Source organism: Clostridium fungisolvens, from assembly GCF_014193895.1.
GTDB classification, from domain to species: domain Bacteria; phylum Bacillota; class Clostridia; order Clostridiales; family Clostridiaceae; genus Clostridium_AR; species Clostridium_AR fungisolvens.
Map to the genome: position 1 here is coordinate 749,729 of NZ_BLZR01000001.1, position 230,686 is coordinate 980,414.

Consider the following 230,686-nt stretch of genomic DNA (forward strand, 5'->3'; position numbering starts at 1 on the left):
TATACAGATAATATTGAAGTAGTTAATACTATAATTGAAGCACCTAAGAACTTTAGGCGTGCAAAAAGGATTAAATTAGAGAATGTAAACATACCTAATGCTGGTGAGACTTTATGGAACTGCGATGAGATCTCTTTCAAAAATGTAACAGCCAAGGGAGATTACTTTGGTATGAACAGTTCAAATATTAAAATTGATGGATTTCAGTTGGTAGGGAACTATTCATTTGACGGAGGAAAAAACATTGAAATCCATAATGCAAAGATGCTGTCAAAGGATGCATTCTGGAACTGTGAAAATGTAACAGTATACGATTCCTTTATTTCAGGGGAATATCTTGGATGGAATTCTAAGAATTTAACCTTTGTAAACTGCACCATTGAGAGTTTACAGGGGCTATGCTATATTGACAATCTTGTGATGAAAAATTGTAGAGTGTTAAATACTACTCTAGCATTTGAATATTCTACAGTTGATGTACAGATTTGTAGTGAAATTGATAGTGTTATGAACCCGTCTGGCGGTATAATCCGAGCAGAAGGCATAGGGGAACTGATTATGGATGAAACAAAGATAGATCCTAATAAGACACAGATCGTAATGGGGGAAATAAAGTATGCAATATGATTTTAGAGCATTAACGGACAGACGTAATACCAATTCTCTGAAATGGGATGTGAATGAAAATGTGCTACCTATGTGGGTGGCGGATATGGATTTTAAAACTGCTCCGGAAATTATAGAGGCAATTCAGGAAAAGGTGGCAAAAGGAATTTTAGGTTATACCATTGTTCCTGAGGATTGGTATCAAGCCATTAGTAACTGGTGGGATCGAAGACACCATTTTCATATAGATAAGGAATGGTTGATTTTTTGCACAGGAGTTGTGCCTGCTATATCTAGTGCTGTTAGAAAAATGACATCTGTGGGGGAAAACATACTGGTTCAGACGCCTGTTTACAATATCTTCTTTAATTCTATTGTGAATAATGGCAGAAATATCGTGGAGAATAAACTGCTATATGATGGAAAACAATACAGTATTGATTTCAAGGATTTGGAAGATAAACTTTCTGATCCACAAACAACCATGATGATTCTCTGCAACCCTCAGAACCCTATAGGAAAGGTATGGGATAAAGAGACATTAGAAAGGATTGGAGAACTATGCTTTAAACATAATGTGCTTGTTCTATCAGATGAGATTCACTGTGATTTGACCGATATGCAGCATGAATATATTCCATTTGCATCTGTTTCAGAAATATGTGCAAATAACAGTATCACATGTATTGCACCTACAAAAACCTTCAACATAGCTGGAGTACAGACCGCAGCAGTTGTAGTTCCCAATGAGGTGCTAAGGCACAAAATAAATAAGGCATTAAATACAGATGAAGTGGCTGAACCAAATGCAATAGCCATGGAAGCTACAGTTGCAGCCTTCACTAAAGGAGAAAAGTGGCTGAACGAGCTTCGCTCCTATATAGAAGAAAACAAAAGAGCTGTAGAGAAGTTCATAGTATCTGAGCTAACGGAATTATATCTGGTTCCTTCCAATGCAACTTATCTTTTGTGGATTGACTGTAGCAGAATTGCACAGGATACAACCTGTCTATGCGAGTTTTTGCGTAGTGAAGTAGGCTTATATATTTCTAACGGCCAATCCTATGGAGAATCTGGAAGAGGTTTTATTCGAATGAACATTGCATGTCCAAAGGCACGTTTGGAGGATGGCCTTACTCGTCTGAAAAGAGGAATTGAATTATATAAAAAGGTTTGTGGAAATACAGGGATTATATGATGGTGGGGCAGGTTATATTTATTTTATTTGCAACTTCTATAATTATTAAGGTAATAAGACTATATAGAAATAAAGAAAAGTTGCAAATACTATCTACTAAGGCAAGGCTCATTATGAAAACAAGAGATATCCACACTGATGTGCATGTGAATGGTGCTATTACTAGTAATACAGATTTAATTTTAGTTTTTGAATTAGATAGTGGCAGTCGGATAAAATTTAAAGTTAGGGAGCGGAGTTTTAGGGAAGTACATGAGTATGAATGGGGAGAGTTAGATTATAAAGGAGAATGTTTTTTAAAATTTAAATCTGTTAGTGGATGCATAGAAAAATTATGATTAATAATAATTAAGTTAAGAAAGAGGGCCATCATGAACTATACAATTAGACAGGTTGCAGAAAAAATGGGGGTTACGGTTCCAACCTTGCGTTACTACGATAAGGAAGGACTTCTTCCTTTTGTAGATAGGAAACCAAATGGAACTAGGGTTTTCAAAGATGAAGATTTTCAAAGACTAGATATCATAACTTGTATGAAGAATTCTGGAATGTCTATAAAAGATATAAAGAGGTATATGGATTTGTGCGAAGAAGGCGATAGTACCCTTAAGGAGCGTATGGATATTTTTCTTGAAAGAAAAGAGGATGTTCAAAAGCAAATGGAAGAATTAAATAAGGTTATGGAAACTATTATACACAAGATAGGGTATTATGAGACTGCAATTGAGGCTGGCACAGAAGCCATTCACAGACATCAAAAGGATCAAGATTAAGAAGATAGATCTAGGAGGAATACTTGTATTATTAAATATAGATAAAAATAAAAATGAGAGGTATGAGAATATGAGTAAATCAAAAGTATTATTCACAAAAAATATTACGCCAGAAAGCTTGGTTAATATTTACAAACAACTAGGAAGAGAATTAGGTGGTAAAGTTGCAGTTAAGGTCCATTCTGGAGAACCTGGAGGAAAGAACTTTTTAAAACCAGAATTTATGAAAGAGTTAGTTGACTATGTTCATGGAACAGTAGTTGAATGTAATACCGCTTATCCAGGTAGAAGAATGGAATCTAAAGAGCATTGGAAAGCAATTCAAGAACATGGATTTACTAATCTATTTAAGGTAGATATTATGGATGAAGAAGGAGAGCTGGAGCTACCAATTAAAGATAGCAAACATTTAAAAGTTAACTATGTTGGCAGTCATTTAGCAAATTATGATTCGTTATTAATATTATCTCATTTTAAGGGACATCAAATGGGGGGCTTTGGAGGAGCATTAAAAAATACTTCAATTGGTATTGCGTCAAGTAAGGGGAAGCTGCATATCCATACAGCTGGTAACGCCAACAAACCTGATGGTTTCTTTAATACACCTCAGGATGCATTTTTAGAGTCAATGGCTGAAGCAGCTAGTTCAATCGTTGAATATAGAAAAGATAATATTTTATTTATTAATGTTATGCGTGACATTTCAATAGATTGCGATTGTAATTCTTGTCCTAAGGATCCGGAAATGAAGGATATCGGAATTCTTGCTTCTTTAGACCCAGTTGCTTTGGACCAAGCTTGTGTTGATTTGATATATAAATCAGACGACAAAGGAAAAGCAAGTTTAATTCATCGAATGGAAGAAAAACATGGAATCCATACTGTTGAAGAAGCTGCGAGGTTAGGTGTTGGGTCCAGAGAATATGAACTAATTGATATAGAATAAAGATCATAGTTCTTGTATTAAGGTTAAAGTTAGGATTTTGCATGGATAATACGAGATATTAAAAATAGAGAAGGAGTATAAAGAATGGAAAGAATCTTATCTATGTTTTTTACTCTCGCTGTTATTTTTACTTTTGTAGGATGTAATAATACTGCATCAGACAATAATAATATATCATCTGAAAAGTCTACTACTTCTGAGATCGGCTCAAGCTCAGCTGATATAGGCTATAAAAGCCAAACAGATAGTGCGAAGGAGAATACAACAGTGAAAGAAATGACTACCATAAATATAGTAGTTGGAAATAAGACATTTAACACAACTATTGAGGATAATGATACTACTAAAGCATTTATTAAACAATTGCCGTTAACAGTGGATATGTCTGAACTCAATGGTAATGAAAAATATAATTATTTATCAAGTGATTTGCGTGCAGATAAATCTATATCTCCAGGTAAAATTAATGAAGGCGATTTAATGCTTTATGGTAACAACTGTCTTGTTCTTTTCTACAAGGCGTTTAATACCTCATACAGCTATGTAAAACTTGGACACATTGATAACACCACTGGTCTAGTTGAAGCTTTAGGTTTAGGTAGTGCAAAGGTTACTTTTTCAATTAATTAATAATCTGGGTTTTATCAAAGAAAATTAGTTAATTAATTGCAATTTATTGCATTGGTATTAACAAGGAGGAAGTTAAAATGCTTAATTTTTCGTATAGCAATCCAGTTACAATACATTTTGGAAGTGATGCACTAGAAAAGCTTCCACAAGAAATAAAGAAATATGGAAATAGAGTTCTGCTTGTTTATGGAGGAGATTCCCTTAAGTCCAGTGGCAACTATGAGAAAATTACCGCTGTGTTGACCAAAAATCAGATTTCATATGTGGATTTTGGAGGGAATGTAACTCCAGCTTATTCAAAGGTATTAGAAGCAGTAAAAATATGTAAGGTTGAAGCTGTAGATGTAGTGGTTGGTATAGGCGGCAGTGTATGCATGGATATGGCAAAGATCATTGCCTTTGGTGCTAAAAATGATAACCTTTGGGATTATCTTTCAGGAGAGCTTTCGCCAAATGATAAAGAAATGTTACCTGTTGGCGAAATTCCTACATTTCCTTCAGGTGGTTCAGAAGTGGATGCAGCAGCTGAAATAGAAGATCATGAAAGCGGAGCACGTGGTTCATTGTATGGTAAGTATCCTTCATTTGCTATATTAAATCCTGAATTAACCTATTCAGTAAATCAGAAAGAAACTGCTTACGGTGCTCTAGTGACCTTTGCACAATTATTCTCAAATTATTTTGGGGGAAACAGTAAAATTGCTGAAGGCTTTTGTGAGACAGTGATGAGAACAGTCTTGGATAGTATGCCGGTTGTCTTAAATGATCCCAAACATTATGAAGCAAGAGCTGATCTTATGTGGGCATCGGCAGTTAACACTTTTGGAATGCTAAGATGTGGAAAAGAAAGCGCATGGTCACTTTATGGCTGTGAAACAATTGCAGAGGAGTTATTCCATGTAAATTATCGTCAGGCTGTAGCTGTTATTTTTCCTAAATGGCTTAAGGCTATGGGATACCATTACAGCAATCAAGTATATAACTATGCTGTTAATGTAATGGATGTAAATCCAAGTGCTAAAAGCAAAACTGAAGTAATCGAAGAAGGAATTGCTATAACAGAAAGTGTTTATAAGCAATATGGAATTGCGGTTACATTCAATGAAATAGCAGAGGTTCCAGAAAAGGAAGTTATATTAGAAGCACTTAAAGAATTCGAGGATGATGATATACTTACAAGAGAAGAAGTAAAAGATATTATACTAAGATGCATACTATAATAAATATTTTATTTTGACTCTTATAATATAGTATAGAATTATTAAAGTGAATTGTAGCATAAATAGTTGAAATATTATTGGAATAAAGTGCAAATTGCAAAATAGATAAGATTCAATCTATATATTACTAAGATATATGTTCTTAAAAGATAAGAATGGTAGCTTTCCAATTCGACCTGGGGCTACTATTTTTTTGTATATTAATTTAAATTAATTGAAATCACTGAATATAGTAAAATATAAGGTTGGATGCGGATTCCCTTGCAGATAAATTAAAGAATGCTTATAATTAGGCTTATGGAAAATATAACCTTAGGCAAAATCTAAACTTTTGAAGGGGAGAGCTATGGGCGAAAATGTAACAATTGAAATTTTACAAAATCAAGTTAAGGAACTTACAGATAAAGTAGATAAATTGAATGAAATAGTTAGGCTTTTATGCAAGGCGAAAATGCCGGACCCAAGATATCCATATTCACATTGGCTTTTATACAAAGGAATTGACAATAAATTAAAAAGAAAGTTAGGCTATGTTTTGAATATGCTAGATATGAGATTCAGGGGTGAAGCAGTGGAAATGCCTAAAAAAACTGCCTTTGTAGATGGTGATTTAAAACAAGTTCTATATGTTAACCAAAAGCCTACTTTTGAAGAAGTATGTGTGATATTAAAAAGTTTATTAGGAGAGAAGTGTCCAAGTAATGTTGATACTTATATATTGATGATGAGTTTACTGAGAGAAGGATTGCATGTAGAATTATCAACACATCTTTTAGTCGATGCTTCTAAAAATACTGACTATTCTGCTCATAACTTTAGCCAATTTATATAATATAAGGCTTAAGGATTTAGCCATAATTGAGTTCTTTCTTAAGTTTGAGGATATATTAGAATCGGTTATCTGATTAAGCGGAATAGATATCCCAGTTCATTTCTTAGAAGCGGGCTACAACCGGTTTAACTAGTATAGAGAATTATTTTACACAATCTAAGTAGAACTGGCTTATCTATGGTATTCATTATTATTAGATATGTTTCGAACTATCTTGGAAATGCACCATTATTTATATCAATGCATGTACCGTTTATATATTCTGGGCTATCTGTTGCTAGCCAATATATTGTTTTTGCCACTTCTTCTGGTTTGGCGAACCTATCTAAATAAACGTTGCTTTTTATATCTTTTTTCCTTTGTTCAGGTATTAGTGTCATCATATCAGTTTCTACGGGTCCTGGAGCTACTGCATTTATTATAATTCCTTTACTTCCTAATAACTTTGCAAAACTTTTAGTTGCATTAATTAGTCCAGCCTTTGATATTCCATACCATATGTCTGGATGTCCAATTTGTCCTGCAATTGATGAGATGTTTACAATCCTCCCACTGCCAGAAGCAATCATTGATTTTGAAACATGTTTTATAAGTTCTATCGGTGCATAAAGATTTATATTCATAATTTTTTTTATTTCTTCTTCTGAGTAAATATCATAAGGTATAGAATTCATTATTCCAGCATTATTAACTAATACATCTATATGATCAAGTTTACCAACTAACTTCTCTATGCCACTTAAATAAGATAAATCATATTCTATCTTTTCAACATTTTCATTATCATCAAATTCAAAATTAGTGTAGTCTCTTGCAACTATTATAATTTTATAATTATTTTTAAGAAATAGTCGTGTGCATTCTAATCCAATGCCTTTATTTCCGCCTGTTATTAAAACAGTTTTCTTCATTACATTCACTTCTTTCTTATTAATTTTATTGATCATATATTATTACATTATATACTTTTATAGGAATAATTATATTAAGAATGCAGTTTATAAAAATCTTAATAAAAAAGCTTAATTAGGAAAAACTTTTGGATGTTTGGATAATCTGTGATTTTAAGACCATAAAAATATTACCAGACTAAATAATTATAAAAAAATGAATATAAACAAATAAAAGCACAATAATATTAATCATAGAGCATATAATGAGTATTATATAAAATTATAATTTAGATATTGACAATACACTACATAATTGATAATATATGTATAATTTAACAAATAAAGTCTTTGAAGAGGAAGAGTAGTTGTATAACTGAAATAAAGAGAGGGAATGCTGGTGGAAATTTCCCATGATGTGTATGATGAAGGTAGCCTCTGAGCTGTAAACCGAAATCTATGAGAGAGTAGGCTTTAACGGAGATCCCGCTGTTAAAAGGGAAGTAGTATCGGCAATATAAAATGCCTGCACTATAAATTGAGAGTGTACATCAGTACAAACTTAGGTGGTACCACGGAGATTATCCTTCGTCCTATATTTTTAGGACGGAGGTTTTTTTATTTTATATAAAAGATAGAATTTCTATTTTTCTTAAGATCAATGGCTAGTCATATAAATTATTTATCAATGCATGATGCAGAAAATAGTGCACGATTTTCTTGCATTATAAACCAACTTTTTATTAGGAGGAATTAATATGTTAAGTAAAAAATATAACCCATCAGAGGTTGAAAATAAATGGCAACAATATTGGCAAGATAATGAGATATATAAATATGATTTTAATAGCAATAAAGAAACCTTTTCAATAGATACCCCACCACCTACTATAAGCGGAAGCCTTCATATAGGTCATATATTTTCCTATACTCAGGCTGAAATTATAGCGAGATTTCAAAGAATGCAGGGTAAAAATGTATTTTATCCTTTTGGTTTCGATGACAATGGGCTTCCTACAGAAAGGCTTGTAGAGAAGGAAGAAGGTATAAGAGCAGCATCTATGCCGAGAAGTGAGTTTATTAAAAAATGCTTAAAGACCACTAAAAAATATGAGGAAGAGTTTAAAAGTCTCTGGACAGCAATGGGATTTAGTGTAGATTGGAGTCTCCAGTATGAGACTATTAACAAAAGAGTACAGAAAATATCTCAAAAGGCCTTCATAGATATGGCTAAGGCAGGAAAGGCTTATATAAAGCAGTCGCCAGTTTTGTGGTGTACTACTTGTCAAACCTCCATAGCCCAAGCCGAGCTTGAAGCCATAGAGAAGGAAAGTACCTTTAATTATATTCCTTTCATTGTTGATGGTGAGGAGCTTATAGTTGCAACAACTAGGCCAGAACTTTTATATGGATGTGTATGCTTATTTATAAATCCAGAAGATGAAAGATATAAAAAATATATAGGGAAAACTGCTAAAGTACCTTTATATAACTTTGATATACCAATTTATTCAGATGAAAAGGTAAGTTTAGAAAAGGGAACTGGTGTAGTTATGTGTGCAACCTTTGGTGATACTACTGACTTAGAATGGTATGAAAAGCATAAATTGAGTTACAAAAGGGTAGTTGAGGCTAATGGCAAAATATCTGGTGAAGTTCCTTATATAGGAGGCTTAAAGGTAGCTAATGCTAGAGAAAAGATAATAGAGCTTCTTAGAGAAAATAACCTTTTAATAAAAAGCGAAGCTATTACACATAAGGTTTCAGTTCATGAGAGATGTGGAAAGCCAATAGAGATAATACCGTCAAAGCAGTGGTATATTGATATATTAAGCGAAAAAGAAAAGTACCTAAAAGCTGCTGACAGTATAAACTGGTACCCTGCTTCAATGAAGACTAAGTATATAAACTGGGTTGAAAACCTGAAGTGGGATTGGTGTATTTCGAGGCAAAGATATTATGGAGTTCCATTTCCACTTTGGTACTGTAATAAATGCGGCAAGACTATTTTTCCAAAGGAAGAGGAGCTTCCAATAAACCCAATTGAATCAAAACCGTCTTCTGCTTGTCACTGTGGATGTAATGAATTTACCGCTGAAACAGCTGTATTTGATACTTGGGCTACATCTTCCTTAACTCCAATGATAAATTCAGACTGGAAGGGTGATAGGGATTTAACTAAAAAACTTATGCCAATGGGGATGAGGACTCAAGCACATGAAATCATTAGAACTTGGGCCTTTTATACCATAGTTAGAAGTCTGTTTCATACAGGAGAGCTTCCTTGGAAGGATATAATGATATGTGGGTTTGTTCTAGCTAAAAAAGGAGAGAAGATAAGTAAATCAAAAAATAATGGCACTTTATCACCAAAGGACCTTATTGATAGACATTCTGCTGATGAACTTAGATATTGGTCTGCAGGTGCAAGGCTTGGCACTGATACTATGTTTTCTGAAGAGGAACTTAAGCAGTCTAAGAGATTTATCACTAAGCTTTGGAATGCAGCAAACTTTTGTATTATACAGCTTCAAGACTTCGATGGAGAAAAACCAGAGGATCTGCTACCGATTGATAGTTGGATTATAGAAAAAGCTAAAAGCATAGAAGAAACCATGAAAGGATATCTAAATCAATATGAGATAGGGCTAGCTAAGAAGGAGATAGATGAATTTTTCTGGAGTGATTTTTGTGATAATTACCTAGAAATAGTAAAGGATAGATTGTATAAGCCTGAGGTACACGGAAGCAATGAGAGGAAATCAGCTCAATATGCCTTATATAAAAGTCTTTTAGAAATACTGAAGCTTTATTCCATATATGTTCCGCACATTACTGAAGAGATATATCAAGAGTATTTTAGAGCTTTTGAAAAAAATATATCTATTCATAATTTAGGATGGGGAATTGATGTAGATACAGAAAAAGAGAAAATACTTGAATTTGGAGAGGTTATTGAAGGGATTGTTTCAGAGGTAAGAAAGTATAAATCTGAAAGAAATCTTTCCTTAAAAGAAAGCTTGAGCAATCTCAATATTAATATGCCTAAGGAATTTAATAGCTATTTTAATAGAACCTTGAAGGATCTAAAAGCATGTACTTGGGCTGAAAATATTGAATTGCATTTTGATGAAAAGTTTGGCGTAGAGATATTAAAGTAAGGCTGCAATAAAAAACCTTCTAAAGACATTGAAATGCTTTAGTTTAGCTCAGTTAAAAGTTTAATAATTTTCTATACAGTGAAAAAGCATAAGCTAGATGGTATATAGCTTATGCTTTTTGACCTATTAGGATTAGTAAATTTTGATAGAGGTTGCTTGATCGTTAACTGCAGAACCTACGTAAGAACTATTTGATGTAAAGGTCCATTTTGTACCTGTAAAATTATCATTTTGATAAAGCTCCACAGTCCAGCCGGAAGGCACCTTTAAAGAAGATATCCAGTCATTTGGAATTCCGGCAGCATTAAGTTGAGCCATGGTGTAATTTCCTTTTGGCAATGCTACTGAAGTTCCGCCATAATTAGCATCTTGATAGAAAATAGAATTGTTAACAGTTACTGTTTGATAGATTTTCCCAATGCTTGTAAGATTATCGTTGCTATCATATAAAGATGAGTATTTTGTAACCGGATCAGTAGGACATTTATCCATAAACCATGCATATCTTTCAACGAATGGAAGACTCTCGAGCATTGCGACTACACTCTGCATATAAGAATCTGCAGCTTGTTGAGATACTGGGGCACTAGTTGGAATTCCCCATGCATTTATGTCTACTGTACCTAGTTCTGTAATCCAAATTGGCTTTTTATATTTGTTATATACATTAGTTATCTTAGTCTTTATATCATTTATTGAATTAGGGTTTGTGAAGTCAGGATAGAAGTGAAGGGCAATAAAGTCAACTCTGTACCCTTTGCTGTTAGCTTGAGTCATGAAGTTATCAAGCCAGCCATTATCAGGCGTAGTAGGCGCAGGGCTTCCAAGACGTAAACCAGTACTCATAAGCTGAGGCCAGTAACCTATTGCCTCATCAACAGACATAGCTGCTTGACCAGCTAAGTCAGGCTCGTTGAAAGCTAAAAGATTTTTAAATTTACCTGAAGCTTTACCTTGAGTTAGAGCAGTAATATTCGAGGAAGTTACATAATCTCTTCCCCAAACCATAGGTACATACTCCATGTTTGTAGAAGTTGTAGCACTGTAGTTAGTTGACCAGTTATAGAACCAGCCTACATTAAGGTCACTAAGTTTAGTAAGATTGTTGTTACAGTAATAGTTAGAAGCAACTCCTTTTTTTGATACACTTCCAACCGCTAATGCCTTTTCTGGTTTGAAAACACCGAAAATACCTACTTGCCCTATAACAACTAAAGACGCTAGTGACAGTAGTAATGATCTTTTTTTAAATACTTTGGTGATCATTTTTATAATCCTCCTATTATATATTTTTAATCTATTTTAAATTTTAATAGATTACAGTGGTGAAAATTAAAAGATTTATATAAAGAAAATTAGTAAAGCTTTAAGAGAGTTAAAAATATATAATCTAATGAAAAAAAGATTCTATTGATGTATTTAGATATGTAATTACTTAATCTATAATCACATAAAGAAGCCAGCATAATTTTGACTTAAGTATAATCATTTGAGTTGTTTATATAGATTTAAATAAAGAAATCTTACAGTTAATAAATGTACTTTATTCTTATATTAGTAGTTGTAAACTGGATTTTCGTATTTGAACGATTTAATGATAAAGAAGAATAAATCATAAATTGAAATATGTAAGAAACAAACGAAAGGTGTATTTGGTTATTTTTATGTTGATAAAAACGGGAAATGTATCGTTTTCACAGAAAATATTATAACATAAAAAGTGGGGAAGTACATATAAATTGGTAACAAAATATAAAAATAAAAAAACATAAGTTTATTTATTATAAAAAAGAGCATTATAGATATTGTGAATATTATTTAAGGGAGTTGAAAAAAATGAGTAAAGTTCTATATATAAAAGCAAATTGTAAACCAGATGAAGCATCAAGAACTTTTAAGATATCTGATAGCTTTATTGAGAAGTATAAAGAAATAAATCCAAAGGATGAAATAATAACTTTAGATTTGTACAAAGAGGATATTAATTTCTTGTCAGCAGAAGATCTTGGATCGGTTTTTGGCCCTAAGAATGAGGAAAGCAAGAAACATCCTGTATTGAAATATGCATATCAATTTGCAGAAGCTGATAAATATGTTATTGCTGAGCCTCTATGGAATCTAAGTATTCCTGCTATACTAAAGGCATATATTGATTATGTAAGTGTTACAGGTATAACCTTTAGATATACAGAGCAAGGACCAGTTGGTATGCTTCAAGGAAAGAAGGCAATAAATATAGTAGCAAGAGGCGGTGCTTATTCAGAAGGTCCTGCTGCAGACTTTGAAATGGGAGATAGATACCTAAGAACGATTTTTGGCTTCTTTGGAATAACAGATTTTACTACAGTAGCAGCAGAGATGTTAGATGTGGTTGGGCAAGATGTAGATGCAATAGTAAATGGTACAATAAATAAGGCTAAAGATTTAGCAAAAGATTTTTAACTATTGTGGAAATAATAGCTTGTACATATATAAATGGATGGTCATTAGAACTATCCATTTTTTTATTCTTTATTAAGGTTAAAACTATAACTGTATTAACACAGTTTATATATTTTATATTTGAAAACGATTTTAAAAGTTGTATATAATAAAATAGATTATATCTTTTAATACAATAATTTATAATTGTGCTCAGTTGAAATTCAATTAATATGTGTTTTAAGTTATTTATCAAAGAATTTCTATATATGTATAAATTGATAGTTAAAATAAGGAGCTTAAATTAAAATTTAAAATAAGAATATAGTATCTATAATAAAATAATAAAGCTTAAGAACATAAGGAGGATATACATATGAGCTTTCCTAAGAATTTTTTATGGGGTGGCGCAGTAGCTGCTCACCAATTAGAAGGTGGATGGAATAAAGGCGGAAAGGGGCCAAGCGTTGCTGACGTTATGACTGCAGGAGCACATGGAGTTCCAAGAGTTATTACTGATGGAGTAATTCAAGGAAATAACTATCCTAACCATGAGGCTATAGATTTTTATACTCACTATAAAGATGATATTGCTTTGTTTGGAGAGATGGGTTTCAAATGTTTTAGAACCTCAATTGCATGGTCTAGAATATTTCCTAATGGAGATGAATTAGAACCAAATGAAGAAGGCTTGAAGTTCTATGATGATATGTTTGATGAACTATTAAAAAATAATATAGAGCCAGTAATAACTTTATCTCATTTTGAAATGCCTTATGGCTTAGCTAAAAAATATGGTGGGTGGAGAAGCAGAGAAGTAATTGACTGTTTTGTAAGATATGCAAAGACAGTGTTTACAAGATACCAACATAAGGTAAAGTACTGGATGACCTTTAATGAAATAAACAACCAAAAGAATGTGGATGTAGATATATTCGCATGGACTTGTTCAGGGGTTAGATTTGAAGCTGGTGAAAATAGAGAAGAGATAATGTACCAAGCGGTTCATCATGAGCTTGTAGCAAGTGCATTAGCAATAAAGGCTGGACATGAGATAAATCCAGAGTTAAAGATAGGCTGCATGATTGCTTTTGTTCCAATTTATCCATTCTCTTGTCATCCTGATGATATGATGTTATCTGTAGAAGCAATGCATGATAGATATTTGTTTGCTGATGTTCACTGCAGAGGACACTATCCAAAGTATGCATTAAAAGAATGGCAAAGAAAAGGTTACAACATAAAGATGGAGCCTGAGGATGCCAAGATACTACAAGAAGGAACTGCAGATTATATTGGCTTCAGCTATTACATGTCTAATGCAGTTAAGACTGGAGCTAACGAAGCGACTGATGGATTATCAGGAGGTCAAAAATCAACAGTTAAAAATCCATACGTAAAAGCATCAGATTGGGGCTGGCAGATTGACCCTGTAGGTTTAAGATATTCCTTAAATATGTTATATGAAAGATATGAACTTCCTCTATTTGTAGTAGAAAATGGTTTTGGAGCTATAGATGTTAAGGAAGAAGATGGTACAGTAAATGATGATTACAGAATAGCATATTTAAGAGCACATATAGAAGAGATGGAGAAAGCTATAAACCTTGATGGTGTAGAGTTAATGGGATATACTCCATGGGGATGTATAGACTTAGTTTCCTTCACTACTGGGGAAATGAAAAAACGTTATGGCTTCATATATGTGGATAAGGACAATGAAGGCAATGGAACTCTTGAGAGATCAAAGAAGAGATCCTTTGATTGGTATAAGAAGGTTATCGAAACTAATGGTGAAGATTTGAGCGATAACTAATTAAGAGTAAAATAATTTAAGATATATACAATAAATCAAGAAAGTAAAGCACAGGTTATTTAACAGGTGTCTTTACTTTCTTTATATTTCATTAATTAAATACATAGTAAAATAAGGATTTATCTCTTTAGGTAAATGAATAAAGAGAATATTTTTTAGGAGATATTCCAACAGTTTTCGTAAATGACTTCAAAAAATTACTATAATCATTAAATCCACATTTCTCGCAAACATCATTTACATTAGAGCCGGCTGCAAGCAGTGATTTAGCAATACTTATTCTTCTAGCAGTAATATACTTATTAATTGTAGTTCCAGTAGTAGATTTAAATATTCTACATAAATAAGAACTACTTATATAGAAGTGCTTTGATAAACTTTCAATAGTGATTGGATTACAGATATTGAGGTTTACATAAGTAAGTATATCTTCAACCAATTCATTGTATTTGTAAGATGTATCCTTTAAATCACTCATAGCGCTGGCCTGGTATAATGAATTAATCATTACTAGTAATTCCATAAAGGAACTTTTTTCAATAATATCGCTTCCGTATGCTTCAACAGAATTAATCTTATTCACATAATACATAAATCTTTGTTGCTGATCTTTTGTAAGTGATAACTTATGATTAAAGTGTTCTGGACGATAGGAAAAACAATAATCTAAATCAGTAATTTCAGTAGAAAGATTTCGTACAAATTCAGGATGTACAGATATAACTATTCGTTCTAGCTTCATTTGGTCAGTTTGTGATAAATAATGGCTTTCGTATTGGTTAATTACAAATAAATCTCCTGGATTTATATCATAGAACTTATTGTTTATCAAAAATTGCTTACTTCCACATATAGAATAATATATTTCATAGCAATCATGAACATGAATATCCATACTTTTCTCATCTTTGTAAAGATGGGCAATTGCAAAACTTTTGGTATTCATACACTGTAGCATTGACTCTTTACACGAATTAAGTTCTTTCAAGATAGGTTCACCTCTTTATAATCTAGTATATATTAAAACTCATATTTAAAATTGTCTCATCAAAATCGGTGCAAGTTTCAAGGAAATATATGTAGGAAAAATTTAAAAATATTTAAAATTGTATTATTGATATAAGTATAAAATCGTTGTTCAATAATTGCAATATTTAATATAAAAAATAACAAGAAATTGAAAATGTTAATTGCTATACTTTATATATAAATTCAAAGTAAAATAGAAGGTTTTATTTAATTACTCTAATAGTGCCTAAAAATAAGAATATATAGATTTAAATTTGAATTGGAGGAATTTATAACATGAAGATAGCATTAATTAATGAAAATAGTCAGGCCTCAAAAAATGAAATAGTATATACTGCTCTAAAGAAGGTTGTAGAACCTATGGGACATCAAGTATTTAATTATGGAATGTATAGAACGGAAGATAAGAATTCTCTTACTTATGTTCAAAATGGTATATTAGCAGCTATATTGCTTAATTCTAGTGCAGTAGATTATGTAATAACTGGTTGTGGTACAGGTGCAGGTGCTATGCTTGCATGTAATTCATTCCCAGGAGTTATATGTGGTTATGTAGTAGATCCTTCAGATGCATATATGTTTGCTCAAATAAATGATGGAAATGCAATATCTATGCCATTCGCGAAAGGTTTTGGATGGGGAGCAGAGTTGAACCTTCAATATGTTTTTGAAAGACTTTTCGAAGGTGAAAGTGGACAAGGATATCCAAGAGATCGTGCTATACCTGAACAGAGAAATAAGAAAATATTAGACGAAGTTAAGAAAGTTACTTATAAAGACATCGTAACAATACTAAAGGGAATAGACCAAGAGTTATTAAAGGGAGCAATCAGTGGAGAAAGATTCAAGGAATACTTTTTTGAAAATTGCAAGAATGAAGAAATAGCCTCATATATAAGAGAGATATTAGCTTAGTAAAGATGAACCACTTCGATCCGAAATCTATTTTTAAAACTCTCACGGGTTTTGGTGAGAGAATTTAAAAATAATAAATTTTATTACGAAGTAGTTTATCTATACTAACATAACTTTAAGCAAGTAAATATATATTCAAATAAAAAAATATAAAAAATATAAAAAATCGCTAAGAGATCACTTAGCGATTTTTTTCTAGATGCTTTCACTTATTAAAAAAATAGTATAGAATAGTAAGTGCAGCATTGTTCACGTGAACAATGGCTACTTCATTTGGTTTTAAAACTTTTAATATTCACTGATTAGAGCGAGATGAATGGGTTATCTATAAATAATTATAGAAAAATTATAACGTGATCGGACGGTGACAAATCTTGACTACAGATATGACAAAAGGCAATATACCTAGGCATTTGATTAGCTTTTCAATACCATTGATTCTTGGAAATTTATTTCAACTTACTTACAATGCAGCAGACTCTATCTTTGTAGGTAGATTCGTAGGAACTAAAGCACTAGCTGCAGTGGGAACTGCCAATCCTATTATGAATATAGTTATGTTTTTAATAATTGGTATTTGCATGGGAGCATCTGTTTTAATGAGCGAATATTTTGGATCTGGAAACATTAAGAAGCTTAAGAGGGAAGTTTCAACTACAATGATTGGTGGGTTTATCTTCACTTCATGTATAATTATTTTTTGTGTGGCATTTACTAAACCAATCTTGCGATTAATAAGAACTCCTGAAGAACTTATTCCAGATGCTACTATTTATTTAAGAATAATCTTCTTTGGACTGATTTTCACCTTTTTATACAATGTTTTTGCAGCAACCTTAAGAAGTATTGGAGATTCAAAAACACCACTTAAATTTCTAATGATTTCATCTATTTTAAATGTGGTAATGGATATAATATTTCTAAAGTTTTTTCATATGGGAGTAGAAGGAGCAGCTATAGCTACAGTTACAGCTGAAATGTTTTCTAGTGTTTTTTGTATTGTGTATATATATTTAAAAGTTCCACTTTTACGTTTTTCAAGAGAAGAAATTATACTAGATAAAGCTTTACTTAGAAGTACAATAAATTATAGTTGGGTTACTGCAATGCAGCAAACGTGTCTATATGTAGGAAAAGTATTGGTTCAAGGTGCAGTGAACCCATTAGGCGTACAAGCTATTGCAGCCTTTAATGCAGTTAATAGAGTAGATGATTTTGCTTTTATGCCAGAACAAAGTATAGCTCAAGCAATGACTACTTTTTTGGCTCAGAATAGAGGGGCTAAGAAAAATGATCGTATTAAGCCAGGCTTATGGACAGGACTAAAGTTAGAAACTATTTACTGGTTCATAATATGTGCAGTGATTTTTTTAGGATCAAGGAGCATAATGAAGCTCTTTATCAATGGCAGCGATGATGCTGTTGTAAATATGGGAGTAATGTATCTTGAAATGATGGCATTTTTCTATTTACTACCTAGTTGGACAAATGGAATACAAGGGTACTTTAGGGGAATGGGTGATTTGAAGATAACATTAATGTCAACCTTTGTACAAATGATTGGAAGAGTAATTTTCTCTTACATTTTTGCTCCAAGATTTGGAGTTGCAGGTATAGCATTAAGTTGTGGTCTTGGATGGATTGTAATGCTAAGTTATGAGGTGCCTTTCTTTATAAAGAATATAAAGAAAAGCTAATTTGAATCGTATATAGATATAAAACTAAAAAAGTCTAAATTATATTGGTAAAACGAAAATCAATATAATTTAGACTTTTTTCAAGGTTGTATTAATATACTATTTTTAAACGATCTTTACAACCGTACCTAAAGGTACTAAGCTTGATAACTCCAGTACATCTTTGTTATACATACGAATACAACCATTTGACACATTTTTGCCTATGGAGGCAGGATTATTAGTTCCGTGGATGCCGTAATCACCATTAGGTGCATCCAGTCCTAGCCACCTTACACCAAAAGGACCACCTGGATTTATAGCTTTATTTATTATCTTAAAAGTTCCCTTTGGAGTAGGGGTAGAAGATTTTCCAACTGCAACTGTATAGGATTTGAAAAAGTTACCAGACTTAAATAAAGTTAGTGTATGGGCTTCCGTATTAATTGTGATGCTATAAATTGCCCTGTAATATTGAAAATAGTCATCAGAGAATGGATAATCAAACATAAAACTCCTAAAAAATAATAATTAATATAGAATATATTATTATGATTAGTAAAATTGAGTGAATATAAGTTATAGATGGATTACGAAGTAGTTCATCTATATAAAATTAATTAAAAAATATAGGAAAGTAGGAATAATTTATGATATTATGTATATATATGTATTAGTTAATAGTTATTATTGATTAAGTACATCTATCAATGAATGGAGTACTGCTAGAATTTATATTTTAATAGTGGAGGCTTTGATCTATATACTTAATTGGGCACTTTGTATATGGTGAGCGAGTAGTGCAACCGGCCAACTTATAATAGTAGGTCGGTTGCATTTTGAGTTTTTTGGAAATTTTGAGGGGGATAAAATTGAAGAAGTTTATAATATTTTCAATCATTACGATCTTGCTACTTTTTTTAGGATATAAGTACTTGTTTTTAGTTAGGAATCAAGTATCTATATATAAGGAGAATGGAGTTTCTTATATAGCAAAGGTTGATAGTAAGTCTTTTTATATATACAAGTATGGGAAATGGGAGAAATCTTTTATTAAAGGAGTAAATATAGGAGCTGCTAAACCAGGCGCTTATCCAGGGGAACTAGCAATAACTAAGGATGAGTATATGAGATGGTTTAAGGAGATTTCAGCCATGAATGCAGATACTATAAGAGTATATACAATTCTTAAACCAGAGTTCTATGATGCTTTATATGAATATAATAGGACTGCAATAAAACCATTATATATTTTTCAAGGGGTTTGGGCAAATGAAGATGATCTAAAAAAATTTAAAAATACACATAACCCAAAGATTAAGAATGGATTCAAAGAAGATATAAAGACGCTTGTAGATATAATTCATGGAAATGCAAAACTATCGGCTAAAAGTGGGTATGCTAGTGGTAATTATACAAAGGAGGTATCCCCTTATGTTATGGGATGGATACTAGGAATTGAGTGGGACCCTGAGCTTGTAAATAACACTAATGCTATTAATAAGAATATAAGCGATTATAATGGTAAGTTCTTATATACTGAAAAAGCTTCTCCTTTTGAAATTTTCTTAGGTGAGTCAGGAGATTATGCAATACAATATGAGACTGAAAAATATAAAATGCAAAGGCCTGTGAGTTTCACTAATTGGGTTACAACAGATGTGTTAAAGCATCCAAATGAACCATTGGAGACTGAAGATATGGCTGAGGTTAATACGGAACATATAAAGAAGAAAGACACTTTTAAATCAGGGCTTTTTGCAGCTTATCATATATATCCGTATTATCCAGATTCTATGAATTATCAACATGAATATTCAAGCTTTAAAGATGAAAATGGTAAAGTAGATACTTATAAGGCATATTTAAAAGACTTAATTAAAGAACATACAGTTCCTGTATTAGTTGCCGAATTTGGTGTTCCTGCAGCAAGGGGAATGGCGCATAGAAGTGTTTATATGGGGTACAATCAAGGGAACTTAGATGAAAAGAGTCAAGGGGAAATGGATGTAGCTATGCTTAAGGATATATATGATGAAGGATATGCTGGAGGACTTATATTCACCTGGCAAGACGAATGGTTTAAAAGAACATGGAACAATATGGATCTTGATATAGCTGATAGAAGAGCTTACTGGTCCAATACACAGACAAATGAGCAGGAATTTGGGATATTAGCTTTTGACCCTGGAAATAAGGAAAGTATATGTTATGTTGATGGTGATGTATCAGATTGGAAGAAGGATAAGCCTATAATAAGCGATGATAATATGAAGATATATACTAAAAGTGATGAAAAATATCTATATATTATGGCAGACGTTAAAAATTTTAATTTTGATGAGGATAAGTTACTTATTCCAATTGATATAACCCCAAAGTCAGGTAACTTAAAATATAAAGACTTAAACATAGAACTAAAAAGACCTACAGATATGATAATAGCTTTAGATAAAAAAGCAGGATCTAGGATAGTTGTGGATGCTTATTATGATTCTTTCTATTATATGTACGCGTACAAGGCACTTAAGAAAGATGGTACTTCTATGATAGATAAGAATTCAACTTATGAGAAGAAAGATACAGGAATCTTTAATCCTATGTACCTTTGTTTAAATAGGCAGCTGTATCTTCCACAGGACAACAAATCAATTCCCTTAGAAAAGTATGAAACAGGAAAACTTGTTAAAGGAGACGGTAATCCAAAGAATAAGGATTTCAACTCTTTAACGGATTTTTCTGTAAACAAAGATAAGATAGAGATTAGGATACCTTGGCAGTTATTAAATGTTATGGATCCTTCTTCAAAAATGATCATGGATAATTTTTATGAGAAAAAAGATATAGCTCCGTTAAAAATAGATGGATTATATGAAGGTGGAATTTTAATTAGGGACAATAAGGTAGTTGATAATAGTGAAATGAAATTATATAGCTGGAAGGAATGGGAAACACCCACTTATCACGAAAGGCTTAAACTTTCATATAACATTATAAAAGATGCATTTAAATCTATAGGATATTAGAATCAGTTTCAAGCTTTAAATCATTATTACATTTACATTAAAATTTGAGGGAGGTTATTATGGATCAATATGTATATATATCAATAGGATTTTTTTCAATAATAATAGTATTACTGTATTTCTATATATTTTATGAAAAAGTTATAGAATTATATAAAAATAAAAAATTAAATAAACATGCACAAGAAATAATACCACTTATTGATTCTATCGTCAGTGGAATAACAGCCGAAGGACTAAATTATAATAACTTGGAACAGATTAAAGTATTAAGTAAGGATAAAGATAAAAGAGGAATAATTGAAGAAAGAATGCTTTATCATTTTGAAAATAAAGATAAAAACTATTTTAGTAAATTAACTAAAATATGCGAAGGCATTGATATTATAAAATATGAAATTGCAAATTTAAAAAATAGAAATTATTTTCATAAGGCATTAGCTGCAAAAAACTTAGGGGATTTGAGAGGCGAACAAGCTATTAAAGCCCTACTTGATGAAGTAAATACTTCAAATAGTGATTTAAAATATAATATTTTATTAGCACTTGCCAAAATAGGAGATGAAGATTCTTTTATAAAGGCTTTCGAAGATATAGATTCAGCAATAATTTTAAGTGAGAGAAGTTTAATTGAAGTAGTTGATACTTTCGAAGGTGACAAAGAAAAGATTTATAGATATATGATCAATTCAGATAATAGTTTCATGGCTTCCGTATTCATAAAGTCAGCCGGTAATTTAAAATATCAGATACTTAACGAAGATATTTCAAAATATCTATGCAGTGAAAATAAAGAACTAAAAATTTCTGCAGTAAAGGCTATAGGAAGTATGGGAGATGAAGTTTATCTTGATACAATAATAAGTCTCTTACAAGATAGTGAATGGGAAGTAAGAGCAGTCACTGCGAAAATTCTGAGTAACTTTGATAGTGACAAAGTGCTCACACCATTAGCTAATTCACTAACAGATGCACAGTGGTATGTAAGATACAACTCAGCCACAGCTATACTTAACCATAAGAATGGAATAAACATAATATCATATGTATTTCAAGGTGAAGATAAGTTTGCAAAGGATATTATTATTTCAGCTATAGAAAATTCTCAAAATGGAGTTCAATTATTTGAGAATTCAAATGAGCCAGAAAGAATGGAATTAGTAAGTCAAATAAACAAGTATAGGAATTCTAAACACGAGGAGGCTGTAGTATGAACTTAACCATAATAAAAGAGATAATTATAGATTTTAATAATTTTGTACTATATTATGTTTTAGCTATTAACTCAATATACTTTATTCAATTAGTATTGTCAGCCTTTAGTCTATATGACTACATTAGAAAGATGCATTATTCTGATTACAAGAAATATACAAGCTCAACAAATATGATACCAATATCGGTGCTTGTACCTGCATATAATGAAGAGAAAACAATCGTAGATAGTATAAAATCGCTTTTATCACTTAACTACCCATCTTTTGAAATAATAGTAGTGAATGATGGATCAAGGGATGAAACCTTTAAAAGGATAGTTGAGGCTTATGGATTAAATGAAATAAACCAGCCAGTAAGATATTTGATAAAGACAAAAAAGGTTAATGGAATCTATAAAAACTTAGATATACCTAATTTAACTCTTGTAGATAAAGAAAATGGAGGAAAGGCTGATGCCCTTAACGTTGGAATAAACATATCTAAGTATCCTGTATTTACATCAATAGATGCTGATTCAGTGCTTGAAAGCGATTCATTGGTCAGAGTTATAATGCCATTTATTGAAGACAAAGAGACTGTGGCAGTGGGTGGAATCGTAAGAATAGCAAATGGCAGTAATATAAAGCAAGGAAAGGTAAGAGCTATAGGATTACCTAAAAACAATCTGGCAATGTTTCAAGTTATAGAGTATCTAAGAGCCTTTTTAACTGGTAGAATGGGATGGAATGCTTTGGGATGTCTTCTTATTATATCGGGAGCCTTTGGTGCCTTTAGAAAAGATGTAGTTATAGAGGCTGGGGGGTACGTGGATAATACAATCGGTGAAGACATGGAGTTAGTGGTTAAGATTCATAAGAACTTGAGAAAGAATAAAATTAAATATAAGATAAAGTTTATACCAGATCCAGTTTGTTGGACACAAGCACCTGAAAAGATAAAAGATTTAAGAGGACAAAGAAGAAGATGGCAGATAGGACTTATGGATAGCCTTTTTCGACATAAAGAAATGTTCTTAAACCCTAGATATGGTGTAGTAGGATTATTTGGAGTACCATACTTTTGGATTTTTGAAATGCTTGGTCCAGTAATAGAGATTCTAGGATATATTTTTATTCCTTTATCATATGCGTTTGGTTTATTAAATACATCATACTTTATATTGTTTTTAGTGGCATCTATACTTTATGGAATAGTCCTTTCAATAGGTGCAATTCTCCTGGAGGAATATACCTTTAGTAAGTATCCATCCGTAAAGCAGCTCTTAAAGCTTTCGTGGTATGGAATCTTAGAGAACTTTGGATATAGACAAATGACAACACTTTTTAGAATTGATGCCATTATAAGATTTAAAAAGTTTAGAAACAAATGGGGAAAAATAAAAAGAAATAGGTTTAGTGGCGAAGATAACAGAAATACTCAATTAAAATTAAATTAAAGTTTTATCCAGCTAGTGGTGAAATGTGGACTAATGTGACAAAAAAACCTTTAAAAGACCAACATATTTATGCTTGAAATTTATTAATTCATATTACAAAGCTTTATTATTTAGCATATAATAAAGGCACCATAGGCTCTATGGGAAGCGATAATATATAAATATGATTAAATTTTGGTAGATTAGATATGATTAGTATGCATATAAAACCAGGAGAATAATAATTTTTATATGTTAAAGCTTCACATAAGTACATAGTGGTAAAATAAAAAATATAATTGAAAAAGGCAAATTTGTCGAAAGGCAAAGACGCAAAGCTATGGGCCTAAACGGTTATATACCGCATGGTTGCCAGGTTGCCAGGATTCCTTTTAGGACCCTCCCGGCTTTCGATAGGAGGAGTTTATATGTCAAAATCAAAGTTTTTCTTAGCACTATTTATGGCAGTATCTTTAATTATCCCAACACAAGCATTAGCAGCAAATAAGAATAGTGTTAAGACCACTACAGTTAATCAAACTGTAAGCAAGCAAAATTCAACCTGGTTGTGGGATACACAACAGATTGTAAAGAATTCAGATAATATTCTTAATTTTGCGGTTGCAAACAATGTAAAGAACATATACCTTCAGGTGAATTATAGCTTGAATCTTGATTATTATAAGAGTTTTATAAAGAAAGCTTCTTCAAAGAATATAAGTGTACAAGCATTGGATGGTGATCCAGACTGGGTATCAGATGGTGGTGTATATAAGCAACAGCAATTTTTTGATTGGGTGACCAAATATCAAAAATCTGCATTAGCTAATGAAAAATTCAATGGTGTTCACTTAGATGTTGAACCATATTTAAATACTCAATATAGTCAGAATATGAATGGTGTTTTAGCTAATTATCAAAGTTTATTGTTAAATGCAGTGAGCAACACAAATGCTTTAGGAATACAACTGGCGATAGATATTCCATTCTGGTTTGATGGTGTAACTTATAACACAAAGTATGGAACTGGTAACTTGGCTGAATGGATAATAAAGAATGTAAAGAATGTAGTTATAATGGCTTACAGAGATACTGCTGCAGGAACAAATGGGATAATTAGCGTAGTTTCTAAAGAACTAAGTTTAGGTAAGCAATACGGTACTACTGTTACAGTTGGAGTTGAAACTCAGAAATCAAGTGAAGGTGATAACATCAGTTTCTATGAAGAGGGACAAGCTTATATGAATCAAGAACTAAACAAAGTTTATACAAGCTATAGTGGAAACTCAAGCTTTGGTGGATTTGCTATTCATCATATAATGAGTTGGATGGTTTTAAGGAAATAATTATAAGTTTTTAACAGGCATTCTCGAAAGGGATGCCTATTTTCTTTTATTTTTCAGGAAATTTAATCTCCACATAGCTAGTGTGATATGATTATATACAGAAAAATACTTAAATTAGCATGGCTAGTTTGTATGTGTAGGTGGATTAGAGATAAATAGAACAGATAAACTACTTCAGTATTTGAACTTTAAATATAAAGTAGTTTATCTATAGTATAAATGAACATGGAGGATTAAAAATGAATAAAGCTTTTGTATACTCAGAGGATTGCGAGTTTGAACCAGCAGGAGAAAGAGTTCAGAGAAAAATTTTATCATATGGTGATCAACTAATGGCTGTAGAAGTACATTTCGAAGAAGGGGCAGTAGGAACCCTGCATAGTCATCCACATACTCAACTTTCATATGTGTTAGAAGGTGAATTTGAGTTTGAAATTGGTGGGGTCAAAAATATTGTTAAAAAAGGTGATACATTATATAAGCTTCCTAATGTAGTACATGGGTGTAGATGCCTTAAAAAGGGAGTATTATTGGATGTGTTTACTCCGTATAGAGAAGATTTTATAAATAGATAATGGACTGTATAAGGAAGTAAAATTCAAATGACTAATAACAGTAGTATAAATAACAATAATCGACAAAACATATTAAAGTATGTTGAAAGTAATGTGAATAATATGTTAGAATTATATAGATAAAGTCTTTTAAAAGCAAAAACTGAAAAATTTAACTTTTTAAGCAAAAATTAATGAACAACTTTGATATGATTTTTTTATGAAATAGCACAAGTAATTTTTATACTATACGAAAAATTTAATAGTAGGAATACCTATAAAAAGCACCGCTAAAAAGTGATGCTTTTTATATATTGTCAAGATCTATTAAAGTAAGTGTAAATTAGGATATCTAGAAATACAAGATTAAGTTTTGGCTAATATGTGGTAATGGATATAGTTAACTGGATGGTAATGAAACAAAATATTATTGTTGCTATATATTACATTAGTTCATTTATTGATAGGTAGTTCTAAATTAATATTTACTATGATATGATACATTTATGAAACTTGCGAAAAGAATAATAATATGTCGAATAAGCGATTTTACGAGGAGGATGAAATCTTGGATATTTTTCTAGTCATAGGAGTTATAACAGGTCTTCTAGCAATTGTCGTAGGTATGATTGTAAAGGGGGCAAACATAGCTGTATTATTAAATCCTGCAGCAGCAATAATCATTCTAGTTGGAACATCAGCAGCAGTAATGAATTCTTTCCCTAAAAAGGAATTTCTTAATATTCCTAGACTTTTTGGAAAGCTTTTTAAAGGAGAAGGGAAGGAAGATCCTGCGGAAATAATAAAACAAATAGTAGAGATGGCTCAAACAACTCGTAAAAATGGGTTATTAGCACTTGAAAGTACTGTACAAGCTATGGAAAATAAATTTATGAAAAAAGGATTAGAAATGGTTGTCGATGGTGTAGAACCAGCGGATATCGTTGAAGCATTAGAGATTGAAATTGATGGAACGGAAGAAAGACATAGAGCAGGAGCTTCAATATTTACTACAGCAGGTGGTTCAGCACCTACACTAGGAGTTTTAGGAGCGGTTGTTGGACTTATAGGAGCTCTTGGTAACTTAAATGATACAGAGAAACTAGGTCATATGATTGCAGGAGCCTTTGTTGCTACACTTTATGGTATTTTCTTCGGATATGTTGTCTTCCATCCATTCGCATCTAGACTTAAAAGAAAATCCCATGAAGAAATAAGTACAATGAGAATTATACTTGAAGGTATACTAGCTATTCAGGCTGGAAAGAATCCTAAGAGTATTGAAGCTAGATTGATTGGTATGTTAGAACCAAAGGAAAGAGAAAAGGTTATTAGTGCAAATGCTGAAAAGTAAAGGAGATAAATGATGAAAAAGAAAAAAGAACATCATGAAGAGCATGTAGATGAAACTTGGCTTATACCTTATGCGGACATGCTTACACTCCTATTGGCACTTTTTATAGTTATGTTTGCTATGAGTAAAGTAGATTCACAAAAGCTTCAAAGGCTTAGCGCTGAGTTTAATGTTATATTTTCAGGCGGATCCTCTGTAATGTCGGAAGGTGGAACTGATACAACTGCAGCTATTCAATCGCAAGCAGCAAATGCAGGGACCTCGGCAGAGAAATCCAATACTCAAAAAGAAGAAGATACGATGAATGGACTTAAACAAAGCTTAGAATCAGAAATCCAAAGTAAGGGATATGCTGATAAGGTTAAAGTTGAGCTTAATAAGGAAGGTTTAGAAGTATCTATACAGGATGCAGTACTGTTCAATTCAGGGGACGCACAAGTATTACAAGGTGTTAATCCATTACTTCTTGAAATATCAAAAATGGTACGGGGACTAGATAATGAAATCAAGGTTGTTGGACATACAGATAATGTTCCGATAAGTACTAGTAAGTTTAGATCAAACTGGGACTTAAGCGCAATGCGTGCTATAAATGTTATGAATTTTATGGTTGGATCAGGTGGAGTAAGTACTAACAAGATTTCTATACAAGCATATGGCGAATATAGACCTAAGTATAGTAATGATACAGCTGAAGGAAGAGCTAAGAACAGAAGAGTTGAAATTTTTATAATTCGTAAATATGCACAAACTACAGACACAGGTACAACTACAAGCAAATAGAAGAAAGCTTACCATTTTTATGGTAAGCTTTTTTCGTTATAATAATAAAATTAGTAGATTAGAGCTAATGTTTATAGTAAATAGAGAGTTGTTCTCGTAATCATATAAAAATAAACTTTAAAAGTATAAAGATAATTATAGAAGAATAGAATTTACTAATAGTTATGTTTTTGAGAGGTAAAATTGCCAAGAAAGGTATGTCAAAGAGAAATTATAACATCTACATTAGAGAAGCTTAAAAATAAGAGGCTAAAGAAAATAAATCTAATTTGGCTAGAAGCATGCGGTTGTTCAGGAAATATAATTTCGCTTTTAGATGCAGCTACACCAGATGTCTATTATGTTCTATCTGAAATGGTAAATATGACTTACAATAATAGCACTATGGGAGCTGAGGGGCAAAGGGCATTTGATAAATTTCTTGAAACCTTAGATACAGAATTTATCTTGGTGGTAGAAGGGGCAGTTTCTTCTAAAGACGCTGGAATTTATAATATCGTAGCTAATTATAATGGGAAAAGTATCTCAGGGGCAGAAGCAGTAACTCTAGCTGCAGGGAAAGCAAAATATATTTTAGCAGTGGGTACCTGTGCATCATATGGGGGAATTTCTGCAGCAAATCCTAATCCTTCTTCCAGTAAAAGTGTTATTGAGTTTCTAAGCAATCAATCATATCAGACCATAAGAATTCCAGGGTGCCCTGCAAATCCTAGATGGGTGATAAGCACTATAGCTCATCTAATATCATTTGGATTGCCACAGTTAGATTCAGAATATAGACCTTTATTTTTATACGAAGAAACTATACACACTCATTGTTCAAGGAGATCCTATTTTGATAAGAAAATATTTGCAAAACAGCTAGGTGATAAAGAATGTATGTATCAATTGGGGTGTAGAGGTCCTATTACAAGATCAGATTGTGCTTTAAGGAAATGGAATGATAGAGTCAATTGGCCAGTTGAAGATAATACCCCTTGTATTGGATGCGTAAACAAAGGATTTCCAGATGATATGGAACCTTTTATTAATTTTCAATCAGGAGAAAAGTTATGAGTGAAAAAGTTGTTATAAATCCTATTACGAGAATAAGCGGCTTTATGCAGATTGAAGTAACTATAGATAAGAACGTCATAATAGATGCCCGCAACAATGGTTTTTTGTTTAGGGGATTTGAGGAAATGCTAAAAGGAAGATCGCCTTTTGATGCTATTTATTTTACTGAAAGAATATGTGGGATATGCTCTACTGCGCATGGATTTGTATCTGCTGTTGCCTTGGAAAACGCTTTGAAAATCCAGCCTGAAGAGAGTGGGAGTATAGTTAGACAAATAATGCATGGATGCGAATTCTTACAAAATCACATAAGACATTTTTATCAATTTACTTTACCTGATTATGTACAAATAGATATAAACCCAGTAAACGATAATAATGGACGAAAATATAAACTACCTAAGGATTTAAATACAAAGTTAAGCAATCATTATGTAGAAGCGTTTAAATATAGTAGAGATGCACATAAGATGTTGGCTATATTAGGTGGAAAAGTACCTCACAGTCATGGGATTTTTGTTGGAGGTGTCACAGCCAATGTTTCAGTAACAGATATTATAGAATTAAAATCTATACTAGCACCTATTAAAGATTTTATTAATAACGTAATGTTAGATGATATTAATATTATTTCAAGGTATTACGGTGAGGATTTCAAGAACGGAAAAGGTTATGGTAATTTTATGAGTTATGGAGCTTTTGATAATAGTTTCAATGAATCTGAGACATATGTTAAAAGTGGAGTGATGATAAATAATATAAGATATGATTTTGATCCTACAAAAATAGCCGAGGATTCTGTTTATACCTATAGCCCAAGTTCCATTGGGGGTGGAAGTACACCTTCTAATACTAATAAGAAGGATCCTTATACATGGGTTAAGGCAGCAAGATATGATGGAATGCCAATGGAGGTAGGGCCACTTGCAAGACTGTGGATAAGTGGGAAATATAATAATGGTGTATCTACATTAGATAGGGTTACAGCTAGAGTTATAGAAGTTAAGAGAATATGCGATATAATAGAAAAACTTTTAGAAATTATAAAGCCTTTAAAAGCTACTCAGCAGATATGGGAGATACCACAAAGTTCTGAAGGAACAGGTCTTAGAGATACTACAAGAGGTGCATTAGGACATTGGATTAGCATAGCTAATCAAAAAATTGATAAATACAATATAATAACACCTTCTGGATGGAATATATCACCAGAAGACTCTAAGGGCAATAAGGGCGTTATAGAAAAAGCTCTAATAGGAACTTATATTGAAGATATTAAAGCTCCTTCTGAAATTGGAAGAATTGTAAGATCCTTTGATCCATGTGTTTCTTGTGCAACTCATGTTATAAGTGATAAATATAATGATTTTGTTATGAGGATAGTATGATTAAAGTTATAGGTATAGGAAATATATTAATGTGTGATGATGGAATTCCAATGAAAATAATTAATGCAATTGAGCATAGGCTTCGAAGATTAGATTTAGATATGCAATTTATAAAAGCTGAAACTGATTTGGATTTTGCACTAGATTGTTTATCAGACGACGATTTAATATTTATAATTGATAGTACTTATTTTGGTGTAGAGTGTGGAACTGTGACTTTAATTTCATTAGAGGAGAATGAACAGTATATTAAATCATCATCATTTATGCATAACAAGAGTTTAATTTCAGAGATTAGAAATACTAAACTTAATATAAGCGGCTTTATTATAGGAATAGAAGCAGATCAGATATGTTTTAGCTTGAGCTTATCGAAAAAGATGGTGAAACAGTTTGAAAATGTATGTAATGAGGTGTACGAGATAATTAAAGAGAATTGTACAAGTTTAATATCAAAGTGAGCTCAAAGGTATCAATAAATAAGTAATTAGTAAAAGTAGATTTTGGTTAATATATTTTAATAATTAAGGTGTTTTTATAATATATTAACCTTATTTGGATGTTTTATCTTGGAATTTTTGATAAGATATTGTTAAGGTATATTGTGCTGACAATTATTCTGAAAATATAATGGGATAAGTTGTCTTACCAATGATTATAAATAATGTAATATTATCAAAAGTTTGATCTTTAAACAGCAACTTGGATCGTCTAATTGATATTTGATTACTTTTGATAAAGGGAGAAAGAATAATGAACGGATTAGTAGAACTATTAATGAAATTTTGGTACTTATGGATTTTAATGATTTTAGCTTTAATGCTAGACCTTTTTATGCCAAGAATTAAAGGGTTACTTGGTGAAAAGTCAGTAGAATTTCATTTATCTGGATTAGACGATAGTAAATATAAGATAATTAAACACATGATATTAGAATTAGGGGAAAAAACTGTACAAATAGATAATATTGTTGTATCAAACTTCGGTGTTTTTGTAATACAAGCTGAAAATTATAAAGGAAAAATTATTGGAGCAGAGTTTGATGAGAACTGGAAGCAAAGATTTTATGTAAGAACAGAAAAGTTACATAATCCGATATGTGAAAATCGCAAGAATATAAAAGCTTTACAGCAGGTGTTAAAAGAGTTCGATGGATTAAAATACATTCCTATTGTAACTTTTACAACTAATGCTGATTTGCAAGTTACATCTAATACCGATGTAGTTTATACAATTCATTTAGTAGAAGCAATTAAAAAGTATACTGAGGAAATAATAAGTGATATTGATAAAAAGAGAATTTATTCTAAACTTATGTCACTAAATATAGATAGTAATGATATATAGATGAACCATCGTGTGTTCAGAAAAGGCAGATGCGCAAAAAAAATCCACTGAAGAAGATCACTTTAGTGGACTTTTTACTTTATGAAAAAGTTAGAGCTTGGTTTGTAGTGATCATACGGCAGAATTAATAGGAGAACCTGCAAGTACTCTTGGTTTGATAAAAGGAAAATCATTTGAGTTTAAATAAGGAGATAAAAAATAGTTTATCTTTAATTTAAATATAACATCATTAGATTGTGTGGTTCTTGAATAGTCTATTTTACTGTAAGAATATGAAGTTATATCTGGAATATCTCTTAATGCATATTCAATATCAGCAGATAATAAAGAACTATTTAAATATCTTAGGTTTATGCTATTTTTTCTGCTTTTTACTGCAGAGAGAAGTTTACTTTTTAACTCAATTGAATCATGTACTGTATAGTCATCAGATAAATAAATTAATCCTAAGTCAGTAAAAAGTTGAACATAAAAAGCAGAGTTTTTGTCATTAGCAGTAAGTTTAAGTCTTATTGAATTGGAAAAATCAGTTTTAGAGGTTGGGTAGGCTTTTATCCATGAATGATTAACACTTATTTGAGAATCAGTAAGATTATAATAATCATAATTGATTGAATTCGTTAAATCTGGTATGGGGTCATCCAAGGTAATATCAAGATGATACCATATTCCGTCAAGGTTAACTAAATTCCATGTATGTGCCTCACCTTTAGAAATACCTTCTATTATTTTTGTTGGGATACCAACTTTATTTAACATTTTGTATGCAAGTAAAGAATAACCTTGGCATACAGTTTTATAAGGATAAATTAGAGCATCATAATCAGAATGATTGGTTAACGAAACATCATATTGAACATTTTTTACTATCCAATCATGAATTTCTTTTTCCTTCTCATAATTATTCATATCTGGTGTTATAATCTGTGCAAGTATTTTATTGACTTCTTTTTCTATATACATATCTTGAGTTAATGTGTTCCAATAACTAAAAGTAAACTTTATGGTAATAATATTTCCATTGGCTAAGGCTGTATATCTATAGCTCTTACAAGTGTATTTAAGATAATCATCTTTATCATAGATATTATTTATGATGTTTGAAACATCTACTTTTATAGTAGAGGGATCTCCGATATAGCTTAAGTTGTATGTGGTAAGCCTAGAATGCATTGCAATATTAAGCTTAGTTTGTAATTCTTGTAGATTAAATGGCAAGTATGTTTTTGCATGGACTGTTGAAGTGTGCAAATATAAATAAAAACAAAAGATCAAAACAAGCTTAATAATATTACATTCAAAATATTTTCTCAAGAATAATCCCTCCTTCTTTAGTTAGTAAACATTTTTTCAGTATTTCATTAAATATAAAACTGTTTTATTAAAACTTTATTATGAAAATTTTGGAAATATGGTATCGATATATATTAATCTTCGTATTAATATATATCGTATTCATTTAGCTCTAATTCACTTGTAAATTTTATGCCTTAATACATAAGTTTTATTGATTGTATTAAATGAGAGTTATGTACTAAATTAGCCAAGTTTACAATAATGTGGCTTATGAGTTTTTTTATCCATAAACTGATTTATGTTTAGAAAAGTGGCAAGTATTATAAGTGGTATATTTATTTAGATGATAGTGGATTTTTGTAGAAAAAATTGTATCAATAATTTTACATTTATAATAAACAATATAGTCTTAAAAATTAATCATTGAACATAGAATGAAATATGACTTTAGAGAGGGGGCATGAAGTTAAAATTTCATTAATAAAATTTTGCTGCGATTATAAAGGAGATGGTAGTACGGAAAAAAATAATAGTAAACGCAATAAAATTTTGATAGGTAGCATAATTTCTCTTACTGCTCTACTTGTAATTTATTTAGGTATGACCATATATTTTAGAAATCATTTCTACTTTGGTTCAGAAATTGATAGTGTTAGTGTTTCAGGAAAAACTGTAGAAGAAGTAGAAGAACAAATGCCATCAAAGGTTAAAGCCTATACGTTGCAGTTAGAATCAGACAATGGTAAAAAGGAACAAATCACTGCAGATGAAGTTGGATTGAAATATAATTCAAATGGACAAGTGAAAAATTTAAAAGACAAAGAAAACCCATTTGGGTGGGTAGTGGCAGTTTTTAACTCGAACGAGTATAAAATTTCAGAAGCAGTTTCTTTTGATAAGGAACTCTTAAAAAAGAAATTGGATAGCCTATCTTTTTTTGATAGCAGCAATGTAATTGAACCTAAAAATGCGAGCTTCAAATATGAAAATGGAAGTTATAATATTGTAAACGAGGTTAATGGTAATAAACTTAATAAGGATAAACTATATAGTATTGTCTCAGATGCAATTCTTAAGGGCGACGCAACTATAGACTTAAAGAGTACAGATTGTTATGTTAAACCTCAATACACAGCAAGTTCACAAAAAGTTATAGATACTAAAAATATTCTTAATAAATATGTGGCATCAAAAATCACTTATACTTTTGGAAAGAGCACAGAGGTTTTAGATGGATCAACAATTAATAGCTGGATTAAGGTTGATGATAATTTAAACATTTCTTTAGATGAAGGTAAGGTAAAGGAGTATGTTACGAAGCTTTCTAATACTTATGATACAGTTGGAAAGACAAGAGATTTTGTAACTACACTTGGAAACAAAATAAAGGTTAATGGCGGAGATTATGGTTGGTCTATTAATAATACAAAAGAAACTCAAGCTATAGTTTCTGATATAAAAGAAGGGAAATCTGAGACAAAAGAGCCTGCTTATACTATAAAAGGTGTTTCAAGAGATAATAATGATATAGGTAGTACTTATGTTGAAGTTGATATGTCAAAACAACACTTATGGTTCTATAAGGATGGTAAGTTAGTAGTTGAAGGAGATGTAGTCACAGGTAATATAAGCCAAAACCACTCCACTAGAGTAGGAGTTTACTATATAAAATACAAAGAAAGAAATACTAGTCTAAAAGGACAAGATTATGATGTACCTGTTAGCTATTGGATGCCTTTTGATCAAGGTATAGGAATACATGATGCAAGTTGGAGAAGTTCATTTGGAGGAAATATATATAGAACAAATGGTTCTCATGGATGCGTAAACTCACCATTCTATCTTGCTAAAGCTGTGTACGAAAATATTCAAGTAGGTACACCTGTTATTTGTTATTATTAGTAAATATTTAAAATAAGATTACTAAATCTTGATTTGTTCACTTTATTTTAAATCGTTAATTTATGAATGTTTGAAAATCTTATGATAACAAGATTTTCAAACAAGTATAAATTTATGTTCTTTAGAGAAGTTTAGGATGTGGACAAACTATATATTCCCTGTAATTTTCACAAGGGTTTTAACAAGCTGTATCAAGCCAATATGGTATGATACAGCTTATTTAATTTATGTTTTAAAAGCATCGGATGAATAACCTATTAATTTCAACATGGTGCTATTGGTATCGTTAGCTGTCTAAAGTAAGCAGGTTATTGATTATCCTATTGATGCTAACTTCAAAATCTATGGATAAAGAATCCATATCTAATATAGAGTATCTGCAGTTATTTGATTTGTTTTGTATATAACTGAAAATTATCTGCGCTTCATCTATAGCATCCTTATCTAAATATCTTGAATTATTTGAGCTAATATTGCCAAAGAGCTCCAATGTAATTTTGGTCATATAATCGACTAGATTATTGTTTGGGAGAATGGTAAGTTTTTCATTGAAAATTATTTTATTATTACTAATTAGAAAAAACTTTATGGAAGTCTTGTCTAGATTTTCTGTGAGGATTACATTTCTACTTAAGTCCATATAGTTAATCATATTGGTTCTGTCTACAATATAATTTATATCTCCTATAGTGTCTCTATATTTCGCAGCGGTTTCAAAGTCCAATTTATTAACTGCATCAAGCATTTTATACTCTATTTCTTCAATTACACTTGTATCAGTACCTTTAAATAAAGATATAATTTTATCTATAACTGATAAGTATCTATCTTTGGAAAAGCTGTCCATACAGACACCCATACATAATCCTAAAGAATAATTTATACAGGCAGAAGAACTTTTAAACTTATTACTACACAAAATTTTATAATGTTCTTTCAATCCCAGAAGAGCTTTTTCAATTTTATTAGAACTTGTATAGGGGCCGAAGTATATATTTCCATCATCAATAGAGTAAATATCAGATAGATCTATTTCTGGATATTTATCATTTAAAGTTATTTTTATGTAGCAGTATGATATCGGGTTTTTCATTAATTTATTGTAGATTGGTTTTATTTCTTTTATAAGTTTGCATTCAAGCATAAATGCTTCGAATTCAGTATCTGTAATAATATAATCAAAATCCTTTAAGTTTTTCACTAGCTTAACAACTTTGGGAGAATGGGATTTTGAATTTGTAAAATACGACGAAACTCTACTCTTTAAGTTCTTAGACTTTCCAACATAAATTATCGTATCTAGAGAATCTTTCATAAGATATACTCCAGGACATGAGGGAAGATTTTTGATTTTTTCTTTTAAATCCACTATATCACCTTTCAAAATAAGATTAATTTATATAAATATTATTAATAGGCATTTGAAGTAAATCCAAAAATATAACACTCTTTCTAAATAATGTGTACCTTAAAATTTAGATGTTACATGGTAATATTTCAATAGAAGATACTTAGTATAGTGTTATAAATTCAGTTTATATATTTAATTAACAATTAACAATGTTTATTTATGGGAATGAATGAGGAAAATAATAAAAAATACCTTTGAGTGAAGGAATATATCCATATAAAACTGATCTTAAACTATATAAACCTAGGAAGTCTACCTATTAGAAGGAGGAAAATGATGAATAAAGATAGTATGACTGCTTCAGGAACACTGCAGAATGAAGTAGAAAAAGCAAATAAATTTAAAGATAAATATAATTTTGGTGAAAATGTTTATATATTTGACGAGTCAATGCCAAAAAATTATATGCAAGATATATGTGATAAAATATTTAAAACTCAGGAAGCTAATCATTTCGGTGAGGAAAGATATGCTATATTTTTTAAGCCAGGCTCATATGAGATAAACATGAAGGTTGGATTTTATACTCAAGTAGCAGGACTTGGAGAGACACCGTATGATGTAAACGTAACAGGTGCAATAGAGGTTGATGCTGCTTGGAGCAATGGTAATGCACTTTGTAACTTTTGGAGGTCCTGTGAAAATATTAGTATAATGCCAACCAGTGGAGTTGCTAAGTGGGCAGTATCTCAGGCATCGCCATTAAGAAGAGTTAATATAAAAGGAGATTTAACCTTATATGATGGAGGCTGGTCAAGCGGAGGTTTTTTAGCTGATTCATTGATAGAGGGAGAAATTATTTCAGGGACACAACAGCAGTGGTTTTCGAGAAATAATGAATTTAAAAGCTGGAACGGAAGCGCATATAATATGTTTTTTGTAGGGGATACTAATCCACCTGAAGGACAGTGGCCAAAACATCCATTTACTAAGATTGAGTCTGCCCCTGTTATGAGAGAAAAGCCATTTTTAATGATAGATGACGATGGAGATTACAAGGTATTTGTTCCTAAGTTCCAAAGAGAGACTAAAGGGACTACATGGAGAGAGGAAAAAGCTTTAGGTGATAAAGTATCTCTTGAGAACTTTTATATTGCTCATTCAAAAAAAACTAGAGCAAGTGATATAAATTTTGCTCTTGATCAGGGTAAAAACATATTATTTACTCCAGGAATATATCACATAGATGAAACTATAGAGATAAAGAGAAAAGACGCTATAATATTAGGTATTGGAATTGCAACTTTGCTTGCTGATAATGGTGTGGTGATCATGTCTATAGGTGATGTTGAAGGGGTAATTGTTTCAGGATTACTTTTCGATGCTGGCATAGTAGAATCTCCGGTATTGCTAGAGGTTGGAAAGGAAGGAGAGTCTAATAACAACTCATCAAATCCAATTGTATTAAGTGATTTGTTCTTTAGAGTTGGAGGAGCAGATATAGGTAAGGCTGAGGTATGCATAAAGATAAACAGTAATTATGTAATTGGTGATCACTTTTGGGTATGGCGTGCAGATCATGGAAGAGGGGTTGGTTGGGATACCAATATCACTTCAAATGGAGTAATAGTAAATGGAAATGATGTAACCTTATATGCACTTATGGTTGAACATTTTCATAAATATCAAACCATATGGAATGGTGAGAGGGGAAAAACTTATTTTTATCAAAGTGAAATACCATATGACGCACCAAATCAAGCTAGCTGGATGAATGATAAGACTAAAGGCTATGCATCCTATAAGGTTAGTAATAAGGTAAATTCACATGAAGCCTACGGTATAGGTGTATATAGTTATATAATTAATCGCGGTATTAAAGTTGATAGCGCTATTGAGGTGCCAGATAAGGAAGGGATAAACATAAAAAATGCAGTTACGGTTTATCTAAATGGTCATGGAGGAATTTCTAATATAATTAATAAAGACCACAAAGCCGTGAATTGGTTTAACCGTATGAGTAGAAGTACAGATTACTTGCAAAAATAATGCTTAAAGGTAAAAAGAGATGTTGTGAAACTATTATTGTAATAGGGTTACAACATTTTTTTACTGTGCACGAAATTATAAAATTTTAAAGTTAGCTAACCTAGATATTTCAATGGTTCTACAAGTCTTTAAAAAAATACAATAAAAAATTATATTTTCTATATAAAGTATATTGATTTAAAGTTATATTTGTTATATATTATATATAACAAATATAACTTATGTAATTAAGAATGAAAGGAAGTGCGGAATGCTGATAAAGATAGATTTTCAAAGTGAAGTACCTATATATCTCCAATTAAAGAATCAAATTGTCCATGGAATAGCAAGTGGAGAGCTTCAGCCTGAAGAAAGTTTGCCATCCGTTCGTCAAATGGCAGAGGATATCGGTATAAATCTCCACACAGTAAATAAAGGATATAATTTATTAAAAGATGAAGGTTTTGTAACAATAGATAGACGCAAGGGAGCTGTGGTAAATACAATCCCAATAAAGCAAAATGAAAAAGCTACAAATTCACTAAAGGAAGAATTAAAAAACATTATTGCGCAAGCTCATTGTTTTGGAGTTTCTAAAGAAGATTTTATTAATGAATGTAAAAAATTATATTACGAGTATGAGAAGTGAACCTTAAGGAGGTTTGTTTATGAATGATTTATTTATTATGAATTTGATGTCTACCCTAGTTATAGGATTGTTGTATATTACCTTTTTGCTTACTCCAAAAATGACTAGGAAGGATATAATATTTGGTATTGTAATACCACTAGATAGAACAAAAGACAAGGAGATTGACGCAGCTACCAAAAGTTATTATGTAGATATCACCATTTTTACTGCTGTTATGGCTGTTCTATATTTTATAGTTGTGAATATTATTTTTACTAATCCAGCAACTTTAGTAGCAGTAGTTTTTATTATAATTTTTGGTTATTTCTTAATATTTTTAAAAGCTAATAATAGAGTTAAAGTCTATAAAGCTCAAAACAACTTGTTAGCAAATAAAAAGCAGATGGTTTATGTAAATACAGAAATGTCTCAAAAGTTGAGAAATACTGCGGTAATATCATCATATTGGTTTATAATACCTGCAATAATAGCTGTTTCTAATTTAATATTACCATTAATGAAATATGATCAGCTTCCTTCTAAAATAGGAATCCACTGGAATATATATGGCGTAGCAGATAACTTCGTTGAAAAATCAGTAGGGTCAGTAATAACAAATGGGATGGTGACAGTAATATTAGTAGGTATACTAGCCTTTGTTAACTACTCTATTGCAATTAGTAAAAATAAAATTGATGCAGCTCAGCCTATGTCTTCATCACAAAAATTATATAAATTTAAGAGATTTAATTCAATTATGATATTTTCATTAAGTTTATTGCTTTCTAGTTTAATAACATTATTTAATTTAAATTCTTTAAATATAGTTTCAGTTGATTTAGGAAAGCTAACTCCAGTATTGATAGTAGCCTTTGTATTGATAATTTTTGTACCAATATTCTTAACCTTTAAACTTGGCCAAGGAGGAAGCAATTTAAAAACTCAAACTAATGAAGATGTAGACAATACTGTTAGTAATATAGATGATGATATATTTTGGAAGCTTGGATCAATATATTATAATCCAAATGATCCTTCACTTTTCGTAGAAAAACGTTTTGGTGTTGGTTGGACATTAAATTTTGGTAATAAAATTGCCATTGTAATATCAGTGGGATTGGTGATTTTAATACTAGCAATGTCTATATTTCCTTTAATATTTTCTTAATCAATTTTAAAGTAAGGGGTAAATAGAATGGTAAGTAATAGTGTAATTATATCTTTAGTTGTAGTTATGGTTTTATGTTTTGTAGTTCCTATAGGAGCACTTATTTTCTTTAAAGTAAAAGAGCATTTCTCTATAAAGACCACTTTCGTAGGAATATTAGGCTTTGTGTTATTTAGCCTAGTACTAGAACAGTTAATGCATAAGGCTGTAATTTCTTCAAAAATATTAACAGTGGGTACATTAGGCTTTGGTATCTATGGAGCACTTGCTGCGGGAGTTTTTGAAGAAGTTGGACGTTTTGTAATGTTTAAGACTTTGCTTAAAAGAAATAGGGAGTGGAAAGATGGTATAGGTTATGCAATAGGCCATGGAGGAATAGAGGCAATACTACTCGGTGGATTGGGCATGGTAAATTCATTAGTGATAGCACTAGCTGTAAATTCAGGTACACTTGGTGTATTGCTAAAAGGACAGAGTTCATCTGTTGCAGATACTGTAAAGAACTCGGTAGTAAATGCAACTGTTTCAGGGGTAGCACTTGGAGGTGCTGAGAGAGTATTTGCATTTATAATTCAAATAGCGCTTACTTTCGTAGTTTTATATGGAATAAGACAAAGAAAGAATATATACCTTCTAATAGCTATATTATTACATGCTTTAGTTGATTTTGCACCAGCTTTATATCAATCAAAGATTATAACTAGTATTGCAGCTGTAGAAACATTGATATGTATTTTTGCAATAATCGGATTAGTCTTTATAGTTAGAAGTAAAAAAATATTCGAAAGTGCAGAACTCATCGATAAATAATAGAAATAAATATATAATAAAGAATATAAATCTAATTACTAAGTAGTGAATCTTTAGATTTAAACCGATCATAATAAATCAAATAGAATACTAATATAAAATTATAGACCATGCAAATAAAGGAGCAAGCTCCTCTATTTGCATGGTCTTTTTCTGTTAAGTTTAGCAAACTTTGTTCCTACCTGTGCGTTTTGCAAGATATAAAGCATCATCAGCTGCATCTAAGATATTACTAATATTAACTACTGAATCAGGATAAGAAGCTACTCCTATAGAAACTGTTACATGGATTTGCTTATTATCCTCAATTGTAAATAAGGCTTCTTCTACATTCTTTCTGATACGTTCTGCAATTTCGGTTGCATGCTTACAATTACAATCAAGTAAAATTGCGGTGAATTCTTCTCCACCATTTCTAGAAACTATGTCAAAGCTTCTGCAAGAATTCATTAGTATATCACTAAACTGCTTCAAAACCAAGTCGCCAGATGAATGGCCATAGGTATCATTTACTTTTTTAAAAAAATCTATATCTAGCATAAGAATTGATAGGTGTTCATTTTTTTCCATAGCATTATTTATAAGTTTATTTAACATATGATCAAAAGACCTTACATTATTAAGTCCCGTAAGAAAATCTTTAGTAGATTCATATTTTAGCTTTCTATTAAGAGCATTCATTTTACTTATGTAGTCTAACATGTAATATACTAAAATGCATACAATTATATTGGCGATTATATAGTTTTTCAACACCTCTAAAAGTACAGTGTAGTTCGAGATAAGTATTGAAAAAACAATGAGACCATAAAGTAAGTTGAATAAAAACATTTGAACAAACTTTACTTTAAAGCTTGTTTTAAATCTATATATAATACTATAAGCTAATAATAAAACAATTAAGCCTAAGGAGCCTATAATAGAAGCTTCATTTACCCCATAATAACCAATTCTAAATATAACAATCAATGTTGTAGTTATAAGGTTAGATAAAAATCCCCCGTAAATTGAAGAGATTATCATGGCTATTATTCTCAAATCTAAGTGTATTTTATCGTATATCGTAATGCTGTAAAATACTAGCACACATCCTGCTAAACCTGTTATTAATCCTAATAGTAGTTTATCCTTTATTGAAAGATCACATGATAAATTTATATTTCTATTTTGAAATAATTGATTTCCTAGAAAAATAAAGCTTATAAGAATAGTAGCGTTTACAAATAGTAAACTAATCATATAACTCACCTCCAAGCAAAATTGTTATACCAAAATTATAGCATAGCTTGGACAAATATTGGATATATAAAAAATAATTATCAATAAATAAAAATTATCCATAATTACCATATAGTTCATAAATGAAATTCGTATTAACATAGTAATGGGCAAATATAAATAGGTATTAAAACTGTGCTAATACAGTTTTAATAAAAACTAATATTTAAAAGCTCACTTATATTGACAGTAAGAGTTATAATAAAATGATATTAGTATCATTGAAATAACTATTTAATACTATTTAAGAAAGGCGCAAATAGGAACTTGGCGATTGAGTAATAAATATTTATCGTTTGCGCCACATAAGTAAAGATAAATATTTATTGTTTATATTTCGTACAAGAAGCCTATTAATAGGTGAAAAAATGAAGTTTATCCGTAAAGATATCATCACTATGACACTGCCAATTCTCGCAGAGCAGCTATTTGTAATGTCTATGGGAATGGTAAACACCATGATGGCAGGTCACATAGGAAAAGAAGCTGTTTCAGCAATTGGTATGGTAGACTCAGTAAACAATATATTCATAGCTTTTTTTTCAGCACTAGCAATTGGAGGAATGGTTGTAGTAGCTCAATTTATAGGACAAGGAAATACAAAAAAAGCAAATGAATCTATGAAACAAGCACTGTACTCTGGAGTATTTATAACGCTAATAATTACACTTTTAATGTTTATATTTAAAGAACCACTAATAAAGCTTCTTTTTGGATCTGTAGACCATGAGGTTATGCATTCAACAGATAAGTACTTATCTATAACACTTTTAACTTATCCATTTATAACTATAGATCTAATCTGCAATGGTATCCTTAGAGGAGCAGGAGATACAAAAACGCCTATGAAGATAACTATTTTTATGAACATTATGAATGTAGCTTTTACTTTCTCTTTTATAAACATAGTAAAGCTAGGGGTTACAGGAGCGGCAATAGGTATAGCTTTAGCTAGAGTAATTGGTGCGTTACTTGTGTTAAGTGTTTTACTAAGAGGATCAAAGATCATTAAGTTGACAGAAATAAAGAAATTCAAACCTAATAAAAGCTTGCTTACTCCTATATTTTCAGTTGGGTTACCAGCTAGTGTTGAATCTTTGGTATTTAACGGAGGTAAACTAATAACACAAATATATATTGTTAATATGGGAACTGCGGTTATAGCTGCAAACTCTATAACCAGCTCTATTGGTGGAATGATAAATATACCAGGAAATGCTTTATGTGTTACTGCTACAGCATTAGTAGGTCAATACATGGGAAGAGGGGATAGTAAGGAAGCTGAAAGAACTCTAGCATATATCACTAAACTTGCAACAGTTGCTTTAACAATTATGGCACTGGCGGTCTTGCCTTTTTCAAGAATACTTCCTTCACTATATACTAGTGATCAAGAAATAGTTAATCTCAGTGCTCATGTGTGCAGACTATATTCTATCTTTACTCCGGTTTGGGCAATTGCCTTTGTGTTGCCATCGGGCTTGAAAGGTGCAGGGGATGGTAAGTATACAATGATTACGTCATTTATAGGTATGTGGGCTTTTAGAGTTACTATGGGATACTTGATAGGGGTAACTTTACACTTTGGACTTGCAGGTGTATGGATGGGAATGTTCATAGACTGGGTAGTTAGAGGAATCTTATATTTCCTTAGATTTGTAAGAGGAAAGTGGAAGAATCGTGTAGTAATTCAAAGAAAAGTTGAGGTAACCTCAGCATAAATTATTTAAGCATCAGTAATAATTAGTATATTGAATAGATCAATAGAAAATCCACAGTAAGGGAACTGTGGATTTTTTTATTTTCATTATATATTTAAATAAAGGGAAATCAAAATTCTTAGGGATATGGATGTACCGCTTCATATTAAAGATAGATATCGGATCGAAGTGGTACATCTATATTAACTTTCATTAAATTTTCTAACATTATCAAACTTATATTTTAATATTATTGATGCTAAGATCAAGGTTACTGCATTTGCTGATATTATAGCAATATCTTTTATGTATGCACCATAGATTAACCAACAGAATACACCAATTGTAAAAAGAAGATACATAACGAAAGATATGCCTGCAGTATCTTTTGTTTTTATTGTCTTTACTGCTTGAGGAACAAAGGAAACGGTTGTTAAAATTGCCGCTATTATACTTATAAATTTAAAAAACATAATGCCCTCCTTCGATATATAAACTTTATTTATTGTGGTGCTTTACAAGCTAAGTTTATTATATAAATGGGGACATTTCAATTGTTAAAGTTTATTACTGTGCTGGTACAGTTACGACGTATAGATAAACTACTTCAATCACTGGGCTCCAAATAAAGATTTCGATGATTCTACGAATCTTTATTTGGATAAATCCTAATATGAAGTAGTTTATCTGTATATTACATAAATTATTAGATGACATTAACTAGAGTGAACCATATATGACATTTCTAAGTCTTGGTTGATGGTAGGCTTCGAAGTTAGGAAACATTTGCTGCATGTAAACAGCAGAGAGCTTTTCTTTAGGGTCTATCATAACCCAAGTACCAGCCATCCCACACCAGCCAAATTCTCCTACAGAACTGTTTGAACCAGCCTTTACTTTGTCTATCATTACTCTTACACCAAGGCCATACCCGTAACCAGCCTGATAAGGCCAATCAAAATCCAATATTTGTTCTGGGCTTAGATGATTTGTAGACATGAGCTCAATGGTTTTAGAACTAAGTATTTTAATTCCGTTTAGCTCACCTCCATTGGCTAGCATCTGAGCAAAACGACTGTAGTCACTTAAAGTAGACAATAGACCTGCACCACCACTTTCAAAAATAGCATCAGGTTTATAATTTACATCCATATTGGTGATCTTTGTTAAGATTCCATCTTCTGAACGATTGTAGAGACAACATAACCTATGAAGTTTATCTTCTGGAATCCTGAAAAAAGTATCTTTCATTTCTAGAGGAGTGAAGATTTCATCCTTAAAAAATTGACTTAAACTTTTGCTAGATACAACTTCAATTAAGGCACCAAGAATATCATGACTATAGCCATATTGCCAATGGGTTCCAGGATCGAAAGCTAGTGGTACTGTTGCAATTGCTTTTGAGAAATCTCTAATATTATATTTTTCGCCAGAAGAGAATTTATGAGCAAAATCTTTTTCTATTTTTGAAATGCATCGTGCGGTTTCAATGTTATCGCCTGGATAAGTTAAGCCAGAAGACATGGTGAAAAGATCTTTTATGGTTATTGGTTTTGATGCAGGCGAGGTATACAAAGCTCCATATGGAGTATATCTATGGACTAAAGAGTTTTTGAACTCAGGAAGATATTCATCTATGGGATCATTAAGAAGAAAAAGACCTTTTTCATATAAAATAAGTGCAGCAACACAGGTAATAACTTTGGTCATTGAATAAATTCTATATATAGTGTTTTCTGATATTAGTGTTTTATTTTCTAAATCTGAAAATCCTACAAAATTGCTATATTTCTGGCTTCTGTTTTGAAACACTGAGCAGGAACATCCAGCAGGACCTTTTTCTACAAAACTTTTCAATAATGGAGTAAGCCTTTCAAACTGACTCATATAAAAGCCTCCTTTTAAAAATCTATATAGGGAAATTATAGTATTAACGTTTACAGCTATCAATATTTCATTGAATTATTTCAAAACTTTGTAAAATGATACAAAAGTATAATTGACTAAGAAGCATTTTTACAAACAAAAAAATAAAGTTAGACTATTAATTATAGAGTTCCTAACTCAACTATTAATTTATACATGCCCGAAAATCCCCAGAAGCCGAGATTTTCGAACAAGTATAAATTAAGTTTCGATACAGGAACTCTCTAGATCTAACTTTATTTTAGTTTGATGAAATAATAAATTAAATGGTTAAAGTTTACTTTTACAGTTAATATTTATAATTAATTGTGGTAAACATTCCCCCAGTTGGTTTTGTCATATTATTAGACATGTGGTGAGCAATGTGGCAGTGGAATGGCCAAATACCAGGGTTGTCAGACTTAAATATTACATCCCATGTCTCACCGGGGGCAACAAGGATTGTGTTTTTTAAGAGATAATTATTATAGCTCATACTATTACCATCAGATGCAACAACTAAAAATTGATGGCCATGAAGATGTATTGGATGAGCATTCATAGAGATATTGCCAAGTCTTATTCGAACTATGCTGTTTAAACTAGTAGTTATTGATGTTGTAGAAGGGAAGGAACGACCGTTCATAGTAAAAAAGTTAAAATCATGAGCAATGGGGTCAATATCATATAAGCCAGGTCTAATTTCACCCATTTCAAGGCCTTTTAAGTGGAACTCCTGAAGCATAATAAAATAATCGTAGTCTATATTAGATTGTTTCTTGGGATCTAAGATTATGAAACCTCCACATAGTCCCATCATCTCCTGACGGCTGTTGTTTACATGAGTATGGTACATATGAGTTCCAGGAGGATTAACTATCTTAAATCTATAATCAAAATAGCTACCGGGCTGGATTTTTGGAGTAGGCTCTACATCAGGGACCCCATCCATATTGTTAGGCACATCTAGACCATGCCAATGAATGCTGGTTGGTTCTGGGAGATTATTATAAACCCTGATGTTTACTATATCACCTGGATAAACTAAAATAGTAGGTCCAGGAGTACTTCCATTATAGCCCCATGCATTAATAAAGAGATCAGGTAGCAATTCTTGCTTAACTGGTTCAGCAATTAACTCAAAATATTTTATTCCATTTTTTGTTATACAGGGTAATGTATTTATATCTGGAGTAATAACCAAGGTAAGACATCCTTTAATATTAGTTATTCATTGTATTATATAAGAAAGGATTAACGGGTGTTACTGGTAATTTATCGATAGGATCGTAAGTTTACAATGAAAACATCAAATGATATACTTACAATAAGTTGATTAAATTGTCATATAATGATAAAATTATCAAAAAGTTAACATTTTTTTCAAGGCACATACTTCAAGTGCTAGGAGGAGATAATGAGTAAAGAAACATATCATCATAAGGACTTAAAAGAAGCTCTGATAAAAAATGGATTATTACTCCTTAACGAAGTTGGAATAAAAGAATTTTCCTTAAGAAAAGTTGCTGCAATGTGTGGAGTAAGCCACGCAGCGCCTTATAAACATTTCAAGGATAAAGATGATTTAATAGAAGCTATAAACAATCAGGTGTGGGATAGTTTTACTTTAAAACTTAAGGATGCTACGAATTCCAGTGAATCTGAACCTAAGAGGCAAGTTATGGATATTGGAAAGGCATATGTGCAGTTTATGGTAGAAAATCCCGAGTATCTAAAATTCATGTTTCTATCTAATAATGATAAGGTTATTAAGATTGAGAACAATGAATTTATAGGCCATGAAGAAACATCTTTTGAAGTATTCAAAAATGTTGCTCAAAAATATCTTGCAGAAAGTGGGTTTAATAATGAGCAGCAAATGGGAGCAATTCTGGCTATGTGGAGCATGGTTCATGGTATAGCTTTGCTGATTTGTAACAATAGTATACAATATGAAGGGAACTACTTGGAGCTAGTTGATAAAATGCTACGCACAAGCTTGATTAAAGAGATTAAATAACAGGGTTTATATTTGAAAGTTCAATTTATATTAGAAAATACTGATATTTGAAGAATCTAGGTACTTATGAATTAATGATTGAAGTTAGAGCGTATGTTATAATAATGAACAAATGAACTGTCTTTGTGTATTGTATTAACTATCTCATTGGAAATATATATTAGCAAGAAAAAGTAACATATTGACAAGGTTTACAAGCTATAATATAATTTCAATGTATGAACTAATAGGATTGTAACTGGTTAGCAGGCAAGACCTAAATTAATATAAAAACACAAGGTGCTTTGCGTTTTTATATTAATTTAGGTTTTTTATTTTGTACATAAACCAGTTCCAAATAAAACATATAGTTGATAATCTTATTACTATTTTTAGTTAACAGAAGTATCTCTTAGTTTTATTGGGTAAGACTGGATTGTCTATATAAATAAATATGTAAAAAATATGATACGGTTTGCAAAAAGAAAAGGGGGCCAGGGATGAAAGTAAAGAAGATATTTAACAATAACATTTTGTTAGCTGAGGATGAGAATCTACTAGAAATGGTGCTTCTAGGACGAGGTGTAGCATTTCAGAAGAAGCCTGGTGATGATATAGGTTTGGATAAAGTAGAGAAGACCTTTGTTCTTAATTCACCTGAACTCGCTAATAAATTTATAGAATTAATTAAAGAAGTTCCTGTAAATCATCTTGAACTTACAAACAAAATAATTGAAGAAGCACAAACAGATTTAGGAGTAAATCTTAATGAAAGTATTTATATTGCTTTAGCAGACCATATTAATTATGCCTTAAGCAGAAACAAGCAAGGCATAAACATGAAGAATGCGTTACTTTGGGAAATCAAGAAGTTTTATAAGAAAGAATTTGCAGCAGCATTAAAGTCTTTAAAGCTTATACAATACTATGAAGGTATATCTTTACCTGAAGATGAGGCTGGATTTATAGCATTGCATTTTGTAAATGCACAGCAAGGTGGAGAAGATATTAAACAAACCATTTTAGTTACAGAAATGGTTGAAGATGTACTGAAAATAGTTAAATTCCACTATAATTTGAATATTGATGAGTCAAGTTTAAATTATAGTAGATTTGTCACACATATAAGATATTTTGCAAAAAGACTTTTAGCGAAAGAGCTTTCAGGAAGTGATGAAGATTTCCTATATGAACAGATAAAAGATAAATATCCTCAAGCTCATGAATGTGCCCTAAAGGTTAGAAATTATATAAAGAAAAAATTTGACGTGCTTATAACAAACGACGAAATGCTTTATTTTATGCTTCATATAAACAGAGTAACTCAAAGAGAAGGAAAGTAAAAATCAAGTATTAAGTGAACGTACTAGGCCTAAGTTAACTATAGTGAAATATAACTTTACTATAATTAATTTAGGTCTTTACTTTAATATCTAATCATTGAGGTAATTGAGGTTGAAGATATAAGTTTAGATAAGTGATGGCAGTTGTAAGAAAGGAAAAAACAATGAATTATAATGAATTTGCAAAAGATATATTAGAAAAGGTTGGTGGTATATCTAACGTAAAAAGTGTAACTAATTGTGCTACCCGCTTGAGATTTAAACTGAAAAATATTAAAAAAGTTGATATAGAAGGGATAAACACAAATAAGGAGATTATGGGAGCTGTAAATAAAGGTGGACAGTTTCAGATAATAGTTGGAACAGATGTAGCACGTATATGCAATGAAATAAGGAAGATAGGAAACTTTGCTGAAGACGATATAAGCGAAGATAAAGAAATAAGATCTCCTGGGACTGCTATATTAGATACTATTTCGGGAGTATTTACGCCAATATTACCTGCAATAACTGGAGCGGGTATGTTAAAGGCAATGTTGGCTTTACTTACAGCTTTCAATATATTATCTAAATCAAGTGAAACTTATTATGTATTAAATTTTATAGGTGATGCAGGATTTTATTTTTTACCGATATTTTTAGCATATACCTCTGCAATTAAATTTAAGTGTAATCCTTTTTTAGCGATGACCTTAGGAGCAGTACTTTTACATCCAGATTTTTCTGCTTTAGTTAAAGCAGGAAAGGATGTAAGCTTTTTAGGTATTCCAATTACTTTAGCAAAATATCCATCTTCAGTAATTCCTATTATTTTAATAGTTTGGGTGATGTCTTATATCGAGAGAATTGCTGATAGAATTTCACCAAAGTCTATTAAGTTTTTTACTAAGCCATTGTTGGTTTTATTAGTCTCAGCTCCACTAGCATTGATTGCAATAGGGCCTTTAGGATCACTAATAGGTGATTTACTAAGTAATGTTATAAATTATTTTAATGCTAAAGCTGGTTGGCTTGTTTTAACCTTATTATCGGGCACCATGCCGCTTTTGGTTATGACAGGAATGCACTACAGTGTAGTTCCTATAGCTATGGAAGCAATGAATAAATTTGGGTTTGAATCTCTCATAGTACCAGCTATGCTTGCTTCTAATATTGCTCAAGGAGGTGCAGCTCTAGCTGTAGCTATAAAGACAAAAAATAAAGAACTCAAACAGTTGGCAAGTTCATCGGGAATTACTGCAGTTTTTGGAATAACAGAACCAGCAATGTATGGAGTTAACTTAAGATATAAGAGGCCTTTTGTAGCAGTGTTAATAGGAGGAGCCTGTGGAGGATTTTATGCTGCAGTAACAGGATTAAAGTCGTACACTCTCGCATCGCCAGGACTTGCTGCTATACCAATTTTCTTAGGAACAAGAGCTAACTTTATTAATGCAATTATAGTATGTATAATCTCATTTGTAGTAGCCTTTGTATTAACGTGGATAATAGGCTTTGAAGAAATACAGAATCAAGAAAAGGTAAAGGTTGAAAGTGTAAATACTCATGAACATGAAAAGCCAATAACACAGCAACAAGATTCATTAAACAGAAAGATACTTGTAAAAAGTCCTATTAAAGGAGAGGTCATAGACTTATCAAAAGTCAATGATGACACGTTTGCAGATGAGATTATGGGTAAAGGTATAGCAATTAATCCAGCTGAAGGGATAGTTTACTCACCTGTAAACGGGAGAATAACAATGCTATTCCCTACAAAACATGCAATATCCATAACCTCTGATGAAGGAGTTGAGATATTGATACATATTGGTATTGATACTGTACATTTAGAGGGTAAGTATTTTGAGGCTTTTGTAAATACAGGAGATATAATAGAAGCTGGTGATAAGCTTATAAGTTTTGATCGTGATTCAATAAAAAGAGAAGGTTATGATGTAGTTACTCCTGTAATAGTAACAAATTCTCATAAATATCTAGAAGTACTTAAGGCTGATAATGTTACTGTTGAGCATGGCGATGATCTTTTAACTATCTTATAATTCATTAAATATAGGGTTCCTAGTTCAATTATTAATTTATACATCCCCGAAAATCCCCAAAAGCCGGGATTTTCGAACATGTATAAATTAAGTTTCGACGTAGGAACCCTTTAAAAATGCCAGTACTAAAGTGTTGCTTTAGTACTGGCATTTTTTACTGTCTAGAAAATTATAAAAAAATTTGAGAGCTAAACCTAGCAATATCAAGGATTTAATGCAGCTATTTTATTTTAATCTTCAATGAACTTTATTAATTCTTTATTGAATTTATCTTTTTCCTCATAGAATAGACCGTGTCCGCTATTTTCAAAAGGTACTAATTTAGAATCTTTGATTCCTTGGCTTAATGCAACTGCAAGAGGAAAAAGACAAACTTTATCATGGATTCCATGTAGAATTAGAGTTGGTACTTCAATTTTCTTTATATCAGAAAATAACTCTTCATCCCTAAAGGAAGTGGCAACTGCAGCCGTAGCTATTCCAGATGCTTCTAGTCCAAGATTAAAGAACCACTGGGAAAACGGCTTAGTTATGTTTTGAAAAAAGAACATTTCACCAAAAGTTCTGAGCATTTTTGGTCTATCTACATATGTTTGTTCAATAAGAGCTGTTACATCTTCTTTGCTAATACCAGCAGGAAATTCTGGTCTTCTAGTTAAGCTAGGTGCTGCTGCTGCAAATAGAGCAAGCTTTGATACACCATAACCTTTATGACGAGACATGTATTTAATAGCTATTGCTCCACCTACAGAATGCCCTCCGAGGGTAAAGTTCTTTAGTTTTATGGCATTAACAACACATCTAACATCATCAGCTAATCTATCGTAATCATAACCTTCAGCAGGCTTATCTGATTTTCCGAAGCCTCTTATATCTATGCCAATGCATCTATATCCAAGCTTAGGTAATTCATCAAATTGATATTCAAACAAATTATGATTTGCTGGCCATCCATGAATAAATAATATAGTTTTATCACATTTCGGATTAATATCTTCTACATATATTTTTACATCATCATCTGTCTTAACGTAATATCCCAATATAATCTCTCCATAATAGAATTATTTCATTATACACTATTCTAATACAAGGATATTTGTACCAGATAATAGAAAATATATTTTAAAGAATTTTTATTTTTGGGAACCTAAAGTTTGAGTAGGACGTCTTATAGATGTGCATTAAAGTAAAAAGCGCTTTTTAGATGTACCACTTCGAACCGAAATCTATTTTAAAAACTCTCACGGTTTCTGGTGAGAGAATTTTAAAATAATAAGTTTTATTACGAAGGGGGACATCAATAGTATGATACAAATGCTCATTTAAAAATAAAGAGGAGAAATTTTATGTATTTTGATGAGGTAAGTGATGGGATGTTTGAATTTGATGACAGTCCAACAGATTTTGAAAACAATATAATATTAGCGAAAGAAGGAGACAAAGATGCTTTTATAAGTATCATTGAAGAATATAAGATAGATCTATATAGAATGGGAAGAACAATTTTGGATAGTGACGATGACATTGGCGATGCTATGCAGGAAACTGTGCTTAAGGCCTATAAAAGTTTGAAGAATCTTAAGAATTTCCATAGCTTCAAGACTTGGATTATAAAGATAATGGTTAATGAATGTAATAACATATTGAGAGGCAGAAAAAAGGTTATGTTCTTTGATAAGATATTTCATAAAGAAGAAAGCTACGTAGATGATTATAATTTTGATAAACAACCTGTGCTGCAGGCTGTAAAGAAGTTAGAACATAAATTTAGAGAACCAATACTTCTTTATTATTACCAAGACTTAAGTGTTAAGGAAATATCCAAGTGCCTTGATATTTCTGAAGGTACAGTTAAATCTAGACTATCAAGAGCCAGAAATAAGCTGTTTCAGTTATTAAAGGAGGTACGGGAATAATGGAAGAAAAGTTGTTTAATAGAATTATGGAAAAAGAGATGAGTAAAGAAGAAGAATTGAAAATTCCAGACTCAATTAATATAAAGTTAGGTAAAGCATATGAGATAATTAAGACTGATGAAGCAGATAATGAAAAGAAGAGAAAAACCAATAAGAGAAAAAAGGCAATCATCGCCGCTTCTTTAGCATTTTTAGTTTTAACAACAGTTGTGGTTACACCTGCATTAGCTGATAATATACCGCCTTTGAAGGAGCTTTCTAAACATCTAAAGAATATGTACTTTTTTAATGATAACTACATCACCAATGCTACTGAAATAAATATGAGTAAAACTTATGATGGTATAGAGGTAGCGTTACAAGGAGTAATATATGATGAATCCAGTTTGAAGTTTATTTATACAGTGACAAGTGATAAAAAGCTTCAGTGGGGAGTTCAGATTAGAAAGAATAGTTTAAAGATAAATGGTAAAGAGATTTTAGAGAACACTTACTCTAATAGAATTAACGCGGATGAAACTAAGATATCCAAGCAAGATGATAAACTAGAAAAATATGCAGTTATCACAAGTTATGATATTTCAGATTTAAAGTTAGATGATGTTGTTAATATAGACTGGAGTTTAAACGAAATCCATACGCAAAATTATAAATTTGCTGAAGGCAACTGGGATTTTAATTTTAAGATTTCAAAAGAGTTGTTAAAAGCTAATTCTAAGATAATTGATATAAATTATAAAACTGATATAGATGGATATAAGTTTAATATTGATAAAGTGATATTTACGCCAGTGGAAACTAAAATTTTAGCAAGTTATGATCAAAAGTTTGATGAGGACTATTCTGAAGCTATAAAGTTAAGTAGCAAGGGACTGAAAAGTGATATCGATAAATTTAGGCAGATAAATGGAGAGTTTAACTTTTGGAACATGTATATTTGTGATGACAACGGAAATGCATTTGAACAGACAAGTGGATTGGGTCATGATGGGAAAATAGTAGCTACTTTTACACCATCAAAAGAAATTCCTAAGAAGCTTATATTTACACCTATCAATGAAAAGTTAAATTCTATCAGAGTTCCTAAAGATAATCAATATAAAGCGTTAAATGAGTTAAAAGCACCATTTGAATATAATGATGGAAAAGATATGAGCTTCATAATTAATTCAATGAAAAGAGATAATAATAAACTTAAGATTAATGTAACCTTTAAAGGCGATTTTATAGAAAGAAGAGCATTAGAACCTTTTGTAATTGTCCCTAAAAACATAAAAGCTATCCAGGTAGATGTTAACGGAGAAAAGTTCATTAATTCAGATGAGTTTATGGTAGCTTCAAATAAAACGAGGAAAGTAAGCTCTTGGGATTACTATAAAAAAGCTAATAATATAAATAATACTCTTGATTATGAGTTTGAACTTAAAGATAACGAAGACTATAATATAGTATTTGAAAAATATGAAGACAATATTTTCATGAAGGATCAACAGTTGGTAATAGATTTAAACAAGTAATTTGAATGTATGGAAGCTGCAGAATATAAAGTTCTGCAGCTTTTCACTTTGTAGACAATATTATTCGCTCATATTAATAGTATTATCAAAAACGAGGGGACTGAAAAATTCCCTAATTAGCTAAACCTAGGAGTTTTAAGAGTTTTGGAAGTTTTTTTGATAGAAAATAATAATTAGTAAAAATAAAATTGCAATTTCAATAATTGCTTCGACAAAAATATGTACTGCATAATTAACTTAGATTCAGTGATTATATAAATTTAAAGGAATTATATTAATCACATTGAAAAAAATCGAAAAATTAACCCTATTTTATAATTTTGGATACTTGATTAACAAATGGAACAATATTAAACTTTATATATACATGAAACTATTAATTGATATATATGTTACCTGAAGCTATTTTCTGCAATAAAAAGTCAAGCGTGTTTGTTATAAAGGAGGGGATTATGGTATATAAGTCACAATGACCTTAATTTAAGTGATAACTTAGAACAACATCAAGAGAAAATGACATTTGTAAACAATTTTCAGATAACCCTAAATAATTATATAAATAAGAGGAGGTAAATCAATATGTTAAGGAAAAGTAAGGGATTATCAGTTGCAATTGCTACCTTGATGCTTTTAGGAACCATGGTTACTACAACAGTAAAAACAAAAGCTGCTACTATTGGAAGTACTGGTTTCTTAAAAACTAATGGAACGGTGATAAGGGACAATAAAGGGACAGGCTCCGTGGTGAATCTTAGAGGTACAAACTTAGGAGGTTGGTTATTACAAGAAAACTGGATGTCCCCACTAGGAGTAACAGACGAATGGACATTACGTGAGACTTTGACTAATAGGTTTGGAGAGGCCACAAAAGAAAGCTTAATCAATACCTACCAAGATGCATGGCTTAATACTGGTGACTTAGACAATATAAAGAATATGGGGATGAACTTTGTCCGTGTTCCTATATTATATCTCGATTTAATGGACAAGTATGGTAACTGGAAGTCAAATCCGTGGAGCAGATTAGACTGGTTGGTAAATGAATGTTCTACTAGAGGTATATATGTTTTACTTGATCTTCACGGAACTTTTGGAGGCCAAAATACCTTCGATAATTGCGGAGAAGCGAACTCAGATCCACAGCTTTGGAAAAATACTCAATATCAAGATAGAACTGTAACCTTATGGCAAGGTATAGCTACTCACTTCAAAGGAAATCCAACAGTTGCAGGTTATGATCTATTAAATGAGCCAGATAAAGTTGGAAGAGATCAGCTTAATGGATTTTATAACAGATTATATCAAGCAATCCGAGCTATAGATCCAGATCATATGATATACATGGAAGGTGCTTGGGATTGGAATCAACTATATGCTCCATCAGTTTATGGATGGACTAATGTAGTTTATGAAATGCACTATTATGCTATGGCTAATAGTCAGCCAACTGATTGGAATGCTCAAAATGGCTTAATAGATTCAGCAGTTCAAGGTATGAAGGATCACCAAGCTTCTTGGAATATACCGGTTTATGCAGGAGAATTCTGCGTATTTGATTTTGATGATCTATGGGAAAAGTTCTTATCACAAATGAACTCTATAAATGCTTCTTGGACAAACTGGACATACAAAATAACTAATGGTAGCAACCATTGGGGCTTCTACAAATACAATAACAATCCAGTACCAGATATAAATAATGATAGTGCAGCAACAATAGCTTCTAAGTGGCAAAAATTCAACACTGCAAACTTCTTACCAAACACATCATTCCAAGACCTAGTTAAGAAATACACAGGTGCTCCTGCAGTAACTACTCAATATTCATACTTAACAGCAAGAGCTAACGGAAAAGTAATCAGTGCAGATAACTATGGAAACGATCCTTTAATAGCTAATAGAGATACTGCTGGAGATTGGGAACTATTTAAGGTTATAGATAACGGAGATGGAACTATCTCTTTCCAATCTAAAATTAATGGAAAATATGTTGCTGCAGATCTTAATAACGGAAATAAACTTATAGCTAGAAGTACTTCAATTCAACAGTGGGAAAAATTTAAGAAAGTACCACAAACTGATGGAACAATTGCACTTCAAGCAATGGCAAATAACCTTTATGTAACTGCAGATTTAAACAACAACGGCGTATTATATGCAACTAAAACAGCAGTCGGTGGTGCATGGGAAGCCTTTAATCTTACACAACAATAAATTTATATTTAAGATTGTGTTGAAAATTAAGATGTCGCTACATCCGATACTTTAATGAGCTTCACAGAGAATTAATATGATTTTCTACGGTTACATAGCTAAAACTGTATAACTCACTACGTTCGAACAATACAGTTTCTTAACGCTATTACACCTACAAAAATCATTTAATTCTAACTGCTTGCTCATATAGTATCTCCGTAGCAACACCTTAATTTCAACAATAATATTAAACATCATATTGATACAAGCTAGATTCAATAGATAAGTATGGAAAGTAAAATTTAAAATGGTATTTTGAGCTATTATTATAGTATAAAGTGGATTTCTAAACCAACCCTTTAGAAATTCCGTTATAAATATACTTCGTAGTAGTCAAAATACCATTTTTTAATTGTATAACTCAAATATTATTATTTAAATATCTTTCTTACCAAGTTTACTCTGTTTCCGTAAGGTGGAAATATTAATTTCATATCTATCTTAGTACTTTTCTTAATGATACACTTTTTATGTGAAAATATCTCAAAGCTATATCTACCGTGATAAGCACCTATTCCAGAGTTACCTACTCCCCCAAAAGGCAGATGTGAACTTGCCACGTGGGATATAGTATCATTAACGCAGCCTCCACCGAAAGAAATGCTGTTTAAAGCTAGATTTTCTACAACCTTATCTTCAGTAAAGATATAGAATGCTAGAGGCTTAGGATGATCATTTATCATTCTAATAGCAGAATTTATATCTTCATACTCAAGTAAAGGAAGTATAGGTCCAAAGATTTCATCTTTCATTACTGCATCCTGCCAGTTTACATTGTCTATGATGGTCGGCTCAATATATAAAGTGTTTATGTTGTAATTGCCACCATAAACAATCTTTGACCTGTCTTTCTCAATTATAGATGCTAGACGGTTAAGCTGTCTTTCATTTACTATCCTTCCGTAATCACTACTCTTTGAAGCATCAACTCCATAAAAACTTACAACTGTCTCCTTTAACTTTTTTATAAATTCATCCTTAATGCTTTTATGTACTAATATGTAATCAGGAGCGATACAGGTCTGGCCAGCGTTGATGAGCTTTCCCCACAATATTCTTTTAGCTGCAATAGCTAGATTTGCAGTTTTATCAACAATAACAGGGCTTTTGCCTCCAAGTTCTAAGGTAACTGGAACTAGGTTTTTAGCTGCCGCCTCCATTACTATTTTGCCTACAGGTACGCTACCTGTAAAGAATATATAGTCAAAGGGGGAATTTATAAGAGCTGAGGTTATTTCTCTTTCTCCTTCTATAACTCGTATATAATTAGAATCAAAGGTTTCCTCAATCATTTTCTTTATAAGAGCTGATACGGTAGGTGTGCTTTCAGAAGGCTTTAATACAGCGCAGTTACCAGCGGCTATGGCTCCAATTAAAGGCTCAATAAGAAGCTGAAAAGGGTAGTTGAATGGACCTATTATCAGTACAGTTCCATAAGGTTCGTGGACTATATAGCTCTTTGAGGGTACCTGATGAATAGGCGTTCTTACAGTCTTTGCCTTTGACCAACTTTTTAAGCTCTTTACAAAGTTACTAATACTATCTAGAATAAAACCTATTTCAGTGCTATAAGCCTCGAATTCACTTTTTCCTAAATCTCTATAAAGAGCATTTAAAATTTCTTTTTCATGGTTTTTAATACAAGTTTTTAATTTTTTTAAAGAAGCAATTCTAAAGTTTATATCTTTAGTCTCTCCAGTAAGAAAATAATCTTTATGCTGATTTAATATATCTTTAACTTGTTTAATATCTATAATATCCAATTTAAAATCACCTCTAAATATAAAGTCATTTATAAGAATAAGACATTTGTATTTAACTCTATTTTAACAATAGTTTTGACAATAGTTAGAAGATGTAATCCTGTAATCACTACCTTGATTCAATTAATATTTTTATTTTTTACTGTTTACCACAAATAGCTGTTCTAAGCTATTGAAATAACTAGGTTTAGCTAGTAAAAAAATCTATGCTGGTCTTAATAGTAAAAAATGAGTCACTCTAAGATAAGCTTTTATCTAAAAGTGACTCATTTATTTATTCTTTTATTTAACCAGCCATATTATTTACGGCATCAGCAGGATCGTATACTGAAATATGATCTAGTGAAGGATTTTTATTGGCATCAGTTGGTTTAGGGAAGATAAGCATCAGCTGATAGGTTTTATTTACATTATAAATAATTATGTGCTCAGTACTAGTTTTATTAATTACAGCTGGTTTCCCTAAAGTTTTTTCTACATCGTTATATTTTATATCCTTTAGATAACTCTTAAAGGATCGAACATCAAAAACTTGATCTCCTTTATTGAGACCAAAATGAAATCCTTTCTTATTATAAAGAGCATAACGAGCAGAAGTTTTACCTGATCCAACATAATCAATTTTATCAGGGTCACCCCATTTAGTTGCTACATCTCCAAATAAAGTGTCCTTGCTTGCAAACTCACAATCAGGAACCTTACCTTGTTTAGCAAGATTATAGATGTTTTTCAAAAGTTCTATGCTTTTATTTGATGTAGCTGCTTGATCTTGTGAAGATGGTGAGCTATTTGAATTTGTACTATTATTAGAAGTATTAGAGGAATTATTATTAGTTGTACTATTATCTGAAGTATTAGGAACATTTACATTTGAGTTATTAGAACTATTGTTATCGGCACCTTGAGAGGTATTATCTGTAACAGCACTGCTGTTATTGGTAGCTTCATTATTTTTTGGATTTGTTAGACTTCCACAACCAACTAATAAAGTTAAAGATAAAGCTATTATTGACCACGCTATACTTTGTTTTTTGAATCTTGTAATCATAATTATTCTCCTTTTAATTTCGCCTTTGCTTACTATTGAAGTAACCCCAGGTGTCCATTTATATTTAGAGTGGGAAGCTGCAATTTTAATTAATGTCTCACCATACTCTTTGTATGCACTTGAAGATATCCTTCCAAGAACGAAGCTGTCGCAACTTATCTCACAGTCTTTTCTGGCTTTGCTAAAGGCTAGCCATATAATAGGATTAAACCAGTGAATAACCTGTAAAGTTGTCATTATCCAATTGAGCAATAAGTCTTTTCTTTTAAGATGAGAAAGTTCATGCAGTAATATATATTCCAAATCTGCAGAATTTAATTCCTTTAATAAGGTCTTAGGAATTAGTATTTCAGGTGCAAATATCCCCAAGACACAAGGACTATTTATATCATTACTATATATTATTTTAACACTATGCTTTATACCAACCTTTTCTTTGCATCTTTCCAGTAAGGGATATAAATCTTTAGCTATATTATTTTCCTTAGAATTTATACTAAATCTAAACACTATAAAAGAAGATAGTAAATAAATAGATAAAAAAGTCATACCAACTAGCCAGATGATTGCAAAATGGTATCTATAACTTATATATTGAAAATAGCTAGATCCAGTGAAAGACGTATTAGTGGATAATTTACCTTCTTCATGATTAGTAATGCTTGATAATGCGTTTGGCTTAATAGAGTTTGAGTTATCAGGGGGTATTGCTACCTTGCTTATATTATTTTCTTCTATAATGCTAGAAATATTCGTATTAAAGCTACCTTCAATTTCTGTATTTATATAATTAAACAAGCTCATATTACTACTTATTGAAAATGGTAGCATAAGTCGAACAACTACGATTAGCCATATATAATAATGCCAGGCTCCGCTGAACTTATTTTTAAACGTAAATTTTATTATTGATATTATAACTATTGCAGCACTAGCCATTAAAGATAGAAACACAATAGATGTAAATATCCTGTTTAATAAATCCATAAGTTCACCTACTTATCAGTTTTTTCATCTAGAATCTTTTTAAGCTCATAAATTTCATCACTAGTTAATTGCTCATCTTTTATAAAATTAGAGACTAATAATTTAAGGGAGCCGCCATAGAGCTTTTGAACGAAGGTTTTAGTTTCCTGATTCTTTAAATCTTTCTCTGAAACAATAGGGCTGTATTTGTAAGTAGTTGAGGTTTTATCTACATGGACAGCACCTTTTTTTACCAATCTTGTTATAAGAGTGTGGATAGTTTTAGGGCTCCATTCACTGTTGCATTTTAAAACATCAACAATTTCAGAAGAAGTACATAGTTTTTTTGACCATATTACCTCCATTACTTCCCACTCAGAATCAGATATTTTAGGTAGCTTAGTCATTTTTTATTCCTCCTACAATTGTAATCCTAAGTTCATCCTACAACTGTAGGATGAATTTGTCAAGATATGGTTTGCAAAGTTTCATTCTGATAAAATAATTCGTCCTGCATAATCAATTAATTTTTGCAATAGTCTTGAGCATGGCCAATAAAAATTGAAATCATTAGAAAATGTAAAGAAACTTGATATATTTAACAGTAATCAAGGTTAATCAACTTTTATGCAATTAAAAAAAGTATAAGTATGTGGATTTGGATATGGTTTTATATGGTAATAGATGCTATGATTTTTACAAAGATTATGTGAAAGTAAAATGTTAAAGTCTATTAAAAAATATTGGGGGAGAGATTAAGTTGAAAAATAAAATGGGTTTAATAATTATTTCAGCAATAACGATTTGCTTGCTTGTTGTTACGGGATGTTCAAATGCAAAGAAAGCAGAAGAGGCTAAAACTTCTGAAAGTACGGCTCAAGCAACTGCAGAAAAGTTCTTGAATGAGCTTTATGAAGCAGATTCGAACAAATCAAATGAGGCTTTAGTGTCTCTTGATAATGTTGCTAAAGCTCATGATAAGTTTTATACAATAACTACTAAAGATGCAGTGAATACAATCATTGCAAATAGAGAGTATTATAGAATTCTTAAGGTCAGTTTAGTAAATAAATGTAGCCTAAAAGCTACAAAGATAGATTTTGAGAAGACCTTTGAAGACAAGAAAGCAGGCAAGTTTGGATTTAATTATACAGCAACAGTAGAGGCAATCTATGACAAGGATCAAAGGAGAGAAGAGGATACAGAAAAAGGATATGTAGGACTTGTATTTGAGGACAATCAATGGAAGGTATATTCACATTCAGTAAATACTAACTCGAAGCTACTGACTAAGTTTTAACATGTGTGGATATCTAAGATTTGAAAATTACATTAAAGATTAGATATGTTTAGTTTCGATACAACTCTCAAACATAGATTAAATTTAAAGAGGGACCTATGCTATGATTTATAGCATAGGTCCCTTTTTAAATATCTCAATAATAAGCATTTATATTATTGTGGGTATACTAAATTCTTTTCGGTTATAACTTCTAGAACTTCTTTTAAGAATTTGTTTGCTAGATATTTAGCCATTGGAAGATTCATATCTAAATAATTTCCGCAATCTCTAGCTGACGCACCAGGAATATCGCCTTCAAAGTCAGCAACAAATTGATACATTTCTGTTAGTAAACCAACAATATCTTTTGACTCGTAATCGCCTTCGAGTATTATATAGAAACCAGTTCTGCAGCCCATAGGCCCAAAATAAACAGTCTTTGATGCATAAGTTTTATGATTTCTTAAGAAAGTAGCGCCTAAGTGTTCAAATGCGTGCATTTCTGCAGTGTTCATAACAGGTTCAAGGTTTGGTCTAGTCATTCTTATATCAAAGGTTGTAAGAACTACATCTTTAAAATTATCTTTTCTTGATACATATACACCTGGAAGTAAGTCCAAATGATTTACGGTAAAGCTTGCGATCTTTTCCATTTATAATCACTCCTATTAATTTAAAAAGTATAATAATTATAATACTTTTCTTCAATTTTATCATTAAAATCTTTGCATATCACCTATATAAGTATGATTTTAGTCGCAAATATGATGTATATAATAAGATATTCAAAAGCATATCAAAGTATTCCGATAAGTTTAATAAAATTTTATCATTTTTGTGAATTGATAGTCAAGTTAAGTTGAAAGTATTTTATAAATTTGTCTAGACTAGACGTAACTGAATAGTACTTTTTTCATTTGTTTAAAGATCATGTTCATTTATTGTATATAGTTATATAATTAATAGTAAGAATAGTGCGATAATTTAAATGTAGAGGATTTTATAAAGTATCCGATTAAGTAAAGATGTGTTGTTTCAATTTGAAAATAGTTTACCTATATATCAATGAGTTTATGAGGTTTAAAGGGAGGAAGATTAATGGAGAATTTAGGTTTTTATAATGGTGAGTATGACTTGATTGAAAATATGAAGATACCTATGAACGATCGTGTATGCTATTTTGGCGATGGTGTATATGATGCTACATATAGTAGAAATCATAAGATCTTTGCATTGGATGAGCACATTGATAGGTTCTATAATAGTGCGGAATTATTATCTATTAAGATACCTTATACGAAGGATGAGTTAAAAAACTTACTTAAAGATCTGGTTAAAAAGGTAGATTCAGGAGAGCAGTTCGTATATTGGCAGGTTACAAGAGGAACTGGTATGAGAAATCATGCTTTTCCTGGAGCTGAAGTAAAAGCAAATGTTTGGATACTGCTAACTCCGAGAAGTATTAAGGATATGTCCAAGAAGGTAAAACTAATTACCTTAGAAGATACTAGGTTTTTACATTGCAATATTAAGACTTTAAATCTATTACCAAATGTCATTGCTGCACAAAAAACTGAAGAAGCAGGGTGTGATGAAGCAATATTCCATAGAGGTGATAGAGTTACAGAATGTGCTCATAGCAATATTTCAATAATAAAAAATGGTGTATTCAAAACAGCGCCAACAGATAATTTAATCTTACCAGGTATAGCAAGAGCTCACGTAATAAAGATGTGTGAAAGGTTTAATATACCTGTTGATGAAACCCCTTTTACTGTAAAGGAATTAATGGAAGCTGATGAAGTAATCGTCACAAGTTCGGGGCAGTTTTGCATGAGTGCATGCGAGGTAGATGGGAAGCTAGTAGGAGGAAAGGCCTCAGAGATAGTTGAAAAATTGCAGGCAGCATTACTTGAAGAGTTTTTAGAGCAAACAAAATAGATTTTAAAATATGATTCGTTTAGCAACAAAAATTAACTTTATAAACAGATAAAATTTAAGAAATTAATCGGGAGCCATCTAAAATGTATATGGCTCTTTTTTTAATATTAATTAAGTGAGAAAGAATAATGACACAAAATCTTGTCATACAAGATGTATGGAGACGCATATATTCAGAATAGGTTTCTTTATTAGGCTTTGAGTAGATAGAAGGCCAGTGTATAGAAAAGCACTTTTGGGATGATGAGCAGTATACATGTGAAGTAGGATTCCTGTAAAAAGAAACGAATAAACTTTTGGCTAGAAAGGAGGGGGAGAGAATGGCAAAAAACAAGAGAGGTAGAGGTATCAAAAAAATTCTTAATTGGAGAGGAACTTGCCCTGTTTGCAAAAGAGGTGGAGTTAAGCTTCTTTGGGATAAAGTTACTGAAAATGGAACAATAAAAGTATGTAAGGTATGTGGAAATAAATAAGATTATGACTAGGTGGAGCAGCCCTAGATTTACTTAAATTAAATCTAGGGCTGCTCAAATAATTTTCTGATAGACTGATTTTATTTATTGCTATACATCTTATCATAATAATTTTTATAGTCGCCGGAAGTAACATTTTCTATCCATTGTCTATTATCTAAATACCACTGAATAGTCTTAACGATACCAACTTCAAAAGTAGTCTCAGGATACCAGCCTAGATCTTCTTTTATCTTATCTGGTGCTATACCATATCTTCTATCATGACCTTTTCTGTCTTCTACATATTTTATTAGGTCTTCCGTTACAGTGTTATCAACATGTTCATGTATATAGGCTATGACAGTTTTGACTATTTGAATGTTAGTTCTTTCGTTATGCCCGCCAACATTATATACTTCGCCGATTCTTCCATCTTTAATAACCATATCTATAGCCTTACAATGGTCTTCTACATAAAGCCAATCTCTTATATTTAATCCATCGCCATAAACAGGTAAATCCTTATGGTTTAAGCAGTTGTTAATAAGTAGCGGTATTAATTTTTCTGGGAAGTGATATGGTCCGTAGTTATTTGAACACCTTGTTATAGTTACAGGCATATTGTAGGTATCAAAATAAGCTTTTACCATAAAGTCAGCTCCAGCCTTGCTTGATGAATATGGACTATGAGGATCAAGTGGAGTTGTTTCCATGAAGTAGCCTGTTTCTCCAAGTGAACCATATACTTCATCAGTAGATACTTGATGATATCTTACTCCTTCCTTCCATCCGTTTTCTCTTTCCCATGCGTTTTTAGCGCAATTTAGTAGATTTACTGTCCCTAAAACATTTGTCTGTGCAAATATTTCTGGTTCCTTTATGCTTCGATCAACGTGTGATTCTGCAGCAAAGTTAACAACATAATCTATATCATATTTTTCAAAAAGTGATGTAACTAACTCCTTATCGCAAATATCTCCTTGAACAAATATATGACTAGGATTTCCTTGAACATCCTTTAGGTTTTCGAGATTACCGGCATAAGTTAGTTTATCTAAATTAATAATTGTTATGTCACTATATTTTTTGAGCATGTAAAGAACGAAATTTGAGCCTATAAATCCAGCTCCACCAGTTACTAAATAAGTTTTCATAATAAGTTTTTCTCCTCTCAATATATCTATTTAAAAATTATCCGGATAAAGTTTTTCGAAGTTAAAATAAGCCTAGTCTATAAATATTTTGTCATTACTTCTTGCATACAAACAACCCAGCATATTTTGATACTTTAAATATGCCTGTTTTTTCAACTTTTGCTTTAACATATTTCTCAAACTCATCATATCTACCAGCTAATATTTCATGCTGATTCCCATGACAAGATAATATATAATCCAATAAAGGTTTGTATTGATCTATAATTAATTTATCTTCATAGATAAGTTTCTCCATAGTAGGAAAGTAATCTGTAAGCTGTGCTTCTCCATTTTCTAATCCAAAGATCTCTTCCAAATGTACTTCAGATAAAGATATTCTACTATCAAAACTTTTCGTAAGAGTTTCAATTTCTTTCATATGCTTTAAGCCATATGTACTGCAATAAAAGCAGCCGTCTTTTTTTAATACTCTTTTTATCTCTGAAAAAGCCTGTTTTCTATCTTTAACATAAAAAATCATATGATTTGCAACTATCTTATCAAAACTTTCATCTTCATAAGGTAAGTTAACACAATCTACAATATGAAACTTCAGATTAGCTTTCAATTCTTTAAGATTTTCTTTACTGTCATTAAGCATTCCATTGGAAATGTCGGATAATATTATTTCTGAGTTATCAGGAATTTTGCCCTGAGACTTTTTCCAAAGTTGCCCATCACCACAACCTATCTCAAGAACTTTATCGTTCTCAGAAACACCTATTATGTCAAATATCCAATTGAACCAACCATATTCATTTACACTAAACTTGTCATGAAGATTTATTCTTACTTTTAAGTTTCTAGAATCCTTATATTGGGTTGATAAATCCTTCTCCATATTTGTAACATGTATGATGTCAACTATCTTGCTCCAATCAGGATCATCTTCTTCAACAACCTTTTTTGCCTCAATAATTGATTTTTCTATAAGCTCTAGATGGTTGATTTTATTTCTTACCATTTCTAGCTGTAAATCTAGTGAACTTTTTAAACTATCAATTCCAGAAGCATCTGCAATAACTAAAGCCGCAATATCCTCTAAGGAAAAACCTAAATATTTTAGGGTTAATATTACTTGAAGCTTTGCAAAGTCTTCATCAGTATATAGCCTATATCCAGCTTCACTAAGGCTTGATGGCTTTAGTAGTCCTTTGTTATCATAAAATCTTATAGTTCTTATGGTGACTCCTGCCTTTTTAGCAAATTCACCTGCCGTGTAAAAATGTTTATCTCTCATAATATTTATCACCCAACTTAATTATAATCGGTTACCTTAGGTAAGGGTCAATAGTTTAAATTTTTACTGTAAAAGAAAAATTTAAACTAAGACGTTGACAATTTTCAAAGAGGAAAATACAATTGTTGGTAATATGAAAATAGTGGAAAAGAAGGTAGCTGTTTAAGAAGCAAACAGAAAGGGAAGGCTTTAGAAAAATGCTGTACCTTATGGTGAAAACTTAGTAGAGATATTTTATTAAAAGGGAGTGATATTTATGGAAGATAAAATCTTATGTATTCTAGCTCAATATGACGAAGAAACACAACAAAAACTAAAAGATATACAACAGGTATTACTTGAAAATGGTTTTGTAGGAAGACAAACAGCGGATGTCCCTTATCACATGACCCTTGGGACATTTAAACTATCTGAAGAGGAAAGTCTTAGAGAAAAAGTAAAAGAAGTATCTAAAAATTTTAGAGGCTTTGATATAAGACTAAATAATATTGGATTGTTTGGACTTGATGTGTTGTTTATAGCGCCTTTAGTAAATTATGAGCTTCTAAATTTGCAGAAGTTTTGCAGTGATGATAATGAGTGGACAGCCCATACAACACTATTGATTGATGATCATGAAGTGATTCATAAAGCATTACCAATTGTGGCAGAGAAGTTTAAAAGTTTTGTAGGTAGGGTAGAGTCTATAAGTTTATATGAATTTTGGCCAACTCGTTTAATTTTAGAGGAAAATCTTAAGATATAAATATCATTGAAAAGAGGTGGAAGAACTTATTTCTTTTACCTCTTTTCATTTTATAAACTAAAGATAAACAATAATTTAATAAAAATGTAAGATTATTTTAATCTGAATTTAATCTACATTGTACACAATGATTAATGTAGAAATGCTTGCATTTTAAATTTGATAAAGAGTTGAAAAACTTTTTAAATATATAGATGATGGAGGTTTGAGAATATGAAAAAGAAAAATATTGCAATGCTTACTAGTTTGGCCTTAGGAGGTACTTTGTTATTTGGAACGGCTCTAGTAAATGCATCACAATTGTCAGGTTATGAAACATATAAAGGGGCTGTTATGGATACTAAAAACTTGAAAAATGAAACAGCTGCTCTAAAGGTTTCAATAACTGATAACGGAACTACTCTTGCAGATTTAACTGAAAACTTGAAACAAAATCAAGGAGCTAATGCAATGAGTAGCATTACTACAATAAAAACAGCCAACACTACTAAAACTATTAGTAATTACCTACAAGATGGAAAGCGTGTACAAAAGTCAAGTGACAGTAGTGATTACCTAGTTTCAGGTACTGGAAATAAAAAATTCCAGAAGAAAGAAAAAACTGAAAATCCTCAGGTAGTACAGGGAGTAGGAGTAATAATTGATACCCTTGTAGGAAGCATGAAGGATGGAGTAACTGCAAGTGCCAATGGGGATGGGACAAAAAAGGTTAATATACAATTGAGTGATAGCCAGGTGACTCCATTGGTAAATGCATTAGTTTCAATTGCTATGGCAAAGGATAGTAATGAATTTGCAGATAAAAATGAAAAGGCTGACATGAAGAATCTTAAAAATGTAATTCCACAGCTTCAAAGTGATGTAAAGGTAGTAAGTGTTAATTCTACAGCTGATATTAGTAAGGATGATACAATTGCAGATCAAACTGCTAAGATTGTTATATCAGGAAAAGATGCAGCTGGAAAAGTTCATACTATTGAAATTAACGCTAATATGGAACTTTCAAACATAAACAGCACCACTCCAGATAAAGTAGATTTAACTGGTAAGCAAGTTAAGACTATGGAAAATAAGTTTAGATAAGCTTAAGATCAATTAAAATAAGTGTGAAGGGTTGATAACATACATATATGGAACTCAATCTTTCACATAACTGTTTGTTGAAGGAGAAATATATGGAGAAGGTTTTAGAAGTAAGTGGCTTAACCAAAATCTATAACAATGGCAGAGGCGTGAAAAACATTAGCTTTCAAGTGGCTAAAGGAGAAATATTTGGCTTTCTTGGTCCAAACGGAGCGGGTAAAACAACTGTAATGAAATCAATTGTTGGATTAAATAATTTTCAAAGTGGAGAGGTCAGAATAATGGGATTTGACCTGAAAAATCAGTTTGAAGAAGCTTTAAGAGCAGTTGGCTCAATAATTGAAACAGCCGACGCCTATGAATATATGTCTGCATATAACAATTTAAAAATGGTAGGAAGATTTTATGGTGGTATAAAGGAATCAGATATTGATAACATTCTTGAAGTAGTCAAACTTAAAGAGCACAAAAATGAAAAAGTTAGTAAGTTTTCATTAGGAATGAAACAAAGATTGTCTCTAGCTATGGCACTTTTATCTGAACCTGATTTGGTTATATTGGATGAACCTACAAATGGACTTGATATAGAAGGAACGGTTCAAATGAGGAACATGATAATGGAACTTGCTAAAGAAAAAAATATGACATTTTTTATTTCAAGCCATTTGATTCATGAAGTAGAGCTTATGTGTGATAAAGTAGCTATAATTCATAATGGAGAGCTTATAAATAATGGAGTTTCAATGAAAGATATAAAAGAAAAATATAAAAATCTAGAAGATTTTTATATGAATGTAGTCAATGGGAGGGATAAAGTTGAGTAATCTAGGAGCAAACATAATTAATGAAATTCAGAAGCTTTTTTTAAAAAAGAGAACTGTGATATTTTTAATTGTTACTGCATTAATTAGTTTTTTATCAGCTTTCTTTATCTCAGCGATTCAATCAAAATTAGTATTTATATCATTAACGGCTGAAAGCTTCCCTTTGATAATTTTAAGTATTATTACAAATGCATTTATCCCTTTATTTATTTTTATGCTGGCAGCAGAAGTTTTTTCCGGTGAAACTGCAGATAAAACTATGAAATTAGTTATTACTAGACCAATTAGCAGATTTAAGATATTCCTTTCTAAAAATATTGCTATTGCTGTATATGTAGTTATAAACTTAGTTGCAGTTTTATTTGTAACGTTATTGGCGGTAGCTGTATTTAGATTTAGTAGTATAGGTAATGTGCCACATATAATATTCAGCTATATTATAGATATAGTACCTGCATTAGTATTAGTGACTTTTGCTTCTTGTGTTGTTCAATTTTTTAAAAGTAGCAATGGTGCCCTTATTAGCTGCATTCTAACTTTTATTGGTATTAAAGTATTAGCAGTATTTATTAAAGGCGTTAACAATTCTGTTTTCACAACTTATTTGAACTGGTATACACAGTGGTCTACTGGTGGAGCGAAGCTTTTAACTCATATAAACTTGTTATTTATGCTAATTGCATACGGAATAATATTTTTTACATGTGGATTTTATTTATTTGATAAGAAAGAATTTTAGAAATTAGAAGGAGTTAGAAATGGTAGAAGCGATAGTAAACTGGGCGGTTTTTGTTTTGGGAAAACTAGGGTACTTTGGTGTATTCTCATTGATGGCCTTAGAAAGTGCATGTATCCCTATTCCAAGTGAAGCAATTTTACCTTTTGGTGGGTACCTAGCATCATCTGCTTATAATGGGCAGAGATTAAATCTTTTGTTGGTTATAGTGATTGGTACTTTAGGTGGAACCTTCGGATCAGTTTTTATGTATTATATAGCAGCTAAAGGAGGAAGACCATTAGTTGAAAAGTATGCTGAAAAATTAAGATTGTCAAAGGCTCATCTTGAAATGAGTGATAGATATTTTGAAAAGTATGGAGAAAAAATAGCTTTTTTCTCAAGATTACTTCCAATTATAAGGACGTTTATATCATTACCAGCAGGAATAAGCAAGATGAATTTTAAAAAGTTTGTTGCGTATACATTCCTAGGATCATTAATTTGGAGCATATTACTTGGATATGCTGGCTTTGCAATGGGAGAAAATTGGACTAAAATCCGTACATTACTTCATTTTGTAGATTATATCGTTGTGGCAGCAGTAATTGGGGGAATAGGTTATGTTTTTATTAAGAAAAGAAGAAAAGCGGTTGAAGAAAATTAATAATTTGATTTTAAAATATGTTTTGTAAATTATTTTAAAAATTACATATTATAAAAGGTACAAAGTATTAATTCCAACACGGTGCTTTAACAGCGCCTGTATTTAAAACATAAATCTAATTATCTTACCCTAAGAGTCTATTATTTAGATTCTAAGGGTTTTATTCTTTTATAAAGCTAAAATCCTAATTTTAATCTGAATTTAATGCTATTCTCAGATTCTTTTAATATTAAAATGATAATATAAAAATGTATTATTAATGAATTTTACAGCATAAGTATTGGGAAAGGGACAAGCTGAAGATTACGATTTGACACTTCTTAAATGTTGCTATACATCTTATAAGTAGAATGAGGTGATTATATGTATTTAAGCATCTTGAAGAAAATAAATGTTTTTGATAATTATATTTTGTTATCAGTGAAAAGATATTTACAAAACAAATATTTTGATAGAGTAATGACTTTAATAACTAGCATGGGAAATTTAGGTGCCATTTGGGTTGTTATAGCTTTAGTTTTAATTTTAAATAGGGATTACACGATGATTGGAGATACGGTTATACTAACATTAATTATAAGTACAATCATTGGAGAAGGACTGATAAAGCATCTGGTAAGACGTATTAGACCATGTAATTTTTACAAAAATATAAATATGCTGATAACTAGACCGGATTCTTATTCCTTTCCATCAGGGCATACTTTATCTTCTTTTGCCGTTGCAGAAGTATTATCAACATACTTTAGTGAATATAAGCTGCTATTCATTGGAATTGCATTTTTGATCGCATTATCAAGAATATATTTATATGTTCATTATCCAACTGATGTCATAGCTGGAATAATAATTGGAACATTATGTTGTAAATTAGTATTTGTAATCTTAAATGAAGTAGATTTAGCTGATATTACTGGATTTATACAAAGTTTGATATAGAAGGGAATAACTGAAGATGAATATGGATTTTTTTAGATTGATAAATAATTTAGCAAATAAAAACGTAGTTATGGATAAAATAATGATTTTCTTTTCAAAAGATGTACCTTATATTTTTATGGCAATAACCGCCATAGTGTTTTTCGTAGGAATTATAAATAAAAAAGATGAGTATAGAAAAATTGCCTTTAATACCTTCCTCATTACACTAATTAATTTAATAATTAGTTTTATAATTGGAAACATATATTACGTTAATAGGCCTTTTGTTAATAACAAAGTGAATTTATTAATGACTCACCCAGCAGATGCATCTTTTCCAAGTGACCATGCAACTGGAACAATGAGCATAGCATTAGGACTTAGAAGATATAATAAGATGCTTAGCATAATATTAATGGTACTTTCATTAATCGTAGGGTTTTCGAGAATATATGTAGGGCATCACTATCCTTTAGATATAATTGGTGCATACATTATTGTTGCTATAACAGGACATATTTATGATTTGAAATTAAGAGATAAAGTTAATAGATTGTATGATGTAGTAGAGAAAAAAATAGTAGCTATCCGTTTATAATGGATAGCTATTATTTTTATGCTTTTATCTACAATTAATAAAATCAGGCCTTCCAGCTACATGCAGTTTCTTCAAAAATATCGATCAAAATGAATAGACCAAATCCTAATAGACTTAGTATTATTATCCCTGCATACATTTCGTTATAGTCAATTCTGCTCCAGGCATCTAGGATATAATACCCCATACCATACTGAGTTCCGTAACCTTCTGCAAAAAATAAGATAGACAGCGCAGTTCCTATTGAAAGTCGTACACTAGTAAGTAATTCTGGCAAAATTGCTGGTAAGGTTATATGGATGAATATTTGAAGCTTTGAAGCGCCAAGACTTCTTAGGGGATTGTAGGTTTCTGATGGAATGTTCAGAACTGAATCCCTAACTGCTACAATAATCTGAAATACAAGTATCAACACAATGATAAATATCTTTGATAAATCCCCTAGGCCAAATAACAGCATTACCACTGGAAGCAATGCTGTTTTTGGAATTGGATAAGTAAAGTAAACAAGGGGATTTAATATTTTATTCCATACCTTTGAGTAGGCCATAAGTAGACCAACTACAATCCCTATAAATAAGGATATGCTGAGTCCATATCCAACCCTGTATAGACTGACTAAAACATGTATATAAAGCTTTTCGCTGAATATGTTGCCAATGTTAAGATATACATCAGTAGGCTTTGGAAGTACCCTCATATGAATTATGGTTGCAAGAAGATACCACAGAAGGTTGAATAGCACAAAGCCTTGAACAAATAGCTTAATTTTCTTTAATGCCTTCATATTTTCCATCCCTTTTTTATTATAGTTCTAAGCTGTGATGATAATTTTAGATATTCTTCACTTTCTCTTAAATGTTCAGTATTAAACAAAGGATTATCTATTGTTTTAACTATGGTACCAGGACAGTGGGACATAATTACAATCCTCTTTCCCATATAGATAGCCTCTTCTATGCTATGAGTAACAAAAACTGTAGTTGTTTTATACTTATTCCATATATCAATGAAGAGCTCTTGAGCCTCTTCTCTTGTCAAAGCATCTAAAGCAGAGAAAGGCTCGTCCATTAAAAGTAAATCAGGGTTCATGATAAAGGCTCTAGCTATAGAAACTCTTTGCTTTTGACCTCCACTAAGCTCATTAGGATATCTGTTTCTTAATGAATAAATATCTAATTTATTTTGGATGTAATCAATTCTTTCGTTAATAGAACTATCTAGGGCTTTACCTTTTATCTTAAGAGCCAAGGTGCAGTTTTTCTGAACATTTTTCCAGGGAAGAAGTCCAAAATTTTGAGGTATAAAGCCAATATTATGTTTTTTAGGAGACAGCTGTTCACCATTTAGTTTTACTTCACCTTGATAATCCTTTATTATGCCACTCAGTACATTAAGTAAAGTGGATTTGCCACAGCCTGAGGGACCAATAACCGCATATATGTCTCCAGGGGCGATTTTCATACTGACAGGCCCAAGAGCTGTTACTAAATTTCCCTGAGATTTATAACTTACTGAAAGATTATTTATATCTAACATAGGAGGCCTCCGTAAAATTATTTAATTCCTATATCATTCATTACATCTTTAGGTGTTAAAGTCTTTTTAACAAGTCCATTTTTTACGGTCCAATCAATAACTGCTTGAACATCAGCTTCCTTAGGTAGAGCATTTTTCTTAAACTTAGGTAAGTTAAGCTTTCCTTTCATATCAGCTGGATAACCAACAGATTTTATAATTGTATCTTCATATTCAGAAACAGGTGTATTATTTAAGTAATCTACAGCTTCATTGTAAGCTTTGTAAAATGCTTTAATTTCTGAACTCTTTGAGTCTATTGCTTTCTGAGTAAAAGCTGTTACTGAAGAGTAAACATTAATATCGCCTGCACTACCAAGACGTATTCCACCATCTTTTAAAGCAAGAGAAGCAAAAGGTTCAGGCAGAAGTGCTGCATCAATATTACCGTTTCTAAGCATTTCAAGTCTTGTAGGTATAGCTGGAACTATAGATTTTTTTACTTCTTTAGGGTCTATAGAATTTTTTTCTAATATCTTATCTAGAGAGTATTCTATAGAAGTTTTCTCAGAGATTGCTACACTTTTACCTTTTAAATCACAAACTGATTTTATTCCTGATTTTGAGTTTGCGATAAGCATGAAATCACCATTAGTAACTCCAGTTATCTTTACATCAAAGTCGGCATTTTGGTAAAGAGAAATTGCTATCTCATCACAAATAACTCCATCTAAATTTCCAGCTTGAAATGCAGCATCCCTATCTTTAGAGTTTTTGAAGGTTTGTAGATTAACGTCTACACCTTCCTTTTTGAAATATCCTTTTTCATTACCTATTACAAGTACAGCAGCATCTACAGAAGACATTGCTCCAAAGTTTAGTGTCTGCTTAGAAGACGTTTTTGTAGATGTTGAAGCTTCTTCCTTTACAGGTGAGCAAGCAGTTAAGGACAGCACAAGTGCTGAAGAAGTTAATAAAGCTAATATTTTTTTTAGTTTAGTCATTTTTGTGGTCCTCCCATTTTGTAAATAATGTATTTTCTATAGAAAGTGAATCTAAAATCTTTCCAACTACGAAGTTAATTAAATCATCCATACTTTGAGGCTTATGATAAAAACCTGGTACAGCTGGTAGAATAGTAACTCCAAGCCTAGAAAGCTTTAGCATATTTTCAAGATGTATTGCATTCAGTGGTGTTTCCCTAGGAACTATAATAAGTCTTCTATTTTCTTTTAAAGAAACGTCTGCAGCTCTGCATAATAAATTCTTAGCTAGGCCCATGCTGATTTCTGCTAAAGTTCCCATGGAGCAAGGAAGTATAATCATAGCATCAAATTTATAGGAGCCACTAGCAACTCCAGAAAATAGGTTATCTATATCTTCAAGCTTCACATGGTCATACTTTTCTTTCAAACCTATGAACCATTCATCAAGATCAATGGAGGTTTCGTATTTCATAACTTTCTTACCATTGTCAGTACAGATTATATGAACAAAGATTTCTTTTTTTAAAAGCTCTTCAATTAATCTTATTGCATATATACTTCCACTGGCTCCTGTAATTCCAACAACTATTTTTTTCATATGTAATCTCCTTTATATAAGTGCATCGATAACTCCACATATTAAAAATGTAATACTGATTATCTGATTTATGCCGTATGAAGCTATTTTTACATTGGTTAAATTATTTGGTGAAACCATCTTATGTTCAGCAATGAACAAGACGGAAATGATTGTAAGTCCAATGTAATAGATAACTCCTAAATGACTGCTTAAAATTCCGACGATAACCAATAAGCATAAAGTTATACCGTGAAAAAGAGTAGAGATATGAAGAGCATTTCTTACTCCAAATCTTGCAGGTATTGAATGTATTCCATTAGCTGTATCAAAATCATAATCCTGTGCTCCGTATATTATATCGAAGCCTGCAACCCATAGAGTGTTAGCTGCTCCCATAAAAAGAGGAAGCCAAGAGATTTTTCCTGTTATCGCAAGCCAAGCTCCTACAGGTGCCGCTGCTGAGGTGATTCCTAAAACCAAATGGCAGGCCCAAGTAAAACGCTTTGTATAGGAATAAATAACCATAAGGAATAATGCTATAGGTGATAAAATTAAGCATAATGGATTTAGCATTGCTGCAGAAATAACCATTAATAAAAAGCATCCTATAACAAATAATATTACTTCCTTCTTTTTCATTAAGCCCTGAGGTAACTGTCTTGTAGCTGTTCTTGGGTTTTTAGCGTCTATTTCAGCATCGATGACTCTGTTGATAGCATTTGCTCCAGTTCTAGCTCCCATAAAGGCAAGTAGTATCCAAAATATCTTGTAAGGAGAAGGAAGTCCATTACTAGCCAGTAGCATAGAAATAAGTGCAAAAGATAAAGAAAAAATTGTGTGTGAAAACATAACTAGTACTCCATAGTCATGAATTTTTTCAATAGCTTTATTCAATATCATATTCAGCCCATCTCCTTGAAACAAGATCTTTAATGTCTTCTGACATTTCAATGTCGTCAGGCCATTCTCTGCTATGACCTTCACTTGGCCATTTTTTAGTAGCATCAATACCCATTCTGTGTCCGTAATGAGGCAGATCAGATGCATGATCTAGAGCATCTAGAGGTCCTTCTGATATTACAACATCTCTTTTTGCATCAATATTATTAAATACCTTCCAGGCTACAGTAGATATATCCTGTGGACTTACATTTTCATCAACAACAATTATCATTTTTGTATACATCATTTGACCTATACCCCAAAGTGAGTTCATTATCTTTTTAGCATGTCCAGGGTAACGCTTCTTGATAGAAACAATGACACAGTTATGGAAAACTCCTTCAAGTGGAAAATTAAAATCAATTATTTCAGGATATTGCATTTTAAGTAGTGGTAAGAAAATTCTTTCCGTAGCTTTACCCATATAGCAGTCTTCCATAGGTGGCTTACCTACTACAGTAGCAGGATATACAGCATTCTTTTTGTGTGTTATACAAGTTACATGGAATACAGGGTAGTAATCGGCAAGAGAATAATATCCTGTATGGTCTCCAAAAGGTCCTTCAAGTTTCAACTCTTCGTTAACATCAACATAGCCTTCTATAACAAACTCTGCATCAGCAGGTACATAAATATCATTAGTTATAGATTTAACAAGTTTAACTGGAGATTTTCTTAAAAATCCTGCAAACATCATCTCATCAATGCTTTTTGGAAGTGGAGCAGTGGCAGAATAAGTGATTGCTGGATCACATCCAAGAGCTACTGATACAGGCATTTTTCCACCAAGTGCTTTATATTTTTCATATATTTCACGGCCATCTTTATGTAAATGCCAGTGCATACCTGTGGAGTTTTTATCATAAACCTGAAGTCTGTACATTCCTGTGTTTTGAATTCCTGTTTCAGGGTCTTTTGTCATAACAAGTGGAAGAGTTATAAATCTTCCTCCATCTCCTGGCCAGCACTTTAATATTGGAAGTGTTGATAGATCAGGGTCATGTTCTATAACTTCTTGGCAAGCACCTTTAGTAGGCAATTTTATAGGGAATACAGTTGCCATTCTAGTAAGCCTTGGAAGAGATTTAATTTTTTTCATGAGGCCAAGATAATTAGACATATCTATAAATTCTTCTATATCATTTCCTATATCATCTAGTTTTTCAACGCCTAGAGACATACTCATTCTTTCATAAGTTCCCATGGCATTGATAAGAACCGGATATTTTGAACCTTTAACATTTTCAAATAAAAGAGCAGGACCATATTTTTTTGATACTCTATCAGTTATTTCAGTGATCTCAAGATCTGAATCAACTTCAGTTTTTACTCTTTTTAGCATGCCTTTTTCATCCAAATGTTTAATGAAATCTTGCAAATCTTTGTAAGCCATAAGTTTTCTCCTTTTGTAAAAAGTTTTAAGATTTAAATTATATATACTTATAAATTAATAGTTCTAAAAGTTTTAGATTTTCAGGTATTCATACTTAAACTTGTTGTAGGTGAACTTTCTCTAAAACCTCAGCTAAGCTTTCAACCATTGAAGCTATATCCTCTTTTGTAATAACTAAAGGAGGTTGGAAAGCTAAGACATCTCTATTTATGCCGTTTTTACCGATTAGGAAACCAAGATCCTTCATTTCCTCTAATATAAAATCTGTAATTTCAGCAGAGTTTACTTTATTATTTGGTGCCTTGATTTGTATACCAAGCATTAGACCAGCTCCTCTAACTTCAGCTATAAATGGTGAGGAAAGCTTTTCTAATTCTTGCTTTAAGTAAGCACCTAATTCCTTTGACTTTTGAACTAAGTTGTTTTTCTCAATATAAGCTAATACGCTTAATGCAGTTTGAGCAGCTACAGGATTTCCTCCGAAAGTTGATGCTGAAGGTCTATTAAAGGATTTTGCTATCTCATCTGTTGTTGAAAAAGTAGATATAGGAATTCCATTGCCTAGTGCCTTAGCAGTTACAATAATGTCAGGTGTAACCCCATAGTGTTCTATGCAAAACATCTTACCAGTTCTTCCGTAACCAGTTTGAACTTCATCGCAAATCAGCAATACATTATGTGAATGAAGCAGTTGTTGTACTTTCTTCAAATAATCTATTGGATATAGTATGATTCCTCCATTACCTTGAAGAGGCTCTAATATCATTGCACAGATTTCAGCACCATGCTCTTTTAAGACTGCTTCAAGTTGGAGCAAAGATTTTTCCATTGCTTCTTTGTAAGTACTGTCTGGAGAGTAAGGTCTTTCAATGAAAAAAACATTATCATTTACTAAATTATCATCTAATCTCCACATAGGTATTCCAGTAACGCTTAGGGTTAAGTGAGTTCTACCATGAAGGCCCCCGTTTAAAGCGATATATTTAGTCTTTTTAGTATGTAGTCTTGCAAGGGCCATGGCACCTTCATTTGCTTCAGAGCCAGTAACACAAAAGAAAGTTCTTTTGATATCCCCAGGAAGTATCTTTGCTAGTTTTTCAGCAAGATCAACCATTGGCTGAGTTAAATAAAGTGTTGTTGTATGTTGAACTTTATTAAGCTGATCAATAGTATCCCTAAGAATTTCTGGATTTGAATGACCACAGTTCATAACTGATACTCCAGCAAAGAAATCAACATATTTCTTATTTTCATGATCAAAAAGATATTGCATTGAACCTGAAACTATTTGAGGTGGTCTTTGATAAAAGTGAGCAGTTGCTGGGTAAAAATAATCTTTTCTCTTCGATAATATATTATCAGGACCTATATAATTCATAATCTAAATCACTCCTTTTTTGGGGATATGAAAAATTAAAATATTTTTTCACACCCTTTTATGAAAACTTAATTTATGCTTGTTCCAAAATTACAGTTTCTAGCAATTTTAGTGCAAGTATAAATTAGTAATTAAAACTGTTTAGAGATATAAAGCCCAATATAAAATTTATACTGATACAAAGCTATCATTAAAATTAGAAAATTGTTATCCATCAAGGTTTAAAACTATATAGATTTGAAGGATAATGCACCAAGTGTAAAGCCTGCTCTTTTTGGCTGTAATTGTGAATATAACTCTTTACATTTAGATTTATCTGATATAGCAGTTTGATAAACCTCAATAATGGTTTTCAACTCATCAAGAGTATAAGTTTGTCCCTCAATACGTAGATTTATTGGCTTTTCGAAACTTAAGCTTTCAAGTATTGGAAGTAAACAAAACTCCTTAGAGGTAAATAAATGATTCTTTCCATTTTGATCTATATAAACTGGGTTTTCACCTTTATCAGTCATTAAAACTAGCACATCATTTTCTACATATTTATTATCACATTTTTCTATAGGTTTTAAGACGTCAATATTTTCATAAAGGTTATGATCTAAATACATAACTCTTAATGGTCCATGAGCTATTAATTCAAGTGGTGACTCTGACAAACTTATAAACTTTGCAAGTTCATTATTTTTTATCTCTAAAGAAATAGTAGTTTCATTAACACCAAGATTTCTATAGAATTTTGAGGCTTTTTCATTATAAATATTTAAGTTATAGTTGGTGATTAAAGGATACTTATGTCCATATTTATTGATAGCTCCTAAATTTGATACAAGTAACCCATCGAATAAATGTCCATGTTTTTCTAAATAATGATCGAGCATATCAAATTGAAGTTCATTCATCATTTGTGGCAAATCTAGATAAATTTCAGTTTTATTTTTTGTATTAACTAAGTCCTGTAGCTGATCTAAGCTTACAAATTGATCTGGTAGTAAAACCTCGCAAGGTAAGTAGATTCTATCTACTCCGAGCTCTATAGAAAGCTTTGCTTGAGCATAATTATTTACCTTAACAGATAACTTGTTTTTAGAAGCTACTTTGCCATTGAAATTATTTAAATCTGACTGAAGTTCATTTATAGCTTTATCAGTAATTTCTGGTTCTTCAGTAGGCACAGAAAAAACTTTACCTGTAGAGTAGAATTTACCTGTTCCTTCATAACGAGTGTTTATAAAGTCTAAACCTGGTCTACCAAAAGCATAAGCAGTAGTGAAATCACGTTTTCTGCCATCGAACAATTCAGCAGCGTGCTCTTTACGATTAAAGCTTAAAGGATTTTCTATGTATCTATCAATTGCATCTCCATAGGCATTTACTAAATCAACTATAAAATCAGTATCTCTCATACGTCCTTCGATTTTAAAGGATGTGATTGAGGCTTCAATAAGCTCAGGAATATGTTCATACATATACATGTCCTTTACCGCAAGAGGGAATTCAGTGTTAAACAAAGAACCATCTTTTTTTATAACATATGGCCATCTGCAAGGTTTAAAGCATCTGCCACGGTTAGAACTATTGCCAAAAACTATAGAACTGTAGTAGCAGTTCCCTCCGTTTGCAACACACATATCTCCATGGACAAAGTATTCAGTTTCGATATTAGTTTGATTCTGCAAATGCTTAGCGGTTTTCAAATCCATTTCTCTTGATAATACAACTCTAGTTACTCCAAATTCTTGCAATGCTTTTACAAACTCAATATTGTGCACATTCATCATTACAGAAGAGTGAATCTCGAAGTTATTAAAGTTATGTTCTTTACAAATTTGCAGAATTCCAAGATCTTGAACTATGATTCCATCAACAGGAACCTCGTTTAAGAAACGTAGATACTCAATTGCTTCATCAATTTCACTATCATTAATCATATTGTTTACTGTAATATAAACTTTCTTATTAACAGCATGTGCCATCTTTAAGGCTTCTTTTATCTCTTCATCAGAAAAGTTAAACCCTTTTCTCATCATTCTCATATTTAAAGATTTTCCCCCAAGATAAATTGCGTCGCAATTTGCTTGTACCATCTTTTTGAAGGTTTCCATGGTTCCTGAAGGGGCTAGTAGTTCTATTTTTTTATTATTAAAATATCTTGCCATATTTCCTCCTGAAATGCATTACATGTAGATTTGGATTTTGGTAATACGTTTTATGCATAAATATTAACCCATATATTATAGTACATTAAAATTGTAGGAAACTACAAGTATAGTTGGAAGGTTTTATAAAAAAGAACCTTAGGTTTCATGAATTGGGTAATTATATAAAAGGTTTATTAGAAGGGGCAGAGATAAAAATATATATAAAGAATTATGTAAAACTTATGTTTATAAAGGGCATAACTACTGAGGGACAAACATATTATAAATTGTTAATGTTTAAAATGTATTTTATGAAGGGTATAAAAAGGTATGAATAAATTTGATTTTAAAAATCTTAATATAAAAAAGCTGTTTGAAAGTAAGCTTACTGGAAATCTTATTATTGTAGTATCAGCATTTGTATTAGTATATTTAGTGGGTGCAATATATTTTTCTAGTCATTTCTTCTTTAACACTGAGATTAATGGAATTGATGTATCATTAAAGTCTCATAAGGAAGTAGAAGAGATAATAAAGAATGGTGTTAAGGGGTATAACCTAACATTAATTGAGAGAGATGGAGTAAAGGAAGAAATTGTTGGACAGGCTATAGAACTTAAGTATAACGATAAAAATAGTTATTTTGATGTATGTAGAGATATAAATATATTTAAGTGGGGGATTTCATTATTTAAAAAGCAAAGGTGTTATGTGGAGGATCTATTTGCATACAACAAGGTTAATTTAGAGAATAGAATAAATCAATTAGGATGTTTAAATAAAGAAATAATTGAACCTAAAAATGTAAGCTTTATATATAAAGATGGTTCCTATGAAGTTGTGAAAGAAGTATATGGAAATAAGATTAATAAAGCTAATTTAGAAAAGGCCATAGAGAAAAGTATACTAAGAGGAGAAACAACATTGGACTTGAACGAAGGTCTTTGCTACGATAACCCAAAATATACTTTAAACTCTGATATAACTGCTAAAACTAAAAAGCTGTTAAATGAATATATATCTTCAAGAATCATTTATTTATTTGGAGATAAAAGCGAAGTATTAGATAGTGATACAATTAATAAATGGCTTAGTGTTGATGATAAGCTTGAGGTAGTAGTTGACGAAAAAGCACTTAAAGAATATGTAAATGCATTAAGCAAAAAATACGATACTATAGGCATAGCAAGAAAATTTAAAACTTCTGTTGGAAAGACCTTAGAGGTTAGTGGAGGCTTTTATGGTTGGAAGATTAATAGAGATGATGAAGCTAAAAAATTATTAGAGATTATAAAGATCGGCAGAACACTTGAAAGAGAACCTATATATGCTCAGAAGGGTGTAACTAGAGGAGAAAACGATATAGGTAATACTTATGTAGAGATTAATATAACACAGCAGCATCTCTGGTTTTATAAAAATGGAAAGCTTGTAACTCAAGGAGATGTAGTAACAGGTAATCCTAATGTGGGGAATTCTACTAAGCTAGGAATATACATGCTTAATTATAAACAAAAAGGTTCAACTTTAAGAGGAGAAAATTACGAATCAGATGTAACTTATTGGATGCCTTTTAACGGAAATATAGGCATACATGATGCTAGCTGGAGATATTCATTTGGTGGTGATATATATAAGAGCAACGGAACTCACGGTTGTGTTAATTGTCCATTGTATTTAGCTAAAACAATCTTTGAAAATATAGAACCGGGAACTCCTATAATTTGTTATGAGGAATAGTAAAGTGCCCTATTGAGTAGACCAAGACAGTAGTCTACCCAGTAGGGTACCTTTATTATATTGTAGGTACATATTAAAATGAATTTAGAGGTTAAGTTTATTGAGGGAGAGAAAACTATGAGAAAATTAAATGTAGATCGACCATTAGCAATTACTATGTGGGATTTTTCATGGCTTGAAAGGCGTTGGCCGGGAGCTGGTTATGAGGACTGGGATAAGGTACTGGATGAATTAAAAGAGAGAGGATATGATGCAGTAAGAATTGATGCTTATCCCCACTTGCTTGCACAAGATCCTCATAAAGAGTGGACTTTAATACCATTTTGGAATTTGCAGACATGGGGGAGTCAATCTGTAAATAAGGTAATTGTATATGATAATCTGAAAGAATTTTTGGAAAAATGTAAGCAGCATGAATTAAAAGTAGCACTATCTACATGGTTTAGAGAAGATGAAGATAAAACAGCTTTGAAAATAATGACTCCAGAAGATCACGGTGAAGTATGGAAGATTACTTTAGATTATATAAAAGAGTGGGGACTTATAGATAACATACTGTATGTAGATTTATGCAATGAATTTCCTTTAACGTGCTGGGCACCATTTTTAGAAAATGTCTATGGGAAAAGTGAATTTGTTAGAGACTCAAAAGAAATTGTGAATTGGATGAAGCAATCTGTAGAATATCTAAGGCAATATTATAAGGATATTCCATTGTGCTATTCATTTTTAATACCGTATGATAACAGCGAAGAAGATGTATCGTACTTAGATGTACTGGAACCACACATTTGGATGGCTCAATCTAGTAATTTTTATGAAATAGTTGGTTATAACTATGAAAGATTTGATTCTACTGGTTATGATAACTTGGCAAAGTATGGTGAAAAAATATATAGAGCAAATCCACAGTACTGGCAAAGCTGCTTAGCAGATAATATTAAAAGAGTAGCAGAGTGGTCCAGAAAATCAGGGAAACCAATTATAACTACAGAATGCTGGGGAATAGTAGACTATAAAGATTGGCCTCTTCTTAATTGGGAGTGGGTAAAAGAACTCTGCGAATTTGGAGTTAAAGAGGCAATAAATACAAGAAGATGGATTGCAATAGCAACTAGCAACTTCTGCGGGCCGCAATTTCATGGCATGTGGAGAGATATTGAGTGGCATCGCAAGCTGACTGATTTAATACATGAAAGTAAATTTAATTAGTATCTTTACAAAAGCGACACCAGTGTCTTGCAATAAAAGAGACACTAGTGTCGCTTTTGAAATCCAAGCATATGGATTTTTGCGATTATTTATTTTTTGCTCGTCAAATGAAGAAGTTTGGGATAGTTGGAGATAATGATATGTATCATGTTAGAGATATTCTTACTGAGTGCCATATAGGCTTTTTGGATAAATACATACTTGGCGATGACAGTAAAGCTTTGCATAAGCATAAATTTGACTGTGTTAAAAAACATAGAAAATATAAATAGAAAAACACATAATAACGCCTCTTTGACTAAATAATATTATATAGCATCAGAATTATAGCATGATTATAATTAAGGCTTTGAAGCCTGATAGGCAAAACTAGTATATTGCTATGAATATAAAAAGAGGTGTTTTTTTGATTAAGTTAGTTAGAAATCCAGATATATATCATGGGAAGAATGAAAGGTCTAATTTTTTTGAGGGCTGGTACTTCAAACTTGTACAGCCACGTACGGGGGATACATATTGCTTCATACCAGGGATATTCTTAGGTAAGGAAGGAAATTCACATATCTTTATCCAGGTTCTTAAAGGGAATGAGAAAAATTTTAAATATTTAAGATATAGGGAAAATCAATTTAAGGCTAGTACATCAGAGTTCAATTTTCAGGTAGGAGGAAGTTCATTTTCACTTAAGGGGATAAGTCTAGATATTAATCAGCAGTATGAAAGGATATTTGGCACGTTATACTTTGATAATATAGTTAGGTGGCCAGATAGTGCTATTAATCCTGGTAGTATGGGATTTTACAATTATCTAAGTTTCATGCAATGCTACAGTCAAGTTTGCGCTGTTGATGGTAATATAAGAGGAAAGCTTTCTATTAATGGTAGAATAGTTGATTTCACAGGAGGTAAACTATATATTGAAAAAAACTGGGGAAAAGCATTTCCCTATTCCTACATTTGGGCTCAGGGAAATTCATTTAATGATGGAGACGGATCCATTACATGTTCTATAGCTCATATACCCATGCCTTTTCCAATGAAGAGTTTCACAGGCTTTTTAATAGGAATATATGCAAAAGGAAAGTTCTATAAGTTTACAAGTATAAATAGAAGTTCTCTATCCATTAGCTGTGAAGAAGAAAAAGTTATCCTAAAAACTTATAATAAAAATTATTTTCTCAAAATAGAAGCTTTCTATAAACAAGGAACTTTTATGAAGCTATATGCACCTCGTGATGGAAATATGATCCCTGTAGCAAGTGAAACTCTTCAGGGAGAATTAAATGTTACTCTCTTTGATAAAAAAAGAGGAAGTATGATATTTAATGATAGGAGTTCTTCCGCTGGTATTGAGTTCTCAGAAAACTATATGGATTTGATTTATAAATAAGGCTACGTTTTAGCATCGAGTGGATAACTACTTAATTTAACGCGGTGCTTTAACAACGGTATAAATAAAAGCTTAGAATCTTCCTATTTTGCCAGTAGATAAAGTATACCTTTTATCAGTTTTGCCTTTTATCATATTTCTACTTTTGTTAGAATTAAATAAGAGTATAGCCAAAAAAGATTTATTATTAAAATGTCTATTAAAAAACGGAAAAAAGATAAGTAATACAATCCGGTGAAATATATGAAGATAGTAGCTTCTGTGTTAGATTATTCATCGGATTCTTTGTTTTTTATAGATAAACTACTTCATATTTAAACCTATCAAAATAAAGATTAGTAGAGTAATCGAAATCTTTATTTTGAATTCAAGGAATGAAGTAGTTTACCTGTTCAGAGGAATAAATCGTGCTAAGAATAGTTAATATGAACAAATACAAAAAGGGATGATTAAATGATAAAAAAGTTAGAAGCTTTTGTTGAAGAGCTAGCAACTATGGAAGTCACACCAAATGTGTACAATCAGTATTCATATGAGCATGAAGAAAATTTAATAAGAAGAGATAATCTTCTAATATATTTAAAACAGATGTATAAAATAAAACCTAAAATAATACTTGTAGGAGAAGCTCCAGGATATAGAGGATGTAGACTTACTGGAGTCCCATTTACTAGTGAGCATTTGCTTATGAATAATATAGATGGTTTAGATTTGTTTGGAAAAGAAAAAGGGTATAAACTAGCATTAGAAAAGGACAAACTCCTTAAAGAGGCAACGGCAACAATAATATGGAATACACTTGTAAAATACGATATGATGGTATTATCGTGGAATGCTTTCCCATTTCATCCTTATAAACAAGATAACAAAGAAAGTAATAGAACTCCGTTAAAGAAAGAACTACTAATTGGAGAAAAGCCTCTGCTTAAAATGATTGAAATGTTTAACATTGAAAAAGTAGTTGCCATGGGAAATAAGGCAGAAGAAAGTCTCAATAAACTAGGTATAAGCTGCGATAAAGTAAGGCACCCTGCACAGGGAGGAAAAAACGACTTTGTTGATGGCATGAGGTTAATAAAGTAAATACCATGATATAAATACTTAAGATAAGGGGCATAAGGTTTAAGATGAGGATAAATAAACTTCTTAGTAATTTAGGATTTTGTTCGAGAAAAGAAGCTAATAGAATTATAGAAGATGGTAGGATAACGGTTAATGGAATTCAGTGTATTCCAGGACAATGGGTTGAGCTTGAGGATAATATCCTTATAGATGGTGAGCCTATACCAGTAGTAGAAAAAGTGTATATTGCTTTAAATAAGCCAGTAGGGATAACCTGCACGGCAGCAAGGGAAGTAAAGGATAATATTATAGATTTCATGAATTATGATAAGTATATATTTCCGGTGGGAAGATTAGATAAAGAATCACAAGGCTTGATATTAATGACCAATGATGGAGAACTTTCCAACAAAATTCTAGAATCAGATAATATGCATGAAAAAGAGTATGTGGTTACTTTGGACAAAGACTATGATGATGAATTTCTTAAAAAAATGTCAAGTGGAGTAGATATCGGAGGAGTTATAACTAGGGAATGTAATCTTAAGAGGATTAATGAGGATACTTTTTCTATAGTATTAACTCAAGGTCTTAATAGGCAGATAAGAAAAATGAGTAGAGCTTTAGGGTATACGGTTATAAAGCTTGTTAGAATAAGAATATTAAATATAAGTATAGATGGAATAGAAAATGGTCAGTGGAGATACCTCACAGAAGGTGAGGTTGAAGCACTAAAAAATATAATATGATCAATTTATTAAGGAGAAGACATAACCTGATTATGATTTAAATCAGTTATGTTTTCTCCTTATTTTTGACACAAGCTTAATCTAGGTAAAATCAAATACTTAATGGTTGAATATAATCAACTATTAATATCAACTTAACTGTCAACTTTGCTTGTATTTGGAACTGGTTTATCTATAGCAAAGAGTTATTTGCTCGAGGATATAAATTCTTCGCTATAAGTAGAAAGGTTTCTTTCAGTTTTAGCCAACTGATCGTCCACAACACTAGCATCTTTAATATGACTTATTATAGTAGAGACAGTTGTTTTAAGAACTTCATCAACAGTTCCTATTTCCTTATTCATTTGTTCTATGTTTTTTCTCTGTGTTTTTATAGTACCTATAACTTCTTTAATTTCTTTTTCTACAACAGATATTGAAGATAAGCTGTTTTCTATCTTTTCTATGGCTCTGCTTGATGCAGCAACACCTTTAGTTATAACAGCATTTGATTTATCAGCATTGCTTAGAACTACCTTTGTTTCACTTTCTATGCTAGAGATAAGATTTGAAATATCTAACGTACTATTTTTAGTTATCTCAGCTAATTTTCTAACTTCATCTGCAACAACTGCAAAGCCCTTACCTTGTTCGCCAGCTCTTGCAGCTTCTATGGCAGCATTTAAGGCAAGTAGATTTGTTTGACTTGCTATATTAGTTATAAGCTGAACTACCTCATTTACCTTACTGAACTTTCTAGCAAGCTCGTTTATGCTGTTTGTACTATTGTTATTTTCATTTTCTAAAGACTTTATTATCTCGTCCATTTCCTCAATGGCAGCTTTGCCTTCGTTAGACTTATTAACAGTATCTTTAGTTATTTCTATCAACCTACTACCACCTAAATTAAGATTATCAGTAGAGTTTATAGTTTCTTTGGAAAGCTCTGAGATATTGTCCATATGGCCTTTAACTTGATCAGTAAGATCAACTAAAACATTATGCTGTTCATTCACAATGTTGTGTTGTCCAACAGTTTCACTCAATAATTTATTTGCAGATTCTATAAATTGGATAGTTTGTTCTTTAAAGTTATTGTGGCTATGTTGTAAACTTGATGATTCTTTAGGTAGAGATTCCTGTAATTTTTCTTTATTTTTTCTAAACATAAATTAAAACTCCTTGATATTATGATTCGATTTGTTAAGTAGCCTATGAAAATTTAAATAACATCTGTCTGATAATCCATACATTTGTATACTTTGTTAGATGTTTGAATTATTTGTTGAGGTATAACCTTATAGCGGTATTAGTATGTTTATATATCGTAAGTATTATAGGTAACCTTTAAGTAAATCTATGTATATATTTATTGTTTAAATTTTTAATACCATATAGGTACAATGTCAATTCTATACGTAAATTTATTAATGATTAACAACTTTAAGACTAAAATATAAGTTGAATTATAGAGTTGTCAATCTAAAAAAACTTCATGGCTAAAATTTTAATTTGGACACGGTTATAACATCTCTAAATGAAAAAATCTCTGCATGAGCTGCTGCAGAGATTCCATAGGTTATGTTTAGTAGTACTGGTGTAATTTTATATAAACATAACCTTCTTATTATATTTCCTTTGAATATACTGCAGATGGATTTGGAGTTAGAACAATAAATAAAGACATATCTTTATCTGAGGTATTCTTTATACTGAATACTTCTACACCTTTACAGTGAATAACATCACCAGCTGTAATATTATTTGGATTTCCGTCAACAGTCATTTCTCCATCTCCAGATAAAACATGAACTAAAAGGTCGCTTTGTTCATGGTTGTGTGGAGGAACTCCTTGACCTGGTCTAAAATTAAGTACAAAACTTAAAAGTTTATCTTCCTTAAAGATTATTCTTTTAGTAATTGAATCGTCACTGAAAGCAATTTTATTTGATATTTTCTCTATTTTCATAATAACCCTCCAAGATTAAATTATTTTATAATATATAGTTTGTGTTTATTTATAAAATTTAATTATTGCATATTTAAATTATTGCTTATTAATAATATTTAAGAATAAGCTAGATCTAGCATTTTTAAAATAAATTCTTAAGAATTTTAATTTTTTAGATTTATTTATTTTAAATTCATGAATTGGATGTTTTTGATGTTTTGAATTACTAAACAAATACATTATATCCAAAATAAAATTTAAATACTGTGATTTAAATCAAAGAATTGTTTAAAAATTAGTATTACAATTTGAGTATAGAAAAACACGGTAGGAGGAATTAGGGATGGATAAAATTAAGGCATTAACTGGTATATTAACTAGATTAAATAATGGTGAATCAATAGAAAGTATTAAAGATGAAACAAAGGATTTATTAGAAAAGATCAGCCCAACTGAATTATCTTTAGCAGAGCAAAAGCTAGTAGAAGATGGTATGAAGACTGAAGATTTAAGAGGGTTATGCGTAATTCATATGGAGATGTTAAAAGATACTTTGGAGAAACTTAAAGCATCAGTTGATAAACAACATCCTTTATATATGATGATTACAGAACACGATAGTATATTAGGCTTCTTACAACAGTTAGAACAACTTAACAACAAGATTCAATGCATGGATAAAGACTCTATAGTTGAAGAGAATGTGAAAAATCTTGGAGAATTAGCTAAGAATTTAATTTCAGCAGAAAATCATCACTTAAGAGAAGAGGATGCATTATTCCCAGAACTAGAAAGACTAGGTATTACTGGTCCTACAAGAATTATGAGAATGGAGCATCAAGAACTTAGAGCAAGAAAGAAGAACTTATTACAATTATCTGAACAGTTCGATTCTGCAAACTTAGACGAATTCAAAAAACAAGTAGATGATAATGCTAAGTATTTGATATTTAACTTAAGAGATCATATATTTAAAGAAAATCACATATTATACCCATCAGCACTTGAAAGCGTAGAAAGTAGTGAAAAATGGCAAGAAATAAAAGATAAATGTGATGAAATTGGGTATTGCCCATTTAGTGAAGTTTAGTACTAATTCTAGTAGCTCACTCATATAACACCCCCTTGTATAACCATATAATTTCGAACAATAGTTTTTAATGATTATTGGAAAATTTATCTTAAAGCTAGGAACATTAATCCTTTTCCCCCTTAAGGATACTGCTCCTAGCTTTACTTTTATGTAAAGCCCTATATGAGGTGATTATTAATAAAAAGGGTATTGAAAAAGAATTACTGAGCTTAATTTTGAGTTTTAATTTATAGGGATTCTCTACTGAAATTTTATTTATATTTTTTAATATCTTGTTATCTGAGAACTTTCGGGGATATATAAATTAATAATTGATATTGAAACCCTATAAATTTAACTATCAGTATGTTTTTCATCTTTAGTAACATGCTTTTCACGTATATGAGTAATGAAAGAAAGTAAAACTCCTAAAGTAAATAACAGTATAGGCATAAGCCAAGGTTTTGTTATCATAACCTTTGATTTCCATGCAAATATAAAATCTTTCATTGTGACTATCAGCTCCTAAAATATGATTAACATTTATCAATGGATAGTTTTTTTCTTATTAAAGAGACAATAAATAATATTATGGGAAGTATGTAAAATAGTAAAAGCCATAAGTTATATGGCATGATTTTTAAACCTGCCTCTATATGTTCAGTAGAGTTAGAGGCCATTGACATACCAAGGTATAATATTATTGCTGCTGCAGGTATAACAAATATCCTGTGGCTTTTTGTATATGTAAGCTGTTGAATCCCACGAACTCCTGAATAAAGGTGAATACAAATTTTAAAGAATGCAGTTGTAAGGAATAATAGTACGTTTAGTGCATCAAGGTTTTGTATGAACTCGCCTATTTTTATTAATCTAACCAATCTAAACATTGGAAAGATGCTTCTTGAAAAAATGGTCTCACCTAGAACAGCTACTGCAAAAAAATCTAAAGCAGATATAAAAATTCCAGAAAGTAAGGTTGCTATTAAAACAGTTCTGGTAAGCTTATTTTTATTGTTAACAAAAGGATATATCATAGCAAGTTCTATACTTTGGCCAAAGGTCTGAGTTATGCCTAGTGGAAAAACAGCCTTCCAGATATCCTTCCAGCCTTTGCCTAAGAATGGTTTGAGATATTGTAAGTGTATAATGTCTGAACTAAATATTAATACAACTATTAATATTGAAATAATAGATATAAATGGTATAAAAAGTTCACCAAGCCGTCCAATTACTTCTATGCCTGAGAATACTGCATAACTAGCAACTAATATTAATACTAATGAAGTTACAATATGGGGAGTATTCGGCAAAAGGGTATTTGGAATTAGTGACCGTAAATCTCCAATAATACGGCCACCTACATATAAAAATTGAATAGTATACATCCAGGAAATAGGTGTGCCAAGCCACTTACCAAACTGATTAGGATACCATTCTACTAATGATAGCCCTGGATTTAGTGAATAAAGTTTTAAATATATGTAATTTATAAGTAGACCTATCAAAGTGCAGATTAATACAGATATCCATGCAGCTCTGCCAGCTTCAGAGGAAAAACCAAATATTACAGTTGTACCAATCTGATAAAATGCAACAAGAGCAAATAATTGAAAATTAGAAATCTTATTCAAGGAAATATCTCCTTTATTTTTAAAAGTTATCTTAAAATATCCTCTTCCTTTAATTGAAGGGATTTAGCATCAAAACCTATTTCTGTTATATCTACATCGCAAGCAACTGACACTTTTAGTGATGGTAATAAGGTTTTCCAATCTTTTTTATATTGATTTTCCCATTGTTTAGGATACTTTCCACGAACTATGGAACCAAAACCAAAAACATCAGAAGAGTTTGCATTTTTTGCTTTATCTATAGCAGATTCTGCTAAGTTTTTTATTCTATTCTCAAATAAAGTATCAATTTCGTCTATAACTGAAGATTTTGTTAAATCTAATTTAGTTGTGTTTTCAGATATATGAGCTTTAGTTTTAATCAATACTTTTACACTTAGTTGATCTTTTTCTATAATAGGAGTTATTTTTGTTATGCTATTTAAAACCTTAGCGGTAACCTTTCCACCACCGGATTCTTTTGGAAAAGTCACAGTTCCTAACCCAAGCTTTATTTTATTCTGTATGTAAAGAACTCCTCTAAAGGTATCATAATCTATAAAATCAACTAATTTTGATTTATTAAATATCCCAGCACCAGTTATGCTAGCTACTGAAGCAACAGAAGGATTATCTTGTTTATCTGATTTTGTAACTTCTAGAAGTGGAATTATAGGGTCTATGCCATCTTCTGTTAATGCAATTAAAAAATCTTTTAACTGAACTTCAGCTTTTAGATTTAATGATTTTAATTTATCTATTTCTTGGGCTATATTTCTTTCAAGTGAGGAATCAGTATCAAAAATTTTACTTGCAGCTCCTTTTACCAAAAACATGTGAGTTTTTATAGATGGCTCAGGATGTCTTGGGAAAAAATCCAGATATTCTGCGGCGTTTTCCCTGGCAAGGTACTCTCCCATCAAGACGTTTTCCATTTGTGAGAAAAACAATTTTCTGGATATTTTTTTAGAGATTTTATTGCACGCATCCATGATATCGTCTCCTTCCGAAGAAAAGATAATCACATCATTGTTTTGAGGAGTTTTTATATCTCCAGATGATATTTGTGATGTTGGGCGTATGCATAATAAGGTTACTTTTAAATTATCAGATTCACCTTTATCAAGAGCCATACTTGATACAATAATTAAATCATTTATATCATTATTATCCCAACATCCAGTTAGAAACATAGTTAATATTAAGAATATGGCTAATAAGTTTTTTTTCATAGTATTGATCTCCAATTAATAGACACTTGTTCATATAACACTTTCTATTTAACTTTATGCCTTTTTAAATTATTATTTTGAATAAAGCTAGGGCGTTTTTTTACTCCCCACCATGGCATTCTCATTAAGGTATCCTTTAAGCTTGAAGACGTAAATGGAGCTAATGGAGCTAGATAAGGGATTCCAAAGGATTCGATTCTAGCTAGATGTATCAAAAGACATAATACCCCCATATAAAGCCCATATAATCCTAAGGTACCAGATAAAATCATTATTCCAAATCTAAGAACGCGTATTGATAAAGCTAGATTATACCTAGGAATTATAAAGGATGAAATACCTGTAATAGAAACAATTATTACCATGGAAGAAGAAACTATGCCAGCTTTTACAGCAGCTTCACCTATTACTAAGGCTCCAACTATACTTACTGTTTGACCTGCTGGGCTAGGAAGTCTTATTCCTGCCTCTCTTAGTCCTTCAAAGAAACCTTCCATAAGTAATGCTTCCACTAATACAGGAAAGGGTACACCTTGCCTTGAAGAAATAATTGTTAATAATAAATTTCGAGGTATCATACCTTGATGAAAGCATAAAACAGCTATATAAAAAGAAGGTAGTAATAATGCGTTTATCAAAAATACATATCTAATAAATCTCAATAGTAAAGTAGCTATATAATTTTGATAATAATCTTCGCTTGATTGCATTGCTTGAAAAAAGGTTTGTGGAGCTATAAGTACTATGGGTGTATTGTCTACAATGATCCCCACATGCCCTTCAAGTAGCGCACTTGCAAGTCGGTCAGGCCTTTCCGTGTATCCAAACTCAGAAAAAACTGAAAATTTACTGGATTGAAGTAGCTCTTCTATATATCCACTTTCTAGTATTGCGTCTATTTCGATTTTAGAGAGTTTATTCATGATGTCATCAACTAAGGATTTTTCTGCAATTCCATCTAAATATGTAACTGCAGTGTCGGTTTGAGATAGTTTTCCAATCTTAATATTTTTCACTTTCAATTTTGGAGTCTTTAGCCTTCTTCTGATTAAGGTTATGTTTGTTTCTATGTCTTCGGTGAAACCATCCCTAGGTCCTCTAATAACTGGTTCAATGATTGATTCAGAAACACTTCTCTTTGGAAGCTTTCTTAATTCTATTAATAGAGCTTTTGATAAACCATCTACTACTAATGCAACTTTTCCTGAAAGTATGGAATCTATTACCAAATCCAATGATTCACTTTCTTCAATAGAAGGTAGAAAAATATTAGTTTTTATATAGTCATGTATATTTTCAATACTAATGTTGTTAGCTGGAAGTTGATTTTTGTTAAGATGTATTAACGGTCTTATCAAATCTTCGCTGACAAGTTCTTTATCAATAAAATTGTTCAGAAATATTATGGTTCCTTCAATAGAGTTATTTATATTTAAGTCTTTATATGTTATATCTGATATATCTGAAAATGTATCTTTTATTAAAGTCATATTTATCTTTAAATTTGTAGAAAGTTTATTATTGCTGGTAGTTGAATAATTCTTATTATCTGAAGAGACATCAGAACTTTTATTTGTTGATTCAAATTTGCTTAATAGTCTTTTTAAAATATTCATAGTACAAAACTTCCTATATAATTATAGATTTATAACTATAGTGTCAACACTAAATGATAAAATATTCTATTTTGTAACGTTAGTAGGAGTAAAAATACGGTTGTGGAAAAATATATAACGTATAATGTTGAAATTTATTTTAGTTTACACGGTTATAGCTAAAAAACTACATTTTGTGCTACAAAACATTAAATTACTTACAGTTTGTTATAATTTAATTAGAGGTGGTTTAGGATGGAAGAGAAGCTATCTAACGATATGACCATAATGGAAAAACTGGCCGATAATATTGCAATGAAGATTAATAAAGTAATTCAGAAAGATGGCATCGAATTACAAAAGGTCAAGCTTGGTATTGAAATATTATTAATTAATATATCCAAGTTTATATTGATACTTTTAGTTTCTATAAAACTTCATTTGGTCATACAAACAACAATAATTACCATAGTTTTAGGGGCTATACGTAGTAAGGCTTTTGGATTACACGCGAAGAGCAGTATTGTTTGCACAATAACTTCTTTGATGCTTTATGTAATTGGTGGTTACGTAAGTAATTTAGCACAACCTAATAAGTTTGTTATTTTCTGCATATTTATAGCTATAAATATTGCGTTATACATATATGCGCCAGCAGATACAGAATATCATCCTTTGATTGGACAAGCGTTGAGACGAAATCTTAAGAAAAAAGCTGTTATTACAGGCGCAATATTAATGATGCTAGCCTTAATGAGTACTAATTATGTTATAACTAATTTGATAACTTTAGCTTCGATTTTTGAGGTTTTAAGCATATTACCCATATCTTATAAAGTTTTAAACAGGAGGTATAATAATTATGAACAATACGAAGAATCAATTATTTGAAAAGTTAGCAAGGGCTATAGGAGATACATCAATAAAGATAAGTGATAAGGCTACTGGGAAATGCATGATAGGATACTTTTATGAACCAAAAGCTATGCTCGAAATAATAAAAAATAAATAATACATAATAAACATTAAAACAGGCTTTTTTACAGGTATAAGTAAAGAGGCCTGTTTTTTGTTGTTGTATTTTCAAAAATACTGGGCTGGTTTCAATTAAGTTACAAAATTATACTTAATAAATGTAAAAAGTAAAAAATGTGATATAATTGGATATGATTATCTTTTGAGGGGGGAGTTTATGACAAATTTTCTAGATGTTTTAATAACTATTTTCTTATTGTTCATAGCTATAATGAATCTGGCAACCTTAAAATTTACTAAAAAAGAGGCCATAACTATAATAATTGCAACTTTAATTATAGCAGTTCCTGCTGGTCTTTTTCTGAGTTATTTAAGCATAATACCAATAGATATTGCCTTTATGTTTTTCATTTATAAAAAGCACGGAAAAATAATTGTAAGTATCCTTCTGCCACTATTGGCTACCATAATAAGCGTGGTATCAGATTATATAGTGAGTTGCGTTAATATTTATGTTTTTAAAATAGATATTAACAACTCTTATAATAACATAACGTACATATTTTCTTTTATTGCAACTGTGTTTGTTATATTGATTATTAGTAGAACTGTAAGAGGTTTTATAGATAGAAAGCTAAAAGCTATTAATTTTGAGTTAACAGAAAAGTTTAGTCTTATAATAATATTGAGTCTTATAGTGACCTTAGTGATATTTTATATAAATATAATGCTAGGTGGAAAGTTAGGTTTTACAAATGAAATATTAAAGCTAAATAGCATTATATTTTTTATCTATTGTATTTTCTTTTGCATTATAATGTATGTGCTTTTCAAGAGCATAACAAAAGAAATGGAAATCCAAAATAAACAAGCACACTTCGAAAGTTTACAGAAATATACTGAGAATTTAGAAAATCTCTATAGTGAAATGAGAGTGTTTAAGCATGATTATGTAAATATAATATCCTCAATGATAGGATATATGGATGATAATGATATGGAAGGCTTAAAAAATCATTTTACTAAAAATATAGTTCCATTAAGCAATGAAATCGGAAGAAGTAAATCAAAAATAGATATTCTTAAAAATATAAAGATTCCTGAGATAAAAGGGATTCTATCATCCAAATTGATAAGGGCACAAGAAATAGGTATTGATGTGGATATAGATGTGGCAGAACCAATATTAAAAGTATCCATGGGCATTATAGATATAGTAAGAGCTTTGGGAATATTATTAGATAATGCTATTGAAGCAGCTGAAAAGTGTCCAAGTCCTATGATAAAAGTAGGATTTATTAAAAAAGAATATTCGTTAGAAGTAATAATAATTAATAGCTGTTTAGAGGATATTCCTCCAATATACAAATTAAACAAAAAAGGATATTCAACAAAGGGAGAAAATAGAGGAGTAGGATTAAGTAACTTAAAATTAATTTTAGACAAGTACGATAATATCTTTTTAGATACAATAGTTGAAAATAATACTTTCTTCCAGAGAATGAATATACAATCTCCTTCATAACCACTTAATTTCAACAAACTAAGTAACATGGTTTTTTAAGTAAAGTTACTTAAGTATTGTTTTGTGTTGATTTTAATGGCTGTGATATAATTAATAGTGACAATATGTTCGTATATGAGTGATATTTATAGATCTGGGGGAAATAGAGATGCTGAAGGTTTTTATTTGTGAAGATAATGATAAACAGAGAGAATATTATAAAAAGATTGTTGAAAATACTATAATTATTGAAAATCTTGATATGGAAATAGCTGTAGTTACAAATAAATCTAAAGAACTACTTGATTATATAAGTAGAAATGATGTAGCAGGATTATATTTTTTAGATGTAGATTTAAAAGAAGAAGCTAGTGGGATAGCACTTGCTGCAGAGATCAGAAAAATCGATTCTAAAGGTTTTATAGTATTTGTTACAACCCATAGTGAGATGAGCTATTTGACTTTTACTTATAAAGTAGAAGCTATGGATTACATAATTAAAGATAAATATAATGAGGTGGAAAAAAGAATAAAAGACTGTATCCTAGAGGCTAATAAGAGATATAGCAGTAAAAAAAATGATGGTGAACTCTTTAGTGTTAAGTTGAATGAAAGATTAATAAATTTGGAATTAGATAAAATACTTTTTTTTGAAACCTCTAAAACTGTTAGAAAAGTTATTGTCCATGCTACTGATAGACAAATAGAGTTTAATGGAAAAATTAGTGATATAGAAGAAAAGCTTGATTCCAGATTTTATAGATGCCATAAATCATATATTATAAATAAGAACAATATTAAAGAGTTAGATATTAAGAACAGAATAGCATATATGATTAATGGAGAAGAGTGTATAATATCTAGCCGCTGTGCTAAAGGACTTATTAAATAGGTTTTATAGGGAGCTTTTAAGCTCCCTTATTTACTGTATAGAAAAATATAAAGTTTTAATAGTAGCTAAAACTAGTAATTTCAGATACTTATAATAATGCTTTGAAAATACAGTGAGAAGTAGAAGTTATCGGATTACAAGAATTTATTTGCGTACGTTCTAAAAAGACAGATGTGTAAAAAAACTAACATAAATGAAACAAATTAAATTTATAAGAATACGGTCATGATAAAAAATTAACAACTTATGTACAAGGTGATAAAAACTCATATTTTAATGATAGATTAGTATTACAGGGATAAATGTTGTTTAAAGAATATGTCTTGGTACTTTATATTCTAAGTCATATACTTTTACGTTAGATGAACATAAAAAGGATTTTAAAATTTATCATTAGAAAGGAGAAAGACAAATTTAGTTTAGAAAACTGTGGAAGTAAAAAGGGTTTGTCGTAAAAAACATGAGGAGTATAAATGTATATAAAGAAATAGTATTTAGTAATTTGATAAAAATCTCATTAAATGGATGCAAAGATGACATAATTCCAGAAGTTAAAAGTTTTTATAGCTGTCTTAAGGAAAAAGGGATAGATACTTATCCGCAAATAGCAACCAATAAGATGGTGAAAAGTGTAAATGACGTAAGTGTGGAAGAAAGTGAGATTTATGTTGTCTCTTCGGAAGATGGTTTAAAAAAGGTAGAAGGTCTGTACAAAACATACGAAGAGCTGATGTGGGAGAATGTGGTGATGCTAGAGTATAACGGAGTTCTTCTAGAGTTTCAAAATGCTGTTAAAGAATTAAAACAATATATAGAAAAAAATAATATGAAAACTATTTCGGGTTTTTATACCTATATACCGCATGAAATAAAGGGTTCGGACATATTTTCAAGAAAAATTGATATGAATTGCTTTGTGAAAATTGAACAAGAGTAAATATATAAAAATAAGTGCAAGTATTATAGACATAAGATCATTCTTAATCGATAATACTTGCACTTATTTTGCAATAACCGAGCTACTATTATCGTAAGCTCCATATTGATAGTCTAATTTTTCTTTATACAACTATTTATTAAATAAATGTTGTTAAATATTTATATATGTAGATGGACAACCCATAATTATCTTATATTTTAAAGTTGCTTGTCTAAAATTTGCGGAGTATTAAAAACAGTTTTCGGACAAAACTAGATTTCTTTGCGATACTTCAGAGTAACATTTGCTGCTTTCCTATATTGTTAATTTCTCAAAACCGTATTGTCCACTTTTTGCCATTATCAATTTTTTAGAATTATACTAATCGAGTTACAATGTTGTTAGTGGGTTCAAAGTTTCATTAGCTATTTATGGTTTTATTAATACTCATTAATAACAAGAGAGTATTTCTGAATATATTAAATTAAAATTAGCAAACAGCTAAATTATACAACTAAATTTTCAATATAAATATCATTGATTATTCAGAGTTATATTAACTTATAATTTCTTTAAAAAGGTGAATTCATAATTCTTATTTCATCAGTTCTTATAAATCTGTTTCCTATAAATAATCTATCATATATCAAGTCCATGTAATCAAGTACCTTATCCAAATTCATTATTATGAAGAAACTAAGATATCTTTTCAGATACTTTGAGGCCACACCATGGAATATTGAGAGCCATTTTTTCAAATTTGGCCAAAGATATTTTATTCTATACTCAGCCTCTACCTTAATTGATTTGTTTCTATTATGTCTCATCGCTATTGAATTTATATATTTGTCTCCATATGGAGCAATGTGTGAGGCCTTTTCTATTTTAGAATAGACTTTTTCATTAAAAGCTCTTCGATCCCATTGATGCTTAAATATTGGTTTTATAAACATAGAGTCATCTTGTCCTTTTGCCCCAATGACCCAAATGTTTTCTCTTGGAGTTGATGAAGCTATTATTTCTGCATTTCTACACCCTTTAAGATTCTCTTTTAAAATGACCTTTCCTACATGTACAACCCCTGATAGAATATCTGGAGTTGAGTCTATGCTTAACGCTTGAAGTACTTTATGTCTCCAATAAAAAGCTGTACCAATACTTATATTTAGCTTCTCTGCACAAAATTTTAAAGTTTTGTTTTCTGTCATTAATTCAGTAAATTCTAGCCAGGTTCTAGCATTCTTTTTTGAATAGCTCCATAATGAATTAGTTGTACGTGAAAAGGTTTTTTGACACACTTTGCATTTGTATCTTTGAATTCCATTATAAAAACCATATTTAATATGCCAATTTGACCCGCAAAGTGGACAAACTTCTACAACTCTATCTTTATAAAAATCTCTTTTTAGAACCTTGTTAGTATGTAGATCAAATTTTTTTAATTCAACATCGTGCTGAAGCAAAAAGAACACCTCTCTAAGAAAATATAATAATTAAGCTATCCTCTTAATGCTTGCCACATGTTCATGTTTTTAATCACTACCAACATTTATTTAACAAATAATTGCATACTATAAAAAATAATTGAAGTGCTCTTGTTCAGTGAGTTTTTTTGCGCGTCAGCCTTTTTGTAGCATAAGTTAAGAAATTCTTGCAGTAGAATAAGTTTTACCTAGTTGCTGTCTTTATAAAGCTGCACCACTTTAATCGGAAATCTATTTTTAAAACTCCTCTGGGGTCAAATGAGAGAATTTTAAAATATAAATTTCAGCATCAAGTGATTCATAAATATATAAGTTCTAATAAGTTTTGTTCATAAAAATATTGAAGTAATGATACTTTAGATGATTAATTGATGCTGTTAATCTTTTGTAGATAAAAATAGTGACACTTATTCTTTAGTTTACTAAGGCGCCAATTTGCTAGACAAACTTCCTAAAAATAATCACCTAAATCTAAATAATGAGTACCTTACATAAACAAAGATAAGTGGTAATATTAAATTGAATAAAGATGAAACGATTTAATCAGAAATATATTTTTGAACTCCTCTGGATTTTGAGAGGGGCATTTGAAAATATAAATTTAAGTCTGAAGTGGTTCATACTTTAAAGCTTTCTTTTATTTATAGACAGTTGTATATCATAATTATGGGAATTGGGAGGAAATTATATGAGTAGATTTGCGTTAGTTACAGGTGCAGACAGGGGACTTGGGTTAGAACTGGTTAAGAAACTTTTAAGTAATGGGTATAATGTTTTTGCGGGTAGATACCTTACAAACTATAAAGAGTTAGATAATTTAAAAGAAGAAAATGCTGATAACTTACATATTATAGATTTAGATATTTCAAACCTTGAGAGCGTAAAGAATGCTAGAGGTGTTATAGAAAATGTAACCGATAAACTGGATTTAATTGTGAATAATGGAGCTATATTAGGAGATATCGAGAAAACCATAGAAGATGAACTGGATTTTGAGGAAATTGAGAAGGTTATAAGTGTAAATGCAGTGGGGCCGTTAAGGGTAATAAATGTATTTATGAAGTTACTTACCAATGGTGATAAAAAGTTAATTGTAAATATATCTTCAGAGGCTGGCAGTATAAGCAATTCCAATAGAACAGGATGGTTTGCATATTGCATGTCAAAGGCTGCACTTAATATGGAATCAACGATAATAAATAATAGTTTTAAAGAAAAAGGTGGACAGGTTTTAGCTATTCATCCTGGCTGGATGAGAACTTATATGAGAGATAAGCTTGATAGTGAAGCACCTTTGACTCCTGAATATTCAGCTGATCATATTTGTAACATAATACTAGATAGTGATAAGTTTAAAGCTGATAAAGCTGTATATATGGATTATGAAGGAAATTTAATGGAATGGTAAACGAGAGGTAATAACTATGGATCAAGATAAAAAGATACTAATAATTGGAGAGTATGAAAATGCTATGTATCATCCTCTTAGAGATGTTGAAAAGGAGCTTAGAAATATAATAGGAGATGAATTCCAAGTTATAGCTACTGACTATTACAATAAGCTTAATTGTGAAGATATTAAGCAATATAGTTTAATTATATCTTATACAGACTGTTGGCAGGCTGAGGAAAACAAAAATCTTGCTGCAGCACTAGTAAGCTTTGTTGCTCAAGGTGGGGCTTTTGTAGTGATTCATAATGGAATTTCACTACAAAATAATTATGAATTGGCTACGCTAATAGGAGCGAAGTTTACGATGCATCCAGAAGCAACTATGTTAAATTACAAAAATTTTAATATAAATCATCCTATAATGAATGGATGCAAAGAGTTTCAAATGCATGAAGAACCTTATCAATTTGTATTCGATAATATAGTTAATAAAGAAATACTTTTTTATTATGAATACAATAATGTACTTCTTGAAGCTGCCTGGTCATTAGAATATGGTAAAGGCAGAGTAGTATATTTATCACCAGGACATAACAAGGAGAGCTTTGAAGTTGAAGGCTATAGAAATATAATTAAGAGAAGTGTTTATTGGTCAATGAAAGAAGAATTATAGAAAATAATATAGCTCTCCATAAATAAATTCATATAACGATGTACCTCTTTGAAGTGTATTTTAATTATCTGTAAAGATTATTTTAATTCACTTTTAAAGAGGTATATTTTTTTATCATATAGGTAGGTGTGAAATATTTATGTCTGTTAAACATGGGTATTTCAATGGCTTTAGAAGTTTTTATGGCTATATAGTAAAAAAAAACTTATTCATCTGTAAGTTTCCTCACATGCATTTTGAAAGGCAGATACGCAAAAAGACTCATGGAAAAAGGCTGTTTCAGCGAGGGAGTTATAAATACATGAAGAAATTTCTAAAAATATCTTGCAATAGTAACTTACCTATTGTATCATACTTACATAAAGTAAGTTTGTTTGATTTTATGATTTATGATCATTAGTTTGACAACTTCGAGTATATAAATTCCCCGTTTATATAGAATAATTATTTAAAGATGAAACACTTCTATCCGAAGTTTATTTTCAAAACTTCTCTGGGTTTTGAGAGGAGAAGTTGAAAATATAATTTTAAGTATGAAGTGGTTCATCTACAAGTAAATTTAAAAACAACAATTACTAGCTGATGAGATTGATACTTTGTGAATAGGGTATGTAAGTGCTAGTAAGTATATAGAAGATTGAGGTGCAAAATGACTGATTTAAAAACATTAATTGAACAAAGACACTCTGCCAATAATTTTATAGAAGGAGTGAAAATACCTAAGGAAGATTTTGATGCTATATTTGATTTATTAAAACTAGCACCATCTTGTTTTAATATTCAACATGCTAATTATTTAGTTATAACTGATGAAGATAAAAAAGAAGCTTTAAGAGAAGCTGCATTTAATCAATATAAGATACATACTGCATCCGCTGCGGTCTTAGTTCTTGGTGATAAAGAAGCTTATAAAAAAGTGGATTCAATATATTCAGGAATGTTAAACTTAAAGATGTTATCTAAGATCGATTACGATAAGATGATGAATGATGTATTTAATTTATATGAAGGAAGAGGACAAGAGTTCCAAAGAGATGAAGCTATAAGAAATGCTTCTTTGTCAGCAATGATGTTTATGATGATTGCGAAAGACAAAGGTTGGGACACATGCCCAATGATAGGTTTTGACAATGAGAGAGTAAGTAAACTATTCAATATACCAGAAAACCTTGAACCAGTACTTTTGATAACAATGGGAAAAGAAGATACCTCAAAGAGAAGAATGAGAGGTTATAGAAGACCAGTAGGTGAATTTGTAACTTTTGAAACTTTTAATAAATAAAAACTTAAGTAGTAAAGATATAACAGATTATATATGTGTGAAGTCATATATAATCTGCTTTTTTTTTGAGTAAAAAAGAATATTTTGCTTGAAGTGAGCAAATATCCTTGAATATGTAAATGATATCATTTAAAATAGATATAAATAATCAAAAATAAGCAAAAGCAATCACAAATGACTAAATTGAATGTTTGATTCTATTAGTTAATCATATATAGATGAACCACTTCGCATTCAAATTTATATTTTTAAATTCTCTCACCAGAAACAGTGAGAGTTTTTAAAATAGATTTCAGATTGAAGTGTTTAATCTTTAGCATCTTCAGTAGTTGCACCTAAATTTCAAAATAATCTTATAAATAAACCAATTTCAAATATGGGTACTATTAAAGCAACGTGTTTAAATATGAATTATAGATTGATACATAAATTGGCATGATACTTGCTTAATAGTTAAGTATAGGATTCTTGTATGAAAACCTTCATACACGTTATTTAAGGGGAGTTGAGGCGTTTCTATAAAGGACTTTTTAGTTAGAAAGCCTATAAGGGGGACAAGATGAAGAAGATAGATAAGATTTATTGTTACCTAGAGGAGCATACAAAAAAGCTTTCTAAAGAGAATATATTGGATGATGTTGGGTTTACTTCAGTACAGATTGCAGAAGAACTGAACATGTTAAGAAACAATGTAAGTAGAGAGTTAAATGAATTATTAAGACTAGGTAAGATTATTAAGATAAAGGAAAGACCGGTTAGATTTATCCATAGAGGGATTGTGGAAGAAGTTTTGGGCATTGATCCAGCACATTCTATCATAGAAGTAAGAAGCATAAAAGAATTAATTTGTAGCAATTCTGAAAAAGATCCATTCAAATTATTGATAGGCTCGGAAAGAAGCTTGAAAAATCAGATAGAGCAAGCAAAGGCGGCTATATTATATCCACCTTCAGGACTAAACACTTTAATTGTTGGCCCCACTGGTGTAGGAAAAACTTTATTTGCCAAGATAATGTATAATTACGGAAAGTTTGTTGGAAAGTTTTCGGACAAATCACCTTTTGTAGTATTCAACTGTGCAGATTACTATAATAATTCTCAATTGTTATTAGATCATATCTTTGGACATATAAAAGGAGCGTACACTGGTGCAGATACTGAGAAACAGGGGTTAGTTGAAAAAGCAAATGGAGGTATTTTATTTTTAGATGAAATACATAGACTTCCTCCTGAAGGACAGGAAATGATATTTTACTTCATGGATACTGGTGAATATGGGAAACTCGGTGAAACAGAAAGAAATAGGAAATCCAATGTATTAATTGTCAGTGCTACCACAGAAGAATCTGATTCCTATATGCTTAAGACCTTTATGAGAAGAATACCTATAACAATAACTATTCCTTCATTACAAGAAAGAGATAATGAAGAAAAAGTTCAAATAATAAAGTATTTACTTTTAAATGAAGCTCACAGAGTGAATAAGCCTATAAAAGCATCTGTTGAGGTTGTAAAAGCATTAATTGGTAGTGCAACCTATGGAAATATAGGTCAATTAAAATCTAATGTTCAGCTTACCTGCGCAAAGGGTTTTTTAGAATGTATTAATGATGAGAAAGAATATATCGAATTAGATTTTAAAACTCTTACTCCCAATATAAAGGATGGATTCTTTGAAATAGTAAGGGATAGAAGAGAATTTCAAAATTTAGATACAATAGTAGACGCACCGATTTTCATAAGTCCTGATGGTTATAAAGGGGTGGTGGACTCTGGAGATTCCTATGAACCGCCTTTTAATCTATATAAGCTCATTGAAGATAAGCTTTCTTTGTTAAAGGAAGAAGGAGTGGACGATGATTATATAAACAAATTTATAACCACTGATGTAAATATCCATATTAAAAGTTTTTATAATAAATTTACTAAAAATAATGAAAGTAAAGATAGAATATTAAAGATTGTAGATAAAAACATATTAGACTTTGCAGAAGAAGTAAAATTTATAGCTGAAAAAGAACTAGGAAGAAAATATAGCGATAGATTTACTTATGCATTAAGCCTTCATATGAGTGCATTTTTTAAACGAGTAAAAGAGAAAAAGGACTATAGTAGAAAAAAATATAGCACTGTAAGCATACACGACATAGAATATGAAGTTGCTCTTAAAATAAAAGATATGATAAGTGAAAAGTTTAATTTATATGTGCCAGAAGTAGAAGTAACTTATATAGCAATTTTATTAAAATCCACAGAGGAAGAAAGCAAGGGCGATGTAGGAATCATAGTAGCAGCGCATGGAAATTCTACAGCCAGCAGCATGGTGAATGTGGTAAAAGGATTGCTTGGTAATTCAAATATAAGTGCAGTGGATATGCCACTTGATGTAAGCCCAAAGAAGATCTTAGAAGTAGTAATAGAACGGGTTAAAGAGATGGACAACGGAAGAGGGGTACTGCTGCTGGTAGATATGGGATCACTAGTTAAATTTGATACTACAATAACTGAAAGAACAGGTATCCAGGTTAGAAGTATAGATATGGTTTCTACTCCATTAATATTAGAAGCTGTAAGAAAATCAAGTATTTTAGATATGGATCTAATAGATATATATAATTCTTTAAAGGATTTCAAAGGCTATAATGACTATTCAAATGAGAAAGTATATTTAGAGGATAAGGTTATTGTAACTGTGTGCAGCTCAGGAAAAGGCACCGCTGAGAAACTTAAAGAAATAGTAGAAAAAGTGGTACTAAACTTGACTGGTGAAAATATGAAGATCATACCTATTGGTATAAGAGATTTAGATAAAAAAATTAAGGAACTACAAAAACAACATACAATTGTAGCTGTCATAGGGGTAAAGAGGCCAAAAGAGCAACTACCATTTATATCTTTAGAAAAACTAATAGATGGAAATGGTGAAAGTATGTTGAGAGAACTTTTAAATAACAATAATCTCTCAGTAATAAATAACAGTAAAGATGTTGTTATAAGGGATATCTGTGAAAATAGTTTAGAAGAATTCCTGACTTATTTAAATCCAAAAAAGATAATCGGTACCTTAATGGAGTTTATAGGAAAGCTAGAAGAAAACTTAAATGCAGAGATAAACAATAATACTAAAATAAGCATTATCAGTCACGTTGCTATTGCATTAGAAAGAATGATAACTAACGAAGGATTAAAATATACCGATGACAAAGACTCTTTAGACCCAAATATAGTAGAAGCAGTAAACAGTAGCTGTGAGGTATTCAAAAGATATCTAAAACTACAGCTTACTGAAGATGAAAAGTATTTTATTTGTCAGATGCTATTGTAGGATTTCTATAATTTCAAAGAATATAGTAATTAAAAATAGCTACATCTTTAGAACCTGCTAGACATGAACTTAATTAATTCTGTCTAGCAGGTTTCTTAATGTCTAGGAAATTATAAAGTTTTTTGAAAGCTAAACCTAGCAATATTAAGGGTTCAGAATAGTTATTTAGGGTAAACAGTAAAAAATAAATCATATTCGCCTGTAAGTTTCCTCATATACATTCGGAAAGGCAGATGCGCAAAAAAAGTAGCTGAAGAAGGGTCGCTTTGAACTGACCCCATAATTTTAGACAAATATTAATTAAGCTATTTTTAGAGACTGAATCCTGTATTGAACAGGACTCAGTCCTTTTAATTTTATCTTAATACGATTATTATTATAATAATCTATATAAGATACTAACTCTTCTATAAAGTGATCTATACTTTCAAATTCCTGTAGATATAGCAACTCTGTTTTCAGTAATCCAAAGAAGTTTTCCATAACTGAGTTATCAAGACAGTTACCTTTTCGCGACATACTTTGCTTAATACCTTTTTCCTTTAGCATCTTTTGATATTTATTCATTTGATATTGCCATCCCTGATCTGAGTGTAGTATCAATTCTATGTCATCAGGAATCTTCTCAAAGGCCTTTTTAAGCATATCAACTGTTTGATGAAATGTAGGCCTTTCGGATAAGTTATAACTTATTATTTCTCCGTTGTACAAGTCAAGGATTGGCGAAAGATATAGCTTTTTTCCAAAGACAGCGAATTCGGTCACGTCAGTAACCCACTTCTCATTAGGTCTATTAGCTTTGAAGTTACGCGATAACAAGTTTGGGGCAATCTTGCCGATTTTGCCTCGGTATGACCTGTACTTCTTAATACGAACCATACACTTTAAACATAACTGCTTCATCAGTCTTTGAACAGTTTTATGATTTACAATATATCCTCTATTGTGCAGTTCTAAAGTAATTCTCCTGTATCCATATCTACCTTTATTCTCATGGAAAATCTGGACGATACAGGACTTAACAACATCGTATTTATCAGATTTCTCCATGCTTTTTATACGATAGTAGAACGTGCTGCGAGGAATGTTTGCAATTTCTAATAAATCAGCTAACTTATATTTATGCCTTAATTCTCTAATAACAACTACTTTGTCTTTTTCGCTGATTTTTCCCTGGCTTGAACTAAGGCATTCAATTTTTTTAGGTACTCATTCTCCATTCGAAGGCGTTGAACCTCAGCAATTAAATCTTCATTTTGTGAGTTATCAGTATTAGGCTTTTTAAACTTATCCTTTTTCATTTTTGCCTTCCTCCCTCTGTTATCTCTATACAGAGCTTCGGGACCATACTCGAGATATATCCGTTCCCAAACACCTACGGTTGAACCATTTGGAATCCCAAAATGAACAGCCCCTTGGAATAGAGATAAATTATTCTTATGGATATATTCTATAACATGAACTTTAAAATCACCAGTATATGTTCCAGACTTCATAGAAAGTCCTTCTACTCCAAATTTCTCATAAAGCGCAACCCATCTTTGAACTACAACTTTTGCTGTAGGGAGTGATTTTGCTACAGAATTGACTGACATACCTTTTTCTAATACATCATTCACCACTTTCAGTTTAACTTCTAAAGTATGTTTAGACATAAAAAATGCACCTCCAAATATTAGTTTTGTCTAATATTTGGGGTGCACTTCACTTCAGCTACTTTTTTATTTTTCAACTAATAGCAATAGCTATTAATACATATAAAAACGTAAAGCTGAGTTATCTTTTTGTATAAAACATTCTGCAAAATCACAATTTTGTGTAAGAAATATGGAAATAGAAGATAAAACCAGTGTGAAAAAGTTAGATGTATCAAAAAATGAGCACAAATAAGCAAGTTGTATCAAATGATATTTGTTTTGTATCAAAAATGTAAAGTAAATATCAATTTAATGAGTGCAGTATCAAAAACAAAAATATCTTGTACATAAAAAATGTCTAGAATTAATTCTAATTAAAGATTTATAGCTTAAGAAGCTGAATAAATAGACATTTTTACTTAGGTTTAATTTTAATAAAGATAAAAAAGCCATTATACAAAACTTTGGCACGGCAATTGCTATTAATATAGATGTGAAGATAAAGCCGGGGGTGAATGTAATGGTAGCAGTAATAGTTGGTACACACGGAGAGTTTTCTAGAGAGATAGTTAATTCTTCTGAAATGATATTTGGTAAGCAGGATAATTTGAAATACATAACCTTTAATCCAGGGGAAGGTTCAGAAGATCTTGTGGCAAAGTATGAAAAAGCTATTGAAGAATTAGATTGCGAAGATGGACTTTTAGTAATGGTAGATCTTTTTGGGGGAAGTCCTTACAATGCAGCAAGTAGAGTTGTAGTAAATAAAGATAAAGCAGATATAGTCACGGGTGTGAATCTACCTATGCTTTTAGAGGTTTTTGCTCTTAGAGATTCTATGAGTATTGAAGAACTAGTGAAGATTGCTGAAGAAGCAGGAAATACAGGAATAAAATCATTCAAATCAAATTTTTGTGATGTAGTGGAGGAATTATAATATGAATATCAATTTTGTAAGAATAGACGACAGACTAATACATGGACAAGTAGCCACAGTATGGGTAAAGGAATCAAAATGCAATAAGATAATAGCCTGCAGCGATGAGGTGGCAAAGGATGTACTAAGAAAAACATTATTACTGCAAGTAGCACCAGCAGATGTAAAAGCATATGTTTTGCCTATTGATAAGGCGATTGAAGCATATAAAAATCCAAAATACAACGATTTTAAGACAATGTTCTTATTTACTAATCCAACGGACGTTTTAAGAATGGTTGAAGGAGGTGTTGATATCAAATCTGTAAACGTTGGAGGAATGTGTTATAAGGAGGGGAAAACTCAAGTTACAGGTGCAGTATCTGTGGATAAAAAAGATGTGGATGCTTTTAAGAAATTACATGACAAGGGAATCGAGCTTGAGGTAAGACAATTAGCAAGCAATCCTAAGGTAGACTTAATTAGTAAATTAAAAGCAAATGGATTATTTGAGTAAAATTTAGGGGGAAATAAAAATGAATAGTGTTCAAATTATATTAGTTGTACTTGTTGCGGCTATTTGTGGTATGGGAAGTGTTCTTGATGAAGGACAAACACATAGACCGTTAATTGCATGTACTTTAATTGGTTTAGTTTTAGGGGATTTAAAAACTGGAATTATATTAGGTGGTACTCTTGAAATGATGGCACTTGGATGGATGAACGTTGGAGCAGCCATGGCTCCAGATGCAGCTTTAGCTAGCGTTATTGCATCAATACTAGTAATCGTAGGAAAACAATCAATTGGAGCTGGTATCGCAGTAGCAATTCCAATAGCTGCTGCAGGTCAAGTTCTTACTATATTCGTTAGAACAATCACAGTATTCTTCCAACATGCTGCAGATAAATATGCAGATGATGCTAACTTTAGAGGAATTGAATTATGTCACTTCGTAGCTTTATTATTACAAGGTGTTCGTGTAGCTATTCCAGCAGCATTAGTTGCAGCAGTAGCAGGAACTAGCATTGTAAACAGCATGCTTGCAGCAATTCCAGAGGTTGTAACAAGAGGTCTACAAATTTCTGGTGGCTTCATAGTTGTAGTTGGTTACGCAATGGTTATAAATATGATGGAAGCAAAATACTTAATGCCTTTCTTCCTATTAGGATTTGTAATAGCAGCTTTCTTAGGCATCAACTTAGTAGGTTTCGGTATAATAGGAACAATTGCTGCTATAATTTATATCCAATTAGATCCAAAATTCAATCAAAAACCACAATTGGTTGATGAACTAGACGAGCTGTAGGAGGAAGAATAAATGGAAAAGAAATTAAGTAAAAAAGACATTACAAGCATGTTTGTACGATCATGGTTCTTGCTTGGATCCTTCAACTTTGAAAGAATGCAATCAGTAGGATTCTGCGTAACTATGATTCCAGCTATAAAGAAATTATATGACAAGAAAGAAGATCAAAGAGCAGCTTTAAAGAGACACTTAGAATTCTTTAATACTCAACCATTTATATCTGCACCTATAATGGGAGTAACTGCTGCAATGGAAGAGCAAAAATCTAATGGAGCACCAATTGATGATGCATCAATAAGTGGTGTTAAGGTTGGGCTTATGGGACCATTAGCTGGAGTTGGAGACCCAGTATTCTGGGGAACACTAAGACCAGTAACTGCAGCACTTGGAGCATCAATAGCTCTAAGCGGAAGTATACTAGGACCGTTATTATTCTTTGTAATCTTCAATGTATTAAGACTTGCAACTAAGTGGTACGGATTAAAATATGGATATCAAAAAGGAACAGAAATCGTTGCTGATATGGCTGGTAACAGATTGAAGAAGTTAACAGTTGGAGCATCAATCCTTGGATTATTTGTAATGGGAGCTCTTGTATCTAAATGGACTAGTATAAATGTTCCATTAGTACTTTCTCAGTATCAAGGCCAAGACGGAAAGACTGTAACAACAACAGTTCAAAGTATATTAGATCAATTATTACCTGGAATGCTTCCACTATTATTAACTTTTGGATGTATGAAGTTATTAAAGAAGAAAATAAATCCAATGCTAATAATATTCGGATTATTTGCAGTAGGTATCATAGGATATGCTGTAGGAGTATTGAAGTAAAGGTTTAATTAATCAGCTAAATTATAGTATAGTTTTATAATGGATTTATAGACTATGCAATAATTAAAGATGTACAACTTCAATTTGAAAATATAAACTCTAAAATGAAGCTGTACATCAATATAATATCCTCAGATAGAAACCCCACAGTTTCATGATCATTTATTAACTTTAGTCTAAGAAAGAATTTTTTTAGGGAAAAGATGAAAAAATTTTCTTAGAGACACAATTAAAAGCCAAGTTTTCTACCGCGATTTAGAAAACTTGGCTTTTTACTGCGTAGAAAATTAGCAAATTTCTGAGGTAGCTAAACCTAGGTATTTCAATGGATTTAGAAGTTTTTTGACCATGCAGTAAAAAACAAAACTTATTTGCCTGTAAGTTTCGTCATATACATCCGGAAAGGTAGATGAGCAAAAAAATTTCACTAAAGAAGAGTACTTCAGCAACTTTTTTATACAAACTACAATATTCATCGATTTGTATTTTGTAACTTCAAATACAGGTATATAATTACAGTATGTGGAAGCTTATACGGGAAAAAGCAATAAAATAATATAAACAGTAAAATCAAAGTGATTACAATTAGTAAAATAAGTTGTTAAGGTTTCCTTTTATAAGAATTTTAAATTATATGTGTATAAAGTGGGGGAGTAAAATGGAATTACAAGAAATTATGCAAATGCCAGAAGTAAAAATAGCACTAGATCATGTGTTTACAGGCTTCATGAATGATGAAAAGAAAACTAAACTAAAGAGATTCAAACATCTAAATAAATGTGCAAAAAAGAGACAAATTCTATTCGTAGGATCTTCATTAATGGAACAATTTCCAATCAATGAATTACAGCAAACCTTAGATAAAAACTACGTTATTTATAATAGAGGTATTGGCGGGTATGTGACAACTGAATTGCTTGATTCCATGGAAGAATGTATTTTTGAATTGGAACCCTCAAAAATATTTATTAATATAGGTACCAATGATATAAGTTTAGAAGATTATAAAAAAGAAAAGCTCATTGCTAACTACGATGAGATACTAACTTTGATTGGAGAGAGAGTACCTAGCTGCAAGGTTTATGTAATGGCTTATTATCCTATAAATGCTAAAGCTGATTTTCCAGGAGTAGATAAAGAACAAAAAGAAATGATGTTTAAATATAGAACAAATGTAGCTATCTTAGAAGCAAACGAAGCAGTTGAAGAATTAGCTAAAAGACACAACTATGAATTTATCAATGTAAATGAAGGTCTAACAGATGAAGAAGGAAATCTTAAGGAAGAGTTTTCTATAGAGGGGCTTCATATGTGGTCTAATGCTTATGAGGTCATTCTTCAAAATATGAAGCAGTATTTGTAAAAGGGGATTAGTAATGAAAAAAGTGCCTATGGATAAAAAGTTTTGGGACAAAGTACTTTTCATAGTTGTAAATGGTGCTTTAGTGATATATGGGTCAATAATGCTATTTGGTTTTGTCAGACATATTTTTGTAGGGGACAGAGAAAATGTAAATACTGCCGAAACTAGAAAGTTCATTAGCTCTACAATTAAGTCTAATAACAACATAGAAAAAGGAAAAATATTCACACAAAATGGTGCTTTGCAATTTGATTATACATTAAAAAATGAACCAACGAGGGATGAGCTAACCAATATATTTAACATTTCTTATAATGATATTATTGAAGATGATAAACTTAAAAACTTGGTTATAAATGGCTATAGAGGGGTTTACTTTAACATACATTACAAAGATGATAACTATGTATACAGAGGAAGTAACTTCGTCTATGACAAGATGGATAAAGAGGCAGGCTATACAAAGACTTATAATACTTGGACGTTAACTAAGAATAATGTTAACATAGATAGTTTTACGAAGGATTATCTTTTATGTGAAGAATAAAGATGTACCACTTCAATCTGAAATCTATTTTTAAAACTCTCACGGATTCTGGTGAGAGAATTTAAAAATAATAAATTTTATTACGAAGTTGTACATCCATAGAAGTGCAGTTTTATTATGAATTATAAAAAGGATGTTTGGATAATTACTATCTGAAACATCCTTTTTTAATATATTTATGATTATAAGATTCTAAAATCTGAAAATCCCTCATTTAAAGCATAATTGTATATATTAAGCAAAGTCTATAGTATACAAATATTTTTAGGTGGAGGGATAGCCTTGAAGAAATATTATATGCTATTAGTTATAATGTTTATTTTTGTTAATATGGCCTTTCAAGGTAAAGAGGTACAAGGGCAAGAGAGTAGGAGCATACTACAAAGTGAAACGGTTTATTTTGAAGATAAAAATTTAGAAGCAGGAATAAGAGAAAAATTAAATAAGCTTAAAGGAGAGATAGCTAAAGAGGATGTAAAGAAGATAGAAGAGTTAACTTTAAATAATAAAAATATTTCATCTTTAGAAGGAATTCAGCATTTAACTAATCTAAAGAAATTAGACTTAATGTTTAATAAGATTAGTGATATAAACCCATTGGGTTCCTTAACTAATTTAGTGAATTTGAACTTAGGCTACAATAATGTTAATGATATTAGTCTGCTAAGTAATTTAGTGGATTTAGAGGAATTGAGACTTCAGTATGATGGTATAAAAGATATTACTTCGTTAGAAAAGCTTAATAAGCTGAAGGTACTAGATTTATCTTTTAACAAATTGAAAAATTTAGAACCTCTTAGAAGTTTAATAAGCTTGAATGATTTGAATTTGTACGGTAATGAAATTGAAGATATAGAGCCGCTAAGCTCCTTAGTAAATTTGACTACTCTAACCTTAGGTGAAAATCAAATAACTGATATAAAGCATTTGAAAAATTTAAAAGCTTTAAAGTCACTACAATTAAGTGAAAATAAGATTACAGATATTAGTTCGCTAAGTAATTTGGTAGAACTCACTGACTTATACTTAAATGGAAATCAAATTAAAAATGTTAGTCCGTTAAAAGCTCTAAAAGGGTTAGTCCATTTATTTTTATCGGAAAATGAAATTACAGATATTAGTGCATTGGGCAACCTTGAGAATTTGAAAAACTTGAGTTTGGATAATAACAAAATTAAGGATATTAAAGGAATAGGCACCTCGAAAAGTTTGGAAAGTCTAAGATTGACATATAATGAAGTAACTTCATTAGAGGAGTTAAGATCACTTAAAAACTTGTCTATTTTAAATTTGAGCAATAACAAAATAAGTAGTGTAATTCCATTAAGCTCATTAGCTAATTTGAAATCCTTAGATATTTCCTATAATCAAATAAGTGACATAAGCCCACTTAGAAGTATGCCTCAATTAGCATTAACTAATATAGAATTTAGCGGAAATACTATACCAAGTTACGTATTTAGTGATAAATATATTCAAGAACTTACTTTGAATACTCTCTCTCCATACATACAGGAGGCAATAAAACAATATTATGGAGAATATAGACAGTATATGAATGCAGGAATTTTGAATGCTGAGAAGAAAGATGGGAAGTATACATTTAAAGTTAGAGTTGAAACCTTTGTAGGACCGCATAATCCACCATATGGGATAGAAACCATGACTATTATAGATGATTATTCTGGAATTAAAGTTCAAGATTTTAAACATGAAGATGAAAAATAAGTTTTTATGAAGGGGCTATTGCAACTTCTAAGAAATAATTATCTTTATTACAGATATATATACATTAACCAAACATATACTATCCACAAATTATATCCCCTAAAATAGAAGAATTTATTAATCTGTGAACTTTTTACCCTCAAAAAAATAAATGATTACGTATTTATATTTGAGGATGTGATGGAAATGAAGGTAAATATTATAACTAATACTAGCAAATATGAAGAACAAAGAGAATCTAACAATAGAAGTGATAGATATGTTCAAGCAAGTAAGCAAATTAAAGACAGTACAAACAATAAAAATATATCATTTTACGAGATTCTTAAGAAAAAAATAAGCTAAGGCATAAAAATATAATATATTTGTAATTTATAGAATGCAAATTCTTATAAGATTTTTCTCAAAGCAGTTAGAAATGAAATTGAATTAAAATTAAAAATAGAAGGCGTTTTAGGGGCATTTTTGAGTAAGTTATTCGAAATAAAACCAGGTATGTAGGTTGGAAGAATAAATAATGGACTATATTACTTATATAAATCTGAAGATATAGGAAAAGAATAAGATTCTAATTAATCTGGTTAGATAAAATAAATTATGTAGAAATAATAAGGCTGCTGAGGATTTTCAGCAGCTTTATTATTTGCAGAGTTTTAATTTTATAATTTTAAATTAAAGGAAAGTTAGCACACTATAGATTGTAATGCTATAACATTGGATAATTTATAGATTTATAAACGGACCATGACCACAAGCTATGTATTTAATATCCAAAGCTAAAAGTGTATCTTTAATAAATTCTAAAGCTTCTGGTGATGGGATTTGTTGCAAGGTTATGTTGTTTATTTCAGTTTTTATATCAGAAGTAATTTCTGTCTCTTTCATTGTATCCCAATGAATAAATAAGTCACTGCTAAATAGTAGGTTTCTCTTTGTATCTACCGCTAAGATACCTTCCCATAAATGCATCTCTGATGGATATTTAATAAATTTTAGTGATAAGTTTTCAGTTTCAAGAAATTCTTCAGGCTTTTTAACTAAAGTCTTAGCATTTAGATTAAATCCTTTGAATTGCATATCTGTAGTGCTTGAACAGATAACTTCTGCTTCAGGAAAAGCTTCTGTTATTACATTTATTCCTCCACATTCATCACTTTCAAAGTGAGAGACAAAAATGTAGTCTAGTGAACCACCATCTAGAAGTTCCTTTAGTTTTGGAACTAGTGATTTAGCCATTACATAATTACCTGTATGAACAAGTAAGGATTTTTGACCTACAACTAAGTATTGATTGAAATTTATCGGTACATTAGGTATACCATGATTAATTTTATATACATTTTCTAAAACTTGAGTAACTTCCATATTACACCCTCCTTGAAATTGCTTTATATAGAATTCCACTTTGCCTATAAGCCTATGCATTATAGTATTCAGACTTATCTAGTGTGCATAAGTATAAATTCTATAGATAATATATTTTAGTAATAATTATAGCATACTTTAGATAAACCAGTTCCAAATAAAATCAAAATTCACAGTTAAGTTAACATTAATAGTTAATATATCTATTAAACTTACTTCATTAAATAGAACTGGGATATCTTTTCAGCTGAACAGATAAACTACTTTGTTCCTTAAACTCAAAATAAAGATTTCGATGGTTCTACCAATCTTTATTTTGATAAATTCTAATATAAAGTAGTTTATCTATAAATATTGCTAGAAAACAAAATATAATTAGTACTATATAGCTCAATAATAGAGTGATATTAAAAAAGATATATTTTCATAGGTATATGAAGATATATTCTAGATAATTGTAGTTATCACAGTATGAAATTCTAAAAAATATGATAAAATTACTTTAATACTTTGATTTCACCAAGTTATATTGGGAGTTGGTTACAATGAATAAATTTATTATTAATTATATTTGGGGATTATTTTGGGGGTATTGGATACTCTCTGCTATATATACTCGATCAAAGGTTAAAAAGTTATCAAGTGGGCAAAAAAGTACTCAGAGGATGCTTCATTTAATCTTGGTTATAGTAGCCTTTTTCATTACATTATTTGAATTTAAAAATTTTATGTTTTGGAAAGAGATAATACCTAGTAATTTGATAGTTGAATATTTTGGGACAATAATTTTAGTAATATCTCTTTCATTTGCGATTTGGGCAAGGATAACCTTAGGCAGGAATTGGAGTGGGGCCATACAAAGGGTAGAAGGACAAAGACTGGTCAAAAATGGTCCGTATAGGTATGTTAGGAATCCAATTTATACAGGAATTGTTTGCGGCTTTTTTGGCACATTTATTACCTTAGGAACTATCGCTTCATTAGTAGGATTTATTATTATATTATCAACTTATATTGTGAAAATACGCAAGGAACAGAGATATTTAGTAGAAGAGTTTGGAGAAGAATATAATAAATATATTTCTGAAAGCTGGGCCTTGATTCCATTTATATTCTAAATTATAGTAACTCCAAGAACTCATATTAATTAAGACATGCTAGTTAAATTTAAATATCTAAGGGTATAATGGGATAATGACATTGATAAATACGTATTAGAAAAGGATTTGATTAAATGAATAATAGTATAAATGTAGTAGAATTAGCTAAAAAGTCAGGATTACATTTAAGGATAGTTACTTCGGTTAAGAGTTTTGATACATATAATAGCTTCTTTAATATATATGATTCCTTTGATGAGCCTTGCAGAAGAATAGTTGTATTAACTAAATATGAGGATTTAGAGGAAGTATATGATGAAAATCCTGATGAACCAATAGTTGTAGGCAAATGTATCAGTGGCAACTACTGGATTAAGGATTATCCTCTTACTACTAATCCTAATAAGATAGAATTAGAAGAGGTATTAGTTCCGAAAGAAGTGGTGGATAACATATTGAAGGAACTATAAAAAATCGTAGTTATAAAGAGATATTATACACAAAAAGGCTGTAGAGTTTGTTTTCTCTACAGCCTTTTTTACTGTCTTTAAGCGTTTGTATTTTCTAAGTTTTTTCTTCTATTATCTAAAGGATTTAAGTTGATATGATGAACTTTTTCACCTTCAGCAGGATTCATTATTAGTTTGTCTAAATGAACTCTTCCTTCTGGAGTGTTTGCAATAACTGAAATATCATTATGAACCTTGTATAGTACCCAGCTATAAGCATCAGTTATAACTGCGCCTAAGTCATCTCTAGATATAAGAGCCTTTGATATAACTTTTCCATACTTATCTTTTAATAGTATAGCAGCAGTATCTTCATCTACTATTTCGTATTCATTCTTAGTATTTCTTTCAACTATTTCAAGATTAGCTTTTGTGTTATCTAAAGTATCACCGTTTTTATGTTTTATTGGAGCCTTAGGATTAACATCTAGAACAACGCTTTGTAAGCTTTGCTTTAATGGCTTAGCTTGTTTGTTCTTTTTTGTTGAACTTATGTTTTCAACTATGTAATCATTAAAGTCTTTATTCCATTCAGCAAACCATACACCGCATTCTTTAACCTTATCTACATCAGAAGCATCTATTTTAGCTGAAAGCTTTTCACCGTTCTTCTTCAATATTGAGATGGTAGCAATATCACCATTAATTTCATATTCATTGTTAAAAGTTTTATAATTTGTATTTATAAGAAACACCTCTTTCATTTTCTTGGTACGACAACAAGTATAGCACTCCTTATTGCAAAATGATACTATTGCAATTCAAAAATACTCTATTATTTTTTATTATTCCCAACTATTATACAAATCTATCATTTTAGATATGTTTTATATGTATTATTTTGTAGAATTAAGATTTTTACAATAAAGAATTTCTATAATTTAAGTACAAGAATTTATGTAATAAAAACTCCTGATCCCTCTAGAGTCTGATATGAGAATTTGAAAATATAAATTATAAGTATGAAGTGGTTCGTTTATATATAAATATGTGAAATGGGAGAAACAATAACATTAGGTATGGAACATAACTAAAGCACTATAGTTTAGATGCTGTAGTTAAAAATCTATTTTAATCTTCTTGGAATGGTTAGAATTAGGTCTAAAAACTATAAAACAATAAAATAATAATAAATAACGAAGAAAATGATACTAGTTGTTATTGAAAATTGAGAATAAATGATATATAATGATATAAAACAATAATGAATGATAAAGATGAAGACGAAGTAATAAAATATAGAAATATTTTAGGGGAGGGTAAAATGCTTAGTGATAGAATTCAGTTTTTAAAAGACGAGCTTTTCAGAGAAAAGAGACAAGTTTCCTTGGAAAGGGCTAAGCTTTATACAGAAAGCTTTAAGGCTACTGAAGGACTACCGGTAGTTGTTAGAAGAGCTAAAGCTTTAGCAAATATATTAAACAAGGTAGAGATCGAGATAAAAAAAGGTGAGCTTATTGTTGGAGATAGAACTGTTAAACCAAGAGCAGGAGTCGTATCCCCTGAAATGTCACCATATTGGATTTTAGAAGAACTTGATGAATTTCCTACAAGAGCTCAGGATAAATTTGAAATCAGTGAAGAAGATAAGGAATATTTCAAAAACGAACTCTACCCATATTGGAAAGGCAAATCCTTAAAGGATTACTGCGAAGAAACTATTCCAGAGAATATAAAAGAAACTACAAAAACAAAGATAGTTGCATTAAATCAGACAGATAAAGGTCAAGGTCATATCATACCTGATTATGAAGTAGTTTTAGGAAATGGTTTAGGATATATGCTTAGACAGATAGAAGAAAAGGTGCAGAGTTATCCTGAAAATAACTTCTACAAAGCGTCCTTTATAGCTTTAAGTTCAACAAGTGATTATATATTACGTCATGCTGAACTTGCTGAAAATATGGCTAAGAGAGAACAAGATCTACAAAGAAAAAGAGAACTTAATGAAATAGCAAGAATATCAAGGAAAGTAGCCTTTGAAAAGCCAGATAACTTCTATGAAGCAGTTCAATTATTTTGGTTTATAAGTGTAGTGTTCCAACATGAATCAAATGCAAGCTCAATCTCTCCAGGTAGATTTGATCAATATATGTATCCGTTCTACAAAAAATCCTTAGAGAATGGAGAAGATAAGGAGTTTTTAAAAGAAATTCTAAGGGCACTTTATATAAAATTTAATACTATAGTTGCCTTGAGAAGTACAGAAAGTGCAAAGTACTTTGCAGGTTTCCCTATAGGATACACCATAGTTCTAGGAGGACTAGATGAAAAGGGTGTTGATGTAACTAACGAATTGTCGCATCTTATGCTTGAGATAATGGGAGATATAAGATTGCCTCAGCCAAACCTAAGCATCCGTGTAGGAGAAAAGTCTCCAAGAGATTTTCTGATGAAAGCTGCAGAAGCTATAAGAATCGGTACAGGAATGCCTCAGGTGTTTAATGATGAAGTAAATATATTAGCTTATGTAAATAGAGGAGTAAGTTTAAAGGATGCAAGAGACTATGCAGTAGTAGGCTGTGTTGAACTTTCTATTCCTAAGAAGACTTATGGACTTCATGATATAGCGCTATTCAATCTATTAAAAACAATGGAAGTTACTTTAAAGGAAAACAGAAAAGGCTTTGATACTTTTGAAGATTTGATGACTGCAGTTAAGAATAATATATCAAAATATGTTAAGGACATGGTGGAAGGTTCAAACATAGTTGATAAAGCTCATAGAGAATGTGCGCCAACTCCATTCTTATCAAACTTCATCTGTGGATGTTTAGAAAGCGGAAAAGACATAACTGAAGGTGGAGCTAAATATAACTTCTCAGGAGTTCAAGGAATTGGTGGACCAAATTTAAGTGATTCCTTATTTACAATAAAGAAACTTGTTTTTGAAGACAAGGAAATGACTTTAGATGAACTTGTGACAATCCTTGAAAATAATTGGGAGAATAACGAGATCTTAAGACAAAGAATTATAAACAGATATTCTAAGTATGGCAATGATGTTGATGAAGTTGATTTATTAGGTTCAGAAATACTTTCTTACTACTGTGAGGAGGTAGAAAAGTATGAGAACATCAGAGGTGGTATGTTCCAGCCTGGTTCCTACACAGTTTCTGCTCATATTCCGCTAGGTGAAGCAGTTGGAGCAACACCAGATGGAAGAATGGCGAGAGAACAGCTTGCAGATGGAGGCTTATCTCCAATGGTAGGAAGAGATAAAAATGGACCTACAGCAAGTCTTAAGAGTGTAAGTAAGCTCGACAATTACCTTACTTCAAATGGAAGTTTATTAAATGTTAAGTTCTCACCAGCAGTTTTAGAAGGAACTGAAGGTTTAAGAAAATTAGTAGCATATATTCAGGCTTTTAGCAGATTAAAAATACAACATGTTCAGTTTAATGTGGTTTCAGCTGATACTTTAAAAGATGCGCAAAAACATCCAGAGAAATATCAAAACTTAGTAGTTAGAGTAGCTGGATATAGTGCAATCTTCGTAGAGCTTGATACTGGAATACAAAATGACATCATCAATAGAACAGAGCATGTATTATAGGAGTGGTTACTTTGGAAAAAGCCATAATTTTTAATATACAAAGGTATAGCTTGCATGATGGTGGAGGAATAAGAACTGTTGTATTCTTTAAAGGTTGCCCTCTTAAATGTCCTTGGTGCTCAAATCCAGAATCTCAAAAGTTTAAATTAGAGATAATGAGGAAACCTAATCTATGTATAAAGTGCAGTAGTGAAAGCTGTGCTAAGTGTACCATGAATCCAGACAAATGCCCGACTGGAGCCTTAGATTATATAGGTAAAGAATACACCGTAGAAGAAGTAGTTAATGAAGTAAAAAAAGACATAGTATTTTATGATACTTCTGAAGGTGGAGTTACTTTATCTGGAGGTGAAGTTTTAGCACAACCAAGCTTTGCTTTAGCCTTGCTTAAAAGATTAAAGGAATTCTCTATAAACACAGCAATAGAAACCTCAGGTCAAGGAGATACTGAAAAACTTTTAGAGCTAGCAAAGTATTTAGATTTAATTCTTTTTGATCTTAAAATAATGGATAAAGAAAAAGCAAAGGATATCTTAGGAGCAGACATTGAGCTTATAAGAAACAATATGAAAGAACTTGTTTTAAATAATCATAAGGTTATACCAAGAATACCTTTGATTCCTGGTTATACTATGGAGGATGAAAATATATCTGAAATAATTGCTTTTGTAAAAGATCTAGGTTTAAAAGAAATTCATATACTTCCTTTCCATCAATACGGAAGCAAGAAGTATGAGTATTTAGGTAAAGACTACAGCTTATTAGATATAAAACCTCCATCAGATGAAGAAGTAAATGCTATAAAACTTAAAATGGAACAAGAAGGACTTATGGTATTTGTTGGTGGAAGATAGAGATGTAAGAGTATGCTTTAAAACAATTAAAGAAGTAAAAAAGTTATAAAGTTGTATTTATACCAAGTTAAAAATATAACTTCATAAAATTATAAAATTAAGAAAAGTTAACCATTTTTAAATTTAACAATATAAGAAGTGAAAAATTTAAGAACATAAGAAGTTAAGAATTTATGCTTAGAATGCGGGTTTCAATATTAAAAGAGTAAACGGAGGAATTAAAATGAAGAAGATTTTATTAACTGGTGGAAACGGATTTTTTGGAACAAGACTAGCAGACTTTTATAAAGGAAAGTATGAAATAATTGTAACTGATAAAGATGATTTAGATATAGTTAATGAAGAAGCGGTAGTAAATGCCTTTAAAGAAATTAAACCTGACTTTGTAATTCATGCTGCTGCTATTGCTGTTACTGATTTCTGCAACAAGCACCCAGAACTTGCTTATAAGATCAATGTTCAAGGAGCTATAAATGTGGCTAAAGCCTGCAAAGAAGTTGGAGCAAAGATGGTATTCATAAGTTCAGAGCAAGTGTTCAATGGAAATGAAAACAGAGGTCCTTTCAACGAAGAAAGCACTTCAGTACCTAATACAGTTTATGGTGAAAATAAACTAGAAGCTGAAAAGCTTATTAAAGAAATACTTGATGAAGTTTGGGTATTAAGATTTACATGGCAGTTTGGTCTTCCTCAAAGAGGCTTCAATATGGCATCAAATATCCTATGGGATACAATGACAGCTATAATGAAGGGGGAAAAGATAAAAGCTCCAACAAATGAATTCAGAGGAATGACTTATGTTTATGAACTTATAGAGCAATTTGATAAAATCTTTGAAATTCCTTACGATACTTACCATGTAGGTAGTGTAAATAATCTAAGTAGATATGACGTTGTTAAGTTTATAATAAAGCAATTAGGACTTGAATATAGAACAGAAGAAATTCTTGAAGCTGATACAGAAAAGTACAGTGACAATCCAAGAGATGTAAGACTAGATACAAGCAAGCTTGCTAAGTTTGGAATAAAGTTTGGTACTACTGAAGAAGGTATTGTTAGATGCTTGAATGAGTTTAAAATTAAGTTGTAGGATGAGTTTATAAGTTTGAAATTTATGTATTCTCACTCATATACCTGATGGACTTCGCAAAGAATCAAATTAGCTAAAATCGCATATATAAATACGTTTGAACAAAAACTCGTTGAAGAATATATCTTCAGCGAGTTTTTATATAATGTTATTGTAGTATAATGGAATTAATGTTAATATTTAAATGGAAATTTATAAATATGATTACTCTAAATAATAATTATAAATATGGGGGGAAGAATTTATGTTAATATGGAAAGGATATGGTTTTTTAGCTTTTTTAGTTTTTTTGATGAGTTTTTTAGTAGTTGAGCTTGCTGTTGGAGAAGCATTTTATAGAACACATAGATGGGTAGATTTTTTTGGATTTGTTATTTCTGCACTATTTTGTTATTTTGTCGGAAAAAAGTTGAACAATAATAAAGGGAAAGTATACATAGATAAGAAAACAGGAGAAGAGGTGTTGATAAAGAAAACTCATTCACTTTTCTTTATCAAAATGGAGTATTGGGGAATTATATTTTTAGTAATAGGATGTATATATTTGTTTCTCTATATTCAAGTTGTGAAGGCGTTTTACTAGAGAAATGTAAAGAAAGATTATTTTAGTAGAATAATCATAAAAATTTAAAAGAATTTGACAAGTTATGGATATCTTGAATGAGAAGTATGGGGGGAAGAATTCATGTTAATTTGGAGAGGATATGGTTTTTTAACAATTATATTAGCGGGAATAAGCTTTGTATTAGTTGAGCTTGTTGTAGGTAAAGAATTTTATAATACTCATAATTGGGTTCATATGGTTGGGTATATTATTGCTGGAGTACTATGCTATTTTGTAGGAAAAGATTTAAACAAGAATAAAGATAAAATATACGTTGACAAGGAAAGTGGCAAAGAAGTCATAGTTAGAAACTCACATTCCTTTATATTTATAAAAATGGAATATTGGGGATTTATTTTTCCGATAGTGGGGATAATTAATTTATTCATGGGTAAGTAGATGTCATAGATCTATGGCTTGAATTTGACAATTATTTTATATATAGAAGATATGAGGTTAGCGCTTAAAAGCATTAACCTTTTTTGATATATAGAAAAATATAATAGGAGGCAGATTCAACAAGTGTTTAAATTAGGAGTAATTAACAAAATAATTATTTCTTCAAGTGCACTTGAGGGTGTTGCTAAAATCAAATTTGAAGATCGGATAGGGTTAATATTTTGTTATATCCTTCTTATAAAATATTACGAACCTGGGGAGCGACCTCAAATGATTGAGGTTAAGGATGTAATAAGGTGGATTGGTTTTGGTAAGAGCAATAAAAATTATTATATTCCCCATGGAACAAATCAAAAGTTCAGTGAATCTAATAAGTGTTCTACTAATTAAAGGAAGGAATGATTAGTGTTGCTGAATTCATCGAGGCTTAATAAAGCCTTAGAAGTAACTGATGATGTAAGGCTTGCGAAAAAAGGTAATAAAGAAGCTTTTTGCAGAATAATTGAAAGTAATAAAAATCAGCTTTATAGAATTGCAAAAGGCATAGTACATTTTGAAGCTGATATTGAGGATGTATTTCAGGAGGCTACCTTAAAAGCATGGCTTCAGATAAAAACTTTAAAAAAGGACGAGTATTTTAAGACTTGGTTAATTAGAATACTTATTAATGAATGCAATACGATTTTACGTAAGAGAAAGAGTGTTATTACATTGGAGGAAGTAAGCTTTACTGAGAGTGAGGATCTTAATATAAATGAAAAGCTGGATTTGTGGAATGCTTTAAATTCTTTAAGTGATGAATATAGAACTGTGGTTGTATTATTTTACTATGAAGATCTACCTTACAAGGATATAGCAGCAATCTTAAAAATTTCTGAAGGTACTGTAAAATCAAGATTATCTAGGGCTAAGGCCAAACTAGAAGAAATTTTGAATTTTGCTGTGAAGGGGGAGTAATCATGGAAGAATATTTAAAGAATCAAAAAGATGAATATAACAATACAAAAATATCAACTGAAGCAGATAAAAAGATAAAAATGACTTTGCAAAACTTACCAGAGCCTAAGAAAACTAAAAGGTTTAATATTGCTGCGGCAACTATTGTTTTTGTTTGTATTAGCGCATTACTTTCTACAACTGTGTTCCAAGTGAAGGCCGATTCTATAATTAAATCCATATTCGGATATTTTATAAAAGACAATAATCTAAATGATAACTATGATAAGTATGCAAATGCAGTGAATAAAACTGCTACTAATAATGGAGTAGAGATAACCATCGATAGCATAGCTTCAGATTCACTGGGAGTTACTTTAGGATATTCCTTAAAAACTGAGAAGGTTATAAAAGGCGCTGATTTGGCTGTAACTAAGCTTTTCATTGATGGCAAAGAGGTTAGTTTTGAAGATAGCACAAATTACTATAAGGAAATAAGTAATGGACAATACGTAGGATATAAGTCCTTTAAAGTAAAAGATTTACCTAAGAACTTTAAATTTAAGATAGTTGTAAACAGTGTAGGAGATATTTCTGGACAATGGGCTTTTAAACTAAGTACTTCAAATGAAGATATTAATAAAAATACGTTTGTATCAAGCTCAAGCTTTCAAAAGGTATCGGAAAATGGAACTCTCAATATATCTAAAATAATATCGACTCCATTGAATACTTATATTGAGTTGACATATAAGAGTAATAATCTAATAAAAAGTGATGATAAAATACCTTATTCCACTGTGTTTTTAATGGATGAAGACAATAGAATGGTAAATATCGAAAATGTGAAGAGCGAAATTGTTGATGAGTATACCTATAAAACTGAATTTTATATTAAAGAATACAAAGGAAAGCTTAATAAATTGACCATTATTCCATACAAAGCACCTGAGATCAAGACAGAACCTAGAAGGCTAGAAGACGATAATGAAATCTACACCCTAAAAACAAAAACACCATTTACTATAAATGCAGGAGATATGGGATTCATTAAGGTAAATTCTATAGTTGATACAAAAGATAAGGTTATATTGAACTGCTCCACAGATAGTAGTTTTGCAGATTTGCTGATTAATGCCCTGGGATTAGGTTACGACATTAAACTAAATGCAGAACCAGCAATTAATAATTTTAATCCTATTGGTTATAACAAAAACACTATGGATAAAATAAAGACTTTCACTGACTTTAATAATGTTGTACTGGAGTTTGATAAGGATTCCACCTTGAAAGATGATAAGTACGTGTTAGTATTTCGGAAGTATATTAAGGAAATTAAAGTCTACCCTGAGCTAAAAATTACTGTTCCTATAGATTAGAGTGAAGCTGAAAATGTAAATAATTTAAGCAGATGCGAAGCTTCTCATATAGTATTTTCAGCAGTAACAACTAAGTTCCATGAAGAGAAAAGCACATAAATTAATAGTACTATATTTATGTAAGAAGGCTGTTCCTAAGTAATTAACTGGGAGCAGCCTTTTTAGTTTTTATAATATATACCTATTTACTATTTAATGAACTTTTCTTTAAATACTCTTTTGGGGTTAGTGAGGTAAGCTTTTTAAAGACCTTGCAAAAATAAGTATGATTATCAAAGCCCACCATAAGTGCAATATCGGTTATGGAATTATTATTTTGCTCAATAAGGTATTTAGCTTCGTTAACTCTTTTTGTGTTTATAAAGTCTGTAATAGTCATTTCTGTTTCTTTCTTAAACTGTCTAGAAAGATGAGAGGGATTTATATCAATACTGCTTGCAATAGAATTTAAGGAAATTGGGTTTTGATAGTTTAAGTTAATATGATTTATTGCTTTCTTGATTATACTGCTATATCCAGCAGTAGAGTAGTTAGTTACAAGATCACAATATTCAGCTACCATGGTTTCACCCAGTGTATCAAGTTGTCTTATGGTAGATATATTTTCTATTAAGGTGGCAAACTTGTCAGAAAGAGGACTGATATAGATTGGAGATACTCCACCACGTTCACAGGCAATTCTAAGTAAAGTATTAAAGCTAAAAGTAAGATTTTTATATGCTCTTAAAGGATCGTTTGGAGCTCTATGTGTTGCTTTAAAACGAAATAGTTTCTTAAACTCTAAAGCTTCGGCTTTTGAACCTTTCTCAACTGCATTCAATATTTCCTTTTCTACTTTATATCTTAACTCAATATCAGATATTAGATTTCCTTCATTAATAGATTCACTTTCTTTTTCATTAATTACAGTGGATTCATTGGAGACATATATTATGTCCTTTGAAATAAATGTATTTGAAGCTAGATTAATCATTAATAAACCAACATTCTTAATATCGTTAAAATCATATATAGGAATGCTCTTGTAGTATTCTCTCAGTTGTAATCTATGTACTAGGGGTAAATTATTTTTTTCTAGTACTTTAGACACAAATGAGTCATCAGGAACAGCTGAAAGAAATGGACCGAGGATAACAGATCCTTTAAATTTTGACTTCTCAAAGAAACCTACAGCTAAATAACTAAGTTGGAGGTTGTCTGTAAAATGCATGATGTTATTGCCTATATCGTTTTGTAAAGTACAGTCAATATACTTAAGAGTTTTGGATATAGAATCTGATAATACATCAGGTATTTTAGAATTAACTAACTGAAAGGAAGCACTTGCATCATTAATATCTATGAATTCTAAATTTAGTTTACATATACCATGAATAACGGAACAGATGTTATAAATTAGCTCATCTACAGTACCTTCTTTTACTTTCATAAATCCTCCTAAAGAACAAAATCCATAAGTTTTAAACATAATAACAGAAATTTATTCTGAAAGCAATAATTTTACACAAAGAGTCAAAATAGTTGAAGTTGTTTTTTTTATAACAATATAAAATGTACTCATAGCTTGAAAATGATTTCACGAGAGGAGCAAAGTTAATGAAAATTACTATAGCTGATTTTAATAAAGATAAAGAATTCTTAGTGTGTGTTGATTCAGATGGTTGCGCCATGGATACCATGGAAGTAAAACATAGGAAGTGCTTTGCACCTAAGGCGATAGAAGTATGGGGATTAGAGCATATTGAAAATAAATTTCTTGAAGTTTGGAATAATGTAAATCTGTATTCTAAAACTAGAGGCTTAAATAGATTTAAGGGGCTCGTAAGAACTTTCGAATTGCTAAAAGAAGAAGGAATGTCTATGCCAGAATTCTCTTCAATTAAGCAGTGGACAGAAACTACACTAGAACTCTCAAATCCTGCCTTGCAAAAAGCAATTGAAGAGACTAATGATGAGCAGCTTATTAAAACTATGGAATGGAGCAAGGAAGTCAATAAAGCTATAAGTGAACTACATAATGAGGACAAACCATTTCCAAGTGTTAAAGAAGGCTTAGAGATTATAAGTAGGAGCGCAGATATTGCAATTGTTTCCTCAGCAAATGGAGGAGCAGTAATTGATGAGTGGACAAGACATGGACTTTCATATAGTGTAAAAGTTATGCTAGGACAAGAAGCAGGAACAAAGGCAGCTTGTATTGAGGGGCTAAAAGAAAGTAATTTTTCTAATGACAAGGTATTAATGGTCGGAGATGCACCAGGAGATTTAGACGCTGCACTAAAAAATGGTGTTTTATATTACCCAATACTTGTAGGGAAAGAGGAATTCTCATGGAAGAGGCTGGCTACTGAGGCTATGTCAAAATTTTTAGATGGAAGTTATAGTGGTGAATATCAACAAACACTTATTGAAGAGTTTAATCAGTCATTGAAGTAAACGAAGTTTAATTACTAGGAGGAGAAATAAATATGGCTTTAGTAGATTTAAGAGCAAAACCATACTATTTGAGTGAGGAAGACATAACTTGGGTAGAAGATACGATAAAAGGAATGACATTACAAGAAAAGATAGGACAGTTATTTATAAACTTATTCCTAAGCTTAGATCCTTCAAAAACAAAGGAATTTGTTAGCAAGTACCCTATTGGAGGGGCAAGATACCTTGGAGGAAGCTCTGAAAAAGTATATGAATTTCTTTCAGATCTTCAAAGATCAAGTAAGATACCAGTGCTTGTTGCCTGCAACTGTGATTCTGGTGGGGATGGAGCTGTTAGTGATGGAACATACATCGCTTCAGCAGCACAATGTGAAGCATCAGGCAATGAAAAACTAGCATATAACGCAGGATATGTCAGCGGTCGTGAAGCTACTGCAATAGGATGTAACTGGAACTTTGATCCCTGTGCAGATATATTGTATAACTGGAGAAATACAATTGTTAATACTAGGGCGTATGGTACCAACCCGGATTCAGTTATAAAATATACAACCGCATATATAAAGGGCTTAAGACAAAGCAATATTGCCTCTTGTGCTAAGCATTTCCCAGGAGATGGCACAGAAGAACGTGACCAACATTTAGTTTTAGGGGTAAATGAGCTTAGTGTTGAAGAATGGGATAATAGCTTTGGGAAGGTTTATAAGCATTTAATCGATGAAGGACTAATGACTATAATGGCTGGGCATATTGCCTTGCCAGAATATCAATATAAGTTAAATCCAAACTTAAAATACGAAGATATATTACCAGCAACCCTATCACCTGAGCTTATAAATGGTTTATTAAAAGAACAATTAGGCTTTAATGGGTTAGTTACAACTGATGCATCCCATATGATAGGTATGGCAGCGGCTATGAAACGTAAGGATTATGTACCTGCTGCAATCGCTGCTGGTTGTGATATGTTCTTGTTCTTTAACGATCCGGAGGAAGATTTTAACTTTATGTTAGAGGGGTATAAGAATGGCATAATCACTGATGAGCGTCTACATGATGCTTTAAGAAGAGTTTTGGGATTAAAGGCCTCCTTAAAACTACATGTTAAACAAAAGGAAGGTACTTTGATAGCGCCTAAAGAAGGACTTGAGGTTATTGGATGTAAGGAACATTTAGATATGGCTGTAGAAGCTGCTGATCTTGGAATTTCATTAGTAAAGGATACCTGGAGTCAATTGCCAATAAGGCCAAGCACTCATAAGAGAATAAGACTTCACACACTGTTTGGTGAAATCGGAGGCCTTACCCATGGATCCAATGCTGCTGAAAAGATAATAATTGAAGAACTTGAAAGGGCAGGTTTTGAAGTTACTTTGAATGATGGTAATAGCAGGGATAAAGGAAAAACTGCTGAGTTATCTAAAAACTTCGACGCTGCATTAGTGTTTGCAGATATTGTAGGATACGCAGCTGAAAATAACTATCGTATAAGATGGAAATGTCCTATGTCAACTGATATCCCATGGTACATCCATGAAATACCTACTGTATTTGTTTCTTTAAATTTTACTACTCACTTAACAGATGTTCCTATGATGAAAACTTATATAAATGCTTATAAAGATACTAGAGAAGTTATTCGTCAAACAATCCAAAAAATAATGGGAGAGTCAGAGTTTAAAGGTACAGAATTTAACGATAATGTATGGTGTGATAAGTGGGAAACTAGAAGATAATTAGATATTGGCGGTCAAAATTGGCCGCCTAGTAATCAACCTTCAATTAATAAAAGCTTTGAAAGTGGACCAAAAAGCAGGACTATTTAAATCAAAATATATAAATATTTCTAAAATTTTTGTAAACGTTTTTAAAGGCGCAATGAATAAGTCACCAATTAAGGCTGCATTAGCGGCTATTTAAATAAAACAAGGGGGAATCTTATATGATTAATAATATTGAGGGGAAAAATTCTACTAGAAACTTTGGGCTGAGAGATAAGATTGGCTATATGTTTGGAGATTTCGGAAATGATTTCTTTTTCATCTTTGCCAGCGCATTCTTAATGGTATTTTATACAGATGTATTTGGAATCAGCCCAGCAATTACAGGTATGGTGTTCATGATCGCAAGACTTTGGGATGCATTTATGGATGTTGCTGTAGGACGATTCATAGATTCACGACCAGCTACTAAAAATGGTAAGTTCAAGCCATGGATTTTGCGTTTTGCACCAATTCTATTAGTATTCGGTGTAATGATGTTTATAAAAATACCTGGTATGTCAAATCAGTTTTATCTTGTGTATGCATTTGCAACCTATATTATATGGGGATCACTATATAGTGCAGTAAATATACCATATGGTTCAATGGCATCGGTTATTTCAAGTGATCCAGTGGAGCGTGCATCTCTTTCAACTTTTAGAAGTATTGGGGCTTCTTTAGCGGCAATGGTTATAACAACAGTTGTACCTATGGTGGTTTTTGTAGGCAACAAAGCGAATTCAAGTAGATTCTTTATAGTAGCAGTTATAATGGCTGTACTTGCGATGATTTGTTACACACTTTGCTATATGCTATCAACAGAACGTGTAGTTGCAACAACGCAGAAAAAAGGAAATTTGCTTGTTTCGATAAAAGGACTCTTGAAAAATAAGCCATTTATTACAATAGTTTGTGCATCACTTGTTCTTGTTATAGCAATGCTTCTTACAAATAGCTTAAACACTTATCTATATAAGGATTATTTCAAAGATACAAAGGCATTATCTTTATCTGGTTTTATTACTATTCTTAACTTATTAATAGTTGCACCAATGATCACACCCCTTTCAAAGAAATTTGGTAAAAAGGAATCAGCTTCTGCAGCTCTATTATTCTCGGCAATATCATATTTCCTACTATTCCTTATTCCAACTAAGAATGCATACTTATTCGTAGTACTAAGCTTTCTTGGAAACTGGGGATACAATTACTTCAATTTTATGATTTGGGCATTTGTTACAGATACAATAGATTACCAAGAATATAGAACAGAAATAAGAGAAGATGGTACAGTTTATTCAGTATTTTCATTTATGAGAAAGATTGGTCAGGCAATAGCAGGAGCAATGGGTGGATTAGCTCTTAGTATGGCAGGATATGTTGCAAAAGCTCCTCAGCAAACAGCAGAAGTAGCAGCTAATATTAGAAAATATGCTACACTAACTCCAGCAGTTACGTACTTTATAGTATTTTTAATAATATTCTTCTTATATCCGATGACTAAAGAAGCTCTTACAGAAATTCAGGCTGAATTGGAAAGAAGAAGAGCTGCAAGATAATCAAAACTATTATTGAATGTCTATAGTAAATGAAAATTACAAGGATACCAAAGATGTTGGTGTCCTTGTATTACTATGGAGGATTATCAATTTTAAATAATCAACTATGAATGAAATGGTTTGAATAATTTTATTGAGAGTGAAAGTGGACAATTTTTGCAATGTTAATAGCAAGAATAGCATATTTTTAAAATTAAGTTTCCTTTATAATTAAGACATACTTTTTATAATTTATGAGGTGAATATAAATGATTATTGATAAATTAGAGAATGGAACAGAGTATTATGGACTTGGGGGAAGAATAAAGAAAGCTCTTGAGTATTTAAAAGGTACAGATTTAGCTGAATTAGAGCCAGGAAAATATGAAATTGAAAATGATGAGATTTATGCAATGGTTTCTGAGTATGATACTAAATTGGTAGAAGGTGTATTATGGGAAGCTCATAAGAGCTATATAGATATTCAATACATGATTAATGGCTCAGAAAAGATGGGATATACAAATGCAGAAAACATAGAAACCACTGTTGAGTACGATGCAGAAAAGGACATTCTTTTTGGTACAGCACATGGAGATTTTGTTACAGTGGAAGAGGGTATGTTTATTATATTTAAGCCACAAGATGGACATATGCCTTCTATAAGTGTTGAAAAGCCAGAAAGAATAAAGAAGGTAGTGGTTAAGGTACTAGCTGAGTAAAAAAGTCAGAGTAAGAATCTTACATTGAATGAAGATAGATATATGTTTGTATTTCAAGAGTATATTAGAGTAGAGCTAGAATTTAAAATTACAGAGCCGATACTTATTATAACTAACAGAAGAAGACATCAAGATTATGGTGTCTTTCTTACTTTATAAGAAAGCATAAAATCTTTAGGCTAGTTAAAGCTAAATTTTTAAATATTTTAGAAGTTTTTTATTATGCTATACTATTCGTTAAAAAATACACAATATTGATATGCTAATAAATATATAGTATACTCTATATATTGAGGAAATATTTGATGACTATTAATATAAGAATAAAATTAGCCAATGATTTTAGGGGGAAATGCAATGCTTTATATTGAAGAAGACTCTAGTCAAGAATTCCAAGATAAACTGAAATATCTAAAGCTCCTATCTAATAATTATCCAACAGTAGCTGATGCCTGTACGGAAATAATTAACCTGCAAGCTATTTTAAATCTTCCCAAAGGAACTGAACATTTTCTATCAGATATCCATGGAGAATACGAATCTTTTATTCATGTATTGAATAATGCTTCTGGAGTTATAAAACGTAAGATTAATGATGTTTTTGGCAACTTACTTAGTCAAAAGGAGATGAAAAGTCTTGCAACTCTAATATATTATCCAGAACGAAAAATAGAACTAGAGCTTAAAGATCAGTCTAATATAGAGGATTGGTATAAGATAACCTTATATAGGCTTATTGATATGTGCAGATACGCATCTTCAAAATATACCCGTTCAAAGGTAAGAAAAGCTTTGCCAAAGGATTTTGCTTATATTATAGAAGAGCTTTTACATGAACAGCCTGACAGACTTGATAAGGAAAAATACTACGAAGAAATAGTAAAAACCATAATTAGAGTGGGACGAGCTAAAGAATTTATAGTTGCTCTATCTAAGCTCATTCAAAGGCTGGTAATTGATAGGCTTCATATTATAGGGGATATATTTGATAGAGGTCCAGGGCCAGATATCATAATGGATACACTCATAAACTATCACTCTATAGATATCCAGTGGGGAAATCATGATATAGTTTGGATGGGAGCAGCAGCAGGAAGTGAAGCCTGCATTGCAACAGTCCTTAGAACCAGTACTAGATATGGTAACTTAAGTACCATAGAAGATGGCTATGGAATAAATCTATTGCCTTTAGCTACCTTTGCTATGGAATTTTATAACGATGATAAGTGTGAGATATTTAAGCCTAAGCTTGAAAACGATAGAGCCTGTAGTGAAAAAGATGCAGAGCTTATGGCTAAGATGCATAAAGCCATAACAGTAATTCAGTTTAAGTTAGAAGGCGAGGTAATTAAAAGACGTCCTTACTTCGGAATGGATGATAGATTGCTATTAGATAAAATAAACTATGAGCAAGGTACTATTGATTTTGATGGACAAATATATAAATTAAAAGACTGCCATTTCCCAACTATAAATTCTAGTAATCCTTATGAATTGATTCCAGAAGAAATAGAGCTAATAGAGAAGCTAAAATCTTCATTTTTAAACAGTGAAAAACTTCAAAAGCATGTTAGATTTCTTTTTGCAAAGGGAAGTATGTATTTAAAGTATAATTCTAACCTTCTATTTCATGGATGTATTCCACTAAGCGAAGATGGAAGTTTTAGAAAAGTTAGTATAGGAGCTTCCGGTAAGAAATACAGTGGGAAAGCTTATTTAGATAGGTTAGAGATTTTAGTTAGAGAAGGGTATTTTTATAAGAATAATCCTGAAGCTAAACTCTATGGCATGGATATAATCTGGTATCTATGGAACGGTAAGGACTCACCGCTTTTTGGTAAGGATAAGATGACTACCTTTGAAAGGTATTTTATAGAGGATAAGGCAACCCATGTTGAGAAGAAAAATTATTACTTTGAGCTGGAAGATGATGAAAAAGCTTGCAATATGATCTTTGAGGAATTTGGATTAGATCCTAAAGTTTCTCATATAATTAATGGACATGTGCCTGTAAAGATAAAAAAAGGGGAGAGTCCAATAAAGGCAAATGGAAAGCTTCTTGTTATAGATGGAGGTTTCTCCAGAGCGTATCAACCTGAGACAGGAATAGCAGGTTATACTTTAATATATAATTCCTATGGGCTTTTACTAGTATCCCATGAACCTTTTGAATCTACTCAAAAGGCTATAGAGGAAGAAAAAGACATCCTTTCAACTACAATAGTACTAGAACAGGAAGTCGATCGAAAGAGAGTTGGAGATACGGATATTGGGGAAGAATTAAAGATTCAGATTCAGGATTTGGAGTGGCTTCTCGATGCCTATAGGAAGGGAATAATAAAGGAGCTAAGATAGTAAAAATAAAAAGGTGCATAATTAACTTTCGAGTTAACTATGTACCTTTAATATGTGGATTTCTATCTAAATAATGTGGGTTATTATTAAAATAGAGTGAGTAAATATTTGGTATTTGTGGACAACTTTTGAGTTTTGGGCTATATTAAACTATCTAGCTGCTCTAACAGCTTCAACAAATTTAGCTGCAGTTTCTGTAACTAAGTCATAATTTCCAGTACTTGCTCCCTTAGTTAAATCACTGCCTGTACCAACTGCAATGGCACCAGCCTTAATCCAGTCCTTTACATTGTCAAGATTTACTCCGCCTGTTGGCATAAAGTTACCTTGAGGAATAGGTCCCTTAAAGGAGCTGATTATAGATGGTCCGAAGGCGTTGCCTGGGAATACTTTTAGAATCTCAACACCTAATTCAAGAGCTTCTACAGCTTCTTTTACTGTCATGATGCCAGTCATTATAGCAATTCTATATCTGTTGCAAAGCTTCACTGTTTCATGATTTAAACTAGGGCTTACTATGTATTTCGCTCCTGCTAAAATACAAGCTCTTGCAGTTTCAGGATCAAGTACAGTTCCAGCTCCTATGAGGATTTCCTTATCATCCTTATAAATCTCTGATAACTCTTTTATAATATCCAAAGCTCCAGGAACTGTCATAGTGATTTCCAAAGCCTTAATTCCGCCTTTTTTTACCGCTTCAACAATCTTTATACCTTCTTCTTTAGAGTTAGCTCTTATAACAGCTACAAGTCCATATTCACTTAACTTCTTTATAGTTTCTATCCTTTTCATTTTACACCTCTTAAAGTTTCATGATTAGGTTATGGTTAATATCATTGTATAAATTTAGGCGTTGTAAAGCTCATTAAATCATTGAGGAGCGACACCTAAATTTATACACAGTGCTTAAGCATACCTAGGAGTATTACACCCCTGAGTAAGCGGAGAAACCGCCATCTATTGGGATGACTATACCATTTACAAAGCTTGAAGCGTCTTCATTTACTAAGAATAGAAGTGCGCCTATAAGTTCTTCGGCTTCTCCAAATCTACCCATTGGAGTGCTGTTAAGTATCTTATGTGAACGCTCAGTATAGCTTCCATCAGGGTTTTTAAGTAGTGCTTCATTTTGCTTAGTTACAAAGAAGCCTGGTGCTATAGCATTTACTCTTATGCCAACCTTTGAAAAATGAACTGCAAGCCATTGAGTAAAGTTTGATATAGCAGCTTTTGCACCTGAATATGCAGGGATTTTTGTAAGTGGAGTAAAGGCATTCATTGATGAAATGTTTATGATGTTGCAGCCTTTTCTTCCTATCATATCTTTTGAGAATTCTTGAGTTGGAAGTAGTGTTCCAAGGAAGTTTAGATCAAATACAAATCTTACTCCATTTTCATCAAGATCGAAGAAGGTTATAAGGTCTTCATTGCCTTCTTTTAAATCTTCTTCATATAAATATTCCTTTGTTGTTGTGCCTTTAGGATTGTTTCCACCAGCTCCATTTATAAGTATGTCGCATGGACCAAACTTTTCTAATACAACTTCATGAGCTTTTTTAAGACTAGCTTTATCAAGTACATTAGCTTCAACACCGATAGCGATTTTTCCGTTTGCAACAACTTCAGCAGCCTTCTTTTCAGCATTTTCTAATCTTAAATCAAGTATTGCAACCTTTGCACCACATTCAGCAAGGGCATCAGTCCAAGAGCTTCCAAGAACTCCAGCACCACCAGTTATTACTACAACTTTGTCTTTTAAGTCTATATTAAAAGGTAATTTCATATTATTTATCTCCTTTATTTGTTTTTTCAAGAGTTTCCCATATTCCTGTGATATACATAGCGCCTAAGGCACGATCATATAAACCATAGCCAGGTCTGCCAGTTTCACCCCAGATCATTCTTCCGTGGTCAGGACGAAGGTAGCCATCAAAATTATTCTTATGAAGTACTTTCATGATTTCAACTATATCTAAAGAACCGCAAGGGGAGTAGTGAGCACTTTCTTCAAAGCTACCATCTTCAAGAAGTTTTACATTTCTAACATGCATGAAGTGGATACGCCCTTGGCTTGCATATTTATCTACCATTTTTACTATATCATTGAAGCTTGCTGATCCAAGAGAACCTGTACAGAAAGTAAGTCCATTATATTTGCTATCTACAAGCTTTAGGAATCTATCTAGGTTCTTCTCGTTAGTTATAATTCTTGGAAGACCAAAAATATTGTATGGAGGGTCATCTGGATGAATAGCCATCTTTATATCACATTGCTCTGCAACTGGGATGATTTGCTTTAAGAAATATTCTAAGTTGCTCCATAAAGCTTCTTCATCAACCTTTGAGTATTTTTCGAATAAATCTGCCATTTGATCTTTAGTGTAGCTTGAATCCCAACCTGGAAGTGATAGTTCACCAGTAAGCGGATCCATTTTTTCTAATTGATCTTTATAATAAACAAGTGCAGTAGAGCCATCATCTAAAACCTTATCAAGCTGAGTTCTTGTCCAGTCAAATACTGGCATGAAGTTATAACATATTACCTTAACTCCAGCTTTTGCAAGGCTTCTTATATTTTCTTTATAGTTTTCAATATATCTATCTCTACTTGGAAGACCAAGTTTTATATCTTCATGAACTGGAACACTTTCTATAACATCAAACTTTAAGTTAGCAGCTTCTACATCAGCTTTTAACTTAAGAATGCTTTCCATGCTCCATTTTTCTCCTACAGGAACATCGTAAATTGCAGTTACAATACTGTACATGCTTGGAATTTGTCTAATATATTGAAGCGTAACAGCATCGTCGGCTCCATACCATCTAAATGATAATTTCATAATGTTAATCCTCCAATTCTAAATAGTGTTTTATATTTTTAAAGCAGATACCTTCAATAATTTCTTTTAGTAGTTCAGTATCATTTTCAAATTCTTCATCATCTACAAGAGTGCCTATAAAGGTACACAAGATTCTTCTAAAATAATCATGTCTTGCATAGGACAAAAAGCTTCTTGAATCTGTCAGCATACCAACAAAGTAAGCTAAAGTGCCTTGACTAGCTAGTGCCTTTAAGTGTTCATTGATTCCTTCCTTATGATCGTTAAACCACCAAGCAGCACCAAATTGAACCTTTCCTTTTATCCCATCTTGTCCAAAACAGTGAGGAAGTGCAGAGAGTACAAGGTTATCCTTTGGATTTAAGGTGTATATTATTGTTTTAGGAAGAGCTGAGCCATTATCCATTGAAGCTATCAGTTTTGATATGTGAGGTGCAATATTGAAATCATTCATGATATCAAAACCAGCATCAGGTCCAAGTTTTTTGAACATTTGCTCGTTGTTATTTCTCATTGCTCCTATGTGAAGTTGCATTGTCCAACTATGTTTATTATACTCTTCTGCTAGTTTTTTAAGAGTAAAGCATCTGAATTTTTCGGTTTCTTCAAAGGATAAATTATTTTCAAATAATCTTTTCTTAAAGATTGCTGATACCTCAGTTTCATCGGTATCATAATAGTAAAGACTTTCTAATGAGTGATCAGAAAGCTTACACCCAACTAGGTTGAAATAATTTATACGATCCTTTAGTGCAGCTATTAAAGTTTGATAGTTATAGATTTCTGTAGAAGAATTTTTAGATAGAGCCTTTAAGTAATCGAAGTAATCATCCTTTGATATGTTAAGAGCTTTATCTGGTCTGAAAGTTGGTAGTACCTTAAAGTCTAGTTCTTTTTCTCTTAGCAGCTTGTGATATTCTAAGTTATCAGTAGGATCATCTGTGGTACAGATAAGTTTTACCTTGGAGCTCGTTATAAACTTTACAGGAGACAAAGCTTCTTCTGATATCTTCTTATTGCAATACTCATATATCTTTTCAGCATTGCTTTCCTTCAATATTTCATTTACACCAAAGAAGTTTTTAAGTTCCATGTTTGTCCAATGATATAACGGACTTCCAATTAGTCTTTCACAGGTTCTTGCCCACATTTTAAATTTATCAAAATCATTTGCATCACCAGTTATATAAGCCTCAGGTACCCCTGCATATCTCATAGCTCTCCACTTATAGTGATCAAATTCAAGAAAAATCTTAGAGATATTACTAAATACCTTATCTTCATATATTTCTTTTGCTGATAGGTGACAGTGATAGTCATATATTGGAGCATTTTTTGCAATATCATTGTAAAGTAGTTTTGCTGTTTTTCCTTTTAACATAAAATCATTATCTAACAAGTAATCACCTCATTTTTCCACTTTTAATTAAGTTTACATATAATTAAAATGCGATTGAAAACAAATACATTTAACTTGTCTTTATTATAACCTTTATAGATTAAATGCAATATGTTATTATTGCTATATAACTTGCAAAAATTGCTCTTATGAAATAATATTATCTTTAAGTGATACGTTGAAATTGAGAGGTGGGATTTAGTGAAAAAGAGAACGCATGAGTATCAAACTCGTCAATATATGTTATCCAGTGATTATGAGATATATCATTATTTGAATAGTGATATAAGAAGTATAAGTATACACCACCATGATTTTTATGAGTTTTATTTCTTTATATCAGGAGATGTAACTTATCTAATTGAAGGTAAGTCCTATAAATTAGAGCCTGGAAATATAGTTTTGATAAACTCGAAAGAGCTACACCAAGCAGTGATAAATTCTGAGGAAGCATATTATGAGAGGATTGTACTTTGGATAAATAAAGCTTTCTTAAAGAAGCTTTCGAATAATGAAACAGATCTTTCACTTTGTTTTGAAGGCTTTAATAAGAAGAATGTGCTAAGCACTGATATTGAGCAGCAAAAAAACATTAGGTTCATTCTTAATAAATTGGTTGGTTTAGAAAATTATCAAGGAATAGGCTACGAATTGCTTTATAAAGCTTATATCACAGAGCTTATGGTACATATAAATAACCTTGCTTTTAATGAAAGTGCAGAGCTAAGTGTGGATATGAAAAAGAGCAATCTTATTGATGGAATAATTGAGTACATCAATAATCATATAGAAGAAGATATAACTGTTGACCAAATAGCAGAACAGTTTTATCTCAGTAAATTTCACTTGTCTAGAGAGTTTAAAAAATATACAGGAACTACAATTCATAGGTATATAGTTCAGAAAAAATTAATAGAAGCTAAGGAGCTAATATTAAAAGAAGTTCCAATTATCGATGTTTACAAACAATGCGGTTTTGGGGATTATTCAAACTTCTTTAGAGCTTTTAAAAATGAGTATGGAATTACACCAAAGCAATACTATGAGGCTATGGTAAAGTAAAAGCAAAGTGAGGTGAATTAATAGATGAAAAGAATTGATTTGATTCTTAATAAACTTAAGGAAATAAAAGCTTCAAAGCCCGATGGAGTATCTGCTTCAGAGCTTGCTGAAGAGTTAGAGCTTATGAGAGGGAATGTAAGTAATGATTTAAATAAATTAGTTGCTGAAGGAAAGGCCGTTAAGATAAAGGGGAAGCCAACCTTATTTATAGCTGTAGATGAGGAAACTAAGGTGTCTGATATATCAGTAATAAATAAGTTTTCAGAAACCAATCCGAGTTTATATACTGCTTTAGAGCAAGCTAAGGCTGCTATACTTTATCCGCCAAATGGAATGAATATATTGCTACTTGGAGAGACGGGGGTAGGTAAGTCAACTTTTGCAAGTCTTATTTATAAATATGCTACAGAGATGATGGTAAGGTCTAAAGAAAGTCCTTTTATAACCTTCAACTGTGCAGACTATGCAAATAATCCTCAGTTATTACTAGGACAGCTTTTTGGAGTGAAGAAGGGTGCTTATACTGGTGCGGATTTTGACAAGGCTGGACTTTTAGAAAAAGCTGATGGTGGAATTCTGTTTTTAGATGAAGTACATAGATTACCAGCAGAAGGTCAAGAGATGTTTTTCACTTTTATGGATAGAGGAGTATACAGAAGACTTGGTGAGACAGAAAGTGAAAGAAGCGCTAAGGTGCTCATTATTGCTGCTACCACTGAAAATCCTGATACTACTTTGCTTCAGACCTTTACTAGAAGAATCCCTATGGTAATAACAATACCAGCCTTAAGAAACAGAGGAATAGAAGAAAGATTTAATCTTATAAAGCAGTTTATGATCGAAGAATCAGGAAGACTTGGTAAGAGTATAAAAGTATCTATAAACTCAATCAAAGCATTTTTATTTTATGACTGTAAGAGTAATGTAGGACAGCTTAAGTCAGATATTCAGCTTGCCTGTGCTAGAGCTTATGCGGATTTTTTATCAAATAGAAAAGTTGAAATCAGTATAAGTAGTTTAGATTTACCCACATACATTAGAGAAGGGCTATATAAGGAAATAGAACATAGACAGCTGTGGAATAAGTTAGTAGACATAAACAAGAGATACTGTATCTTCGATAAAGATGAAGAAAAGATGATATTCGAAGAAAATAGTTATGACGAAAATATCTACGAGATGCTTGAGATGAAGACAAGAGATCTCAAAGCAAAAGGCATAAAAGGTACAGAATTCGAAAAAGAAATGGAAAATAATATAGAGGATTACTTCAAAAAGTATATCAACAAATTTAACTACAAGGTAGACACTGCAAATCTAGATACCATAGTAGAACCTCATATAATGAACGTAGTGGAAAAGGTAATTAATTTCTGTGAAGAGGAACTAAAAAGAAAGTTAGATAAACATATATACTATGGGTTAGCAGTTCACATAAATAATGCAGTGGATAGGATTAGGAGAAATAAAAAGATTGAAAACTTAGAGCTAAATAACATAAGAAAGCAGCATAGCAGAGAGTTTAATATAGCTATAGATGTTCTAAAAATACTTGAACAATCACTAGATATACAAATACCTGTGGATGAAGCTGGCTTTATCACTATGTTTTTAATATATCATAATGAGGCGCTTAAAAAGACTTATAATAATGTAAAGGTGATTATTATAGCTCATGGAGAAACTACAGCTACCTCTATGGCTGATGCAGTAAATGGACTTTTAGGCTCAGATTATTCAAGAGGGATAAATGCGCCAATAGATGAAAAGCCTCAAATAACTTTAGAAAAGATTAAAGAATATATTAGAAAAAATAATATTGATTCAGAAATATTATTTCTAGTGGATATGGGATCACTTGCAACCTTTGGCAGAGAGATAGAGAAAGAATTTAAGATAAAAACAAGAACTATTCCTCTAGTCAGTACCCTGCATTGCATTGAAGCTACTAGAAAAGCAATGCTCGGTTATTCTTTAGATGATATATATAGAGAGACCTTAGAGGTCAATAATTTATATGATAATAATTCCCTAGATTACATACCAGAAACTAGTGAAGAAAAGAGGCTTGCTATAGTAACAATTTGTACTACAGGAGAAGGCAGCGCTAAAGCTATGAAAGGAATACTTGAGAGAACCCTTAAGTTTGAAAGTAGTCTGCTTGATATAGTTCCTGTGAATTTTATAGGAAAAGAAAATATATATGATAGATTAGAAAAACTATCAAATAAGTATGAGATATTATGCATAGTTAGTCCTTTTGATCTAGAAGCTGATTACATACAGTTTAAACTAGATCATATTATAGCTGGCAATGCCTCAGAAAATATTCAAGATTTAATAGATAGAGAAAAGGTTTATATAAAGATGGAAGAAACCTTGGAGCATCAATTGAGAAATATTGATGGAAAAGCTATTGTTAAGGATATAAAAAGATTTTGCAGAAATGTTACAAAGGCAATGAATATAAAGCTTACCTCAAATGCACTGATAGGAATAACTCTTCATATGGCAGTAATGGTAGATAGATTAAGTGGAAATGAAGTTATTGAAACTTATAGAAATAAAGAAAGCTATATAAGAGAAAACTTAGAATTGTATAGATTAATAAAAAGTGAATGTGCATTGCTTAACACTAAATATACAATTCTTATTTCTGAAGATGAGATCTGTTACCTTATGAACCTATTTACTATGAAAAATAGGGTAAAATAAAGCACATCAGCAATGTGCTTTGAAAAGTTTTCGAAAAGTAAAGCACATTAATACTTTTTGAAAGCTTTTTTATTTTGCCTTCAAATGTTGATAAACAGGCACTTATAAAGTGAAATTTAAATAAATAATTATGATTTCTGCTTTGGCACGGGTCTTGCTTTATATATAGGCGTAAGGCAAATAAAAAAATGTTGATTAGAAGGTGAAGCAATGGAAACAGTAGATAAAGAACAAATAGTTATGGAACTTATAGTAAATGGCGGTGATGCAAGAAGTAAAGCAATGCATGCGATAAAGCTAGCTAAAAAAGGTGAGCTTCAGGCTGCGAAGGATAAAATAAAGGAAGCAAATGAAGCATTAAATAAAGCTCACAACTTCCAAACTAGCTTAATACAAGGTGAATCAGCTGGTGACAAGGTTGAAATAAGCTTACTTATGATTCACGCACAGGACCACTTAATGAATGCAATCACTGTACGTGATTTAGCACAAGAAATGATTTCAATGTATGAAGAGTTTAGAAAATAAAACTATTAATATGTATTAGTTAACAAAACAAGCTTGTTTAAAAATAGATTCAAAACAAAATAATAGAAGTTTTAGGAGGAAGAAATTATGAAATATATTACATTAGTTTGTGCAGCAGGAATGTCAACAAGTATTTTAATGGCTAAGATGCAAGAGAGTGCAAAGAAAAAAGGAATTGAAGCAAAGATAATAGCTATGTCAGAGTCTAAGTTTGAAGAATATGAAGAACCAACAGAAGTTTTACTTTTAGGACCTCAAATAGCTTACTTAGAAGACGAAATAAGAGAAAAATACGAACCTAAGGGAATAAAGGTTGCAGTAATAGATATGATGGACTACGGTACTTTAAATGGTGAAAACGTATTAAATGATGCACTTGCATTATTAGGTTAATTATATAAAGAAACATATCAAAGGTTAAATACTAAAGGGGGATTAATAATGTCTAAATTAGATTCAAAAGCTATTAATAAAAAACTTGCTCCGACATTAAATAAAATTCAAAAAAGTAAATTGGCAAACGGAATCACTGGGGGAATGATGGTAGCAATGCCAGTGACACTTTTAGGTGCATTTGCTTCACTATTCTTAAATCTACAAATTCCTGCATATAAAAGCTTTATTGCTAGCTCAGGAATAGCTGCGGTTTTAAATACATCTATTCAATTTTCAACTAACTTTTTAGCAGTGGTGTTTTTAATTACTATTGCAGGTAGTTATGCAAAACAGTATAAAGAAGATCCAATTTTACCATCTTTATTAGCAGCGGTGTGTTTCTTTGTGGTGACACCACTTTCTGTAACTAAAGTAAACAATGCTACTATTACGTCAATACCAATGGATTGGCTAGGCGCAAAGGGAATATTCTCAGCAATGATCATAAGTTTAGTAGCAACAAGACTATATATTATTGTTAAACAAAAAGGTTGGACTATCAAGATGCCAGCTAGTGTACCACCAGTAGTATCTAGTAGTTTTAGTAGTTTAATACCAGGATTCGCAGTTGTAATATTGTTCTTAGCTATCTCAGGAATTTTTGCAGCAACTCCGTATAAGACTATGCATTCATTTATATATGCTTTTGTTCAAACTCCGCTTCAAGGTGTTGGTGGAAACATAGTATCAGTTATACTTTTATGGACATTTGCTCAAGTGTTATGGTTCTTTGGTATACATGGAACCTTGGTTATTTACTCAGTAGTTGCTCCAATATTTGCAGCAATGGATGCGGCACAATTAACTGCTTATTCAGCAGGCCAAGCACTTCCAAATATAACAGGACGTGCATTTGTTAGTACTTATACTATGAGTGCAAGTGCAATTGGGTTTGCCTTACTTATGTTATTATTCGCAAAGAGTAAGCAATACAAAACCTTAGGTAAATTAGCAACATTACCATCACTTTTTGGTATAAGTGAACCATTAGTTTTCGGTACACCATTAGTATTCAATGTAAGATTTGTGGTACCATTTGTATTTATGAATGCAATCAATATAACTATTGCTTATGCCTTGACTGCTATAGGTATAGTTCCAAGAGTAGCTGGAATGGCTCCAATGACCGGTATGCCAATAGTATTCAGTGGACTTATGGAAGGAAGCTGGAAGATAGCTGTTCTTCAAGTGTTACTTGTTGTTTTAGAAATGGCAGTTTGGTATCCTTTCTTTAGAAAAGCAGATAAGGAAGCTTACGCTCAAGAACAAGAAATAGCAGTAGAAGAAGTAAAATAATATAGAGATTGTTTAAGTTCACCTTATCTATAGGGTGAACTTATCTTTTAAAGTACCGTGTTGAAATTAATTGGTTAATCATCCGATGCTTTAATGAGCCTACGCAAAGAATTAATATGATTTTTTCATACTCCATGGCTAAAACTGTAAACTCACTTCGTTCGAACAGTACAGTTTTACTTTTTAATAATCAATACTTTTTATAAATATTTCATATCTTAAGTTTAAGAAAATAAAAAGGTTATTTGATTAAAAAGTAAAAAGTGAAAATATATCGCCTGCCAGAATTTCTTCACATCCGTTCAGAAAAGGCAGATGCGTAAAAAAATCACTAATGAAGAACGATTAGCGATTTTTTAGAGCCATTCCATCTGAAAAAATCATTTAATTCTAATAGCTCGCTCATATAGCATCTCCTGTATAACCAATTAATTTCAACAATATTATTAAAAATAGATATATTTTAAATTAATATAAAAGCAGGTGAAAATAATTGAGGATAATAGATTTAAATGACAAATGGACTTTTACGAAGAAAAATAATGAAGTTTATATAGAGAAGGAAATAGTAGAAGCAGAACAGGTAACCTTACCCCATTGTTTCAACGCAGTTGATGGACAAAGCGGAGAAGGAATGTTTAAAGGAGAATGCATTTATCAAAGAAAGTTAAATATTAGTGATGAAGAATTAAATAAATTTATATTTTTAGAAATAGGTGCAGCTTCTCTAATATCTAAGGTTTATGTTAATGGTAAGCTAGCTGGTGACAGCAGATGTGGTTTTTCAATGTATAGAGTATTTATGACTCCTTTTTTGAAGACTGGAGAAAATCTAATTTCTATTATAGTGGATAACAGTAGTCATAGAGATGTGTATCCTCTAATGGCTGATTTCTCTTTTTATGGAGGAATATATCGTGAAGTGAAATTAATTATTTCAGAGGCACTTCATTTTGATTTGATGGACAAGGGAAGAGATGGGATATACTTAACTCAAAGAAAAATAGTTGATGATATCTTTGAACTGGAGATAAGAGGAGCAGTTGTAAATGAACGAACTGAAGCTAAGACTGGTAAATTACAGTTCAGACTCTTAGATAAAGATGATAATATAGTATTTGATAAGAGCATTGATACTGAGATTGAAAAGGAATTGAAATTTGATTTATCTGAAAGAATTGATAATCCAAAACTTTGGCAAGGAATAGAAAACCCTTATCTTTACAAGTTAGAAGCAGAGCTTTACTCAGAAAAAGTTTTATGTGATAAAAGAACTATAGAAATTGGTTTTAGAACCATAGAGATAACACCAGACAAAGGGGTGTTTTTAAATGGTAAGGCTATTAAATTAAATGGAGTTAGTAGACATCAAGACTTTGCTGGCATAGGGAATGCTTTAACAAAAGAACATATGGATCTAGATATGTCAATCATAAAGGAAATAGGAGCAAACAGTATTAGACTTTCTCACTATCAACATGATGACTATTTCTACACACTTTGTGATCGGGCAGGGCTACTAGTTTGGGCGGAGATTCCTTTTATCAGCATACCAACCACCGTTGATAAGGAAAATAAGAATGCTAAAGAACAGCTAGAGTGCTTAATTAAGCAGGCATATAACCATACTTCAATTTACTGTTGGGGAGTTCAAAATGAAATAACCATAGCTGTAGAAAATGAAAATACCTATAAAATGGTTGGAGAACTTGTTTCTATTGCGAGAAAGTTAGATTCAAATAGATTTATTGCCCAAGCTAACATTCATACAGTAGTTAATGAAAGTCCGTTGAATGATTTAACAGACTTTATTGGATATAATCTATATTATGGATGGTACTACAAGGAAATAAAAGATCTTGGAATAAGACTAGATGACTTCCATGCTGCAAGACCTAACAAACCAGTTATGGTTACTGAATATGGAGTAGACACTAACCCAAGACTTCATTCTTATGAGCCAACAGTAAAGGACTATACTGAAGAATACCAACTATTGTTCCAGGATAATGCACTTAGAACCTTTAAGGAGAGAGACTTTGTTTTAGGTGGATATGTTTGGGCTATGTTTGATTTTGGTAGTGAGATTAGAAATGAAGGTGGAGAAAAGGGAAGAAACCAAAAGGGCTTGGTTACTATAGATAGAAAAGTTAAGAAAGATGCGTTTTACTTATGCAAGGCTTACTGGTCGAAAGAACTTTTTGTAAAGCTAGCTGGTAGTAGATTCGTAAATAGACATAAGGAACTTAATGATATTGCAGTACTTTCTAATCTGTCTAACATAAAGCTATATGTGAATGACAAGCTTGTTGAAGAAATTAATTGCAGCGAACCAATGAAGCGTTTTAAAGATGTTAAGTTAGAGCTTGGACAAAACACTTTAAAGGTTGAAGCTTATGATGTAAATAGCAATATTTATACAGATGAGATGATTCTAAACAGAGTAAGTGAAATGGATGCAAGATATATTCTTCCAAAGCAAGAGGAAACAAAACATGTAACTAACTGGTTTGAAAAGTTTGACTTATCCGAGGTTAAAGAGATCGTTGTTAAGGAAGGATATTATTCCATATACGATTCTGTAGAAAAGCTTTATGAAAATGAGCAGGCAAAGGCAGTATTTAAAAAATTCTTTGGAGAAACAGCTGAAGAACCTAGATTCAAGGTGATGATGGGGCTTATATCAATTGAAGGTATGTCTAAGCGTTCTATGTTTAGAATACCAAAGGAGCTTTTAGGGGGGATCAACAATGAGCTTAATGTGATTCCTAAGGAATAAGAAGGTTATATGAGGAATCTATGATAGAATTCAACTTCATTTTGAACTAAGTAGCGAAATGAAATATAGCGTAATAAAGATAATATCAATAAAAAGGACTTAGATAAATTATATCCAAGTCCTTTTATTGATGTTTATAAATACTATGGTAAAATTATGATAGATTAGATAGAGGGTAAAAGAAAATAAATATAAATAGATATGGAGGAATATAAAATGAACATTGCTGAAGGATTAAGTGTACTCGAACTAGGAAATAAGGAACATCAAATGCATCCTACACTTATATTTGATGAAGATGATGTAGTTTTGATAGATGCAGGTTTACCTGGACAGTTTGAAAATGTTTCTGAGGAAATAGTTAAGGCTGGTGTGTCTGTTGATAGAATTGATAAGATAATCATAACTCATCACGATATAGATCATATTGGTGGTTTAGCTAGTGTTGTTAAAAACTCTAAGAGCGAGGTAGAGGTTCTATCTCATGCTGGAGAAAAGTCTTATATTGAAGGAGATAAAATGCCTGTTAAGATGACTCCAGAACGTCTTAATTCTATGCCAGAGGATAAGAGAAATGAAACCTTAGAAATGCTTAAAAAATTAAAAGTTAAGGTTAGTAGAACCATCGAAGACGGGGAAGTACTTCCTTATTGTGGAGGAATAGAAGTTATATACACTCCAGGACATACACCAGGTCATACCTGTCTTTATTTAAAGAAATATAAAACCTTAGTAACTGGAGATGCATTGAACGTTTTTGATGGAAAGCTTACTGGCCCTAATCCGGTGTTTACTTTTGACATGAAGCAGGCTACAGAGTCCTTAAAGAAACTTTCTAAGTATGATATTCAAACAGTAATCTGCTATCATGGAGGAGTATTTACAGATAATCCAAATGAAAGAATTGCTGAGATAGCTAATAGAGAAATAATATAATTTAACTATTTGAAAAGACCCTATAAAATAGAATTAGTAACTAGTATTTTGTACGTAGTTTTCTGCTGTCTATTTTATAGGGTATATTTATTTTAATAAAACTAAACTTTTTGTTAGTTTGTTGCCTTTCTTCTTAATAGTACAAATCCTAAAGCAACTAGTGATGATGAAATGAGCATCATTAATGAGAAATCAACTACGGATCCTGTCTTTGGAAGAGTAGATGATGAGCTACTATTTGTCGCTGTTTGAGTTGTTTGAGTACTGTTATTTCCTGCTTGAGGAGTAGTAGCTGTTGTTCCATTGTTATTTCCTGTTTGAGGAGTAGTTGTTGAACCGTTATTGTTTCCTGTTTGTGCAGGAGCTTTTGTTTGGTCAAATAACCAATTAATCATCTCAGTATTCTTAAGTACTGGCACCCATGACCAATGTCTAAGTCCTCCATATAATTTCTGAGAGTTCATAAAGGCATCGTCGTAAATAGTTAGTTTTACCTTTGTGTCTCCAAGCTTCTGTAATGCTTCATATGCATACTTACTTGTTCTACTATCACAGGTTGGATCATTTTCAGCGTGAACTATCCATAGTGGAATATCTGTTATTCCTTTAAGTTTGTCCATAAAATCGCCAACTGCAACAGCTTCTGGTTGACTATAGTCACCAATTGTATCTTTAGCAGCAATTGCTATAGCACCTGCAAATAACTTTGGATACTGCATAAGGAATCTAAAGGTTCCACCGCCACCACTTGATGGTCCTACTAGATAAATACGGTTCTTATCTACTTTTCCACTTTCTATTAACTTCTGGATTAATTCATATTGCACATCATTATATTTTTCCATTAGAGGTAATTCTGTTGGGTTCTTATAAATAGCCCAACCGTAGTTTGCTGGAAATTGCACACTTAGTACTGATGTATCTTTTCCGGCTTCAATCCAAGTTGTTGCACCTCTATTTGCAGTGATATTTACATCATTGTCTGAACCTACCTCTCCGCCACCATGAAGCCAAACTACTAATGGTTGTGGAGTTGTGGATTTACTTGTATATAATCTGTAATTAAGTGAAATCCCATTGCTTCCTGTAAATTTTGCAGATGCAAAATCATCCGCAGTTTTTGTAGTAACCTTAGTTATATTTGATTGATCAAAGGACAATTCAGGATATTTTACACAGTTAACTGCACCAGGAGTTATATAACCTCCAAAATACTTGAATGGATTAACCTCCATTTTTATGGTGTTTCCGGTGATAGTCAATTTTATACCATCATCTGTATAGTTGTTTTGTGCTAACTTTCCATCTGGGCTCAAAGGATATCCATCGTAATTGCCAGTGATATCAAAATCAGATGCCTTTATATCCTTAACCTTGTTTATATCATCTACAGTTATTTCAAATGAACTAACCATTCTGCCAGCATCACCAACATAAGTATTTGCAGTAATACCTTTTATTTGTGCAATTGGAGTTGTTCTCTTAGTCTGTTGGAATAACCAGTCCATCATTCCAGTGTTTGATACACTTGTGTCTGCATAGTTATTGTATACTGGAACCCAAGCCCAATGTAGTAGGAAACCGCCAAGTCCTAAAGTAGCCATATACTCATCACTTAGAAGTGTTAAGTTTACTTTTGTGTCACCTAAAGATTTTAAGGCGTCATAGGCATATTTACTTTCGTTACTGTTGCATATTAAATCATTCTTTGAAGCTACTATCCAAAGAGGAATATTTGTTATTCCTTTTAATTTTTCTTTAAAATCAGGCAGTGCTATATCTTCTGGTTGGCTATAGTCTCCAATTGTATCCTTAGTTGATATTGCTATAGCTCCGGCGAATAGGTCAGGATATTGCATAAGAAATCTGAAAACGCCGCCACCACCACTTGATGCGCCTACCAAATAAATTTTATCTTTATCTACCTTTCCAGTCTGTACTAAGCTATCGATTAATTCTTTGTAGGTAACAAACATATCCTGCATTTTCTTTAATTGATCTGGTATACTATAAATTTTATAGCTATAGTTTTCGGGAAATTGAACACTTAGTACTGAGTTACTTCTACCATCTTCTATAGTAGACACAGCGGCTCTATTTGCAGTAAGTTGGCTTATATTATCAGTACCAACCTCATCTGAGCCACCACCATGAAGATAAACCATTAATGGTTGTGGACCAGGCTTTTTAGATGTATACATTCTATATTGAAGAGTAATTCCGTTGCTTCCTGTAAACTTTCCAGCTGTAAAATTATCTACAGTTCTTGTAGTCATCTTTGTTACTTTTGATGCATCAAAAGTAAGTTGCGAATATTTGCTGCAAGTTACAGCAAAATTATTCTTTGTAGTTCCACCAAAAGAAATAGCACCTTGATATTTGAATGGTTTAACATTCATAGTAATTATATTACCGGAAGTAGTCAATGAGATACCATCATCAGTATAATCAGGCGTAACTGTACTTGATAATGTCAAAGGGATACCGTTGTAGTTCCCCGTAATATCAAAATCTGAAGCTTTTAAATCTGAGACTTTATTGATATCATCCACGGTTATCTGGAATGAACTTACCATTCTGCCTGCATCTCCAATATAGGTATTTGCAACAATACCAGTTACGTTTGGAGCAGCGGTGACAGCACTGGCTTTTACTGTAGGTAATGCAAAGCTAGCAGTAGTGCAAGCTAATGCCAATGACATAAGAACTTTCTTTAGGCTGTTTTTCATTTTATTTCCCCCTTAAAATTGTAGTTTTTTATAAATAAAAAAACCTAAATAGTCATTAAACACTATATAAGGATACTCTAAGTTGATTTAAATCTTAAAAACTTATTGTATATAGCGTTAATAAAAAATTTAGGTTTTGCCTGCTAAAACAGTTACAATCCATAATTATTTTCTGAAATGTAATAATATATTTAGTTGTAATTTTTAGTATTAGATGAGAAAAGGTAGTTAATAAAAATGTCACAACTATGATTAAAGCAATAATTATGCCAATATGTAAATGTTTGTTAATTTATGATGTGTTTATTTATAAAGGGATAGCAAAATGATTGATTTTAGCTTGTAAATACAAGCTTTGTGAGGGGAGAAAATATTTATTTATATTAATACAATTCTACAAACGATTACAACTTCATAATAGCTAATTCTAGATAAGTTTCTAAAAATTTAGACGTTGTATAGCTTAATTTATGTTGTATGCCTGTAATAGCAATAAATAAAGAATTCTAATTTTTTAGAATTTAAGAACTTGGTTTCTAAAAAATTAGAAATTATTTTTACTTAGCTGTATTGAGTTTATTATAGAGTGAAGCAAGTGAAATCCCTAGTGCTTTTGCAACCTTTTTCTTACCTTCTACGGTATTGCCATATTGCGATATAGCTTTCTTTATTTCATTTGCCTCTGCATCTTTTACAACTCTATCTAAAGTTTTTATTTCTATGATTTCTTTCTTTAATCCTGAATCAAGTATCCTCTTAGGTAAATCATTACTAGTTATTATAGAGTTATCCGACATCATTAAGGCATACTCAATAGTGTTTTTTAGTTCTCTTACATTTCCAGGCCAATCGTAATGATATAAAACTTCTATGACATCATTTGATAGTATTACTTCTTTACCAAGGGTGTTTTGTGCTTCTGATAAATAATTCTTTACCAGCGGTATGATATCATCTCGTCTTTCTCTTAAAGGGTATAAATCTATGGTGAAAACTGCAATTCTAAAATAAAGATCTTGTCTGAACTTACTATCCAATATCATTGATTCTAGACTTTTGTTAGTTGCAGCGATAACTCTCACATCCACAGTGGTTTCTAAAAGACCTCCTACAGGTCTTATTACCTTCTCTTGTATTGCTCTTAATAATTTTGCTTGAAGTCTATAGTCCATTTCAGAAATTTCATCTAAAAATATAGTGCCTCCATCTGCTTCACGAAACAGTCCAGGTTTTCCTCCTTTTATTGCACCAGTGAAGGCTCCTTCTTCATATCCAAATAGCTCACTTTCTAGCAAATTGTTATCTAAAGCAGCGCAGTTAATGGCTACAAAAGCTCTATCGCTTCTTGAACTGGCATTGTGAATAGATTGAGCAAACAACTCTTTACCAGTTCCGCTTTCTCCTGTTATAAGTACGTTCGAATCTCTCTTTGCGATCTTTAATGCAAGGTTCTTTGTATTTTGAGATTTATAGTCGATACCTATAATATCATCTATTGTATATTTGGTATTATGTAACTGAGTAACACGTTTTCTTAAGTTACCTATTATTTTGTTTGACCTAGTAAGTCGCCTTATTAAGGTATATACATCATTAATCTCATTTACAATAGATATACCTCCAACAATTTCATTGTTTTCAATAATTGGAACCATGTTGACCACGTATTCTTTGTCATCAACTTTTCTAGGTATCCCAATAAGCTTTTGTCCGCTATTAATAACCTCAGGAAGTTTACTTCCTTCCCTTACAGTATGTAGAGGTTGTCCGATGATGATATCAGGGTTTACTCCCGTTATTCTAATATAAGATGGATTTATATAAATAATAGTGCAATTCTTATCTGCAATTAGAACTCCATCATGAAGAGAGTCCAATATACTTTTTTGTAGTTCATCAATTTTCATAATTATCACCTGAATATATATTTTTACAAACGTTTAGAATCTAGAAAATTTTAGGATGTATATGGTTAAATTCTAACACGTTATAATAAATTATCAAATAAGTATTGATAGTTATTGTTTCTAATAGTTCTAGGAAGTGGAGCGTTAAGTTGATTTACATTCTAAAAAGCCTTTTATAGAAGATGGATATTTTTAATCGCTTTGATATCACTTGTTATGAAGCCAATGAAGATACAAATAAAATGATTATCTCTTATGGAAATGTAGCAAGGAAGATTGTAAAAATCAACTTGCTCCTTCGATATTTAAATAGTGTAAAAAATACAGAAACTTTTAAGGAAAGTCAGAAGTGACTTTCTTTAATTGTTTTTTAAATATTTTTGTTTATATCCAATTTGTTTAGTTTTACATAAAATATAATTTTCGTATTTGTACTATGTCTCAATAATAGGGAAAATTATTATGAATAAAAATTTAATCTGTTACTTTAAATTTGATAAATTAACTGTAAATGTATATAATAAATTTCAATAATAATTTAAAGCATAAATAATTATGATATATACCTGAATAGAGGTGAGTATAGAGTGAAAAGAATAGATGAAGTTTATAAAAAGCTTATTGAACTTTATAATGGTGAAGGTATTAGTGCAGGAGAAATAGCAACATCACTAGGGTTAGATAGAGCAAATGTAAGTGCTGATTTAAATAAATTGAGTGAAGCTGGAAAAGTTTCAAAGATTAAAGGTAAGCCAGTACTATTTGTACCCCAGGAAATTAAGCTTGAGGAAAACATTCTGGAAAAGTTTGTAAAGAAGAATGCGAGCCTTTTTTCAGCGGTAGAGCAGGCTAAGGCTGCAATATTATATCCGCCTAAAGGGATGAATATGCTGATCTTAGGGGATACAGGTGTTGGTAAATCAATGTTTGCAACACTTGTACATAGATATGCCATTGAGATGGAAGTAATGCCAGAGGAAGCACCTTTCATAACCTTCAACTGTGCTGATTATGCCAATAATCCTCAATTACTACTTGGACAACTATTCGGAAGTGTAAGAGGGGCTTATACTGGTGCAGATGCTGATAAGCCTGGGCTAATTGAAAAGGCAAATGGAGGTATTCTTTTTTTAGATGAAGTTCATAGACTTCCTCCAGAAGGTCAGGAAATTTTCTTTACTTTTATGGATAAAGGAACCTTTAGAAGGTTAGGGGAAACTGATAATGAAAGATCTTCAAAAGTATTAATAGTTTCTGCAACTACGGAAAATCCAGACTCAACGCTTTTAAAAACCTTTACGAGAAGAATACCAATGATTATAAGAATTCCAAGTCTTAATGAAAGAACTTTGGAAGAAAGATTTAATTTAGTAAGCGATTTTATGAGAGAAGAGTCTGCAAGACTTAGAAAGTCAATAAAAGTTTCTGTAAACACAATGAGATCTCTTTTAAGCTATAGCTGTCCAAACAATGTGGGTCAACTTAGAACAGATATTCAGTTACTATGTGCAAAGGCTTATGCGGATTTTATAGCTCATAGAAAAGAAGAAATAGTTATAAGTAGCTTAGATATACCGCCTTATATAAGAGAAGGATTATATATGGGAACTGAGCATCGCCAGATATGGAATAAGTTAATCGGTATAAATAACAGATACTGCATCTTTGATACCAGTGAAGAAAATATGCTCTTTGAGGAATATAATAATAACGAAAGTATTTATGAGATGATAGACATAAGGTTTCATGAGTTAAAAACCAAAGGTGTGTCTGACGAAGAATTAGATAAAGAAATGGAAAAAGACATAGAAGACTATTTTGATAACTACATTCACGACGTAAGTAGTAAAGTGGATATGTCTAAGCTGGAAAATATAATTGAACCGAAAGTTATAAGAGTTGTTGAGGAATTAATAAGTTTAAGTGAAGAAAGACTTGGTAGAAAGTTAAGCAAAAAGGTTTATTATGGAATGGCTGTGCATATATCAAACTCTATAGAGAGAGTAAGAAAAAATAGAAAAATAGTAAATCCGCAGTTAAATTCTATTAGAACTCAATATAAAGAAGAGTTTAACTTGGCATTAGACTTTTTAAAAATAATAGATAGGACATTAGATATATCAATGCCTATTGATGAAGCTGGATTTTTATCACTTTTCTTAATTTATGATTATAGAGTTGTTGAAGAACACAATAAAGATGTAAAAGTCATTGTTATAGCTCATGGGCCTGCAACAGCAAGTTCGATGGTTGAAACAGCTAACAAACTTTTAGGCGTAAATTATGCAATAGGTATAAATGCACCTATAGAAGAAAAACCTAAAACTATACTTTCTAATATAAAAAATTATATTAAAGAAGCAAAATTAGATTCGGATGTATTATTTCTTGTAGACATGGGATCATTTACAACCTTTGGTGCAGAGCTTCAAAAAGAATTTGGAATAAGGACAAAAACAATACCTCTGGTAAGTACTCTTCACGTTTTAGAAGCAACAAGAAAAGCTATGATGGGATATACTCTTGAAGAAGTATATAAAGACACCTTAAGTGTTAATGTTTTGATGGAAGCTAATGAAGAAGAACTTATAGAAGAAGATGAGATAGGAGAAAAACTAGCTATTATAACTATTTGTACTACAGGAGAAGGTAGTGCAATAACAGTTAAGAATATGCTCCACAGAGAGCTTGATTTTGATAGCAATCTTTTAGCGGTTATACCTATAAATCTTGTTGGGAAAGGCAGTGTATATAAAAGGATAAAGGAAATAGAAAAAGATCATACTGTTGTATGCCTAGTAAGTTCTTTTAGCCTAGATACTAAAATTCCTCAATTTGGACTGGAAGATATGTTTAATCCTGATGCTATAAAATTAATGCAAAGGTACATTGATCTACAGACGGCTTACCTTAAAATGGGAGATACACTGGAGATGCAGCTTAAAAATATAAGTGGTAAAGCAGCATTGATTGATATAAGAAGGTTTAACAGTATGGTAGAAGAGGCTCTTAATATAAAGCTAGACACTAACTTTCTAATTGGTATATCTTTTCATATGGCTAGTATGATAGATAGGCTTAAAGAAGGAAAGTATATTGATGAATTTGAGAATAAAGAGAAGTATATTAGAGAAAGTCCAGAATTGTATAATGTAGTTAAAGGTACTACGGATTTTTTAAATAAAAAGTACCAAATAGAAATTACCGAAGATGAGATATGTTATATAATGAGATTTTTTGATTACAGGAATTATATAAAAAAAGCGTAAGCTTTAATCCTACAATTCATTAAAATATGGGTTGTAGGATTTGTTTTTGTTTGATGTGTGTTGGCATGAAAATTGCTTGTATTATTAGTATAACAAACATAACACTTTAAACGTAGAGAGGATGTCGCATTATGGAAGAAATGATATTTGGAATAATAGTTAATGGCGGAGATGCAAGAAGCAGGGCAATGAATGCTATAAGAGAAGCCAAAAAGGGAAATATAGATAAAGCTAAAGAACTAATCGAAGAAGCCAATGTTTTTTTAGGAAAAGCCCACGATGTTCAAACAGAATTAATTCAAAATGAGGCTGCAGGGAATAAGACTGAGATGTCTCTTCTTATGGTTCACGCTCAGGATCATCTTATGAATGCAATGACAGTAAAAGATATGGCAATAGAATTCATTGATATGTACTGTGAGATGCTAGAGCTAAAGAATAATAAATAAAACACAGATATAACACAGATTAAACACACTTTAACACACATTTAACATTAAGTACAAAATAATAGTTTATAAGTAAAGTAATGTGTGTTGGCATAGAAGTTGCTTTATAAATAAGCATGAATAATAAATTATAAATTAAACTATTTGAGGAGGAATTATAAATGTTACAAATTACTTTAATATGTGCTGGTGGAATGTCAACAAGTATGTTAGTAGCAAAAATGCAAAAGTCAGCAAAGGATAAAGGTATAGAAACAGAAATAAGAGCTACAGCTGAAGGAAAGTTCAAAAAAGAATATAGTGATAAAACAGATGTATTACTATTAGGACCACAAGTAGGGTTCATGCTTAATGATTTTAAAAAAGAATATGAACCAAAAGGGATGAAGGTTGATGTAATAGATAGTATAGACTATGGAATGATGAATGGTGAGAAGGTTTTAAACAAAGCTTTAAGTTTATAGAGTTTAAATTAAAAAAGGATATAAGGGGGATAAAAAAATGAGTATAAATGTTCAAGGAATACAACAAAAGATTCAGCCTGTAGTAAATAAATTATCCAATAATAGATATTTGAAGGCAATGATGGGAGGAATGATGGCAGGAATGCCGGCAACAATTATAGGATCACTAGCAACATTGTTGAAATCCTTGCCAATAGCACCATATCAAAGTTTTATAACATCTCATGGAATAGATAAGTATTTACAATTGCCTGTAATTCTTACAACAAACATATTAGCTTTAATATTTGTGGTTTGTATCACTTATACTTTAGCTGAGAGTTTTGATGTAAAAGGAATTGGACCAGCGATAATAGCTTTAGTTTCTTTTTTAGTACTTACTCCTTTGCAGACAGCTAAAACTGCTTATGGAACGGATGCAACATTGATTCCTATGGATTGGCTTGGATCAACTGGCGTATTTACAGCACTCATAGTAGCTTTTGTAGTAGGAAGACTGTATGTTGCTATAGTACAAAGAGGATGGACTATTAAGATGCCAGAATCTGTTCCACCGTTTATTAAGGATTCGTTTGCAAGTTTAGTCCCAGGAACAATTATAACAACAATATTTATAGTTATATCTGCTGTTTTTGCAAATACTCCATTTGGTAGTGTACATGCTTTTATTTATGGAATCCTACAATTACCATTACAACATTTGGGCGGAAGTTTTGGTACTCTTGTATTCGTAGCTATATTAAGTCAAGTATTATGGGCGTTTGGTATACATGGAAGTATGGTGGTACTTTCAGTAATGATGCCTATATGGGGGGCTATGGATGCTGCCCAACTTAGTGCTTATTCTGCAGGAAAACCACTGCCAAATATAGTAGGAATGATGTTCTTTACTATATATACTTTTGGAGGAACCGCTTTAGGATTGGCAATAGTTATGCTAAAAGCAAAAAGCGAAAGATTTAAAACACTTGGAAGATTATCGATTGTGCCAGCAATATTTGGAATAACTGAACCTATTATATTTGGTACTCCTTTAGTTCTGAATCCAATATTTGTAATACCATTTGTATTTGGAAATGTAATTTCGTTAGTTTTAGCATATGTATCAACAATAATAGGAATTATACCACCTCCAAATGGAATAGGGGCACCATCTGGAACTCCTATAGTTCTACAAGGTCTAATAGCTGGTGGTTGGAGAAATGCTATATTCCAAGTAGTATTAGTTATACTGTGGGTAGTATTATGGTACCCATTCTTTAAAATAGCTGATAAAAAGGCATTGGAAGAGGAAACAGTGGTAGTTCAACAATAATTGCATAATTTAATCAATAGTCTCTCTAAATTTTTTGGAGAGACAGTTTTTATATATCATAGAGATAATAAAGTTATGGAGGCAGGTTATGGAAAAGGATAGATTAGTAGAACTCTTAAATAAAATGACTATAGAAGAAAAGATTTACCAACTAGTTCAATTAGATGCTTCATTATATAGTGAAAAAGCAGCAATTACTGGACCAAAAGCCAAATTAGGAATAAGCGATGAGGTCATAGATAATATCGGTTCTGTTTACAATGTGTATGGAGCAGAAAAAGTAAGAAATATACAAGAAGATTACTTAAAGAAAAGCAGACATAAGATACCGCTTTTATTTTGTGCAGACGTAATTTATGGATATAAAACAATTTTGCCAATTCCATTGGCTTTTGGATGCTCTTGGAATCCTGAGTTAGTAAAAGAAGGTTTTGAAATGGTAGCAAAAGAAACATCTGCAGCAGGAGTACATGGGGTGTTCTCTCCGATGGTTGATTTAGCACGTGATCCTAGATGGGGAAGAGTAATGGAATCTACAGGAGAAGACGCTTATCTAAATAGTGCCTACGCAAAGGCGGAGGTAGAAGGTTTTCAAGGAAATTTAGATAATAATCATGTGGCTTCCTGTGTAAAGCACTTTGCTGCTTATGGAGCACCTGAAGCAGGAAGAGAGTATAACACAGTTGATATGTCCGAAAGAAAGCTTAGACAAGATTATTTGCCTTCATACAAAGCAGCAGTTGATGCAGGGTGTAAGATGGTAATGACCTCTTTCAATACAGTAGATGGAATCCCTTCTACGGGAAATAAGTGGTTGATGCGTGATGTTCTAAGAGAAGAGTGGGGATTTGACGGTGTAACGATATCTGATTATGCTGCTATTAAAGAGCTTATAGATCATGGTGTAGCTGAAGATGAAGATCATGCAGCAAAGCTTGGAATTGAAGCTGGAGTAGATTTTGACATGAAGACACCTATATATGCAAAACATTTAAAAGGGTTGGTTGAAAGAAATGAAGTTGATATGAAGCTTATAGATGAGGCCGTACTAAGAATATTAAACTTAAAGAATGATTTAGGTTTATTTGAAGATCCGTATCGTGCAGTTGATGCTGAGATTGAGAAAATGATTATAAATTCTGAAGAAAATAAAAAGTTATCTAGAAGTTTAGCTGAAGAATCAATAGTATTATTAAAAAATGATAATAAGGTCTTACCTATAGATAAAAATAAAAAGGTAGCGTTAATAGGGCCTTACATTAATGAGAGAGCATTAACTGGAATGTGGGCAATTGCAACAGATCCTAAGTTAGTAACTACTTTAGAAGAAGCTATGAAAAACAAAATAGGAGAAAACTTAGCTTGTGCTCATGGAAGTGATATTGTAGATGATTATTCATTCATGGGAGAATTTGCAGCTTATTTTCAAAATTCTGTTGCCAAGAGAGATATAGAAAAAGATATTGAAGAAGCTGTAAGGGTTGCAGCAAATGCAGATGTAATAGTTGTAGCTTTAGGTGAACATGCTTTCCAAAGTGGAGAAGCTGCAAGTCGTACAGAACTGACAATAGATAAGATTCAAATAAAGTTGTTAGAAAAATTAAGTGGGTTAAATAAACCTATTATTTGTATATTATTCAATGGAAGGCCTTTAGTTCTGGATAATGTATTAGATAAAGTAGATGGTTTAATTGAGGCATGGTTCCCTGGATCAGAAGGAGCTTTAGCGGTTGCAGATATACTTTGTGGAGATGTAAATCCTTCAGGTAAATTAAGTATGAGTTTCCCAATTAATGTTGGACAAATTCCTGTTTACTATAATGAATTTAAAACAGGAAGACCAATAGTTGGATCAGGGCATACAGGTAGGTTCGTTTCTAAATATATTGATATAGACAATGAACCGAAATACCCATTTGGATATGGATTATCATATACCGAATTTGAGTATGGAGATATAACCTTGGATAGTGATATTCTAACTACTAATGGTGTTATTAGAGCAACCATATCTGTAAAAAACATTGGTAAAGTAAAGGGGAAAGAAACAGTTCAAATATATGTTCAAGATTTAGTTGGTAGTGTAGTAAGACCAGTTAAAGAATTAAAAGGCTTTAAGAAAGTTGAACTTGAGCCAAACGAAAGTATAGATGTAGAGTTTGTAATTAATGAAAACGACTTGAAATTCTTCACAAAAAATATGAAGCTCGAAGCTGAAAAAGGTAAGTTCAAATTATTCATTGGAAAAAACAGTAGAGATGTAAAAGAAGCATCATTTGAATATAAAGTATAAGTGCATATTCTTATTAGGTTAGAATTGTATTTGAAAAACTAGGAGGATAGAACATGAATAAAGGATTTCCAAAGGGATTTTTATGGGGAGGAGCATTAGCTGCTCACCAGTGTGAAGGAGCTTATAACGAAGATGGAAAAGGCCTTTGTACTGCTGATACATTGATATGTGGAAATGTAATGGAAAGATTGTTTAATATAAGCACAGATATAAAAGATGGAATTTATTATCCAAGCCATGAAGCTATTGATTTCTATCATAGATATAAAGAAGATGTTAAGTTATTTGCAGAGATGGGATTTAAGACATTGCGTACAAGCATAGCATGGTCAAGAATATTTCCTAATGGAGATGATGAAACTCCAAACGAAAAAGGATTACAATTTTATGATGATCTTTTTGATGAGCTATTAAAGTACGATATTAAACCTGTAATAACTCTATCTCATTATGAATTGCCTCTAGGTTTATTAAATAAATATGGAGCATGGTCAAATAGAGAGGCTATAAAGTTTTTTGAAACTTATGCTAAGACCGTATTTGAACGTTATAAAGATAAAGTTAAGCATTGGTTGACTTTTAATGAAATAAATGTAGTAAAAATGATGCCATATCTAGGAGGAGGAATGTTGCTAAGTCATACAGATCCTGAGTTTTTACAAAAAGCATATCAAGCAGCACATCATCAGTTTGTAGCCAGCAGTTTAGCAGTAAAGGCGTGTCATGAAATAATACCAGATGCAAAGATTGGAATGATGATGGCTGGAATGTTGTCATATCCAAAAACTTGCAATCCAAATGATGTATGGAAGAATGTTGAAATGGAACGTAACTCTTTATTCTTCTCAGATGTTATGATGAGGGGATATTATCCTTCTCATATCAATAGATATTTTGAAGAGAATAATATAAGTATTGAAATTGAAAACGGGGATTTAGAGCTTATTAAGACATATACAACCGATTTTCTAGCTTTTAGTTACTATATGTCAAGCGTAACAAGTGCAGATCCTGAAGATAATAAAATGACAGGTAATTTTGCCATGGGTATAAGTAATCCTTATTTAGAGACAAGTGAATGGGGATGGCAGATTGATCCTACTGGTTTAAGAATATATTTAAATCAACTATATGATAGGTATCAAAAACCACTATTTATAGTAGAGAATGGTTTAGGAGCTGTAGATACTGTTAATGAAGATGGAACTATAGAGGATGACTATAGAATCGATTACCTAAAGCAACATGTCTTAGCTATGAAAGAAGCAATTAAAGACGGAGTTGAACTCTTAGGGTATACACCTTGGGGATGTATTGATCTTGTAAGCTGCTCTACAGGTGAAATGAAAAAGAGATATGGCTTTATATATGTAGACAAAGATAATGAAGGTAATGGTACATTAAAGCGTTCAAAGAAGAAGAGTTTTTATTGGTATAAAGATGTTATAGAGAGTAATGGAGAGAAACTATAGAATTTATAAGATGAAAGATTCAATGGATAAAGTAATATCTTATGGAATAGAGATATTTCTAGAGTACTAGAATGGCTGCCTTTAGAAAGTAGTTATTCAGGTATTATAGTGGGAATGTAGGAATTTAAGATCTTTTTATTGCATTAGTATATTACGAGTCTAAGTTATGATATAAGAAAGTTATTATACAGTATAACTATTATTAGAAAAATTAAGAAGTTATAAAATCCATAGAAGCTCATTACACAAATAAAGCCGTGCTTAAAGGTAAATAAACTCCTTTTATGCATGGCTTTTATTCTATAAGGATTAATTAATATTTGTTTTAAAACAGCTACTTATCATAATAAAACGTTATATCAGACCATCCACCATTATAGAAATAATTGTCATCATCTCTGTATTTAAATCTAGCTATCCATCATAAAGGCTCCATTCATAAATTTTACTTAAATTTAATATAGTTGTAATTTAAATAAAATATTATTAATTAAATGTATAGTTGAGATAGAGCATATAGTTGTTTTTTAACAATAAAATTATGTATTGGTATTAAGCTTTTGTTATTTATTTAGATAAAATTGTAAAATATACTAGAACTTAGTGTTAAAATTATATATTATAGTTATGTAGTAAAAATATTACAAATAATTAAGTATATGGTACAGGAGAGGTTTTATGTTGAAAGGAAAATCTGTAAAAAAGTTATTCTCAGCTTTATTAGTAACAGTATTGGCAGGCTCATTATCTTCAGTGAATGTAATGGCTAAGGAAAATATTAAATCAAAAGAGGGGTTAGTAAATATAGGTGATAAGAGGCTAAATGCAAAGATAATGGGACATGGAAATGTATCTGTTGTGTTTGATTCTGGATACGGCGATGGACTGTATACCTACTCAGAAGACCCAACTTTTGAAACTTGGGGAACTGTCCAAGCTGAAATAGCTAAAAGGGCTAAAACAATCGCTTATGACAGAGCTGGGTTAGGATTGAGTGATGTAGGGCAGAACAGACCATCTTTAAGCGATGCAGATATAAATACTGCTATAAATGGCGGGGAAATACCGTTTGATATCTCTATATTTAATAAAGGTACAGGTAAAACAGCAATTGATAGGGCGAGAGACCTTCACGCACTTTTAGACAAAACAAAGGTAAAAGCTCCATATATATTAGTGGTTCATTCTATATCAATGCTAGAGGCAGTTGAGTTTGCAAAGCTTTATCCTAAAGATGTTGCAGGAATAGTAAGCGTAGATGGTTCTTGGGATACTGTTACAGAAGATGCTGTTGCATGGGCTAAGGTTGAAATGCCAGAGATTATAGATCTATTCTTAGGACAATTTACTGCTGCAGATGGAACTTTAAGTGAAGAATTACAAAGTGAACTTCAAGTTAGACATGCAGGAGATGTATTAAGAAATATTCCATTTACAATACTTCACCCATCAGATGAAGGCATGGGGGAAAGTTATCAAAACATGACTAATGAGAAAATGAAAGAGTGGACAAATTGGTCTAATTATTCAAAGGAAATATTAGTTCCAAATACAGGACATTATATCATGAAAGATAATCCTCAGTATGTAATAAATGCAATCAATGATATGATCAAAATTGTTGAAAATAAAGGGAAATGTAAATAGGTTATAGAAATTAAGCAATTGGAAGATAAAAAGTAGAATAGGGTTTAGTGTTTAGATATACGTATTTATGAAAAAGCAAGAAGTTAATCTGTATTTCATATGATTAATTTCTTGCTTTTATTTTGGATAATTATATTTTGAACATGTTTAAGTATTCTTCCTTATTGCACAATAAATAAAATTAAATCACATTAGGAGCATATATGGCTATATGGAAAGAAATTAACCACTATAAATCGTATAAATTCTTAAAGATATCTTAACAATTCCTTACAAACCACTCTAACGAAAATTTTATGGGTATAATAGGAAACATATTATGGAGTAAATTATATTTTCGGAGGGGTAATATGAAATACAATGTTATGGGATTTAGTCAAGAAAAATTAATTGAGAAGGGGCTTGATCTTAAGGATGCAGCACTTTTAAGGTACCTAATTGACTTTATTGGTACTGATAAGATGAGGAAAGAAATTGTTGAAGGTGAAGTGTATTACTGGATCAAATATGATGGAGTAGTAAAAAAATATCCTATTTTAGGGTTTAATAATGTTGACAGTGTTTATAGAAGATTAAAGAAATTTGTCAGATTAAAAATTTTGAAGCACCTAACTATTAGGGCTAACGGTACTTATTCCTACTATGCCTTTGGGGAGGATTATTTAGATTTAATTTCAAGCACTAGTCATGCTAAAGCTACAGGTAAAGAATATAGTCATAAAGTTAAAAAGAATGTAAGTAATAATTTAATTGAAAATAAATTTGAGATGGATGTGGACTTAAATAATGATTCAATTGAAGAGGAGCGCAAAGATAATAAAATCACTGTTGAAAAAAATATAGAAGGCACTTCTATTATCAACTCGGATGAAAAGTTCTCTATGGACGGATTGAAATTCTTAGGGGGTAAGGATAATAATCCTGCAGCGATCGAATGGAAATACGGACCAAATAATTATTCTATTAATAATTATTCTATTAAAAATAATATATATAAAAAGAAAGATAAAGAAGATAAAGTAAAAGATAATATTATTAAACAGATTGTAGATTATCTTAATTTAAAAGGTAATATGAACTATAAACATACTAGTGCTATTACTATTAAAAATATAAAAGCAAGACTTAATGAAGGTTTTATACTTAATGATTTTTATAAGGTTATAGACAATAAATTTTTAGAATGGTATGAAACAGATATGGAAAGATTTTTAAGACCTGAAACTTTATTTGGTAATAAGTTTGAAGGTTATTTAAATCAAAAGCCTATCACAAAAAGAGATAATGAAAAATCCTTTGTCGCAGAAAATGAAAGCAGACCTAATGCTGGAATGTACAAACTGCTAGACTAGAGATGAATACAAAATATTAATTGTATTATGAAAGTGTGTATTCTAAGGCCAGATTATTAATATAGTGAAATAAGCTACAAGTGGCATATTTCCTATATATTTATATAATTATTTGTTTTTATAAAGTTATAATTATTTAATTATAAAAATTTTTTTAGTTTGTAAGAAACTTAAGATTTAACAAAAATATATACAAAATTCAAACTTCTATACAATAAATTATATATGTTAACAATTACAATAGATATCATAAGTTAAAAATACTGTTTAATTAGATATCTAACATAAAGAAAGAGATAAAGTAATACAAATAATGTTTAGAACAGAAAAAATATAATTTTAATATTTAGGAGGAGTAGAAAGTGTTTAGTGAAAAATATAGTCTGTGGAAGAAAGATCAATATAGTTACCCAGTAATGGGAAGTTTCATTCCTAACATGGTAAGTTACATTCATGACGAGGATAACAAGGTAAGACCAGCGGTGATAGTAGTGCCTGGTGGTGGATATGCCATGGTGTCGCCAACAGAAGGGGAAATTGTTGCATTAGAATTTTATAATAAAGGCTACAACACATTCGTTGTGACCTATACTACAAACTTACTAATGACTGAACCTCTAAGATTGCAGCCTTTAAGAGATCTATCTAAAGCAGTTATGGTTGTTAGAAAAAAACACGAAGAGTTTCATGTAGCTTTAGATAAAATAGCCATATGTGGATTCTCAGCCGGAGGACATCTTTGTGGAAGTTTGGCGGTTCATCATGGTATAAAGGAATTATTGATTGATGGAGAATACGAAGGAATAAGCAATTGCCCTAATGCTGTAATATTATCTTATCCTGTTATTTCAACTGGGGAACAGGCACATAGAGAGTCATTTATAGCATTATTAGGTAAAGATGCAACTAAAGAAGAATTAGAATTTATGTCTTTGGACAAGCAGGTTAAAAAGGATACTCCACCTGTATTTCTTTGGCATACTGCAACGGATGAATTAGTACCGGTAGAAAATAATTATTTGTTTGCAGAGGCTTGTAAGGCACAAAAAGTAAATTTTGAACAACATATATTTGGAAATGGAAGACATGGATTGTCTTTGGCAAATAAAGATTGGGCTACGAATAACTTTGGAGGGCAATATACTTTAGAACAATTTCTAGATACATTGGAGTTTTTAGTTAATAATAAAGTGGAGCTTCCACCACCATTTAACATGGCTGGGCAGCTTCCAGAAGGAGTAAATATTAGAGATGCAATATTACAGGGAATGAGTGAATTTGCACCAGAATCACAACCTGACGAAGGTATTGCAGTTTGGCCTATATTAGCGCATAATTGGTTAAAGAAGGTATTAAATATTGATTAATGTACTTTTTGATTTCAATTATTGATGTATAAAAGGTAGATGTGAAATAAAACTACAAATTGAAGGTACATTAGCGATTCTTTCATTGGCATATATTTATAATAAAAAAGTATATTAAAAGGGTGAGAATGATATGAGAAAATATGAAGACATCGCAATTGAAAAACTTCAAAAAGAAACTAAAGTTATTGATAATAATGGCTTGAAGGTTATTTTAAAACCAATTCCAGGAGAAGATAGGCCAGGATATTTGGATCCAGTAGAACTAGGCATTATGATGAAGCAAGCAGAAAATAATTCTAACCAAGAGATGCCTGAAACAATGCCACCATTAGAAGTAATAATACCAATCATAAGGGATTCTATGGGGTTTCCAAACTATAATCTAAATACTGTTGAGATTCATACAAAATATGAGGAGCTAACAGGAAGCGGTAATACAGTAGGATTATGGCACTATTATCCAAGAAAATCTGAGAAAACTAAAAATAAGCCAGCTCTAGTATTTTTTCATGGTGGCGGCTGGATTGGTGGAAGTGTATACACCGTAGAAAATTTCTGTAAGCTTATAGCTGAATTAGCAGATGCAGTAGTGTTCAATGTTGATTATTCTTTAGCTCCAGAAAAGCCATTTCCAAACGGTTTGAATGATAACTACTACGCAGTTAAGCATATTTATGATAATGCAGAAGCTTACGGAATTGATCCAAACAAAATTTCTGTTGGAGGGGATAGTGCTGGTGGTAACTATGCAGCAGCGGTATCTCTAAAATCAAAAGATTTAGGAGATACAAAGATAGCAATGCAGGTACTTATCTATCCGGCTGTTACTATTGGAGAGGCTAAAGCAGAGGGGTATGAATGGAATGAGGATTTCTTTGAAGTATCAGAAGAGCATGGAGAAATCATCAAGAAAGGTTGTCTTGGACTTGGAAGACCAGGAAAAATTGAAGATGATTTGATGGCAGGATCATATATTGGTAATGCTCAAGATATCTATAATCCTTATATAAGCCCAATGGTTGCAAAATCACATGAAGGACTTCCAAAAACAATTGTAGCAGTGGCAGAATTTGATGGTTTAAGACTTCAAGGTGAGTTCTATGCAAAACAGCTTAAGGAAGCTGGAGTAGATACAACCTGCTATCGCTATAAAGGTATGACTCATGCATTTATTGATAAATTAGGACATGTTGCTCAAGCAGAGGATTTATGTATTGAGATAGCTAAGGCTATGAAGGAACTATAAGTATTAAAGCATAGTGCAAACAAAAAAAGTTTAAATCTTGATATTGATGAAAACTCAGACTATCTAACCTTTATTTTGGGCAGAAAGTCTGAGTTTTTATTAATTCTAATACTTCAATAAAATAATTTATATACTAAAAAATATAAATGGTACTATGAAATTTTTATACTATCAGATATAATGGAGTAAATTTTTTTATTTGCATAGTATAAAATCAGGATGGATACGGATATAAAATCTAAAAAATAACAGTTCAAAGAAGGAAGTGATATTATAATGGACTTAGAAAAGAAACTTAGAGGGAAAATTACTATTTTACTTGTTTTAGCATTTGCACTATATATTGTATTTAACCATTGGGGTAATGTAATGGGAATGCTAAGCAGTGTATATGAATTGTTCTTCCCATTTATATTAGGTGGATGTATTGCCTTTATTATTAATATACCGGTTACATTTATATCTAAAAAATTGTTGAAGCTTAAAAGGAAAGGCCATGGTAAAGTAATTATAAAATATAGCAGAGCCATCAGTATAGTGCTTTCCTGCTTTCTTATACTTGGAGTTTTAGCAGCAATTTCATCGATCATTATACCAAATATTATTGACACAGTTAAAATATTGCCAGCAGCCTTCGATAGTTCCACAATAGCATTTCAAAACTGGCTTGACAGCAATACTTGGTTAGCTAATAATGTGATGAACCTAGTTAATAATATGGGCATAGATTGGAATCATATTTTTAACACTATAAAATCTACTGCATTTAATGGAGCTACTTCAGTTTTAATTTCAACTTTAGGCGCAGCAACAACCTTTGCAAGTGCTACAGTAGAATTCATATTAGCGTTTATATTTGCTATATACATATTGGCACAAAAGGAGAAATTAGGTATCCAGTTTAAAAAATTACTATATGCCTTCATGAAAAAAGAAAATGTAGATTCAATACTAGAAGTGTTAAATCTAACCAGTGAGACTTTTTCAAATTTCATCACTGGACAATGTACTGTTTCTGCAATTTTAGGAGTTCTGTTTTTTGTAGCTTTGATGCTTTTTAAGTTACCATACGCTCTTGTAGTTAGTATACTTATTGGATCTTTTTCAATTATCCCAGTTTTAGGTTCGGCAATCGGATGCATTTTAGGTGCATTTTTGATTTTAATGGTTTCTCCTATAAAGGCAGGTATTTTCTTATTTATTTTTATAGCAATCAAGCAATTGGAAGATAATTTGATTTATCCAAAGGTCGTGGGAAATTCAATTGGACTACCTTCTATTTGGGTGTTATTTGCAATAACTTTAGGAGGAAAAACATTCGGAGTTCCAGGTATGATAATATTCATTCCTTTATGTTCAGTAGCTTATGTTTTACTTCGTAAAGAAGTAAATATTAGATTGGAGAAAAAAGCTTTAAAAATAAATTAAGATATAGTATTTGTATATACTTATTTAATAGAGAAGAAAGAATAAATTAATACAATAAAACGATTATAGGATATCTAGTTAAATATATTACTATTTAACTAGATATCCTATTTGTTTTTTCGTTCTTTTTTGCTATCAGTATAGCATTAGGTAAAGATGGAGTAACCCCTAACATGGAGATGGAGCCAATTTAATAAGTTAGCCCTTATTTTTTATTATTTGATTGGTATAACAATTTATATTCTTTGGGATTAATTCCAGTTATTTTTTTGAAAGTTTTAGTAAAATGACTTTGGTCGATAAAACCTAAAGGTGCATATATATCAGCTAGAGATTTTTCACCAGTTCTTATCAATTTTTTAGCCTCTTCTATTCTTTCTTTTTGAATATACTCACTAATTGAAATACCAACCTCTTTCTTAAATAAGTGAGATAGGTAATTGGCATTCATTGATAGATGATCAGCAATTTGAGAAACGGTTATTTTTTCATATAAATGTTCGAACACATAGTTTTTACACTTTACTACATTAATGGAGTAGTTTTCTGACCTTATTTTATGTACTCTTTCCGTATAATCAAAAAGAACTTTTCCGTATATCTCATTTATACCTACAATAGTATTACATTCTTCAATAGCCTGGATATAGAAGTCACTGAGACTAAGTGCTAGTTCCCAGTCAAGGCCTCCTTCTATTGCAGCATGAGAAATAAGTGAAATAAAGCTAATAAAAATATTCTTCTCATTTCTTAAAGGATTTTTTGAATGGACTCCTTTCTCGCCACCTACTGAATTAGACATTAGAAATTCTTTTAACTCTTCTACATTACCTTCCTTTATGTAGTTTAATAACTGAACCTCAAAGCCTTGAGAATGATGATAAACACTATCTCTTCTTTTTTTAGATTGTGAAATGTCAAAAGAATTTTTGTTTTCATAGTTAACATTAATAAGCTCACTGTAATTTTGAAGGTCTTCAAAATCCAATTTGTAGTTGTAAAGTTGATATAAAAGCAGTGAAACTAGCTCTAAGAAAGCAGTGTAGTCCATTATAACTACGTGATTATAATACTCTACTAAGCTTTTTTTAAACTTATGCTGTATATCGAATTCCTTAATTAAATTACTAATAGATTTTTCATCAATTTCAGAGGAAAGTGTTGGACCAATTAAAATAGTACCAGTAAAAACGTCATTAATAATTATTTTAGAACAAAAAAAGTTCTCAAGATATTTGGTGGTTTTTAGCCCAAAAAACTTATCAGAGTTACAAATATTGATTAGCTCGCTAAATATCTGATGCTTATCAGTATATAGAGGGTTCTGGCTATGTTCATATGAGTATTCAAATAAAACTTCTCCATTTACATCAAAAAAATAAATAGGTATATTTGATAGTCCAAAAATTTTTCTGCATATATATCTGATATCGTCAATTGAGGATAAGTTACTTCTTAATGCAACCATTTATAGCCTCCTTAGAATAACGTATATAAAAGCTTTAGTTTTCAATCGGTACAATACAGTTATTGTAAATATGTATCAAAATTATAACATAAGAATTTGAATTGAGTAAAAGTAAATTGAAATTATATTTAAATTAAAAAATTACCACTGAAAAATAAATATTAAACAATCTATATACCAAAACATATGAAATGTACAATGAAAAAAGTTTGAAAACCTTTAAAATGATTTATGAAAATACTTAAGATAATTAGGTATTCATTTAAATAACAAAAGGGGAAATTAGAATGGAGAGAAGTATGACAAGTGTACATGTAGATAAAGTTAACAAAATCTTATTTGGAGTACTATGGATTATTTTTATTGTAAGTATATCTATTAATGTGAGTATTCATAATAATGCTTCAGTGTTTAGTGAGATAGTACTATTTACTATTTTATTGACAGCTACAGTTTTAGTATTAAAAAAAGGTAATAAAAATCTAATTCGTAATATTATTTCTCTAGGATTTTTATTCTATTTAACTGTAGCAACTATTAATGCAACTAGTGATTCAAGAATTACATATATGTATAGTTTTATTTTCTTTATTGTATTTATAACCTTGTATTTTGATACGAAATTTTATGCATTACTTGCAATAGTTGTAGATGCATTGTTAACTGGAATGGTGTTTTACATTCATGATTTTTTTGTAGTACTTGCACCATTTTTATTAATTATATTTACGTCAATAACCCTTTATTTTGTAACAAGAAATGGAAGCAATTTAATTAATGAAGCTATAGAAAAAGAAGAGAAGGCACAGGAGTTGTTGTTAGAACTTAAAGAAACAATGAATATAATAAAGGGCAATACAACTTCTTTAAATTCAGATATTATTGAGTGCAATAATAACTTAATGTCAGTAAAAGAAGGAAGTAACGGTATTACAGTAACCTCAGAGGAAGTAGGGAAAAGTGTAGTTGCCCAAACTATAAGTATAAGTGATATTTGCAGTATGATTAATGAAGCAGATAACAAGATGGTAGAAACAATAGAAATAGTAAGTGATATTAAGGATAGATCGGCAAAGGCGAATATTGCCGTTTCACAAGGTGCACACAATATAGATGATATGAGTAAACAAATAATTATTATTAATTCAGCGGTATCGGAATCACTAGCTACAGTACTTGAGCTTGAACAAAGCATGAATGAAATAAATAAATTTCTAGATAGTATAACTCAGATATCTTCTCAAACCAATTTATTGGCCTTAAATGCAGCAATTGAAGCTGCAAGAGCAGGAGAACAAGGTAAAGGCTTTTCCGTAGTAGCAGAAGAAGTAAGAAAGCTAGCAGAACAAAGCTCGGAAACAGTAGGATTGATAAATTCAATAATCAATAATATAAAAAGTAAGACCAGAACAGCATTAAAGGAAGTTGAAGAAGGAAGTCTGGCAATTAAATCTGGCGAAATGATTGTGAAACAAGTTAGTGATAGTTTTAAAAATATAGAAAAAACTTTTAAAGACATTGATGAACGTATAGATTCAGAGACTAGAATATTTGAAACTTTTACAATGATTTTTAAGAATACACGCCAGGAAATAGAGGCTGTATCAAGTATATCAGAGGAACACTCTGCAGCAATAGAGGAAATGCTAGCAACAATTCAAAATCAGAATAACAACATAAGCAATATATTTGAGCTTATAGGTCAGATTAAAGAGTCAAGTGAAGTCCTTGAAAAAATGGCTAATAGAGAAAGTAATATTTAGTCAAGAATATTAGGGATGACAAATTTTAAATTATATCAAACACTATTTATTATACCTATAGTACTACAGTAATGTAGTATTATAGGTGTTTTTTTGCACTAATATAATCAACCCTAGACTATAAGTTAATTTAAAATTTTTTATTTATGAGTAAGTATAAATAGTGTCAAATTAGGTAAATATCAACTGAATCTATATGTAAACTAAATAAATGAAAAAATCTAAATAACTCTTAAAATATAAAAAAATTATTTAATATAAGCAAAAGAAATGTACAAAATTCTAAGTTTAATACAATTAAATCTATATGAAAACCTTTAGAATAATATTAAAGTGATGGGAACAATGTGTTACGAAAATTAACTGAATTTCATTTCAGGACGGGCATTAGGACTAAATATTTTAAATTTATAAGGGCTGTACTTATCTTAAATTTTCTATTATTTTGTTCCAATCAAATAAAATTTTATAGGGGGAACTTATTATGAAATCAAAAGAAATATTACAAGATGAAAACAGAAAGCTTACCTTTTTAGAAAAATGCGTATCTGCTTCAGGAGGTATGACAGGAACTTTTTTCTTTCAAATGATTCAAATGTATTTATTGTTTTTCTATACTGATATCTTTAAGGTAAGTCCACTGTATGTTGCAGGGCTTTTCTTGGTAGTTCGTATAATAGATGCATTCGTTACTCCATTATTTGGAATACTTGTAGATAGAGTAACAACACCATGGGGAAAATATAGACCTTGGTTTTTGATTATAGGTATACCAACGGCTGTATTTGGATTTCTAACATTTACAACTGTTGATCTGAGTTCTACTGGAAAGATTGTATACGTAACCATAACGTATTTAGTTTTCAGTGTATGTATGGCGATAGCACAAGCTCCAGGTGCAGCAATGACACCAGCTATGACAAAAAGACTAGATGATAGAATATCTCTTGGTACATTTAATTACATTTTTGTTATGATTGGAGCTATGTTTGTTAGTATTGGTGCATTACCTCTAATTAATGCGCTGGGAAGTGGTAACCAAGCTAAAGGATTTAGCATGTTAATGGGTAGTGTTGGTATAGTAGCTATACTATTAAATTTTGCTCAGTTTGCAATCCTTAAAGAGAGATTTGTAATCCCTAGAGATAAAGATGCTAAATATTCCTTAAAACAAATTGCTGATAGCGTATTAAAAAATAAAACAGCAATCATAGGTCTTGTATTTATATTCATACTTAATTTATCTAATGGTCTTAAATCTGCAATAATGATACATTATTTTAAGTATTTCTTCCATAATGAAGGTCTTATGGTAACTATGGGTATCGTAGGATTAATTCCAACTATGCTTGGGGTAATGCTAAGTGGTGTTATAACTAAGAAAATTGGAGTTAGAAATAATTTAGTGGTAGGTTCACTTATTTCAATAGTTACAACTGTATTAGTATTATTTATCCCTTCAACTCCAAATGGGATGACAGTTTTTATAGCACTTTCGGTAATAGGGGCATTATTTGGAGGAATTACTATGCCAGCCCAAGGAACCTTGATGCCTGCAGCTATGGACTATGCGGAATGGAAAACTGGTATAAATTCTAATGCTTTCATGGGATCATTACAAGGCTTTATGCAAACCTTCGCAACAGCTATATCGGGGGCTATAGCTGCTGGCGCATTATCAATCATTGGATATGTGCCAAATGCAGAGCAAAGCAGCACTACATTATTTGGATTAAAGGTTTTAATGAGTATTCTTCCAGCTGTAATTTATGCATTTACATTAATAGTTTGGAAGTTTGACTTAACAGAAGAGAAACAACATCAAATTGCGCATGAACTTGCAGAACGTAGAAAAGCAGCTCAAGTCCAAGCATAGAAAGCTGGTTAATAAAAGTGGTATTTTAGAAATAGTTTACTTAGGTACTGCTTTGTAATTAAGAATAATTAATGAAGTATAAAAAATTACTGCAGTACACAGGTTGTAATGCAGTAATTTTTATATATAAGTCTTGTCTGTGAGATATTTAATAAAGAATGAATCAGATACTGGCTTTGAGAAAGTGGTTTAACAAAGTAACCAAGTATGGATTTTATTAGAACTTTAATTATTAAAAATAATAATTTTATAGTAGTAAATAGAATGGAAAATTTAATTATAAAACAAAGTGAAAAATATACAATTAAATAATATAAGTACAATAAAAGATTTTCGAAACAATCTAAAATAGTAAATAGATTTATAGTAAAAAATCAAATAAAAGGAGAATCAAAATTGGAAAGAGATATAAAAAAGTTGATTTCAGAAATGACCTTGGAAGAAAAAGTGAGTTTATGTTCGGGAAAAGATTTTTGGTATACAAGAGACATTGAGAGATTAGGTATACCAGCAATCATGATGGCAGATGGACCTCATGGCTTAAGAAAACAAGAGGGTGCAAGTGATCATATGGGATTAAATAAAAGTATTCCAGCAACTTGCTTTCCATCTGCAGCTGGATTAGCATGTTCATGGGATAAAGAAATAGCAAAAAAAGTGGGAATAGCACTAGGGGAGGAAGCTCAAGCAGAAGGAGTTTCAATACTTCTTGGGCCAGGTGTAAATATTAAACGTTCACCATTATGCGGAAGAAACTTTGAATACTTCTCAGAAGATCCATTTTTGTCTTCAAAGATGGCTACAAGCTTTATAAAAGGGGTGCAAAGTCAAGGGGTAGGTACTTCACTTAAGCACTTTGCAGTAAATAACCAAGAACATAGAAGAATGTCTATAGATGCAATAGTAGATGAAAGAACTTTAAGAGAGATATATCTTGCAAGCTTTGAAGAACCAGTAAAACAGGGTAAACCTTGGACTGTAATGGCAGCTTATAATAAGGTAAATGGTGATTTTTGTTCTGAAAATAATAGACTGTTAACTGAAATTCTTAGAGATGAATGGGGCTTTGAAGATTTTGTAGTATCTGACTGGGGAGCTGTTGTTGATAGAGATAGAGGTGTTGAAGCTGGAATGGATGTAGAGATGCCTAATAGTGGGGGCATTGGTGACAAAAAACTTTTAGAAGCAGTAAAAAGTGGAAAGCTTGACGAAAGGATTATCGATAGGGCCTTAGAAAGGGTTTTAAAGGTAGTATTTAGAGCAATTGAAAATAAAAAAGTGAATTCAGTTTACTCTAAAGAAATTCATCATGATATAGCCAGAGAAGTGGCGAGAGAATCTATGGTTCTTCTAAAGAACGAAGATAATATACTTCCTTTGAAGCGTATCGAATCTATAGCAGTTATTGGAGCTTTTGCAAAGAAACCTAGATATCAAGGTGGGGGAAGTTCTCATATAAACCCTACAAAAATTGATAATATATATGAAGAGTTAGAAAAGCTAGCTGGTAGCAATGCAAAGCTAACATATTCAGAGGGCTATGATTTAGTAAGTGATGAGATTGACAAAGAGTTAATAAATGATGCCAAAGAAGCTGCTAAAAATGCAAAAGTTGCTGTTATATTTGTAGGATTGCCTGATAGATATGAGTCAGAAGGCTTTGATAGAAAGCATTTAAGAATACCAGACAATCATATTAAATTAATAGAAGCAGTGGCAGAAGTGCAAAGTAATATTGTAGTTGTGCTAAGCAATGGAGCACCAATTGAGATGCCTTGGCTTGGAAAGGTAAAAGCTGTTTTAGAAGGTTACTTGGGAGGACAAGCTTTAGGAGGTGCCATAGCAGACTTACTTTTTGGAGTTGTTAGTCCATCAGGTAAGCTTGCAGAAACTTTCCCAAAGAAACTTTGCCATAATCCTTCGTACTTAAATTTTCCTGGAGATGACGAAAAGGTTGAGTATAAAGAAGGCGTTTTTGTAGGTTATAGGCATTATGACACTAGAGATATAGAACCTTTATTCCCATTCGGGTACGGATTAAGTTATAGCAGTTTTGAGTATAGTGATATCAAATTAGATAAAAAATCAATAACGGATGAACAAACAGTTACTGTAACTGTTAAAGTGAAAAATACAGGAGATATAGAAGCAAAAGAAATAGTGCAGTTATATGTTAAAGATGTAGAAAGTTCTATATCCCGTCCAGAAAAAGAACTTAAAGGCTTTGAAAAAGTAAGTTTGAAGCCTGGCGAAGAAAAAACAGTTGTCTTTACATTAGATAAAAGAGCTTTTGCATACTATAATGTAAATCTAAAGGATTGGCATGTAGAAACTGGAAGTTTTGAGATTTTAGTTGGAAAATCTTCTAGACATATAGTTTTAAGAGAAACTTTAGAAGTGCAGTCAACAGTTAATTTAAAAAAAGTTTTAACTAAACATTCAACTTTTGGAGATCTAATGGAGCATCCTATAGGAGCACAAGTAATGCAGGCAATGACTCCAGCATCATCGGTTGATGCATCAGCAAGTTTAGATGGACTTGGAACAGATCCTCAAGAAATGATGAAGGGAACAGTATTGCGTGCTGCTGTAGCAATGAGTAATGGATCATTTACTGAAGAAATGCTTCAAGGAATATTACAGGCAGTAAATGGATCCAACTAGACTTAATATATGATTTAAAAAGTTGGAGCTGTTGTACTAAATATTTGTATACAGCTCCTAAATTTATATTTAAAAAGAAGAAAATATCTCTTTGTTATATATGAAAGCGTAAAAATTTTGTTATAACATATAAGTTTTATACTAAATACTAATAATAATACAATAAAGTTTGGATGAAAACCTTTAAAATTAAATATGTCAAAGTATTATATTGAAATTAAGGTGTAACTATATATGATTTTATAATTGACTTTTAAAAACTTGATTTTGTTTCTGATTATGCTACATCTATAGAAACTGCGGGATTTTATTTGTAAGTTCATATATCAGCTCTGTAGTAACATCTTAATTAAACAATATAGTTAAAAACTTTAGATATTAAATTTTTGTGATTTAGCACGATTAAATGGACAATGCATATAGGAAGTAAAGGAAGAAAGGAAGCAATTTTATGAGATTAGAAGAATTACGTATTGAGTATCAAGCAAAGCCTATTGGATTAGATGTGAGAAAACCTAGATTTTCTTGGATTATAGCATCAGATGAAAAAAATGTTTTACAGACGGCTTATAGCATTCTAGTTACAAAAGATGGTGAAACGGTTTGGAACACTGGTAGAGTTGATAGTAACTCTTCTGTTTTAGTTGAATATCAAGGTATAGAACTTGAGCCATGTAGTTTATATAATGTATTAGTTGAAGTATGGGATAACAAGGGTAATCAGTCATGTATTGAAAGTTACTTTGAGACAGGATTATTAAAAGGTACAAATCTAAAGGCTGATTGGATCACTCATAATTTTGAAGCGGAAGAACAGGCTTGCCCTGTATTTGTAAAAGAATTTAAGACAGAAAAAGAAATAGATACTGTGCGTGTGTATGCTACAGCTTTAGGCGTGTACGAAATTAAAATTAACGGTGAGAAGATAGGAGATACTTACTTCGCTCCAGGATGGACTAATTATAAGAAGAGGCTTCAATATCAAACTTATAAAGCAGATGGAATGCTTAAAGAAGATAATAAGATTGAGATTACTATAGGTAATGGATGGTATAAAGGAATATTTGGATTTATGTGCACTCCTAATATCTATGGTGATAGAGTAGCTGCTTTAGCTGAAATTCATATCAATTATGTAGATGGAACCAAGGAGATTATTGGAACTGATGAAAGTTGGAAGGTAACAACAGGAGCTATTCGTAGCAGTGAAATCTATATGGGCGAAACTATTGATTCATGTTATATAGAAGATGAAGTATCTGATGTTCAGCTATTTTCATTTGATAAGAATATTATAGTGGGTCAAGAAAGTGAGCCAGTACGAATCACTGAAAGACTATCAGCAAAAGAATTTATAGTTACTCCAAAGGGAGAAAGATTAATAGACTTCGGACAAAACATAACCGGCTTTGTTGAAGTAAAGGTAAAAGGTACAGTAGGACAAAAGATCACTATAAAGCATGCAGAAGTATTAGATAAAGATGGTAACTTCTATCCAGAGACACTTAGACAGGCTGTTTCTCATGATGTATATATATGTAATGGAGAAGAGCAAACTTTTATACCTCACTTTACTTTTCATGGATTTAGATATATTTGTATAGAAGGTTTAGAGGAAATAAAGCTTGAAAATTTCACTGCTTGTGCAATGCATACGCATATGGAACAGACAGGAAGTTTTACTTGTTCTAATCCCCTTGTAAATCAATTACAAAGTAATATTCAGTGGAGTCAGAGAGATAACTTTTTAGATATTCCTACAGACTGTCCTCAAAGAGATGAAAGACTTGGATGGACAGGGGATGCTCAAGTCTTTGCAGCTACAGCAGCCTATAACCATAATGTGGCCTTATTCTTTACAAAATGGCTTCGTGATCTTGCTTCAGAGCAAACAAAAGAATTAGGAGTACCACATGTAATTCCTAATATCTTAGGAGCACAAGAAGGAGCATCTGCTTGGAGTGATGCGGCAACTATAATACCATGGGTAATTTATCAAACCTATGGAGATGTGAGGATACTAGAAGATCAATATGAAAGCATGAAAGGCTGGGTAGATTTCATTACTTCACGTTGTGGAGAAAATGGATTATGGCAGACTGGATTCCAATATGGAGATTGGCTGGCTTTAGATAAGGAAGAAAGCGCAGATAGGACAGGGGCTACAGACAAGTATTTGGTAGCAAATGCTTATTATGCTTACTCTACAGATATAGTAAGAAAAGCCGCTAAAATTCTTAATAAAAATGAAGATGCAAAGATTTATGATGAACTATATGAAAAAATAAAGATAGCATTCAATGATGAATACATTACTAAGACAGGAAGAATGGTTAGTGAAACTCAAACTGGCTGTGTAGTAGCACTTCACTTTGACTTAGCGGAAGAAAAGTATAGGGAACGTATAGTAAGTGCATTAGCAACAAACATAGCTAATCATAAAAATCATCTTTCCACTGGCTTTGTAGGAACTCCTTATATATGCCATGCTTTATCAGACAATAACCTTCATGATTTAGCAGGAACTATATTTTTACAAGAAGATTACCCTTCATGGTTATATTCTGTAAAAAAAGGTGCAACAACTATTTGGGAAAGATGGAATTCAATATTACCTAATGGTGATTTCGATGTTTCAGGCATGAACTCTTTGAATCATTATGCATATGGCTCTATTGGAGAGTGGATGTACAAGAGATTGGCAGGTATAAATGCACTTGAACCAGGTTATAAGAAAATCTTGATTAAGCCTGAATTTATAAAGGGAATTAATTCAGTAAGTGCAACCTTTAAGTCAGTTCATGGTGAAATAAAGAGTGCATGGATTTGTAAGGACAAATGTATAAAGGTTGACATAGAGATTCCTGCTAACACAACAGCCATAGTATATCTACCAGAACAAGAAAATCCAATTGAAATAGGATCAGGATCGTATCATTACGAGTATGTTACTGAGACTTCTTTAGAAAAGGAAAGGTTCTCTATGGACACTAAATTAGAGGAAATAATGAATGAACCTATAGCAGTGCAAATATTTACTCAATATGCACCACAGATGCTTGATAATCCTATGATAAAGCTTGTTTACCAAAATACGTTAGCAGAGGTTTTATCAAGTGCACCAGATATACAACCATTGTTCCAAATGGTAGTTGATACATTAAATAAAAGTTATAAGTCAGAATAAAAACATAAATTCACATAAATATTTTCATTAATAAAATTGTAAATAATTGGATGTTTCTTGCTTTGAGCGGAAGCATCTCTTTTTTAATACGTATAAATAAATTTGGTGAGTTTAATACCAATATCTAATTATTATACAATAAAAATTTCTTGAAAACATTTAGAATTCTATTTGTATACAGGATTAATGAACTGAAAATATTTTTATATAAAAGGAGGACATTATGCTTTTGACAAAATAAAGAATGGTAATAATGATGCTTTAGCATGTGATCATTATCATCGTTATAAAGAAGATGTGGCTATGATGATGGAAATGGGACTAAAAGCTTATTGTTTCTCTATAGCATGAATAAGAATACTACTAGGTGGAATCGGGAAAATAAATGAAAAAAGATTGGAGTTTTATAAAAATCTTGTAGATGAGCTATTAGTTATATTTAAATTAAAAAATACAAAAGTTTGGTAATTCTTATGAAAGCTGAAAATAGTAGGAGAGATGAAATGAAACAATATTTTTTAGATGTGAGTATTTAATTAATTCAATTGGGAATGACATAATTTACTTGTTTTTAAAGAATAACTTAATAAAAGAAAAAACATAAATAACTATTGGTTAAAGTATTTATTAGATTTAGATGATGCTTGTAAATGCAGGCATATATAAGAATATGAGAAAGTAGGAATAATCTTATGCTTAAAATCAAGAAATTACAATGTGAATATAGGACTAATCCTCTAACTGTTGATACAAAAAATCCAAGGTTTAGCTGGCAGCTTGAATCTGATGGTTTAAATATATATCAAGCTGCATGGCAGCTTATAGTAAGAAAAGGAAATGAAATTGTATGGGATAGCGGTAAGCAAGAGAATAGAGGAACTCATGGTATACGCTATGCCGGAAGGGACTTAGATTCAAAATCGGAGTATTGCTACAATGTCACAGTTTGGGACAATCGAGGAGAGACTGCAACTGAAAACGCCACATTTGAAACTGTATTTTTAGATAAAGATGAATGGAAAGCTAAGTTTATTGAACCGGATAAATTACCTTCATTAGATGAAAATCCATTAGATATAACAAGAAACAAGTGGATGGAATTTGTGATGAAGACAATGCGAGGAGAGCAAGCTGAGTATGTTGATGTTGATAAGTTAATGGAGACACTTCCAGCTCAGCCATATCATCCAGCAGTAATGATGTATAAGAAGTTTAAGCTAAGTGGAAAAATCCATAAGGCTCGTTTATATATGACAGCTCACGGTGTATACGAATTTAAAATTAATGGAGATAGGGTATCTGATGTTCAATTAGCACCTGAGTTTACTTCTTATGATAAACTACTAAAATATCAGGTTTATGATGTTACCAAAGGTTTATCACAAGGAGATAATGCCATCGGAGTAACGATTGCAGATGGCTGGTATAAAGGAAAAATCGCTATAGGAAAAGGTAATGATTATGGAGATAATCCGGCATTACTGATGGAACTTCATGTTACCTATGAGGATGGAAGTACTGAATGTATCTGCTCAGATGAAAATTTTGTTTACAGTTATGATGGACATGTACGTTATGCAGACCTATTCACAGGAGAAAAGCAGGATGCACGCATGAAGGTTAAAAACTTCGCGTTAACTGATATGGATGCTTCTAACTGGAAGCCTGTTCATGTAATGAATTATGGCTATGAAAATATTGAAGTTCAAACAAACGAGCCAATAAGAACAGTTGCAGAGTTAGATATAAAAGATATACTAGTGACTCCACAGGGAGATACTGTTTTAGATCTTGGACAGAATATTGCAGGTCATCTTAGAGCAGTAATGCAAGGAAAAACAGGAACAGAAGTAACATTTGAACATACAGAAGAACTTGATAAGAATGGGAACTTTATTTATCCATTCTCAAATTCCACTAGAGAACAAAAGGATGTATTTGTTTTAAGTGGAGAGGGGGAAGAGGTTTTCGAACCAAGATTCACCTATCATGGATTTAGATATGTACGAATTAAAGGCTTTGAGGGTACATTGAAAAAAGAGCAGTTTAAGGGAATTGTAATCAGTTCAGATAACGAGATAAGTGGAAGTTTCCAATGCTCGAATGAAAAGCTTAATCGCTTACAGCAGAACATAATGTGGAGTCAGAGGGCTAATACTATAGGAGTTCCAACTGACTGTCCCACAAGAGAAAAGGCTGGATGGACTGGAGATGTTGTGGTGTATGGAAAGACTGCTTGTTTCAATCAGAATATGTATAAATTCTTTGAGGAATGGCTGAAGAGCGTAAGATTAGAACAGCTTCCAGATGGTCAGGTTCTAAATACTGTTCCGATGGTTAAAAGTTATATTCATATGAGCTTAGGGGGTTCTTTAGGATGGGGAGATGCAGTTGTTACACTTCCTTGGCAGTTATATCAGATTTATGGAGATAAGAAGGTTCTAGAAATAAATTATGAGGCGATGTCAGCATGGGTTAATTTTGTAGAAAAATCAGCTTATGATCAGCTGCCTCCTGAAGCGGAATTAATGAGCGAACGTCATTTAGAAAATCAGCATTATTTGATTAATACAGGTTTTCATTTTGGTGAATGGTTAGTTCCAAGCGTTAAGAATGCTGCAGGGTTTGCAGATGGACCTGCATCTTCTTTCCTTACAGGTCATACTGTATCAACAGCTTTATTTGCATCTATGACAGATATAATGAAGGAAGTAAACGAGCTTTTAGGACATAAGGAAAAGGCAGAATACTACGGAAAATTAGGAAAACGAATTAGGGAAGCCTTTGAAGAAGAATATTTAATGGAAGATGGAAAACTAAAAAATGATTTACAAGGACTTTATGTTTTGGCACTTCAGATGAATATGGTATCAGAAGAAAAACGTGAACTATTGCTGAATCGTTTAGTTGATTTAATAAAGGCTAATAATGATTGTATGGATACTGGATTTATGTCAGTACCATATATATTAGATGTGCTTAGTGAAAATGGAAGAAAAGATATAGCATACAAGCTACTATATCAAAATCAGTGTCCGTCATGGTTATATGAGGTAGAACATGGAGCAACTACAATGTGGGAATCCTGGAATGCTATTAAGCCTGATGGATCGAGAGATGGATGTTCCTTCAATCATTATGCCTTTGGATGTGTTGGAGATTGGATATACCGCAATATTCTTGGAATAAGAAACTTGGGGGTTGGTTATAATGATGTATTAATTACTCCTGATTTTGATTGTGGTCTTGATTGGGCAAAGGGACATTACGATTCTATTCATGGTACGATATATGTTCAATGGAAGAAGGAAGAAGGAAAGGTAATTTTACAAGTAGAGATTCCTGTAGGTGTCACTGCACAATTGAAATTAGGAAAAGACATAAAGACAATTGGTAGCGGGAGACATTCATTCGTTTGTTAAGGTGTATTTATATAATTTAAATAAATTGATATTTTGTTATGTCAAGAAGGATTAAAGCATTATTTAAAGAGGTGAGAGAAAGTGTTGAAACCTATAAATTTAAAAACAGAATTGATGAATAATCCAATTGGAATTACAATAAAGCAACCTAAGCTTAGTTGGAGTCTTATAAGCGACTCAAATAAAAAGTATCAGAAACAGAGTGCTTTTCAGATTATTGCTGCAGAGAGTGAGGAGAACCTACGGAAAGAAATTTATATATGGAATAGTGGAAAGGTATTCAGTGATAATATCTGCCATATTCCTTATGAACCAGATCTACAAAGTAGGAGTCGTATTTACTGGTGTGTAAAGGTTTGGGATCAGGATGGACAAGAGAGTGATTATAGTGATATAGGCTACTTTGAAACAGGATTATTTGGAAAGGAAGATTGGAGTGCAAAATGGATTAATCCAGAGCTTGAAACAAATCCTGAAAAAAGATATCCAGCATCTTATGTAAGAAAAGATTTTAAAGTTGAAGGAAAATTGAAGGAAGCAAAATTATATGCTACTGCTTGTGGCCTTTATGAATGTTATATAAATGGTAAACGTGTAGGGAACCAAGTGCTGACTCCAGGGACAACTCAATATAATAAGCGTTTACAAGTTCAAACTTATGATGTGAAAGATTATATTTTTGATGGAGATAATGCTGTTGGTGTAGTACTTGGTGATGGATGGTTTAGAGGTATGAATGGAATGAATCGTAAAAGAAATATTTATGGTGATAACATAGCTCTGCTATTACAGCTAGAATTAGTTTATGAAAATGGAGTAAGAAAAACAGTAATCAGTGATGCTTCATGGAAAGCTTCTCAAGGAGGTTTTATAAGGTTTAATGATGTGCAGCAAGGTGAAACTTATGATGCCAATTTTTATTTAGGAAAGTGGTCAGAGTCATATTATGATGATTCAAGTTGGCATGGAGTACTTGAGTATAGATGGGATAATAGTACATTAATTGGTTCAAACAGTGTTCCTATTACTGAACATGAACAATTTAAACCTAAGATTCTTTCCACACCAAATGGAGAAACAGTATTAGATTTTGGACAAAATATGTCTGGGTATGTGTCTTTCGATATAAAAGGAAGCAAAGAAATAAAAGGAACTTGTATAACACTGATTCATGGAGAAGCATTGGATGAGGATGGAAACTTTACACTTAAGCATCTAGAACCTTTATCTGAAAAAAAGCCACATATGAAGCAAGAAGTAAACTATATTGTTTCTGAAAAAGCTAATCAATATTATAAAACTTCTATGACAGTGTTCGGGTTTAGATATGTTCTATTAAAAAATTGGCCTTATGAACCATTTCCGGAAGACTTTACTGCATATGCTGTGTATTCAGATGTTTCAGAAACTGGTAGTTTTACGTGCTCAGATGAGTTGATAAATAAACTAGTTTTAAATACAAAGTGGAGTCAAAAATCAAACTTTGTTGATGTACCTACAGATTGTCCTACAAGAGAACGATCTGGGTATACTGGAGATGCACAGGTATATGTTGAGACTGGAACTATGCTTATGGATGGGTTACAGTTTTTTAGAAAATGGCTGGCAGATTTACGTGCTACCCAATCGCCAAATGGTAAAATTGCTAATATAGCACCTATGCCAGATAAAAAGTTTTCGTTCTTTGATGGAAGTGCAGGTTGGGGAGATGCAATTGTTATTATTCCCTATAAGTTGTACAAGCAGTATGGAGATACTCAAGTTTTAAAGGAAAATTATGATTCGATGAAAGCTTGGGTTGACTTTGAGTTAGGAGAAGCTCAAAAGTCACATCTTTTACGAAAATTTTCTAGAAACAGATATAAAAAATATTTATGGGATACTGGATTCCATTGGGGAGAATGGTTGGAACCTGGTCAAACAAATGCATACATTTCTAATATTGTTTTTTTTGGATGTCCAGAGACTGCGACGGCATATATGCATTATTCTTGTAAATTATTAGCAGAAGTAAGCGAGATATTAGGATATAAGGAAAATGCTAAAAAATATGCAAAAGCAGCTGAAAATTCAAAGAAAGCGTACCAGTATGAATTTTTAAGAAATAATATAAATTCGGAGAGACAGTGCTTGTATGTTCGCCCATTAATGTTTGGACTTCTAGAAAAAGAGGATGAACAAAAGGTCGCTGATAATTTAAATTCATTAGTTATCAAAAACAACTATCACATTAATACTGGATTTTTATCAACGCCTTTCATATGTGAAGTGCTTGAGCGTTACGGATATTTAGATACAGCTTACCGTTTGCTTGAACAGAAAACTATTCCAAGCTGGTTGTATGCAGTGACAAAAGGAGCAACAACTATTTGGGAATGCTGGGATGGAGTCAATGAAGAAGGAAAACCGAAAAATTCAATGAATCACTATGCATATGGAGCTATTATTGGATGGCTGTTCCGTTCCGTGGCTGGAATAAAAGAACCAGTCGATGGATATAAGAAATTCACTGTTGCTCCTAAACCAGGAGGATCCTTGACTAGAGCTGAAGCAACTTATAATTCTATAAATGGTCAGATTAAAAGTAAGTGGGAATATATTGACAATAAATTGCATGTTCAAGTAGATGTGCCTGTTAATACGGAAGCCACCATAATTTTGCCAGTTGATTTGATAGAAAAGGTGGTAGAATTTCCTAATGACTGTAATCTAGAAATACAAAATAATAGTGTTTATTGTAAGGTTGGTTCAGGATATTATAGTTTTCTAATAGATAAGAGGAACTATTAGGAGCACTAAATTATAAAAGAAGAGATAATCAAATTAATCTATGTAAAAGTGACTCAATGAAAATAAAAGTAAATGAGGTGTAAATTGAATGGCAAGTCTTCGAATGAAGTTTTTTATAAAAATGTTGATGAAAACTAAAGAAATATACGATCCTAATTTTCCAAAGGATTACAGAGGGCAACGAGATAAGAATGATGCAAGAGCTGCAAAACTAAAAATAAAAAAAGATATATCGATTGAACAATATAAAGTAAACGAAATCCCTATTGAAATTTTAAGTCCGCAAAAAACTTTAAATGATAATATAATCTATTATATTCACGGTGGTGGATTTAATAATGGTTCTTTAATAAGTGCGAGGCCATTTGCAGCAGAACTTGCACATAACCTAAACACAAAAGTTATTTCGATTCAATATAAACTTGCACCAGAGTATAAGTATCCAACTCAACTTGAAGAATGTATGACAATTTATAAGTGGATTAAAGATGGAATAGCTAAAAATAGCAAAATAATTATACTTGGAGATTCGGCAGGAGGTAATCTTGCACTGGCACTTACACACTATATTATTGATGAAAAAATGAGAAAACCTGAAGCAATATGTGTTATATCACCACCAACTGATTTTAGTGGAAATCTGGCATCAAGAAAAGAGAAAGAAAAAGTAGACTGTATTATATCTAGAAACTTTGATTTGGAAATCAGAAATACTTATATTGGAACTGCTGATTTAAATAATCCTTATATATCTCCTATAAACGGAAGCTTTGTGGATTTTCCACCACTTAGGATAGATGTAGGAACTGAGGAAATGCTACTTGATGATTCTTTATTGTTGGAAAAGAAGGTGAAAAGTGCTGGAGGATATGTTGAGACTCATGTATGGGATGGTCTTTGTCATGTTTTTCCGCTATTCCCGATACCTGAAAAGAAAAAATATTATAGTGAATTGAAAGCATTTATACGACGCTTTTCATAAAATTAATAAATATGATTTTATTAGAACTAACATTTTAGAATAATAAATTAACTCTAAAATCATTAAGTAAGGTGATTTAATTGCACAATATTTTTAGCAATTTAAATCACCTTACTTAAATTCTGAAGAAAATATATAAATATGTATAACGGTTAAGTATGTTTATGATTTAATCTAAATTCTTTAGGAGTTACTCCTGTAAATTTCTTAAACACTTTTGTAAAATGACTTTGATCTATGAAACCTAAAGTAGTGTAAATATCTGATAGGGATTCATCGGAAGTAAGTATCATTTTCTTTGCTAACTCAATTCGTTCACTTTGAATATAGTCACTAATAGTCAATCCAATTTCTTTTTTAAATAAGTGAGATAGATAACTTCGATTCATACCAGTAGCTTCAGCGATATCTGATAAAGAAAGTTTATCTAATAAATGTTCAAAAATGTAGTTTTTACACTTTATGATTGGAGTAGAATGAGTGGCAGTAGCTATTTTTACTCTCTCTGCAAAATCAATAAACATTTTAGGATAAAGGTTTAAGATATCTTTTATGCTACTTTCTTCCTCTACAATATGAATATAATAATCCCCTAAGCTTAGAGCTAATTCCCAATCAAGTCCACCTTCAATAGCTGCGTGGGAAACTAGTGGAATAAAAGATATAAAGAGGTTTTTTTGATCTCTAAGTGGATTTTTGTAAGGTTTTCCATACTTTTCAGCAGGTCTTTTTTCTAGAAACTCTATTAATTTATCTTTATTCCCTTCTTTTATATAATTAAGTAGCTCAAACTCATATTTAGGCGAGTGATGAGAAAAACCATTTTTTATATTTTCTAGCATATAGCTTTCAAAATCTTGCTTTCTTTCAGTTGTTGAAAATGAATATTTTATCTGAGAAAAAGATTTATCATAAATATCTGCGTTTTCTGTCAAAGTTACTATACTCAACTGCTCATGGTATATAAAATAATGAAAGATTGAACAAGCGTTTATTAGAGTATCATAGCTTATTACTGCCATGCGCTGGTAGTAATAAAGCAAATCCTTTCTATGCTTAACTTGAATGTTTAAATTCTTTATAAGATCATCGATAGCTTCTATATTTATTTCAGAAAAAAGACAAGGCCCTATAATAATAGTTCCTATAAATTTATGATCATCACGAATAACTACAAAGGCATAATTCTCAAAAAATTTTGTGGAATTTGTAAAAACAGTAGTTGTTTCTTCAATACTATCTAAGAATTGTTCATATAGAGTTAAATAATCTGGATAAAGTGGGTTTGATATGTATTCATCTGGAAATTGGAGAATACTCTCACCTTTACTGTCTAAGAAAGTTATAGGAACTCGAAGCATTCCAAATATATTACTGCACATATATTTCAAATCATCTATTAATACCATAGATTTATCTGCTAATTCCATTACATAGTCTCCTTCTAAGCAATACTTTATTTAAAGTAAGGTAATTATAGCATAACTAATAAAAAATAGTACATTTATTAAAAAGTTAAAAGTTTTATTTGTAAAACGATTATAAGTACAAAAAACTAAAGATAATACAATTATTTTGATTCTTAAAGTATTAATATAAAGCCAAGTCAATATTGTACTTAAATAATGAAAGGTAATTCACTTATGCAGTACCTAAAGGAAGAAGTAAGGTTAGAAATAATGAAAGCTGCTTTAGAAGAGTTTAAGCAGAATGGCTTTGAGAAAGCCTCTATGAAAAATATATCTCTAAATGCAGGTGTAGCTATAGGGAATATTTATAGGTATTTTAAGAATAAAGAAGAGTTATTTAATGCCATTGTAGAGCCTGTTCATAGTTATATTACTGCCGTAATATTTAATAAGTTTTTACCCACTTCGTCGGATGTAGATGTGAATTTTAATCTGATCGATATAGTAGATAGAACAATGAAAGTAGATTTAAGCTATAGCACGGAACTTATGATTATGATGTACAAGAGCAAGGGAACAGGTTATGAAAATGCAAAGGATGATTTAATAAAACTAGTGAATATAAGGTTAAAATCTGAGTATTTAGATTTATTCGCAAAACAAGGGCTTGATAATTGTGACCAGTTTTTATATGTATTTGCCACCATTTTAATAGATGGAATGTTTACAATTCTAGCAAGCACTGAAAACGTAGAGGAAAAAAGAAAACTTATTAATCAACTACTGGTTTTTTATTTTAACAAATTGGATGAAAGATTCATTTAATTTCAATAAATTAAGTCAAATAAATTAAAGCTGTAGAAATAGGAGTGAAGAATTATGAAGAATAAAAAGACAATTTTTTTAACTGGCGCATCAGGAAATATGGGACATCAAGGCTTTAAACAGTTACTAGATAGAAGAGATAAATTTAATATAGTAGCATTGGTTTTACCGACACAGAGAGATAAGCAAATAATGTCAGTGTATGAAAATGAACCAGGAGTAAAGATAGTATGGGGAGATTTAACCAATTATAATGATGTACTAGAATGCGTCCAAGGCTCTGATTATGTACTTCATGTCGGTGGTATGGTTTCCCCTGCAGCAGACTATCTTCCTACGGTTACTACAAAGGTAAACATCGGAGCAGTTAAAAATATAATAAGAGCAATAAAAGCTCAAAAAGATCCTGATAAAATTAAGCTAGTTTACATAGGAACAATTGCTGAAACAGGTGACAGAAATCCTCCAGTACACTGGGGGAGAACTGGAGATCCAATAAAAATTAGTGTATATGATAACTATGCTATAACAAAGACTATAGCCGAAAGGGAAGTAATAGAATCAGGGCTTAAATACTGGGTGTCTTTAAGACAAACAGGAGTATTATACCCTGCTATGTTAAACAATCTAGATCCAATAATGTTCCATGAACCAGTGCAAGGTGTATTTGAGTGGGCTACAGCAAAGGATTCAGGAAGACTTTTAGCTAATGTTTGTGAAGAAGATGTACCAGAAGAGTTTTGGAGAAGAGTTTATAATATTGGCGGGGGAGAAAAGTACAGAACAACAAACTATGAATTTATGCAAAAGAGCTTTAAAGCGTTAGGGATGGAATTCGAAAAGGTTGTTGATTTAAATTGGTTTGCAACAAGAAACTTCCACGGACAATGGTATGAAGATTCAGATGTACTTGAAGAATATCTTCACTTTAGAAGTGGTTCTGCAGACGAATTTATTGCAGAACTAGGTAAGAAGGCACCATTTAAGATGAAACTGGCGAAGTTTGTACCATCAGGGATAATTAAGAAGTTTATAATTGAGCCTGTGGCAAACAAAGAGATTGGAACCATGTATTGGATGAAACACGATGTTAAGGATAGAATAACTTCTTTCTTCGGTTCAAAAGAAAAATGGCAGGCCATACCAACCTGGAAAGAATATAAGTATGTTGAACCTTCAAGAACTCCAAGAAGATTAAATCATGGATATGATGAAAGTAAACCTAAATCAGAACTGGACATAAACGATATGAGACAAGCTGCTAAATTTAGAGGTGGAAAATGTTTGTCACATACTATGGTGAAGGGAGATTTATATACAAAGCTTAAATGGCAATGTGCTTTTGCCCATGAATTTGAAGCAAGTCCTGCTTTGGTTTTATTAGGAGGACATTGGTGTCCAGATTGTCTTCCAGCACCATGGAATTATGATGAAGAAGCAAAGAGAAATCCATTCTTTGCACAAGTATGGTATCCACTGCATGACAAAGATGAAGCTAATTACTATGATGCAAGTATTATAAAGGATATGAAAAGAGACTAAGACTCAATAAACCCCAAGAGTGATTGGATATGAAGACACTTTTTGGGGTTCATTTTATTAGCATTTCAAATGCATTAATTTTAACTTTACGCCGTTCTACCTCCAAAAATCATTTATCTTAGTAGCGAATGCATATAGTATTTCCAAAGGAATGCTTTAGTTTCAACAATAATATTAAACAAATCCTAATTTATAAGATGATAAGTACAAAAAACTATAAATCATACAATTAATAATTTTTGTAAACCTTTATAATTTTAAATTATATTCTATCAATTCGGGGGAAATTATGAAACATAAAAAAATTATCGAAAGAATGAGCTTAGAAGAAAAAATAGCATTATGTTCTGGAAAATCCTTTTGGGAGACGCAGGAATTTTCGCAGTATGGTATTAAGTCTTTATTTTTGTCAGATGGTCCTCATGGACTGAGAAAGCAAGTTGGTGAAAGTGATCATCTAGGCCTTAATGCAAGTATTGCTACAACATGTTTTCCTACAGCAAGTGCAGCTGCTGCAACTTGGGATGTTGATCTTATTCGTGAAATGGGAGATGCAATTGGAAAAGAAGCTGTAAAAGAAGATATTAATATAGTATTAGGGCCAGGGGTAAATATGAAAAGGAACCCTTTATGTGGTCGTAATTTTGAGTATTTCAGTGAAGACCCATTTTTGTCGGGAAAGATTGGAGCAGCATGGATACAGGGAGTGCAAAGTAATGGGGTTGGTACTTCTCTAAAGCATTTTGCATTGAATAATCAAGAACTTAAGAGGATGAGCACTAACGTATTAGTTGATGAGCGTGCACTTAGAGAATATTACTTGCCTGCTTTTGAGACAGCAGTTAAGGAAGCAAAACCTACTACGGTTATGTGTGCCTACAATAAAGTTGAAGGTACTTATTGTAGTGATAACAAAAGACTCCTTTCAGATATTCTTCGTGAAGAATGGGGATTTGATGGAGCTGTTATAACTGACTGGGGAGCTATGAACAATCGTATAGATGGATTTAAAGCCGGACTGGATTTGGAGATGCCAGGAAGCAAAGGCCGCTTCGATAAAGAGGTTAAGAAGGCAGTTGAAGATGGACTGTTAGATGAGAGGTATATTGATCAAGCAGTAGATCGTTTATTAACTCTTATAGAAAGAACAACAAAGGGAAATAAAGAATCAGTGACAAAAGAACTTCATGATAAAAATCATAAATTAGCTCGTAGGATTGCCGCAGCTGGTGGAATTCTTTTGAAAAATGACGATAAGCTTCTTCCTTTAAAAGATGATTCAGAAGTTACTATAATAGGAGAACTAGCTAAAATTCCAAGATATCAAGGAAATGGATCCTCTTTAGTAACACCAACAAAACTAAGTAGCTTACTTGATGGAATTAGAGAGTATGCTGGAAAGAATAGATTTTTTTCTGGATACAGTCTAAAGGATGTAGAGGATGATGCTTTGTTAAAAGAAGCAGTTGAAGCTGCAAGAACATCAAATACAGTAGTTTTATGCATAGGCCTCACTGATATCTATGAGAGTGAAGGCTTTGATAGAGAACATATGAGAATCCCAGCCAATCAGATTAAGTTAATAGAAGCAGTTGCGGAGGTAAATGAAAATATCATAGTGATAATTGTTGGAGGATCTGCAATAGAGATGCCATGGGCTGCAAAGGTTCAAGCTATACTGCATATGCAATTATCTGGTCAAGCAGGTGGCTTAGCAGCTGCTGATATAGTATTTGGTAAGGTGAATCCAAGTGGAAAGCTTACAGAAACTTATCCTTTTATATATGAAGATGTAGTAAGTAGTACTTACTTTAATAAGAATCCAAAGCAAGGAGCTTATTTTGAAAGCATGTATTGTGGTTATAGATATTTTGAGACTGCAAAAGTTCCAGTACGATATCCATTTGGATTTGGATTATCTTATACAGAATTTAAGTATTCAAACCTACAAGTTAAAAAATTAGGGCTATATGATGTTGAAGTAACGGCTAACGTTGAAAATGTAGGTGAGTTTGATGGTGCAGAAGTCGTACAGTTGTATGTTGCAGCATCTACTGGTGGTGTATATCGTCCATCAAAAGAACTAAAAGGCTTTGCAAAGGTACAATTAGAAAAAGGCGAAAGTAAACAAGTTAGGTTTAATTTAGATAAAAGAAGTTTTGCAGTATACGACCAAGATAAGAAGGATTGGATAATAGAAGAAGGGATTTATGCATTGCAAATTGGTGCGAGTATTAAGGATATTCGTCTTGAAAAGCATATTGAGCTTGAGGGAGAAAAACCTGTTAGAAAAAATTGTAGTACATGGTATTACTCTTTGAGTGGTATTCCGAGCAGGAAGGACTTTGTAACTATCTACCATAACTATGAGGATTATGTTCCTCAAATAAAGGGTACTTACGATATGACTAGTTCTATTAAGGAAATGAAAGAGACTAGCCTTATATGTAAGATTATGTACAAGGATATGGAAAAAATTATTGCTAAGAATAATGGCGGGAAAGTTGATTACACAAATCCTGGTTTTAGGATGCTTATGGATAGCGCTTCGGATAATCCTATGAAATCAATGCCACTATTCAGTCCAGATAGTATGCCTTTAAATGTTGCAGAATTCTTTGTTGAAGCTGCTAATGGTCATATGATAAAGGGGTTTAGGAAAATTATTAAGAGTAATAAAAACAAATAGGTCTAAGCTTAATGTTGGGATGGAAAAATTGTTTTAGGAGAGTGTAGTTATATGAAAATATTTATGATTGGCGGAACTGGTTTACTAGGTTCAGAGGGAGCAAAGGAGTTAATAAAAAGAGGACATAGTGTATCCTCTATATCCTTACCACCTATACCAACAGGTGCAAATATCCCGAAGGAAATGGAATTATCATTAGGAAATTATATGGAAATGTCTGATGAAGAAATTAGAAAGCAGATGACTGGGTGCGAAGGGTTTGTATTTGCTGCAGGAGTGGATGAAAGAGTAGAAGGACCAGCGCCGATATATGATTTATTCTACAAGTTCAATATTGCACCATTAAAAAGGCTATTAACCATAGCAAAGGAATGTCATGTAAAACATGTAGTTATTTTAGGGTCTTACTTTGCATACTTTGATAGAACTAATCCAGAATGGAAGTTAGCAGCTACTCATCCTTATATAAGAAGTAGAGTTGATCAAGAAAAGATGGCTCTATCTTTTGCTGATAAAGATATGAATGTAGCGGTCTTAGAATTGCCATATATTTTTGGTACTCAACCAGGAAGAAAGCCTGTATGGACATTCTTAATAGAACAAATTAGGAGTATGAAGAGTTTTACCATGTATCCAAAGGGTGGTACAACTATGGTTACAGTTAAACAAGTTGCTCAGTGCATAGCAGGTGCCATAGAAAACAATATTGGTGGAAACAACTATCCGGTAGGTTATTACAATATGACATGGAAAGAGATGTTAAGAATATTCCATAAGTATATGGGAATTCCAGATAAAAAAATAATTACAATTCCAACTTGGATGTATGCTTATGGATGTAGATCCATTGTTAAAGAACAAAAGAAGAATAATATTGACGGCGGTCTTAAGATGGTTGAATTTGCAAAAGTTATGACTGCAAACACTTTTATTGGAAAGAGCATAATTGTAGAAAAATTAGGGGTAGAACCAGATGATATAGATAAAGCTATAGGTGATTCAGTTAAGCTATGCTTGGATATATTAGATGGAAAATCAGAGGCAATAGGTATGAAGGGCGAATAGTATATATTAAATTATGGAGATTACTTTTGCGGGTAGCAGAGAATCTCCTTTTAATTTTATTTAGAAATACTTATTGTGCTACCAAAAACAAAAAATAGTACAATAAAGAAATTAAAAAAATTTTTATAATTAGTTTGGAAATTTAAACCTTCTTTATGTTTAAGAAAGGTGAACAAATGTGGACAAATGTTAAGTTTATAGAATTAAATTTTTATATTAAATATAATCTAAAGGAAACACTGGGGTATAGTGCGTAAAAAAAGAAGAACTTGTTACCTGACAAAATTTCTTCATGTACGTTGAAAAATGCAGATACATAAAAAATCTAATAAAGGTAGAAATATCATTTTTTAAAATGAAAATACCTAAAAACCATATTAGATTAAAAGAAGAGGTTATAATAATGGGGGAAATTTTTTATGAAAACAGAAACGCAAATAAAACAATTGATGGGAGCAAAGATTTTTGATAGTAAAATTAAATCTCTTAACGTAACTGGCGCAGAAAAATGGCTTGGTTATCTTGTTGGACCAGCTGGGTTTGCACTAATGAATGCGTTAATAATGGGATACATTAATATTTACTATACTGATGTACTCAAATTAACTGATCCTAAGGTTTTTAAATATGGAGTTGTATTTCTGACCATATTCCCATTAGCTTCAAGGTTATTTGATGGTGCTATGAATTTGATAATGGGAGTTATATTAGATAGAACTAAGTCAAAGCAAGGAAAAGCTAGGCCATGGATATTAATATCAGCGCCGTTTATAACTGTATCTGGAATACTGATGTTTACAATACCCAAAGCAAGCATAACAGTACAACTAGTATGGATAGTTATTTCCTTTAATTTATATTTTGGGATGGCATCGGTAATGTATATTGCTGGGCATAATCTTATGGTTCCACTTTCAACAAGAAATACAGCTCAACGTGGAACTTTATCTGTAATAAGTAATATTGCAAATACGGTAATTACAGGAATAATAGTAGCATTAATATTTCCAATGATAGTAATGCCAATCATTGGTGCTGATAAAGGTAAATGGATAATGTTAATGTCTGTGATATCAATAATTGCATTACCATTAATTTTTATTGAATACTACTTTACCAGAGAACGTATAACAGAAGAAAATATGTCTGTAGTTTTTAAACAAAAGTTATCAGTTAAGCAACAGATTAAAGCAGTAATGACAAATAAGTACTGGTTATTACTTGCAACATATCAACTTATATTTAACTTTGGAGCCATCCTAAAAAATACAAGTCTTATTTATTATTGTAATTATGTGCTTGGTTCATATAACGATGGTATAACCCAAACTATGATATCGGTTGTAGGTGGTTTTCCAATGGGGGTAGGTATGCTTGTTATATTGCCTCTGATTAAAAGGTTTGGGAATCGCAATGTTACGCTGGCAGGTTTTATTCTTTCAGTTATTGGTGGAGTAATATGCTGGATGTTCCCAACAAATATGGCTTTAGTAATAATAGGACAATTTATTAAAAACTTAGGTATCGTTCCTTGTGGTTTCGTATTTGTAGCTTTATTTGCAGATGTACTTGATCATATTGAATGGAAGAGCAATATAAGATGTGACGGCATTTCTTCAAGTATCATGATATTTATTATGACTGTTTCTTCTGGATTAAGTGCAAGTTTATTTAACTTAATGCTTGGAAGATCAGGAAAATACATAACTCCTGTATACAATGCAGCAACAGGAATAACACAAGGCTTTGTGCAGCCAGATTCTATAAAAAATGTGTTCACGTTCTCCTTTGTAGGAGTTGAAGTAATTGCACATATAGTACTTATTATAATATTAATATTCTTTAATTTAGAGAAAGAAATGCCAACAGTGCAAAGAGAAATTAAGGAAAGACAAAAGTTAGATTGTGAAGCTAGAGGAAAAGTTTGGACTGATCCTGAAGAAAGAGCTAGATTAGAGCAGGAAGTCTGAGTTTTTATTAATTCTAATAGAGTACTAATATAGTAAATTTCTTTATTTATGATAGTATAGAAATATAATAGATATAAATTGTATTCAGCCATTGGAGCAAGGTAGGTGACCCTAAATTTGAATCGAAGACATAGAGATATTTTAAATATAATTTTAAATACAGATGAATACATCACAGGAAATGAATTAGCTAGACTTTGTAATGTTACGATTCGCACAATAAGAAATGATATTAAAGAAATCAATGATCTATTGAAGGAATATGACGTAAAAGTAGAAGCTACTATAAAAAAAGGTTATTCACTTAATAAAGTATATAAAGATATTATAAAGAAAAATAATATTATTAGAGAAGTTTTGGATTATGAATACATAAAGGAAACTCCCAGTTCGCCTATAGACAGACAAATGTACATATTACTAAAACTGACTATTAAAAAAGTTATCACAATAGAAGAGCTAGTAGAAGCCTTAAGTGTGTCAGATGCTACTGTAAATAATGACATTACGTTTATAAATAAATGGTTAAAGCGAAATCTGAAGCTAGGAATAAGTTATTCTTTAACTGAAGGAATTACGCTTAATGCAACTGAAAGAGATAAAAGAAATATTATAAGCTGGGTTCTAGCAATAAGGATTAATTTAAGCACTGTTTTGAAATACTGGAGTTACTTGTTTGAAGAAAATGATGCTGTTACAGCGGTTAAAGATATTTACTACATAGTAAGCGAGGAAAGTAGAAGATATAAATATTTTCTATCAGGGCACAGCTATCAACTTTTATGCTATGAAATATTGGTTGCAATCAAGCGTAATAAATTAGGGTTTGATTTAAATGATTTTGATGAAGCAGAAAGTGAGTTAATGGATGTAGTCTCTGCAATACGTGAAAAAGTAGAAGATCAACAAGGTTTGAATCTATCAAGAGCAGAATGGCTTAATTTGCAGGAGTATTTTAAGTCGAAGCAATTTATTAGTGGAACGGAATTTATAGATATTGAAAAACAAGAAGCTATTTCAATAGTAGACGAATACTTGCTAGTTTTATATGAAAAATTCAAGGTTGACTTAAAGAATAATCCAGATTACATATATAAGCTGATCTTATATATTGCTCCAATGATAAATCGCTTGAAATATAATCACTGTATATCAAATAAAATAGATGAAAAAGTAGTTAAAGCCTATAAGGCAGAATTTAAGATGGCTAGTGAAATTGCACCGATTATTAAGAGAAGATTGAATTTAGATGTATCACTTGTTGATTTAGCTTACATAACTCTTCATTTGGTATCTATGTGTGGAATATGGAAATATAAATTGAATACTGTAATTGTTTGTGATTACGATGAGTCAATATTAAGCCTTATTAAGGATAAAATTCAAAATTACTTTGGAGAAAGAGTAGAAGTTTGTGGGTTTTATGGTTATCAAGAATTTATGTATGAAGATAAGGAAAATCTAAAAGGTGTAGATTTAATAATAACAACTTCAACAATTGCTGATATTACTAATATACCTTTCATTAGAATAAAACCTGAAATTGATCAAAATGATATAGACATGATATCAGAGTATGTTAATGGTTATAAAAGTAAGTTATAATTAACTAATCCTATAGTCAAAAGTATAGACAACTTCTATATGTTAGACTATAGGATTAATTGCGTTTTAAATCATTTAAAGTATTTCACCATTTTAGGTGAAATACTTTAGTTTGTAGAAAGAGTAGTGGAGTTATTATAATAAAGCTAAAGAGAGATGTACCACTTCAATCTGAAAACTATTTTCAAAACTCCTCTGGGTTCTGAGAGAAGAATTTGAAAATATAAATTTTATTATGAAGTGGTACATCCATAAAAATAATAATATGTAGTAGTTCAACTTAAAAAATATAGGCAAAAAATTATTTTAGGAGGTTGCTATGCTTACTATTGGTTATATAGGAAATGGTAAAAGCACAAACAGATATCATCTTCCATTTGTTCTGCAAAGAGAAAATATAAAGGTGAAAACAATCTATCAAAGAAATCCTAAAAATGAAAAATGGGATAGAATTGATGGAGTTAACTATACTTCTAATTTAGATGAATTGTTAAATGACCAAGAAATACAAATGATTGTTATTTGTACAATGCATAACAGTCACTATGACTATGCAAAAATGGTATTAGAGCATAATAAGCATTGTTTGGTTGAAAAACCGTTTATGGAAACATCAGAAGAGGCAAAAGAAATATTTGCTTTAGCAAAAGAAAAAAACTTGATTGTGCAAGCTTATCAAAACAGAAGGTTTGATAGTGACTTCTTAACTGTACAAAAGGTTATAGAAGAAGGAAAGCTAGGCGAGTTAATAGAGTTGGAAATGCATTTTGATTATTATAGACCAGAGGTGCCTCAAGCAATTAAGGAATTTAAACCTTCATTATCATATTTATATGGTCATGGTTGTCATACTTTGGATCAAGTAATTAGTTATTTTGGTAAACCAGATGATATTCATTATGATGTGAGACAATTACTTGGTTCAGGTAGGATGAATGATTACTTTGACTTAGATTTATATTATGGAAGTTTAAAGGTTTCGGTAAAATCTAGTTACTTTAGAGTGAAGGAAAGACCAAGCTTTGTTGTGTATGGGAAAAAAGGTTGCTTTGTAAAACAAACAAAGGATCGTCAAGAAGAGCATTTAAAACTATTTTATATGCCTGAAAATAAGGATTTTGGTGTAGATACCTTTGACCATTACGGCGTACTTACATATGTTGATGAGAATGGTGATATACACGAGGAAAAAGTAAAATCTGTAAAAGGTGATTATGGCAGAGTATATGATGATTTGTATGAAGCAATCATAAATGGAAAAGCTAAGACCATTACTGATGAACAGACTTTATTGCAAATGGAAATACTAGAAACTGGAGTAAAGGATTTAAGGTGATTAATATGAATGAAGAAAATTTAAGAAAATTAAGTGCTGAAAAAGCCATGGAATATATAAAAAACAATAGTGTAATTGGTTTAGGCGCAGGAAGAACTATTTCTTGTTTAATTGAGCTGTTAAGTAAAGCTATAGATGAAAATAACCTCAAAATTAAAGCAGTAACACCATCTGATAATACAAAGAGTATGTGTATCAAAAATGGCATAGAAGTGCTTCCAACCTGCTTTGTAGAAGAAGTAGATGTTGCCTTTGATGGTTGTGGTGAGGTTGATGAAAACTTCTATGCTTCCAAAGGTGGTGGAGGTGTTTTCGTAAAAGAAAAGTTAATTGCCTCAATGGCAAAGGATTATGTTTTACTTATAGATGAACAAAAGTATAAAAAACAATTAAGTGTAATATATCCTATTTCCTTAGAAGTGGTTAAAGATTCCTTAAGTTATGTAAGTAAAGTGGTTAAAAACTTAGGTGGTGAGCCTTTAGTTAGAACCACTAATAGTAAGGATGGGTACTTAGTAACTGATGATAACAACTTTATACTAGATATAAAGTTCGATATTGTAGATGATTTTAAAGAATTAAATGATAAGTTAAATAATATTGTAGGTGTAGTTGGAACCTCTATATTTACTAGAGAAGTTACCAAGTTAATAATGGCTACAGAAAATGGGGTAAGAGTTATTTCAAAGAATTAGTATTCTTAACTAAATTTGCTTTGTTTTTCATAAGATGAGGAGGAAATAATATGAGATTAGGTATTGTTGGATCGGGAATGATAGTAAGAGACTTATTATCAACAAGTTCAAATTTAAAAGACATAGAGTTTGTAGCCATATGTGGAACTGAAAGAAGTAAAGAGGCGATGAATCAACTCAAGAATGAATATGGCATACAGAATCTTTTCTATAATTATGATGAATTATTAAACATGGATTTAGATGCAATTTATATTGCATTACCTAATAATCTACATTTTGAATTTGCTAAGAAAGCCTTAGAAGCAAATAAAAATGTTATCGTTGAAAAACCATTTACATCAACATATAAACAAGCGGTAATTTTAAGTGATTTAGCTAGAGAAAAACAATTATTTATTTTTGAAGCAATTACTACTCAATATCTTCCTAATTATAAAAAAATTAAAGAGTTGGTTCCGACCTTAGGAGATATTAAAATTGTTCAATGTAACTATTCTCAATATTCTAGTAGATATGATAAGTTTAAGGAAGGAAATATATTGCCTGCCTTTAACCCTAAGTCTTCTGGTGGGGCATTAATGGACTTAAATATATATAACATTCATTATGTAGTAGGTTTATTTGGAAAACCTGAGGGTATTGAGTACTATCCAAATGTTGAGAGAGGCATAGATACATCAGGAATATTAATGTTAGACTATGGAAAGTTTAAATGTGTTTGTGTTGGAGCAAAAGATTGTAAGGCACCTATTGCAAACAATATCCAAGGTAATAAAGGATGCATATATCAAGATACTCCAGCTAATGTTTGTGAGAGATTTGAGTTATTAATGAATGATGGATCTAGTTCAAAAATCAACAAAAATAACTATGAACACAGAATGGTTAATGAATTTATTGAATTTGCTAGTATGATTAAAAACAACGATTTAGAAAGCTGCTACAAGATGCTAGATCATAGCTTGATAGTTAGTGAAGTGCAGACCATTGCAAGAAATAAAGGTGGAATTATATTTCCAGAAGATGCAATTTAAATAATACTCTGAAATACATATTTGAGTATGTAGCTGGAGATGATGAAGAATTCCTTTGCGCATCCAGAAGAGGTTACTTTAAAGACAAAGACTTTAGATAAGGTTTCTAAGAATTTTGTGTATAAACCTGATAAATATTCTGCTTCAGTTATAAGGATTAAGCTTAAATAAAATGATAATATAAAGTATAAATTTAATGAAAAGACAGCGTATAGCTGTCTTTTCTTCTTATATTTTAAGAAGAAGCTTTATAAGTAGCTTTACATATAGGATAATTTGTAGCAAAATAGTTTATAGAACATTAAATGTTTACCTCGTGTAAACCATTGGTGATTTGGACCATATTTACTTGAGAATAACATAAATTTTTATCTGTTTTTAGAATTGAAGATTAGACTTTCGTGTATGCAAATGATGAAACAAAGTGATTTTTATAAGTATGCATTTAGAACCAGTACATAAAACTTAAAATATTATTATGTTTTTGGTTTATAAGAACGGTAAAACTTTTTATTGTGGGAGTGTGTAATATGAGTAACACAAGAAAAAATACTAATGATAATACGAATATACCTATAAGAGTTTATTTAAATAAAATAAAAGTAATCTCCTCAAGTGTTCAAAAATACGTAGAATTTCTATTTATACTAAAAGGTGAATTAGGGGTAGTTATAAATAACCAAAGATATAGATTAGTAGAGTCAGATGTGGTGTTAATTAATAGTGGTGATGTTTATGAAATACATGGAGAGGGAGAGAATTTAATTTTATCAATGCAAATTGAAAATGATTTCTTTACTAGTCTTGTTAGAAGAGAACAAAGTTTATTCTTATGTAATTCTTCCATAAACGAGAACGAGCATTATGACGACATTAGAAGTATATTAGCTAAGATTATGTATGAATATTCAAATAGAAATACTGGATATGAATTTAAGATCATGTCTCTGCTATATGACATTACATATACATTAAACACAAATTTTTTAATCACAGAAGACTATTCTATACAGAACCTAGAGGTTAAAAGCAGTAAGTATGCACAACGTATAAACAATATAGTTGCATATATTAAGCAAAATTATAATCAGCAGATATCATTACAGGATGTTGCAGATTCTCAATATTTAACGCCAGAATATTTATCAAAGTTTTTTAAAGTAAATATGGGAATGACTTTTTCAAAATATTTAAATGAATTTAGGTTAACTCAAGCGGTAAAAGAGCTTCTTCGAACTGATGATTCAATTACTAAAGTTGCAATGAATAATGGTTTTCCTAATTTAGTAGCTTTCAATAAGATCTTTAAAGAAGTATATGATACCACGCCAGCAGAATATCGAAATGAAGTTAGAAAAAAAACGTCAAAAAGCAATAAGATTCATAATGAAAAAGTAGAGTCTGAGATTATGAAAGTTGATTATAATCAAGCTTTTGAAAAGTTAACAAAGTATGTATCAAATGAAGATAAGTCAGATAATAAGCTTTTAGAACATAGTTTAGGAATCAATGTTGATGTAGAGGCAAATGTTGAAACGGTAAAGCCTATAATACATTCATGGAGAAACTTAATAAATCTTGGTTATGCTCAGGATGGGCTGAGATCAGATTTACAACAACATTTAACTAATATACAGGATAAGATTAAATTTAAATATGCCCGTTTTCAAGGGATATTTAGTGATGAAATGTTTAATTTCGGAGAAGAAAACGATAACGAAGAATATTACAATTTTACGAAAATAGATAAATTGATAGATTTTTTATATAGCATAAATTTAAAGCCATTCATTGAGCTAGGGAATAAGGCTAAGGTTTTAAATCTTGCTACTGATAAAGTAATGTATTTTAAGGATTCATCAAAAAGACATAAGGGATTCAAAGAATCTTTAGTGTTGTTGGAGAAGTTTATTGTACATGCTATAAATAGATATGGAATTAATGAAGTATCACAATGGTATTTTGAGATTTGGAAAGAAGGAGATATTGAGTATGTCTTTTGGAATGGGGATTTTGAAAAATATCTAAAAAACTTTCAAAGCTACTACAATATAATTAAAAGAATAGTGCCAGGTGCAAAAGTCGGTGGACCAGGTTTTAATCCTGAAGTCAATATGAAGTGGTTTGATGAGTTTTTAAACCAGGTGAAGAAAACGGGCATACAATTAGATTTTCTTTCTATATCAATATATCCATATGAATTAATAGAAGATAGCAAAACTGAGCAAGCAAGCGATAAAGATAGGAACAAAGCATATAAAAAAGGAGAATATCTACCGCACTTATTACCTTCAAAGGATAAAAATTATTCAAAAGTAAGGTTGGATAAAATTCGCAAGATGATTAAAACATCGGGGACAAGTATTCCAGAGATACATGTCACTGAATATAACTCTAGCATATCTCATCGTCATCCTGCTAACGATACAACCTTTAAAGCAACATTTATTACAAAAAATATTCTTGATAATTTAGACGAAATTGATAGTTTTGGTTATTGGTTTTGCTCTGATATTTCTGGGGAATTGAAAGATTCAAAAAACCTATTATACGGAGATATGGGACTAATTAGTGCCAACGGAATAAACAAGCCAGGGTTTTATGCTTATGAAATGCTTTCTAAACTTGGGAATGATTTAATACAAAAAGGGGATGGATATATAATAACTAAGAAATCTTCTTATAATTATGAGATCATTACCTATAATTATAAACATTTTGATTATTTCTATTGTTTGAAGGAAGAAACACCAGTAAGTCTAGAACAATATTATAATATTTATGAAAATCAGCAATATTTAAATATAAATATCGCATTGAAAGGAATTAAAAGCGGTCGATATCGTATAAAGAAATATACATTGAATAGAGAGCATGGGAGTATTTTTGATGAGTGGTTAAATATGAATGCTATCTATAATATTAAAAGGGATGAAATTGATTATTTAAAACAAATTTGTATACCAAAACAAACTGTTTTCTATAGTGAAAGCATAGATGAATTGAAGTTAGAAAGTTGTCTCTCACCACATGAAGTAAATCTTTATGAAATTACTTTTGAATATAGTTAGTAATTATTATGCGGTTCAAGAAATTGAATATTTCTTTGAATCGCTTTTCTCATTTCATAATTAAATTAATATTTTGACTTGAAATTTTAATGTTTTTTAACGCAGTTGTGTGGTTAAGAAATATTAGTTAACTATTAATGTAAAAGTAAATAAGTGTTTGAATGCGTTTACATGGACGGATGATGTAAACTAATGATAACGATTTAAGAAACTTTGTAGAGAGGAGCTAATGTATAAGAGGGAAAATATAACTTTAGGGAGGAGAGTACTTTTAATCAAAATGTTATAAAACTTAGTTAAAATATTAATGTGAAATTTTGAGGGGAGAGGAATTATATGAATAATTTAAACGTTGTAAACAGCACTTCTAATGGTAAGTTATCATTTGTAGAAAAGTTTAGTTATGGAATTGGTGACTTTGCTTCCAATCTAATGTGGGGAGTTATAGGAAGTTTCTTGCTTTATTTCTACACTGACGTTGCACTAATCCCAGTAGCAGCGACAGGTACAATATTTCTTGTATCAAGAGTTTTAGATGCATTTATTGATCCTGTAATCGGAGGTTTTATCGATCGTACAAATTCTAAATGGGGACGTACTAAACCATATATAATGTTTGGGATAATTCCACTATGTGTATTCTTTATACTTTCCTTTACGACAATCAGTGCAGATGCTTCATTTAAAGTAATGTATGCTTATTTAACATATATTATAGCAGGTATACTTTATTCCGTTGTAAATATACCTTATGGTGCATTAATGCCTCTTATGACTAGAAATCTTGATGATAAAGCACAATTATCAAGTTTTAGAATGTTAGGAATGGCACTTGGAAATATACTAGTTACAGCACTTACAATGCCACTTGTAAATTTATTGGGCGCTGGAAATCAACAAAGAGGTTTTTTACTAACAACTATTTTATTTGCTGTAATTGGCTTTATTAGTTTTATGATAATCTCTAAGAATTGTAAAGAACGTTATTTAGAAGTTGGATCTGTTTCCCATGAAAAAATTAGCGTAATAGAAACATATAAAGCAGCATTAAAAAATGGTCCATGGGTTTCAACAATTATATTCTCATTATTGATGTTTATAAAAATTGGTGCATTTGTATCTATTACAATATTCTTCTGTTTGCAAGTACTTCATAACCCAGCTATGATTTCAATATTATTACCATTGATGTATGCATCTATGCTTGTTTCAGCAGCAATAGCAACACCTGTTATTAAGAAATTCAGACATCGTAATGCTAATATCATTGGAACTGCAGTATATGCGTTATCATTTTGTTTGATGCCATTATTCGTAGGAAATCAGACTGTATTCATTGCAATTTACTTCTTTGGTAACATTTTAGGGGGAGTAAGTTCAGGATCAGTTTTTGGTATGATAGCAGATTCTGTAGATTATAATGAATGGAAATTTGGTAAGCGTTCTGAGGGAACATTATACGCAGGATATAGTTTTGCGACTAAAGTAGGTATGGCAGTTGGTGGTGCATTGGTAGGATACGCATTAGCATTTGTTGGCTACAATGCAGCAAATGTTACCCCTTCAGCTGTTAAAGCTATTAACATACTTTTCTATGGAATACCAGTTGGATGTAGTGTATTACAAATTCTCTCTATATTATTTTATAAATTAGACAAGACTCACCCACAAATTGTTGAAGAGCTAAATAATAAACGTAATGCATAATCCGATGTAAGTATCCATTTTCTTAATTGTATATATTATTTTTAACTGCCAGTGATCATTAGAAAAAATAATGCTCATAGGCAGTTATTTTTTGTCCATAGTATATATACAATCTAAAAATCTATATTCATTCTGTCATATAAAACTTTCTCTCTTTTGATATTGTTAAAGTCTTATATGCCACAATGAAAGATTTGTATTTGATTATATATATGTAAATTATGAATAGCAAATTTAATAGAGAATGTTAATATTTAAGATTGAATTATTAATATTTTTTTTGAAAAATAAAAGAAATAGTTATTTGAGCAAAATTATAAATAGAATTGAATAATTAATAGAATGCGTTTACAGTGGCTTAAAAGGTACAATAAAGATGTTCTAAGAGAAATATAAATGTAAAAAATTATTATAAATTAGGAAGAGAGGTTTTTAATATGAAAAAATTAAAGATTGGATTTATTGGATGTGGAGGAATAGCAAATGGAAAGCATTTCCCTGCATTATCAAAATTAACAGATAAGGTAGAATTAGTTGCATTTTGTGACATCGTTGAAGAAAGAGCAGTAGAAGCTGCAAAACAATATGGTACAGCAGATGCTAAAGTATATACTGATTACAAAGAATTAATTAAAGATGAAACTATAGATGTAATTCACGTATTAACTCCAAACGTTTCTCACTCAGAAATTACAGTGGCATCTTTAGAAGCTGGCAAGCATGTTATGTGTGAAAAGCCAATGGCTATAAACAGTGCTGAAGCTCAATTAATGTTAGATGCAGCTAAAAGAACAGGAAAGAAATTAACTATAGGATATCAAAATCGTTTCCGTTCTGATTCACTTGAAACAAAAGCGGCTTGTGAAAATGGTGAATTAGGTGAAGTATACATGGCTAAAGCACATGCTATAAGACGTAGAGGAGTTCCTACATGGGGAGTATTCCCAGATAAGTCTAAGCAAGGTGGAGGTCCATTAATAGATATCGGAACTCATGCATTAGACTTAACATTATGGTTCATGGATAATTACAAGCCAAAGACTGTATTTGGATCAGTATTCCAAAAATTAAAGGACAAACCAGAAGGAAATATGTTTGGACCATGGAACCCTGAAACTTTTGAAACAGAAGATTCAGCTTTTGGATTTATAAAAATGGAAAATGGCGCAACTATCTATTTAGAAGCTGCATGGGCAATAAACATGATTAATGCAAAGGAAGCACAAGTAACACTATGTGGTACTGAAGCTGGAGCAGAAATGTTTGGACTAGCTTTTGCAGACCAAGGATATGTTGTATTTAATAAAGCTGCTCATGGTAAACTAGTTCAATCTCAACCTTCAGATGCCGGCGGAGTATTTGGTTTTGAAGGAGCAGGTACATTACAACAAAGAGATGCTGAAGCTATTCAATGGATTGATGCTATATTAAATGATACAGAACCATTAGTTAAGCCAGAACAAGCTTTTGTAGTAACACAAATATTAGAAGCAATCTACAAGTCAGCTGAAACTGGAAAGCCAGTAGAATTATAAAAATTAAATTTTATAGTTAACGCTTAATAATTATGCGTAAATGTGTTGGATTTTAAGTAATATCTGTGCATTTACGCATAAATTATATGAAAAGTTAAAATTGAATTAATCAGCGTGAGTCTTTTTAATGTTTTTCAAGAGATTTGAAAGTGAGGAGAAAACAAAATGAGGAAATATGGATTTGGAATAGACATAGGAGGAACAACTATAAAAATGGGGTTGTTCAACGTTGAAGGAACTCTATTAGAAAAGTGGGAGATTGATACTAGAAAAGAGAACAATGGCAAATATATTTTGGATGATATAGCATCGGAAATAAAAAATAAACTGAAGGAAAAAGGAATACATAGGAATGATGTAGTAGGGGTTGGGATTGGTGTTCCTGGTCCTGTTAGCAGCGATGGAACAGTTCTAAAATGTGTTAACTTGGGATGGGGGATATTTAATGTAGAAGAAACCCTAAGTGAAATGATTGATCTTCCAGTAAAGGCTGGTAATGACGCTAATGTTGCCGCACTAGGAGAAATGTGGCAAGGTGGAGGAAAAGGCTATAAAAATGTTGTAATGGTAACCCTTGGGACAGGCGTTGGAGGAGGAATTATAATCGATGGCAACATAATTTCAGGAACCAATGGTGCAGGAGGAGAAATTGGACATATTAAAGTTGTTAAAAATGAAATAGAAACTTGTGGATGTGGCAAAACAGGCTGTCTTGAACAATATGCCTCAGCTACTGGAATAGTAAAAGAATCAAAAAAGCTTTTAAATAGTGATAATAGCCCATCTATTTTAAGAGAAATTAATGAAATTACAGCAAAAAACATATTTGATGCGGCAAAGAACTGTGATGAGTTAGCTAATAAGTTAGTTGAAGATTTGGGTGAAAAGCTAGGAGGCGCACTTGCCACAATATCTTGCGTATGTGATCCAGAAGTTTTTGTTATAGGTGGTGGAGTATCAAAAGCAGGAATGATTCTTGTTAATGTAGTAAGAAAACACTTTATTGAAAAAGCATTTCATGCCTGTGAAGGAACTAAATTTGAGCTTGCAAAACTAGGAAATGATGCGGGGATTTATGGTGGAGTAAGATTGGTATTAGATATATAATAACAAAATAAATTTAAACTGAGCTATTAAAATAACTATTCTCAGTTTGTTTTATTCCAGCACTTATCTATAAATTTTGGATGGTAGTACACTAAAAAGGAAGTGGTGTTTGAAATGGAAAAAGTTTTTGAAAGAATGATTTACGCAGCACCAATTATTAGTGAATTGTTTGAAGGAAATGCTGCAATAAATATCTGTGATAAAGAACAATGCATATATTCTTTAGATGGAAATAAATCAAAAGCTCCTATGTATACTAATCAAGTTATTGATAATAATGTTATGGATAAAAACGGAATTAATGAAAACATATATATAAAGAAGAGAAGTTTTTCTAAAATATATGATAGAAAAACTTATGGAATAGCGTTTAAAGGTATTACTGTTCCAATTAAAGATGAAAAAAATGAAGTTGCTGGATGGTTTGGTTTAAGTGTAAATATGGAGGAATATGAAGATATTGCGGTAGCTACAGAAGAATTAAAGAATTCACTTAATGAAACTAATTTAACAGTATCAGAAATAGCTAACAGCGCAGTTCATTTGTCAGAAAAATTGAATTTCATAGTTGAAAATACACAAAATGCAGAAAAATTAATAAGTGAAGGTAGCGAAGCTATAAAGTTAATTCAAAATATTTCAAAGCAATCTAATCTTCTTGGACTGAATGCTGCAATAGAGTCTTCAAGGGCTGGAGAATATGGTAAGGGTTTTTCCGTAGTAGCTGGTGAAATGAGAAAATTAGCTTTAAGTAGTGCTGAATCTTCTAAAAAGATTTCCTCAGCACTTACTCAAATGAGTAATAGTATGAAAGTGATAGTGCAAACAATAAATGAATTAGGACAAATATCAACTAATCAAGCTGCAAGTTTAGAAGAATTATCTGCAACTGTAGAAGAAATTTCTTTAAATTCAGAGGTTTTAGTTGAACATGTAAAAATAAATAAAAAATAAGAGTTCCATTTAGCCGGATTAAGATATAAAGAAATATATTTTAAGCGGCTTTTTTGTTTCAAAAAAGGTTAGTGAAAGTTAGTGAAATAAGAAATGTTAAAAAAAAGAATCGAAAATTTAATCTTTTTATATTTATAAGCAAAAATACTTTTAATTAACCAACATAATGGGTAGAACTGAATAATTAAAAGAATGCGTTTACAGGTGTTAAAAATGTACAATAAGAGTGTGTTAAAGATAGATTGATGTTTTGATTTTATATAAATATAAAAAGGAGTTGTATGATTATGAAGTTAGGCTTAAACAGTGCTATTCTAGGAGATTTAAATTTTGAAGAATTAGTAGACTTTGCTGCTGAAAATAACTTAGAGTGTTTAGAAGTTTGCTGCTGGCCAAAGGGAAAAGCAGAAAGAAGATATGCAGGAGTATCACATATAGATGTATCAGATTTAAGCGAAGAAAATGTTCAATATATAAAAAATTACTGCCATGCAAAGGGTGTGGAAATATCAGCACTTGGATATTATCCAAACACTTTAGATCCAGATTTAGAAAAGAGAAAAGTTTATGTTGATCACCTATATAAGCTTATAGAAGCAAGCAGCAAGCTTGGTGTAAACATGATTACAACGTTTTTAGGTAGAGTTCCAAATAAGACAGTTGAAGAAAATTTAGAAATAGTAAAAGAAGTATGGCCTCCAATTGTTAAATACGCAGAAGAAAAAGGCGTAAAAATTGCCATTGAAAACTGCCCAATGCTATTTACTAATGACGAATGGCCAGGTGGACAAAACTTAATGACAACACCAGCTATTTGGAGAAAAGTATTCAAGATAATTGATAGCGATAATTTTGGACTTAACTATGACCCATCCCACTTCGTATGGCAGCATATAGATTACATTAAGCCAATATATGAATTCAAGAATAAAATATTCCATGTTCATTACAAGGATATAAAAATATTTAAAGATAAGTTAGATGATGTAGGAATAATGGCTACACCACTACAATATATGTCACCTAAGCTACCAGGTCTTGGCGATATAGATTGGGGAAAATATGTTTCTGCATTAACAGATATAGGATATAAAGGCTACACATGCATAGAAGTTGAAGATAAAGCATTTGAAGGTTCAATAGAAGAATGCAAAAAATCAGTAATACTAACAACAAGATATTTAAGAAATTTTGTAATTTAGATAAGGAGGAATAAAAAATGAAAGTCAATTTTGGAATAATAGGCTTTGGATTTATGGGACACATTCACGAAAAAACCTTAAATTCATTAGAAGCTACAAAAGTAGTTGCAATTTGTGATATACAAGAAGAAAGAATGGAAGATGCAATTACTGAAGGGGTTATAAAAACTACTAGCGTTGATGAGCTTTTAAAGATAGAGGATATTAATACAGTAATAATTTCAGTAAGTAACCATGTTCATAAGGAAGTAGTAATCAAAGCTGCAAAGGCAGGTAAAAACATCATTTGTGAAAAGCCAGCAGCAATGAGTGTTAAAGAATATGATGAAATGGTAGCAGTTGTAAAAGATACAGGTGTGTTATTTACAGTACATCAACAGCGCAGATTTGACGAAGATTTTAGAACTGCAAAAGAAGTATATGATCAAAAAGCATTAGGAAATGTATTTACTGTTCAATCTATGCTATATGGAATAAACGGAAATATGCATGATTGGCATGTGTTCAAAAAGTATGGTGGTGGTATGTTATATGACTGGGGAGTTCATTTAATAGATCAATTGCTTTACATGGTTGATAGCAAAATAACAACTATTTTTGCTGATTTAAGAAATGTTATTAATGAGGAAGTAGATGACTACTTTAAGATACTATTTAGATTTGAAAATGGAATAACAGGAGAAATTGAACTAGGAACATATTTCTTAGCGGACAAGGAAAAGTGGTTTGAAAGACATTGGTTCATAGGTGGAGATAGTGGAAGTATGTATAGTGATGGCTTTGAGCCAGTAGGAAAAGTTGCAAGAACAACAAGACTTCTTAAAAATGTTCCAGGAAAGACTACTATGACAGCTTCAGGTCCAACCCGTTCATTTGGACCACCACCAGAAGGAGTATTAATTACAGAAGAACTTCCTAAGGTAAATGTTGCTCATATTATGTTCTTTGAAAATTATTTAAATGCGTTAGAGGGAAAAGAAGAATTACTTGTTAAGATACCTGAAGTAAGAAGAGTTTTAGCAGTAATGGAAGCTGTAAGAGAATCAGCAGCAACAGGCAGATCAATAGATTTTGAATAAATGCAAATAAGATAGAAGAAAGGAAGATAGATATGTCAAATATTAAACGTTCAGTAAGTTTTTATAGTTTACAAGATCATTATGCTAGAGGAAAGATGAATTTAGAGGATATATTTAAATTTTTAAAAGAGATGGGAGCAGAAATGGAATTCATAAGCGATCAAATGCTTAAAGGAACTCCACATCCATCAGAAGAGTCATTAAAAGAATGGGATAGACTTATGGCTGAATATAAAGTTAAGCCAGTTTGTAATGATATTTTTATAAACACTTGTTTATATAAAAATAGAACATTAACAACTAAAGAAGCTACAGATGCTTTAATCGAAGAGATTAAACTAGCTCATCGTTTAGGCTTCAAATTAGTTAGACTTGTATCAAAAACACCAGCAGAAATCATAGAACCAGCATTACCTTATGCAGAGAAATATGATGTAACTTTAGCTTTAGAGATTCATGGTGGAATGAGCTTCGATAATCCTATGACAAAAGCATTTATCGATGTGATTCATAAAACAAAATCACCATATTTAGGTATTGTAGTTGATACAGGAATATTCTGTAGAAGACATCCAAGAGTAGCAACAAACTACTTCAGAAGCTTAGGGGTAAATGAAGAAGTTATCAAATATATAGATGATATCTTTGCAAGTGGAACTGATCCAAAGCAATTCTTTACTAAGCAAGGGGGCAGACCTAAAGAATTATTAGACTTATGTAAAAATGAACTTGACCATATGTACACTATATTTTCTGATGGGTATGAAACTAGTGATTTTAGTATCTTAGATGAACATATGCCTTATGTTAAGCACATTCATGGGAAAGTATATGAAATGACAGAAGAAGGTGTTGAATATTCTATTCCATATGATGAATTAATTAAGTACTTAGATGAAAAGGGATATGAAGGATATATTTCAACTGAGTACGAAGGAAATAGATTTACTCTTGATGGAGAAGAAGTTATAGAACTTGAACAAGTTAGAAAACATCAAGAAATGCTAAAGAAATATATAGCTAAGCTAGGAAGATAGGAGGAAAGCAGCATGTTTGATAATTACGTATTCAGTGAAGGTACTTGTAAAAATGTATCAAATAAAGATGGACAAGTAAATGGATTTGAATTGAAAACATTGATTACTTACTATAGAGGAGTACCGTTATCTATGGTACATGATGTGAAAGTAGAAGTAGATGGAGTAGAGGTACCAAGAGAAAGTATAAGATTCAGTTCAAACGGAGAAGACTATTTTACTTTAGATGAAATGGAAACAGTTACTACTTACAAATGGGAGTACGGCCAAGAAGCTACTGTATTTGTTGAGAAAGAGGGCGGACTTTCTAAAGGTGAACATGATGTTAAATTAACAACAGTATTGAGAGTTGCGTATATACCAGTACCTTTCGAGGGAACAAAAACTAGAAAAGTTGTAATAAACTAAATTAGTATTTATGGTGCTAGCAAAATAAGGATGGTTACTAGCACCATATAAAAAAGGGAGAATAATTCTGATGAGTAAGAAGAAAGTATTAGGTATTTCATTTGGAAGAAAAATGAGTAATACCGAAGTTATGATAAAGACAGCATTAATGGAGTGCGAAAAAGCTGGTAACGAAGTTAAGTTTATCCGTGCAGATGATTTAAATATTCAAGACTGTACAGGTTGTATAGCATGTGTAGTTGGCTTGTTACAAGGTGGAAGTGGAAAGTGTCATTTAAAAGATGACATGCATATTATCGATGAAGCTTTAATGGAATGTGATGCGGTTATAGTAGGATCACCTACATATGTATTGGCGCCAACAGGTAGGTTTAAGACTGTATGCGATAGATTAGGACCATCTCATGATGTTGCTTTCAGAACAGAAGCAAAAAAGACAGGAATAGCAAGGGGAAAAGCTCCAGAGCAATTGCCGGATGAAAGATCATTTAAGCCAAGAGTAGCTGCATTGATTACTGTAGGTGGAGCGATGACACAAAATTGGTTATCCTTTGCTATGCCATCTATGTACGAATTCACAATATCTATGGGAATAAATGTAGTAGATAAATATGAATACTTTGGAGCTATGGCTCATGAACATGTAGTAGGAAATCAAGAAGTAATGGATCGTATGGTGGTAATGGGTAAAAACATTGCTGATTCTTTAAATAGTGATTCAGAAAAAGAAATGAACAAATGGAGAGGTGCTGATGAAGGCATTTGTCCAGTATGTCATTGCGATATGCTTACTGTAAGGTACAATAAAAATGAAGTGGAATGCCCAGTTTGTGGAATTAGTGGAGAGCTAACATTAGTTGATGGAGAAATTAAAGTAAGCTTCAGTGAAGCTCAGCAAAAGCGTTCTCGTTTATTCTATGATGGAAAGTTAGAACATCAAGTAGAAATCTCTACAAAAGCAGTTGGACCAGGACAAATCCCTAATAAGAAAGAATTGCTTGGAAAATATGTAGGTTACGGCGAGTAATATAAATTAATTATTTGAAACTGGGCTATTAAATATTAATATACCCAGTTTCTTTATTTTAGCTTTAGTTTGCTACCATATTGAAGAGATTTTATAGAAATTATATACGGAGGATAAATATGTATAAACTACTAGCACTTGATCTTGATGGTACATTACTTAATAACAACGGGGAAATATCTAAGGCCAACGCTAAAGCTATTGAGCTAGCAAAGGAAAAGGGAATTAAAGTTGTTTTAGCCACAGGAAGACCTATAGATGGAATAAAGAATTATATATCACAGTTAAACCTTTTAGAGGATGACTATGTTGTTGCTTTTAATGGAGCTCTTGTACAAAAGACTAGAGACAAAACAGTAATAGGTAGAAAGGGGTTAACAATTAGTGACCTGAATAAGATATATGAATTAAGTAAAAAACTAAATGTTAATATACATATACATACTGATAAGGAGTGCATTACCCCAAAAATAAGTAAATATAGTCTTTTTGAAGCTAAACTTAACTCAATACCATTGAAAGAAATAGGATTTGAAGACTTGCAGGGAGATACAGTAATAAATAAAATTATGTTTATAGATGAAGAACAAATAATTGATAAGATTTCAGGTTTAATTGATGAGGAATTTCATGATGAATATACTGTAGTGAGAAGTTTACCATATTTTTTAGAATTTCTAAATAAAGAAGTAAACAAGGGTATAGGTGTAAAAATGCTTGCCAATAGTTTAGGAATAAGTATGGACGAGGTTATTTGCATTGGAGACCATGAAAATGACATACACATGATACAATATGCAGGGTTAGGTGTTGCCATGGGTAATGCAGTGGATAGCCTTAAAAACGCAGCTGATTATATAACTAAGAGTAATGAAGAAAATGGAGTGGCCCACGTAATAGAAAAGTTTATTTTGAATTAAAAATACTCCATTATGTCAAAGTATTTGATTTTCATAATTAATAAATTGATAATAAATCTTAATTGGTAACTAATAGTTGATATTTGGATATTATATATAAGGATTAATTTACAAGGAAGAGAGAGATGTATACTAAAGGTGATTTTCACATGCATAGTGTTGCGTCAGATGGGGATAGAACCCCTTCTGAAATTATAGTTATGGCAAAAGAAAAAGGCTTAGATATAATTTCAATCACAGATCATAATTCAACTGACAGTGTTGAAGAAGCAAAAAGAATTGGAGATATAATAGGAGTTAAGGTTATAGCTGGACTAGAATTATCAACAAGGTACAAAGGAAAAAAAGTACATGTTTTAAGTTATTTTATGAATGATAAATATAAAGATATAACATTCCAAAAGGTATTAAAACATATTAGAAACCATGAGATCGATGAGCTCAAATCACTTGTGGGATCTGAGATAGCAATAACAAGAGATGAAATAAAAAATAGGATAGATACTAGAACAGGTATAGATATTTTGAGGTATTTCGGTGGATCCGTAGTATTAGCTCATCCTGTAAAAGTAAAAAAAGAGAACTTGGAAGATATTTTGCAACTAGAATTTGACGGAATAGAAGCAATATATTCAAAAAATACTACTGAGGATACCAAGTACTTTAAAGCTATAGCTGAAAAAAAAGGCTGGTTCTATACCGCTGGCTCAGACTTTCATACTGATAAAAGACAGGACAATAGGCATGGACAAATTGGACAGGTGTTTTTAAAAGAGAAAGAGCTGGAGATATTTATTCAGAGCTTAACAAAGTAAACTTATGTAATTTTCTAAAGTAATGTTTTGAAATTAAGGTGCTGATCTATAGATATATATTATATCAATAGCAGCACCTTTGTTTATATCTTTATAAGTAGTTTTTAAAGTTATTAAAGTTCATAGAAATTTAAAACACGTCCCCAAAAGTTAGTATAGATAAAGTAAGGTGAAAAAGATTTCTTCTGAAATCTTATTGGATCTATAAGAATTTTTTCAAAATCTGAAAATTACAATAATTTAACATGCCTAGGTTGAATGGAAAGGTTTACTTAACTATAATTATATAGGTGGACAACTTATAATTGAGTTCATATTTTATAAGTTTTTTATTAAAAGGTGAGAGGGTTTCTGGAATACAATCAGTATTTAGTTAATACATCTTTAAAGAGTTCATATAAATTAGTAGTTCAGTTATGAATTCTTTAAAGATGTAGGTTTATAAAGAAAAATATTTTAATTAATAAATAAGGACTAGAATATAAAAAGAATAAAGGGGAGTTTTACTATGAAGCTAATTATAAATGCAGATGATTTCGGGTTCACTAGAGGTGTCAATTTAGGTATTCTTGAAGCTTTTAAGGAAGGAATTGTAACTTCTACTTCAATGCTTACTAATGGGCCAGGCTTTGAACATGGAATAGAATTAATGAGACAAAACAAAAATTTAAAAGTAGGTATACATTTAGTATTAACTGCAGGTAGACCAATAAGTGAAGGATTAAAAACCTTAGTAAATGAAAAAGGAAACTTTGAACATAATTTTGAAAAGATAGAAGCTGCTGATGAAGAAGAAATAAGAAAAGAGTATAGAGCACAAATAGATAAGTTCTTAAGTACAGGCTTTAAACCTACACATATAGATTTTCATCATGGAGCAACAAAGAAAAATTTTGCAATTGCTGTACAGTTTGCTAAAGAGTTAGGGGTTCCAATGAGGGGACTTACAAGTGATGCTGGAAAGTATATGGATTCAAAAGGTGTTATACATTCTCACAACTTTTGTGAAAGGTTTTACGGACAGGAAAATATAAGTGAAGAGTCTCTTTTAAAGATATTAGAAGAAAGCAAATACTTAAATGAGATGGAATTAATGACTCACCCAGCATATATCGATAAAGATATTTTAACTTTGAGCAGCTATAATACTCAAAGAGCTTATGAACTTGTAACTCTAAAAAGTGAAAAGGTTGTTAAATATATAGAAGCTAATAATATAAAGCTAATAGATTTTACAGACATATAAAGTTTATGACTTTAATATTCTGTTGAAATTAAGTGGTTATCCATCCGATGCTTTAATGAGCTTACGCAAAGAATTAATATGATTTTGTCATATTCCATGGCTAAAACTGTAAACTCACTACGTTCGAACAGTACAGTTTATTAACGCCATTCCATATGATAAAATCATTTAATTCTAATAGCTCGCTCATAGAGCATCTCCTGTATAACCACTTAATTTTAGAAGTATTTTTAAAATAGTCTAAAATAAAATTATAGGAATATATACATTTATCAATGCTTTAGCACAAGATATAAGTATATAAATGTAAGTTATAAAATGAGGTGAGGAACGTGGAGAAGAAAATAGCTTTTTTTGATATAGATGGAACATTAATTAGCTCTAATGGCAATGAGGTTATAATGCCAGAAAGCACTAAGGTAGCTATAAGAGAGTTTAGAAAAAGAGGTAACTTAGCTTTTGTATGCAGTGGGAGACCAATTAGATTTATTATTCAGGAATTTGGTGAGGACATGTTCGATGGGTATATAGCTGGGAATGGTACTCATATAGTTCATGAAGGTAAGGATGTTTATCATAGATTAATTGATGTAGACACAGTAAAGCAGCTGCAAAAGTCTTTTGATGAATTAGGTATAAGCTGTTGCTTTAATGGTCTTCATGAGGGCTATGCATATAATATGCCCATTGAAAGAGTTGAGGAGTACAATTCTATGTTCACTGGTGAACCTTACTTATTAAAAGAATGGGATATAGATAATATTAAGGTTAATACCTTAGATATATTTTATTCTAAAGAAGAGTGCTTGAACAAATGCATTGAGTATTTTAAAGATAAACTTGTTTTTAATTCTCATGGACCACATATGTCGGCAGATGTATCCTTTAAAGATTGGGGAAAATCCCATGCCATTGAGCATTTTATACAATTAGTAGGGATGAATATGGAGGATACCTTTGCCTTTGGAGATGGTTATAATGATATAGAGATGATTAAAACAGTGAAGACTGGAATTGCTATGGGAAATGCAGTAGAGGCTTTGAAGAAAGAAGCAAACTATGTGACTTCAAGCATTCTTGAAGATGGCATCTATAATGCAATGAAGGAGTTTGGGCTTATATAAAGATGAACCACTTCGATCCGAAATCTATTTTTAAAACTCTCACGGGTTCTGGTGAGAGAATTTAAAAATATAAATTCTATTACGAAGTGGTTCATCTATAGATTTTTTAACTTAAGTACAGGATGATTGCTAACTAAATTATTAACTTATACATGCCCGGTAATCACTAGATTATGTGATTATCGGGCATGTATGGATTTAACCTTCATAAACCCCTTATATAGAGATAAAAAATGAACACCTACCTAAAGAACACAATCTTTACCAGTAAAATCCAGGGTGATATGATGAACTTAAGAAAACGATTTCGAAATCGCATGATATATGTGTAGGTAGCATGCAGAAGTTTACACATTATCTATCACCTGAGTTTTAAAATTGAAAGGGGTTAGAAAATGAAAAGAAAGAATGGGAGATTTGGGGTTATTAATTTTGTTCTTAGCTTAGTGTTTTTAATGGCATCCTTTGTTGTTCCTGCAAGAGCACAACAAATTGGAGTGAAAACTGATACTGGAATAAAAAAAGAAGGTGTCACTGTTAGACCAGATAATAATTCGCCTACAGGCTATACAGCAACCTTTGTTTACAAGAATTCAACAGCTACTAAGGTAGAATTTTATGGTCAATTCACCTTTGCAAGGACTGGACAGGACTATCCTAATACATCCGTAACTAGTTATACACCTTATCAATGGACAAAAGATATGTTTCCTCTTACTAGTGCAGTATATCAGGAGGCTATGACAAAAGTTAAAGGCACTGATTTCTGGACAATAAGTATGCCTCTTCCAAGTGGAGGATATCCATATTCATATGTTGTTGATGGTACAAAGGTAGCTGATCCTGCAAATATGCCTATAACTAACGTTAATGGAGGGAAACAGACTCTTAGCATGGCATATATACCATTTGACAAACAAAAGCAAGTGACAGATTATTCATATGTTTTACCAAAAGAAGGAGCAAAAACTGGTAAGGTTTCCTTTGTGAAGTATTCAACCAAAGGATTACTTACAACTGATCTACAACCACTTGGTATTTATCTTCCATTCGGATATGATGCAAATAGGACTGAACCTTACAAGGTAATATATCTTTCACATGGCGGTGGGGGTAATGAATCAGATTGGTTTAATACCGGAAGTGCAGCTAACATAATGGATAATTTAATTGCTGAAAAGAAAACTGAGCCAGCAATTGTAGTAACAATGGATAATAGTGCATTTGGATGGAACTTCGTTAATATAAATAAAAATATGATGGAAAATATAATTCCTTATATGGAATCACATTATAATGTTTCTAAAAATGTTAAAGATCGTGCTTTTGCAGGCTTATCAATGGGGGCTTTGACAGCTTCTAATTTATATTATGCACATCCAACTGACTTTGGATATTTTGGAATATTCAGCGGTGCTAATGCTGCACTTGATTTAACTAAGAACACTGATGCTTTGCGTACACCAAAGCTTTTTGTAGGCGCTGGGTGCTATGATATGGCATATTATAACTTAGGATTTAATTCAGATAAATACACCCTAAAATTTTTAGAAATGTTAGATGCAAATAGCATACCATATCAGTTCCAATTGGCAAATGGAGCACATGATTGGTTTACATGGCCTCAACTCTTTGATACATTTGCAAAGAACATCGTATGGAAATAATATAATGAATTTGACTCTGTTAAAGCAAAGTGTTGAAATTGATTGGTTAGTCATCCGATGCTTTAATGAACTTATCAATTTCAATAATCTTTTAATCATAGAATAAATTAGGACATATGTAAAGATGAACCACTTCGATCCGAAATCTATTTTTAAAACTCTCACGGGTTCTGGTGAGAGAATTTAAAAATATAAATTCTATTACGAAGTGGTTCATCTATAGCAATATGAAAATTGCTATGTATGTCCAATGTTATATGAAAATCAATATGCTTTATTAGAACTGTATTACTAAAATAATAATCCTGTTAACTATTATGATGCTACTATATGGAGGCGAAGGAGTCTTTTCTATGAAATCAAATATTTGTTATGATGAAAAACTTTATACTATGTTTGGAATTAATAAGGTAAAAGATGAGAGTAGCGTAGAGATAAAGAACACATCATTTGAGAAGAGCGAAAAGGGTTTAAGTGAATATACAGCTACAGACAAAGCTGACATTGAGAATTTTAATAAAGAAAGGACTATTAAACAATTTAAACTAGTAAAAGAACTTTACAGAGAAGATATCGAAAGTGCAGGTGTAACTCTCTATGAACTGACTAATATGCTGATAAAAAGCACTCTACCAGATCATATAAACAAGATGCTAATATACGGTGTTATTGATATTTTTTTAATGTTTGGTGAGTACATGAACTCAAAAAGGGATGGATTCAAAAGTGGTGATATTTTGAGCACTGATGATATACATAAAATATTAGCTTGTTCAGATGTTAATGAGGTACAGGCTTACTTTCTAGAAATTTATGAAAGAATAAGAATCTTAGATAATAGTATAAAAAGTAAGAGCAAGATGAAGGTGGTTTATAATTATATATTAAAGCATTTTAAAGATCCTCAAATTTCTCTGAGTAGTATATCTGAAAGATTCAACTTGAGTAATACTTATGTTTCACATATGTTCAAAAAGGAATTCGGATATAACGTTTTGGATTTAATTCATAGAAGAAGAATCGAAGAGGCTAAAGAATTGCTTGAAAATACAGGGTTAACAGTACTAGAAATATCAGAGAGAGTTGGATATTATAATCATGGAACTTTAGCTAAGATATTTAAGCGGATAGAAGGAATAAAACCATCAGAGTTTAGAGAACTAAAAAGAAAGTTGTGAGTTATAGTTACATTGAAGTAATAGCGTGCATTAGCAAATATAGCACAAGTGAATAAATTCCCATTATTGCTGATATTACAGGTAATATAGAAAGTTTATTATCTTTGTAGGTATAAAGATGTAAAGCAAATGCCAGTATAATTATAGCTAATACAATAATCCAGTTTTTAAAAAGCATAAATGGAAAAATAACTATTCCAAGTGATGAAACGATTGATACTGTTACCAATGGTAGTTTTACTTTTTTATTTAATATAAAAAATGAAACTCCAAATAAAATGGATAATAAAGATATGCAGATCCAAGTTATTTCCACTAAGTTATTTGGATACAGCGAAAGTTTATCACTAAAAAACAAATATAAAATTGTTGACTGCAATAGTATCAGCATAAGAATAATACCTAGAAAAAGTTTACGCATATAATACATCCTCCATATCTATACATAACAATTTATTTCCAATGTAGTATAAATTATACATTATTATTTATTGTTTTTCAATAATTTTATATTAAAAATCGATATGAAATTTTGTAGCTAGGTTAATTGGAAGGTTAATCGGGTTAATTGGAAGACGGGAGGCCACTTTGTAAATTGAAAAGGAATATTTGAAACTTATTGTACATGGTAAAAGCTGAACGTCTCGTATGGGCTACGGGTGTTCAGCTTTTTTCTTTTGTATGAGTTTATGTGATTCATTATTAACCAACATTTTTCTGCGTAAGCTGATTAAAGCTGGATACCTGTTTTCTATATGAAATCAACGTCTAATTAACTTGCTTTTTACTATTACTAAAAGATAATAAAATAAATAGCAAGCATAATGTGATCGTCCAAATCAATCCAGAATATTCATGTCCTACTGATATATAACCATACTGAGACATTCCCACATTCCTCATTATAGGAAGATTTATAAATGAAAAACCTATAGTATTCATAAAGATAAATATAATAAATACTACAACTAGTAGCCACTTCTTATATACAAGTAGGTAGTTAAACTTAGCTTGAAAGTATGCAATTCCTCTAATTCTAGGTAGAAATAAAATACATAATATCACTATTGATAAAAGAATATTTACAGCAAAACTTATGTAGGTAAGTTCATGGGCATGTAGTTCAATTCTTTTAAAGAAGGTAGTAGTAATAAAGATAGATAAGGTTGTTATAAGTTTTTCAGAGAAACTTATTATTAGATATCCACTAAGTAGCCAAAGGAATTTTTTTATCCATAAAAAATTTGAATTAACGATACTATATTCACTTGTAAGCAGATCTACTGAGCCTATTCTGCTGCAAGCAACATAAAATGCTTCTTCTTCAGTTAGGGTCTTTTTCTTAAGAGCGTCTATTTCATCTAGTAGATGACTTTCTAGTTCTTCAATATCAGAGTTGGTTAGTGAATTACTAGCAGACAGTTTTTTCTTCCAATCCATTAATGATTTTTCTAATTGAAACATATAGAATTCCCCCACATATTAGTTAAAGTATCATTTACTATTTGCCATTGGAGCTTTTCGCTCTCCAAGGTTTCTAATCCAGCTTTTGTTATTCTATAATATTTTCTTTTCCTTCCATCTACAGTTTTCCATTCAGATTCAACTAAGCCACTCTCACATAATTTTTTTAGAACGGGATAAAGAGTCCCATCCTTCCAGATTATTTCATTATTTGATAGCTCTTGAATGTTTTTTATAATATCATACCCATAACTTTCTTGCTTAGCTAAAAATGAAAGTATAAGTGGTCTTGTTGATGCTGCAGTTAAATCTTTTGATAGCAAAAGTGCACCTCCTTACATAGAAGTTCTATGTATATAGATTACCTAGAACTTCTATGTAAGTCAAGAATGTTTTTACTTAATTTACAAATTGTTCTAACTTGTATAAATTAGATTGCTTTAATCATGTAATAGATTGCGGCTAGTTGGAAATCCTTTGTATAATATTGTATAGAAGCAGCATGTTGCGAGAAAGGAATAGTTAATCTTTTTTATTAATTAAAACTGGAAACTATTGACTTTGACGTCGTGTCGTACTTTATCATTAAGTCAGAAAGGAGCTGAAGGAATGAATTTATTGACAATTAGTGAGGTGTCAAAGAATTTTAATATTTCAACAAGGACCCTCAGGTATTATGAACAAATAGGAATTTTGCAAAGTAAAAAGAAAGAGGATTATGCGTACCGTACTTATGATCAATCAGATATAAGAAGACTGCAACAGATAATAGTTTTGAGAAAGTTACGGATTTCGCTAAAGCAGATAAAATCTATTTTTCAAAATACTGAGCAAACACACATAGTTGAAATATTTTTAGAGAACATTTTGGAGATTGATAACGAGATAGCAGCTTTATCTACAATAAAAAATACCTTAAATAGTTTAATTGAACGATTAGGTGAAAGCACAAAAATTGGTATCAATTTCGATTTACTTGAAGATCATGATATTTTAAAAGTTGTTGAACCTTTAGTCCTTTCTAGAATAAATGTTAAAGGAGAAAAGTCAATGGAGGAATTAAATAAGGCCAGTGAGAATTTAAGCAAATTACAAGATAAGGATGTAAGAATCATCTACCTACCACCGGCTACAGTGGCTAGTATTCGTTGTATAGGTGGATTACCAGAAATCGAAACAGGAAAGCTTTTGAATCAGTTTATTAGAGAATCGAAACTTTATGAAGTTAAACCGGATTTTAGGCATTACGGATTTAATAATCCTAATGGAAATATTCCAGATGGAAGTGATCATGGTTATGAAAGATGGGTTACTATACCAGAAGGATTTGAAGTGAAGCCACCTTTTACTAAGAAGTATTTTCAAGGTGGATTGTACTGTGCTTATATGATTCCTATGGGAGCTTTTGATGAATGGGCTAGGTTATATAGTTGGACACAAAATAATGATAAATATGAGTTGAATTATAAAGATGAAATGATAGAACGACAGTGTATGGAAGAGCATCTTAATTATATAAACAAATATATGTTATCTCCAGAGGATAGCACTATTCAAATAGATTTACTTTTGCCGATAAAGGAGAAAGCTTTTTAAGTAAAGTTTGGAGGAATAAATATGTCTAAAGGCAAGATTGCAGCATTTATAGATTTGCAAGGAACCCTTGGTGGGACAGGTATAGACGATATCACTGATTTTGAGTTTTATCCATTCTCAATTGAAGCAGTAAAACTATTAAATGAAAATGGGATATTAGCTATTGTAATCACAAATCAAAGTAATATATCTAGGGGGATAATTTCTCAAAGGGATTTCGATTACAAAATTAGTATTCTGAGCAATCAATTAGCTGATAGAGGTGCACATCTTGATGAAGTGTACTGCTGCCCCCATACTAGGGAAGATTGTTGTTCTTGTAAGAAACCATTGCCAGGATTAATCAAAGATGCGGTTAAAAAATATGATATAGATCTAAAAAATAGTTATGTAATAGGTGATATGGGAATGAATGATATTGTTTTAGCTAGAAATGCTGGAACAAAAGGCATATTAGTTATGACTGGAGTAGGTAAAGGAAGCTTATCAGAGTATAGGCATACTTGGCAGGAATATGACGCCGATTATATTGCAGAGAATGTACTAGAGGCAGTAAAATACATTTTAGGTATTTAGTAATAAGTTAATGAAGTATTTTTTAAAATAATGAAAAATTAAAAATAAATCAATAAATGAAAGAGAAAACTTGGTGAATACCATATTTTCTCTTTCATTTATCTAAGAACTAACATATGCTCCCTAGTGCAGTCTTTATATCACCAGTAGCATTTTCTATAGCTGCCTGTAAGGCTAATTTCAATGCTTTCGTAATTAAATTTAATTCCATAGAAGGAGCATTATACTTATCAACTACCTGCTGAGGTATAAATGGAACATGTATAAAAGTTCCCCTAACATTTGAATATTTCTTATCTATAAGATACATTAAACCATACATAATATGATTACATACGAAGGTTCCAGCTGAATTTGAAACCGAAGCTGGAATACCTGATTCTCTTATCTTTTCAACCATTGCCTTTATAGGAACATTAGCAAAGTAAGCTGGCTGTCCATCAGAAAATATAGGTTCATCAATAGGCTGATTTCCTTTGTTGTCTGCAATTCTTGCATCGTCTATATTTATCGCAACTCTCTCAACAGTTATATCGAACCTTCCACCTGCTTGTCCTACACAAATAACTATATCTGGCTTATTTATTTCAATTGCTTTATCTAGGATTTCTATTGATTCATGAAACACCGTTGACACTTCAAGAGTTATGATCTCAGCTTGATCAATTTTATCTGGCAAAGCCTTTACTGCTTCAAAGGATGGATTTATAGCTTCTACTCCAAAAGGGGTAAAGCCTGTTACTAGTACTTTCAAAAGAGCACCTCCAATTTTTATAACTTTTTAACTTTATATAAATTTAACTTTTTAAAATTAAAACTTTTTAAAAAGTTACGCATAAAATGCAGGGTTGAAGTGGATTTGGTAACGCTGTTTAATTAATTATAACTCTACTTTAATAATCTATAAATATAATATCACTTGATGTATTAATTGTCTAAAATTAATATTAATTGAATATATGGAAAAGAATGTTTACAAGTATGTCACAGCGTGATATAGTAAGGTTATGATATGTCACGCTGTGACATACTTGCTTTTGATGATTAATTAAAGATGAAGAGCTTCAATGCTGAATTTATTTTTAAAACTCTCACAAGTCATGATGGGATAATTTGAAAATCTAAATTTAATTATAGGTGATACATCAATATAAATGATGCTTAGAGGATTATATGGAAAAAGAAAAAATTATAAAAAAATATCTTCCGATGACTGAAACAGCCTTCTATATATTATTGTCTTTATATGAGCCAAAGCATGGTTATGGAATAATAAAAGAAGTTGACAATCTAACAAAAGGTAGGATAATTCTTGGATCAGGTACAGTATATGGAACACTAAGTAAGATGGAAAAGGATGAAATGGTTGTGGTTTATTCTAATGAAGATAGAAAGACCATATATGAAATAACGGAACTGGGAAAGATGCTCATAAAATTGGAGATTAGTAGGTTAGACGAGCTTAATAATAATGCAAGGCAGTTAAGGGGGAGATTTGATGTATAAGAAAGTAGTAAGATTATTTTGGAGTTATGATATTAAGAAAACGGAAGAATGGTTACGTGATATGAGTTTAAGAGGCTATAAGTTAGAGTCTGTAGACTTTGGTCTTAGGATATTCAAATTCATAAAGGTACAAAAGAATAAAGTGTTTTATAGAATAATATACGATAATAATCAAAGTAATGTTATCCCTAAAAGTTTGGATAACAGTGGATGGAAAATAATTTCGCAGCATAAAGGATGGAAGATATTAATCAATGAATCTGAGACCATAAATATAATGCCAAGCAGAAATTCTGTTATTGAAAGAAATAATAAGCTTATAAATTATTCTGGCTCAGCACTTGGATTTTTTATATTATTTCCACTAATAGTAGGATTCTTTACTAAATCAATTTTACGCTTAAAGCAAGTACAAGTGAATTACAGTGAGAATCTCAACATACTAGGAATATTATATTTACTAGCCCAATTAAGTATATGTATATTTTTAGCTTATACACATTTTAAAGTGAAAGCATCAACTAAGAGAATAGAATATGCAGAAGGAATAGAACTTGCTTATAATTATGATGCTTATAAAGATATTGATGATGGAATATATATTTGTAAGAAGAATGGAAGAGCTAAAAGAAAAATTGCATGGGTCACATATCCGGATAAACTAGAATTGTGGCTTGAAAAAATGGAAAAAAGAGGCTTTAATTTATATAAGATAAGTAAGACAGGTGGAAAGTTCTATTTTGTTAAAGGAAGTACGGTAAATAAGAAGTTTTCTGTAGACTTTAAAAGACAAGTGACTAAAGAATACTTTGAAATAAATAAAGAAGCTGGATGGAAATTATACTTTAGTTCAAAATCAAGAACTAATAATTGGAATATATGGGCTATGGATTATGACGAAAATGGAGAGCCTCCCAAAATGTATAGCGATATCTCAGATAAAATAAGCCATGCAAAAAAGGTAGCCACATATTATTGTATATTGTATGTGCCTATGATAATAATTTATGCAATAGTAAGTGCATTTTGGATATATATAATGGTGATGAAAAAAAGAAGTCTAGAAGAAATATTTATAATGGATATGGTATTATTTGGTGCAGCATTAATAGAATATAGTATCTTCACTATAAATAGCATTTTATATTATTTAAGAATAAAAAAAGGATGTAGGGAGGGGCACTATGAGTGAAAAGTTATGTCCAGTATGCGGAAGTAATAAAATTGGACTAGGAAAACATATGGCACAAGGAAGAATGTACCCGATAGATAGGTTCTTTTCTTCAGGATCAGATGTAATAGCAGAAATCTGTACAGAATGTGGTCATATTTTATCTATGAAAGTAAAGCATCCAGAAAAGTTTAGGTAAGTAAATAAGGTAGGGAAGAGGAGCATACATAGATTTATGTATGCTCTTTTTAAGAATTATACTCAAATATAAGGACAATGCCTTTATAGTAATTTAAAGGCTATATAATCTATGTTATAATCGAATTAGTATACTTATTGTAATATTTTTGCTGACATTACAAATTTTATTGCTTATAAAATCAAGAAACTAACTATTGGGTAAGTGATTTTAAAGTAAGAGAACCAATTTTTGTTTAATTAAAATCATTATATTAAGAGTGGTATTAAAATTAGTATGTAATTAAAGTAATATATAGTATGTAATTATAAAAAGTAAGGAGTTTTTGATATATGAATAAGGACGTTATATTTAATATGATAGTTTTATCTATCTTAATAATAGGTATTTTAAGTATAGTTGTAGCCACTATCAAACCTATGAAACTAATTAATTTAGATAAAATTAAGCCAAATGGCAAGGCTTACATAATAAAAGATAAACAGGGATTTATAAAATATAATCAAAAGGTGTTTTGGGGCTTTGGAATAATGTGTAGTGTTATTTCTATACTTTCATTAGCGAAAATTATAGATTATTCCACATTTTGTATTGGCGTAGGTTTTATTATTAGTATAGTTGCTTTATTAAATTCTATATCAATAAAGAAATATGCTTAAAAGTTATTGCATATTAGCACTATTGTAAAACACAACCTTAAATTATTAAATAGATACAAATTCTATTAAAGTTATT

The 230,686-nt window shown here is 31.3% G+C and carries 191 protein-coding genes, 2 riboswitches and 1 other annotated feature (1 of these 194 only partly in view); of the genes, 143 read left to right on the forward strand and 48 right to left on the reverse strand.

Annotated features, from left to right (window positions below; translation table 11 throughout):
• The 8 genes from bsdtw1_RS02835 to bsdtw1_RS02870 form a co-directional block, all read left to right on the forward strand.
• Positions 1 to 627: the 3' portion of a DUF3737 family protein gene (locus bsdtw1_RS02835; RefSeq protein ID WP_183276086.1), read on the forward strand. The gene continues 228 nt to the left of window position 1, outside the view; only the last 627 of its 855 coding nucleotides appear in the window; its start codon lies beyond the left edge, outside the window; its stop codon occupies positions 625 to 627.
• Complete coding sequence (locus bsdtw1_RS02840) at positions 617 to 1,804, forward strand: MalY/PatB family protein (protein WP_183276087.1); 1,188 nt, start codon at positions 617 to 619, stop codon at positions 1,802 to 1,804. Before bsdtw1_RS02835 ends, bsdtw1_RS02840 begins: the two co-directional genes overlap by 11 nt.
• Positions 1,805 to 1,806: 2 nt before the next feature.
• The gene (locus bsdtw1_RS02845) at positions 1,807 to 2,142 is read left to right on the forward strand and encodes a DUF2500 family protein (protein ID WP_371874646.1); all 336 of its coding nucleotides are present in this window, start codon (positions 1,807 to 1,809) and stop codon (positions 2,140 to 2,142) included.
• A 33-nt stretch (positions 2,143 to 2,175) separates the two neighbouring features.
• Positions 2,176 to 2,577, forward strand: a complete 402-nt coding sequence (locus bsdtw1_RS02850) for a MerR family transcriptional regulator (RefSeq protein ID WP_183276088.1) — start codon at positions 2,176 to 2,178, stop codon at positions 2,575 to 2,577.
• A 70-nt stretch (positions 2,578 to 2,647) separates the two neighbouring features.
• On the forward strand, positions 2,648 to 3,523 hold the full coding sequence (locus bsdtw1_RS02855; RefSeq protein WP_183276089.1) for a DUF362 domain-containing protein: 876 nt from the start codon (positions 2,648 to 2,650) through the stop codon (positions 3,521 to 3,523).
• Between the two features lie 84 nt (positions 3,524 to 3,607).
• Positions 3,608 to 4,153, forward strand: a complete 546-nt coding sequence (locus tag bsdtw1_RS02860) for a cyclophilin-like fold protein (RefSeq protein WP_183276090.1) — start codon at positions 3,608 to 3,610, stop codon at positions 4,151 to 4,153.
• A 77-nt stretch (positions 4,154 to 4,230) separates the two neighbouring features.
• On the forward strand, positions 4,231 to 5,373 hold the full coding sequence (locus tag bsdtw1_RS02865) for an iron-containing alcohol dehydrogenase (RefSeq protein WP_183276091.1): 1,143 nt from the start codon (positions 4,231 to 4,233) through the stop codon (positions 5,371 to 5,373).
• A 346-nt stretch (positions 5,374 to 5,719) separates the two neighbouring features.
• Complete coding sequence (locus bsdtw1_RS02870) at positions 5,720 to 6,205, forward strand: hypothetical protein (RefSeq protein WP_183276092.1); 486 nt, start codon at positions 5,720 to 5,722, stop codon at positions 6,203 to 6,205.
• Positions 6,206 to 6,414: 209 nt separating this feature from the next.
• Here the strand turns inward: bsdtw1_RS02870 and bsdtw1_RS02875 are convergent, their stop codons facing one another.
• Positions 6,415 to 7,116: an SDR family NAD(P)-dependent oxidoreductase gene (locus tag bsdtw1_RS02875; protein ID WP_183276093.1), complete on the reverse strand. Its 702-nt coding sequence runs from the start codon at positions 7,114 to 7,116 to the stop codon at positions 6,415 to 6,417.
• A gap of 321 nt (positions 7,117 to 7,437) precedes the next feature.
• Positions 7,438 to 7,694: a binding site (T-box leader), on the forward strand.
• 159 nt (positions 7,695 to 7,853) lie between these two features.
• Between bsdtw1_RS02875 and bsdtw1_RS02880 the strand changes: the two genes are divergently transcribed.
• Positions 7,854 to 10,256, forward strand: coding sequence for a valine--tRNA ligase (locus bsdtw1_RS02880; protein ID WP_183276094.1), 2,403 nt, complete (start codon positions 7,854 to 7,856; stop codon positions 10,254 to 10,256).
• 132 nt (positions 10,257 to 10,388) lie between these two features.
• On the opposite strand, the gene bsdtw1_RS02885 is transcribed toward bsdtw1_RS02880, so the two are convergent.
• A complete protein-coding gene (locus bsdtw1_RS02885) occupies positions 10,389 to 11,522 on the reverse strand; it encodes a glycosyl hydrolase (protein ID WP_183276095.1) in 1,134 nt (377 codons plus the stop codon).
• Between the two features lie 570 nt (positions 11,523 to 12,092).
• Here bsdtw1_RS02885 and bsdtw1_RS02890 point away from each other — a divergent pair.
• Together bsdtw1_RS02890 and bsdtw1_RS02895 are read left to right on the forward strand one after the other, a co-directional pair.
• Entirely contained in the window at positions 12,093 to 12,698 is a 606-nt protein-coding gene (locus bsdtw1_RS02890; protein ID WP_183276096.1) for an FMN-dependent NADH-azoreductase, read from the forward strand.
• Between the two features lie 355 nt (positions 12,699 to 13,053).
• Positions 13,054 to 14,493, forward strand: a complete 1,440-nt coding sequence (locus bsdtw1_RS02895) for a 6-phospho-beta-glucosidase (RefSeq protein ID WP_183276097.1) — start codon at positions 13,054 to 13,056, stop codon at positions 14,491 to 14,493.
• Between the two features lie 127 nt (positions 14,494 to 14,620).
• Here the strand turns inward: bsdtw1_RS02895 and bsdtw1_RS02900 are convergent, their stop codons facing one another.
• Entirely contained in the window at positions 14,621 to 15,481 is an 861-nt protein-coding gene (locus tag bsdtw1_RS02900; protein ID WP_183276098.1) for an AraC family transcriptional regulator, read from the reverse strand.
• Positions 15,482 to 15,798: 317 nt separating this feature from the next.
• Between bsdtw1_RS02900 and bsdtw1_RS02905 the strand changes: the two genes are divergently transcribed.
• Together bsdtw1_RS02905 and bsdtw1_RS02910 are read left to right on the forward strand one after the other, a co-directional pair.
• Positions 15,799 to 16,437: an RpiB/LacA/LacB family sugar-phosphate isomerase gene (locus bsdtw1_RS02905; protein WP_183276099.1), complete on the forward strand. Its 639-nt coding sequence runs from the start codon at positions 15,799 to 15,801 to the stop codon at positions 16,435 to 16,437.
• Positions 16,438 to 16,811: 374 nt separating this feature from the next.
• Positions 16,812 to 18,134 carry an MATE family efflux transporter gene (locus bsdtw1_RS02910; RefSeq protein WP_183276100.1) on the forward strand — a complete coding sequence of 441 codons (1,323 nt, stop codon included), beginning with the start codon at positions 16,812 to 16,814 and terminating at the stop codon, positions 18,132 to 18,134.
• Positions 18,135 to 18,239: 105 nt separating this feature from the next.
• Here the strand turns inward: bsdtw1_RS02910 and bsdtw1_RS02915 are convergent, their stop codons facing one another.
• Positions 18,240 to 18,623, reverse strand: a complete 384-nt coding sequence (locus bsdtw1_RS02915; protein ID WP_183276101.1) for a L,D-transpeptidase — start codon at positions 18,621 to 18,623, stop codon at positions 18,240 to 18,242.
• A gap of 229 nt (positions 18,624 to 18,852) precedes the next feature.
• Positions 18,853 to 18,934: riboswitch (cyclic di-GMP riboswitch) on the forward strand.
• A 51-nt stretch (positions 18,935 to 18,985) separates the two neighbouring features.
• On the opposite strand from bsdtw1_RS02915, the gene bsdtw1_RS02920 reads away from it, so the two are divergent.
• The 11 genes from bsdtw1_RS02920 to bsdtw1_RS02970 all read left to right on the forward strand — a co-directional run bounded on the left by bsdtw1_RS02920 (position 18,986) and on the right by bsdtw1_RS02970 (position 31,599).
• Positions 18,986 to 21,139: a family 2 glycosyl transferase gene (locus bsdtw1_RS02920; RefSeq protein WP_183276102.1), complete on the forward strand. Its 2,154-nt coding sequence runs from the start codon at positions 18,986 to 18,988 to the stop codon at positions 21,137 to 21,139.
• Positions 21,140 to 21,198: 59 nt separating this feature from the next.
• Positions 21,199 to 22,353 carry a HEAT repeat domain-containing protein gene (locus bsdtw1_RS02925; RefSeq protein WP_183276103.1) on the forward strand — a complete coding sequence of 385 codons (1,155 nt, stop codon included), beginning with the start codon at positions 21,199 to 21,201 and terminating at the stop codon, positions 22,351 to 22,353.
• The gene (locus bsdtw1_RS02930) at positions 22,350 to 23,792 is read left to right on the forward strand and encodes a glycosyltransferase family 2 protein (protein ID WP_183276104.1); all 1,443 of its coding nucleotides are present in this window, start codon (positions 22,350 to 22,352) and stop codon (positions 23,790 to 23,792) included. The genes bsdtw1_RS02925 and bsdtw1_RS02930 overlap by 4 nt, the downstream gene beginning before the upstream one ends.
• A gap of 276 nt (positions 23,793 to 24,068) precedes the next feature.
• Positions 24,069 to 24,156, forward strand: a riboswitch (cyclic di-GMP riboswitch).
• 43 nt (positions 24,157 to 24,199) lie between these two features.
• The gene (locus tag bsdtw1_RS02935) at positions 24,200 to 25,117 is read left to right on the forward strand and encodes an amidase (protein WP_183276105.1); all 918 of its coding nucleotides are present in this window, start codon (positions 24,200 to 24,202) and stop codon (positions 25,115 to 25,117) included.
• 239 nt (positions 25,118 to 25,356) lie between these two features.
• Complete coding sequence (locus bsdtw1_RS02940) at positions 25,357 to 25,692, forward strand: cupin domain-containing protein (protein WP_183276106.1); 336 nt, start codon at positions 25,357 to 25,359, stop codon at positions 25,690 to 25,692.
• A 547-nt stretch (positions 25,693 to 26,239) separates the two neighbouring features.
• Entirely contained in the window at positions 26,240 to 27,025 is a 786-nt protein-coding gene (motA, locus tag bsdtw1_RS02945; RefSeq protein WP_183276107.1) for a flagellar motor stator protein MotA, read from the forward strand.
• A 12-nt stretch (positions 27,026 to 27,037) separates the two neighbouring features.
• Positions 27,038 to 27,808 (forward strand): flagellar motor protein MotB, encoded by a 771-nt coding sequence (locus bsdtw1_RS02950; RefSeq protein WP_183276108.1) that lies wholly within the window; start codon positions 27,038 to 27,040, stop codon positions 27,806 to 27,808.
• A 183-nt stretch (positions 27,809 to 27,991) separates the two neighbouring features.
• Positions 27,992 to 28,864, forward strand: a complete 873-nt coding sequence (locus tag bsdtw1_RS02955; RefSeq protein WP_183276109.1) for a hydrogenase small subunit — start codon at positions 27,992 to 27,994, stop codon at positions 28,862 to 28,864.
• Positions 28,861 to 30,252, forward strand: a complete 1,392-nt coding sequence (locus bsdtw1_RS02960) for a nickel-dependent hydrogenase large subunit (protein ID WP_183276110.1) — start codon at positions 28,861 to 28,863, stop codon at positions 30,250 to 30,252. Before bsdtw1_RS02955 ends, bsdtw1_RS02960 begins: the two co-directional genes overlap by 4 nt.
• Positions 30,249 to 30,713, forward strand: coding sequence for a hydrogenase maturation protease (locus bsdtw1_RS02965; protein WP_183276111.1), 465 nt, complete (start codon positions 30,249 to 30,251; stop codon positions 30,711 to 30,713). The genes bsdtw1_RS02960 and bsdtw1_RS02965 overlap by 4 nt, the downstream gene beginning before the upstream one ends.
• A 292-nt stretch (positions 30,714 to 31,005) precedes the next feature.
• Positions 31,006 to 31,599, forward strand: a complete 594-nt coding sequence (locus bsdtw1_RS02970; protein ID WP_183276112.1) for a nuclease-related domain-containing protein — start codon at positions 31,006 to 31,008, stop codon at positions 31,597 to 31,599.
• A 111-nt stretch (positions 31,600 to 31,710) separates the two neighbouring features.
• Here bsdtw1_RS02970 and bsdtw1_RS02975 read toward each other — a convergent pair whose 3' ends face one another.
• Positions 31,711 to 32,913: a transglutaminase domain-containing protein gene (locus bsdtw1_RS02975; protein WP_183276113.1), complete on the reverse strand. Its 1,203-nt coding sequence runs from the start codon at positions 32,911 to 32,913 to the stop codon at positions 31,711 to 31,713.
• Positions 32,914 to 33,336: 423 nt separating this feature from the next.
• On the opposite strand from bsdtw1_RS02975, the gene bsdtw1_RS02980 reads away from it, so the two are divergent.
• Positions 33,337 to 34,797 (forward strand): L,D-transpeptidase family protein, encoded by a 1,461-nt coding sequence (locus tag bsdtw1_RS02980; RefSeq protein WP_183276114.1) that lies wholly within the window; start codon positions 33,337 to 33,339, stop codon positions 34,795 to 34,797.
• Between the two features lie 286 nt (positions 34,798 to 35,083).
• Here the strand turns inward: bsdtw1_RS02980 and bsdtw1_RS02985 are convergent, their stop codons facing one another.
• Entirely contained in the window at positions 35,084 to 36,166 is a 1,083-nt protein-coding gene (locus bsdtw1_RS02985; protein ID WP_183276115.1) for a UvrB/UvrC motif-containing protein, read from the reverse strand.
• Between the two features lie 318 nt (positions 36,167 to 36,484).
• Between bsdtw1_RS02985 and bsdtw1_RS02990 the strand changes: the two genes are divergently transcribed.
• The 4 genes from bsdtw1_RS02990 to bsdtw1_RS03005 all read left to right on the forward strand — a co-directional run bounded on the left by bsdtw1_RS02990 (position 36,485) and on the right by bsdtw1_RS03005 (position 40,785).
• A complete protein-coding gene (locus bsdtw1_RS02990) occupies positions 36,485 to 38,197 on the forward strand; it encodes a pectate lyase-like domain-containing protein (RefSeq protein WP_183276116.1) in 1,713 nt (570 codons plus the stop codon).
• Between the two features lie 250 nt (positions 38,198 to 38,447).
• On the forward strand, positions 38,448 to 38,825 hold the full coding sequence (locus bsdtw1_RS02995; protein ID WP_183276117.1) for a GntR family transcriptional regulator: 378 nt from the start codon (positions 38,448 to 38,450) through the stop codon (positions 38,823 to 38,825).
• Between the two features lie 19 nt (positions 38,826 to 38,844).
• Entirely contained in the window at positions 38,845 to 39,975 is a 1,131-nt protein-coding gene (locus bsdtw1_RS03000) for a DUF1648 domain-containing protein (protein ID WP_183276118.1), read from the forward strand.
• Between the two features lie 27 nt (positions 39,976 to 40,002).
• Entirely contained in the window at positions 40,003 to 40,785 is a 783-nt protein-coding gene (locus bsdtw1_RS03005) for a YhfC family intramembrane metalloprotease (protein ID WP_183276119.1), read from the forward strand.
• Between the two features lie 162 nt (positions 40,786 to 40,947).
• Here the strand turns inward: bsdtw1_RS03005 and bsdtw1_RS03010 are convergent, their stop codons facing one another.
• Entirely contained in the window at positions 40,948 to 42,024 is a 1,077-nt protein-coding gene (locus bsdtw1_RS03010; protein WP_183276120.1) for a GGDEF domain-containing protein, read from the reverse strand.
• A gap of 395 nt (positions 42,025 to 42,419) precedes the next feature.
• Here bsdtw1_RS03010 and bsdtw1_RS03015 point away from each other — a divergent pair, with 395 nt between their 5' ends.
• Positions 42,420 to 43,784, forward strand: coding sequence for an MATE family efflux transporter (locus bsdtw1_RS03015; protein WP_371874745.1), 1,365 nt, complete (start codon positions 42,420 to 42,422; stop codon positions 43,782 to 43,784).
• A gap of 182 nt (positions 43,785 to 43,966) precedes the next feature.
• On the opposite strand, the gene bsdtw1_RS03020 is transcribed toward bsdtw1_RS03015, so the two are convergent.
• The 3 genes from bsdtw1_RS03020 to bsdtw1_RS03030 form a co-directional block, all read right to left on the reverse strand.
• Positions 43,967 to 44,236 (reverse strand): SemiSWEET transporter, encoded by a 270-nt coding sequence (locus bsdtw1_RS03020; protein ID WP_183276122.1) that lies wholly within the window; start codon positions 44,234 to 44,236, stop codon positions 43,967 to 43,969.
• Positions 44,237 to 44,483: 247 nt separating this feature from the next.
• The gene (locus bsdtw1_RS03025; protein WP_183276123.1) at positions 44,484 to 45,650 is read right to left on the reverse strand and encodes a serine hydrolase domain-containing protein; all 1,167 of its coding nucleotides are present in this window, start codon (positions 45,648 to 45,650) and stop codon (positions 44,484 to 44,486) included.
• 328 nt (positions 45,651 to 45,978) lie between these two features.
• On the reverse strand, positions 45,979 to 46,872 hold the full coding sequence (locus tag bsdtw1_RS03030; RefSeq protein ID WP_183276124.1) for a multicopper oxidase family protein: 894 nt from the start codon (positions 46,870 to 46,872) through the stop codon (positions 45,979 to 45,981).
• 213 nt (positions 46,873 to 47,085) lie between these two features.
• Between bsdtw1_RS03030 and bsdtw1_RS03035 the strand changes: the two genes are divergently transcribed.
• The 3 genes from bsdtw1_RS03035 (at position 47,086) to bsdtw1_RS03045 (ending at position 51,052) form a co-directional block, all read left to right on the forward strand.
• Positions 47,086 to 47,688, forward strand: a complete 603-nt coding sequence (locus tag bsdtw1_RS03035; RefSeq protein WP_183276125.1) for a TetR/AcrR family transcriptional regulator — start codon at positions 47,086 to 47,088, stop codon at positions 47,686 to 47,688.
• A 479-nt stretch (positions 47,689 to 48,167) separates the two neighbouring features.
• Entirely contained in the window at positions 48,168 to 49,010 is an 843-nt protein-coding gene (licT, locus tag bsdtw1_RS03040; RefSeq protein WP_183276126.1) for a BglG family transcription antiterminator LicT, read from the forward strand.
• Positions 49,011 to 49,174: 164 nt separating this feature from the next.
• On the forward strand, positions 49,175 to 51,052 hold the full coding sequence (locus bsdtw1_RS03045; RefSeq protein ID WP_183276127.1) for a beta-glucoside-specific PTS transporter subunit IIABC: 1,878 nt from the start codon (positions 49,175 to 49,177) through the stop codon (positions 51,050 to 51,052).
• A gap of 230 nt (positions 51,053 to 51,282) precedes the next feature.
• Here bsdtw1_RS03045 and bsdtw1_RS03050 read toward each other — a convergent pair whose 3' ends face one another.
• Positions 51,283 to 52,095 carry an alpha/beta fold hydrolase gene (locus tag bsdtw1_RS03050; protein ID WP_183276128.1) on the reverse strand — a complete coding sequence of 271 codons (813 nt, stop codon included), beginning with the start codon at positions 52,093 to 52,095 and terminating at the stop codon, positions 51,283 to 51,285.
• 306 nt (positions 52,096 to 52,401) lie between these two features.
• On the opposite strand from bsdtw1_RS03050, the gene bsdtw1_RS03055 reads away from it, so the two are divergent.
• The 3 genes from bsdtw1_RS03055 (at position 52,402) to bsdtw1_RS03065 (ending at position 56,702) form a co-directional block, all read left to right on the forward strand.
• Positions 52,402 to 52,971 carry an RNA polymerase sigma factor gene (locus tag bsdtw1_RS03055; protein WP_183276129.1) on the forward strand — a complete coding sequence of 190 codons (570 nt, stop codon included), beginning with the start codon at positions 52,402 to 52,404 and terminating at the stop codon, positions 52,969 to 52,971.
• Positions 52,971 to 54,488 carry a DUF4179 domain-containing protein gene (locus bsdtw1_RS03060; RefSeq protein ID WP_183276130.1) on the forward strand — a complete coding sequence of 506 codons (1,518 nt, stop codon included), beginning with the start codon at positions 52,971 to 52,973 and terminating at the stop codon, positions 54,486 to 54,488. Before bsdtw1_RS03055 ends, bsdtw1_RS03060 begins: the two co-directional genes overlap by 1 nt.
• Positions 54,489 to 55,067: 579 nt before the next feature.
• Positions 55,068 to 56,702, forward strand: a complete 1,635-nt coding sequence (locus bsdtw1_RS03065; RefSeq protein WP_183276131.1) for a cellulase family glycosylhydrolase — start codon at positions 55,068 to 55,070, stop codon at positions 56,700 to 56,702.
• Positions 56,703 to 57,115: 413 nt separating this feature from the next.
• On the opposite strand, the gene bsdtw1_RS03070 is transcribed toward bsdtw1_RS03065, so the two are convergent.
• The 3 genes from bsdtw1_RS03070 to bsdtw1_RS03080 form a co-directional block, all read right to left on the reverse strand.
• On the reverse strand, positions 57,116 to 58,492 hold the full coding sequence (locus bsdtw1_RS03070) for an aldehyde dehydrogenase (RefSeq protein ID WP_371874746.1): 1,377 nt from the start codon (positions 58,490 to 58,492) through the stop codon (positions 57,116 to 57,118).
• A gap of 301 nt (positions 58,493 to 58,793) precedes the next feature.
• A complete protein-coding gene (locus tag bsdtw1_RS03075; RefSeq protein ID WP_183276133.1) occupies positions 58,794 to 60,542 on the reverse strand; it encodes a M56 family metallopeptidase in 1,749 nt (582 codons plus the stop codon).
• Positions 60,543 to 60,550: 8 nt separating this feature from the next.
• Positions 60,551 to 60,928 carry a BlaI/MecI/CopY family transcriptional regulator gene (locus bsdtw1_RS03080; RefSeq protein WP_183276134.1) on the reverse strand — a complete coding sequence of 126 codons (378 nt, stop codon included), beginning with the start codon at positions 60,926 to 60,928 and terminating at the stop codon, positions 60,551 to 60,553.
• Positions 60,929 to 61,281: 353 nt separating this feature from the next.
• Between bsdtw1_RS03080 and bsdtw1_RS03085 the strand changes: the two genes are divergently transcribed.
• Positions 61,282 to 61,821, forward strand: a complete 540-nt coding sequence (locus tag bsdtw1_RS03085) for a hypothetical protein (protein ID WP_183276135.1) — start codon at positions 61,282 to 61,284, stop codon at positions 61,819 to 61,821.
• Between the two features lie 155 nt (positions 61,822 to 61,976).
• Here bsdtw1_RS03085 and bsdtw1_RS03090 read toward each other — a convergent pair whose 3' ends face one another.
• Complete coding sequence (locus bsdtw1_RS03090) at positions 61,977 to 62,456, reverse strand: S-ribosylhomocysteine lyase (protein ID WP_183276136.1); 480 nt, start codon at positions 62,454 to 62,456, stop codon at positions 61,977 to 61,979.
• Between the two features lie 445 nt (positions 62,457 to 62,901).
• Between bsdtw1_RS03090 and bsdtw1_RS03095 the strand changes: the two genes are divergently transcribed.
• Positions 62,902 to 63,744, forward strand: a complete 843-nt coding sequence (locus bsdtw1_RS03095) for a D-amino acid aminotransferase (RefSeq protein ID WP_183276139.1) — start codon at positions 62,902 to 62,904, stop codon at positions 63,742 to 63,744.
• A 320-nt stretch (positions 63,745 to 64,064) separates the two neighbouring features.
• Positions 64,065 to 64,217 carry a PIN domain-containing protein gene (locus tag bsdtw1_RS03100; RefSeq protein ID WP_183276141.1) on the forward strand — a complete coding sequence of 51 codons (153 nt, stop codon included), beginning with the start codon at positions 64,065 to 64,067 and terminating at the stop codon, positions 64,215 to 64,217.
• Between the two features lie 80 nt (positions 64,218 to 64,297).
• Here bsdtw1_RS03100 and rfbB read toward each other — a convergent pair whose 3' ends face one another.
• Positions 64,298 to 65,353, reverse strand: a complete 1,056-nt coding sequence (rfbB, locus tag bsdtw1_RS03105; protein WP_183276142.1) for a dTDP-glucose 4,6-dehydratase — start codon at positions 65,351 to 65,353, stop codon at positions 64,298 to 64,300.
• Positions 65,354 to 65,447: 94 nt separating this feature from the next.
• Entirely contained in the window at positions 65,448 to 66,635 is a 1,188-nt protein-coding gene (locus bsdtw1_RS03110; protein ID WP_183276143.1) for a MerR family transcriptional regulator, read from the reverse strand.
• Between the two features lie 256 nt (positions 66,636 to 66,891).
• Here bsdtw1_RS03110 and bsdtw1_RS03115 point away from each other — a divergent pair, with 256 nt between their 5' ends.
• The 7 genes from bsdtw1_RS03115 to bsdtw1_RS03145 all read left to right on the forward strand — a co-directional run bounded on the left by bsdtw1_RS03115 (position 66,892) and on the right by bsdtw1_RS03145 (position 72,188).
• Entirely contained in the window at positions 66,892 to 67,380 is a 489-nt protein-coding gene (locus bsdtw1_RS03115) for a 2'-5' RNA ligase family protein (protein ID WP_183276144.1), read from the forward strand.
• Positions 67,381 to 67,593: 213 nt separating this feature from the next.
• Positions 67,594 to 68,463: a hypothetical protein gene (locus tag bsdtw1_RS03120; RefSeq protein ID WP_183276145.1), complete on the forward strand. Its 870-nt coding sequence runs from the start codon at positions 67,594 to 67,596 to the stop codon at positions 68,461 to 68,463.
• Positions 68,464 to 68,555: 92 nt separating this feature from the next.
• Positions 68,556 to 69,287 (forward strand): ABC transporter ATP-binding protein, encoded by a 732-nt coding sequence (locus bsdtw1_RS03125; protein ID WP_183276146.1) that lies wholly within the window; start codon positions 68,556 to 68,558, stop codon positions 69,285 to 69,287.
• Complete coding sequence (locus bsdtw1_RS03130; protein ID WP_183276148.1) at positions 69,280 to 70,026, forward strand: ABC transporter permease; 747 nt, start codon at positions 69,280 to 69,282, stop codon at positions 70,024 to 70,026. The genes bsdtw1_RS03125 and bsdtw1_RS03130 overlap by 8 nt, the downstream gene beginning before the upstream one ends.
• 19 nt (positions 70,027 to 70,045) lie before the next feature.
• Entirely contained in the window at positions 70,046 to 70,669 is a 624-nt protein-coding gene (locus bsdtw1_RS03135; protein ID WP_183276149.1) for a DedA family protein, read from the forward strand.
• Between the two features lie 363 nt (positions 70,670 to 71,032).
• Positions 71,033 to 71,608, forward strand: a complete 576-nt coding sequence (locus bsdtw1_RS03140) for a phosphatase PAP2 family protein (protein WP_183276150.1) — start codon at positions 71,033 to 71,035, stop codon at positions 71,606 to 71,608.
• 16 nt (positions 71,609 to 71,624) lie between these two features.
• Entirely contained in the window at positions 71,625 to 72,188 is a 564-nt protein-coding gene (locus bsdtw1_RS03145) for an undecaprenyl-diphosphatase (protein ID WP_183276151.1), read from the forward strand.
• A gap of 43 nt (positions 72,189 to 72,231) precedes the next feature.
• Here bsdtw1_RS03145 and bsdtw1_RS03150 read toward each other — a convergent pair whose 3' ends face one another.
• From bsdtw1_RS03150 to bsdtw1_RS03185, 8 genes are all read right to left on the reverse strand, one after another.
• The gene (locus tag bsdtw1_RS03150) at positions 72,232 to 72,975 is read right to left on the reverse strand and encodes an ABC transporter permease (RefSeq protein ID WP_183276153.1); all 744 of its coding nucleotides are present in this window, start codon (positions 72,973 to 72,975) and stop codon (positions 72,232 to 72,234) included.
• A complete protein-coding gene (locus bsdtw1_RS03155; protein ID WP_183276154.1) occupies positions 72,972 to 73,727 on the reverse strand; it encodes an ABC transporter ATP-binding protein in 756 nt (251 codons plus the stop codon). The genes bsdtw1_RS03150 and bsdtw1_RS03155 overlap by 4 nt, the downstream gene beginning before the upstream one ends.
• Before the next feature lie 17 nt (positions 73,728 to 73,744).
• Positions 73,745 to 74,710: an ABC transporter substrate-binding protein gene (locus tag bsdtw1_RS03160; protein ID WP_183276155.1), complete on the reverse strand. Its 966-nt coding sequence runs from the start codon at positions 74,708 to 74,710 to the stop codon at positions 73,745 to 73,747.
• Complete coding sequence (locus tag bsdtw1_RS03165; RefSeq protein ID WP_183276156.1) at positions 74,703 to 75,290, reverse strand: UbiX family flavin prenyltransferase; 588 nt, start codon at positions 75,288 to 75,290, stop codon at positions 74,703 to 74,705. The genes bsdtw1_RS03160 and bsdtw1_RS03165 overlap by 8 nt, the downstream gene beginning before the upstream one ends.
• Positions 75,291 to 75,302: 12 nt before the next feature.
• A complete protein-coding gene (locus bsdtw1_RS03170; RefSeq protein ID WP_183276157.1) occupies positions 75,303 to 76,172 on the reverse strand; it encodes a UbiA-like polyprenyltransferase in 870 nt (289 codons plus the stop codon).
• Positions 76,159 to 77,607 carry a menaquinone biosynthesis decarboxylase gene (locus tag bsdtw1_RS03175; protein WP_183276158.1) on the reverse strand — a complete coding sequence of 483 codons (1,449 nt, stop codon included), beginning with the start codon at positions 77,605 to 77,607 and terminating at the stop codon, positions 76,159 to 76,161. The genes bsdtw1_RS03170 and bsdtw1_RS03175 overlap by 14 nt, the downstream gene beginning before the upstream one ends.
• A 94-nt stretch (positions 77,608 to 77,701) precedes the next feature.
• Positions 77,702 to 78,985, reverse strand: a complete 1,284-nt coding sequence (locus tag bsdtw1_RS03180) for an aspartate aminotransferase family protein (RefSeq protein WP_183276159.1) — start codon at positions 78,983 to 78,985, stop codon at positions 77,702 to 77,704.
• 227 nt (positions 78,986 to 79,212) lie between these two features.
• Positions 79,213 to 81,144: a U32 family peptidase gene (locus bsdtw1_RS03185; protein WP_183276160.1), complete on the reverse strand. Its 1,932-nt coding sequence runs from the start codon at positions 81,142 to 81,144 to the stop codon at positions 79,213 to 79,215.
• A 312-nt stretch (positions 81,145 to 81,456) separates the two neighbouring features.
• On the opposite strand from bsdtw1_RS03185, the gene bsdtw1_RS03190 reads away from it, so the two are divergent.
• The 6 genes from bsdtw1_RS03190 (at position 81,457) to bsdtw1_RS03215 (ending at position 87,279) form a co-directional block, all read left to right on the forward strand.
• Positions 81,457 to 82,866: a L,D-transpeptidase family protein gene (locus bsdtw1_RS03190; protein ID WP_183276161.1), complete on the forward strand. Its 1,410-nt coding sequence runs from the start codon at positions 81,457 to 81,459 to the stop codon at positions 82,864 to 82,866.
• Positions 82,867 to 82,983: 117 nt separating this feature from the next.
• Positions 82,984 to 84,078 (forward strand): cellulase-like family protein, encoded by a 1,095-nt coding sequence (locus bsdtw1_RS03195; protein WP_183276162.1) that lies wholly within the window; start codon positions 82,984 to 82,986, stop codon positions 84,076 to 84,078.
• A 47-nt stretch (positions 84,079 to 84,125) separates the two neighbouring features.
• On the forward strand, positions 84,126 to 84,350 hold the full coding sequence (locus bsdtw1_RS03200) for a hypothetical protein (protein WP_183276163.1): 225 nt from the start codon (positions 84,126 to 84,128) through the stop codon (positions 84,348 to 84,350).
• Between the two features lie 134 nt (positions 84,351 to 84,484).
• Positions 84,485 to 85,468, forward strand: a complete 984-nt coding sequence (locus bsdtw1_RS03205) for a tocopherol cyclase family protein (RefSeq protein ID WP_183276164.1) — start codon at positions 84,485 to 84,487, stop codon at positions 85,466 to 85,468.
• A gap of 453 nt (positions 85,469 to 85,921) precedes the next feature.
• Positions 85,922 to 86,551, forward strand: coding sequence for a uracil-DNA glycosylase (locus bsdtw1_RS03210; RefSeq protein WP_205245267.1), 630 nt, complete (start codon positions 85,922 to 85,924; stop codon positions 86,549 to 86,551).
• 44 nt (positions 86,552 to 86,595) lie between these two features.
• Positions 86,596 to 87,279: a pseudouridine synthase gene (locus bsdtw1_RS03215; protein ID WP_183276165.1), complete on the forward strand. Its 684-nt coding sequence runs from the start codon at positions 86,596 to 86,598 to the stop codon at positions 87,277 to 87,279.
• Between the two features lie 185 nt (positions 87,280 to 87,464).
• On the opposite strand, the gene bsdtw1_RS03220 is transcribed toward bsdtw1_RS03215, so the two are convergent.
• Both bsdtw1_RS03220 and bsdtw1_RS03225 read right to left on the reverse strand, forming a co-directional pair.
• Positions 87,465 to 88,427 (reverse strand): methyl-accepting chemotaxis protein, encoded by a 963-nt coding sequence (locus tag bsdtw1_RS03220; protein WP_183276166.1) that lies wholly within the window; start codon positions 88,425 to 88,427, stop codon positions 87,465 to 87,467.
• 458 nt (positions 88,428 to 88,885) lie between these two features.
• Positions 88,886 to 89,227 (reverse strand): cupin domain-containing protein, encoded by a 342-nt coding sequence (locus tag bsdtw1_RS03225; RefSeq protein WP_183276167.1) that lies wholly within the window; start codon positions 89,225 to 89,227, stop codon positions 88,886 to 88,888.
• Between the two features lie 325 nt (positions 89,228 to 89,552).
• Here bsdtw1_RS03225 and bsdtw1_RS03230 point away from each other — a divergent pair, with 325 nt between their 5' ends.
• Positions 89,553 to 90,299, forward strand: coding sequence for a DUF438 domain-containing protein (locus bsdtw1_RS03230; RefSeq protein WP_183276168.1), 747 nt, complete (start codon positions 89,553 to 89,555; stop codon positions 90,297 to 90,299).
• A 336-nt stretch (positions 90,300 to 90,635) separates the two neighbouring features.
• On the opposite strand, the gene bsdtw1_RS03235 is transcribed toward bsdtw1_RS03230, so the two are convergent.
• From bsdtw1_RS03235 to bsdtw1_RS03250, 4 genes are read right to left on the reverse strand one after another with little or no spacing between them, the layout of a single operon-like run.
• Positions 90,636 to 90,791 carry a hypothetical protein gene (locus bsdtw1_RS03235; RefSeq protein WP_183276169.1) on the reverse strand — a complete coding sequence of 52 codons (156 nt, stop codon included), beginning with the start codon at positions 90,789 to 90,791 and terminating at the stop codon, positions 90,636 to 90,638.
• Positions 90,792 to 90,817: 26 nt separating this feature from the next.
• Positions 90,818 to 91,915 carry a GerAB/ArcD/ProY family transporter gene (locus tag bsdtw1_RS03240; protein WP_183276170.1) on the reverse strand — a complete coding sequence of 366 codons (1,098 nt, stop codon included), beginning with the start codon at positions 91,913 to 91,915 and terminating at the stop codon, positions 90,818 to 90,820.
• Positions 91,916 to 91,941: 26 nt separating this feature from the next.
• Positions 91,942 to 93,126 (reverse strand): Ger(x)C family spore germination protein, encoded by a 1,185-nt coding sequence (locus bsdtw1_RS03245; RefSeq protein WP_183276171.1) that lies wholly within the window; start codon positions 93,124 to 93,126, stop codon positions 91,942 to 91,944.
• A gap of 44 nt (positions 93,127 to 93,170) precedes the next feature.
• Positions 93,171 to 94,742, reverse strand: a complete 1,572-nt coding sequence (locus tag bsdtw1_RS03250) for a spore germination protein (protein WP_183276172.1) — start codon at positions 94,740 to 94,742, stop codon at positions 93,171 to 93,173.
• A 234-nt stretch (positions 94,743 to 94,976) separates the two neighbouring features.
• Here bsdtw1_RS03250 and bsdtw1_RS03255 point away from each other — a divergent pair, with 234 nt between their 5' ends.
• The 5 genes from bsdtw1_RS03255 (at position 94,977) to bsdtw1_RS03275 (ending at position 99,029) form a co-directional block, all read left to right on the forward strand.
• The gene (locus bsdtw1_RS03255; RefSeq protein ID WP_183276173.1) at positions 94,977 to 95,612 is read left to right on the forward strand and encodes an accessory gene regulator B family protein; all 636 of its coding nucleotides are present in this window, start codon (positions 94,977 to 94,979) and stop codon (positions 95,610 to 95,612) included.
• Positions 95,584 to 95,733 (forward strand): cyclic lactone autoinducer peptide, encoded by a 150-nt coding sequence (locus tag bsdtw1_RS03260; protein ID WP_183276174.1) that lies wholly within the window; start codon positions 95,584 to 95,586, stop codon positions 95,731 to 95,733. Before bsdtw1_RS03255 ends, bsdtw1_RS03260 begins: the two co-directional genes overlap by 29 nt.
• 180 nt (positions 95,734 to 95,913) lie before the next feature.
• Positions 95,914 to 97,221 (forward strand): sensor histidine kinase, encoded by a 1,308-nt coding sequence (locus bsdtw1_RS03265; protein ID WP_183276175.1) that lies wholly within the window; start codon positions 95,914 to 95,916, stop codon positions 97,219 to 97,221.
• Positions 97,222 to 97,369: 148 nt separating this feature from the next.
• On the forward strand, positions 97,370 to 98,092 hold the full coding sequence (locus bsdtw1_RS03270) for a LytR/AlgR family response regulator transcription factor (RefSeq protein WP_183276176.1): 723 nt from the start codon (positions 97,370 to 97,372) through the stop codon (positions 98,090 to 98,092).
• Between the two features lie 460 nt (positions 98,093 to 98,552).
• Positions 98,553 to 99,029, forward strand: a complete 477-nt coding sequence (locus tag bsdtw1_RS03275; RefSeq protein ID WP_183276177.1) for a hypothetical protein — start codon at positions 98,553 to 98,555, stop codon at positions 99,027 to 99,029.
• A 554-nt stretch (positions 99,030 to 99,583) separates the two neighbouring features.
• Here the strand turns inward: bsdtw1_RS03275 and bsdtw1_RS03280 are convergent.
• Positions 99,584 to 100,474 (reverse strand): IS1/IS1595 family N-terminal zinc-binding domain-containing protein, encoded by an 891-nt coding sequence (locus bsdtw1_RS03280; RefSeq protein WP_183276178.1) that lies wholly within the window; start codon positions 100,472 to 100,474, stop codon positions 99,584 to 99,586.
• Positions 100,475 to 101,183: 709 nt separating this feature from the next.
• Here bsdtw1_RS03280 and bsdtw1_RS03285 point away from each other — a divergent pair.
• From bsdtw1_RS03285 to bsdtw1_RS03300, 4 genes are all read left to right on the forward strand, one after another.
• Positions 101,184 to 101,903 (forward strand): SDR family oxidoreductase, encoded by a 720-nt coding sequence (locus bsdtw1_RS03285; RefSeq protein WP_183276179.1) that lies wholly within the window; start codon positions 101,184 to 101,186, stop codon positions 101,901 to 101,903.
• 16 nt (positions 101,904 to 101,919) lie between these two features.
• The gene (locus tag bsdtw1_RS03290; RefSeq protein WP_183276180.1) at positions 101,920 to 102,561 is read left to right on the forward strand and encodes a ThuA domain-containing protein; all 642 of its coding nucleotides are present in this window, start codon (positions 101,920 to 101,922) and stop codon (positions 102,559 to 102,561) included.
• 649 nt (positions 102,562 to 103,210) lie between these two features.
• On the forward strand, positions 103,211 to 103,843 hold the full coding sequence (locus bsdtw1_RS03295; protein ID WP_183276181.1) for a nitroreductase family protein: 633 nt from the start codon (positions 103,211 to 103,213) through the stop codon (positions 103,841 to 103,843).
• Positions 103,844 to 104,402: 559 nt separating this feature from the next.
• Positions 104,403 to 107,168 (forward strand): sigma-54-dependent transcriptional regulator, encoded by a 2,766-nt coding sequence (locus bsdtw1_RS03300; RefSeq protein WP_183276182.1) that lies wholly within the window; start codon positions 104,403 to 104,405, stop codon positions 107,166 to 107,168.
• A 300-nt stretch (positions 107,169 to 107,468) separates the two neighbouring features.
• Here bsdtw1_RS03300 and bsdtw1_RS03305 read toward each other — a convergent pair.
• Positions 107,469 to 108,823, reverse strand: a protein-coding gene (locus bsdtw1_RS03305) for an IS3 family transposase (protein ID WP_183276183.1) whose coding sequence is annotated in 2 segments (ribosomal slippage) — positions 107,469 to 108,364 and positions 108,364 to 108,823 — 1,356 coding nt in all. Because the reading frame shifts where the segments join, the coding sequence is not laid out codon by codon here.
• A 502-nt stretch (positions 108,824 to 109,325) separates the two neighbouring features.
• On the opposite strand from bsdtw1_RS03305, the gene bsdtw1_RS03310 reads away from it, so the two are divergent.
• The 8 genes from bsdtw1_RS03310 (at position 109,326) to bsdtw1_RS03345 (ending at position 115,845) form a co-directional block, all read left to right on the forward strand.
• Positions 109,326 to 109,742: a PTS sugar transporter subunit IIA gene (locus bsdtw1_RS03310; RefSeq protein WP_183276184.1), complete on the forward strand. Its 417-nt coding sequence runs from the start codon at positions 109,326 to 109,328 to the stop codon at positions 109,740 to 109,742.
• 1 nt (position 109,743) lies between these two features.
• The gene (locus bsdtw1_RS03315) at positions 109,744 to 110,238 is read left to right on the forward strand and encodes a mannose/fructose/sorbose PTS transporter subunit IIB (RefSeq protein WP_183276185.1); all 495 of its coding nucleotides are present in this window, start codon (positions 109,744 to 109,746) and stop codon (positions 110,236 to 110,238) included.
• A gap of 19 nt (positions 110,239 to 110,257) precedes the next feature.
• Complete coding sequence (locus bsdtw1_RS03320; protein WP_183276186.1) at positions 110,258 to 111,028, forward strand: PTS mannose/fructose/sorbose transporter subunit IIC; 771 nt, start codon at positions 110,258 to 110,260, stop codon at positions 111,026 to 111,028.
• Positions 111,029 to 111,040: 12 nt separating this feature from the next.
• On the forward strand, positions 111,041 to 111,862 hold the full coding sequence (gene manZ / locus bsdtw1_RS03325) for a PTS mannose transporter subunit IID (RefSeq protein ID WP_183276187.1): 822 nt from the start codon (positions 111,041 to 111,043) through the stop codon (positions 111,860 to 111,862).
• Between the two features lie 658 nt (positions 111,863 to 112,520).
• On the forward strand, positions 112,521 to 113,225 hold the full coding sequence (locus bsdtw1_RS03330) for a GDSL-type esterase/lipase family protein (protein WP_244638104.1): 705 nt from the start codon (positions 112,521 to 112,523) through the stop codon (positions 113,223 to 113,225).
• A 13-nt stretch (positions 113,226 to 113,238) separates the two neighbouring features.
• Positions 113,239 to 113,772 carry a hypothetical protein gene (locus bsdtw1_RS03335; protein ID WP_183276188.1) on the forward strand — a complete coding sequence of 178 codons (534 nt, stop codon included), beginning with the start codon at positions 113,239 to 113,241 and terminating at the stop codon, positions 113,770 to 113,772.
• 282 nt (positions 113,773 to 114,054) lie between these two features.
• A complete protein-coding gene (locus bsdtw1_RS03340) occupies positions 114,055 to 115,500 on the forward strand; it encodes a leucine-rich repeat domain-containing protein (RefSeq protein WP_183276189.1) in 1,446 nt (481 codons plus the stop codon).
• 186 nt (positions 115,501 to 115,686) lie between these two features.
• Entirely contained in the window at positions 115,687 to 115,845 is a 159-nt protein-coding gene (locus bsdtw1_RS03345; RefSeq protein WP_183276190.1) for a hypothetical protein, read from the forward strand.
• A gap of 378 nt (positions 115,846 to 116,223) precedes the next feature.
• Here the strand turns inward: bsdtw1_RS03345 and bsdtw1_RS03350 are convergent, their stop codons facing one another.
• On the reverse strand, positions 116,224 to 116,865 hold the full coding sequence (locus bsdtw1_RS03350) for an oxygen-binding di-iron domain-containing protein (protein WP_183276191.1): 642 nt from the start codon (positions 116,863 to 116,865) through the stop codon (positions 116,224 to 116,226).
• A 545-nt stretch (positions 116,866 to 117,410) separates the two neighbouring features.
• On the opposite strand from bsdtw1_RS03350, the gene bsdtw1_RS03355 reads away from it, so the two are divergent.
• Both bsdtw1_RS03355 and bsdtw1_RS03360 read left to right on the forward strand, forming a co-directional pair.
• Positions 117,411 to 117,983 carry a methyltransferase family protein gene (locus bsdtw1_RS03355; protein WP_183276192.1) on the forward strand — a complete coding sequence of 191 codons (573 nt, stop codon included), beginning with the start codon at positions 117,411 to 117,413 and terminating at the stop codon, positions 117,981 to 117,983.
• A gap of 116 nt (positions 117,984 to 118,099) precedes the next feature.
• On the forward strand, positions 118,100 to 118,435 hold the full coding sequence (locus bsdtw1_RS03360) for a hypothetical protein (RefSeq protein WP_183276193.1): 336 nt from the start codon (positions 118,100 to 118,102) through the stop codon (positions 118,433 to 118,435).
• Between the two features lie 77 nt (positions 118,436 to 118,512).
• Here the strand turns inward: bsdtw1_RS03360 and bsdtw1_RS03365 are convergent, their stop codons facing one another.
• A complete protein-coding gene (locus tag bsdtw1_RS03365; protein ID WP_183276194.1) occupies positions 118,513 to 119,178 on the reverse strand; it encodes a hypothetical protein in 666 nt (221 codons plus the stop codon).
• A 560-nt stretch (positions 119,179 to 119,738) separates the two neighbouring features.
• Here bsdtw1_RS03365 and bsdtw1_RS03370 point away from each other — a divergent pair.
• The 8 genes from bsdtw1_RS03370 to bsdtw1_RS03405 all read left to right on the forward strand — a co-directional run bounded on the left by bsdtw1_RS03370 (position 119,739) and on the right by bsdtw1_RS03405 (position 127,292).
• On the forward strand, positions 119,739 to 122,030 hold the full coding sequence (locus bsdtw1_RS03370) for a formate C-acetyltransferase (RefSeq protein ID WP_183276195.1): 2,292 nt from the start codon (positions 119,739 to 119,741) through the stop codon (positions 122,028 to 122,030).
• 11 nt (positions 122,031 to 122,041) lie between these two features.
• A complete protein-coding gene (locus bsdtw1_RS03375; RefSeq protein WP_183276196.1) occupies positions 122,042 to 122,884 on the forward strand; it encodes a [formate-C-acetyltransferase]-activating enzyme in 843 nt (280 codons plus the stop codon).
• 223 nt (positions 122,885 to 123,107) lie between these two features.
• Positions 123,108 to 123,974: an SDR family oxidoreductase gene (locus bsdtw1_RS03380; RefSeq protein ID WP_183276197.1), complete on the forward strand. Its 867-nt coding sequence runs from the start codon at positions 123,108 to 123,110 to the stop codon at positions 123,972 to 123,974.
• Positions 123,975 to 124,218: 244 nt separating this feature from the next.
• Positions 124,219 to 124,557, forward strand: a complete 339-nt coding sequence (locus bsdtw1_RS03385; RefSeq protein WP_183276198.1) for a hypothetical protein — start codon at positions 124,219 to 124,221, stop codon at positions 124,555 to 124,557.
• Positions 124,558 to 124,659: 102 nt separating this feature from the next.
• Positions 124,660 to 124,977 (forward strand): hypothetical protein, encoded by a 318-nt coding sequence (locus bsdtw1_RS03390; RefSeq protein ID WP_183276199.1) that lies wholly within the window; start codon positions 124,660 to 124,662, stop codon positions 124,975 to 124,977.
• Between the two features lie 123 nt (positions 124,978 to 125,100).
• The gene (locus bsdtw1_RS03395; RefSeq protein ID WP_183276200.1) at positions 125,101 to 125,367 is read left to right on the forward strand and encodes a hypothetical protein; all 267 of its coding nucleotides are present in this window, start codon (positions 125,101 to 125,103) and stop codon (positions 125,365 to 125,367) included.
• A gap of 15 nt (positions 125,368 to 125,382) precedes the next feature.
• Positions 125,383 to 125,934, forward strand: a complete 552-nt coding sequence (locus bsdtw1_RS03400) for a sigma-70 family RNA polymerase sigma factor (protein WP_244638105.1) — start codon at positions 125,383 to 125,385, stop codon at positions 125,932 to 125,934.
• Positions 125,935 to 125,936: 2 nt separating this feature from the next.
• Positions 125,937 to 127,292 carry a DUF4179 domain-containing protein gene (locus bsdtw1_RS03405; protein ID WP_183276201.1) on the forward strand — a complete coding sequence of 452 codons (1,356 nt, stop codon included), beginning with the start codon at positions 125,937 to 125,939 and terminating at the stop codon, positions 127,290 to 127,292.
• 181 nt (positions 127,293 to 127,473) lie between these two features.
• Here bsdtw1_RS03405 and bsdtw1_RS03410 read toward each other — a convergent pair whose 3' ends face one another.
• Positions 127,474 to 128,721: a helix-turn-helix domain-containing protein gene (locus bsdtw1_RS03410; protein WP_183276202.1), complete on the reverse strand. Its 1,248-nt coding sequence runs from the start codon at positions 128,719 to 128,721 to the stop codon at positions 127,474 to 127,476.
• A gap of 167 nt (positions 128,722 to 128,888) precedes the next feature.
• On the opposite strand from bsdtw1_RS03410, the gene bsdtw1_RS03415 reads away from it, so the two are divergent.
• The 5 genes from bsdtw1_RS03415 to bsdtw1_RS03435 all read left to right on the forward strand — a co-directional run bounded on the left by bsdtw1_RS03415 (position 128,889) and on the right by bsdtw1_RS03435 (position 136,106).
• On the forward strand, positions 128,889 to 129,728 hold the full coding sequence (locus bsdtw1_RS03415; RefSeq protein WP_183276203.1) for an HAD family hydrolase: 840 nt from the start codon (positions 128,889 to 128,891) through the stop codon (positions 129,726 to 129,728).
• 32 nt (positions 129,729 to 129,760) lie between these two features.
• Positions 129,761 to 131,464, forward strand: coding sequence for a glycoside hydrolase family 3 protein (locus bsdtw1_RS03420; RefSeq protein WP_183276204.1), 1,704 nt, complete (start codon positions 129,761 to 129,763; stop codon positions 131,462 to 131,464).
• 206 nt (positions 131,465 to 131,670) lie between these two features.
• Positions 131,671 to 133,050 (forward strand): MFS transporter, encoded by a 1,380-nt coding sequence (locus bsdtw1_RS03425; protein ID WP_183276205.1) that lies wholly within the window; start codon positions 131,671 to 131,673, stop codon positions 133,048 to 133,050.
• A gap of 248 nt (positions 133,051 to 133,298) precedes the next feature.
• Positions 133,299 to 133,751, forward strand: a complete 453-nt coding sequence (locus bsdtw1_RS03430; RefSeq protein WP_183276206.1) for a NanQ anomerase/TabA/YiaL family protein — start codon at positions 133,299 to 133,301, stop codon at positions 133,749 to 133,751.
• Between the two features lie 357 nt (positions 133,752 to 134,108).
• Entirely contained in the window at positions 134,109 to 136,106 is a 1,998-nt protein-coding gene (locus tag bsdtw1_RS03435; protein WP_183276207.1) for a fructose-1,6-bisphosphatase, read from the forward strand.
• Positions 136,107 to 136,256: 150 nt separating this feature from the next.
• On the opposite strand, the gene bsdtw1_RS03440 is transcribed toward bsdtw1_RS03435, so the two are convergent.
• From bsdtw1_RS03440 to uxaC, 4 genes are all read right to left on the reverse strand, one after another.
• Positions 136,257 to 136,898, reverse strand: a complete 642-nt coding sequence (locus bsdtw1_RS03440) for a bifunctional 4-hydroxy-2-oxoglutarate aldolase/2-dehydro-3-deoxy-phosphogluconate aldolase (RefSeq protein WP_183276208.1) — start codon at positions 136,896 to 136,898, stop codon at positions 136,257 to 136,259.
• Between the two features lie 133 nt (positions 136,899 to 137,031).
• Entirely contained in the window at positions 137,032 to 137,889 is an 858-nt protein-coding gene (locus bsdtw1_RS03445) for an SDR family oxidoreductase (protein ID WP_183276209.1), read from the reverse strand.
• A 1-nt stretch (position 137,890) separates the two neighbouring features.
• Positions 137,891 to 138,946 carry a mannonate dehydratase gene (gene uxuA, locus bsdtw1_RS03450; protein ID WP_183276210.1) on the reverse strand — a complete coding sequence of 352 codons (1,056 nt, stop codon included), beginning with the start codon at positions 138,944 to 138,946 and terminating at the stop codon, positions 137,891 to 137,893.
• Positions 138,947 to 138,950: 4 nt separating this feature from the next.
• Complete coding sequence (uxaC, locus tag bsdtw1_RS03455) at positions 138,951 to 140,345, reverse strand: glucuronate isomerase (RefSeq protein ID WP_183276211.1); 1,395 nt, start codon at positions 140,343 to 140,345, stop codon at positions 138,951 to 138,953.
• 201 nt (positions 140,346 to 140,546) lie between these two features.
• On the opposite strand from uxaC, the gene bsdtw1_RS03460 reads away from it, so the two are divergent.
• From bsdtw1_RS03460 to bsdtw1_RS03490, 7 genes are all read left to right on the forward strand, one after another.
• Positions 140,547 to 141,407: an AraC family transcriptional regulator gene (locus bsdtw1_RS03460; RefSeq protein WP_183276212.1), complete on the forward strand. Its 861-nt coding sequence runs from the start codon at positions 140,547 to 140,549 to the stop codon at positions 141,405 to 141,407.
• Positions 141,408 to 141,431: 24 nt separating this feature from the next.
• Positions 141,432 to 144,122, forward strand: a complete 2,691-nt coding sequence (locus tag bsdtw1_RS03465; RefSeq protein ID WP_183276213.1) for a sigma-54-dependent transcriptional regulator — start codon at positions 141,432 to 141,434, stop codon at positions 144,120 to 144,122.
• Between the two features lie 210 nt (positions 144,123 to 144,332).
• Positions 144,333 to 144,650, forward strand: a complete 318-nt coding sequence (locus bsdtw1_RS03470) for a PTS sugar transporter subunit IIA (protein ID WP_183276214.1) — start codon at positions 144,333 to 144,335, stop codon at positions 144,648 to 144,650.
• A gap of 87 nt (positions 144,651 to 144,737) precedes the next feature.
• Positions 144,738 to 145,043: a PTS sugar transporter subunit IIB gene (locus bsdtw1_RS03475; RefSeq protein ID WP_183276215.1), complete on the forward strand. Its 306-nt coding sequence runs from the start codon at positions 144,738 to 144,740 to the stop codon at positions 145,041 to 145,043.
• 48 nt (positions 145,044 to 145,091) lie between these two features.
• Positions 145,092 to 146,381 (forward strand): PTS sugar transporter subunit IIC, encoded by a 1,290-nt coding sequence (locus bsdtw1_RS03480; protein WP_183276216.1) that lies wholly within the window; start codon positions 145,092 to 145,094, stop codon positions 146,379 to 146,381.
• A gap of 493 nt (positions 146,382 to 146,874) precedes the next feature.
• Positions 146,875 to 149,160, forward strand: coding sequence for a glycoside hydrolase family 2 protein (locus bsdtw1_RS03485; RefSeq protein ID WP_183276217.1), 2,286 nt, complete (start codon positions 146,875 to 146,877; stop codon positions 149,158 to 149,160).
• A 216-nt stretch (positions 149,161 to 149,376) separates the two neighbouring features.
• Positions 149,377 to 150,096 (forward strand): MBL fold metallo-hydrolase, encoded by a 720-nt coding sequence (locus bsdtw1_RS03490; RefSeq protein ID WP_183276218.1) that lies wholly within the window; start codon positions 149,377 to 149,379, stop codon positions 150,094 to 150,096.
• Positions 150,097 to 150,209: 113 nt separating this feature from the next.
• Here the strand turns inward: bsdtw1_RS03490 and bsdtw1_RS03495 are convergent, their stop codons facing one another.
• Both bsdtw1_RS03495 and bsdtw1_RS03500 read right to left on the reverse strand, forming a co-directional pair.
• Entirely contained in the window at positions 150,210 to 152,825 is a 2,616-nt protein-coding gene (locus tag bsdtw1_RS03495; RefSeq protein WP_183276219.1) for a carboxylesterase family protein, read from the reverse strand.
• Between the two features lie 557 nt (positions 152,826 to 153,382).
• Positions 153,383 to 154,732 carry a sigma-54 interaction domain-containing protein gene (locus bsdtw1_RS03500; RefSeq protein ID WP_183276220.1) on the reverse strand — a complete coding sequence of 450 codons (1,350 nt, stop codon included), beginning with the start codon at positions 154,730 to 154,732 and terminating at the stop codon, positions 153,383 to 153,385.
• A 587-nt stretch (positions 154,733 to 155,319) separates the two neighbouring features.
• On the opposite strand from bsdtw1_RS03500, the gene bsdtw1_RS03505 reads away from it, so the two are divergent.
• The 11 genes from bsdtw1_RS03505 (at position 155,320) to bsdtw1_RS03555 (ending at position 171,037) form a co-directional block, all read left to right on the forward strand.
• A complete protein-coding gene (locus tag bsdtw1_RS03505) occupies positions 155,320 to 158,001 on the forward strand; it encodes a sigma-54-dependent transcriptional regulator (protein ID WP_183276221.1) in 2,682 nt (893 codons plus the stop codon).
• Between the two features lie 131 nt (positions 158,002 to 158,132).
• Complete coding sequence (locus tag bsdtw1_RS03510; protein WP_183276222.1) at positions 158,133 to 158,450, forward strand: PTS sugar transporter subunit IIA; 318 nt, start codon at positions 158,133 to 158,135, stop codon at positions 158,448 to 158,450.
• 161 nt (positions 158,451 to 158,611) lie between these two features.
• Complete coding sequence (locus bsdtw1_RS03515; RefSeq protein ID WP_183276223.1) at positions 158,612 to 158,914, forward strand: PTS sugar transporter subunit IIB; 303 nt, start codon at positions 158,612 to 158,614, stop codon at positions 158,912 to 158,914.
• A gap of 37 nt (positions 158,915 to 158,951) precedes the next feature.
• Positions 158,952 to 160,229, forward strand: coding sequence for a PTS sugar transporter subunit IIC (locus bsdtw1_RS03520; protein WP_205245268.1), 1,278 nt, complete (start codon positions 158,952 to 158,954; stop codon positions 160,227 to 160,229).
• 88 nt (positions 160,230 to 160,317) lie between these two features.
• Positions 160,318 to 162,522 (forward strand): beta-glucosidase BglX, encoded by a 2,205-nt coding sequence (gene bglX, locus bsdtw1_RS03525; RefSeq protein WP_183276224.1) that lies wholly within the window; start codon positions 160,318 to 160,320, stop codon positions 162,520 to 162,522.
• 53 nt (positions 162,523 to 162,575) lie between these two features.
• Entirely contained in the window at positions 162,576 to 163,994 is a 1,419-nt protein-coding gene (locus bsdtw1_RS03530; RefSeq protein WP_183276225.1) for a glycoside hydrolase family 1 protein, read from the forward strand.
• A 678-nt stretch (positions 163,995 to 164,672) separates the two neighbouring features.
• On the forward strand, positions 164,673 to 165,641 hold the full coding sequence (locus tag bsdtw1_RS03535; protein WP_183276226.1) for an alpha/beta fold hydrolase: 969 nt from the start codon (positions 164,673 to 164,675) through the stop codon (positions 165,639 to 165,641).
• Positions 165,642 to 165,991: 350 nt separating this feature from the next.
• Positions 165,992 to 166,993, forward strand: a complete 1,002-nt coding sequence (locus bsdtw1_RS23430; RefSeq protein WP_244638106.1) for a conserved phage C-terminal domain-containing protein — start codon at positions 165,992 to 165,994, stop codon at positions 166,991 to 166,993.
• 362 nt (positions 166,994 to 167,355) lie between these two features.
• Complete coding sequence (locus tag bsdtw1_RS03545; RefSeq protein WP_183276227.1) at positions 167,356 to 168,360, forward strand: alpha/beta hydrolase; 1,005 nt, start codon at positions 167,356 to 167,358, stop codon at positions 168,358 to 168,360.
• Positions 168,361 to 168,493: 133 nt separating this feature from the next.
• A complete protein-coding gene (locus bsdtw1_RS03550; RefSeq protein WP_183276228.1) occupies positions 168,494 to 169,609 on the forward strand; it encodes an alpha/beta hydrolase in 1,116 nt (371 codons plus the stop codon).
• 276 nt (positions 169,610 to 169,885) lie between these two features.
• Entirely contained in the window at positions 169,886 to 171,037 is a 1,152-nt protein-coding gene (locus bsdtw1_RS03555; RefSeq protein ID WP_183276229.1) for an AI-2E family transporter, read from the forward strand.
• Between the two features lie 205 nt (positions 171,038 to 171,242).
• Here the strand turns inward: bsdtw1_RS03555 and bsdtw1_RS03560 are convergent, their stop codons facing one another.
• Complete coding sequence (locus tag bsdtw1_RS03560) at positions 171,243 to 172,505, reverse strand: helix-turn-helix domain-containing protein (protein WP_183276230.1); 1,263 nt, start codon at positions 172,503 to 172,505, stop codon at positions 171,243 to 171,245.
• A gap of 287 nt (positions 172,506 to 172,792) precedes the next feature.
• On the opposite strand from bsdtw1_RS03560, the gene bsdtw1_RS03565 reads away from it, so the two are divergent.
• From bsdtw1_RS03565 to bsdtw1_RS03600, 8 genes are all read left to right on the forward strand, one after another.
• Complete coding sequence (locus tag bsdtw1_RS03565; RefSeq protein ID WP_183276231.1) at positions 172,793 to 174,268, forward strand: methyl-accepting chemotaxis protein; 1,476 nt, start codon at positions 172,793 to 172,795, stop codon at positions 174,266 to 174,268.
• A gap of 484 nt (positions 174,269 to 174,752) precedes the next feature.
• Complete coding sequence (locus tag bsdtw1_RS03570; RefSeq protein WP_183276232.1) at positions 174,753 to 176,144, forward strand: MFS transporter; 1,392 nt, start codon at positions 174,753 to 174,755, stop codon at positions 176,142 to 176,144.
• Between the two features lie 396 nt (positions 176,145 to 176,540).
• Complete coding sequence (locus bsdtw1_RS03575; RefSeq protein WP_183276233.1) at positions 176,541 to 178,808, forward strand: glycoside hydrolase family 3 C-terminal domain-containing protein; 2,268 nt, start codon at positions 176,541 to 176,543, stop codon at positions 178,806 to 178,808.
• A gap of 451 nt (positions 178,809 to 179,259) precedes the next feature.
• The gene (locus bsdtw1_RS03580) at positions 179,260 to 181,995 is read left to right on the forward strand and encodes a family 78 glycoside hydrolase catalytic domain (RefSeq protein ID WP_183276234.1); all 2,736 of its coding nucleotides are present in this window, start codon (positions 179,260 to 179,262) and stop codon (positions 181,993 to 181,995) included.
• A gap of 237 nt (positions 181,996 to 182,232) precedes the next feature.
• Positions 182,233 to 182,346 (forward strand): family 1 glycosylhydrolase, encoded by a 114-nt coding sequence (locus bsdtw1_RS23700; RefSeq protein ID WP_371874747.1) that lies wholly within the window; start codon positions 182,233 to 182,235, stop codon positions 182,344 to 182,346.
• Positions 182,347 to 182,687: 341 nt separating this feature from the next.
• Positions 182,688 to 185,417: an alpha-L-rhamnosidase gene (locus bsdtw1_RS03590; RefSeq protein ID WP_183276235.1), complete on the forward strand. Its 2,730-nt coding sequence runs from the start codon at positions 182,688 to 182,690 to the stop codon at positions 185,415 to 185,417.
• Between the two features lie 81 nt (positions 185,418 to 185,498).
• Positions 185,499 to 188,207, forward strand: a complete 2,709-nt coding sequence (locus bsdtw1_RS03595; RefSeq protein ID WP_183276236.1) for an alpha-L-rhamnosidase — start codon at positions 185,499 to 185,501, stop codon at positions 188,205 to 188,207.
• An 88-nt stretch (positions 188,208 to 188,295) separates the two neighbouring features.
• Positions 188,296 to 189,189: an alpha/beta hydrolase gene (locus tag bsdtw1_RS03600; protein ID WP_183276237.1), complete on the forward strand. Its 894-nt coding sequence runs from the start codon at positions 188,296 to 188,298 to the stop codon at positions 189,187 to 189,189.
• A 152-nt stretch (positions 189,190 to 189,341) separates the two neighbouring features.
• Here the strand turns inward: bsdtw1_RS03600 and bsdtw1_RS03605 are convergent, their stop codons facing one another.
• Positions 189,342 to 190,619 carry an AraC family transcriptional regulator gene (locus tag bsdtw1_RS03605; RefSeq protein WP_183276238.1) on the reverse strand — a complete coding sequence of 426 codons (1,278 nt, stop codon included), beginning with the start codon at positions 190,617 to 190,619 and terminating at the stop codon, positions 189,342 to 189,344.
• Between the two features lie 213 nt (positions 190,620 to 190,832).
• Here bsdtw1_RS03605 and bsdtw1_RS03610 point away from each other — a divergent pair, with 213 nt between their 5' ends.
• From bsdtw1_RS03610 to bsdtw1_RS03730, 26 genes are all read left to right on the forward strand, one after another.
• Positions 190,833 to 191,423 (forward strand): TetR/AcrR family transcriptional regulator, encoded by a 591-nt coding sequence (locus bsdtw1_RS03610; protein ID WP_183276239.1) that lies wholly within the window; start codon positions 190,833 to 190,835, stop codon positions 191,421 to 191,423.
• Between the two features lie 54 nt (positions 191,424 to 191,477).
• Positions 191,478 to 192,965, forward strand: coding sequence for an NAD-dependent epimerase/dehydratase family protein (locus bsdtw1_RS03615; RefSeq protein WP_183276240.1), 1,488 nt, complete (start codon positions 191,478 to 191,480; stop codon positions 192,963 to 192,965).
• A 289-nt stretch (positions 192,966 to 193,254) separates the two neighbouring features.
• Entirely contained in the window at positions 193,255 to 195,654 is a 2,400-nt protein-coding gene (locus bsdtw1_RS03620) for a glycoside hydrolase family 3 C-terminal domain-containing protein (RefSeq protein WP_183276241.1), read from the forward strand.
• A gap of 51 nt (positions 195,655 to 195,705) precedes the next feature.
• The gene (locus tag bsdtw1_RS03625; protein WP_183276242.1) at positions 195,706 to 196,719 is read left to right on the forward strand and encodes an NAD-dependent epimerase/dehydratase family protein; all 1,014 of its coding nucleotides are present in this window, start codon (positions 195,706 to 195,708) and stop codon (positions 196,717 to 196,719) included.
• Between the two features lie 419 nt (positions 196,720 to 197,138).
• A complete protein-coding gene (locus bsdtw1_RS03630; RefSeq protein WP_183276243.1) occupies positions 197,139 to 198,689 on the forward strand; it encodes an MFS transporter in 1,551 nt (516 codons plus the stop codon).
• A 117-nt stretch (positions 198,690 to 198,806) separates the two neighbouring features.
• Complete coding sequence (locus tag bsdtw1_RS03635; RefSeq protein ID WP_183276244.1) at positions 198,807 to 200,294, forward strand: BglG family transcription antiterminator; 1,488 nt, start codon at positions 198,807 to 198,809, stop codon at positions 200,292 to 200,294.
• Between the two features lie 319 nt (positions 200,295 to 200,613).
• Positions 200,614 to 201,630, forward strand: a complete 1,017-nt coding sequence (locus bsdtw1_RS03640; protein ID WP_183276245.1) for an oxidoreductase — start codon at positions 200,614 to 200,616, stop codon at positions 201,628 to 201,630.
• Between the two features lie 5 nt (positions 201,631 to 201,635).
• Entirely contained in the window at positions 201,636 to 202,325 is a 690-nt protein-coding gene (gene rpiA / locus bsdtw1_RS03645) for a ribose 5-phosphate isomerase A (protein WP_183276246.1), read from the forward strand.
• 50 nt (positions 202,326 to 202,375) lie between these two features.
• A complete protein-coding gene (locus bsdtw1_RS03650) occupies positions 202,376 to 203,362 on the forward strand; it encodes a Gfo/Idh/MocA family protein (protein ID WP_183276247.1) in 987 nt (328 codons plus the stop codon).
• Between the two features lie 42 nt (positions 203,363 to 203,404).
• A complete protein-coding gene (locus bsdtw1_RS23580) occupies positions 203,405 to 203,533 on the forward strand; it encodes a hypothetical protein (RefSeq protein WP_280514121.1) in 129 nt (42 codons plus the stop codon).
• A gap of 359 nt (positions 203,534 to 203,892) precedes the next feature.
• On the forward strand, positions 203,893 to 206,433 hold the full coding sequence (locus tag bsdtw1_RS03655; RefSeq protein ID WP_183276248.1) for a GH39 family glycosyl hydrolase: 2,541 nt from the start codon (positions 203,893 to 203,895) through the stop codon (positions 206,431 to 206,433).
• Between the two features lie 336 nt (positions 206,434 to 206,769).
• Positions 206,770 to 208,140, forward strand: a complete 1,371-nt coding sequence (locus bsdtw1_RS03660) for an MFS transporter (protein ID WP_183276249.1) — start codon at positions 206,770 to 206,772, stop codon at positions 208,138 to 208,140.
• Positions 208,141 to 208,577: 437 nt separating this feature from the next.
• Positions 208,578 to 209,675 carry a Gfo/Idh/MocA family protein gene (locus tag bsdtw1_RS03665; RefSeq protein ID WP_183276250.1) on the forward strand — a complete coding sequence of 366 codons (1,098 nt, stop codon included), beginning with the start codon at positions 208,578 to 208,580 and terminating at the stop codon, positions 209,673 to 209,675.
• A 165-nt stretch (positions 209,676 to 209,840) separates the two neighbouring features.
• Entirely contained in the window at positions 209,841 to 210,782 is a 942-nt protein-coding gene (locus bsdtw1_RS03670) for an ROK family glucokinase (RefSeq protein WP_183276251.1), read from the forward strand.
• Between the two features lie 114 nt (positions 210,783 to 210,896).
• Positions 210,897 to 211,736, forward strand: coding sequence for a methyl-accepting chemotaxis protein (locus bsdtw1_RS03675; protein WP_183276252.1), 840 nt, complete (start codon positions 210,897 to 210,899; stop codon positions 211,734 to 211,736).
• Positions 211,737 to 212,023: 287 nt separating this feature from the next.
• A complete protein-coding gene (locus bsdtw1_RS03680; protein ID WP_183276253.1) occupies positions 212,024 to 212,938 on the forward strand; it encodes a sugar phosphate isomerase/epimerase family protein in 915 nt (304 codons plus the stop codon).
• Between the two features lie 17 nt (positions 212,939 to 212,955).
• Positions 212,956 to 214,017, forward strand: coding sequence for a Gfo/Idh/MocA family protein (locus bsdtw1_RS03685; protein ID WP_183276254.1), 1,062 nt, complete (start codon positions 212,956 to 212,958; stop codon positions 214,015 to 214,017).
• A gap of 32 nt (positions 214,018 to 214,049) precedes the next feature.
• Entirely contained in the window at positions 214,050 to 215,054 is a 1,005-nt protein-coding gene (locus tag bsdtw1_RS03690) for a sugar phosphate isomerase/epimerase family protein (protein WP_183276255.1), read from the forward strand.
• 12 nt (positions 215,055 to 215,066) lie between these two features.
• Positions 215,067 to 215,462, forward strand: a complete 396-nt coding sequence (locus bsdtw1_RS03695) for a C-glycoside deglycosidase beta subunit domain-containing protein (RefSeq protein ID WP_183276256.1) — start codon at positions 215,067 to 215,069, stop codon at positions 215,460 to 215,462.
• A 70-nt stretch (positions 215,463 to 215,532) separates the two neighbouring features.
• The gene (locus bsdtw1_RS03700) at positions 215,533 to 216,489 is read left to right on the forward strand and encodes a flavodoxin family protein (protein WP_183276257.1); all 957 of its coding nucleotides are present in this window, start codon (positions 215,533 to 215,535) and stop codon (positions 216,487 to 216,489) included.
• 119 nt (positions 216,490 to 216,608) lie between these two features.
• Positions 216,609 to 217,409, forward strand: a complete 801-nt coding sequence (gene yidA / locus bsdtw1_RS03705) for a sugar-phosphatase (protein ID WP_183276258.1) — start codon at positions 216,609 to 216,611, stop codon at positions 217,407 to 217,409.
• 125 nt (positions 217,410 to 217,534) lie between these two features.
• Positions 217,535 to 218,224 (forward strand): PHP domain-containing protein, encoded by a 690-nt coding sequence (locus tag bsdtw1_RS03710; protein WP_183276259.1) that lies wholly within the window; start codon positions 217,535 to 217,537, stop codon positions 218,222 to 218,224.
• 508 nt (positions 218,225 to 218,732) lie between these two features.
• Positions 218,733 to 219,470 carry a chitin disaccharide deacetylase gene (gene chbG / locus bsdtw1_RS03715; protein ID WP_183276260.1) on the forward strand — a complete coding sequence of 246 codons (738 nt, stop codon included), beginning with the start codon at positions 218,733 to 218,735 and terminating at the stop codon, positions 219,468 to 219,470.
• 332 nt (positions 219,471 to 219,802) lie between these two features.
• Positions 219,803 to 220,594, forward strand: a complete 792-nt coding sequence (locus bsdtw1_RS03720; protein WP_183276261.1) for an HAD family hydrolase — start codon at positions 219,803 to 219,805, stop codon at positions 220,592 to 220,594.
• A 395-nt stretch (positions 220,595 to 220,989) separates the two neighbouring features.
• Positions 220,990 to 222,261, forward strand: coding sequence for an alpha/beta hydrolase-fold protein (locus bsdtw1_RS03725; protein WP_183276262.1), 1,272 nt, complete (start codon positions 220,990 to 220,992; stop codon positions 222,259 to 222,261).
• Between the two features lie 353 nt (positions 222,262 to 222,614).
• On the forward strand, positions 222,615 to 223,439 hold the full coding sequence (locus bsdtw1_RS03730; protein ID WP_183276263.1) for a helix-turn-helix domain-containing protein: 825 nt from the start codon (positions 222,615 to 222,617) through the stop codon (positions 223,437 to 223,439).
• A 7-nt stretch (positions 223,440 to 223,446) separates the two neighbouring features.
• Here the strand turns inward: bsdtw1_RS03730 and bsdtw1_RS03735 are convergent, their stop codons facing one another.
• From bsdtw1_RS03735 to bsdtw1_RS03745, 3 genes are all read right to left on the reverse strand, one after another.
• Positions 223,447 to 223,860 (reverse strand): hypothetical protein, encoded by a 414-nt coding sequence (locus tag bsdtw1_RS03735; RefSeq protein ID WP_183276264.1) that lies wholly within the window; start codon positions 223,858 to 223,860, stop codon positions 223,447 to 223,449.
• 347 nt (positions 223,861 to 224,207) lie between these two features.
• Complete coding sequence (locus bsdtw1_RS03740) at positions 224,208 to 224,903, reverse strand: permease prefix domain 1-containing protein (RefSeq protein ID WP_183276265.1); 696 nt, start codon at positions 224,901 to 224,903, stop codon at positions 224,208 to 224,210.
• Entirely contained in the window at positions 224,891 to 225,226 is a 336-nt protein-coding gene (locus bsdtw1_RS03745) for a PadR family transcriptional regulator (protein WP_183276266.1), read from the reverse strand. The genes bsdtw1_RS03740 and bsdtw1_RS03745 overlap by 13 nt, the downstream gene beginning before the upstream one ends.
• A gap of 286 nt (positions 225,227 to 225,512) precedes the next feature.
• On the opposite strand from bsdtw1_RS03745, the gene bsdtw1_RS03750 reads away from it, so the two are divergent.
• Positions 225,513 to 226,499, forward strand: coding sequence for a MerR family transcriptional regulator (locus bsdtw1_RS03750; RefSeq protein WP_183276267.1), 987 nt, complete (start codon positions 225,513 to 225,515; stop codon positions 226,497 to 226,499).
• A gap of 21 nt (positions 226,500 to 226,520) precedes the next feature.
• Positions 226,521 to 227,075, forward strand: coding sequence for a D-glycero-alpha-D-manno-heptose-1,7-bisphosphate 7-phosphatase (locus bsdtw1_RS03755; RefSeq protein WP_183276268.1), 555 nt, complete (start codon positions 226,521 to 226,523; stop codon positions 227,073 to 227,075).
• Between the two features lie 109 nt (positions 227,076 to 227,184).
• On the opposite strand, the gene pcp is transcribed toward bsdtw1_RS03755, so the two are convergent.
• The gene (gene pcp / locus bsdtw1_RS03760) at positions 227,185 to 227,829 is read right to left on the reverse strand and encodes a pyroglutamyl-peptidase I (RefSeq protein WP_183276269.1); all 645 of its coding nucleotides are present in this window, start codon (positions 227,827 to 227,829) and stop codon (positions 227,185 to 227,187) included.
• 419 nt (positions 227,830 to 228,248) lie between these two features.
• On the opposite strand from pcp, the gene bsdtw1_RS03765 reads away from it, so the two are divergent.
• From bsdtw1_RS03765 to bsdtw1_RS03780, 4 genes are all read left to right on the forward strand, one after another.
• A complete protein-coding gene (locus bsdtw1_RS03765) occupies positions 228,249 to 228,581 on the forward strand; it encodes a PadR family transcriptional regulator (protein WP_183276270.1) in 333 nt (110 codons plus the stop codon).
• Positions 228,574 to 229,773, forward strand: coding sequence for a DUF2812 domain-containing protein (locus tag bsdtw1_RS03770; RefSeq protein WP_183276271.1), 1,200 nt, complete (start codon positions 228,574 to 228,576; stop codon positions 229,771 to 229,773). Before bsdtw1_RS03765 ends, bsdtw1_RS03770 begins: the two co-directional genes overlap by 8 nt.
• Positions 229,766 to 229,951: a transcription initiation factor TFIIIB gene (locus tag bsdtw1_RS03775; RefSeq protein WP_183276272.1), complete on the forward strand. Its 186-nt coding sequence runs from the start codon at positions 229,766 to 229,768 to the stop codon at positions 229,949 to 229,951. The genes bsdtw1_RS03770 and bsdtw1_RS03775 overlap by 8 nt, the downstream gene beginning before the upstream one ends.
• Positions 229,952 to 230,283: 332 nt before the next feature.
• Positions 230,284 to 230,610, forward strand: coding sequence for a hypothetical protein (locus bsdtw1_RS03780; protein WP_183276273.1), 327 nt, complete (start codon positions 230,284 to 230,286; stop codon positions 230,608 to 230,610).
• Positions 230,611 to 230,686: the final 76 nt, after the last annotated feature.

Coding starts and splice junctions, on each gene's coding strand:
- bsdtw1_RS03235 (WP_183276169.1), bottom strand. CDS start 90,791: ATGAAAGATTTTATATTTGCATGGAAATCAAAGGTTATGATAACAAAA.
- bsdtw1_RS02890 (WP_183276096.1), top strand. CDS start 12,093: ATGAGTAAAGTTCTATATATAAAAGCAAATTGTAAACCAGATGAAGCA.
- bsdtw1_RS03750 (WP_183276267.1), top strand. CDS start 225,513: ATGAATTTATTGACAATTAGTGAGGTGTCAAAGAATTTTAATATTTCA.
- bsdtw1_RS03695 (WP_183276256.1), top strand. CDS start 215,067: ATGTTTGATAATTACGTATTCAGTGAAGGTACTTGTAAAAATGTATCA.
- bsdtw1_RS03370 (WP_183276195.1), top strand. CDS start 119,739: ATGCTTAGTGATAGAATTCAGTTTTTAAAAGACGAGCTTTTCAGAGAA.
- bsdtw1_RS03260 (WP_183276174.1), top strand. CDS start 95,584: ATGAACAATACGAAGAATCAATTATTTGAAAAGTTAGCAAGGGCTATA.
- bsdtw1_RS03005 (WP_183276119.1), top strand. CDS start 40,003: ATGGTAAGTAATAGTGTAATTATATCTTTAGTTGTAGTTATGGTTTTA.
- bsdtw1_RS03025 (WP_183276123.1), bottom strand. CDS start 45,650: ATGAGTCAGTTTGAAAGGCTTACTCCATTATTGAAAAGTTTTGTAGAA.
- bsdtw1_RS03565 (WP_183276231.1), top strand. CDS start 172,793: ATGGAGAGAAGTATGACAAGTGTACATGTAGATAAAGTTAACAAAATC.
- bsdtw1_RS03610 (WP_183276239.1), top strand. CDS start 190,833: ATGCAGTACCTAAAGGAAGAAGTAAGGTTAGAAATAATGAAAGCTGCT.
- bsdtw1_RS03765 (WP_183276270.1), top strand. CDS start 228,249: ATGGAAAAAGAAAAAATTATAAAAAAATATCTTCCGATGACTGAAACA.
- bsdtw1_RS03590 (WP_183276235.1), top strand. CDS start 182,688: ATGCTTAAAATCAAGAAATTACAATGTGAATATAGGACTAATCCTCTA.
- bsdtw1_RS03500 (WP_183276220.1), bottom strand. CDS start 154,732: ATGAAAATTGATGAACTACAAAAAAGTATATTGGACTCTCTTCATGAT.
- bsdtw1_RS02925 (WP_183276103.1), top strand. CDS start 21,199: ATGGATCAATATGTATATATATCAATAGGATTTTTTTCAATAATAATA.
- bsdtw1_RS03080 (WP_183276134.1), bottom strand. CDS start 60,928: ATGACTAAGCTACCTAAAATATCTGATTCTGAGTGGGAAGTAATGGAG.
- manZ (WP_183276187.1), top strand. CDS start 111,041: ATGGAAAAGAAATTAAGTAAAAAAGACATTACAAGCATGTTTGTACGA.
- bsdtw1_RS03605 (WP_183276238.1), bottom strand. CDS start 190,619: ATGGAATTAGCAGATAAATCTATGGTATTAATAGATGATTTGAAATAT.
- bsdtw1_RS03190 (WP_183276161.1), top strand. CDS start 81,457: ATGAATAAATTTGATTTTAAAAATCTTAATATAAAAAAGCTGTTTGAA.
- bsdtw1_RS03685 (WP_183276254.1), top strand. CDS start 212,956: ATGAAAGTCAATTTTGGAATAATAGGCTTTGGATTTATGGGACACATT.
- rpiA (WP_183276246.1), top strand. CDS start 201,636: ATGAATGAAGAAAATTTAAGAAAATTAAGTGCTGAAAAAGCCATGGAA.
- bsdtw1_RS03475 (WP_183276215.1), top strand. CDS start 144,738: ATGAAATATATTACATTAGTTTGTGCAGCAGGAATGTCAACAAGTATT.
- bsdtw1_RS03090 (WP_183276136.1), bottom strand. CDS start 62,456: ATGGAAAAGATCGCAAGCTTTACCGTAAATCATTTGGACTTACTTCCA.
- bsdtw1_RS03630 (WP_183276243.1), top strand. CDS start 197,139: ATGAAAACAGAAACGCAAATAAAACAATTGATGGGAGCAAAGATTTTT.
- bsdtw1_RS03270 (WP_183276176.1), top strand. CDS start 97,370: ATGCTGAAGGTTTTTATTTGTGAAGATAATGATAAACAGAGAGAATAT.
- bsdtw1_RS03390 (WP_183276199.1), top strand. CDS start 124,660: ATGTTAATTTGGAGAGGATATGGTTTTTTAACAATTATATTAGCGGGA.
- bsdtw1_RS03700 (WP_183276257.1), top strand. CDS start 215,533: ATGAGTAAGAAGAAAGTATTAGGTATTTCATTTGGAAGAAAAATGAGT.
- bsdtw1_RS02915 (WP_183276101.1), bottom strand. CDS start 18,623: ATGTTTGATTATCCATTCTCTGATGACTATTTTCAATATTACAGGGCA.
- rfbB (WP_183276142.1), bottom strand. CDS start 65,353: ATGAAAACTTATTTAGTAACTGGTGGAGCTGGATTTATAGGCTCAAAT.
- bsdtw1_RS03075 (WP_183276133.1), bottom strand. CDS start 60,542: ATGGATTTATTAAACAGGATATTTACATCTATTGTGTTTCTATCTTTA.
- bsdtw1_RS03250 (WP_183276172.1), bottom strand. CDS start 94,742: ATGAATATTTTAAAAAGACTATTAAGCAAATTTGAATCAACAAATAAA.
- bsdtw1_RS03480 (WP_183276216.1), top strand. CDS start 145,092: ATGTCTAAATTAGATTCAAAAGCTATTAATAAAAAACTTGCTCCGACA.
- bsdtw1_RS03115 (WP_183276144.1), top strand. CDS start 66,892: ATGGAAGATAAAATCTTATGTATTCTAGCTCAATATGACGAAGAAACA.
- bsdtw1_RS02970 (WP_183276112.1), top strand. CDS start 31,006: ATGAACGGATTAGTAGAACTATTAATGAAATTTTGGTACTTATGGATT.
- bsdtw1_RS03060 (WP_183276130.1), top strand. CDS start 52,971: ATGGAAGAAAAGTTGTTTAATAGAATTATGGAAAAAGAGATGAGTAAA.
- bsdtw1_RS03055 (WP_183276129.1), top strand. CDS start 52,402: ATGTATTTTGATGAGGTAAGTGATGGGATGTTTGAATTTGATGACAGT.
- bsdtw1_RS02940 (WP_183276106.1), top strand. CDS start 25,357: ATGAATAAAGCTTTTGTATACTCAGAGGATTGCGAGTTTGAACCAGCA.
- bsdtw1_RS03735 (WP_183276264.1), bottom strand. CDS start 223,860: ATGCGTAAACTTTTTCTAGGTATTATTCTTATGCTGATACTATTGCAG.
- bsdtw1_RS03020 (WP_183276122.1), bottom strand. CDS start 44,236: ATGTTTTTTAAATTTATAAGTATAATAGCGGCAATTTTAACAACCGTT.
- bsdtw1_RS03350 (WP_183276191.1), bottom strand. CDS start 116,865: ATGGAAGTTACTCAAGTTTTAGAAAATGTATATAAAATTAATCATGGT.
- bsdtw1_RS02930 (WP_183276104.1), top strand. CDS start 22,350: ATGAACTTAACCATAATAAAAGAGATAATTATAGATTTTAATAATTTT.
- bsdtw1_RS03580 (WP_183276234.1), top strand. CDS start 179,260: ATGAGATTAGAAGAATTACGTATTGAGTATCAAGCAAAGCCTATTGGA.
- bsdtw1_RS03285 (WP_183276179.1), top strand. CDS start 101,184: ATGAGTAGATTTGCGTTAGTTACAGGTGCAGACAGGGGACTTGGGTTA.
- bsdtw1_RS03265 (WP_183276175.1), top strand. CDS start 95,914: ATGACAAATTTTCTAGATGTTTTAATAACTATTTTCTTATTGTTCATA.
- bsdtw1_RS03320 (WP_183276186.1), top strand. CDS start 110,258: ATGAATAGTGTTCAAATTATATTAGTTGTACTTGTTGCGGCTATTTGT.
- bsdtw1_RS03160 (WP_183276155.1), bottom strand. CDS start 74,710: ATGACTAAACTAAAAAAAATATTAGCTTTATTAACTTCTTCAGCACTT.
- bsdtw1_RS03415 (WP_183276203.1), top strand. CDS start 128,889: ATGAAAATTACTATAGCTGATTTTAATAAAGATAAAGAATTCTTAGTG.
- bsdtw1_RS03410 (WP_183276202.1), bottom strand. CDS start 128,721: ATGAAAGTAAAAGAAGGTACTGTAGATGAGCTAATTTATAACATCTGT.
- bsdtw1_RS03755 (WP_183276268.1), top strand. CDS start 226,521: ATGTCTAAAGGCAAGATTGCAGCATTTATAGATTTGCAAGGAACCCTT.
- bsdtw1_RS03465 (WP_183276213.1), top strand. CDS start 141,432: ATGAAAAGAATTGATTTGATTCTTAATAAACTTAAGGAAATAAAAGCT.
- bsdtw1_RS23430 (WP_244638106.1), top strand. CDS start 165,992: ATGAAATACAATGTTATGGGATTTAGTCAAGAAAAATTAATTGAGAAG.
- bsdtw1_RS03355 (WP_183276192.1), top strand. CDS start 117,411: ATGAATAAATTTATTATTAATTATATTTGGGGATTATTTTGGGGGTAT.
- bsdtw1_RS03095 (WP_183276139.1), top strand. CDS start 62,902: ATGGAGAATTTAGGTTTTTATAATGGTGAGTATGACTTGATTGAAAAT.
- bsdtw1_RS03170 (WP_183276157.1), bottom strand. CDS start 76,172: ATGATATTGAATAAAGCTATTGAAAAAATTCATGACTATGGAGTACTA.
- bglX (WP_183276224.1), top strand. CDS start 160,318: ATGGAAAAGGATAGATTAGTAGAACTCTTAAATAAAATGACTATAGAA.
- bsdtw1_RS03440 (WP_183276208.1), bottom strand. CDS start 136,898: ATGAAAAGGATAGAAACTATAAAGAAGTTAAGTGAATATGGACTTGTA.
- bsdtw1_RS03225 (WP_183276167.1), bottom strand. CDS start 89,227: ATGAAAATAGAGAAAATATCAAATAAAATTGCTTTCAGTGACGATTCA.
- bsdtw1_RS03660 (WP_183276249.1), top strand. CDS start 206,770: ATGAATAATTTAAACGTTGTAAACAGCACTTCTAATGGTAAGTTATCA.
- bsdtw1_RS03725 (WP_183276262.1), top strand. CDS start 220,990: ATGAAAAGAAAGAATGGGAGATTTGGGGTTATTAATTTTGTTCTTAGC.
- bsdtw1_RS03185 (WP_183276160.1), bottom strand. CDS start 81,144: ATGGCAAGATATTTTAATAATAAAAAAATAGAACTACTAGCCCCTTCA.
- bsdtw1_RS02850 (WP_183276088.1), top strand. CDS start 2,176: ATGAACTATACAATTAGACAGGTTGCAGAAAAAATGGGGGTTACGGTT.
- bsdtw1_RS03490 (WP_183276218.1), top strand. CDS start 149,377: ATGAACATTGCTGAAGGATTAAGTGTACTCGAACTAGGAAATAAGGAA.
- bsdtw1_RS03470 (WP_183276214.1), top strand. CDS start 144,333: ATGGAAACAGTAGATAAAGAACAAATAGTTATGGAACTTATAGTAAAT.
- bsdtw1_RS03625 (WP_183276242.1), top strand. CDS start 195,706: ATGAAAATATTTATGATTGGCGGAACTGGTTTACTAGGTTCAGAGGGA.
- bsdtw1_RS03295 (WP_183276181.1), top strand. CDS start 103,211: ATGACTGATTTAAAAACATTAATTGAACAAAGACACTCTGCCAATAAT.
- bsdtw1_RS02880 (WP_183276094.1), top strand. CDS start 7,854: ATGTTAAGTAAAAAATATAACCCATCAGAGGTTGAAAATAAATGGCAA.
- bsdtw1_RS03220 (WP_183276166.1), bottom strand. CDS start 88,427: ATGTTTAGAAAAAATAAAGAAAAATTACAGGAATCTCTACCTAAAGAA.
- bsdtw1_RS03195 (WP_183276162.1), top strand. CDS start 82,984: ATGAGAAAATTAAATGTAGATCGACCATTAGCAATTACTATGTGGGAT.
- bsdtw1_RS02840 (WP_183276087.1), top strand. CDS start 617: ATGCAATATGATTTTAGAGCATTAACGGACAGACGTAATACCAATTCT.
- bsdtw1_RS03670 (WP_183276251.1), top strand. CDS start 209,841: ATGAGGAAATATGGATTTGGAATAGACATAGGAGGAACAACTATAAAA.
- bsdtw1_RS03045 (WP_183276127.1), top strand. CDS start 49,175: ATGAATTATAATGAATTTGCAAAAGATATATTAGAAAAGGTTGGTGGT.
- bsdtw1_RS03335 (WP_183276188.1), top strand. CDS start 113,239: ATGAAAAAAGTGCCTATGGATAAAAAGTTTTGGGACAAAGTACTTTTC.
- bsdtw1_RS02875 (WP_183276093.1), bottom strand. CDS start 7,116: ATGAAGAAAACTGTTTTAATAACAGGCGGAAATAAAGGCATTGGATTA.
- bsdtw1_RS03120 (WP_183276145.1), top strand. CDS start 67,594: ATGAAAAAGAAAAATATTGCAATGCTTACTAGTTTGGCCTTAGGAGGT.
- bsdtw1_RS03215 (WP_183276165.1), top strand. CDS start 86,596: ATGAGGATAAATAAACTTCTTAGTAATTTAGGATTTTGTTCGAGAAAA.
- bsdtw1_RS03100 (WP_183276141.1), top strand. CDS start 64,065: ATGGCAAAAAACAAGAGAGGTAGAGGTATCAAAAAAATTCTTAATTGG.
- bsdtw1_RS02990 (WP_183276116.1), top strand. CDS start 36,485: ATGAATAAAGATAGTATGACTGCTTCAGGAACACTGCAGAATGAAGTA.
- bsdtw1_RS02965 (WP_183276111.1), top strand. CDS start 30,249: ATGATTAAAGTTATAGGTATAGGAAATATATTAATGTGTGATGATGGA.
- bsdtw1_RS03665 (WP_183276250.1), top strand. CDS start 208,578: ATGAAAAAATTAAAGATTGGATTTATTGGATGTGGAGGAATAGCAAAT.
- bsdtw1_RS03775 (WP_183276272.1), top strand. CDS start 229,766: ATGAGTGAAAAGTTATGTCCAGTATGCGGAAGTAATAAAATTGGACTA.
- bsdtw1_RS03345 (WP_183276190.1), top strand. CDS start 115,687: ATGAAGGTAAATATTATAACTAATACTAGCAAATATGAAGAACAAAGA.
- bsdtw1_RS03520 (WP_205245268.1), top strand. CDS start 158,952: ATGAGTATAAATGTTCAAGGAATACAACAAAAGATTCAGCCTGTAGTA.
- bsdtw1_RS02860 (WP_183276090.1), top strand. CDS start 3,608: ATGGAAAGAATCTTATCTATGTTTTTTACTCTCGCTGTTATTTTTACT.
- bsdtw1_RS03125 (WP_183276146.1), top strand. CDS start 68,556: ATGGAGAAGGTTTTAGAAGTAAGTGGCTTAACCAAAATCTATAACAAT.
- bsdtw1_RS03180 (WP_183276159.1), bottom strand. CDS start 78,985: ATGAATTATATAGGTCCTGATAATATATTATCGAAGAGAAAAGATTAT.
- yidA (WP_183276258.1), top strand. CDS start 216,609: ATGTATAAACTACTAGCACTTGATCTTGATGGTACATTACTTAATAAC.
- bsdtw1_RS03135 (WP_183276149.1), top strand. CDS start 70,046: ATGGTAGAAGCGATAGTAAACTGGGCGGTTTTTGTTTTGGGAAAACTA.
- bsdtw1_RS03000 (WP_183276118.1), top strand. CDS start 38,845: ATGAATGATTTATTTATTATGAATTTGATGTCTACCCTAGTTATAGGA.
- bsdtw1_RS02865 (WP_183276091.1), top strand. CDS start 4,231: ATGCTTAATTTTTCGTATAGCAATCCAGTTACAATACATTTTGGAAGT.
- bsdtw1_RS03730 (WP_183276263.1), top strand. CDS start 222,615: ATGAAATCAAATATTTGTTATGATGAAAAACTTTATACTATGTTTGGA.
- licT (WP_183276126.1), top strand. CDS start 48,168: ATGAAAGTAAAGAAGATATTTAACAATAACATTTTGTTAGCTGAGGAT.
- bsdtw1_RS03110 (WP_183276143.1), bottom strand. CDS start 66,635: ATGAGAGATAAACATTTTTACACGGCAGGTGAATTTGCTAAAAAGGCA.
- bsdtw1_RS03655 (WP_183276248.1), top strand. CDS start 203,893: ATGAGTAACACAAGAAAAAATACTAATGATAATACGAATATACCTATA.
- bsdtw1_RS03010 (WP_183276120.1), bottom strand. CDS start 42,024: ATGATTAGTTTACTATTTGTAAACGCTACTATTCTTATAAGCTTTATT.
- bsdtw1_RS23580 (WP_280514121.1), top strand. CDS start 203,405: ATGAAGAATTCCTTTGCGCATCCAGAAGAGGTTACTTTAAAGACAAAG.
- bsdtw1_RS03365 (WP_183276194.1), bottom strand. CDS start 119,178: ATGAAAGAGGTGTTTCTTATAAATACAAATTATAAAACTTTTAACAAT.
- bsdtw1_RS02905 (WP_183276099.1), top strand. CDS start 15,799: ATGAAGATAGCATTAATTAATGAAAATAGTCAGGCCTCAAAAAATGAA.
- bsdtw1_RS02995 (WP_183276117.1), top strand. CDS start 38,448: ATGCTGATAAAGATAGATTTTCAAAGTGAAGTACCTATATATCTCCAA.
- bsdtw1_RS03680 (WP_183276253.1), top strand. CDS start 212,024: ATGAAGTTAGGCTTAAACAGTGCTATTCTAGGAGATTTAAATTTTGAA.
- bsdtw1_RS03245 (WP_183276171.1), bottom strand. CDS start 93,126: ATGAAAAAAAACTTATTAGCCATATTCTTAATATTAACTATGTTTCTA.
- bsdtw1_RS03155 (WP_183276154.1), bottom strand. CDS start 73,727: ATGTTAGATATAAATAATCTTTCAGTAAGTTATAAATCTCAGGGAAAT.
- bsdtw1_RS03210 (WP_205245267.1), top strand. CDS start 85,922: ATGATAAAAAAGTTAGAAGCTTTTGTTGAAGAGCTAGCAACTATGGAA.
- bsdtw1_RS03165 (WP_183276156.1), bottom strand. CDS start 75,290: ATGAAAAAAATAGTTGTTGGAATTACAGGAGCCAGTGGAAGTATATAT.
- bsdtw1_RS03560 (WP_183276230.1), bottom strand. CDS start 172,505: ATGGTTGCATTAAGAAGTAACTTATCCTCAATTGACGATATCAGATAT.
- bsdtw1_RS02855 (WP_183276089.1), top strand. CDS start 2,648: ATGAGTAAATCAAAAGTATTATTCACAAAAAATATTACGCCAGAAAGC.
- bsdtw1_RS03300 (WP_183276182.1), top strand. CDS start 104,403: ATGAAGAAGATAGATAAGATTTATTGTTACCTAGAGGAGCATACAAAA.
- bsdtw1_RS03690 (WP_183276255.1), top strand. CDS start 214,050: ATGTCAAATATTAAACGTTCAGTAAGTTTTTATAGTTTACAAGATCAT.
- bsdtw1_RS03065 (WP_183276131.1), top strand. CDS start 55,068: ATGTTAAGGAAAAGTAAGGGATTATCAGTTGCAATTGCTACCTTGATG.
- bsdtw1_RS03675 (WP_183276252.1), top strand. CDS start 210,897: ATGGAAAAAGTTTTTGAAAGAATGATTTACGCAGCACCAATTATTAGT.
- bsdtw1_RS03380 (WP_183276197.1), top strand. CDS start 123,108: ATGAAGAAGATTTTATTAACTGGTGGAAACGGATTTTTTGGAACAAGA.
- bsdtw1_RS03330 (WP_244638104.1), top strand. CDS start 112,521: ATGGAATTACAAGAAATTATGCAAATGCCAGAAGTAAAAATAGCACTA.
- bsdtw1_RS03615 (WP_183276240.1), top strand. CDS start 191,478: ATGAAGAATAAAAAGACAATTTTTTTAACTGGCGCATCAGGAAATATG.
- bsdtw1_RS03145 (WP_183276151.1), top strand. CDS start 71,625: ATGAATATGGATTTTTTTAGATTGATAAATAATTTAGCAAATAAAAAC.
- bsdtw1_RS02870 (WP_183276092.1), top strand. CDS start 5,720: ATGGGCGAAAATGTAACAATTGAAATTTTACAAAATCAAGTTAAGGAA.
- bsdtw1_RS03385 (WP_183276198.1), top strand. CDS start 124,219: ATGTTAATATGGAAAGGATATGGTTTTTTAGCTTTTTTAGTTTTTTTG.
- bsdtw1_RS03550 (WP_183276228.1), top strand. CDS start 168,494: ATGAGAAAATATGAAGACATCGCAATTGAAAAACTTCAAAAAGAAACT.
- bsdtw1_RS02980 (WP_183276114.1), top strand. CDS start 33,337: ATGACTTTAGAGAGGGGGCATGAAGTTAAAATTTCATTAATAAAATTT.
- bsdtw1_RS02960 (WP_183276110.1), top strand. CDS start 28,861: ATGAGTGAAAAAGTTGTTATAAATCCTATTACGAGAATAAGCGGCTTT.
- bsdtw1_RS03150 (WP_183276153.1), bottom strand. CDS start 72,975: ATGAAGGCATTAAAGAAAATTAAGCTATTTGTTCAAGGCTTTGTGCTA.
- bsdtw1_RS03740 (WP_183276265.1), bottom strand. CDS start 224,903: ATGTTTCAATTAGAAAAATCATTAATGGATTGGAAGAAAAAACTGTCT.
- bsdtw1_RS02895 (WP_183276097.1), top strand. CDS start 13,054: ATGAGCTTTCCTAAGAATTTTTTATGGGGTGGCGCAGTAGCTGCTCAC.
- bsdtw1_RS03570 (WP_183276232.1), top strand. CDS start 174,753: ATGAAATCAAAAGAAATATTACAAGATGAAAACAGAAAGCTTACCTTT.
- bsdtw1_RS03650 (WP_183276247.1), top strand. CDS start 202,376: ATGAGATTAGGTATTGTTGGATCGGGAATGATAGTAAGAGACTTATTA.
- bsdtw1_RS03275 (WP_183276177.1), top strand. CDS start 98,553: ATGAGGAGTATAAATGTATATAAAGAAATAGTATTTAGTAATTTGATA.
- bsdtw1_RS03360 (WP_183276193.1), top strand. CDS start 118,100: ATGAATAATAGTATAAATGTAGTAGAATTAGCTAAAAAGTCAGGATTA.
- bsdtw1_RS03035 (WP_183276125.1), top strand. CDS start 47,086: ATGAGTAAAGAAACATATCATCATAAGGACTTAAAAGAAGCTCTGATA.
- bsdtw1_RS03710 (WP_183276259.1), top strand. CDS start 217,535: ATGTATACTAAAGGTGATTTTCACATGCATAGTGTTGCGTCAGATGGG.
- bsdtw1_RS02885 (WP_183276095.1), bottom strand. CDS start 11,522: ATGATCACCAAAGTATTTAAAAAAAGATCATTACTACTGTCACTAGCG.
- bsdtw1_RS03445 (WP_183276209.1), bottom strand. CDS start 137,889: ATGAAATTACCTTTTAATATAGACTTAAAAGACAAAGTTGTAGTAATA.
- bsdtw1_RS03435 (WP_183276207.1), top strand. CDS start 134,109: ATGCTTTATATTGAAGAAGACTCTAGTCAAGAATTCCAAGATAAACTG.
- bsdtw1_RS03770 (WP_183276271.1), top strand. CDS start 228,574: ATGTATAAGAAAGTAGTAAGATTATTTTGGAGTTATGATATTAAGAAA.
- bsdtw1_RS03430 (WP_183276206.1), top strand. CDS start 133,299: ATGATTATTGATAAATTAGAGAATGGAACAGAGTATTATGGACTTGGG.
- bsdtw1_RS03230 (WP_183276168.1), top strand. CDS start 89,553: ATGGATAAAATTAAGGCATTAACTGGTATATTAACTAGATTAAATAAT.
- bsdtw1_RS03510 (WP_183276222.1), top strand. CDS start 158,133: ATGGAAGAAATGATATTTGGAATAATAGTTAATGGCGGAGATGCAAGA.
- bsdtw1_RS03290 (WP_183276180.1), top strand. CDS start 101,920: ATGGATCAAGATAAAAAGATACTAATAATTGGAGAGTATGAAAATGCT.
- bsdtw1_RS03420 (WP_183276204.1), top strand. CDS start 129,761: ATGGCTTTAGTAGATTTAAGAGCAAAACCATACTATTTGAGTGAGGAA.
- bsdtw1_RS03495 (WP_183276219.1), bottom strand. CDS start 152,825: ATGAAAAACAGCCTAAAGAAAGTTCTTATGTCATTGGCATTAGCTTGC.
- bsdtw1_RS03555 (WP_183276229.1), top strand. CDS start 169,886: ATGGACTTAGAAAAGAAACTTAGAGGGAAAATTACTATTTTACTTGTT.
- uxuA (WP_183276210.1), bottom strand. CDS start 138,946: ATGAAATTATCATTTAGATGGTATGGAGCCGACGATGCTGTTACGCTT.
- bsdtw1_RS03315 (WP_183276185.1), top strand. CDS start 109,744: ATGAATATCAATTTTGTAAGAATAGACGACAGACTAATACATGGACAA.
- bsdtw1_RS03530 (WP_183276225.1), top strand. CDS start 162,576: ATGAATAAAGGATTTCCAAAGGGATTTTTATGGGGAGGAGCATTAGCT.
- chbG (WP_183276260.1), top strand. CDS start 218,733: ATGAAGCTAATTATAAATGCAGATGATTTCGGGTTCACTAGAGGTGTC.
- bsdtw1_RS03620 (WP_183276241.1), top strand. CDS start 193,255: ATGAAACATAAAAAAATTATCGAAAGAATGAGCTTAGAAGAAAAAATA.
- bsdtw1_RS03140 (WP_183276150.1), top strand. CDS start 71,033: ATGTATTTAAGCATCTTGAAGAAAATAAATGTTTTTGATAATTATATT.
- bsdtw1_RS03175 (WP_183276158.1), bottom strand. CDS start 77,607: ATGGCTTACAAAGATTTGCAAGATTTCATTAAACATTTGGATGAAAAA.
- bsdtw1_RS03600 (WP_183276237.1), top strand. CDS start 188,296: ATGGCAAGTCTTCGAATGAAGTTTTTTATAAAAATGTTGATGAAAACT.
- bsdtw1_RS03515 (WP_183276223.1), top strand. CDS start 158,612: ATGTTACAAATTACTTTAATATGTGCTGGTGGAATGTCAACAAGTATG.
- bsdtw1_RS03640 (WP_183276245.1), top strand. CDS start 200,614: ATGCTTACTATTGGTTATATAGGAAATGGTAAAAGCACAAACAGATAT.
- bsdtw1_RS03255 (WP_183276173.1), top strand. CDS start 94,977: ATGGAAGAGAAGCTATCTAACGATATGACCATAATGGAAAAACTGGCC.
- bsdtw1_RS03780 (WP_183276273.1), top strand. CDS start 230,284: ATGAATAAGGACGTTATATTTAATATGATAGTTTTATCTATCTTAATA.
- bsdtw1_RS03310 (WP_183276184.1), top strand. CDS start 109,326: ATGGTAGCAGTAATAGTTGGTACACACGGAGAGTTTTCTAGAGAGATA.
- bsdtw1_RS03405 (WP_183276201.1), top strand. CDS start 125,937: ATGGAAGAATATTTAAAGAATCAAAAAGATGAATATAACAATACAAAA.
- bsdtw1_RS02935 (WP_183276105.1), top strand. CDS start 24,200: ATGTCAAAATCAAAGTTTTTCTTAGCACTATTTATGGCAGTATCTTTA.
- bsdtw1_RS03535 (WP_183276226.1), top strand. CDS start 164,673: ATGTTGAAAGGAAAATCTGTAAAAAAGTTATTCTCAGCTTTATTAGTA.
- bsdtw1_RS03425 (WP_183276205.1), top strand. CDS start 131,671: ATGATTAATAATATTGAGGGGAAAAATTCTACTAGAAACTTTGGGCTG.
- bsdtw1_RS02950 (WP_183276108.1), top strand. CDS start 27,038: ATGAAAAAGAAAAAAGAACATCATGAAGAGCATGTAGATGAAACTTGG.